Annotated in this window: 206 protein-coding genes, 1 tRNA gene, 2 pseudogenes and 2 riboswitches (2 of these 211 running past the window's edge); of the genes and pseudogenes, 123 read left to right on the top strand and 86 right to left on the bottom strand. The window is 71.2% G+C overall.

Annotated features, from left to right (window positions below; genetic code table 11):
• On the top strand, positions 1–1,152 hold the 3' portion of the coding sequence (locus tag DEJ47_RS10055) for a regulator (RefSeq protein WP_150167006.1). 294 nt of this gene lie to the left of the window's left edge; only the last 1,152 of its 1,446 coding nucleotides appear in the window; its start codon lies beyond the left edge, outside the window; the stop codon is at positions 1,150–1,152.
• A 57-nt stretch (positions 1,153–1,209) separates the two neighbouring features.
• On the opposite strand, the gene DEJ47_RS10050 is transcribed toward DEJ47_RS10055, so the two are convergent.
• Entirely contained in the window at positions 1,210–2,574 is a 1,365-nt protein-coding gene (locus DEJ47_RS10050; protein WP_150167004.1) for an NAD(P)/FAD-dependent oxidoreductase, read from the bottom strand.
• Between the two features lie 185 nt (positions 2,575–2,759).
• Complete coding sequence (locus DEJ47_RS10045) at positions 2,760–3,665, bottom strand: TIGR01777 family oxidoreductase (RefSeq protein WP_398333560.1); 906 nt, start codon at positions 3,663–3,665, stop codon at positions 2,760–2,762.
• 88 nt (positions 3,666–3,753) lie between these two features.
• On the opposite strand from DEJ47_RS10045, the gene DEJ47_RS10040 reads away from it, so the two are divergent.
• The gene (locus DEJ47_RS10040) at positions 3,754–4,242 is read left to right on the top strand and encodes a GNAT family N-acetyltransferase (RefSeq protein ID WP_150167000.1); all 489 of its coding nucleotides are present in this window, start codon (positions 3,754–3,756) and stop codon (positions 4,240–4,242) included.
• Between the two features lie 92 nt (positions 4,243–4,334).
• Positions 4,335–5,477, top strand: coding sequence for a PP2C family protein-serine/threonine phosphatase (locus tag DEJ47_RS10035; protein ID WP_150166998.1), 1,143 nt, complete (start codon positions 4,335–4,337; stop codon positions 5,475–5,477).
• A gap of 12 nt (positions 5,478–5,489) precedes the next feature.
• On the opposite strand, the gene DEJ47_RS10030 is transcribed toward DEJ47_RS10035, so the two are convergent.
• Entirely contained in the window at positions 5,490–6,122 is a 633-nt protein-coding gene (locus DEJ47_RS10030) for a TetR family transcriptional regulator (RefSeq protein WP_150166996.1), read from the bottom strand.
• A 133-nt stretch (positions 6,123–6,255) separates the two neighbouring features.
• Here DEJ47_RS10030 and DEJ47_RS10025 point away from each other — a divergent pair, with 133 nt between their 5' ends.
• Positions 6,256–7,059: an SDR family NAD(P)-dependent oxidoreductase gene (locus DEJ47_RS10025; protein ID WP_150166994.1), complete on the top strand. Its 804-nt coding sequence runs from the start codon at positions 6,256–6,258 to the stop codon at positions 7,057–7,059.
• A gap of 15 nt (positions 7,060–7,074) precedes the next feature.
• On the opposite strand, the gene DEJ47_RS37600 is transcribed toward DEJ47_RS10025, so the two are convergent.
• Entirely contained in the window at positions 7,075–7,284 is a 210-nt protein-coding gene (locus DEJ47_RS37600; protein WP_150166992.1) for a chemotaxis protein CheB, read from the bottom strand.
• A 54-nt stretch (positions 7,285–7,338) separates the two neighbouring features.
• A complete protein-coding gene (locus DEJ47_RS10015) occupies positions 7,339–7,860 on the bottom strand; it encodes a DUF4240 domain-containing protein (protein WP_190415745.1) in 522 nt (173 codons plus the stop codon).
• 134 nt (positions 7,861–7,994) lie between these two features.
• Here DEJ47_RS10015 and DEJ47_RS10010 point away from each other — a divergent pair, with 134 nt between their 5' ends.
• Positions 7,995–8,921, top strand: a complete 927-nt coding sequence (locus DEJ47_RS10010) for an SDR family oxidoreductase (RefSeq protein ID WP_150166988.1) — start codon at positions 7,995–7,997, stop codon at positions 8,919–8,921.
• Here the strand turns inward: DEJ47_RS10010 and DEJ47_RS10005 are convergent.
• From DEJ47_RS10005 to DEJ47_RS09975, 7 genes are all read right to left on the bottom strand, one after another.
• Positions 8,912–9,883, bottom strand: a complete 972-nt coding sequence (locus DEJ47_RS10005; RefSeq protein WP_150166986.1) for a helix-turn-helix transcriptional regulator — start codon at positions 9,881–9,883, stop codon at positions 8,912–8,914. The two genes, DEJ47_RS10010 and DEJ47_RS10005, sit on opposite strands and share 10 nt — an antisense overlap.
• A gap of 81 nt (positions 9,884–9,964) precedes the next feature.
• Complete coding sequence (aceE, locus tag DEJ47_RS10000) at positions 9,965–12,661, bottom strand: pyruvate dehydrogenase (acetyl-transferring), homodimeric type (RefSeq protein WP_150166984.1); 2,697 nt, start codon at positions 12,659–12,661, stop codon at positions 9,965–9,967.
• A gap of 277 nt (positions 12,662–12,938) precedes the next feature.
• Positions 12,939–13,562: a GntR family transcriptional regulator gene (locus tag DEJ47_RS09995; protein ID WP_150166982.1), complete on the bottom strand. Its 624-nt coding sequence runs from the start codon at positions 13,560–13,562 to the stop codon at positions 12,939–12,941.
• A 135-nt stretch (positions 13,563–13,697) separates the two neighbouring features.
• Entirely contained in the window at positions 13,698–15,491 is a 1,794-nt protein-coding gene (gene sucB / locus DEJ47_RS09990; protein ID WP_150166980.1) for a 2-oxoglutarate dehydrogenase, E2 component, dihydrolipoamide succinyltransferase, read from the bottom strand.
• A gap of 59 nt (positions 15,492–15,550) precedes the next feature.
• Positions 15,551–16,939, bottom strand: a complete 1,389-nt coding sequence (gene lpdA, locus DEJ47_RS09985; protein ID WP_150166978.1) for a dihydrolipoyl dehydrogenase — start codon at positions 16,937–16,939, stop codon at positions 15,551–15,553.
• A gap of 295 nt (positions 16,940–17,234) precedes the next feature.
• A complete protein-coding gene (locus DEJ47_RS09980; RefSeq protein WP_150166976.1) occupies positions 17,235–18,782 on the bottom strand; it encodes a leucyl aminopeptidase in 1,548 nt (515 codons plus the stop codon).
• Between the two features lie 134 nt (positions 18,783–18,916).
• Complete coding sequence (locus tag DEJ47_RS09975) at positions 18,917–19,699, bottom strand: adenosylcobinamide-GDP ribazoletransferase (protein WP_150166974.1); 783 nt, start codon at positions 19,697–19,699, stop codon at positions 18,917–18,919.
• Positions 19,700–19,786: 87 nt separating this feature from the next.
• On the opposite strand from DEJ47_RS09975, the gene DEJ47_RS09970 reads away from it, so the two are divergent.
• The gene (locus tag DEJ47_RS09970) at positions 19,787–20,542 is read left to right on the top strand and encodes a hypothetical protein (protein WP_150166972.1); all 756 of its coding nucleotides are present in this window, start codon (positions 19,787–19,789) and stop codon (positions 20,540–20,542) included.
• On the opposite strand, the gene DEJ47_RS36370 is transcribed toward DEJ47_RS09970, so the two are convergent.
• From DEJ47_RS36370 to cobT, 3 genes are all read right to left on the bottom strand, one after another.
• Positions 20,491–21,180: a hypothetical protein gene (locus tag DEJ47_RS36370; RefSeq protein ID WP_161237255.1), complete on the bottom strand. Its 690-nt coding sequence runs from the start codon at positions 21,178–21,180 to the stop codon at positions 20,491–20,493. The genes DEJ47_RS09970 and DEJ47_RS36370 overlap by 52 nt on opposite strands.
• Positions 21,177–22,943, bottom strand: a complete 1,767-nt coding sequence (locus tag DEJ47_RS09960) for a phosphatidylglycerol lysyltransferase domain-containing protein (protein ID WP_150166970.1) — start codon at positions 22,941–22,943, stop codon at positions 21,177–21,179. Before DEJ47_RS09960 ends, DEJ47_RS36370 begins: the two co-directional genes overlap by 4 nt.
• Before the next feature lie 111 nt (positions 22,944–23,054).
• The gene (gene cobT / locus DEJ47_RS09955) at positions 23,055–24,158 is read right to left on the bottom strand and encodes a nicotinate-nucleotide--dimethylbenzimidazole phosphoribosyltransferase (protein ID WP_150166968.1); all 1,104 of its coding nucleotides are present in this window, start codon (positions 24,156–24,158) and stop codon (positions 23,055–23,057) included.
• Positions 24,159–24,316: 158 nt separating this feature from the next.
• Here cobT and DEJ47_RS09950 point away from each other — a divergent pair, with 158 nt between their 5' ends.
• A complete protein-coding gene (locus tag DEJ47_RS09950; protein WP_150166966.1) occupies positions 24,317–25,372 on the top strand; it encodes a class I SAM-dependent methyltransferase in 1,056 nt (351 codons plus the stop codon).
• A gap of 13 nt (positions 25,373–25,385) precedes the next feature.
• Here the strand turns inward: DEJ47_RS09950 and DEJ47_RS09945 are convergent, their stop codons facing one another.
• Positions 25,386–26,612, bottom strand: a complete 1,227-nt coding sequence (locus DEJ47_RS09945) for a bifunctional adenosylcobinamide kinase/adenosylcobinamide-phosphate guanylyltransferase (RefSeq protein ID WP_150166964.1) — start codon at positions 26,610–26,612, stop codon at positions 25,386–25,388.
• A gap of 102 nt (positions 26,613–26,714) precedes the next feature.
• Here DEJ47_RS09945 and DEJ47_RS09940 point away from each other — a divergent pair, with 102 nt between their 5' ends.
• The gene (locus DEJ47_RS09940) at positions 26,715–26,951 is read left to right on the top strand and encodes a hypothetical protein (RefSeq protein WP_150166963.1); all 237 of its coding nucleotides are present in this window, start codon (positions 26,715–26,717) and stop codon (positions 26,949–26,951) included.
• 69 nt (positions 26,952–27,020) lie between these two features.
• Here the strand turns inward: DEJ47_RS09940 and DEJ47_RS09935 are convergent, their stop codons facing one another.
• The 3 genes from DEJ47_RS09935 to DEJ47_RS09925 form a co-directional block, all read right to left on the bottom strand.
• Positions 27,021–28,088 carry a S1C family serine protease gene (locus DEJ47_RS09935; RefSeq protein ID WP_150166961.1) on the bottom strand — a complete coding sequence of 356 codons (1,068 nt, stop codon included), beginning with the start codon at positions 28,086–28,088 and terminating at the stop codon, positions 27,021–27,023.
• 87 nt (positions 28,089–28,175) lie between these two features.
• Entirely contained in the window at positions 28,176–28,883 is a 708-nt protein-coding gene (locus DEJ47_RS09930; RefSeq protein WP_223828293.1) for a class I SAM-dependent methyltransferase, read from the bottom strand.
• A 74-nt stretch (positions 28,884–28,957) separates the two neighbouring features.
• Positions 28,958–29,584 carry a DUF3043 domain-containing protein gene (locus DEJ47_RS09925; protein WP_150166957.1) on the bottom strand — a complete coding sequence of 209 codons (627 nt, stop codon included), beginning with the start codon at positions 29,582–29,584 and terminating at the stop codon, positions 28,958–28,960.
• A gap of 290 nt (positions 29,585–29,874) precedes the next feature.
• On the opposite strand from DEJ47_RS09925, the gene DEJ47_RS09920 reads away from it, so the two are divergent.
• From DEJ47_RS09920 to DEJ47_RS09905, 4 genes are all read left to right on the top strand, one after another.
• Entirely contained in the window at positions 29,875–30,675 is an 801-nt protein-coding gene (locus tag DEJ47_RS09920; protein WP_150166955.1) for a PspA/IM30 family protein, read from the top strand.
• Between the two features lie 27 nt (positions 30,676–30,702).
• Complete coding sequence (gene pspAA, locus DEJ47_RS09915) at positions 30,703–30,981, top strand: PspA-associated protein PspAA (RefSeq protein ID WP_150166953.1); 279 nt, start codon at positions 30,703–30,705, stop codon at positions 30,979–30,981.
• Between the two features lie 157 nt (positions 30,982–31,138).
• Entirely contained in the window at positions 31,139–32,362 is a 1,224-nt protein-coding gene (locus DEJ47_RS09910; protein WP_150166951.1) for a sensor histidine kinase, read from the top strand.
• Entirely contained in the window at positions 32,359–33,039 is a 681-nt protein-coding gene (locus DEJ47_RS09905) for a response regulator (RefSeq protein WP_150166949.1), read from the top strand. The genes DEJ47_RS09910 and DEJ47_RS09905 overlap by 4 nt, the downstream gene beginning before the upstream one ends.
• 9 nt (positions 33,040–33,048) lie before the next feature.
• Here the strand turns inward: DEJ47_RS09905 and nadA are convergent, their stop codons facing one another.
• Entirely contained in the window at positions 33,049–34,254 is a 1,206-nt protein-coding gene (gene nadA / locus DEJ47_RS09900; RefSeq protein ID WP_398333530.1) for a quinolinate synthase NadA, read from the bottom strand.
• 247 nt (positions 34,255–34,501) lie between these two features.
• On the opposite strand from nadA, the gene DEJ47_RS09890 reads away from it, so the two are divergent.
• Positions 34,502–34,858: a HesB/IscA family protein gene (locus DEJ47_RS09890; RefSeq protein ID WP_030933606.1), complete on the top strand. Its 357-nt coding sequence runs from the start codon at positions 34,502–34,504 to the stop codon at positions 34,856–34,858.
• 84 nt (positions 34,859–34,942) lie between these two features.
• Here DEJ47_RS09890 and DEJ47_RS09885 read toward each other — a convergent pair whose 3' ends face one another.
• On the bottom strand, positions 34,943–36,439 hold the full coding sequence (locus DEJ47_RS09885; RefSeq protein WP_150166943.1) for a hypothetical protein: 1,497 nt from the start codon (positions 36,437–36,439) through the stop codon (positions 34,943–34,945).
• Positions 36,440–36,604: 165 nt separating this feature from the next.
• Complete coding sequence (locus tag DEJ47_RS09880) at positions 36,605–36,829, bottom strand: hypothetical protein (protein ID WP_150166941.1); 225 nt, start codon at positions 36,827–36,829, stop codon at positions 36,605–36,607.
• Between the two features lie 134 nt (positions 36,830–36,963).
• Here DEJ47_RS09880 and DEJ47_RS09875 point away from each other — a divergent pair, with 134 nt between their 5' ends.
• Positions 36,964–37,941 carry a carbohydrate kinase family protein gene (locus DEJ47_RS09875; RefSeq protein ID WP_150166939.1) on the top strand — a complete coding sequence of 326 codons (978 nt, stop codon included), beginning with the start codon at positions 36,964–36,966 and terminating at the stop codon, positions 37,939–37,941.
• 18 nt (positions 37,942–37,959) lie between these two features.
• Here the strand turns inward: DEJ47_RS09875 and DEJ47_RS09870 are convergent, their stop codons facing one another.
• Positions 37,960–39,336, bottom strand: coding sequence for a cysteine desulfurase/sulfurtransferase TusA family protein (locus DEJ47_RS09870; protein ID WP_150166937.1), 1,377 nt, complete (start codon positions 39,334–39,336; stop codon positions 37,960–37,962).
• A gap of 359 nt (positions 39,337–39,695) precedes the next feature.
• Here DEJ47_RS09870 and coxB point away from each other — a divergent pair, with 359 nt between their 5' ends.
• The 4 genes from coxB (at position 39,696) to DEJ47_RS09850 (ending at position 44,163) form a co-directional block, all read left to right on the top strand.
• Positions 39,696–40,658, top strand: coding sequence for a cytochrome c oxidase subunit II (coxB, locus tag DEJ47_RS09865; RefSeq protein WP_150166935.1), 963 nt, complete (start codon positions 39,696–39,698; stop codon positions 40,656–40,658).
• Positions 40,655–42,391: a cytochrome c oxidase subunit I gene (gene ctaD / locus DEJ47_RS09860; protein ID WP_150166933.1), complete on the top strand. Its 1,737-nt coding sequence runs from the start codon at positions 40,655–40,657 to the stop codon at positions 42,389–42,391. The genes coxB and ctaD overlap by 4 nt, the downstream gene beginning before the upstream one ends.
• Complete coding sequence (locus DEJ47_RS09855; protein ID WP_055566237.1) at positions 42,388–42,786, top strand: cytochrome c oxidase subunit 4; 399 nt, start codon at positions 42,388–42,390, stop codon at positions 42,784–42,786. The genes ctaD and DEJ47_RS09855 overlap by 4 nt, the downstream gene beginning before the upstream one ends.
• Positions 42,787–42,918: 132 nt before the next feature.
• On the top strand, positions 42,919–44,163 hold the full coding sequence (locus DEJ47_RS09850) for an Ig-like domain-containing protein (RefSeq protein WP_150166931.1): 1,245 nt from the start codon (positions 42,919–42,921) through the stop codon (positions 44,161–44,163).
• 120 nt (positions 44,164–44,283) lie between these two features.
• Here DEJ47_RS09850 and DEJ47_RS09845 read toward each other — a convergent pair whose 3' ends face one another.
• Entirely contained in the window at positions 44,284–44,682 is a 399-nt protein-coding gene (locus DEJ47_RS09845; protein WP_150166929.1) for a response regulator transcription factor, read from the bottom strand.
• A 203-nt stretch (positions 44,683–44,885) separates the two neighbouring features.
• Between DEJ47_RS09845 and DEJ47_RS09840 the strand changes: the two genes are divergently transcribed.
• From DEJ47_RS09840 to DEJ47_RS09815, 6 genes are all read left to right on the top strand, one after another.
• Positions 44,886–45,506: a heme-copper oxidase subunit III gene (locus DEJ47_RS09840; RefSeq protein WP_055566234.1), complete on the top strand. Its 621-nt coding sequence runs from the start codon at positions 44,886–44,888 to the stop codon at positions 45,504–45,506.
• Positions 45,507–45,582: 76 nt separating this feature from the next.
• Complete coding sequence (locus tag DEJ47_RS09835; protein WP_150166927.1) at positions 45,583–46,392, top strand: c-type cytochrome; 810 nt, start codon at positions 45,583–45,585, stop codon at positions 46,390–46,392.
• Positions 46,389–47,444: a ubiquinol-cytochrome c reductase iron-sulfur subunit gene (locus DEJ47_RS09830; RefSeq protein WP_150166925.1), complete on the top strand. Its 1,056-nt coding sequence runs from the start codon at positions 46,389–46,391 to the stop codon at positions 47,442–47,444. The genes DEJ47_RS09835 and DEJ47_RS09830 overlap by 4 nt, the downstream gene beginning before the upstream one ends.
• Positions 47,441–49,081, top strand: a complete 1,641-nt coding sequence (locus DEJ47_RS09825) for a cytochrome b (protein ID WP_150166923.1) — start codon at positions 47,441–47,443, stop codon at positions 49,079–49,081. The genes DEJ47_RS09830 and DEJ47_RS09825 overlap by 4 nt, the downstream gene beginning before the upstream one ends.
• 164 nt (positions 49,082–49,245) lie before the next feature.
• A complete protein-coding gene (gene trpD, locus DEJ47_RS09820) occupies positions 49,246–50,310 on the top strand; it encodes an anthranilate phosphoribosyltransferase (protein WP_150166921.1) in 1,065 nt (354 codons plus the stop codon).
• Positions 50,311–50,419: 109 nt separating this feature from the next.
• Positions 50,420–50,537, top strand: a riboswitch (SAM riboswitch).
• Positions 50,538–50,726: 189 nt separating this feature from the next.
• Entirely contained in the window at positions 50,727–52,100 is a 1,374-nt protein-coding gene (locus DEJ47_RS09815; protein ID WP_150166919.1) for an aminotransferase class V-fold PLP-dependent enzyme, read from the top strand.
• Here DEJ47_RS09815 and DEJ47_RS09810 read toward each other — a convergent pair.
• From DEJ47_RS09810 to DEJ47_RS09780, 7 genes are all read right to left on the bottom strand, one after another.
• Positions 52,049–53,248, bottom strand: a complete 1,200-nt coding sequence (locus DEJ47_RS09810; protein WP_150166917.1) for a glycerate kinase — start codon at positions 53,246–53,248, stop codon at positions 52,049–52,051. The genes DEJ47_RS09815 and DEJ47_RS09810 overlap by 52 nt on opposite strands.
• Before the next feature lie 26 nt (positions 53,249–53,274).
• A complete protein-coding gene (locus DEJ47_RS09805; protein WP_190415350.1) occupies positions 53,275–54,687 on the bottom strand; it encodes an SLC13 family permease in 1,413 nt (470 codons plus the stop codon).
• Between the two features lie 90 nt (positions 54,688–54,777).
• A complete protein-coding gene (locus tag DEJ47_RS09800; RefSeq protein ID WP_150166915.1) occupies positions 54,778–55,440 on the bottom strand; it encodes a response regulator transcription factor in 663 nt (220 codons plus the stop codon).
• Positions 55,437–56,819, bottom strand: a complete 1,383-nt coding sequence (locus DEJ47_RS09795) for a sensor histidine kinase (protein WP_223828292.1) — start codon at positions 56,817–56,819, stop codon at positions 55,437–55,439. The genes DEJ47_RS09800 and DEJ47_RS09795 overlap by 4 nt, the downstream gene beginning before the upstream one ends.
• Positions 56,820–56,889: 70 nt before the next feature.
• Entirely contained in the window at positions 56,890–57,234 is a 345-nt protein-coding gene (locus DEJ47_RS36820; RefSeq protein WP_223828291.1) for a small secreted hydrophilic protein, read from the bottom strand.
• Positions 57,235–57,324: 90 nt separating this feature from the next.
• A complete protein-coding gene (locus DEJ47_RS09785) occupies positions 57,325–57,606 on the bottom strand; it encodes an Lrp/AsnC family transcriptional regulator (RefSeq protein WP_055566223.1) in 282 nt (93 codons plus the stop codon).
• Positions 57,603–58,340, bottom strand: a complete 738-nt coding sequence (locus tag DEJ47_RS09780; protein WP_150166911.1) for a rhomboid family intramembrane serine protease — start codon at positions 58,338–58,340, stop codon at positions 57,603–57,605. The genes DEJ47_RS09785 and DEJ47_RS09780 overlap by 4 nt, the downstream gene beginning before the upstream one ends.
• 133 nt (positions 58,341–58,473) lie before the next feature.
• On the opposite strand from DEJ47_RS09780, the gene DEJ47_RS09775 reads away from it, so the two are divergent.
• The 5 genes from DEJ47_RS09775 (at position 58,474) to DEJ47_RS09755 (ending at position 63,908) form a co-directional block, all read left to right on the top strand.
• Positions 58,474–58,713 carry a hypothetical protein gene (locus DEJ47_RS09775; RefSeq protein ID WP_150166909.1) on the top strand — a complete coding sequence of 80 codons (240 nt, stop codon included), beginning with the start codon at positions 58,474–58,476 and terminating at the stop codon, positions 58,711–58,713.
• 34 nt (positions 58,714–58,747) lie between these two features.
• Complete coding sequence (locus DEJ47_RS09770; protein WP_150166907.1) at positions 58,748–60,097, top strand: NYN domain-containing protein; 1,350 nt, start codon at positions 58,748–58,750, stop codon at positions 60,095–60,097.
• 266 nt (positions 60,098–60,363) lie between these two features.
• A complete protein-coding gene (locus DEJ47_RS09765) occupies positions 60,364–61,395 on the top strand; it encodes a C40 family peptidase (protein ID WP_150166905.1) in 1,032 nt (343 codons plus the stop codon).
• A 240-nt stretch (positions 61,396–61,635) separates the two neighbouring features.
• Positions 61,636–62,664, top strand: a complete 1,029-nt coding sequence (locus DEJ47_RS09760) for an NlpC/P60 family protein (protein ID WP_150166903.1) — start codon at positions 61,636–61,638, stop codon at positions 62,662–62,664.
• Positions 62,665–62,702: 38 nt separating this feature from the next.
• Positions 62,703–63,908, top strand: coding sequence for a hypothetical protein (locus DEJ47_RS09755; protein WP_190415348.1), 1,206 nt, complete (start codon positions 62,703–62,705; stop codon positions 63,906–63,908).
• Here DEJ47_RS09755 and DEJ47_RS09750 read toward each other — a convergent pair.
• Positions 63,865–65,103: a glycosyltransferase family 87 protein gene (locus DEJ47_RS09750; RefSeq protein ID WP_150166900.1), complete on the bottom strand. Its 1,239-nt coding sequence runs from the start codon at positions 65,101–65,103 to the stop codon at positions 63,865–63,867. The two genes, DEJ47_RS09755 and DEJ47_RS09750, sit on opposite strands and share 44 nt — an antisense overlap.
• A gap of 132 nt (positions 65,104–65,235) precedes the next feature.
• Here DEJ47_RS09750 and DEJ47_RS09745 point away from each other — a divergent pair, with 132 nt between their 5' ends.
• On the top strand, positions 65,236–66,378 hold the full coding sequence (locus DEJ47_RS09745) for a glycosyltransferase family 4 protein (protein ID WP_150166899.1): 1,143 nt from the start codon (positions 65,236–65,238) through the stop codon (positions 66,376–66,378).
• 164 nt (positions 66,379–66,542) lie between these two features.
• Here the strand turns inward: DEJ47_RS09745 and DEJ47_RS09740 are convergent, their stop codons facing one another.
• The gene (locus DEJ47_RS09740) at positions 66,543–68,339 is read right to left on the bottom strand and encodes an AMP-dependent synthetase/ligase (protein ID WP_150166897.1); all 1,797 of its coding nucleotides are present in this window, start codon (positions 68,337–68,339) and stop codon (positions 66,543–66,545) included.
• A 319-nt stretch (positions 68,340–68,658) separates the two neighbouring features.
• Between DEJ47_RS09740 and DEJ47_RS09735 the strand changes: the two genes are divergently transcribed.
• From DEJ47_RS09735 to DEJ47_RS09710, 6 genes are all read left to right on the top strand, one after another.
• A complete protein-coding gene (locus DEJ47_RS09735; RefSeq protein ID WP_150175529.1) occupies positions 68,659–69,414 on the top strand; it encodes a metallophosphoesterase in 756 nt (251 codons plus the stop codon).
• Positions 69,415–69,490: 76 nt separating this feature from the next.
• Positions 69,491–69,931, top strand: coding sequence for an SRPBCC family protein (locus DEJ47_RS09730; RefSeq protein ID WP_150166895.1), 441 nt, complete (start codon positions 69,491–69,493; stop codon positions 69,929–69,931).
• 158 nt (positions 69,932–70,089) lie between these two features.
• Positions 70,090–71,271, top strand: a complete 1,182-nt coding sequence (locus DEJ47_RS09725; RefSeq protein ID WP_150166893.1) for an ArsA family ATPase — start codon at positions 70,090–70,092, stop codon at positions 71,269–71,271.
• Between the two features lie 34 nt (positions 71,272–71,305).
• Positions 71,306–71,791 (top strand): DUF5304 domain-containing protein, encoded by a 486-nt coding sequence (locus DEJ47_RS09720; protein ID WP_150166891.1) that lies wholly within the window; start codon positions 71,306–71,308, stop codon positions 71,789–71,791.
• Positions 71,792–71,843: 52 nt separating this feature from the next.
• On the top strand, positions 71,844–72,797 hold the full coding sequence (locus DEJ47_RS09715) for an ROK family glucokinase (protein WP_150166889.1): 954 nt from the start codon (positions 71,844–71,846) through the stop codon (positions 72,795–72,797).
• 75 nt (positions 72,798–72,872) lie between these two features.
• On the top strand, positions 72,873–73,631 hold the full coding sequence (locus DEJ47_RS09710; protein ID WP_150166887.1) for an endonuclease/exonuclease/phosphatase family protein: 759 nt from the start codon (positions 72,873–72,875) through the stop codon (positions 73,629–73,631).
• Positions 73,632–73,898: 267 nt separating this feature from the next.
• Here DEJ47_RS09710 and DEJ47_RS09705 read toward each other — a convergent pair.
• From DEJ47_RS09705 to DEJ47_RS09695, 3 genes and pseudogenes are all read right to left on the bottom strand, one after another.
• Positions 73,899–74,135, bottom strand: a pseudogene (locus tag DEJ47_RS09705) (hypothetical protein); the annotation flags it as partial.
• A 246-nt stretch (positions 74,136–74,381) separates the two neighbouring features.
• Entirely contained in the window at positions 74,382–75,068 is a 687-nt protein-coding gene (locus tag DEJ47_RS09700; protein ID WP_150166885.1) for a hypothetical protein, read from the bottom strand.
• The gene (locus DEJ47_RS09695) at positions 75,061–75,840 is read right to left on the bottom strand and encodes an alpha/beta hydrolase (protein ID WP_150166883.1); all 780 of its coding nucleotides are present in this window, start codon (positions 75,838–75,840) and stop codon (positions 75,061–75,063) included. Before DEJ47_RS09695 ends, DEJ47_RS09700 begins: the two co-directional genes overlap by 8 nt.
• Before the next feature lie 132 nt (positions 75,841–75,972).
• On the opposite strand from DEJ47_RS09695, the gene DEJ47_RS09690 reads away from it, so the two are divergent.
• The 5 genes from DEJ47_RS09690 to DEJ47_RS09670 all read left to right on the top strand — a co-directional run bounded on the left by DEJ47_RS09690 (position 75,973) and on the right by DEJ47_RS09670 (position 81,022).
• Complete coding sequence (locus DEJ47_RS09690) at positions 75,973–76,725, top strand: lysophospholipid acyltransferase family protein (RefSeq protein ID WP_150175528.1); 753 nt, start codon at positions 75,973–75,975, stop codon at positions 76,723–76,725.
• A 43-nt stretch (positions 76,726–76,768) separates the two neighbouring features.
• On the top strand, positions 76,769–78,019 hold the full coding sequence (macS, locus tag DEJ47_RS09685) for a MacS family sensor histidine kinase (protein WP_150166881.1): 1,251 nt from the start codon (positions 76,769–76,771) through the stop codon (positions 78,017–78,019).
• Positions 78,020–78,102: 83 nt separating this feature from the next.
• Positions 78,103–78,774, top strand: a complete 672-nt coding sequence (locus DEJ47_RS09680; RefSeq protein ID WP_150175527.1) for a response regulator — start codon at positions 78,103–78,105, stop codon at positions 78,772–78,774.
• A 134-nt stretch (positions 78,775–78,908) separates the two neighbouring features.
• Positions 78,909–79,946 carry a 6-phosphofructokinase gene (locus tag DEJ47_RS09675; RefSeq protein WP_150166879.1) on the top strand — a complete coding sequence of 346 codons (1,038 nt, stop codon included), beginning with the start codon at positions 78,909–78,911 and terminating at the stop codon, positions 79,944–79,946.
• 71 nt (positions 79,947–80,017) lie between these two features.
• Complete coding sequence (locus tag DEJ47_RS09670; protein WP_150166877.1) at positions 80,018–81,022, top strand: 2-hydroxyacid dehydrogenase; 1,005 nt, start codon at positions 80,018–80,020, stop codon at positions 81,020–81,022.
• Here DEJ47_RS09670 and DEJ47_RS09665 read toward each other — a convergent pair.
• Complete coding sequence (locus DEJ47_RS09665) at positions 80,965–82,866, bottom strand: anthranilate synthase family protein (protein ID WP_150166875.1); 1,902 nt, start codon at positions 82,864–82,866, stop codon at positions 80,965–80,967. The genes DEJ47_RS09670 and DEJ47_RS09665 overlap by 58 nt on opposite strands.
• Positions 82,867–83,135: 269 nt before the next feature.
• Between DEJ47_RS09665 and DEJ47_RS09660 the strand changes: the two genes are divergently transcribed.
• Together DEJ47_RS09660 and DEJ47_RS09655 are read left to right on the top strand one after the other, a co-directional pair.
• Positions 83,136–84,488, top strand: coding sequence for a class II 3-deoxy-7-phosphoheptulonate synthase (locus DEJ47_RS09660; RefSeq protein WP_150166873.1), 1,353 nt, complete (start codon positions 83,136–83,138; stop codon positions 84,486–84,488).
• A 164-nt stretch (positions 84,489–84,652) separates the two neighbouring features.
• Positions 84,653–84,892, top strand: a complete 240-nt coding sequence (locus DEJ47_RS09655; protein WP_150166871.1) for a bacterioferritin-associated ferredoxin — start codon at positions 84,653–84,655, stop codon at positions 84,890–84,892.
• Positions 84,893–84,917: 25 nt separating this feature from the next.
• On the opposite strand, the gene bfr is transcribed toward DEJ47_RS09655, so the two are convergent.
• Positions 84,918–85,397 carry a bacterioferritin gene (gene bfr / locus DEJ47_RS09650; protein ID WP_142216594.1) on the bottom strand — a complete coding sequence of 160 codons (480 nt, stop codon included), beginning with the start codon at positions 85,395–85,397 and terminating at the stop codon, positions 84,918–84,920.
• 165 nt (positions 85,398–85,562) lie between these two features.
• On the opposite strand from bfr, the gene DEJ47_RS09645 reads away from it, so the two are divergent.
• Positions 85,563–86,195 carry a sulfite oxidase-like oxidoreductase gene (locus DEJ47_RS09645; protein ID WP_150166869.1) on the top strand — a complete coding sequence of 211 codons (633 nt, stop codon included), beginning with the start codon at positions 85,563–85,565 and terminating at the stop codon, positions 86,193–86,195.
• Between the two features lie 236 nt (positions 86,196–86,431).
• Here DEJ47_RS09645 and DEJ47_RS09640 read toward each other — a convergent pair whose 3' ends face one another.
• The 5 genes from DEJ47_RS09640 to thiO all read right to left on the bottom strand — a co-directional run bounded on the left by DEJ47_RS09640 (position 86,432) and on the right by thiO (position 91,877).
• A complete protein-coding gene (locus DEJ47_RS09640; RefSeq protein WP_150175526.1) occupies positions 86,432–87,328 on the bottom strand; it encodes a deoxyribonuclease IV in 897 nt (298 codons plus the stop codon).
• Positions 87,329–87,460: 132 nt separating this feature from the next.
• The gene (gene pknB / locus DEJ47_RS09635) at positions 87,461–89,446 is read right to left on the bottom strand and encodes a Stk1 family PASTA domain-containing Ser/Thr kinase (protein ID WP_150166867.1); all 1,986 of its coding nucleotides are present in this window, start codon (positions 89,444–89,446) and stop codon (positions 87,461–87,463) included.
• A gap of 186 nt (positions 89,447–89,632) precedes the next feature.
• A complete protein-coding gene (locus tag DEJ47_RS09630) occupies positions 89,633–90,436 on the bottom strand; it encodes a thiazole synthase (RefSeq protein ID WP_150166865.1) in 804 nt (267 codons plus the stop codon).
• A gap of 5 nt (positions 90,437–90,441) precedes the next feature.
• Positions 90,442–90,654: a sulfur carrier protein ThiS gene (gene thiS, locus DEJ47_RS09625; protein WP_150166863.1), complete on the bottom strand. Its 213-nt coding sequence runs from the start codon at positions 90,652–90,654 to the stop codon at positions 90,442–90,444.
• Entirely contained in the window at positions 90,651–91,877 is a 1,227-nt protein-coding gene (gene thiO, locus DEJ47_RS09620) for a glycine oxidase ThiO (RefSeq protein WP_150166861.1), read from the bottom strand. Before thiO ends, thiS begins: the two co-directional genes overlap by 4 nt.
• Positions 91,875–91,988: riboswitch (TPP riboswitch) on the bottom strand. Its footprint overlaps the gene before it by 3 nt.
• A 223-nt stretch (positions 91,989–92,211) precedes the next feature.
• On the opposite strand from thiO, the gene DEJ47_RS09615 reads away from it, so the two are divergent.
• The 5 genes from DEJ47_RS09615 to DEJ47_RS09595 all read left to right on the top strand — a co-directional run bounded on the left by DEJ47_RS09615 (position 92,212) and on the right by DEJ47_RS09595 (position 96,519).
• Positions 92,212–93,390 carry an NAD(P)/FAD-dependent oxidoreductase gene (locus DEJ47_RS09615; RefSeq protein WP_263398920.1) on the top strand — a complete coding sequence of 393 codons (1,179 nt, stop codon included), beginning with the start codon at positions 92,212–92,214 and terminating at the stop codon, positions 93,388–93,390.
• A gap of 65 nt (positions 93,391–93,455) precedes the next feature.
• Positions 93,456–93,821, top strand: coding sequence for an Rv2175c family DNA-binding protein (locus DEJ47_RS09610; protein ID WP_150166859.1), 366 nt, complete (start codon positions 93,456–93,458; stop codon positions 93,819–93,821).
• Between the two features lie 42 nt (positions 93,822–93,863).
• Positions 93,864–94,532, top strand: coding sequence for a thiamine phosphate synthase (gene thiE / locus DEJ47_RS09605; protein ID WP_150166857.1), 669 nt, complete (start codon positions 93,864–93,866; stop codon positions 94,530–94,532).
• Between the two features lie 115 nt (positions 94,533–94,647).
• Positions 94,648–95,565 carry a methylenetetrahydrofolate reductase [NAD(P)H] gene (metF, locus tag DEJ47_RS09600; protein WP_150166855.1) on the top strand — a complete coding sequence of 306 codons (918 nt, stop codon included), beginning with the start codon at positions 94,648–94,650 and terminating at the stop codon, positions 95,563–95,565.
• 54 nt (positions 95,566–95,619) lie between these two features.
• Positions 95,620–96,519 (top strand): hypothetical protein, encoded by a 900-nt coding sequence (locus DEJ47_RS09595; RefSeq protein ID WP_150166853.1) that lies wholly within the window; start codon positions 95,620–95,622, stop codon positions 96,517–96,519.
• A 46-nt stretch (positions 96,520–96,565) separates the two neighbouring features.
• On the opposite strand, the gene DEJ47_RS09590 is transcribed toward DEJ47_RS09595, so the two are convergent.
• From DEJ47_RS09590 to DEJ47_RS09570, 5 genes are all read right to left on the bottom strand, one after another.
• Positions 96,566–98,065, bottom strand: coding sequence for a phytoene desaturase family protein (locus DEJ47_RS09590; protein WP_150166851.1), 1,500 nt, complete (start codon positions 98,063–98,065; stop codon positions 96,566–96,568).
• Between the two features lie 38 nt (positions 98,066–98,103).
• Positions 98,104–98,718: a DUF4126 domain-containing protein gene (locus tag DEJ47_RS09585; protein WP_150166849.1), complete on the bottom strand. Its 615-nt coding sequence runs from the start codon at positions 98,716–98,718 to the stop codon at positions 98,104–98,106.
• A gap of 375 nt (positions 98,719–99,093) precedes the next feature.
• The gene (locus DEJ47_RS09580) at positions 99,094–99,714 is read right to left on the bottom strand and encodes a TetR/AcrR family transcriptional regulator (RefSeq protein WP_150166847.1); all 621 of its coding nucleotides are present in this window, start codon (positions 99,712–99,714) and stop codon (positions 99,094–99,096) included.
• An 80-nt stretch (positions 99,715–99,794) separates the two neighbouring features.
• Positions 99,795–101,879: a YhgE/Pip family protein gene (locus tag DEJ47_RS09575; protein ID WP_150166845.1), complete on the bottom strand. Its 2,085-nt coding sequence runs from the start codon at positions 101,877–101,879 to the stop codon at positions 99,795–99,797.
• Positions 101,851–102,645, bottom strand: coding sequence for an ATP-binding cassette domain-containing protein (locus DEJ47_RS09570; RefSeq protein WP_150175524.1), 795 nt, complete (start codon positions 102,643–102,645; stop codon positions 101,851–101,853). Before DEJ47_RS09570 ends, DEJ47_RS09575 begins: the two co-directional genes overlap by 29 nt.
• Before the next feature lie 197 nt (positions 102,646–102,842).
• On the opposite strand from DEJ47_RS09570, the gene DEJ47_RS09565 reads away from it, so the two are divergent.
• The 3 genes from DEJ47_RS09565 (at position 102,843) to DEJ47_RS09555 (ending at position 104,955) form a co-directional block, all read left to right on the top strand.
• Entirely contained in the window at positions 102,843–103,388 is a 546-nt protein-coding gene (locus DEJ47_RS09565) for an SAV_6107 family HEPN domain-containing protein (RefSeq protein ID WP_150166843.1), read from the top strand.
• A gap of 99 nt (positions 103,389–103,487) precedes the next feature.
• Positions 103,488–104,267 (top strand): class I SAM-dependent methyltransferase, encoded by a 780-nt coding sequence (locus DEJ47_RS09560; RefSeq protein ID WP_150166841.1) that lies wholly within the window; start codon positions 103,488–103,490, stop codon positions 104,265–104,267.
• A 274-nt stretch (positions 104,268–104,541) separates the two neighbouring features.
• Complete coding sequence (locus DEJ47_RS09555; RefSeq protein WP_150166839.1) at positions 104,542–104,955, top strand: DUF3040 domain-containing protein; 414 nt, start codon at positions 104,542–104,544, stop codon at positions 104,953–104,955.
• 95 nt (positions 104,956–105,050) lie between these two features.
• On the opposite strand, the gene DEJ47_RS09550 is transcribed toward DEJ47_RS09555, so the two are convergent.
• The 4 genes from DEJ47_RS09550 to DEJ47_RS09535 form a co-directional block, all read right to left on the bottom strand.
• Entirely contained in the window at positions 105,051–107,477 is a 2,427-nt protein-coding gene (locus DEJ47_RS09550; protein WP_150166837.1) for a DUF3488 and DUF4129 domain-containing transglutaminase family protein, read from the bottom strand.
• A gap of 49 nt (positions 107,478–107,526) precedes the next feature.
• Complete coding sequence (locus DEJ47_RS09545; protein ID WP_150166835.1) at positions 107,527–108,894, bottom strand: DUF58 domain-containing protein; 1,368 nt, start codon at positions 108,892–108,894, stop codon at positions 107,527–107,529.
• Positions 108,894–109,916 carry an AAA family ATPase gene (locus DEJ47_RS09540; RefSeq protein WP_150166833.1) on the bottom strand — a complete coding sequence of 341 codons (1,023 nt, stop codon included), beginning with the start codon at positions 109,914–109,916 and terminating at the stop codon, positions 108,894–108,896. Before DEJ47_RS09540 ends, DEJ47_RS09545 begins: the two co-directional genes overlap by 1 nt.
• 239 nt (positions 109,917–110,155) lie before the next feature.
• A complete protein-coding gene (locus DEJ47_RS09535) occupies positions 110,156–110,710 on the bottom strand; it encodes a beta-class carbonic anhydrase (protein WP_150166831.1) in 555 nt (184 codons plus the stop codon).
• A 420-nt stretch (positions 110,711–111,130) separates the two neighbouring features.
• Between DEJ47_RS09535 and rsmH the strand changes: the two genes are divergently transcribed.
• From rsmH to DEJ47_RS09450, 16 genes are all read left to right on the top strand, one after another.
• Positions 111,131–112,090, top strand: coding sequence for a 16S rRNA (cytosine(1402)-N(4))-methyltransferase RsmH (gene rsmH, locus DEJ47_RS09530; RefSeq protein WP_150166829.1), 960 nt, complete (start codon positions 111,131–111,133; stop codon positions 112,088–112,090).
• Positions 112,091–112,138: 48 nt separating this feature from the next.
• Positions 112,139–112,714 carry a septum formation initiator family protein gene (locus DEJ47_RS09525; protein ID WP_150166827.1) on the top strand — a complete coding sequence of 192 codons (576 nt, stop codon included), beginning with the start codon at positions 112,139–112,141 and terminating at the stop codon, positions 112,712–112,714.
• A gap of 5 nt (positions 112,715–112,719) precedes the next feature.
• Positions 112,720–114,684 (top strand): peptidoglycan D,D-transpeptidase FtsI family protein, encoded by a 1,965-nt coding sequence (locus DEJ47_RS09520; RefSeq protein ID WP_317850787.1) that lies wholly within the window; start codon positions 112,720–112,722, stop codon positions 114,682–114,684.
• Between the two features lie 19 nt (positions 114,685–114,703).
• Positions 114,704–116,356, top strand: coding sequence for a UDP-N-acetylmuramoyl-L-alanyl-D-glutamate--2,6-diaminopimelate ligase (locus tag DEJ47_RS09515; protein ID WP_150166823.1), 1,653 nt, complete (start codon positions 114,704–114,706; stop codon positions 116,354–116,356).
• A gap of 4 nt (positions 116,357–116,360) precedes the next feature.
• Positions 116,361–117,776: a UDP-N-acetylmuramoyl-tripeptide--D-alanyl-D-alanine ligase gene (locus tag DEJ47_RS09510; protein ID WP_150166821.1), complete on the top strand. Its 1,416-nt coding sequence runs from the start codon at positions 116,361–116,363 to the stop codon at positions 117,774–117,776.
• Positions 117,773–118,843, top strand: a complete 1,071-nt coding sequence (gene mraY / locus DEJ47_RS09505) for a phospho-N-acetylmuramoyl-pentapeptide-transferase (RefSeq protein WP_055565239.1) — start codon at positions 117,773–117,775, stop codon at positions 118,841–118,843. The genes DEJ47_RS09510 and mraY overlap by 4 nt, the downstream gene beginning before the upstream one ends.
• Positions 118,825–120,264, top strand: coding sequence for a UDP-N-acetylmuramoyl-L-alanine--D-glutamate ligase (gene murD / locus DEJ47_RS09500; RefSeq protein WP_190415344.1), 1,440 nt, complete (start codon positions 118,825–118,827; stop codon positions 120,262–120,264). Before mraY ends, murD begins: the two co-directional genes overlap by 19 nt.
• 64 nt (positions 120,265–120,328) lie before the next feature.
• Positions 120,329–121,624: a putative lipid II flippase FtsW gene (ftsW, locus tag DEJ47_RS09495; protein WP_398334508.1), complete on the top strand. Its 1,296-nt coding sequence runs from the start codon at positions 120,329–120,331 to the stop codon at positions 121,622–121,624.
• A 6-nt stretch (positions 121,625–121,630) separates the two neighbouring features.
• Positions 121,631–122,725 carry an undecaprenyldiphospho-muramoylpentapeptide beta-N-acetylglucosaminyltransferase gene (gene murG, locus DEJ47_RS09490; protein WP_150166815.1) on the top strand — a complete coding sequence of 365 codons (1,095 nt, stop codon included), beginning with the start codon at positions 121,631–121,633 and terminating at the stop codon, positions 122,723–122,725.
• 14 nt (positions 122,726–122,739) lie between these two features.
• Positions 122,740–123,531: a cell division protein FtsQ/DivIB gene (locus tag DEJ47_RS09485; protein ID WP_150166813.1), complete on the top strand. Its 792-nt coding sequence runs from the start codon at positions 122,740–122,742 to the stop codon at positions 123,529–123,531.
• 275 nt (positions 123,532–123,806) lie between these two features.
• Complete coding sequence (ftsZ, locus tag DEJ47_RS09475; protein ID WP_150166809.1) at positions 123,807–125,036, top strand: cell division protein FtsZ; 1,230 nt, start codon at positions 123,807–123,809, stop codon at positions 125,034–125,036.
• A gap of 17 nt (positions 125,037–125,053) precedes the next feature.
• A complete protein-coding gene (gene pgeF, locus DEJ47_RS09470) occupies positions 125,054–125,764 on the top strand; it encodes a peptidoglycan editing factor PgeF (RefSeq protein WP_161235896.1) in 711 nt (236 codons plus the stop codon).
• Between the two features lie 6 nt (positions 125,765–125,770).
• Complete coding sequence (locus tag DEJ47_RS09465) at positions 125,771–126,490, top strand: YggS family pyridoxal phosphate-dependent enzyme (RefSeq protein ID WP_150166805.1); 720 nt, start codon at positions 125,771–125,773, stop codon at positions 126,488–126,490.
• Between the two features lie 124 nt (positions 126,491–126,614).
• Entirely contained in the window at positions 126,615–127,250 is a 636-nt protein-coding gene (locus DEJ47_RS09460) for a cell division protein SepF (protein ID WP_150166803.1), read from the top strand.
• A gap of 80 nt (positions 127,251–127,330) precedes the next feature.
• Positions 127,331–127,615: a YggT family protein gene (locus DEJ47_RS09455; protein WP_150166801.1), complete on the top strand. Its 285-nt coding sequence runs from the start codon at positions 127,331–127,333 to the stop codon at positions 127,613–127,615.
• A gap of 58 nt (positions 127,616–127,673) precedes the next feature.
• On the top strand, positions 127,674–128,774 hold the full coding sequence (locus DEJ47_RS09450) for a DivIVA domain-containing protein (protein ID WP_161235897.1): 1,101 nt from the start codon (positions 127,674–127,676) through the stop codon (positions 128,772–128,774).
• Positions 128,775–128,930: 156 nt separating this feature from the next.
• Here DEJ47_RS09450 and ileS read toward each other — a convergent pair whose 3' ends face one another.
• A complete protein-coding gene (gene ileS, locus DEJ47_RS09445) occupies positions 128,931–132,080 on the bottom strand; it encodes an isoleucine--tRNA ligase (RefSeq protein WP_150166799.1) in 3,150 nt (1,049 codons plus the stop codon).
• 593 nt (positions 132,081–132,673) lie between these two features.
• Here ileS and DEJ47_RS09440 point away from each other — a divergent pair.
• The 5 genes from DEJ47_RS09440 to DEJ47_RS09420 all read left to right on the top strand — a co-directional run bounded on the left by DEJ47_RS09440 (position 132,674) and on the right by DEJ47_RS09420 (position 137,813).
• The gene (locus tag DEJ47_RS09440; RefSeq protein WP_150166797.1) at positions 132,674–133,915 is read left to right on the top strand and encodes a TraR/DksA family transcriptional regulator; all 1,242 of its coding nucleotides are present in this window, start codon (positions 132,674–132,676) and stop codon (positions 133,913–133,915) included.
• A gap of 78 nt (positions 133,916–133,993) precedes the next feature.
• Positions 133,994–134,656, top strand: a complete 663-nt coding sequence (gene lspA / locus DEJ47_RS09435) for a signal peptidase II (protein WP_150166795.1) — start codon at positions 133,994–133,996, stop codon at positions 134,654–134,656.
• Between the two features lie 72 nt (positions 134,657–134,728).
• On the top strand, positions 134,729–135,670 hold the full coding sequence (locus DEJ47_RS09430) for an RluA family pseudouridine synthase (protein ID WP_150166793.1): 942 nt from the start codon (positions 134,729–134,731) through the stop codon (positions 135,668–135,670).
• The gene (locus DEJ47_RS09425) at positions 135,667–136,164 is read left to right on the top strand and encodes a GNAT family N-acetyltransferase (protein ID WP_150166791.1); all 498 of its coding nucleotides are present in this window, start codon (positions 135,667–135,669) and stop codon (positions 136,162–136,164) included. The genes DEJ47_RS09430 and DEJ47_RS09425 overlap by 4 nt, the downstream gene beginning before the upstream one ends.
• 62 nt (positions 136,165–136,226) lie before the next feature.
• Positions 136,227–137,813 (top strand): Na+/H+ antiporter, encoded by a 1,587-nt coding sequence (locus DEJ47_RS09420; RefSeq protein ID WP_150166789.1) that lies wholly within the window; start codon positions 136,227–136,229, stop codon positions 137,811–137,813.
• A 6-nt stretch (positions 137,814–137,819) separates the two neighbouring features.
• On the opposite strand, the gene DEJ47_RS09415 is transcribed toward DEJ47_RS09420, so the two are convergent.
• Complete coding sequence (locus tag DEJ47_RS09415; protein WP_150166787.1) at positions 137,820–138,917, bottom strand: mechanosensitive ion channel family protein; 1,098 nt, start codon at positions 138,915–138,917, stop codon at positions 137,820–137,822.
• Between the two features lie 42 nt (positions 138,918–138,959).
• On the opposite strand from DEJ47_RS09415, the gene DEJ47_RS09410 reads away from it, so the two are divergent.
• Complete coding sequence (locus tag DEJ47_RS09410; protein ID WP_150166785.1) at positions 138,960–139,529, top strand: dienelactone hydrolase family protein; 570 nt, start codon at positions 138,960–138,962, stop codon at positions 139,527–139,529.
• Positions 139,530–139,545: 16 nt separating this feature from the next.
• Here the strand turns inward: DEJ47_RS09410 and DEJ47_RS09405 are convergent, their stop codons facing one another.
• The 4 genes from DEJ47_RS09405 to DEJ47_RS09390 all read right to left on the bottom strand — a co-directional run bounded on the left by DEJ47_RS09405 (position 139,546) and on the right by DEJ47_RS09390 (position 144,226).
• Positions 139,546–141,204: an alkaline phosphatase D family protein gene (locus tag DEJ47_RS09405; RefSeq protein WP_150166783.1), complete on the bottom strand. Its 1,659-nt coding sequence runs from the start codon at positions 141,202–141,204 to the stop codon at positions 139,546–139,548.
• 127 nt (positions 141,205–141,331) lie between these two features.
• Positions 141,332–142,132: a DsbA family protein gene (locus DEJ47_RS09400; protein WP_150166781.1), complete on the bottom strand. Its 801-nt coding sequence runs from the start codon at positions 142,130–142,132 to the stop codon at positions 141,332–141,334.
• A gap of 44 nt (positions 142,133–142,176) precedes the next feature.
• Positions 142,177–142,860, bottom strand: a complete 684-nt coding sequence (locus DEJ47_RS09395; RefSeq protein WP_150175522.1) for a hypothetical protein — start codon at positions 142,858–142,860, stop codon at positions 142,177–142,179.
• A 37-nt stretch (positions 142,861–142,897) separates the two neighbouring features.
• On the bottom strand, positions 142,898–144,226 hold the full coding sequence (locus DEJ47_RS09390) for a DUF2252 domain-containing protein (RefSeq protein WP_150166779.1): 1,329 nt from the start codon (positions 144,224–144,226) through the stop codon (positions 142,898–142,900).
• Between the two features lie 226 nt (positions 144,227–144,452).
• On the opposite strand from DEJ47_RS09390, the gene dnaE reads away from it, so the two are divergent.
• On the top strand, positions 144,453–147,995 hold the full coding sequence (gene dnaE / locus DEJ47_RS09385; protein ID WP_150166777.1) for a DNA polymerase III subunit alpha: 3,543 nt from the start codon (positions 144,453–144,455) through the stop codon (positions 147,993–147,995).
• A gap of 93 nt (positions 147,996–148,088) precedes the next feature.
• On the opposite strand, the gene DEJ47_RS09380 is transcribed toward dnaE, so the two are convergent.
• Positions 148,089–148,268 (bottom strand): hypothetical protein, encoded by a 180-nt coding sequence (locus DEJ47_RS09380; RefSeq protein ID WP_150166775.1) that lies wholly within the window; start codon positions 148,266–148,268, stop codon positions 148,089–148,091.
• A 337-nt stretch (positions 148,269–148,605) separates the two neighbouring features.
• Here DEJ47_RS09380 and DEJ47_RS09375 point away from each other — a divergent pair, with 337 nt between their 5' ends.
• From DEJ47_RS09375 to DEJ47_RS09360, 4 genes are all read left to right on the top strand, one after another.
• Entirely contained in the window at positions 148,606–149,844 is a 1,239-nt protein-coding gene (locus DEJ47_RS09375; RefSeq protein ID WP_150166773.1) for an NYN domain-containing protein, read from the top strand.
• 62 nt (positions 149,845–149,906) lie between these two features.
• Positions 149,907–150,941 carry an ABC transporter ATP-binding protein gene (locus DEJ47_RS09370; protein ID WP_150166771.1) on the top strand — a complete coding sequence of 345 codons (1,035 nt, stop codon included), beginning with the start codon at positions 149,907–149,909 and terminating at the stop codon, positions 150,939–150,941.
• Between the two features lie 43 nt (positions 150,942–150,984).
• On the top strand, positions 150,985–151,806 hold the full coding sequence (locus DEJ47_RS09365; protein ID WP_150166769.1) for an ABC transporter permease: 822 nt from the start codon (positions 150,985–150,987) through the stop codon (positions 151,804–151,806).
• A gap of 34 nt (positions 151,807–151,840) precedes the next feature.
• Complete coding sequence (locus DEJ47_RS09360; protein ID WP_150166767.1) at positions 151,841–152,467, top strand: DUF2567 domain-containing protein; 627 nt, start codon at positions 151,841–151,843, stop codon at positions 152,465–152,467.
• Positions 152,468–152,670: 203 nt separating this feature from the next.
• Here the strand turns inward: DEJ47_RS09360 and ybaK are convergent, their stop codons facing one another.
• The 4 genes from ybaK to DEJ47_RS09340 all read right to left on the bottom strand — a co-directional run bounded on the left by ybaK (position 152,671) and on the right by DEJ47_RS09340 (position 156,657).
• Positions 152,671–153,177, bottom strand: a complete 507-nt coding sequence (ybaK, locus tag DEJ47_RS09355; RefSeq protein WP_150166765.1) for a Cys-tRNA(Pro) deacylase — start codon at positions 153,175–153,177, stop codon at positions 152,671–152,673.
• Between the two features lie 38 nt (positions 153,178–153,215).
• Positions 153,216–153,962 (bottom strand): LON peptidase substrate-binding domain-containing protein, encoded by a 747-nt coding sequence (locus tag DEJ47_RS09350; protein WP_150166763.1) that lies wholly within the window; start codon positions 153,960–153,962, stop codon positions 153,216–153,218.
• A 2-nt stretch (positions 153,963–153,964) separates the two neighbouring features.
• Complete coding sequence (locus DEJ47_RS09345; RefSeq protein WP_150175521.1) at positions 153,965–154,936, bottom strand: hypothetical protein; 972 nt, start codon at positions 154,934–154,936, stop codon at positions 153,965–153,967.
• Between the two features lie 206 nt (positions 154,937–155,142).
• Positions 155,143–156,657 carry an oxidoreductase gene (locus tag DEJ47_RS09340; protein WP_223828683.1) on the bottom strand — a complete coding sequence of 505 codons (1,515 nt, stop codon included), beginning with the start codon at positions 156,655–156,657 and terminating at the stop codon, positions 155,143–155,145.
• 232 nt (positions 156,658–156,889) lie between these two features.
• On the opposite strand from DEJ47_RS09340, the gene hisD reads away from it, so the two are divergent.
• Genes hisD through hisF form a run of 8 tightly spaced genes read left to right on the top strand, consistent with a single transcriptional unit; the run spans position 156,890 to position 162,627 of the window.
• A complete protein-coding gene (gene hisD / locus DEJ47_RS09335) occupies positions 156,890–158,224 on the top strand; it encodes a histidinol dehydrogenase (RefSeq protein WP_150166759.1) in 1,335 nt (444 codons plus the stop codon).
• A complete protein-coding gene (locus tag DEJ47_RS09330) occupies positions 158,221–159,336 on the top strand; it encodes a histidinol-phosphate transaminase (protein WP_150166757.1) in 1,116 nt (371 codons plus the stop codon). Before hisD ends, DEJ47_RS09330 begins: the two co-directional genes overlap by 4 nt.
• Entirely contained in the window at positions 159,333–159,935 is a 603-nt protein-coding gene (hisB, locus tag DEJ47_RS09325; RefSeq protein ID WP_150166755.1) for an imidazoleglycerol-phosphate dehydratase HisB, read from the top strand. Before DEJ47_RS09330 ends, hisB begins: the two co-directional genes overlap by 4 nt.
• Before the next feature lie 3 nt (positions 159,936–159,938).
• On the top strand, positions 159,939–160,103 hold the full coding sequence (locus DEJ47_RS36365) for a hypothetical protein (RefSeq protein ID WP_165284282.1): 165 nt from the start codon (positions 159,939–159,941) through the stop codon (positions 160,101–160,103).
• 16 nt (positions 160,104–160,119) lie between these two features.
• On the top strand, positions 160,120–160,761 hold the full coding sequence (gene hisH, locus DEJ47_RS09320; protein WP_150166753.1) for an imidazole glycerol phosphate synthase subunit HisH: 642 nt from the start codon (positions 160,120–160,122) through the stop codon (positions 160,759–160,761).
• Positions 160,758–161,483, top strand: coding sequence for a bifunctional 1-(5-phosphoribosyl)-5-((5-phosphoribosylamino)methylideneamino)imidazole-4-carboxamide isomerase/phosphoribosylanthranilate isomerase PriA (gene priA, locus DEJ47_RS09315; protein WP_055563288.1), 726 nt, complete (start codon positions 160,758–160,760; stop codon positions 161,481–161,483). The genes hisH and priA overlap by 4 nt, the downstream gene beginning before the upstream one ends.
• Positions 161,480–161,875 carry a RidA family protein gene (locus DEJ47_RS09310; protein ID WP_150166751.1) on the top strand — a complete coding sequence of 132 codons (396 nt, stop codon included), beginning with the start codon at positions 161,480–161,482 and terminating at the stop codon, positions 161,873–161,875. The genes priA and DEJ47_RS09310 overlap by 4 nt, the downstream gene beginning before the upstream one ends.
• Positions 161,872–162,627: an imidazole glycerol phosphate synthase subunit HisF gene (hisF, locus tag DEJ47_RS09305; RefSeq protein WP_150166749.1), complete on the top strand. Its 756-nt coding sequence runs from the start codon at positions 161,872–161,874 to the stop codon at positions 162,625–162,627. The genes DEJ47_RS09310 and hisF overlap by 4 nt, the downstream gene beginning before the upstream one ends.
• A gap of 102 nt (positions 162,628–162,729) precedes the next feature.
• On the opposite strand, the gene DEJ47_RS09300 is transcribed toward hisF, so the two are convergent.
• Positions 162,730–163,365: a TIGR03085 family metal-binding protein gene (locus DEJ47_RS09300; protein ID WP_150166747.1), complete on the bottom strand. Its 636-nt coding sequence runs from the start codon at positions 163,363–163,365 to the stop codon at positions 162,730–162,732.
• An 81-nt stretch (positions 163,366–163,446) separates the two neighbouring features.
• Here DEJ47_RS09300 and hisI point away from each other — a divergent pair, with 81 nt between their 5' ends.
• The 11 genes and pseudogenes from hisI to lgt all read left to right on the top strand — a co-directional run.
• Positions 163,447–163,842 (top strand): phosphoribosyl-AMP cyclohydrolase, encoded by a 396-nt coding sequence (hisI, locus tag DEJ47_RS09295; RefSeq protein ID WP_150166745.1) that lies wholly within the window; start codon positions 163,447–163,449, stop codon positions 163,840–163,842.
• 11 nt (positions 163,843–163,853) lie between these two features.
• Positions 163,854–165,362 (top strand): anthranilate synthase component I, encoded by a 1,509-nt coding sequence (locus DEJ47_RS09290; RefSeq protein WP_150166743.1) that lies wholly within the window; start codon positions 163,854–163,856, stop codon positions 165,360–165,362.
• 7 nt (positions 165,363–165,369) lie between these two features.
• Complete coding sequence (locus tag DEJ47_RS09285) at positions 165,370–166,017, top strand: TIGR02234 family membrane protein (protein ID WP_150166741.1); 648 nt, start codon at positions 165,370–165,372, stop codon at positions 166,015–166,017.
• 109 nt (positions 166,018–166,126) lie between these two features.
• On the top strand, positions 166,127–166,351 hold the full coding sequence (locus tag DEJ47_RS09280; protein ID WP_150166739.1) for an HGxxPAAW family protein: 225 nt from the start codon (positions 166,127–166,129) through the stop codon (positions 166,349–166,351).
• 130 nt (positions 166,352–166,481) lie between these two features.
• Positions 166,482–166,907, top strand: coding sequence for a DUF2752 domain-containing protein (locus tag DEJ47_RS09275; protein ID WP_150166737.1), 426 nt, complete (start codon positions 166,482–166,484; stop codon positions 166,905–166,907).
• A gap of 139 nt (positions 166,908–167,046) precedes the next feature.
• A complete protein-coding gene (trpC, locus tag DEJ47_RS09270; protein WP_150166735.1) occupies positions 167,047–167,856 on the top strand; it encodes an indole-3-glycerol phosphate synthase TrpC in 810 nt (269 codons plus the stop codon).
• Between the two features lie 8 nt (positions 167,857–167,864).
• Positions 167,865–168,026, top strand: coding sequence for a tryptophan biosynthesis modulator TrpM (gene trpM / locus DEJ47_RS37595; RefSeq protein ID WP_398333344.1), 162 nt, complete (start codon positions 167,865–167,867; stop codon positions 168,024–168,026).
• A gap of 135 nt (positions 168,027–168,161) precedes the next feature.
• Positions 168,162–169,448 (top strand): tryptophan synthase subunit beta, encoded by a 1,287-nt coding sequence (gene trpB, locus DEJ47_RS09265; RefSeq protein ID WP_150166733.1) that lies wholly within the window; start codon positions 168,162–168,164, stop codon positions 169,446–169,448.
• A complete protein-coding gene (gene trpA, locus DEJ47_RS09260) occupies positions 169,445–170,260 on the top strand; it encodes a tryptophan synthase subunit alpha (RefSeq protein WP_150166731.1) in 816 nt (271 codons plus the stop codon). The genes trpB and trpA overlap by 4 nt, the downstream gene beginning before the upstream one ends.
• A gap of 78 nt (positions 170,261–170,338) precedes the next feature.
• On the top strand, positions 170,339–171,118 hold the full coding sequence (locus DEJ47_RS09255; RefSeq protein WP_150166729.1) for a DsbA family protein: 780 nt from the start codon (positions 170,339–170,341) through the stop codon (positions 171,116–171,118).
• A 109-nt stretch (positions 171,119–171,227) separates the two neighbouring features.
• Positions 171,228–172,041, top strand: a pseudogene (gene lgt, locus DEJ47_RS09250) (prolipoprotein diacylglyceryl transferase); the annotation flags it as partial.
• Positions 172,042–172,321: 280 nt separating this feature from the next.
• Here lgt and DEJ47_RS09245 read toward each other — a convergent pair.
• The 7 genes from DEJ47_RS09245 to DEJ47_RS09215 are packed head-to-tail and all read right to left on the bottom strand — an operon-like array spanning position 172,322 to position 180,089.
• Positions 172,322–173,155, bottom strand: coding sequence for an HpcH/HpaI aldolase/citrate lyase family protein (locus DEJ47_RS09245; protein WP_150166725.1), 834 nt, complete (start codon positions 173,153–173,155; stop codon positions 172,322–172,324).
• Positions 173,152–174,357, bottom strand: a complete 1,206-nt coding sequence (locus tag DEJ47_RS09240; protein ID WP_150166723.1) for a CaiB/BaiF CoA transferase family protein — start codon at positions 174,355–174,357, stop codon at positions 173,152–173,154. Before DEJ47_RS09240 ends, DEJ47_RS09245 begins: the two co-directional genes overlap by 4 nt.
• On the bottom strand, positions 174,354–175,265 hold the full coding sequence (gene rbsK, locus DEJ47_RS09235) for a ribokinase (RefSeq protein ID WP_150166721.1): 912 nt from the start codon (positions 175,263–175,265) through the stop codon (positions 174,354–174,356). The genes DEJ47_RS09240 and rbsK overlap by 4 nt, the downstream gene beginning before the upstream one ends.
• Positions 175,262–176,605, bottom strand: coding sequence for an ADP-ribosylglycohydrolase family protein (locus DEJ47_RS09230; RefSeq protein ID WP_150166719.1), 1,344 nt, complete (start codon positions 176,603–176,605; stop codon positions 175,262–175,264). Before DEJ47_RS09230 ends, rbsK begins: the two co-directional genes overlap by 4 nt.
• Positions 176,602–177,780: an ADP-ribosylglycohydrolase family protein gene (locus DEJ47_RS09225; protein ID WP_223828288.1), complete on the bottom strand. Its 1,179-nt coding sequence runs from the start codon at positions 177,778–177,780 to the stop codon at positions 176,602–176,604. The genes DEJ47_RS09230 and DEJ47_RS09225 overlap by 4 nt, the downstream gene beginning before the upstream one ends.
• Positions 177,764–179,086, bottom strand: coding sequence for an ADP-ribosylglycohydrolase family protein (locus DEJ47_RS09220; protein ID WP_150166715.1), 1,323 nt, complete (start codon positions 179,084–179,086; stop codon positions 177,764–177,766). The genes DEJ47_RS09225 and DEJ47_RS09220 overlap by 17 nt, the downstream gene beginning before the upstream one ends.
• Positions 179,079–180,089 carry an ADP-ribosylglycohydrolase family protein gene (locus tag DEJ47_RS09215; RefSeq protein ID WP_150166713.1) on the bottom strand — a complete coding sequence of 337 codons (1,011 nt, stop codon included), beginning with the start codon at positions 180,087–180,089 and terminating at the stop codon, positions 179,079–179,081. Before DEJ47_RS09215 ends, DEJ47_RS09220 begins: the two co-directional genes overlap by 8 nt.
• Before the next feature lie 277 nt (positions 180,090–180,366).
• On the opposite strand from DEJ47_RS09215, the gene DEJ47_RS09210 reads away from it, so the two are divergent.
• The 7 genes from DEJ47_RS09210 (at position 180,367) to DEJ47_RS09180 (ending at position 191,498) form a co-directional block, all read left to right on the top strand.
• Positions 180,367–181,098: a VIT1/CCC1 transporter family protein gene (locus DEJ47_RS09210; RefSeq protein WP_150166711.1), complete on the top strand. Its 732-nt coding sequence runs from the start codon at positions 180,367–180,369 to the stop codon at positions 181,096–181,098.
• 307 nt (positions 181,099–181,405) lie between these two features.
• Positions 181,406–185,992, top strand: coding sequence for a glutamate synthase large subunit (gene gltB, locus DEJ47_RS09205; RefSeq protein ID WP_150166709.1), 4,587 nt, complete (start codon positions 181,406–181,408; stop codon positions 185,990–185,992).
• On the top strand, positions 185,985–187,445 hold the full coding sequence (locus DEJ47_RS09200) for a glutamate synthase subunit beta (protein ID WP_150166708.1): 1,461 nt from the start codon (positions 185,985–185,987) through the stop codon (positions 187,443–187,445). Before gltB ends, DEJ47_RS09200 begins: the two co-directional genes overlap by 8 nt.
• Before the next feature lie 324 nt (positions 187,446–187,769).
• Positions 187,770–189,035, top strand: coding sequence for a sugar ABC transporter substrate-binding protein (locus DEJ47_RS09195; protein ID WP_223828286.1), 1,266 nt, complete (start codon positions 187,770–187,772; stop codon positions 189,033–189,035).
• A 67-nt stretch (positions 189,036–189,102) separates the two neighbouring features.
• Positions 189,103–190,062 (top strand): carbohydrate ABC transporter permease, encoded by a 960-nt coding sequence (locus tag DEJ47_RS09190; RefSeq protein ID WP_398334502.1) that lies wholly within the window; start codon positions 189,103–189,105, stop codon positions 190,060–190,062.
• A complete protein-coding gene (locus DEJ47_RS09185) occupies positions 190,059–190,892 on the top strand; it encodes a carbohydrate ABC transporter permease (RefSeq protein ID WP_150166702.1) in 834 nt (277 codons plus the stop codon). The genes DEJ47_RS09190 and DEJ47_RS09185 overlap by 4 nt, the downstream gene beginning before the upstream one ends.
• A gap of 249 nt (positions 190,893–191,141) precedes the next feature.
• A complete protein-coding gene (locus DEJ47_RS09180; RefSeq protein WP_150166700.1) occupies positions 191,142–191,498 on the top strand; it encodes a hypothetical protein in 357 nt (118 codons plus the stop codon).
• Positions 191,499–191,512: 14 nt separating this feature from the next.
• Here the strand turns inward: DEJ47_RS09180 and DEJ47_RS09175 are convergent, their stop codons facing one another.
• Positions 191,513–192,244 (bottom strand): SDR family NAD(P)-dependent oxidoreductase, encoded by a 732-nt coding sequence (locus DEJ47_RS09175; protein ID WP_150166698.1) that lies wholly within the window; start codon positions 192,242–192,244, stop codon positions 191,513–191,515.
• Positions 192,245–192,325: 81 nt separating this feature from the next.
• On the opposite strand from DEJ47_RS09175, the gene DEJ47_RS09170 reads away from it, so the two are divergent.
• Entirely contained in the window at positions 192,326–193,063 is a 738-nt protein-coding gene (locus DEJ47_RS09170) for a VWA domain-containing protein (RefSeq protein ID WP_150166696.1), read from the top strand.
• Here the strand turns inward: DEJ47_RS09170 and DEJ47_RS09165 are convergent.
• On the bottom strand, positions 193,060–193,986 hold the full coding sequence (locus DEJ47_RS09165; RefSeq protein WP_150166694.1) for a tyrosine-protein phosphatase: 927 nt from the start codon (positions 193,984–193,986) through the stop codon (positions 193,060–193,062). The genes DEJ47_RS09170 and DEJ47_RS09165 overlap by 4 nt on opposite strands.
• A 329-nt stretch (positions 193,987–194,315) precedes the next feature.
• Here DEJ47_RS09165 and DEJ47_RS09160 point away from each other — a divergent pair, with 329 nt between their 5' ends.
• From DEJ47_RS09160 to DEJ47_RS09150, 3 genes are all read left to right on the top strand, one after another.
• Positions 194,316–194,519, top strand: coding sequence for a cold-shock protein (locus DEJ47_RS09160; protein WP_030362889.1), 204 nt, complete (start codon positions 194,316–194,318; stop codon positions 194,517–194,519).
• A gap of 142 nt (positions 194,520–194,661) precedes the next feature.
• Entirely contained in the window at positions 194,662–196,317 is a 1,656-nt protein-coding gene (locus DEJ47_RS09155; protein WP_150166692.1) for a DEAD/DEAH box helicase, read from the top strand.
• 84 nt (positions 196,318–196,401) lie between these two features.
• On the top strand, positions 196,402–197,301 hold the full coding sequence (locus DEJ47_RS09150) for a pentapeptide repeat-containing protein (RefSeq protein WP_150166690.1): 900 nt from the start codon (positions 196,402–196,404) through the stop codon (positions 197,299–197,301).
• A 33-nt stretch (positions 197,302–197,334) separates the two neighbouring features.
• Here the strand turns inward: DEJ47_RS09150 and DEJ47_RS09145 are convergent, their stop codons facing one another.
• A complete protein-coding gene (locus DEJ47_RS09145; protein ID WP_150175520.1) occupies positions 197,335–198,273 on the bottom strand; it encodes a hypothetical protein in 939 nt (312 codons plus the stop codon).
• 293 nt (positions 198,274–198,566) lie between these two features.
• On the opposite strand from DEJ47_RS09145, the gene DEJ47_RS09140 reads away from it, so the two are divergent.
• Entirely contained in the window at positions 198,567–199,352 is a 786-nt protein-coding gene (locus DEJ47_RS09140) for a S1 family peptidase (RefSeq protein WP_398334499.1), read from the top strand.
• Positions 199,353–199,495: 143 nt separating this feature from the next.
• A complete protein-coding gene (locus tag DEJ47_RS09135; protein ID WP_150166686.1) occupies positions 199,496–202,630 on the top strand; it encodes an endo-alpha-N-acetylgalactosaminidase family protein in 3,135 nt (1,044 codons plus the stop codon).
• A gap of 77 nt (positions 202,631–202,707) precedes the next feature.
• Here DEJ47_RS09135 and DEJ47_RS09130 read toward each other — a convergent pair whose 3' ends face one another.
• The gene (locus DEJ47_RS09130) at positions 202,708–204,453 is read right to left on the bottom strand and encodes a glycoside hydrolase family 35 protein (protein WP_150166684.1); all 1,746 of its coding nucleotides are present in this window, start codon (positions 204,451–204,453) and stop codon (positions 202,708–202,710) included.
• A 124-nt stretch (positions 204,454–204,577) separates the two neighbouring features.
• Between DEJ47_RS09130 and DEJ47_RS09125 the strand changes: the two genes are divergently transcribed.
• The 7 genes from DEJ47_RS09125 (at position 204,578) to DEJ47_RS09090 (ending at position 214,263) form a co-directional block, all read left to right on the top strand.
• Positions 204,578–205,486 (top strand): helix-turn-helix domain-containing protein, encoded by a 909-nt coding sequence (locus DEJ47_RS09125; protein WP_150166682.1) that lies wholly within the window; start codon positions 204,578–204,580, stop codon positions 205,484–205,486.
• A gap of 131 nt (positions 205,487–205,617) precedes the next feature.
• A complete protein-coding gene (locus DEJ47_RS09120) occupies positions 205,618–205,911 on the top strand; it encodes a chorismate mutase (RefSeq protein WP_150175519.1) in 294 nt (97 codons plus the stop codon).
• Between the two features lie 131 nt (positions 205,912–206,042).
• Positions 206,043–206,474: a hypothetical protein gene (locus tag DEJ47_RS09115; RefSeq protein WP_150166680.1), complete on the top strand. Its 432-nt coding sequence runs from the start codon at positions 206,043–206,045 to the stop codon at positions 206,472–206,474.
• A gap of 151 nt (positions 206,475–206,625) precedes the next feature.
• On the top strand, positions 206,626–209,214 hold the full coding sequence (gene pepN, locus DEJ47_RS09110; protein WP_150166678.1) for an aminopeptidase N: 2,589 nt from the start codon (positions 206,626–206,628) through the stop codon (positions 209,212–209,214).
• A gap of 520 nt (positions 209,215–209,734) precedes the next feature.
• On the top strand, positions 209,735–211,147 hold the full coding sequence (locus DEJ47_RS09105; RefSeq protein ID WP_150166676.1) for a pyridoxal phosphate-dependent decarboxylase family protein: 1,413 nt from the start codon (positions 209,735–209,737) through the stop codon (positions 211,145–211,147).
• Positions 211,144–212,595 carry a lysine N(6)-hydroxylase/L-ornithine N(5)-oxygenase family protein gene (locus tag DEJ47_RS09100; protein WP_150166674.1) on the top strand — a complete coding sequence of 484 codons (1,452 nt, stop codon included), beginning with the start codon at positions 211,144–211,146 and terminating at the stop codon, positions 212,593–212,595. The genes DEJ47_RS09105 and DEJ47_RS09100 overlap by 4 nt, the downstream gene beginning before the upstream one ends.
• A gap of 486 nt (positions 212,596–213,081) precedes the next feature.
• Positions 213,082–214,263 carry a GDSL-type esterase/lipase family protein gene (locus tag DEJ47_RS09090; RefSeq protein WP_150166670.1) on the top strand — a complete coding sequence of 394 codons (1,182 nt, stop codon included), beginning with the start codon at positions 213,082–213,084 and terminating at the stop codon, positions 214,261–214,263.
• Here DEJ47_RS09090 and DEJ47_RS09085 read toward each other — a convergent pair.
• Entirely contained in the window at positions 214,260–216,077 is a 1,818-nt protein-coding gene (locus tag DEJ47_RS09085) for a bifunctional metallophosphatase/5'-nucleotidase (RefSeq protein WP_150166669.1), read from the bottom strand. The genes DEJ47_RS09090 and DEJ47_RS09085 overlap by 4 nt on opposite strands.
• Before the next feature lie 155 nt (positions 216,078–216,232).
• Here DEJ47_RS09085 and DEJ47_RS09080 point away from each other — a divergent pair, with 155 nt between their 5' ends.
• The gene (locus DEJ47_RS09080) at positions 216,233–216,967 is read left to right on the top strand and encodes an SIMPL domain-containing protein (RefSeq protein ID WP_150166667.1); all 735 of its coding nucleotides are present in this window, start codon (positions 216,233–216,235) and stop codon (positions 216,965–216,967) included.
• Positions 216,968–217,086: 119 nt separating this feature from the next.
• A complete protein-coding gene (pyk, locus tag DEJ47_RS09075; RefSeq protein WP_150166665.1) occupies positions 217,087–218,526 on the top strand; it encodes a pyruvate kinase in 1,440 nt (479 codons plus the stop codon).
• On the opposite strand, the gene DEJ47_RS09070 is transcribed toward pyk, so the two are convergent.
• Entirely contained in the window at positions 218,523–219,299 is a 777-nt protein-coding gene (locus DEJ47_RS09070; RefSeq protein WP_150175518.1) for a helix-turn-helix domain-containing protein, read from the bottom strand. The two genes, pyk and DEJ47_RS09070, sit on opposite strands and share 4 nt — an antisense overlap.
• A 106-nt stretch (positions 219,300–219,405) precedes the next feature.
• A tRNA-Leu gene (locus DEJ47_RS09065) sits at positions 219,406–219,480 on the bottom strand.
• A 102-nt stretch (positions 219,481–219,582) separates the two neighbouring features.
• On the opposite strand from DEJ47_RS09065, the gene DEJ47_RS09060 reads away from it, so the two are divergent.
• Entirely contained in the window at positions 219,583–220,242 is a 660-nt protein-coding gene (locus DEJ47_RS09060) for an ANTAR domain-containing response regulator (RefSeq protein ID WP_150166663.1), read from the top strand.
• 85 nt (positions 220,243–220,327) lie between these two features.
• On the opposite strand, the gene DEJ47_RS09055 is transcribed toward DEJ47_RS09060, so the two are convergent.
• The 5 genes from DEJ47_RS09055 to DEJ47_RS09035 form a co-directional block, all read right to left on the bottom strand.
• Positions 220,328–221,044, bottom strand: a complete 717-nt coding sequence (locus tag DEJ47_RS09055; RefSeq protein WP_150166661.1) for an ABC transporter ATP-binding protein — start codon at positions 221,042–221,044, stop codon at positions 220,328–220,330.
• Positions 221,041–221,865, bottom strand: a complete 825-nt coding sequence (locus tag DEJ47_RS09050; protein WP_223828285.1) for an ABC transporter ATP-binding protein — start codon at positions 221,863–221,865, stop codon at positions 221,041–221,043. The genes DEJ47_RS09055 and DEJ47_RS09050 overlap by 4 nt, the downstream gene beginning before the upstream one ends.
• Before the next feature lie 3 nt (positions 221,866–221,868).
• Entirely contained in the window at positions 221,869–223,713 is a 1,845-nt protein-coding gene (locus tag DEJ47_RS09045; protein WP_150166659.1) for a branched-chain amino acid ABC transporter permease, read from the bottom strand.
• Positions 223,714–223,718: 5 nt separating this feature from the next.
• Positions 223,719–224,648 carry a branched-chain amino acid ABC transporter permease gene (locus DEJ47_RS09040; RefSeq protein WP_055566308.1) on the bottom strand — a complete coding sequence of 310 codons (930 nt, stop codon included), beginning with the start codon at positions 224,646–224,648 and terminating at the stop codon, positions 223,719–223,721.
• Between the two features lie 101 nt (positions 224,649–224,749).
• A complete protein-coding gene (locus DEJ47_RS09035; protein ID WP_150166657.1) occupies positions 224,750–226,000 on the bottom strand; it encodes a branched-chain amino acid ABC transporter substrate-binding protein in 1,251 nt (416 codons plus the stop codon).
• 522 nt (positions 226,001–226,522) lie between these two features.
• Here DEJ47_RS09035 and DEJ47_RS36360 point away from each other — a divergent pair.
• On the top strand, positions 226,523–226,840 hold the full coding sequence (locus DEJ47_RS36360; RefSeq protein ID WP_161235152.1) for a hypothetical protein: 318 nt from the start codon (positions 226,523–226,525) through the stop codon (positions 226,838–226,840).
• A gap of 34 nt (positions 226,841–226,874) precedes the next feature.
• Here the strand turns inward: DEJ47_RS36360 and DEJ47_RS09025 are convergent, their stop codons facing one another.
• The 3 genes from DEJ47_RS09025 to DEJ47_RS09015 form a co-directional block, all read right to left on the bottom strand.
• Positions 226,875–227,276, bottom strand: coding sequence for a hypothetical protein (locus DEJ47_RS09025; protein ID WP_150166655.1), 402 nt, complete (start codon positions 227,274–227,276; stop codon positions 226,875–226,877).
• A gap of 78 nt (positions 227,277–227,354) precedes the next feature.
• The gene (locus DEJ47_RS09020; RefSeq protein WP_150166653.1) at positions 227,355–227,822 is read right to left on the bottom strand and encodes a PaaI family thioesterase; all 468 of its coding nucleotides are present in this window, start codon (positions 227,820–227,822) and stop codon (positions 227,355–227,357) included.
• A 49-nt stretch (positions 227,823–227,871) separates the two neighbouring features.
• Complete coding sequence (locus tag DEJ47_RS09015) at positions 227,872–230,151, bottom strand: FdhF/YdeP family oxidoreductase (RefSeq protein WP_150166651.1); 2,280 nt, start codon at positions 230,149–230,151, stop codon at positions 227,872–227,874.
• Positions 230,152–230,359: 208 nt separating this feature from the next.
• Between DEJ47_RS09015 and polA the strand changes: the two genes are divergently transcribed.
• Positions 230,360–230,686, top strand: partial view of a DNA polymerase I gene (gene polA, locus DEJ47_RS09010; protein WP_202456478.1) — the beginning only. It continues 2,343 nt past the right edge of the window; only the first 327 of its 2,670 coding nucleotides appear in the window; the start codon lies at positions 230,360–230,362; its stop codon lies off the right edge, out of view.

Raw genomic sequence — 230,686 nt, 5'->3', positions numbered from 1 at the left:
GCGGCCACCCCCGAGGAGGCCGTCGACATCGTCGGCGGGCTGTGGCGCAAGGACTCGGGGAGCCACGCGGAGCTCCGGAAGATCGCTTTCACCCCGGCCGGGCTCGTGGTGCCCAGCCGGGACTGGCTGATCGGCCGCGCCGACGAACGCGTCGGCCGCGGCGACGTCGACCCGCACCCGGCCCGCGTCCCCGCACAGGGCCGCCCCGCCGTGCCCCGGCAGCGGCAGGGCCCCGAGCGCGGTCCCGGCCTGCGCGTCAGCAACGGGGACATCGCGGCGCTGCGCTCCGTGGGCGAGCTGTTCCGCGCCCTCGACCACGCGTACGGCGGCGGGCACGCCCGCCAGGCCCTCGTCCGCTATCTGGAGCACGAGGCGGAGCCGATGCTCCGCGGGGTCTACGGAGAGCAGGCCGGGCGCAGGCTCTTCGGGGCCGCCGCCGACCTGACCCGTCTCGCGGGCTGGACGTCGTACGACATCGCGGCCCACGGTCTCGCCCAGCGGTACTTCGTCCAGGCGCTGCGCCTCGCGCAGGCGGCGGGCGACCGGGCATACGGGTCGTACGTGCTGGTCACGATGAGCCGCCAGGCCGTCTACCTCGGCCACGGACGCGAGGCCGTGCAGCTCGCGCGGGTCGCCCAGCAGGGCGTCGGCTCCGCGGCGCCGCACGTCGTGCAGTCCCTGCTGTACGCCGCGGAGGCGCGGGGCCACGGCGTGCTCGGCGAGGTGCGGGCCTGCACGGCGGCGCTCGTACGGGCCGAGCGGTCCCTGGAGGCGGCGCGGCCCGGCGACGACGTGCCGCACTGGGCGCGGTTCTTCGACGAGGCGCAGCTGGCGGACGAGTTCGGGCACAGCTACCGCGACCTGCAGCAGTACCGCGCCGCGGCCCAGCACGCCGAGCGCTCGCTCCAGCTGCGCGCCCCCGCCTTCGCGCGCAGTCGGCTCTTCTGCCGGGTGGTGCTGGCCACCGCGCGCCTCGGGCTCGGTGAGCTGGAGACGGCCTGCCAGCTGGGTTCGGAGGCGGCGCAGGCGGCGGGCGAGATGCGGTCCGCGCGGGCGTACGAGTACGTGCGCGAGTTCGAGCGCCGTCTGGAGCCCTACCGGGACGCGGCACCCGTGCGCGGGTACCGCGACAGGGTCGCGGCGCTCGGCTGAAGTCCTCCGGCCCCCACACGGGGGCCTCCGGGGGATCAGGGCGGGGGCGCGGACGGGTCAGGCCGCGGTGGGCAGCGTCTCCCGCGCGTACGAGGGCGTGATGCCGAAGTCCGTGAGGACGGCGTGGGCCGCGCGCCGGCCCGAGTGCAGGGCGCCCTGCACCGTGCTGGTGTCGCGGTGGTCCCCGCAGACGTAGAGCCCGGAGAGCAGCCGCACGGGCCGCCGGATGTCATGCGGGGGCGGCATCGCGGGCACGGCCTCGCGGGTGTGGTGGACGCCGAGGCGTTCCCAGCGGTCGGTCGGCGTGCCGTAGAGCGCGGCGAGGTGCGCGCGGACGGCGGACTCCTCCGGGGGCGGGCCGAGGACGGTCGAGGAGACCAGGACGCGGCCGACGGGGGCGCGCGACGGGTCGACCTGGCTGATGACCGCGGTGTGCGCGACCGGGCCCCCGCGGTCCGCGTCCAGGAGCAACGCGGGCCCGTCGAGCGGCGGTTCGGGCGCAGTGTGGTGGACGACCGTCACCTCGTGGAACGGCGGTACGCGCAGGCCGGGCAGGAGCTCGGCGGCGGCGCGCGCGTCGGTGGCGAGGAGGACGGCGCGGCAGGTGAACGCGCCGTGCTCGGCGGTCCTGACGGAGCTCGTGGAGACCGAGGTGACGCGGACGCCGGTGCGGACCACGCCGGGCGGCAGGGCGGCGGCGAGGTGCTCGGGCAGGGCTTCGGCGCCGCCCTCGGGCAGGCAGAGGCGGCCGCGCGCGAAGGCGTGCAGGGCGAGGTCCGCGCACCGGCTCGACGTGGTCAGGCCCGGGTCGCAGAGCAGCGCGGAGAGCAGCGGGCGCAGGAAGCCCTCGATGGTGCGGGAGGGCAGTCCGCGGGCGGAGAGCGCGTCGGCCGCGGGGAGTTCGGGGCGCTCCAGGAGACGGTCGACCGGGGTCGCGGCGATCCGGGCGAGGGCCGAGCCGAGCCGTGCCTGGTCGAGCGGGGTGCCGAGTGGGGCGGAGCGCGGGGGCGTGCCGGAGGCGGTCCGCGCGGGGGTCCGGGCGGTCAGCGGCGCGAGGGGGGCGCTCGCCAGGGCGCGCGCTGTGGTGAGTGCGCCCCTCGCGCTCCGTGCGGGGAGCCGCTCGGCTGCCCGGTGGTGGCGGCCGTCGCTGTGCACGAGGATGCCCGGCGCGAAGGGACGCAGCACGAGTGAGCCGAGCCCGGGGGTGCGGCGCAGTTCCGGATACGAGGTGGTGAGGAGCTGGCCGATTCTGTCGAGGCGGAACCCGTCGACCTTCTCCGTCGACATCCGGCCGCCGACGCACGGGGCGGCCTCCAGGACGACGGTCGTCACACCGGCGCTGGTCAGCCGGTGCGCTGCCGAGAGGCCCGCGGCCCCGGCTCCCACGATGACGACGTCCGCATGGTGCGCATGCTCTGGCACGTGCCCCTCCCGAGGTCGCGCGGCTGATGGGGTGCTGATGCCCCCAACAGGGCTCCGGAATACCCGCGTCGGTCACGAGGGTAGGAGCGGTTCCGGTCGGCGGCAGTCGCGCATGCACCGGGCACGGTCGCACGCAGGTCGCACGGTGCCGGGGGTCCCGGAGCCGCACCCCGTCGCGCCCCGCCTCACCGCAGCGCGGCCCTGATGGCCTCGTCGATGCCGGGATACGTGAACGAGAAACCCGAGTCCAGGAGCCGGGTCGGCAGCACCCGCTGGCTGCCGAGGACGTCCCCCGCCATCTCGCCGAGCACCAGACGCAGCGCGGGTGCGGGCGCGGGCAGGAGCGCGGGGCGGCGCAGCACGCGCCCCATCGCGGCCGTGATCTCGCGGTTGGTGCGCGGGTCGGGCGCCGTCAGGTTGAAGGGCCCGGACAGCGTCTCCGTGTCGATGAGGTGGCGGAGCGCGGCCACCTCGTCGTGCAGCGCGATGTAGCTCCAGTACTGCCTGCCGTTGCCCAGAGGGCCGCCGAGCCCCGCCTTGAAGAGCGGGAACATTCGGCCCCACGCACCGCCCTCGCGGCCGATGACCAGGCCGTTGCGGGCGAGAACCGTACGGATGCCCGCGTCCCGCGCGGCGGCCACCGAGTCCTCCCACTCCACGCACAGCTCGGGCAGGAACCCGTGCCCGGCGGGCGCGCTCTCGTCGACCGCGCGCGGACCCGTGTCCCCGTAGTAGCCGATCGCGCTGGAGTTCACGAATACCTCCGGCGGCTCGTCGAGCGACGCCACGGCGGCGGCGAGCGCCTTGGTGCCGAGCACCCTGCTGTCGCGCAGCTCCCGCTTGTAGGCGTCCGTCCAGCGGTGGTCACCGATGCCCGCGCCGGCCAGGTTGACCACGGCGGTGCAACCCGCGAGGCCCGCCGTGTCGACGTACCCCTCCTTGGGATCCCAGCGCACCTCGTCCTTTTCCCGCGGCGCCCTGCGCACCAGGCGCACCACCTCGTGCCCGTCGGCGGCGAGGGAGCGGGTGAGCGCCGTACCGATGAGCCCGGAGGCGCCGGCCACGGCGACGCGCGACTGTGTGGTGTCCATGGCTCCCATCCTGCCCCGTGGAACAGGGAACGTGCCTGCCCTGCGCAGACAGCCGTGGCGCGCGGCCCGGCGGCCGTACAGTGGCGCCATGCCGGACATGCACATACGCACCGCACGGCCCGAGGACGACGACGCGCTCGCCCGTCTCGACCGCGCCACCTGGTCCACGGTCCACGCGGTCCAGCCCCGCCCCCAGCCGCCCTACGACCCCTTCTTCAACGACCGCTTCGGCCCCCGCGACCACCTGGTCGCCGAGGCGGAGGGGCGCATCGTCGGCTATGTGAAGCTCGGCTATCCCACCCCCCTGCTCGCCAACGCGCACGTGCGCCAGATCCAGGGCTTCGCCGTCGCCGAGGAGGCACGCGGCCACGGCGTCGGCAGGCGGCTGATCCGCGCGGCCATGGACGAGGCGCGCCGCCAGGGCGCGGTCCGCATCACCCTGCGCGTGCTCGGCCACAACACACCGGCCCGCAAGCTCTACGAGGCGGAGGGCTTCGTCATCGAGGGCGTGCTGCCCGGCGAGTTCCTGCTGGACGGCGCGTACGTGGACGACGTCCTCATGGGGCGACCCCTCTGAACCGCCACGGGTACGCACGGCCCACAGGGGGTACGGCACCCGACGGACCGGCCCGGCGTGCGGGGGTGGCGTACGCGTAGGAGCGTGAAGGAATGATCAGGGCCGAGGCCAGACGGCGCGAGGCGGACCAACGCGACTGGCTGTTGCGCGGTACGCCACCCCCGCCCTGGGTGCGCTGGCCCCCGCCGCTGCTCCTGCTGGCGATCACCTTCGTCCAGCTGGTCACCCCCAGGACGCTGGACCTCAGCTTCCTCGTCGCCGCCGTCCCGCCGCTCGCCGCCCTGTCGTACGGGCCCGCCCTGACCGCCCTCGTCGGCGCCGTCGTCCTCGCGCTGCTCTCCCTGCCGGTCTTCGAGCTCGGCCACCCGGGCAACAGCGACCAGCTGACGATCAGCTTCATCGCGCTGCTCAGCGTGCTCTTCGCCTGGGTACGCAGCCGCCGCGAGGCGCAGCTCGTCACGGTCCGCACGGTCGCCGAGGCGGCCCAGCTCGCGGTCCTGCCGCCGCTGCAGGAGCACGTCGGCAGGGTGCGGTGCGCGGGCCTGTACGAGGCGGCGCAGCACGAGACGCTCGTCGGCGGCGACTTCTTCGACGTGCGCAGAGGACCCGGCGGGGTGCGCGCCCTCATCGGCGACGTGCAGGGGCACGGGCTCGCGGCGGTCGGCACGGTCGCCGCGCTGCTCGGGGCGTTCCGCGAGGCGGTCCTGGACCGGGCGGACCTGGAGGGGGTCGCCGGCCAGCTGGACCGCAGGCTCGTCGTCGACTCGGCGGACCAGGAGCACACGGAGCTGTTCGCCACGGCGGTGCTCCTGGAGTTCCCCGACGACGCCTCCGTGGTCCGCATCGTCTCCTGCGGTCATCCACAGCCCCTGCTCCTGCGCGGCACCGAGGTCACCGAGCTGGACGTGCCGTCCGGGGCGCCCCTCGGCCTCGGCATCGCCGGGCTCGCCCCGCCCGAGGGCCTCACGGTCCCGCTGCTCGACGGCGACCTGCTGTTCGGCCTGACCGACGGGGTGTGCGAGGCCCGGGACGCGACCGGCACGTTCTACCCGCTGGTCGAGCGCCTCACCGCGATGCTGAAGGCCGACGCGGCACCGGAGGACCCCGAGGGGCTCGCGGAACGCGTGTGGGCGGACGTGCTCGACTACGCGGGGCGCGTACGGGACGACGTGACGCTGATGGTGTTCGCGCCGGGACCGGTCGACAAGGCGGATCCGGAGCCGGACCGCTCGTAGCGGAGCCTCGCCTCAGCCCGCGTCGTCCGGGAGCCGCCCGCCCAGGAGCCTGCGCAGGCAGCGTGCCGCCAGGTCCGCGGGAGAGTCCGGGCCCGTGACGTCCGCGTCCGTCTCCGCCCAGGTCTCCAGGGCGATCCGGATCGCGTCCGTCGCCGCGGCGGCGGCGAGGCGGACGTCGAGGGGCCGCGCGCCCGCGCCCAGGAGTTCCGCGACGACCGGGCGCAGCTTGTCCTCGGACTCCTGGTTCACGCGGTACCAGACCGCTCGCAGCGCCGGGTCGCCGGCGGCCGCGCGGAGCAGCCCGCGGGCCTGCCGCAGCCCGTCCGCCGCCGCCTCGTCCGGCACGGCGAGCGCCTCGGAGATCGCGCAGCCCAGGGCGTCGGGAAGCGGCGCGCCGGGTTCGGTGGCGGCGAGGTGTGCGCGCCAGCGGTCGCCGCCGACGGCGAGCAGCGGGCCCACCGCGTCCTGCTTGGTGCGGAAGTAGCGGTAGAAGGTGCGCAGCGCGACCCCGGCACGGCCCGCGATGGCCTCGGCCGTGGTGCCGTCGGTCCCGCGCGCGGTGAAGAGTTCGGCGGCGGCACGGGCGATCTCCAGCTGGGTCGCCAGCTTGCGGCGCTCCGTGAGGGGGAGGGGCGGGGTACTCATGCGGTGAAGCCTACGTCGAGTACGCCAGAGTGGCCGCACGAGCCAATGTGGCACAACGTGCCATCCAGGCGTACGGTGAAGGCGTTCGCGCGACACGACGCGCACCCGCCACCCGAGAGACCCGGAGACCGCCATGACCGCCCCCCAGACCCTGAACCGCTACGAAGGCCGCCGCGCCCTGGTCACCGGCGGCGGCTCCGGCATCGGCCAGGCGACCGTGCTGCGCATGCTCGCCGAGGGAGGACGCGTCGTCGCCGCCGACGTCAGCGAGGACGGCCTGCGCGACACCGTGGCCAGGGCGGGCGCCGACGCCGAGCGCCTGACCACCGTCGTCGTGAACATCGCGGACGAGGCCTCGGTCCGCGCGGGCGTCGCCGCGGCCACCGACGCGCTCGGCGGCCTCGACGTCCTCGTGAACGCCGCGGGCATCCTGCGCTCCTCGCACACCCACGAGACCACCCTCGACGCCTTCAACCAGGTCATAGCCGTCAACCTCACCGGCACCTTCCTGGTGATCCGCGAGGCGGTCCCGGCGCTCCTGGGCGGCAACGGCCCCGCCGTCGTCAACTTCAGCTCGACGTCCGCGATGTTCGCCCACCCGTACATGGCGGCCTACGCGGCGAGCAAGGGCGGCATCCAGTCCATGACGCACGCGCTGGCCGCCGAGTACGGCAAGCAGGGCATCCGCTTCACCGCCGTGCAGCCCGGGTCCATCTCCTCAGGGATGACCGACGGGTCGGGGGCCAGCAGGCAGAGCGTGGGCCCCGGCCTGCCCGCCGACGCCGACATGAGCCTGTTCGTGAAGCTCGCGCCCGCCCTCGGTCAGGGCTTCGCGGGCCCCGAGACCGTTGCCTCCGTCGTCGCCATGCTCGCCTCGGACGACGGCCGCTTCATCACCGGCACCGAGGTCCGCGTCGACGGCGGCACCCACTTCTGAGAGCCGTCGCTCTCGTCAGCGGCCCGGCAGCAGCCTGTTGAGGGTCGGCGCGATGTCTTCGAGGTCGGGCACGAAGTCCGCGGAGCCCGTGTCGACCGCGTCCTCGGGCATCCCGTGGAACTCGGCGGACGCCGGGTCCTGCTCGAAGAGCCGGCCGGCCGCCGACGCGCGGAATCGACCCGGCCGGCCCGATTCAGGGAGAGGTCCTTCGGGTTCTTCACGCACAGATGGTGGTCGGGCGGCGCGATGTACACCGTCCCCGCCCGGAGGCTCTCCCCGTCAATCCGCCATGAAGCGGTCCCAGAGCTTCGGGTAGCGCTGTGCCATCACCGCGTCGTTCTCGAAGTCGATCGCCGTGCCCTCCGGTTCGGCAGGGGCGGGGGCGACGCCGAGTTCCGGCGCGACGACCCCGGTGAGCTGCTCGTACGCCTCGTCGGCGGCGTAGCCGAGCTCCTCGCCGTCGCCGTCGAGCTCCTCGTCGAAGTCGCCCAGGAGGTCGGCGAGCGCGTCCGGATCGTGCACCGCCCCCTCGAAGACCTCCCGCCCCTGGCCGATCAGCCAGCACCGGAACCAGTCGAACGCGTCGTCGCTCGCGCCGCCGAGCAGCACCCAGGCAGCGCCCCACAGGTCCCAGCGGTACGCGCGGTTGTAGCGGGCCTCGAAGTGACGGGCGAAGTCGAGGACGGAGTCCGGATCGGACTGCAGCAGTCTCTCGACGAGCAGCTCGGCGTGGTCCTCGGGGTCGCCGCCGGCGGCCTCGCGGGTACTGTCCACGATCTCCCAGAACTCCGTCTCGTCCATCACGGGTCCAGCATCGGTCCTGCGGAGTGGGGGCGCACGCGGAGTGCGCAGGAATGCGGCTGTCTCGTTATGCGTGCACATGCCCGTGGAAAAGGCGACAGGAGTTGTCGGCTTTTGGTGGAAGCCTCAAGGACATGGAGACCACGCAGAACCTGACCGGAAAGATCGCTCTCGTCGCGGGCGCCACCCGCGGCGCCGGCCGCGCCATGGCCGTGGAGCTCGGCCGCGCCGGAGCCACCGTCTACGTCACGGGCCGCACCACCCGTACGCACACCAGCGAGATCGGCCGCGGCACCGAGACCATCGAGGGGACCGCCGAACGCGTCGACGCGGCGGGCGGCCGGGGCATCGCCGTCCCCACCGACCACCTGGAATCCGAGCAGGTGGCCGCCCTGGTCGACCGGATCGACCGCGAGCAGGGCCGCCTCGACATCCTCGTCAACGACATCTGGGGCGGCGACATCCACGTCGAGTGGGACAAGAAGATGTGGGAGCACGACCTCGACAAGGGGCTGCGCATCCTGCGCCTCGGCATCGAGACCCACATCGTCACCAGCCACCACGCGCTGCCGCTGCTCACCAGGAACCCCGGCGGCCTCGTCGTCGAGGTCACCGACGGCACCGCCGAGTACAACGGCCCCAACTACCGCAAGCCCTTCTACTACGACCTCGCGAAGGCGGCGCCGCTGCGCATGGCCCGCGACCTCGCCGAGGAGCTCAAGGAGTACGGCTGCACCGCGCTCTGCCTCACCCCGGGCTGGCTGCGCTCGGAGGCGATGCTCGACACCTACTTCAAGGTGACCGAGGACGACTGGCTGGCGGGCACCGAGCAGAACCCGCACTTCGCGATCTCCGAGACACCGACGTTCGTGGGCCGCGCCCTCGTCGCCCTCGCCGGTGATCCGGATGTCGCACGCCACAACGGGAAGTCGCTCTCCAGCGGCGGCCTCGCCAAGGAGTACGGGTTCACGGACGTCGACGGCTCGGCGCCGGACGCCTGGCGTTACCTCACGGAGGTCGACCAGGAGAGCAGGACGGCGGACGTCACCGGCTACCGGTAGAGGGCCGCCGCCCTCGCGGCGGCCTCCGCGAAGCGTGCGCGCAGCCCCGGCGGCTCCAGGACCTCGGCCTCCGGGCCGAGCGCCATGAGCTGCGTGTACGCCACGTCCTCGTTCTCGACGGGCAGCGTGACCGTGACCCGCCCCGACGCGTCCGGCTCGCCCGCCGTCTCCATCGCCTCCCGCGCGACGACGCGGTCGGTGGCGTACGGCAGCTGCCGTACGCCCGCCGCCGAGAGCCGCACCACGGCACGGGACCGCAGGATCGCCCGCGCGAACTGCTCGGCCCGCTCCTCCCAGAACCCCGGCAGGTCGAACTCCTCGTCCCGCGCGAACCGTTCGCCGCCCGCCGCGACCGCCGTGAACCGGTCGATGCGGTACACGCGGTACGCCCCCGACTCCGGCACCCGCGCGCACAGGTACCAGACCCCGGCCTTCAGCACGAGCCCGTACGGCTCCAACTCCCGCTCCACCTCGGTGTCCTGGCGGCGATAGCGTGCGGTCACCTTCCGGTCGTCCCAGACCGCGTCCGCCACGGCGGGCAGCAGCTCCGGGGCGGGCGTCTCCCGGAACCAGGCCGGCGCGTCCAGATGAAACCGCTGCGCGGCGGTCCGCGGGGCGTCCCGCAGCGACGGCATGAGCGCCGCCGACACCTTCAGACGGGCCGCCGACGCAGCGTCCGCGAGCCCCATCTCCCGCAGCGCGCCCGGCACCCCGGACAGGAACAGCGCCTCCGCCTCGCTGCGGCCGAGCCCCGTGAGGCGGGTGCGGTAGCCGCCGATCAGCCGGTAGCCGCCGGTGCGGCCCCGGTCGGCGTAGACCGGGACGCCCGCCTCGGACAGCGCCTGCGCGTCGCGCGTGATCGTCCGCTCGGACACCTCCAGCTCGGCGGCGAGCTCGGCGGCGGTCATGGAAGGCCGGGCCTGGAGCAGCAGGACCATCTTGATGAGGCGGGCGGCGCGCATGGCTCCATCATGCCGCCGCGTACAAACGGGCGCGGCCCCCGCCGTCAGGCAGGGGCCGCACCCGTTCGTCGAGCCGGAGGGCTACAGGCCGTACTTGGCCCGCGCCTCCTTCACCGCCGAGGCCGGCACCTCGCCGCGGCGGGCGAGCTGCGCCAGCGCGGCGACGACGATCGACTCCGCGTCGATGCCGAAGTGACGGCGGGCCGCGTCACGCGTGTCGGACAGACCGAAGCCGTCCGCACCGAGCGAGGAGTAGTCCTGCTCGACCCACTGCGCGATCTGGTCGGGGACCTGACGCATGTAGTCGGAGACGGCCAGGACCGGGCCCTGCGCGCCCTCCAGCGCCGTACGGATGTACGGGACGCGCTCCTCACCGCGCAGGATGGCCTCGTCGGCCTCCAGCGCGTCACGGCGCAGCTCCGTCCATGAGGTCGCGGACCACACGTCGGCGGCCACGCCCCACTCCTCGGCGAGCATCTTCTGCGCGGCGAGGGTCCAGTGGATGGCCGTACCCGAACCGAGCAGCTGGATGCGCGAGGCGTTGGCAGCGGGGGAGAGGCCCGCGGACTCCGCCGTGTTGAAGCGGTACAGGCCCTTGACGATGCCCTCGTCGACACCCGCGGGCTTCGCGGGCTGCGGCATGGGCTCGTTGTAGACCGTGAGGTAGTAGAAGACGTTCTGGTCTTCGCCCTCGTGGGCCTCGCCGTACATGCGGCGCAGACCCTCCTTGACGATCGCGGCGATCTCGTACGCGAACGCCGGGTCGTAGGAGAGAGCCGCCGGGTTGGTGGCCGCGATCACCGGCGAGTGGCCGTCCGCGTGCTGCAGACCCTCACCCGTCAGCGTCGTGCGGCCCGCGGTGGCGCCGACGAGGAAGCCGCGGCCGAGCTGGTCGCCGAGCTGCCACATCTGGTCGGCCGTGCGCTGCCAGCCGAACATCGAGTAGAAGATGTAGAACGGGATCATCGCTTCGCCGTGCGTCGCGTACGACGTGGACGCGGCGATGAAGTCCGCCATCGAACCGGCCTCGGTGATCCCCTCGTTGAGGATCTGGCCGTCCTTGGCCTCCTTGTAGTACATCAGCTGGTCGCGGTCGACCGGCTCGTACGTCTGGCCCTTCGGCGAGTAGATGCCGAGCGACGGGAAGAGCGACTCCATGCCGAAGGTGCGCGCCTCGTCGGGGACGATCGGCACCCAGCGCTTGCCGGACGTCTTGTCGCGCACGAGGTCCTTGACCAGGCGCACGAACGCCATGGTCGTCGCCACCGACTGCGAACCGGAACCCTTGTCGAACGAGGCGAACGCCTTGTCGGCCGGGGCGGGCAGCGGCGCGAGCGGCTGCGTGCGGCGGGCCGGGGCCGGACCGCCGAGCGCGGCACGGCGCTCCTGGAGGTAGCGGACCTCGGGGGAGTCGGCGCCGGGGTGGCCGTAGGGCACCTGGCCGTCGACGAAGTCGCTGTCCGGGATCGGCAGACCGAGCAGGTCGCGCATGTCCTTGAACTCGTCCACCGTCAGCTTCTTCATCTGGTGGTTGGCGTTCTTGGACTCGAAGCCCTTGCCGAGGGTGAAGCCCTTGACCGTCTGCGCGAGGATCACGGTCGGCGCGCCCTTGTGGGTGAGCGCCGCACGGTAGGCCGCGTAGACCTTGCGGGCCTCGTGGCCGCCGCGCGAGAGGTGGAAGCACTCGCTGATCTTGTCGTCGCTGAGCAGCTTGCCCAGTTCGACGAGGGCGGGCTCGGCACCGAAGAAGTGCTCGCGGATGTACGCGGCGTCGCGCGTCGCGTACGTCTGGAACTGCGCGTCCGGCACCTCGCGGAGGCGGCGGACCAGGGCGCCAGTGGTGTCGAGCTGGAAGAGCTCGTCCCAGGCGTTGCCCCACAGGACCTTGATGACGTTCCAGCCGGCACCGCGGAACTGGGCCTCCAGCTCCTGGACCACGCGGAAGTTGGCGCGGACCGGGCCGTCGAGGCGCTGCAGGTTGCAGTTGATGACGTACGTGAGGTTGTCGAGGCCCTCACGCGCGGCCAGTGCGAGGGCCGCCGTCGACTCGGGCTCGTCCATCTCGCCGTCACCGAGGAACGCCCACACGTGCGAGGCGGAGACGTCCTTGATGCCGCGGTTGGTGAGGTACCGGTTGAAGCGCGCCTGGTAGATGGCGGAGAGCGGGCCCAGACCCATGGAGACGGTCGGGAACTCCCACAGCCAGGGCAGGCGGCGCGGGTGCGGGTAGGAGGGCAGGCCGTTGCCGCCGGCCTCCTGGCGGAAGTTGTCGAGCTGCGTCTCGTTCAGGCGGCCGTCGAGGAAGGCGCGGGCGTAGATGCCGGGGGAGGCGTGACCCTGGATGTACAGCTGGTCGCCGGAGCCATCGCCCTCCTTGCCCTTGAAGAAGTGGTTGAAGCCGGTCTCGTACAGCCAGGCCGCGGACGCGAAGGTCGCGATGTGGCCGCCGACACCGTGCTTGGAGCCGCGCGTGACCATGGCGGCCGCGTTCCAGCGGTTCCACGCCGTGATCTTGCGCTCCATCTCCTCGTCACCGTCGACAGCCGGCTCGGCGGAGGTGGGGATGGTGTTGACGTAGTCGGTCTCGAGCAGCTTGGGCAGCGCCAGGCCCGCGCCCTCGGCGCGCTCCAGCGTGCGGCGCATGAGGTATGCGGCACGGTGCGGCCCGGCCGCCTCGGTGACGGCGTCCAGGGAGGCCTGCCATTCGGCGGTCTCCTCGGGGTCGCGGTCCGGGAGCTGGTCGAGCTCGCTCGGCTGGATTGCGGAGGGGTCGGTCATGTCGCCGCCTTCCTGAGTCGGAGGGGGTCCCCTGTTCGGTAAGGGGTGGGGGTGCCCGGTGTCTTGGCAGGACAGGGCGTGAAGCTCTGGTCTGAGCCCGTCGGAGACTGTAACTCCGTGATCGATGATCGATCAAAGGGTTGAAGAGGAAAACCTCTCTATATGGAGAAAGTAGGCATCGGGTGCCAGCAAAGCGGGCACGCGGTGCCTTCGTTTTGAAGGGTTTACGCAGGTGAGAGCACGTTTGGAGTCAAGGCGCGACGGATGAGCGCGGGTGTCACGCGCGCGGCGCGCACCCCAGCACATGGGACTTGACCAGGTCCGCGATGGCCGGGTCACGGCGCCGGAAGGCGGAGACCAGGGCCTCGTGCTCCTCCGCGTACGACTGCTGGACCGTCCCCAGCCAGCGGATGGAGAGCGCCGTGAAGACCTCGATGCCGAGGCCCTCCCAGGTGTGCAGGAGGACCGAGTTGTCCGCGGCGCGCACCAGCTCGCGGTGGAAACCGACGGTGTGCCGCACCTGGGCCGTGCCGTCCGAGGCACGGTCCGCCTCGTAGAGGGCCGCCACGTGGGGCTCCAGGGCCGAGCAGTCCTCGGCGAGCCGCTCGGCCGCCAGCTCGGCGGCGATGGCCTCCAGACCCGCACGGACCGGGTAGCTCTCCTCCAGGTCGGCGGCGGTCAAGTTGCGTACGCGCACCCCCTTGTTGGGCGCCGACTCGATGAGGCGGAGCGTCTCCAGCTCGCGCAGCGCCTCACGGACAGGGGTCTGGGAGACCTCCAGTTCCACCGCGATGCGACGCTCCACGATGCGCTCGCCCGGCTTCCAGCGCCCGCTGACGATCCCCTCCACGATGTGCTCGCGGATCTGTTCGCGCAGCGAGTGAACGACGGGCGCGGTCATGTGGGCTCCTCCGGCGGGGCAGCGCCCCAGGGCGTTGTGACCCCTAGACAATACGGCGACGCCCCCGTCCGGAAACCTCCGAACGGGGGCGTACGCGCTGATGAGACGAGTCTTACAGCCGCGGGGGCCGCAGGACTACAGGCCGAGCTCGACCTCGAACTCGCCGGCCTCCAGGATCGCCTTGACCGCGGTCAGGTAGCGGGCGGCGTCCGCGCCGTCCACCAGACGGTGGTCGTAGGAGAGCGACAGGTACGTCATGTCACGGACGGCGATGGTCTCGCCCAGGTCCGGGTGGTTGATGACGACCGGGCGCTTGACCGTGGCACCGATGCCGAGGATCGCGGCCTGGTTCGGCGGCACGATGACCGTGTCGAACAGGGCGCCGCGCGAACCGGTGTTGGAGATCGTGAAGGTGGCGCCGGACATGTCGTCCGGGGTGAGGCCACCGCCACGCGCCTTGCCGGCGAGCTCCGCGGTCTTCTTCGAGATGCCGGCGATGTTCAGGTCGCCCGCACCCTTGATGACCGGGGTCATCAGACCCTTCTCGGCGTCCACGGCGATGCCGATGTTCTCCGAGTCGAAGTACGTGATGGTGCCTTCGTCCTCGTTGATCCGGGCGTTGATGACCGGGTGGGCCTTCAGCGCCTGGGCGGCGGCCTTGACGAAGAACGGCATCGGCGAGAGCTTGACGCCCTCGCGGGCCGCGAAGGAGTCCTTCGCCTTGGCGCGCAGCTTCATCAGCTTGGTGATGTCGACCTCGACGACCGAGGTCAGCTGGGCCTGCGAGTGCAGGGCCTTCATCATGTTGTCGCCGATGACCTTGCGCATGCGGGTCATCTTGACCGTCTGGCCGCGGAGCGGCGAGACCTCGAGGGCCGGGGCCTTCGAAGCGGCTGCCGGGGCAGCGGCGGCGGCCGGAGCCGGGGCCGACTTCTTGGCCTCGGCGGCGGCGATGACGTCCTGCTTGCGGATGCGGCCGCCGACACCGGAACCGGTGACCTCGGAGAGGTTCACGCCGTTCTCGTTGGCCAGCTTGCGGACCAGCGGCGTCACGTACGCACCGTCGTCGGCCGGGGAGGCCTGCGCCGGGGCGGCGGGCGCGGCCGGAGCCGGCTGGGCTGGGGCGGGCTTGGCCGGAGCCGCGGGCTGAGCCGGAGCCGGGGCGGCAGCGGCGGGCTGGGCCGGGGCGGCGGGGGCGGCGGCCGGAGCGGCCGGGGCCGCGGGCTGCGCGGGGGCGGCCGGAGCCGGAGCCGGGGCCTCCTCCTTGGCCGGGGCGGCCGGTGCCGGGGCCTCGGCCTGCGCCGGAGCGGCACCGGGCGCACCGATGACGGCGAGCTTGGCGCCGACCTCGGCGGTCTCGTCCTCACCGACGACGATCTCGAGCAGCACGCCCGCGACCGGCGAGGGGATCTCGGTGTCGACCTTGTCCGTCGAGACCTCCAGGAGGGGCTCGTCGGCCGCGACCTCCTCGCCGACCTCCTTCAGCCAGCGGGTGACGGTGCCCTCGGTGACGGACTCGCCGAGCGCGGGCAGGGTGACCTCGGTGCCCTCGGCGGAACCGCCGGACGGGGCCGGGGCGGCGGGCGCCTCGGCCTGGGCCGGGGCCTCCTCCTGCTTCGGGGCCTCCTCCTGCGCGGGGGCGGCCGGGGCCTCGGCCTGCGCCGGGGCGGCCGAGCCACCCGCGTCGCCCGAGCCGTCGTCGATGACGGCGAGCTCGGCGCCGACCTCGACGGTCTCGTCCTCGGCGACCTTGATGGACGCCAGGATGCCGGCGGCCGGGGAGGGGATCTCGGTGTCGACCTTGTCGGTCGACACCTCGAGCAGCGGCTCGTCGGCCTCGACGCGCTCGCCCTCGGCCTTCAGCCAACGGGTGACAGTGCCCTCGGTGACGCTCTCGCCGAGCGCCGGAAGGGATACGGAAACCGCCATGGTTTCAGTTGCTCCTTACGAAATTGCGGAAGTCTGGTCGTCGCGCCCGATGACTGAGGTCAGTCGTGGGAGTGCAGCGGCTTGCCCGCCAGGGCCAGGTGGGCCTCGCCGAGCGCCTCGTTCTGGGTCGGGTGGGCGTGGATGAGCTGGGCCACCTCGGCCGGCAGCGCCTCCCAGTTGTAGATCAGCTGGGCTTCGCCGACCTGCTCGCCCATGCGGTCGCCGACCATGTGGACGCCGACCACGGCACCGTCCTTGACCTGGACGAGCTTGATCTCGCCCGCGGTCTTGAGGATCTTGCTCTTGCCGTTGCCCGCGAGGTTGTACTTGAGGGCGACGACCTTGTCCGCGCCGTAGATCTCCTTGGCCTTGGCCTCGGTGATGCCCACGGAGGCGACCTGGGGGTGGCAGTACGTCACCCGGGGCACGCCGTCGTAGTCGACCGGGACGGTCTTGAGACCGGCCAGGCGCTCCGCCACCAGCATGCCCTCGGCGAAGCCGACGTGCGCGAGCTGGAGGGTCGGCACCAGGTCGCCCACGGCCGAGATGGTCGGGACGTTGGTCTGCATGTACTCGTCGACGAGGACGTAGCCGCGGTCCATGGCGACGCCCTGCTCCTCGTAGCCGAGGCCCTGCGAGACCGGGCCCCGGCCGATGGCGACCAGGAGGACCTCGGCCTCGAAGGTCTTGCCGTCGGCGAGGGTCACGCGGACGCCGTCCTGCGTGTACTCGGCCTTGTCGAAGAACGTGCCGAGGTTGAACTTGATGCCGCGCTTGCGGAACGCGCGCTCAAGAAGCTTGGAGCTGTTCTCGTCCTCGACGGGCACGAGGTGCTTGAGGCCCTCGATGACCGTGACGTCGGCCCCGAAGGACTTCCACGCCGAGGCGAACTCGACGCCGATGACGCCGCCGCCCAGGATGATCGCGGACTTCGGCACGCGGTCCAGGGTCAGGCCGTGGTCCGAGGAGATGATGCGGTTGCCGTCGATCTCCAGGCCCGGCAGCGACTTCGGCACGGAGCCGGTCGCGAGGAGGACGTGGCGGCCCTGGACACGCTGACCGTTCACGTCGACCGAGGTCGGGGAGGAGAGCTTGCCCTCGCCCTCGATGTACGTCACCTTGCGGGAGGCGACGAGACCCTGCAGGCCCTTGTACAGGCCCGAGATCACGTCGTCCTTGTACTTGTGGACGGCCGCCATGTCGATGCCCTCGAAGGTGGCCTTCACGCCGAACTGGTCGGCCTCGCGCGCCTGGTCGGCGATCTCGCCGGCGTGCAGCAGCGCCTTCGTGGGGATGCAGCCGTTGTGCAGGCAGGTGCCGCCGAGCTTGTTCTTCTCGATCAGTGCGACGTCCAGGCCCAGCTGCGCTCCGCGCAGGGCCGCGGCGTAACCGCCGCTACCGCCGCCGAGAATCACTAGGTCGAAAACGGTGCTGGCGTCGTTCGCCACGTCACGTCCTCCATGCATGTGCGCCGTACGCCGGACCCCTTTGCGCGGGGGACGACCGGTCGGTCGGCTGGTATTCGGCCGCTCTTGTTTCGGCCCTTTGGTGGGGGCCCTGTCCTGCCGAGAACCCATCTTCGCACTTGTCGGCGGGAGACGGGACGCCGGGCCAGGCTGTGAGACGTCGGATCGACCGTCTCCAGGGCCATCTCTTGCGTACGAACGTACGGATTTCGTCGAGGGCGAAATCACCGAGGGCCCCGGACACCAGAAGGGTCCGGGGCCCTCGGTACGTGCGCGATCAGCCCAGGTCGCCCGCGGCGGTGTGCTCGGCGAGCCGGACCAGGGTGCGGACGGCGGAGCCGGTGCCGCCCTTGGGGGTGTAGCCGTAGGGGGCGCCCTCGTGGAAGGCCGGGCCCGCGATGTCGAGGTGGGCCCAGGTGATGCCCTCGCCGACGAACTCCTTCAGGAAGAGACCGGCGACCAGGCCGCCGCCCATGCGCTCGCCCATGTTGGCGATGTCCGCGGTGGGAGAGTCCATGCCCTTGCGCAGGTCGGTGGGGAGCGGCATCGGCCAGGACGGCTCGCCGACCTCCTCGGCGATCTCGTGGACCGAGGCGCGGAACGCGTCGTCGTTGGACATGATGCCGAAGGTGCGGTTGCCCAGCGCCACCATCATGGCGCCGGTCAGGGTCGCGACGTCGACGATCGCGTCCGGCTGCTCCTCGGAGGCCTTGGCGATGGCGTCGGCCAGGACCAGGCGGCCCTCGGCGTCGGTGTTGAGGACCTCGACGGTCTTGCCGCTGTACATCCGCAGGACGTCGCCGGGGCGGGTCGCGGAGCCGGACGGCATGTTCTCGGCGAGCGCCAGCCAGCCGGTGACGTTCACCTCGAGGCCGAGGCGCGCGGCGGCGACGACGGCGGCGAAGACCGCGGCGGCACCGGCCATGTCGCACTTCATGGTCTCGTTGTGACCGGCGGGCTTCAGCGAGATGCCGCCCGAGTCGTACGTGATGCCCTTGCCGACGAAGGCGAGGTGCTTCTTCGCCTTCGAGCTCGTGTACGAGAGCTTCACCAGGCGCGGCGGGGCGTCCGAACCGGCGCCGACGCCGAGGATGCCGCCGTAGCCGCCCTTGGTGAGGGCCTTCTCGTCCAGGACCTGGACCTTGATGCCGTGCTCCTTGGCCGCGGCCTGGGCGACGGCGGCGAAGGCCTCGGGGCTGAGGTCGTTCGGCGGGGTGTTCACCAGGTCGCGGGCGCGGTTGAGCTCCTCGGCGACGGCGACGGCGCGCTCGACGGCGGCCTTGTACGCCTTGTCGCGGGGCTTGCCGCCGAGCAGGGCGACCTCGGCGAGCGGCGCCTTGGCGTCCTTGCCGTTCTTCTTCGCGGCCTTGGCGTCGGCCTGGCCCTTGTACGCGTCGAACGAGTAGGCGCCGAGCAGGGCGCCCTCGGCCAGCGCGCCGGCGTCCGCGGGCTCCTCGACGGGCAGCGCGAACGCGGCCTTCTTCGAACCGGTGAGGGCGCGCGCGGCGGCACCGGCGGCGCGGCGCAGGGCGTCCGTGCCGTACGTCTCGTCCTTCTCCGGGACCTCGCCGAGACCCACCGCGACGACGACCGGGGCCTTGAAGCCGGACGGCGCGGGGAGCTTCGTCACCTCACCCTCGCCGCCCGAGGCGCCGAGGGTCTCCAGGACGGACGCGAGCTTGCCGTCGTACGCCTTGTCCACGGCCTCGGCGCCGGGGGCGACGACCAGGCCACCCTTGGATCCAGCGCCCTTCGCGACACCGACGACGATCGCGTCGGCACGCAGGCCGGTCGCGGCGGCGGTGCTGAGAGTCAGAGCAGTCACGGTGGTGAGGTCCTCTTTCAGTGAGTTTCGTCGGGCTGTGGGTGGTGAGCCCGTCGCGAGCCTACGCCCGTGAGCGCTGCGGTGCGCCTCACTGTGTGTGTTCGGCGCGGTGGGAGCGCGGGGTGGGGCCGGCGTCAGCCCAGGGCGAGCACGATCAGGGTGCCGGTCGCCGCTGTCTCCGCGAGGCCGCCGAAGACGTCGCCGGTGACCCCGCCGAACCGCCGGACGCAGTGCCGGAGCAGCAACTCGGCGGCGCCGAGGGCGAGGACGACGGCCGCCGCGCCCCGCACGGCACCGGCGGGACCGAAGAGCAGACCGGCCCCCGCGGCGGCGGCCACGACGAGGACGGCGACCCCGGCCGCACGGGCGCGCGGGACCACTCCGGCGACGGCGGCGCCGAGCCCTTCGGGGCGCGCCGGTGGCACTCCGTCGCGGGCGGCGACGGTGAGGGCGAGGCGCGCGGCGGTCGCCGAGACGACGGCGGCGAAGGCGCCGCGCGCCCACGACGCCTCGTACAGCTGGAAGAGCACCGCCACCTGCGCGAGCAGCACGAAGAGCAGGGTGATGACGCCGAAGGGGCCGATGTCGGACTGCTTCATGATGCGCAGCGCGTCGTCGGCGGGCTTGGCGCTGCCGAGGCCGTCGGCGGTGTCGGCGAGCCCGTCGAGGTGCAGGCCGCGGGTGAGGGCGGCGGGGGCCGCCGCGGTCGCGGTGGCGGCGAGCAGGGGGCCCGCGCCGAGGGCCGTCAGGGCGCCGCCGACGCCCGCCGCGCAGAGGCCGACGACCAGTCCCGCGAGGGGCGCGCACTGCATGCCGGCGCGGGCGGCCGTGCGGTCCCATCGGGTGAGGCGGACGGGCAGCGCGGTGAGGGTGCCGAAGGCGAAACGTATGCCGTCGGCGGGGGAGGTTCTGGACACCGCGGCAGGCTACCCCGCGGGAACGTTCCGGCCTGCGGATCACTCTTCCGGGACGGAGGATGGGCGCATGGACGTCTGGCGGGCCGCATGAACGACTGGTGGTACCGGAACATCGTCGAGCCGGGGAAGCTGCCGCTTCTGCTCGCGCTGGTCTCGTTCGTCGGGTCGTTCCTGGTCACCCGGACCATCACGCGGCTCATCAGGGCGGGCAAGGGGCCGTTCCGGAACATCAGCACGGGGGACGTGCACATCCACCACGTCGTGCCGGGCATCTTCCTCATGCTGGTCGGCGGGTTCTGGGCGGTGGCCGCGGGGCGACACGGCGTGGGGCCGCTGTACGCCGCCGTCATCTTCGGGATCGGCGCCGGGCTCGTGCTCGACGAGTTCGCGCTGATCCTCCACCTCGACGACGTGTACTGGAGCGAGCAGGGCCGCAAGAGCGTGGAGGTCGTCATGCTCACGGCCGCCCTGGTGGTGCTCGTGCTCACCGGTTTCACGCCGTTCGGGGTGAACGACCTGACGCCGATGGAGCGGCACAACAGGGCGCTGTTCGCGCTGAACGTCGGCATCAACTGCGCGTTCTCCCTCATCGCGCTCCTCAAGGGCAAGCTGCGCACCGCCCTGATCGGCATGGTGGTGCCGTTCGTCGCGCTGGTCGGCGCGGTCCGCCTGGCCCGGCCGGGGTCGGCGTGGGCGCGGCGGTTCTACCGCAACCGGCCCAGGGCACGCGCGCGTGCGGGACTGCGGGCCTTCCGGCACGACCGCCGCTGGACGGGGCCGCGCCGCAGGCTTCAGGACTGGATCGGCGGCTTCACACCGGACCGGGCGCCGCCGCCCCGGTGACGCGGTGCCGAGAGCGCGCACAGCACGAGCACGGCGGCGATGGCGGCCAGGTGCTCCTTGCCCGCGAGGTTGTCCTTGAACAGCACCTCGACGACCATCAGGACGGCGACCAGGACGGCGGTGAAGTACGCGCGGTAGCGCAGGCACACGAAGACGGCGAGGCCCACGACGGCGGCGGACGGACCGGTGTCGACGACCTGCGCGTCGGACGCGGGGAGACCGATCGGGTTGTCCGGCCCCAGTTCGATGGCCACGCGCGCGTAGAGCGTTCCGGCGAGCGTGGCCACGTACGCGATGAGGAGCGTGCGCCACCGGCCCAGACAGATCTCCGCGATCCCGAAGACGAGCAGGATCTGCACCAGCGCGCCCCACACGGGCAGGTCGAGCGCGGGCACGAAGAGGGAGAGCGGGGTGCGGAGCAGGGCGAGCGGGAGCGGGTCCTCGGCGCGCACGCAGCCGATGTTCTGGACGAACCGGTAACCCCACGGCTGGTTCTGCGCGTACTGGAAGAGCGCGGTGAGGCAGACCGCGGCCAGCGTCATGGGCACGGCCCGCCACCGTCGGGCGGCGAGCGCGCCGCGCACGGTGGAGAAGAGCTCTCCCCACTCGGCGCGGGCGCGGCGGGCCAGGGCACTCATCGTCTCGACTCCAGGTGTTTGCGGTGCAGCCACTTCGGCAGGCCCGGCGCTTCCAGGAAGCCCTCCGCGCGGCCGGAGGCGACACCGATGCGCAGCAGGTCGACGCTCTTCTCGAAGAGGAGGAACCGGGGCTCCCAGATCGGCCGGTACTTGGCGTTGGCGCGGTAGAGGGACTCGATCTGCCACCACCGGGAGAAGAAGCTGAGCAGCGACCGCCACAGGCGCAGGACCGGTCCCGCGCCGAGCCGCGAGCCACGTTCGAAGACCGACCTGAACATCGCGAAGTTGAGCGACACCTGAGTGATCTTGATCTCGGGGGCGCGCTGCAGGAGTTCGATGACCATGAACTCCATCAGGCCGTTCTCCGCGTCCCGGTCACGGCGCATCAGGTCGAGGGAGAGGCCGTGCGGCCCCCACGGGACGAAGGAGAGCAGCGCCCGCAACGCGCCGTCGCCGTCCGTGCATTCGAGCATCACGCAGCGGCCGTCCGCCGGGTCGCCCAGCCGCCCGAGCGCCATCGAGAAGCCGCGTTCGGTGGCGCCGTCGCGCCAGTCGTCGGCGCGCTCCAGGAGGGCCGCCATCTCGTCGGCGGGGATGTCCTCGTGGCGGCGGATGCGGACCGTGTAACCGGCGCGCTTCACGCGGTTGTACGCCTGCCTGACGGTGCGCATGGCCCGCCCGTCGAGGGTGAACTCGGCGATGTCGACGATGGCTTCGTCGCCCAGCTCCAGGGCGTCGAGGCCGTGCCGGGCGTAGATCGTGCCCGCCTCCTCGCCGGCGCCCATCACGGCGGGGATCCAGCCGTGCTCACGGGCCTCCTCCAGCCAGGGCTCGATGGCACCGGGCCACGCCTCGGGGTCGCCGATGGGGTCGCCGGAGGCCAGGGAGACACCGCCGACGACGCGGTACGCGACGGCCGCCTTGCCGGTGGGGGACCACACGACGCTCTTCTCGCGGCGCAGCGAGAAGTAGCCGAGGGAGTCGCGGTCGCCGTACCGGTCGAGCAGTGCGCGCAGCCGCTCCTCGTCGTCCTCGGTGAGCGGGTCGACCGCCCGGCGGGAGCGGAACGCCGCGTACAGCACGGCGCAGAGCAGCAGTGCGCTCAGGATGTTGATGGCGACGTTGACCCAGCCGGGCGTGGTGATGCCTTCGAAGCGCTGGTCGTCGGCGGCCAGCGAGACCAGGCGCATGGTGCCGTACCGCCAGCGGTCCAGGAACGTCGAGCGGTAGTCGTCGTGCGCGGTGTTGGTGGCGGTGACGAGCAGCGCGGCGATCAGCGAGGTCACCAGGAGTCCGCCGGCCGCGACGGCCGAGGCCAGCTTCGGGTTGGAGCGGTCGCCCTTGGCGTAGAACTCGCGGCGGCCGACGACGAGCGCGGCGACGAAGGCGGCGGTCAGGATCAGGGAGATCCAGTTCTGCGCGTACGCACGCACCTCCGGGAAGAGCATCGCGAAGGCGAACAACAGCAGGAAGAGCCCGCCGAGCACCAGGTTGAGGATCCACGCGGCGCGCTTGCGGCGCCGCATGGTGATCGCCAGGAACAGCGTGAACGCCCCCGACGCGAAGCCGGCGGTCAGCATGTACGGCGTGAAGTAGTTCTCCGTGTTGTGCTGCCGCAGGTCCTGCCCGAGGGAGACCCAGACCGCGCTCAGGAAGTTGATGAACGTGACGACCCGGAGGTACCACACGGCGAATCCCGCGGCACGGCGCTGTATGACGGTGCGTGATTTCTGTCGCCCGGCGACGACCTGCTCATCTCCCATGAAAAGGGATCATATGGGCAGCGGGCCATTGGAGATGATCCGGCGGGTTCTGTCCGGTTCGCTCTCGCCGGGTGTCCCGGTCCCGCGCCCGCCGGACGGCTCGGTCGCAGGCTAACCCTCTGCGGGCGCCTCGGTCGTCTCGGGCGCCGCGGACGTCTCCGCCGCCTCGGGCTTCCGCTCCGGCAGCTCCGCCGCCAGCGCGGCCGCGGCCTGCACCAGCGGCAGCGCCAGCAGCGCGCCCGCGCCCTCGCCGACCTTCACGCCGTGCGAGAGCAGGGGATCAAGCGCCATCCGGTCGAGCGCCTTGCTCTGCGCGGGCTCCCCGCTGTCGTGCCCCGCGAGCCACCAGTCCGGCGCCCGGAAGGCGACCCGCTGGGCCACCAGGGCGGCCGCCGACGCGACGACACCGTCCAGGATCACCGGCGTGCGGCGCACCGCGCACTGCAGCAGGAAGCCCGTCATCGCCGCGACGTCCGCGCCGCCCACCGCCGCCAGCAGCTCCAGTTGGTCGCCGAGCACGGGCCTGGCCCGCCGCAGCGCGTCCCGCACCACCGCGCACTTGCGCATCCACGCCAGGTCGTCGATGGGCTCGCCGCCCCGCCCGGTCACCACCGAGGCGTCGGTCCCGCACAACGCGGCGACCAGCGTCGCGGCGGGCGTCGTGCCGCCCACGCTCACATCGCCGAGGACGACAAGATCGGTGCCCGAGTCCGCCTCCTCGTCGGCGACGGCCATGCCCGCGCGCAGCGCCTGCTCGGCCTCCTCGGCGGTCAGCGCGTCCTCGACGTCGATCCGGCCGGAACCGCGCCGCACCCGGTGGCCCGCCACCTCGGCGGGCAGCTCCGCGGGGTCGCAGTCCAGTGCCATGTCGACGACGCGGACCGGTACCTCCAGGCGCCGCGCGAGGACGGCCGCCGGGGTCTCACCGGCCAGCACGGAACGCACGAGAGCGGCGGCGCCGCCCGCGGGCCGCGCCGACACACCCAGCTCGGAGACGCCGTGGTCACCCGCGAAGAGGACCACGCGCGGCTGCTCGACCGGTCGCACCGGCACCGCGGACTGGGCCGCCGCGAGCCACTCGCCGAGCTCGTCGAGACGGCCCAGCGAGCCGGGTGGCACGGACTGCCGCTCCCGGCGTTCCTCGGCGTCGCGGCGGACCCCGCCGTCGGGCCGCTCGATCAGGTCGGTGAAGTCGTCGAGATTCAGCGAGCTCATTCGCCGAACAGTACCGGGAGCGGCACGGATGTCGCTCGAACGGCCCTGCGAGCCGCGTCCGGCAGGGCATCGCCGCATGACGGCACCGCAAATGCGGGAATGGTCCCTTACCTGCCTTTACTTTCCTGTTTGTCCCGGCTTCTTCCAGGAGTGCGACCATGACCACGGATGCCGTCGCCCACCGAGTCGCCGCCCGGCGCTCCGTCTACCTCGCCGAACTCGCCCAGGGCACCGAGCGGTTCCACGAGCCGCGTCGCACCGACTGTCCCTGGTGCGGTTCCGAGCGGCTGCGGGCGCGGCTGCGCACCGCCGACCTGGTCCAGCACAAGCCGGGAAACTTCCGGCTCGACCGGTGCGGCGACTGCGGCCACTGCTTCCAGAACCCCCGCCTCACCCCCGAAGGCCTCGCCTTCTACCGCAGGGACGCACGCGAGGGATCCGTCCTGCCCCGGCTCTCCCACGCCCGGGTCCGCGCCCGCGCCCACGGCCGTGCCCGCGCGCTCGGCGCCCTCGACGAGCCCGAGTGCTGGCTGGACGTCGGCACCGGTGCGGCGCACTTCCCGGCGCTTGCCAGGCAGGTCCTGCCCTACACCTCCTTCGACGGCCTCGACGCGGGCGCCGGTGTCCTGGAGGGGCTGCGGCGCGGCCGCATCGAGGAGGGCCACCGGGGCTCCCTCACCACGCTCGCCGCACCCCTCGCGGGCCGCTACGACGCGCTGAGCATGTTCCACACCCTCCAGCACGCCCCCGACCCGCGCGCGGAGCTCAGGGCCGCGCGCACGGTGCTGCGCCCCGGCGGGCACCTGATGATCGAGGCCCCCGACCCGCGGTGCCGCTACGCCCGGCTGCTCGGCAAGTGGTGGGCGTCGTACGGCCAGCCGCGGCACCTGCACCTCGTGCCGCTCGCCAACCTCCGCGTGGAGCTGGAGAGACTCGGCTTCACGGTCGTCGGCGTCGAGCGCCGCGCACCGCACGTACCGCTCGACCTGGCCTCAGCCGTCGCGCTGTTCGTCAACGGCCGCATCCCCGCCCCCGACGTGCCGTGGCGCGCCAAGGCCGTGTCCCCGCTCCGGCTCCGCCTGCGGCAGGCCGCCTGGTGGGCGACCGTCCCGCTCCTTGTCCTCGCCCGTACCCTCGACACGCTCCTGTGCCCTCTGCTCACCCGCACCGGCTTCTCCAACACCTACCGGATCATCGCCCGCAGAGGCGCCTAGCGGATACGGGACGTCAGCCGCGCAGCGCCAGTGCCTGCCCCGCCACCACGAGCAGCACGTGCTCGCACTCGGCGGCGAACAGCGTGTTCAGGCGGCCCAGTTCGTCGCGGTAGCGGCGGCCCGACGCGGTCGCCGGGACGATGCCGGAGCCGACCTCGTTCGACACGGCGACCACCGTGCGCCGGGTCGCCCGCACCGCCTCCGCGAGTTCGACGACCCGCCGCCGCAGCTCCCGCTCACCGCCGCCCGCCCACTCGTCGTCGTCCCACGCCTTCACCTCGTCCATGACGTGCGTCAGCCACAGCGACAGACAGTCGACGAGGAGCGGGGGACCGTCCTCGGCGAGCAGCGGGACGAGATCGCACGTCTCCGTCGTACGCCACGAACCGGGGCGGCGCTCGCGGTGCACGCTCACCCGCCGCGTCCACTCGGTGTCACCGTTCCTGGTCCCGCCGGTCGCCACGTACAGCACCTCGGGAAAGGCCTCCAGACGCCGCTCGGCCTCCACGGACTTGCCCGACCGCGCGCCACCGAGGACCAGCGTCCTGCGCGGTACGTCCGGTACGTCCTCGTAGGCGCCGACCACGAGCGTCGACCCGTCGGGCACGGCGCGCGCCCCGGCGGCGGCCAGACGGCGCGTCAGTTCCGGCCCCGGCGGCGCCTCGTGTCCGATGTGCACCGCGACCACGTCGGTGGTCGGCCCGACGGCCCCGGCCGCCCGCAGCCGGGCGAGCCCGTCCGGCCGCCCCAGCACATCGGCGACGACCATCTCGTACGGGGACCGCGCGCCGTGTCCCTGCCCGGCCCCGTTCCCCTCGCCGAGCCCGGCGGGTGCCCCGCCCGGCGGCAGATACAGCAGCCGCTCGCCGTCAGGTCCCGTCACCTCGTACCCGGACCCCGGCGCGTCCAGTGCCACCGTGCGCACCCGGTGCCCGGTGAGCAGCGCGAGCTCCCGCCCGTCGGCGACCCGCCCCGGCTGCGGCAGCCCCGCAGGCACCTCCACGGCGGGCCCGTCGTGCGGATGCGAGAGCAGCACCTGGCGCACCCCGCCGAGCGAGTGCCCGGCACGGGCGGCCGCGAAGGCGGCACCGGGGGTGAGGTCGAGCAGCAGGACGCCGTCCACGAGGAGCGCGGTGGCGGCGCGCGCCGCGGGGCCGAGCGCGGTCGCGCACGCCGCGCAGGGGCAGTCGGGGAGCGGCAGTCCGCCGGGGGCGCCGGTGCCGAGCAGAGTCAGTTCCACACGAAGATCCTCCCGCGTCGCGTCCGGCGCCGCGCGCCCGGATAGGCTTCCCACGGATTCAGGCGGTTCCACAGACCGCCACGGAACCTTCGGGAGGCTGACATGGCGGCATGGACGTGGCGGTTCGAGAAGGCGGACGGGACGGAGGTCCAGCCCGCGGTCCAGCCCGAGGAGTTCACCACACAGGGCGACGCCGAGTCCTGGGTCGGTGAGTACTGGAAGGCGCTGGCCGAGGGCGGCGCCGACCAGGTGACCCTCTTCGAGGACGCGCGGGAGATCTACGGACCGATGAGTCTGCACATGGAGGGCGCCGAGGAGTCCGAGGACGCCTCCGCCTGACAGGCGCGCGGACGACGACGGGAGGCGGCGGCCGGGCCACGGCCGCCGCCTCCCGGCGCAACACAGGACCTAGATCTCGCCGAGAGTGACGTCGGCCGTCTTCTCGGCGCCGTCCCGCACGTACGTGACCTCCGCCTTCTGCCCGGGCTTGGCCGAGGCGAGCGCCTCGGAGAGCGAGTTGATGGTGGTGATCTCGGCGTCGCCGAGCCGCGTGATGATGTCGCCCGCCGCGAGCCCCGCCTTCGCCGCGGCGCCGCCCTCGGGCGCCTCGACGACGGCCACGCCCGCGGGCCGGTAGTCGTCGCCGAGGACCGTGCGGCCCGTGATGCCGAGCGCCGCCCGGCCCGAGTCGGTGACCTTGCCGCTCCTGACGATCTGGTCCGCGACGGTCTTCACCATCGACGACGGGATCGCGAACCCGATGCCGGGCGCCGCGCTGTCGCCCATCTGCGGATCGCTCGCGGCGAGCGTCGGGATGCCGATGACCTTCCCGTCCAGGTCGACGAGCGCCCCGCCGCTGTTGCCCGGGTTGATCGCCGCCGAGGTCTGCACCATGTTGGCGATCGTGGCTCCCGTCCCGCCGCCCGAACGGCCCTCGCTGACGGTGCGCCCGGTCGCCGACACGATGCCCTGCGTGACGCTGGACGACAGGCCGAGCGGGGAGCCCATGGCCAGCACGATCTGCCCGACCTCGGCCTTGGCGGAGTCACCGAACTCCGCGGCCTTCAGCCCGTCCGGCACGTCGCTCAGCTTGATGACGGCGAGGTCCTGCTCGGGGTAGGAGGCGACGAGGTCGGCGGAGAGCGTCTGCTCACCGGTCGCCGTCGTCACCTTGAAGCGCTTCTCCTTGCCCACGACGTGGGCGTTGGTGACGATGTGCCCCTTGTCGTCGTAGACGACCCCGGACCCCAGGCCCTCGGAGGCGTCGATCTGGACGACGGACGGCAGGACGTCCTTGATCACCTTCTGGTAGTCGTCCTGCAGATCGCTCGCGGCGGCCGGTGCGGCCTGCGTGGTGGACCTGCCGGAGTCACCGGAACCGGAGGAGGAGCACCCGCCCACGAGGGCGAGAGCGGCGACGCACGCCAAGGTGGCGGCAGGGATACGTGAGGCAGCAGGGATACGTGAGGCAGTCATGCCCCGAGTGTCGGATTTGTCGTCCGGGGCCGCCCAGACTTAGGGGGCCGAACAGGCGTCACGGCCCGGTCGCCCCCCCCGACCCCGCTAGTCCCGCACCCCGCACAGATGCAGCAGTGCCGCCACCCGCCGGTACGGATCCGTCCGCCCCGCCCGCTCCTCCACGGCGAGCAGCGCCTCCAGCTCCCCTTCCGGGGGCAGCGCCGCACCGTCGGCCACGGTGTCCGTGAAGACCCGCACGCCGTACCAGGCCTGCAGCGGCGCGGCGATCCCCGCGAGCGCGGAGGTCAGCGCGTCGAGCCGGTCCGCGCGGGCGTCGATCCCGAGCCGGTTGCGGTACGTCGCGGAGTCGAACGCGGCGAGCGCCCCCGACCAGTCCCCGGCCAGCCCCGGCCGCATGGCCAGCGCCTCCGCGTTGCGCACGAGCAGCGAGAGCAGCCCGCCGGGCGCCAGCATCCGGGCCAGCCCGGCGAGGAGCGCGTCGGGCTCCTCCACGTACATCAGTACGCCGTGGCAGAGCACGACGTCGAAGCTGCCGGGCAGGAAGTGCACCCCGGTCTGGTGCCCGTCGCCCTCGACGATCCGCACCCGCCCCTGGATGCCCTCGGGCTCGTGGGCGAGCGCCGTGCGGGCCGCCGCGATCATGGCGGAGTCCTGCTCGACGCCCGTCACCTCGTGACCGGCGCGGGCGAGCCGCAGCGCCTGCGTGCCCTGGCCCATGCCGACGTCGAGCACGCGGAGCCGCTGCCCCACGGGGAAACGCCCGATTATCTGCTCGTCGAGCTGGCGCGCCACCAGCTCCTGTCGAACGGCGTTGCGCAGGCCGCCCAGCTTCTCCAGCCAGGCCCCGGCCCCGCCGGTGAATCCGCTCAGGGCCGCTCTCCACGCTTGACCTGCGGCTTCGGCAGGCGCAGCCGGCGCATCTGGAGCGTACGCATCAGGCCGTAGGCCACGGCGCCCTTCTTGTTCTCGTTCGGGAAGCGCTCGTTCAGGCGCTTCTTCAGACGGAACCCGGTGGCGATCGAGTCGACGATGATCAGGACGATCACGAAGAGCCAGGCGAGCAGCGCGACATTCTGCAGCTGAGGCACCTGGACGATGCTCAGGACGAGAATGATCACCGCGAGGGGCAGGAAGAACTCGGCGACGCAGAAGCGCGAGTCCACGAAGTCGCGCGCGAACTTGCGCACGGGACCCTTGTCACGCGCGGGCAGGTACCGCTCGTCGCCGCTCGCCATCGCCTCGCGCTGCTTCGCCATCTGCGTGCGGCGCTCGTCGCGCTGCCGCTTGGCGGCCTCCTTGCGCGTCGTCGGCGTGTTGGTCACGCTGCGGCGCTGCGACTGGGCCATGGCGCGCTTGGGGGTGGGGCGGCCCTTGGGGGCCTGCGGGTCACGGGGCTGGTTGGAGTCGGTCACCGGCGCCTGGACAGCCGGGGCCTTCTCTTCCTTGGATCGGCTACGGAACACAAAATCCAAGGGTACGGGGTGCGGAGACATGGACGTCAGCCCGGAGGGGAACGATCCGGCAACGCCGGGCGTCTTGATTATGTGCCCAATGGGACGTAGCAGGCGGTATGCGCCGGGTCCGGTGCCCGCCGTCCTCCTCTTCCGGGTCCGGCTCACAGGGGTGCACCTACTCCTTACGCCGGAGCGGTGCGGGACGCAGTCGTCCTTGGGGATGAGCGCATCCGCACGCGAACAGTGCGGTAATGGATGCAGGGCCCGTACTGTGGGTTCTGAGCAGTACCTGGAGCTGGAAGTCCGTCAGAAGGGGGCGCGCGAAGCCCATGAGCGGTGTCATGAAGCGTATGGGGATGATCTTCCGCGCGAAGGCGAACAAGGCCCTGGACCGGGCCGAGGACCCGCGCGAGACCCTCGATTACTCGTACCAGAAGCAGCTGGAGCTGTTGCAGAAGGTGCGCCGCGGCGTCGCCGACGTGGCGACGTCCCGCAAGCGCCTCGAACTGCAGCTGACCCAGCTCCAGAAGCAGTCCTCGACTCTTGAGGACCAGGGCCGCAAGGCGCTGGCGCTCGGCCGCGAGGACCTGGCCCGCGAGGCCCTGTCCCGCCGTGCGGCGCTCCAGCAGCAGGTGACGGACCTGGAGACGCAGCACCAGACCCTGCAGGGCGAGGAGGAGAAGCTCACCCTCGCGGCGCAGCGCCTCCAGGCCAAGGTCGACGCCTTCCGCACGAAGAAGGAGACGATCAAGGCCACGTACACCGCGGCGCAGGCGCAGACCCGCATCGGTGAGGCCTTCTCGGGCATCTCCGAGGAGATGGGCGACGTCGGCATGGCGATCCAGCGCGCCGAGGACAAGACCGCGCAGCTCCAGGCGCGGGCCGGCGCGATCGACGAACTGCTCGCCTCCGGTGCACTCGACGACTCCTCCGGACTGGCCAAGGACGACATCCAGACCGAGCTCGACCGCCTCTCCGGTGGTACAGATGTAGAGCTGGAGCTGCAGCGCATGAAGGCGGAACTCGCCGGAGGCTCCAGCGGCGGGCAGCAGGCGATCGAGGGCGGCCAGGGCCAGTCCCAGCCGCGCTCCCAGCAGCCCCAGGACACCCCGCGCTTCGACAAGCAGTAGCCCTACGCACGTCCTGAGGAGGACGACATGATCGTACGGATCATGGGGGAGGGGCAGGTGAAGCTGGCGGACAGCCACTTCGCCGAACTGAACAAGCTGGACGACGAGCTGCTCGACGAGATGGAGAGCGGCGACGAGCCCGGATTCCGCCGCACGCTCCACGCCCTCCTGGACAAGGTCCGGGAACTGGGCACCCCGCTCCCGGACGACGCCCTGGAACCCTCCCAGCTCATCCTCCCGTCCCCGGACGCGACCCTCTCCGAGGTACGGGACATGCTGACGGACGACGGCTTGATCCCAGGCTGAGCGCGCCCCGTAAGGGGCGCAGCCCAGGGGCGCGAGGCCGTGACACGTGCGGCTCGCCGGACGGGCGGACCAGCCCCCACCGGCCTGCGGGCTCCGCACGACCGCAACAACCCCGATCCGCCCAAGGCCCCCGGCCGGCCCCCGTAACGTTAAGCGTGTGACCACTCTCGTACGAGGCCGCGGCTGGGCCAGAACGCACCCCCTCGCCGTGGACGCCGCGCTCGCCACCGCCGTCCTCGTCTGCATGGTCGTCGGCTCGTTCGCCGAGCCGAACGGGGAGCACGGCCCCACCTGGGGCACCCGCACCCCCGACGCCCCCAGCCTCATCCTGATGACGCTCGGCGCGCTCGCCCTCGTCTTCCGCCGCCGCGCCCCCTGGTGCGTGCTCGCCGCGACCTGCGCCGCCGCCATCGTGGAGCTGCTCACCGGCCAGCCCCGCGCCCCCGTCGTGATGTGCGCGGTCATCGCGCTGTTCACCGTCGCCGCCCGCACGGACCGCTCCACGACCTGGCGGATCGGCCTGGTCACGATGGTGGGCCTCACCGGCATCGCGATGCTCTCGGGCGGCCCCCTGCCCTGGTACGCGCAGGAAAACCTCGGCATCTTCGCGTGGACCGGCATGGCCGCCGCCGCGGGCGACGCCGTGCGCAGCCGCCGTGCGTTCGTCGACGCCATCAGGGAGCGCGCCGAGCGTGCGGAACGTACGCGCGAGGAAGAGGCCCGGCGCCGCGTCGCCGAGGAACGACTGAGGATCGCCCGCGACCTGCACGACGTGGTCGCCCACCACATCGCCCTGGTCAACGTGCAGGCAGGCGTCGCCGCGCACGTCATGGACAGGCGTCCCGACCAGGCGAAGGAAGCCCTCTCGCACGTACGCGACGCCAGCCGCTCCGCGCTCAACGAACTCCGCGCCACCGTGGGCCTGTTGCGGCAGACCGGCGACCCGGAGGCCCCCACCGAGCCCGCCCCGGGCCTGCACCGCCTCGACGAACTCGTGGAGACGTTCCGCAACGCGGGCCTGCCCGTGGAGGTCGCGCTCGGCCAGGTCGGCCTGGACCTCGCGGCCGCCGTCGACCTCGCCGCGTTCCGGATCATCCAGGAGGCCCTGACCAATGTGCAGAAGCACGCCGGGCAGGACGCCAAGGCCGAGGTGAGCGTCGTCCGCGTCGGCCCGAACGTCGAGGTCACCGTCATCGACGACGGCCCGGGACACGGCAAGGGCGAGACGCCCAACACCGACGGCGGCGGCCACGGCCTGCTCGGCATGCGCGAACGCGTCACCGCCCTCGGCGGCAGCTGCTCCGCGGGGCCCCGCTACGGAGGCGGCTTCCGTGTCCATGCGATCCTGCCCGTCACCACGGCAAAGGGAGGGACCGCGTGACGATCCGCGTACTGCTCGCCGACGACCAGGCGCTGTTGCGCAGCGCGTTCAAGGTGCTCGTCGACTCCGAGTCCGACATGGAGGTGGTCGGCGAGGCGTCCGACGGGGCGGAGGCGGTCAGGCTCGCCAAGTCGGAGCGCGCCGACGTGGTCCTGATGGACATCCGGATGCCCGGCACCGACGGACTCGCCGCCACCCGCATGATCAGCGCGGACCCCTCGCTGGCCCACGTCCGCGTGGTGATGCTGACGACGTTCGAGGTCGACGAGTACGTGGTGCAGTCGCTGCGCGCGGGCGCCTCGGGGTTCCTCGGGAAGGGAGCGGAGCCCGACGAACTGCTCGGCGCGATCCGCGTCGCGGCGGCCGGCGAGGCGCTGCTGTCACCGGTGGCCACCAAGGGCCTGATCGCCAAGTTCCTCGCGCAGGGCGACGGACAGGACGGTGACGGGCCCGCGCGCGGCGAGCGGCTCGACGCGCTCACCGGACGCGAGCGCGAAGTCCTCGTGCAGGTCGCGGGCGGCCACTCGAACGACGAGATCGCCGAGCGCCTGGAAGTCAGCCCGCTCACCGTGAAGACCCACGTGAACCGGGCGATGGCGAAGCTCGGCGCCCGCGACCGCGCCCAACTCGTCGTCATCGCGTACGAGTCGGGACTGGTGCGGCCGCGGGCGGAGTAGGGCCGAGGGCTACGGCAGCGCCAGCATCCGCTCCAGCGCCAGCTTCGCGAACTGCTCCGTCTCCCGGTCCACCTCGATCCGGTTGACGAGCTTGCCGTCCGCGAGGGACTCCAGCGTCCAGACCAGGTGCGGCAGGTCGATGCGGTTCATGGTCGAGCAGAAGCAGACCGTCTTGTCGAGGAAGACGATCTCCTTGTCCTCGGCGGCGAAACGGTTCGCCAGCCGCCGCACGAGGTTCAGCTCCGTGCCGATCGCCCACTTCGACCCGGCCGGCGCCGCCTCCAGGGTCTGGATGATGTGCTCCGTGGAGCCCACGTGGTCCGCCGCCGCGACGACCTCGTGCTTGCACTCCGGGTGCACCAGCACGTTCACGCCGGGAATGCGCGCGCGGACGTCCTCCACGCTCTCCAGCGAGAAGCGCCCGTGCACGGAGCAGTGCCCGCGCCACAGGATCATCTTCGCGTCGCGCAGCTGCTCGGCGGTCAGGCCGCCGCCCGGCTTGTGCGGGTTGTAGACCACGCAGTCGTCGAGCGAGAAGCCCATGTCGCGGACGGCCGTGTTGCGGCCCAGGTGCTGGTCGGGCAGGAACAGGATCTTCTCGCCCTGCTCGAAGGCCCACTCCAGCGCGCGCTTGGCGTTCGACGACGTACAGATCGTGCCGCCGTGCTTGCCCGTGAACGCCTTGATGTCGGCCGAGGAGTTCATGTACGAGACGGGCACGACCTGCTCGGCGATCCCGGCCTCGGTCAGCACGTCCCAGCACTCGGCGACCTGCTCGGCGGTGGCCATGTCGGCCATCGAGCAGCCGGCGGCCAGGTCGGGCAGCACGACCTTCTGGTCGTCCGTCGTCAGGATGTCCGCGGACTCGGCCATGAAGTGCACACCGCAGAAGACGATGTACTCGGCGTCCGGCCGCGCGGCCGCGTCACGCGCGAGCTTGAAGGAGTCGCCGGTGACGTCCGCGAACTGGATGACCTCGTCGCGCTGGTAGTGGTGGCCCAGCACGAAGACCTTGTCCCCGAGCCTCTCCTTGGCGGCGCGGGCGCGCTCCACCAGGTCCGGGTCGGAGGGGGACGGCAGATCGCCGGGGCACTCCACGCCGCGCTCGCTCCTGGGGTCGGCCTCGCGGCCGAGGAGGAGCAGGGCGAGGGGCGTGGGCTGTACATCGAGGGTCACGCTGTCCGCGGGGGACTGGGCGGTGGTCACAACACGCACCCTTTCTGACTCTGCAGACGATCCTTTTCGTCTAATTGACGTTATCTATCATAACCGCTTCGTGTCAGTTTGACGATGGCCATAGTGTCGATGTGACGCATTCGCCGTCCGGCGGCCCGCTGTTCCCCGCCGCGCCATGTGCGAGCATGAAGGGGTAAGACGTAAGCGCTCGGCCCGGAATGAATCCGCGGCCCCGCCGGTTGCAACCGTCGGCAAGCAGTCTCCGTACAACCCGGGAGAGAAGCAGATGTCCGTATCGGACGAGACCACCACCGTGAGCGACGGCATCCTCCTGTCGGACGCCGCCGCGGCCAAGGTGAAGGGCCTGCTGGAGCAGGAGGGCCGGGACGACCTGGCGCTGCGCGTCGCCGTTCAGCCCGGTGGCTGCTCGGGCCTGCGCTACCAGCTGTTCTTCGACGAGCGCTCGCTCGACGGCGACGTCGTCAAGGACTTCGATGGCGTGAAGGTCGTCACGGACCGCATGAGCGCTCCCTACCTGGGCGGCGCCTCCATCGACTTCGTGGACACCATCGAGAAGCAGGGCTTCACGATCGACAACCCCAACGCCACGGGCTCCTGCGCCTGCGGCGACTCCTTCAGCTGAGGCTGCGAGGCACCAACGTCGAAGGCGGCGGCCCCCTGAGTTCCCAGGGGGCCGCCGCCTTCGTGTACCACCGGTTCGGATGTGCTACTTCCGCCGGACCGTGTCGCCCGCGGAGTCCACGACCTTGCGGTCGCCCAGCGGCTTGTCCAGGGTGACCTTCTTCTTCAGCTCCTTGGCCATCATGACGCAGACGTCACCGGTCTTGCCGGTCTCCTCGACCGTGACCTCCACGCGGTCGCCGCTCTCCCGCGCGGACGCGGCGTACTCACTGCAGGCGCTGCCCCAGAAGTGCACGGTCAGCGACGTGCCGTCGGCGGTGTAGGACGTGAGGCGCGTCTTGTCCTTCGGCGTGTCCGGCGTGTCCGGCGTCTCCGGTGTGCTCGGCGACGTCAGGTACTCGGGCGCGACCGCCGGGTGCGTGACCGTGAACGTGTCCTTCGCGCCCTGCGGCTTCACGTCGAACAGCCAGGACGGCACGAGGGTCTGCTTGCCGTCGACGAAGTGCGTCGCGAGGCCGAACGTGGCGCCGCTGACGGCGACCGGCTGCGGCTTCGGCGCCTCGGACGACGGCTCGCAGGGGGCCTGCTTCGCGCCGCTGCCGCCCTCGGTCTTCGTCATGTCGTCGGTGTGCGGCACCGGAGTCGCGCAGCCGCCGATGCCGCCGCGGCCGTCGCCGCCCGACGCGTTCAACCGGTCCAGGGCCTCCTGGGCGCCGATGACGGGGTACGTCGCCCCCTTCTCCGGCACCTTCAACTGGCCGCTGCCGCCGACCACGTCGCCGCCGGGGCCGACCTGGATGCCGGTCGACCAGCCGTACGTCGGCAGGCCGTCCACCTTCGGGTCGGCGTTCACGACCCGTACGGCGCCCATCAGCTGGCTCGCGTCCAGCTTCGCGTCGTCCTGGCCGAGGGCCTTCAGGACGGGCGCCGCCGCGTCCTTGGCCGCCTGCTCGCCGACCGCGTCACCCGTCTCGCCGTCGGGCGCGACGGAGGACTTCGAACAGGGCTTGCCGCGGAGGCAGTTGTCGGTGCCGCCCGTGCCGTGCCCCGCGTAGGTCCAGGTACCGGGCGCCTGCTTGTTCACCTGCAGCGAGGGCCCGGACCCGTCGTTGGAGTGCCCCACCTTCCAGGTGCCGTCCTGTGACTTCGGCGTCCCGTCCACACCCAGCGCCTTCGCGAGCCTGCTCACCTCGGCGGCGGTGACCTCGCCGCGTGCGTGGTGGACCGCCGCGGACTCCGGGCCCTCGGGCAGCCGGGTGGTCGCCCGGTACCGCACGCCGTTCGGATCGGGCTCGCCGGGCGCGATGCCGTTGGGGGCGCCGGTGCCGCCGGTGCCGCTCTTGCTGTCGCCCTGCCGGTCGGCGGCCGGATAGCCGTCCAGGGCGAGGGGCGGCGGATTGCCGCCGTCCCCCGCGGGTGCCCCGTCGCTGCCGCCGTTGCCGCCACCGCCGGACGCGGACGCCGCGAAGTACGCCCCACCGCCGCCGACCAGCAGCACGGTGGCCGCGACCGAGGCGACGGCCAGGCGGGACCGCCGCCGCTGCCGCTCGGACGCCTCAGAATCGGATCGCTCGGTGCTCACCGCATCGCTCCTTCGACTGCACTGCTGTCCCGGACATCCCACAGGTGCCTGCCACCGGTGGGCTTCGTCGTATCCCGGTTCCCCTTTACGGGGGACGGCGATGGGACGCAGGAGGGGAGCGCGCGGTTCCCTTCGGCGCGCGCCGGGCCCTGCGATCAGTCTCCCTCAGTCGCCGTACTCCGACATTTCGCCGATCAGGCGCGCGGAGGACGGGGGCACGGTGACGCCGTGGATCAGCGAGGGCGGCACGGGGGCGGCGGACGCCGCGACGGGCACCCTCCAGTGCGGTGCCATGCGGGCGCAGTCGCCGCGCAACGACTCCATGCTCTCGGCGGCCTCCGGGGCCGTGGCGCGACGGTGCAGGACGACATCCTTCGGGATAACGGTCATAACGGCACCGTATGCATCCGGAGGCTCACGAAAAAAGCCCTACTATCGGGTAGTTTTGGCACTTCAGGCGGGGTGCCTCGACCCGGTAGCGTGAACTGTCAATCCTCGCCTCTCCTCCACAGGAGCACCCAGCCGTGCGTATCGCAGTCACCGGCTCCATCGCCACCGACCACCTGATGACCTTCCCCGGCCGCTTCGCCGACCAGCTGGTCGCCGATCAGCTGCACACGGTCTCCCTCTCCTTCCTCGTCGACGCCCTCGATGTGCGCAGGGGCGGTGTCGCCGCCAACATCACCTTCGGCATGGGGCAGCTCGGCACCCGCCCGATCCTGGTCGGCGCGGCGGGCTCCGACTTCGACGAGTACCGCGCCTGGCTCGACCGGCACGGCGTGGACACGGCGTCGGTCCGCATCTCCGAGACGCTGCACACCGCGCGTTTCGTCTGCACCACGGACGCCGACCACAACCAGATCGGCTCCTTCTACACGGGCGCGATGAGCGAGGCCCGCCTCATCGAGCTGAAGACCGTCGCGGACCGCGTGGGCGGCCTCGACCTCGTCTCGATCGGCGCCGACGACCCCGAGGCGATGCTCCGCCACACCGAGGAGTGCCGCTCCCGCGACATCCCGTTCGCCGCGGACTTCTCGCAGCAGATCGCGCGCATGGAGGGCGAGGAGATCCGCACGCTCCTCGACGGCGCGACGTACCTCTTCTCCAACGAGTACGAGAAGGGGCTCATCGAGTCCAAGACCGGCTGGACGGACGCCGAGATCCTCTCGCGGGTCGGCCACCGCGTGACGACCCTCGGCGCGAACGGCGTCCGCATCGAGTCCGCGGGCAAGGACCCGATCGAGGTCGGCGTCCCCGAGGAGGAGGCGAAGGTCGAGCCGACCGGCGTCGGCGACGCGTTCCGCGCGGGCTTCCTCTCCGGCCTCGCCTGGGGCGTCTCCCACGAGCGCGCGGCGCAGGTCGGCTGCATGCTCGCCACCCTCGTCATCGAGACCGTCGGCACGCAGGAGTACGAGCTGCGCCGCAGCAACTTCATGGACCGCTTCACCAAGGCGTACGGCCACGAGGCCGCCGCCGAGGTCAGGCCGCACCTGGCCGCCTGAGGCCCAGGGCCCTGCCCCTCACGAGCTCCGGCGGACCACGTACGCGACACCGCGGTCCGCCGGCCGCTCGCCCACGTACTCCTGCTCCTGTGTCCAGCACCAGGCGGGGATGTCCACGGCGGCGACCTCGTCGTCGGCGAGGACGGTGACGGTGCCGCCCACCCGTACCCGCCCGATCGCCTTGGCCAGCTCGATCACCGGCAGCGGACAGCTCATCCCGAGCGCGTCGACGGTCACGGCCTCCGCCGCCCCGTCCCCGCCCCCCACCGGCGCCCCCAGGGTCTCCCGCACGCCCCGCACCACCCCGGGCAGCACCTCCAGGAACCGCTCGACCTCCGCCTCCTCGACGCCGGACGGCAGCGACACCCGTACGTTCCCCTCGCTGACCACCCCCATGGCGCGCAGCACATGGCTCGGCGTCAGCGTCGAGCTGGTGCACGAGGACCCCGACGACACGGAGAAACCGGCCCGGTCCAGCTCGTGCAGCACCGTCTCCCCGTCGACATAGAGACAGGAGAAGGTGACGAGGTGCGGCAGCCGCCGCACCGGATCGCCCACCACCTCCACATCCGGCACGAGCCCTGGCACCCGCGCCCTGATCCGCTCCGTCAGCTCCCGCAGCCGTACCCCCGCCGCGTCCGCCTCGGCCCGCACCGCCCGCAGCGAGGCGGCCGCGGCCACGATCGCCGGAATGTTCTCGAAGCCGACGGCCCGCCCGGACTCCCGCTCGTCGACGGGCCCTCGCACGGCGAAGCGCACTCCCTTACGCACGACGAGAAGCCCCACTCCTGCCGGACCGCCCCATTTATGGGCACTCCCGGTCAGCAGCGACCAGCCGCCATCGACCTGCCCCCAGGGCAGCGACTGCGCCGCGTCCACCAGGAGCGGCACCCCGGCGGCCCGGCACACCTCCGCGACCCGGGCGACCGGCTGCACCGTGCCGACCTCGTGGTTGGCGGACTGCAGACAGGCGAGCGCGGTGTCCTCCCGCAGCGCCGCGGCGTACGCCTCCGGGTCCACCGCTCCGCCGCGGTCCACCCCCACCTCGGTCACCGCCCCGCCGTCGTCCTCATGGGCCTCGGCCGAATGGAGCACCGAAGAGTGTTCGACGGCCGACACGATCAGGTGGCGTCCGACGCGCCGCCGCCCGGCCAGCGCCCCGGCCATCCCGGAGTGCACGGCACGGGTGCCGGAGGAGGTGAACACGAGCTCGTCGGCCCTGCAGCCCACCGCCTCGGCGGCGGCCTCACGCGCGGCGTCGAGCAGCAGCCGGGCCCGCCGCCCTTCGCGGTAGAGCCGCGAGGGATCGGCCCACCCCTCGTCCAGGGAGGCCTGCAGCGCCTGCCGCGCGACGGGATGAAGGGGAGCGGAGGAGGCGACATCGAAGTAGGACACGCCTCAAACCTAAGACGTCCCCCCAGCACCCCGCCCAGAGGGAGCGCCCCGCAGGGGCCGCTCCCCAGGGGCGCGGGGAACCGCGCGCCCGGCCACAAGCCACCCGCACCCGCGGATCAGCGGATTCCGCCGAGCTCGTGGGCGTTCCAAGGCTCCGTCAGAAACCCGTCGAGGGGCGGGCGTCCCACCCTTCGGAGTGACCCGCGGCGCGTTAGGCACCCTCCCCGCGCGACCCCAAATAGCGTCCAGTAGGGTTTGGTCCGCATAAACATCCAAACCCCTGCCCGCCGCAGGGCGGCGACCGACCAGCGTGAAGGCCGCAGCCGACCGCGCGGGCGAGACTCTCGGGAAGGCGCTACGTGAGTCCCAACGGCTCCGACCGCTCGTCGCGGCGCCCGATGCGGCGGAAGCTGCCGCAGGTGCTGACTGCGGGCCTGATCCTGGCGACCGCCACCGGTTGCACATACAAGGATTTCCCCCGCCTTGGAATGCCCACCCCGGTAACGGAAGAGGCTCCGCGGATTCTCTCCCTCTGGCAGGGCTCGTGGGCGGCAGCGCTCGCCACGGGCGTGCTGGTCTGGGGTCTGATCCTGTGGAGCGTCATCTTCCACCGGCGCAGCCGCACCAAGGTGGAAGTACCGTCGCAGACGCGTTACAACATGCCCATCGAGGCGCTCTACACGGTGGTTCCGCTCATCATCGTGTCGGTCCTCTTCTACTTCACGGCACGTGACGAGTCGAAGCTCCTCAAGCTCGAAGACAAGCCGGCCCACACGGTCAACGTGGTCGGCTATCAGTGGAGCTGGGGCTTCAACTACATCGAGGACGTGCCGGGTTCCGACAAGGGCGACGCCAAGACGTCCAAGGACCTGGAAGCCATTCCGGACCGTTTCCGCAAGGACTTCCCGGCCAACGCCGGCGGTGTCTACGAAGTCGGCACGCCCGGCGAGCGGAACCCCCAGAACGGCAATCCCGGACCGACCCTCTGGCTCCCCAAGGGCGAGAAGGTCCGTTTCGTTCTGACTTCGCGTGACGTCATCCACTCCTTCTGGGTGGTGCCGTTCCTCATGAAGCAGGACGTCATCCCGGGCCACACCAACGCCTTCGAGGTGACTCCCAACAAGGAGGGCACCTTCATGGGCAAGTGCGCCGAGCTCTGCGGCGTCGACCACTCCCGGATGCTCTTCAACGTCAAGGTCGTCTCTCCCGAGCGCTACAAGCAGCACCTCGAGGACCTCGCGAAGAAGAACCAGACCGGTTACATCCCGGCCGGCATCGAGCAGACGGGCCACGAGAAGAACCGGGAGACGAACAACCTGTGAGCATCCTCAACGAACCCCAGGGTGCCGCGGCAGCAGACTCGTACGAGGACGAGCTGCCGGTCAGGCGCAAGCAGCCGGGCAACGTCGTGATCAAGTGGCTGACCACCACCGACCACAAGACGATCGGCACGCTCTATCTGGTCACGTCGTTCGCGTTCTTCTGCATCGGCGGCGTCATGGCGCTCTTCATGCGCGCCGAACTGGCCCGTCCCGGCACGCAGATCATGTCGAACGAGCAGTTCAACCAGGCGTTCACGATGCACGGCACGATCATGCTGCTGATGTTCGCGACGCCGCTGTTCGCCGGTTTCGCGAACTGGATCATGCCGCTGCAGATCGGTGCTCCCGATGTGGCCTTCCCGCGGCTGAACATGTTCGCCTACTGGCTGTACCTGTTCGGCTCGCTGATCGCGGTCGGCGGCTTCCTCACCCCGCAGGGTGCGGCCGACTTCGGCTGGTTCGCGTACAGCCCGCTGTCGGACGCGGTCCGCTCGCCGGGCATCGGCGCGGACATGTGGATCATGGGTCTGGCGTTCTCCGGCTTCGGTACGATCCTCGGCTCGGTCAACTTCATCACCACCATCATCTGCATGCGCGCTCCGGGCATGACGATGTTCCGCATGCCGATCTTCGTGTGGAACGTGCTGCTGACCGCGGTGCTCGTCCTGCTGGCCTTCCCGGTCCTGGCCGCCGCGCTGTTCGCCCTGGAGGCGGACCGCAAGTTCGGCGCCCATATCTTCGACGCCTCAAACGGCGGCGCACTGCTCTGGCAACACCTCTTCTGGTTCTTCGGCCATCCAGAGGTGTACATCATCGCCCTGCCGTTCTTCGGCATCATTTCCGAGGTCATTCCGGTCTTCTCCCGCAAGCCGATGTTCGGCTACATGGGTCTGATCGGCGCGACCATCGCGATCGCGGGTCTGTCCGTGACCGTGTGGGCCCACCACATGTACGTCACCGGCGGCGTGCTGTTGCCGTTCTTCTCCTTCATGACGTTCCTGATCGCCGTGCCGACAGGCGTGAAGTTCTTCAACTGGATCGGAACGATGTGGAAGGGGTCGCTGAGTTTCGAGACCCCGATGCTCTGGGCGGTCGGCTTCCTGATCACCTTCACCTTCGGTGGTCTGACCGGTGTCATCCTGGCCTCGCCGCCGATGGACTTCCACGTCTCGGACTCGTACTTCGTGGTGGCGCACTTCCACTACGTGGTGTTCGGCACCGTGGTGTTCGCGATGTTCTCCGGCTTCCACTTCTGGTGGCCGAAGTTCACCGGCAAGATGCTCGACGAGCGTCTGGGCAAGATCACCTTCTGGACGCTGTTCGTCGGCTTCCACGGCACGTTCCTCGTCCAGCACTGGCTGGGTGCCGAGGGCATGCCGCGCCGGTACGCGGACTACCTGCACGCCGACGGCTTCACGGCCCTGAACACGATCTCGACGATCTGCTCGTTCCTGCTCGGCCTGTCGATCCTGCCGTTCTTCTACAACATCTGGAAGACCGCCAAGTACGGCAAGAAGATCGAGGTCGACGACCCGTGGGGCTACGGCCGCTCCCTGGAGTGGGCGACGTCCTGCCCGCCCCCGCGGCACAACTTCGTCACGCTGCCGCGGATCCGCTCGGAATCGCCCGCGTTCGACCTGCACCACCCTGAGATCGCGGCGATCGGCCACCTCGAGAACGACGGACAGAAGGACACCGCGCTGTTCGGCGGCGACAAGGAGGCCACGAAGTGAAGATCCAGGGCAAGATGTTCATCTGGCTGAGCGTCTTCGTCCTCGCCATGGCGATCGTCTATGGCGTCTGGTCGAAGGAGCCTGCCGGTACCACGGCGCTCTTCCTGGCCTTCGGCCTGTGCATCATGATCGGCTACTACCTGGCCTTCACGGCCCGGCGTGTCGACGCCTCCGCACAGGACAACAAGGAGGCCGACGTCGCGGACGAGGCCGGCGAGGTGGGCTTCTTCAGCCCGCACAGCTGGCAGCCGCTCTCCCTGGCCGTCGGTGGCGCGCTCGCCTTCATGGGCGTCGTCTTCGGCTGGTGGCTGCTGTACTTCTCGGCCCCGATCATCCTGATCGGCCTGTGGGGCTGGGTGTTCGAGTACTACCGCGGCGAGAACCAGACCCAGTGAGTCCGTAGTTCCGACCGCACCCGAAGGGCCCCGGCACTCCGCGAGGAGCGCCGGGGCCCTTCGGCGTAAGCGACACCCCACGGACGGGTCACTCGCCGCGCCAGACGTGGTGAACCTTCATACCGTGTGTTTATGAGCCACTCTCCGCGAATTCGCACGGTACTGAGCTGCACGATGCTGGTGGCCTCACTCGGTGCGGGGGCCACGGCCTGCGGGGGCTCCGGGCATCCGCTCTCGGCCGAGCCGTACGACGCGGCGGACCAGATCGCCTTCAACGGCCCCGTGGGCACCAAGAAGGCGGATCCGGACAAGCCCCTGGAGGTCACGGCCCAGGGCGAGGACGGGCGCATCACCGACGTACTGGCCACCGACGCGATGGGGCGGTACGTGGCGGGCGAACTCTCGGCCGACGGCTCCCGGTGGCACAGCACCACGCCGCTGGCGGCAGGCGCCCACTACACCGTGCGGGTGAGCACGGAGGACGACGACGGGGCGCCGGGCCGCAAGGTCCTCACCTTCGACACCGACCTGCCCGAGAAGAAGAAGCGGCTGAAGGTCACCTTCGGACCCGAGGCGGGCAAGTACGGCGTCGGGCAGCCCGTCACGGCCAAGCTCAGCAAGCCGGTGAAGGGCAAGGAGGCCAGGTCGGTCGTCGAGCGTGCGCTGAAGGTCCGCTCGGTGCCCGTCACCGAGGGCTCCTGGTACTGGGTGGACAGCGAGACGCTGCACTACCGCCCGAAGGAGTACTGGCCCGCGGGAGCGACCGTCAACGTCTCCAGCAACCTGGAGGGCCTCAAGGTCAAGGACAAGCTGTGGGGCGGCGAGGCCAAGCCCCTCAAGCTGACCATCGGCGACCGCATCGAGGCCGTGACGGACGCCGGATCGCACTACATGACGGTCTACCGCAACGGCGAGGAGATCAACTCCATGCCCGTGACCACGGGCAAGCCCGGCTACTCGACGCGCAACGGCGTCAAGGTCGTGCTCGGCAAGGAGTACTCCGTACGTATGACCAGTGCCAGCATCGGCGCATCGGACTTCTACGACAAGATGGTCTATTACGCGACACGGGTGACCGACTCGGGTGAGTATGTGCACGCCGCGCCCTGGTCGGTGGGCTCGCAGGGCTCCGCGAACACCAGTCACGGCTGCACCGGCATGAGCACCGGGAACGCCGCCTGGTTCTACGAGACCGTCCGCCAGGGCGACCTCGTGACCGTCATCAACAGCTACGGCGAGGACATGCCGGCGTTCGGGAACGGACTCGGCGACTGGAACCTGAGCTGGAAGAAATGGCGCAAGGGCAGCGCGCTGTTCTCCGGGACCAAGGAGGGCCCCGCGGCGGCCGACGCGGCCAGGCTGCGGCCGCGGGTCTGACGACCCGGCAGAGAGCCTGTCAGAGGCGTGCGAGAGGGTATGCGAGAGGGGCCCGCGCCATGGCGTGGACCCCTCTCGCATGCGAATCGCCGTGCCGCTCGTGAACCGCTCGAGCGTCGCTCAGGCCTCGACGGCCGCCTTCTCGCGCAGCAGCCCGGCCAGGGCGCTCGCGAACTCCACCGGCTCGACCGGCAGGGTCACCGCGGCCTCGGCCCGGCTCCAGGTGGCCAGCCAGGCGTCCTGCGGGCGCCCCATCAGGAGCAGCACGGGCGGCGACTGGAAGACCTCGTCCTTGATCTGGCGGCAGACGCCCATGCCGCCGGGCGCCGACTCGCCGTCCAGGACGCAGACGTCGATGCCGCCCCGGTCCAGCTCCTTGATGACCGCGTGCGGCGTCGCGCACTCGATGAACTGGACCTGGGGAACGTCCGCGGCCGGCCTGCGGCCCGTGGCCAACCGGACTTGCTCGCGGGTGCTCGCGTTGTCGCTGTAGACCAGCACCGTGGCGGTCGGCTGCATTGTTCCTCCGATACGTCGAGCTGTTGCGTCGAGCTGAGCTGTGCCGTCATGGGATCGGGAACCGATGCGCGGATGCTACTCCTCCCGACACCCCGTCAACACCGCTTCGGACAGGCCTCCGATGGGCCATCCGGGCAGGACACACCCCGTAGACACTCCGAACGGCACCCCCCGGGGTGAGGGCGGGATAAGCGACCGACATAATGTCGGTCGTGGCGACAGCAACGACAGTAGATACCGGGCACGCGCACCCGCCGGTCAATCGACCGAACCTCACCAGCGTCGGAACCATCATCTGGTTGAGTTCCGAGCTGATGTTCTTCGCGGCCCTCTTCGCGATGTACTTCACCCTGCGATCGGTGACAGGTCCTGATCACTGGAAGGAAATGGCCTCGGCCCTTAACTTCCCGTTCTCGGCGACGAACACCACGATCCTGGTGCTCTCCTCCCTCACGTGTCAGCTGGGCGTGTTCGCAGCTGAACGCGGGGATGTGAAGAAGCTCCGGATGTGGTTCATCGTCACCTTCATCATGGGTGCGATCTTCATCGGCGGTCAGGTGTACGAATACACCGAGCTGGTCAAGCACGAGGGCCTCTCGCTCTCGTCCGACCCGTACGGCTCGGTCTTCTACCTGACCACCGGCTTCCACGGACTGCACGTGACAGGCGGCCTCATCGCCTTCCTGCTGGTCCTGGGACGCACCTATGCGGCCAGGAGGTTCACCCACGAACAGGCGACCGCAGCCATCGTCGTGTCCTACTACTGGCACTTCGTCGATGTGGTCTGGATCGGCCTCTTCGCCACGATCTACATGATCAAGTAAGCGGAGGTCGCTCACGCGACGCATCCGAAACATTCCAGAAGCATCGACGCAGAAGATCCTGACACCGGGGTAATCCGTGAAAAAGCTCTCCGCACGACGACGCCATCCGCTGGCGGCGGTCGTCGTCCTACTCCTCGCGCTGGCGGCCACCGGGGGGCTGTACGCCGCGTTCGCGCCGGCGGACAAGGCGCAGGCCGATGACACCGCCCAGTCCCTCGCCATCGACGAGGGCAAGAAGCTCTACGCCGTGGGCTGCTCCAGCTGCCACGGAACCGGCGGTCAGGGCTCCTCCGACGGTCCGAGCCTGGTGGGCGTGGGCGCCGCCGCTGTCGACTTCCAGGTCGGCACCGGCCGTATGCCGCTCCAGCAGCCGGGTGCCCAGGCGCCCAAGAAGAAGGTCATCTACAACCAGGCCCAGATCGACCAGCTGGCGGCGTACATCTCGTCGCTGGGTGCCGGTCCCTCGGTCCCGACCGAGAAGCAGTACAGCCCGGAAGGGGCGGACATCGCCAAGGGCGGCGAGCTGTTCCGCACCAACTGCGCCCAGTGCCACAACTTCACCGGTGAAGGTGGCGCGCTGACGCACGGCAAGTTCGCGCCGTCGCTCGAAGGTGTCTCCCCGAAGCACATCTACGAGGCCATGCAGACCGGCCCGCAGAACATGCCGTCCTTCCCCGACACGACGATGCCGGAGAAGAACAAGAAGGACATCATCGCGTACCTCGACGCGGTCAACGGTGAGAAGACCGAGAGCCCTGGCGGTCTCAAGCTGGGTGGTCTGGGTCCGGTCAGTGAAGGCCTCTTCGGCTGGATCTTCGGTCTCGGCTCGCTGATCGCGGTCGCCGTGTGGGTCGCCGCTCGGACCGCAAAGGCCAAGAAGTCATGAGTAGCCAAGAGATTCCAGAAGAGAACCTGCCCAGCAAGCAGGAGACCGAGCACGGCTCGGTGGCGACCACGGAAGAGAACCCGTTCGCCGACCCGGGGCTGCCGCCCCACGAGCACCGCGTCCAGGACATCGACGAGCGGGCCGCCAAGCGGTCCGAGCGTGCCGTGGCCTTCATGTTCACGCTGTCGATGATCGCGACGGTCGGCTTCATCGCCTCGTACGTGGCGATCCCCGCCGACAAGAGCGTCTTCATCTGGCCGATCGGTCACATCAGCGGCCTCAACTTCGCCCTGGGCACCACCCTCGGCGTGGCGCTGTTCTGCATCGGCGCGGGCGCGGTCCACTGGGCCCGCACCCTGATGTCCGACGTGGAGATGACCGACGAGCGGCACCCGATCGCGGCCGAGCCCGAGGTCCGCGCCAAGGTCATGGCGGACTTCAAGCAGGGTGCCGAGGAATCGGGCTTCGGTCGGCGCAAGCTGATCCGGAACACGATGTTCGGCGCGCTGGCCCTGGTCCCGCTCTCCGGCGTCGTCCTGCTGCGCGACCTCGGTCCGCTGCCCGAGGACAAGCTCCGGCACACCAAGTGGGCCAAGGGCAAGATGCTCGTGAACATGAACACCCACGAGCCGCTGCGGCCCGCGGACGTGGCGGTCGGTTCGCTGACCTTCGCCATGCCCGAGGGCATGTCCGAGCACGACCACGACTTCCAGACCCAGATCGCCAAGGCCGCCCTGATGATCGTCCGGATCCAGCCGGAGAACATCAAGGACAAGCGCGAGCTGGAGTGGTCGCACGAAGGCATCGTGGCGTACTCCAAGATCTGCACCCACGTGGGCTGCCCGATCTCCCTGTACGAGCAGCAGACGCACCACGTCCTCTGCCCGTGCCACCAGTCCACCTTCGATCTCTCCGACGGTGCCCGAGTGATCTTCGGCCCGGCCGGCCACGCCCTGCCGCAGCTGCGCATCGGCGTGAACGAAAAGGGCTACCTCGAGGCGCTCGGCGACTTCGAAGAGCCCGTCGGTCCTGCCTTCTGGGAGCGCGGATGAGCACCACCACGACATCATCGAACGACAACCGCCAGAAGGCGCCCGCCGGTGAGCGGGTAGCGGACTGGGCCGACGGCCGGCTGGGGATCTACTCCCTCGCCAAGGCCAACATGCGCAAGATCTTCCCGGACCACTGGTCCTTCATGCTCGGTGAGATCTGCCTGTACAGCTTCATCATCATCATCCTCACGGGTGTGTACCTGACGCTGTTCTTCCACCCGTCGATGAACGAGGTGGAGTACCACGGCAGCTACGTCCCGATGCAGGGACAGTTGATGTCGGAGGCGTTCAACTCGACCATGCACATCTCCTTCGATGTGCGCGGTGGTCTGCTGATCCGGCAGATCCACCACTGGGCGGCGCTGATCTTCCTCGCCGGCATGTTCGTGCACATGATGCGCGTGTTCTTCACGGGTGCGTTCCGCAAGCCCCGTGAGGTCAACTGGGTCTTCGGCTTCCTGCTGTTCGTCCTCGGCATGTTCACCGGTTTCACCGGTTACTCGCTCCCGGACGACCTGCTCTCCGGCACCGGTGTGCGCTTCATGCAGGGCGCCATCCTGTCGATGCCGATCGTCGGCACGTACCTGTCGATGTTCCTGTTCGGCGGCGAGTTCCCCGGCGGCGACTTCGTGGCCCGGTTCTACTCGGTCCACATCCTGCTGCTGCCGGGCATCATGCTCGGCCTCGTGGTGGCGCACCTGATCCTGGTCTTCTACCACAAGCACACGCAGTTCGCGGGCCCCGGCAAGAGCAACAAGAACGTCGTCGGCATGCCGCTGCTGCCCGTCTACATGGCCAAGGCCGGAGGCTTCTTCTTCCTGGTCTTCGGTGTCATCGCGGTCATCGCGGCGATCGCCTCGATCAACCCGATCTGGGCCATCGGCCCGTACCGGCCGGACCAGGTGTCCACCGGCGCCCAGCCCGACTGGTACATGGGCTTCGCCGAGGGTCTGATCCGTGTGATGCCGGGCTGGGAGATCAACCTCTGGGGCCACACGCTCGCCCTGGGCGTGTTCATCCCGCTGGTCGTGGTCTTCCCGCTGGTCCTCGTGGCCATCGCGGTCTACCCGTTCATCGAGTCCTGGGTCACCGGCGACAAGCGCGAGCACCACATCCTGGACCGCCCGCGCAACGCCCCGACCCGTACGGCCTTCGGTGTCGCCTGGATCACCGCGTACATGGTCATGCTGGTCGGCGGTGGCAACGACCTGTGGGCCACGCACTTCCACCTGTCGCTGAACGCGATCACCTGGTTCGTCCGGATCGCCTTCTTCGCCGGACCGGTCATCGCCTTCATCGTGACCAAGCGGATCTGCCTGGGTCTGCAGCGGCGCGACAAGGACAAGGTGCTGCACGGCCGCGAGTCGGGTCTCATCAAGCGCCTGCCGCACGGTGAGTTCATCGAGGTCCACGAGCCGCTCAGCAAGGAGCAGCTGCACACCCTCACGGCGCACGAGCAGTACAAGCCGATCGAGCTCGGCCCGACGGTCGACGAGAACGGTGTCGAGCGCAAGCCGTCCGGTTCGCAGAAGCTCCGGGCGAAGCTCTCCAAGGGCTACTACGGGGAAGAGGGGCAGATCCCCAAGCCCACCGCCGACGAGTACAAGGAGATCACGAGCGGCCACGGCCACCACTGATCATTCCGGAGCTCTGAAGCTCTGACCAACACGGTCGCCACGGCGAGAGCCCCGTCCATTGCATGGACGGGGCTCTTTGCCGTGCCGGAGGCTGGATAGGGTGGTCCCACCCCGATGTGTCGGGGTGTTTCCTCCATACGCAGACGAAAAAACCAGGAGCGGCCATGAACGCTGTGATCCCCGCAGGAGGCGACACCGCGGCGGACCGTTCCTGGCCCGACGTACTGAACGGCCTCCTCGACGGGCGCGACCAGAGCGCCGACGACACGGCCTGGGCCATGGACCGCATCATGCGCGGCGAGGCCACCGACGCGCAGATCGCCGGGTTCGTGGTCGCCCTGCGCGCCAAGGGCGAGACCGTCGAGGAGATCTCCGGTCTGGTGCGCGCCATGTACGCGCACGCCAACGTCATCGACGTGCCGGGCCCGAGCGTCGACATCGTCGGCACCGGCGGCGACGGCGCCAAGACCGTCAACATCTCGACCATGTCCGCGATCGTCGTCGCGGGCACCGGCGCGAAGGTCGTCAAGCACGGCAACCGCGCCGCCTCCAGCGCGTCCGGCGCCTCCGACGTCCTGGAGAAGCTCGGCGTCAACCTGGACCTCACCCCCCAGCGGGTGGTCGAGGTCGCCGATGAGGCGGGCGTCACCTTCTGCTTCGCCGTGAAGTTCCATCCCGCGCTGCGCCACGCGGGCGGCGCCCGCAGCCAGCTCGGCATCCGCACCGTCTTCAACCTGCTCGGCCCGCTCACCAACCCGGCGAAGGTGCGCGCCCAGGCGGTCGGTGTCGCCGACCCGCGGATGGCGCCCATCGTGGCCGGGGTCTTCGCCGAGCGGGGCAACTCGTCCCTCGTCTTCCGCGGCGACGACGGGCTCGACGAACTGACGACGACCGCGACCTCGCGGATCTGGGTGGTGCGGGACGGGTCCGTGCGCGAGGAGGCGTTCGACCCGCGGGACGTCGGGATCGACCTGGTGCCCGTCGAGGCGCTGCGGGGCGCCGACGCCTCGTACAACGCGGAGGTGGCGCTGCGGCTGCTCGACGGGGAGACCGGGCCGGTGCGGGACGCCGTGCTGTTGAACTCGGCGGCGGCGCTGGTCGCCCTCGCGCCCACCGATCAGCCCCTGGTGGAACAGATCGGCGCCGGCATGGCGAAGGCGGCGCAGGCGATCGACTCGGGGGCCGCCAAGCGGGCCCTGGAGCGCTGGGTGTCCGCCAGCAACCGCTGAGGCACCCGCGGAGCATTCCCTCCTTCGGCGCAGCGATGTGACGCACGGCGCAGTCCGGAATCTGGACTGCGCCTTGCGCTCCGAAGATCGTGTGGCAGGATGCTGCACAGGTCATGAGTGACAGCGACTACGGCCCCGGCCCGCTGTCCGGCAACCCTCCGTCCGTGGCGGGGTGCCCCGGGTGAAGACCAGGTCGTACGCAGCAAGGCGTATGGCAAGCGCGGACCCCTGGACATCGTCGGATGTCACAGCCCTGGGGTCCTGGTCCTCAAGGGAGCAGTCTCGTGAGCAAGCGAATGTGCTAGGGCCTTCGGCCCCTTTCCGCGCACCCTTCTTCTCTTCATCACTGCGTTGCCGCATGCCTTCGGCGCGGCCGTCGTCGCAGTGAACTCACTTGCCTCTTACGGGAGTTCGCCATGTCTGTGTCCGCCGTTGCCGCCGACTCGTCCGTCTGTGCCCCGCTCGCCGTCCTCGGCCGGGACGTCACCGTTCCGCTGGTCACCGGCGGCGAGGTGACCTACGCGGCGCTCGACTACGCGGCGAGCGCGCCGGCGCTGCAGCGCGTGTGGGACGACGTTGCGGCGTACGCCCCGTACTACGGCAGTGTGCACCGCGGCGCCGGGTACCTCTCGCAGCTGTCGACCGACCTCTTCGAGAACTCCCGGAAGACCGTCGCCGAGTTCCTCGGCTGCCGCGAGGACGACCAGGTCGTCTTCACCCGCTCCACCACCGACTCCCTGAACCTCCTCGCCGCCGCGCTGCCCGCCGACTGCCAGGTCTTCGTCTTCGAGACCGAGCACCACGCCTCGCTGCTGCCGTGGCGGGACGCCCGCGTCACCTGCCTCAACGCGCCGCGCACCCCCGACGAGGCCGTACAGACCCTGGAGCGCGCCCTCGCCGACCGTGACCCCTACGGGCCCGCCCTCGTCTGCGTGACCGGCGCCTCGAACGTCACCGGCGAGCTGTGGCCGGTACGTGAGCTGGCCGCCGCCGCCCACGCGCACGGTGCCCGCATCGTCCTCGACGCCGCGCAGCTCGCGCCCCACCACCCCGTCTCCGTCGCCGAGTTGGACGTCGACTGGGTCGCGTTCTCCGGGCACAAGCTGTACGCGCCCTTCGGCTCCGGCGTCCTCGCGGGCCGCTCCGACTGGCTGCGCGCCGCAGAGCCCTACCTCGCGGGCGGCGGCGCCTCGCGGAAGGTGGCGCGACGCGCTGACGGCGGTGTGGACGTGGAGTGGCACGACAGCGCCGCCCGTCACGAGGCCGGTTCTCCGAACGTCATCGGCGTCTACTCCATCGCCTCCGCCTGCAAGGCGCTCACCGACGCGGGCTTCGACGAGCTCGTCGCCCGCGAGCAGCACCTCATCCGGACGGTCCGCGAGGGCCTCGCCGAGGTGCCGCAGGTGCGGATCCTCTCCCTCTTCGGTGACGACGCGCCGCGCGTGGGCGTCATCTCCTTCGTCGTGGACGGCTGGAACAGCTCGCACTTCGCCGCCGCGCTCTCCGCCGAGTACGGCATCGGCGTACGCGACGGCCTGTTCTGCGCCCACCCGCTGGTGCGCACCCTCCTCGGCAGCGAGCCCGACGAGCCCGGTGAGTGCGGCGCCCCCGAGGCCGCGCCGGGCGAGAAGTCGCTGAACGCGATCCGTGTGAGCTTCGGCGCGGGCACCCCCGACGAGCACGTCGAGCGTTTCGTGCGCGCGGTGAAGGAACTGGTCGCGGACGGTGCGCGCTGGAGCTACCGCACCGAGGACGGCCGGTGCGTGCCCGACACCGGCGCCGCCGCCTGAAGGGGCAGGCGTGAGCCCAGCTGGATCATCCGCAGGGCCCGCTCCGTCGCGTCGGTGAGGAACTCGCCGCCCCTGCCGAGCGCCTCGGTCATCGACATCGGGGCGGGCAGGATCGAACTGTAGGCGTCGACGCCGACGGAGCGCACGGCGTGCGCCCCGGCCCCGATCGTGCCCGCGAGGACCAGGACGGGCCTGCCGGAGAGCTTGGCGCGGCGGGCGACCTCGGCGGGGACCTTGCCGCGCGGCGTCTGGTGGTCGAGGGCGCCCTCCGCGGTGATGACGAGGTCGGCACGGGCGAGCCGCGCGTCGAGGTCGAGCCGGTCGAGCAGGACGTCGAAGCGGGGGAGCAGGGCGGCGCCGAGGGCGGCGAGCCCGGCGCCGAGACCGCCCGACGCGCCTGTGCCTGGCCCCTCGAAGAGGTCGGCGCGCACGTGGAGGTCCCGCGTGAGGAGGTGCGCCCAGTGCTCCAGGGCGGCGGCGAGCTGCTCGACCTGGGCGGGCGTCGCGCCCTTCTGGGGGCCGAAGACGCGGGCGACGCCGCGCTCGCCGCACAGGACGTTGTAGGGGTTGCAGGCCACGCGGATCTCGGTGTCCGCGAGACGCGGGTCGATGCCGCTCGGGTCGATGCGGTTCAGGCGCGTCAACTCCCGGCCGCCGCGCGGCAGTTCCCAGCCGTCCAGGTCCAGGAGTCTGGCGCCGAGTGCTTGCAGGGCGCCCGCGCCGCCGTCGGACGTACCGGAATCGCCGCAGCCGACGAGGATGCGGCGGGCACCCGCGTCGAGCGCCGCGCGGATCAGCTCGCCGACGCCGTACGTCGTGGTGGCGCCCGGGTCGCGCAGATCGCGGGGGACCAGCGACAGACCGGCCACGGCCGCCATCTCGACGACCGCCGTGCCGTCGGGCAGCAGCGCGAAGTGGGTGCCGATCGGCTGGCCGACGGGGCCGGTCGCGGGCAGCGCGACGAGACGGCCGCCGCTCGCCGCCGCCAGCGCGCGGGCCGTGCCCTCGCCGCCGTCCACCAGCGGGATCAGATCGGTGTCGGCGTGCGGGACGGCACGGCGTACCCCCGCGGCGATGGCCTCGGCCGCGGAGCTCGCGGACAGCGACTCCTTGAAGCCGCTGGGGGCGATGGCGAAACGGGTCAGCACGGTGGTCTCCAGGTGGACGCGGGGGTTCAGCGGACGGGGACGCCGAGCAGCGGCCAGAGCGTCACGGCGAAGAGCAGGACGAGCGCGGCGGTCAGCGGCGCGAGGACGGCGGAGAGCCGCAGGAGGTCCCGCGGGGTGTAGGTGGGTGTGTCCGGGATGCCGGCGAAGAGGGTGACGGGCTTCGCGGAGGCGGGCAGGGTGTGGCAGAACCCGGCGGCGGCCGTGGAGGCGAGGGCCGCGGCGACCGGGTTGACGCCCGCGCCGACGGCCGCCGCCACGACCAGCGGCACCAGGACCGACGAACGGGCCGAGCGTGACTGCAGGACGAGGTGCGCTGCCGTGCTGACGGCGACGACCACGGCGAGGAACAGCCACGCGGGGAGGTCCAGGGGCAGTCCGGACACCAGCCACCTCGCCGCCCCCGAGTCGGCGAGCGCGACGCCCATCGCCATCGTCGCCGCCATGAACAGGAGCAGCGCCCAGGGGACCGTCCGGAGCGCGTCCTTCAGGCCGACGGTGCCGAGCGCGGGGGAGGCGGCCACGACCGCTCCGATCAGCGCGACGACGGCGGGCGGCACCTGGTGGAGCGGCTCGCTGCACCACAGGGCGACGACGGTGGCGAGGAGCAGGGCGCAGCGCGTCTCGGCGGGCTCCCAGGGGCCGGTGACGGGCTGTTCGCTGTGTTCCTGGAGCTGGTCGAGGGTGATGCGGACCGGTTCCTTGCGGTCGGCGCGCCGCGTCGTCGTCAACAGGACGGCCTCGGCCGCCAGATGCGAGGAGGCCATGGCGAGCGGCAGGCCGAGCAGCAGCCACTGCGTGAAGCCGATCCGCTCGCCGGTCGCCTCCCACAGGACCGACACCGTGATCAGATGCGCGCCCGCACCGATCAGTGTCGCGACCGCGGACAGGAGGATCACGGTCGGAAAGAGCAGCGCGAGCATCACGACCAGTCGCCTTCGGTCGGCGAGGACCTTGGCCAGCGCGAGGAACACGGGCAGCGCGAGCGCGGCGCGCCCCGACGTCGCGGGCACCGCGAAGGCGGTCACGACCAGCGCCGCCGTCGTCAGATGCGTCAACTGCCGTACGGTGCCCGCGCCGCTGACCAGGAACGCCGCCGCCCGCCCCGCGAGCCCGCTGCGCGCCACGGCGGCCGCGAGCACGAAGGCGCAGATCAGCAGCCACACCGTCTCGTCGCCGAGGGTGCCGAACAGGGTGTCGCTGCTGATCACGCCGGTCGCGGTGAGGGCGAGGCCCGCGCCGAGCGCGATGTACGTGTCGTCGACCGGGGTGCCGATCCAGGCGCAGGTCGCCAGCGCGAAGACGGCGAGGGTGAGACGGGCGTCGCCGCTCAGACCCGGGAAGTTCCCGGGGACCGCGAGCAGCGCGCACAGGCTGAGCGCCGCGCAGAGGGTCACGGCCTGCCGCAGGTTCAAGGTCACGCTGTTCAGCGTGGTGCCGGGCCGTGAGCCCTCAATGAGGCCCAGATGAAGGAAAGTTCACCCGGACCGGTGGTCTTCGCGTGCCGATGGTCACTCCGGCAGCCGGTACCCCATCCCGCGCACCGTCTCGACCCGCTCCGACCCCAGCTTCTTGCGCAGCGCGCGCACGTACACGTCCACGATGTTGGACCCGGGGTCGAAGTCGTACCCCCACACGTGCGACAGGATCTGCTCCCGCGAGAGCACCTGCCCCGGATGGCGCAGGAACAGCTCCAGGAGTACGAACTCACGCGCCGTCAGATCCACCGTGCGCCCCGCCGAACGTGCCCTGCGGGTCCGCAGGTCCAGTGTCACCTCACCGCTGCGCAACACCGTCACCTCGGGCGCCCCGGCGGCCGTGCGCAGCCGCAGCCGCACCCGGGCCAGGAGTTCCTCGAAGCGGAACGGCTTGGTCATCCAGTCGTCCGCGCCACCCTCCAGGCCCGCCACCGTGTCCCGCACCGAGTCCCGCGCGGTCAGCACGATGACGGGCGTGGTCACCCGGGCCTCGCGCAGCTGTCGCAGGACCGTGAAGCCGTCCTTGCCCGGCAGGCCGATGTCCAGGACGATCAGGTCGAAGCCGCCGGTCAGGGCGTAGTCGTAGGCGCTCTCTCCGTCGGCTACCACGGTGGTCGTGAAGCCGTTGGCGCGCAGGCCCTTCTCGATGAAGGACGCGATGCGGTCCTCGTCCTCGACGATCAGTATCCGGTTCACTGCCGCTCCGCCCCTTCCGGCTGCCCCTGGGGGAGTACGAGTACGAACGTGGCGCCGCCGCCGTCCGTGGGCCGCAGCTCGACGCCGCCCCCGTGGCTCTCCGCGATGGCCTTGACGATGGCGAGGCCGAGGCCCGCCCCGGTGGCGCGGGAGCCGCGCCGCGCGGTGCCGCGGCGGAACCGCTCGAAGATGACCCCGGCGTCCTGCGGCTGCACGCCGGGCCCGCTGTCGGCGACGTACAGCTCGACGCGTCCTGCGCGCAGCCGCGAGCCGATGCCGATCCGCTGCCCGGGGGCGGTGTGCTGCACGGCGTTCTGGGCCAGCTGCACCATCGCCTGGGTGATGCGCTGCGGGTCGAGAGGGGTCTCGGCGTCGGCCACCTCGACGAGTCGCCAGGCGCGGTCGCCGAGTGCCCGGGCCTTCACGAAGACGTCCGCGGTGAGTTCGGCGAGCTGCACGGGCTCCGGGGCGACGAAGTCGGGCCGCTCGGCCTTGGCGAGGAGCAGCAGGTCCTCGACGATGCGGCTCATCCGGTCGAGCTCCTCCGTCACGATGCGGACGGTCTCCTCGCGTTCGCCGGGGCCGTCGCCCATCAGCTCCAGATGGCCGCGGACGATGGTGATGGGCGTGCGCAGTTCGTGTCCCGCGTCGTCGACGAACTCGCGCTGCGCGGCGAACGCCCGTTCCAGGCGGTCCAGCATGCCGTTGAACGTCTCGGCGAGCGCCGCGATGTCGTCTCTGCCCTGGACCGGGATGCGGCGGGTCAGGTCCTGCTCGGTGAGCTGCGCGGCGGTCGTGCGCACCAGGCGCACCGGTCTGAGGATGCGGCCCGCGACCGCCCAGCCGATGCCCGTCGTCATCAGGAGCGCGACGCCGGAGATGGCCAGCAGCATGGTGAACACGTCGCCGGCCTTGGCCTGTTCGCCCGCGGGGTGGAAGGCGACGACGAACGCGGCGGACGGCTGCCCCGCGCCCGCCCCGATCTCCACCTTCGCCCAGCGGATCTCGCCCAGGTCGCGGTGGACCGTGCCGGTCGCGTCCGGCGAGGCGAAGACGGCGCGCAGCGCGGCGGGGTCCTCGGCGAGGGGGTGGTCGATGCGCGCCTCGCGCGACTGCTCCTTCTTGGCGGGCACCTCGCCGGGGCGGCCGACCAGGCCGAGGAGTTCCTCGTCGGGGTCGGCGTACTGCCGGGACAGGAAGAGCCGCAGGAGCGGGTCGGGGGCGGTGAACCGCTCGCCGGTGTGCGGGTCCACACCCTCGCGCGCGAGGTTGGTGAACTCCGCGGTCTCCTGGGCGAGGAGCGCGTCGATGCGGTGGTCGACGTCGCGGAGGAGCACCGAGCGGGTGGTCGCCGCGACCGCCGTGAGCGCGACCGTCATGACGACGAGCAGCCACAGCAGGATGCGGACACGAGCCGTTATCCAGCGGCGCCGGGGTTCGGACCCCGTGTCATCCGTCGTCGCCGGGCCCGTCGTCGTCCTGGTCGCCCCCGCCGCCGCTGCTGCCGTCGTCGCTGTCGTCTTCGTCGCTGTTTCCGGTGTTCCCGGTGTTTCCGCTGTTTCCGCTGTCATCGTTCGAGGGGTTCTCACTCACCGGCGGCGGGGACACTTTCTCGTCGCTCGGGGCGGGCCGTGGAGGGGCCGGCTCCGAGGACGGCGAGTCGCTCTCCAGCTCCACCTTGGGCGGGGCCTTGGGCTGCTCGGGGCTGTCCGACAGGAGGTAGCTGGTCGTGGCGATGCCGAGCGGGATCGCGACGACCGCGGCCAGGGCGGCCATGCGGTGGGAGAAGACCATGCCAGCGAGGGTGCGCGACGCACCGCACCGCCAGGATGAGGCGCGGATGAAGAAATCCTCATGCGGGGAGCGCGCCGCGGCCCGGGGTGATCAGGAGTCGAGGCCGATCGCGAAGGCCGCTTCCAGGTCGTGCTGGGAGTACGTGCGGAAGGCGACGTGCGTGTCCGTGCCCTCGACGCCGGGGATCTTGCTGATCCGGCCGGGGATGACGTCCGCCAGATCGTCGTGGCGCGGCACGCGCACCATCGCGATCAGATCGTACGTACCGGTCACGGAGAAGACCTCGCTGACCGAGTCGAGCGCGGCGATCGACTCGGCGATCTCCGGAATCCGGTCCACGCTGGTCTTGATGAGCACGATCGCGGTGATCACGGCTGGCTGTCTCCCTCGGTGGCCGGTGCGCTGCCTTTCACATGCACTCTAGTCCTCCGCAGACTCCACCCCCACGCGAAGAGGAACCCGAGCGAGAAGCCCACGAGGTGCGCCAGATAGGCCACCCCCGTGCCCTTGCCGCCCTGCCCCGCCGCCAGCCACTGCAGCGCCACCCAGAACGGCAGCACCACCCATGCGGGAAAGCGCAGCGGCAGGAAGAAGAGGAACGGGAAGAGGCTGGTGACGCGCGCCTTAGGGAAGAGATAGAGGAAGGCGCCGAGGACGGCGGAGATCGCCCCGGACGCCCCCACGAGCGTCTGGTCGGAACCCGCGTGCGCGGCGGCGTAGGCGAGCAGGGCGAGGTAGCCGCAGCAGACGTAGAAGAACGCGTACAGGAGGTGCCCCATGCGTTCCTCGACCATGGCCCCGAACACGTACAGGAACAGCATGTTGCCGAGCAGGTGCAGCCAGCTCCCGTGCACGAACAGAGCGGTGAACGGTCCGAGGGCGGCGCCCGGGACGCCCTTGAAGAGCTCGACGGGGACGACGCCCCACCGCTCGAAGTAGGCCTGCTGCGCGGCGAGCAGTTCGTTGCCCCTGCCGTACGAGGGATTGAACCCGGACACCGGCGAGATCACGAAGATCACGCAGCAGACGGCGATCAGTCCGTACGTCACCGTGGCGGACTCTCCCTTGAGCAGCCGGCCCGCCTTCGTACCCCATGTGGCGATCATGAACAGATCATGACGTAACGGGCACTTCCCGCACAGACCGCCATGCCGCTGCGGAGGCCGCCGCGTGGTGCCCCTTACAGGCCTTAGGGTTACGGGCAATACGCACCAAGGACACCGAGGGAAAGCAGCCACGATGACGGTCCCCCTGCCGACGGACACCACCCGGTGGCGCTGCACGCTGTGCGGCAATCTCACGCGTTTCGACGTGACCCGCAGCTCGAAGGTCGTCGAGTATGTCCATCTCGACCTGGCCGGAGAGTCGAACGTCGAGGAACGCGAGGTGGTCAGTGAGACCATCGAGTCGGTGCGCTGCCGCTGGTGCAACGCGGTGGACCAGGTGGAACTCGTGGACAGGCCGGGCACCGACTCCTGAGGGAGCGGGGCCCGCACAGCTAGTGGGGTGACGGATGGTGGAGAGCTCAGGCGGGGAGCCGGACGACGGCGCCGCTGAGGTGCTCGACCGTCCGCTGCCCGACGGGGTGCGGCGACGGGTCGTCCAGATCGTCTCGGACGGCTTCGGCGGCCTCACCCTGGCCGAATTGCCCGCGCAGCTGCGGCAGTACGCACGGTTCACGCCGACCCGGCGCGCGAAATTCGCGGCCAACGCCATGGCGGCCGCGGTGGAGAACGACACCCTCTTCCGGCAGCGCATCGGCGAGCGCCTCAGGGAGGTCCAGCCCGAGCTCGCGGGCGCGCTGGACGCCGGCGCGCCGCCCCCCGCCGCCGACCCCCTCGACGTGGCAGCCGCGGCCTACGTACTGCGGCCCACCGGCTGGGTGAAGCTGGTCACCGCAGCGGGCGAGGAGGCCCAGCGGGCCGACGCCGAGCGCGTCGACGACGAGACCAGGGCGGAGCTGGAACGGCTCCGCGACGAGCTGGCGGCGGCCCGTGGCCAGACCAGGGCGGAGACCGAGCGGCTGCGCGCGGAGCTCGAATCGGCGCGCAGGGAAGCCGAATCGATGCACCGCAAGCTGCGCGGCGCGCTCAGCGACGTCAAGCGCGGCGAGGCCGCGCTGCGCAAGGCCGCGGCGGAGATCGAGGCCGTGCGCGCCGAGGGGCAGGCACAGGTGTCCGCCGCCGAGAGCGAGACGCGGCGGCTCAAGGCGCGGCTCGGCGAGACCGAGGCCGCCCTGGAGGCCAGCCGCAGGGCCGCGCGTGAGGGGCGCAGCGTCGAGGACATGCGGGTGCGCCTGCTGCTCGACACGGTCCTGGACGCGGCGCAGGGGCTGCGGCGCGAGCTCGCCCTGCCGCCCGTCTCCGTGCGGCCCGCGGAGACCGTCGACGCCGTCGAGCCGGGGCGGATGTCGCCCAAGGACATCGCCGCCCGCGCGCTCTCCGAGAACGACCCCGCGATCCTCGACCAGCTCCTCGCGCTGCCCCAGGCCCACCTGGTGGTGGACGGCTACAACGTCACCAAGACCGGCTATCCCACCATGCCGTTGGAGAAGCAGCGGCTGCGGTTGCTCGGTTCGCTCTCGCAGCTCGCGCTGCAGTCGGGCGCCGAGGTCACCTGCGTCTTCGACGGCGCGGAGCTGGCCGCTCCCGTGCTGCTCGCGCCGCCGCGCGGGGTGCGGGTGCTGTTCTCCAAGCCGGGCGTCACCGCTGACGAGTTGATCCGTCAGCTGGTGCGTGCGGAGCCGCCGGGGCGGCCCGTGGTGGTCGTCTCGACCGACCGCGAGGTGGCCGACGGGATCGCGAAGGCGGGGGCGCGGCCGGTGGCTTCGGCGGTGCTTCTGAAGAGGCTTTCGCGCGGCTAAAGGGCACTCGGCAACTCCTGGGCCCTATGCCCGAATTGAGGTGCCCCTCACGCGACGTAGCGTCAGAAGATCATCACTGACCGTGCGTCATGAGTAAAGAATGCTCTGCAGGGACGATTTTTTGTTGGTGTGATTTGAACTGATCACAAGAACGTCACTAATGTCACCTCGAACCTCCGCTCGGTTGATCACCCATCCGGGGTGACGGCGGCGGTACCCGCCGACCGGGTCCCGGTAGGCGGCCGGAGGAAGAAGGAGCCGCCTTCGTGGCGTCCCACCGTCGACCCAAGCAGCCGAGCCGCACCCGCGTGACCGTGCTCACCGCGACCGCCGCCGCTGCCGTGGCACTCACCTCGCAGGGCGCCGCCCAGGCCGCGCCGAAGCCGAGCAAGGACGAGGTCAAGTCCAAGGTCGACAAGCTCTACGAGGACGCGGAGCGGGCCACCGACAAGTACAACGGGGCCAAGGAGAAGCAGGAGAAGCTCGAGAAGCAGATCGGCGACCTCCAGGACAAGGTCGCCCGCGGCCAGGAGGAGCTCAACGACCTGCGCGACGGCCTCGGCACGATGGCCAGCGCCCAGTACCGCTCCGGCGGCATCGACCCCTCCCTGCAGCTCTTCCTCTCCTCCGATCCGGACGACTACCTCGACAAGGCGTCCACCCTCGACCAGCTGAGCAGCCAGCAGGTCGACGGCCTCAAGAAGATCCAGAAGAAGCAGCGGGACCTCGCGCAGCAGCGCAAGGAGGCCGCGGGCAAGCTGGACGACCTCGCCGACACCCGTACGGAGCTCGGCAAGAAGAAGAGGGAAGTCCAGGCCAAGCTCGGCGAGGCGCAGAAGCTCCTCAACACGCTGACCGCCAAGGAGAAGGCGGACCTGGCCGCCAAGGAGCAGAAGCGCGCGAGCCGCGCCGCCGACAAGCGTGTGGACCTCGGCGACGAGAAGCCCGCCTCCGGCCGCGGCGCCGCCGCCATGGCCGCCGCCGCCACCCAGATAGGCAAGCCCTACGTCTCCGGCGGCACGGGACCCAACTCCTACGACTGCTCCGGGCTCACCCAGTGGGGGTTCGCGCAGGCCGGCGTCCACATCTCCCGGACCACGTACACCCAGCAGAACGACGGCACGCGGATCGGCCGCAGCGAGCTCAAGCCCGGCGACCTGGTGTTCTTCAACAACCTCGCGCACGTCGGCTTCTACGCGGGCAACGGCCAGGTGCTGCACGCCCCGCACCCCGGCGCCTCGGTGCGCTACGAGTCGATGGCCTACCTCGGCACCTTCCAGTTCGGCGTCCGCGTCTGACGACCCACCGTTGACGCCCGCCGTCAACGCATTGCCGACACCGCCCAAACGGGCGAATTCCGGCAACTCCCGCTGACCCCACGCCCCGTTGATGACCTGCGTCAGAAGCGGGGCGTCGGGCTGTCCGCGCTCTTTCCGCACCCGGACGGGTCTTTGGCCGTCCGTTCGCGCACGGCTACTGTCGGCGCGCATTCCCCGGGACGTCCCGGGGTGCGCCAGCGGAAGGGAGATCAGCGTCTCGTGGGGTTCCATCGCCGTCCCGCACAGCCCGGCAACGACCGGAGCACGCGCGTGACCGTCCTTTCAGCGGCAGCGGCCACCGCGGCGGCGGCCCTCGCTGCCGCGCCCGCAGGTGCCGCGCCGCAGGACAAGCCGTCCGACACGCGGGCCATGGTGGACCGGCTCTACGAACAGGCGGAGCGGGCCACCGAGTCGTACAACAAGGCCGACGAGCACGCCGACAAGCTGCGCGCCCAGGTCGCCAGGGCCAAGGACAGCGTCGCGCGCGGCCAGGAGCGCATCAACCGGATGCGCGGCGCCCTCGGCGCCCTCGCGGGGGCGCAGTACCGCGAGGGCGGCATCGACCCCTCGCTGGCCCTGATGCTCTCCTCCGACCCCGACCGCTACCTGGAACGGGCCTCCGTCCTCGACCGCGTCAGCACCCGTCAGGCGGGTGAACTGGCCGACCTCCAGCGGGCGCAGCGCACCCTCGCGCAGCAGCGCGCCGAGGCGGGCCGCAAACTCGCCGAGCTGGAGAAGAGCCGCGTCACCGTCGCCCGCCACAAGCGCTCCGTCGAGCACAAGCTCGCCAAGGCCAGGAAGCTCCTCAACTCGCTGCCCGACGACGAGCGCGACGCGTACGACAGGTCCTCGCGGTCCGGCGCACGCGACGGCCTGCCGGAGCTCGGCGGCGCCCCGGCCTCCTCGCGGGCCGCCGCGGCGATCGCCGCCGCCAGGTCCGCGATCGGCAAGCCCTACGTGTGGGGCGCCAACGGCCCCTCCGGATTCGACTGCTCCGGCCTCATGCAGTGGTCGTACGCCCAGGCCGGGGTCGGCCTGCCGCGCACCTCGCAGGCCCAGCGGTACGCGGGACGCCAGGTGTCCCTGTCCGAGGCGCAACCCGGTGACCTGGTCGCCTACCGAGACGACGCCAGCCACATCGGGATGTACATGGGCAACGGCCAGGTCGTGCACGCCCCCTACCCCGGAGCGCCGGTCCGCTACGACCCCGTCGGCATGATGCCGGTGTCGTCCGTGACGCGGATCTGACCGGCCGTCCGCCGCGCACGCCCCGTACGATCGGGAAGGTGGCAGGTCACGGACGTGGGTCATGGCTGGTGGCGCTCTGCTGCGCCCTCTGTCTCGTCGTGCTGGCCGGGTGCGGCGGCCGCGACCCCGTCCCGGACGCGGCGGCGGGCGAGGTGCGTGAGGTCCTCGACCGGCGGGCGCGGGCCGTCCTCGACGGGAACGAGCAGGCGTACGACAGGACCGAGCGCCCCGCGAAGGACGCCGAGGACCTCTTCGGGCGCCTGCGCGCCGTCCCGCTGGAATCCTGGGACTACCGGCTGACCGGCCTCGACCGCGACGGCGCACGCGCCACGGCCGGCGCCGAACTCCACTACCGCGTCAAGGGCTACGACCGCGCGCCGATCACCGCCGAGCGCACGATCTCGCTGCGGCGCACCGGCGGGCAGTGGTACGTCACCGACGAGCGGCCCGCGAAGAAGACCGGCGAACAGCTCTGGGACCAGGGGCACGTGACCGCCGAGCGCGGCCGGCGCAGCCTCGTCCTCGGCGTCGGGCAGAGCGCCGCCGACCTGCGGGCCCACCGCGAGCTCGCCGACCGGGCGGTGCCCGCGGTGCGGGACGCCTGGCCGGGGAAGTGGCCGGGACGGATCGTCGTCCTCGTGCCCCGGTCGCTGGACGGCATGGCAAGGCTCCTCGGGGCGCCCGCGTCCGGCTACCGCGGGATCGCCGCGGTCACCACCGGCGAGACGGGCGGGGCGGGAAAGGCCCCCGCCGACCGGATCATCGTCAACCCCGAGGCGTACGGCGTGCTCGGAGACTTCGGCAAGCGGGTCGTCCTCACCCACGAGGCCACCCACGTCGCGACCCGTACCGAGACCTCCGCGGCCACCCCGCTCTGGCTCTCCGAGGGCTTCGCCGACTGGGTCGGCTACCGCAACACCGGACGCACCGCCGCACAGGCCGCCCCCGAGCTGCGCCGCGCGGTGCGGCACAGCCGGCTGCCCGCCGCGCTCCCCGACGACAAGGACTTCGGCTTCGGCGGGGACGCCACGAAGCTCGCGGTGGCGTACGAGGGCGCGTGGCTGGCCTGCCGGATGATCGCCGAGCAGTGGGGCGAGCGGAAGCTCACGGACTTCTACGAGGCGGTGGGCGCCCACGAGGGCCGTGACGGCGCGGTCGAGGGCGCGCTGCGGGGCGTCCTCGACACCACGCCCGAGGACTTCACGGCGCGCTGGCGTACGTATCTGCGCGCGGAGCTTGGCTGATCTGCTCCGGCACCGGGCGCGCCGCCGCTCCGTGCGGCGCGGACACCGTACGGCGCCACAGGTTCCGGCAGGCCAGCACGGTCGCCGCGACCAGCAGACCGTTGCGCACGAACAGCAGAACCAGGCCCAGCGGATCACCGGCCACCACGTGCGAGAACCACACGGGGAACTCCAGGAACGTCACGAACGTGGCCACGAGCACCAGCCGTGCAGGCACCACCATGGGGCTCGCACGGAACGCCAGGCACACGGCCGCCGTGCCGACCAGCCACAGCATGTACTGCGGGCTGATCACCCGGCTCGTGGTGGTGAAGAGCAGCACGGCGACGAAAGCCGCGTCCGCGGGAGTACTCGCCGTACGGCCCCGGGCCCGCAGCCGCCATACGAGGAGCCAGCAGAAGGCGGCCACGGACAACCCCTGGGCGACGGTGCTCACCAGCGGAACGTACGGACCGAGGAATTCCACCGAGCCGTAGTTGAGCCGCACTTCGCCCCGCCAGCCGAAGTGGCGCGCGATGTGGAAGACGAGCGCGCCGAGTGACTCCACCTCGGTGCCGCGGTCGCGCTGGAAGGTGAGGAAGGCCGGCGCCCCCGGCATCGTGACCAGGAAAGCCAGAGCGAGCACAAGGGCCGTGCCCGCGGCCGCGCTCCACGACCGGCGCGTCGCCCGCCCGCGCGGCGCGCCGACGAGCAGCAGCACGGGCCACCCCTTGAGCAGCGCCCCGAACCCCGCGAGCGCCCCCATCGTGCGGGGGTGCCGGGCCCCTGCCAGCAGCCCGGCGACGGCGACGGCGGCGACCATCACGTCGTACCGCGCGTACGCGATGGGCCCGAGCAGGACCACGCCGATCACCCACACCCAGGCGCCCCGCGGCGACTTCCCGGGCCGCCGCCCGGCGTGGAGCAACAGCGCGCACACCGCCGCATCGCACAGCAGACACAGCACGAAGAAGGCGGGCGCGTACCCGAGGAAGGGCAGGAGGGCGGGGGAGAGGACCGCGAGGGCGGCGGCGGGCGGGTACTGCCAGGTGACGTCGTCGAGGGGGAAGGTGCCGGTGCGCAGGATCTCGTACCAGCCCTGGTAGATGACGGAGACGTCGCTGGTCACGTCAGGTCCGGGGGCGGTGAACACGCGCAGGACGAAGAGCATGAGCAGGGCTCTGGTCAGCCCCCAGACGGTCAGGATGCGTGCCATGAGCGCCTCGCCCCTTTTCACATACTTCATTGGGATTCGAGACGTCATGATGCCGGGAGGGGTGGGGTGGGGGCGAAGAGGCTGGGCCGTGGCTTTCGGCACCGGGGCCGGCCTTCGGTACTGTCGTGCGCGATGCACAAGACCCTGATCGTCACGAACGACTTCCCGCCCAGGCCCGGTGGCATCCAGGCGTTCCTGCACAACATGGCGCTGCGCCTGGACCCCGAGCAGCTCGTCGTCTACGCCTCGACGTGGAAGCGGGGCCGCGAGGGCGCGGAGGCGACGGCCGCCTTCGACGCCGAGCAGCCCTTCCACGTCGTACGCGACCCCACGACGATGCTGCTGCCGACGCCTCGCGTCACCCGGCGCGCGGTGTCGCTCCTGCGCGAACACGGCTGTACGTCGGTGTGGTTCGGGGCGGCTGCGCCGCTCGGGCTCATGGCGCCCGCGCTGCGCAAGGCGGGGGCGACGCGGCTGGTCGCGACGACGCACGGCCATGAGGCGGGCTGGGCGCAACTCCCCGCTTCCCGGCAACTCCTCCGCCGGATCGGCGATTCGACGGACACGATCACGTATCTCGGCGAGTACACGCGCTCGCGGATCGCGTCGGCGCTGAGCCCGGCGGCCGCGGGCCGCATGGTCCAACTCCCGCCCGGCGTCGACGAGAAGACGTTCCACCCCGGGTCGGGCGGCGAGGCGGTACGGGCGCGGCTCGGCCTGACCGACCGGCCCGTGGTGGTGTGCGTGTCGCGGCTCGTGCCGCGCAAGGGTCAGGACACGTTGATCCTCGCCATGCCGAGGATTCTCTCCTCGGAGCCGGACGCGGTGCTGCTGATCGTGGGGGGCGGCCCGTACGAGAAGGACCTGCGTCGGCTCGCCGCCGAGACGGGGGTGGCGGAGTCCGTCCGCTTCACGGGGGCCGTGCCGTGGTCGGAACTGCCCGCGCACTACGGCGCGGGGGACGTCTTCGCCATGCCGTGCCGGACGCGGCGCGGGGGCCTTGACGTGGAGGGCCTCGGCATCGTCTACCTGGAGGCGTCCGCGACGGGCCTGCCGGTCGTCGCGGGGGACTCCGGTGGGGCGCCGGATGCGGTGCGGGACGGGGAGACGGGGTGGGTCGTGCGGGGTGGCGCGCCCGAGGAGGCGGCGGACCGGATCGTCGCCCTCCTCGGCGACGCGGAGCTTCGGTCGCGGATGGGGGAGCGGGGGCGGGCGTGGGTGGAGGAACGGTGGCGCTGGGACGCGCTGGCGGAGGACCTCAAGTCACTCCTGTAGCGGAGGGCGTGCGGCCGGGCGGGGGCTGGCCGCGCAGTTCCCCGCGCCCCTGGAGGTGGCGAAGCCGCCTTTCAGGGGCGCGAGGAACTGCGCGAGCAAGCGCGACGTAGCGGCAGTCGCCGACGGAGATGCACCCCCACGGCGAGTGGGCGGGACCGCCGACGCTACCCGCGGTAAATCGCCTCGATTTCGTCCGCGTAGTCCTTCGCCACCACGTTCCTCTTCAGCTTCAGCGACGGAGTCAGGTGCCCCGACTCCTCCGTGAACTGCGAGCCGATGATGCGGAACTTGCGGACGGACTCCGCCTTGGAGACCGCCGCGTTGCCGTCGTCCACCGCGCTCTGGATCGCCGCGAGGAGGTCCGCGTCGTCGCGGAGGGAGGACGCCGACGACCCCGCCGGCTTGCCGTGCTCCGCCGCCCAGCGGCCGAGGAACTCGTCGTCGACGGTCACCAGCGCGCCCACGAACGGCCGGCCGTCACCGACGACCATGCACTCGGCGACCAGTGCGTGCGCGCGGATACGGTCCTCGATGACGGCAGGAGCGACGTTCTTGCCGCCCGCCGTGACGATGATCTCCTTCTTGCGGCCGGTGATCCGCAGATACCCGTCCTCGTCGAGCGTGCCGATGTCACCCGTGTGGAACCAGCCGTCGGCAAGGGCCTCTTCCGTCGCGCCCTCGTTGTTCCAGTAGTGCGAGAACAGGTGCTCGCCGTGGAGCAGGACCTCGCCGTCGTCCGCTATGCGCACGACGGAACCCGGCAGCGGCTGGCCCACCGTGCCGATCTTCTGGCGGTCCCAGGGGTTGAACGCCGTGGCCGCGCAGGATTCCGTCAGGCCGTAGCCCTCAAGGACCGTGAAGCCGATGCCGCGGAAGAAGTGGCCCAGGCGTTCGCCGAGCGGGGCGCCGCCGGAGATCGCGTATTCGCCGCGCCCGCCGAGGACCGCGCGCAGCTTGCTGAAGACCAGCTTGTCGAAGAGCGTGTGCTTGAGGCGCAGGCCCAGCGACGGGCCCGACGGCGTGTCCAGCGCGCGGCTGTACGCGATCGCCGTGTCCGCCGCCTTGTCGAAGATCTTGCCCTTGCCGTCCGCCTGCGCCTTCGCGCGCGCCGAGTTGTAGACCTTCTCGAAGACACGCGGCACGCCCAGGACCATCGTCGGCCGGAACGAGGCGAGTTCCTCCGTGAGGTTCTTGACGTCGGGCGCGTGGCCCAGCTTGATCGGCGCCATCAGCGCGGCGACCTCGACCAGCCGTCCGAAGACGTGGGCGACGGGCAGGAACAGGAGGACCGAACACTCGCCCGTGCGGAACAGCGGCTTCAGGCGCTCCACCACGTTGCCGCACTCCGCGAAGAAGCTGCGGTGCGTGAGGACGCAGCCCTTGGGGCGGCCCGTCGTGCCCGAGGTGTAGACGATCGTGGCGGGGTCGTCGGCCTTGGCGGCGCCGCTGCGCTCGTCGACGGTCGCGTCCGGGACCTCGGCACCGGCGGCGTGCAGCTCCTCGACGCCGCCCGCGTCGATCTGCCAGACGTGCTTCAGGGCGGGCAGCGCCTCGCGCACCGACTCGACGGCCCCGGCGTGCGCGTCGAGCTCGACGACGCAGGCCACCGCGCCGGAGTCACCGAGGATCCACTGGATCTGCTCGGCGGAGCTCGTCTCGTACACGGGAACGGTGACCGCGCCCGCGCTCCAGATGGCGAAGTCGAGGAGCGTCCACTCGTACCGGGTGCGGGACATCAGGCCGACGCGGTCCCCGGGACGCACCCCGGCGGCGATCAGGCCCTTGGCGGTGGCGCGCACGTCGGCGAGGAACGCCTTGGCCGTGACGTCCTGCCAGCGCCCTCCGACCTTGCGGCCGATGACGGCGACGTCCGGGTGCTGCGCGGCATTTCTACGGACGATGTCGGTCAGATTGCCGTCCGCAGGGACCTCGTACAGGGCCGGAAGGCTGAACTCGCGCAAGACTGCTGCTCCTACATAGGGCGCCGGCGCCACGACGTTGTGTGCTGCGACGGTGCGGTCCAAGATCGGGCAGGTGCTCAGTCGAGTGGGGGGCTGAGCACTACTGGACTGCCCGGACGTTACCCATCGGTATGGCTGGTTCGGTAGGGGGGCAGGGCCAGATGTTCGGTGCGTCACACGTCGTCGTGGTCTGAATCGCACAGTACGCCACCGTCTTCCCGACTCGGAAGTAACCGCAGGTCCGGCCGCTGGACCGGGCCACTACCGCCCTCGGGACGACCGCCCTAGGGTGATCGGCATGCCAGCTTTCCGGGTCAACGTGGTCAGTGACGTGCACGGCAACACCGAAGCACTCGCGCGGGCGGGGGACGGCGCGGACGCGCTGGTCTGCCTCGGCGACCTCGTGCTCTTCCTCGACTACGCCGACCACTCGCGCGGCATCTTCCCCGATCTGTTCGGCGCCGAGAACGCGACGCGCCTGGTGGAGCTGCGTACCGCGCGCCGTTTCGACGAGGCCAGGGATTTCGGCCGAAAACTGTGGGGAGCCGTCGACGGCGAGAGGGCCGCGGTGATCGAGGGCGCCGTCCGCAAGCAGTACGCCGAAATGTTCGCCGTCCTCCCCACTCCGACCTACGCCACCTACGGCAACGTCGACATTCCCTCCCTCTGGCCCGAGTACGCGGGACCGGGCACCACCGTCCTCGACGGCGAGCGCGTCGAGATCGGCGGCCGCGTCTTCGGCTTCGTCGGCGGCGGCCTGCGCACCCCGATGCGTACGCCCTACGAGATCTCCGACGAGGAGTACGCGGCCAAGATCGAGGCCGTCGGCGAGGTCGACGTCCTGTGCACCCACATCCCGCCGGACGTACCCGAGCTCCTCTACGACACCGTGGCGCGCCGCTTCGAGCGGGGCAGCCGGGCGCTGCTCCACGCGATCCACCGGACCCGCCCCCGGTACGCCCTCTTCGGCCACGTCCACCAGCCGCTGGTCCGGCGCATGCGCGTGGGGGCCACGGAGTGCGTGAACGTCGGGCACTTCGCCGGGACGTCCAGGCCCTGGGCCCTGGAGTGGTGACCTCGCCGCGCGCGGTAGCCTTCACGCGGTACACACCATCCCATCCCGGACGACCGCATCTGGAGGAGCCACAGCGATGGCGGAACACACCAGCTCGAGCATCACGATCGAGGCGGCACCGGCCGAGGTCATGGGAGTGATCGCCGACTTCGCTCGCTACCCGGACTGGACGGGTGAGGTGAAGGAGGCGGAGGTGCTCTCCACCGACGAGCAGGGCCGCGCCGAGCAGGTCCGCCTCGTCATGGACGCGGGCGCGATCAAGGACGACCAGACGCTGGGCTACACCTGGACCGGGGACGACGAGGTCAGCTGGACCCTGGTCAAGTCCCAGATGCTCCGCTCCCTGGACGGCTCCTACCTCCTCCGCCCCACCGCCTCCGGCACGGAGGTCACCTACCGCCTCACCGTCGACGTCAAGATCCCCATGCTCGGCATGATCAAGCGCAAGGCGGAGAAGGTCATCATCGACCGCGCCCTCGCAGGCCTGAAGAAGCGAGTGGAGTCGAAGGAGGCGTAGACGACGGTGGGGAAGCCGGGCGCAGCCCTGGCTTCAGGGGTGCGGGGAACTGCGCGATCAGCCACGGTGAAAACCGGCAGCCGCGAACAAACCACCCCCCCACGGCGAGTGGGCGCCCCCGACCGGGCGCCCCGCCAGCTGACGTACCGTTCACCCCCATGCGCACCCTCCTCATCACCGGCCCCGGCGGAGCCGGCCGCACCACCGTCGCCGCCGCCACGGCACTCGCCGCGGCGCGGGCCGGTCACCGGACCCTGGTGATCTCCGCCGACCGCGCCGACACCCTCGGCGCGGCACTCGGCGAGGCCCCCGGCGCCGACGCCCCGGACGCGCATCCGGCGGCGCCCACCACCCTCCGCCCCGACCCCGACGCCCGCTTCCGCGACGACCTGCTCGCTCTGCAGAAACGTGCCGCCTCCGCCCTCGACCTGCTCGGCGCCGAGCGACTCGACGGCGAGGAGCTGACCCCGCTGCCCGGCGCCGAGGAACTGGCCCTGCTGCGGGCCCTGCGCGACGCCGCCCGCGACGGCACGTACGACACCGTGGTCGTCGACCTGCCGCCCACCCCGAAGGCACTCGCCACCCTCGCCCTCCCCGAGCAGCTCCGCCGCTACCTGCGCCGCCTGCTCCCGCCCGAGCGCCAGGCGGCCCGCGCCCTGCGCCCCATGCTCGGCCGGCTCGCAGGCGTCCCCATGCCCGCCGCCTGGCTGTACGAGGCCGCGGCCCGCGCGGAGGACGAACTCGGCGCCGTCCAGCGCGTCATCGAGGGCCCCGGCACCACCGTCCGCCTGGTCGCCGAACCCGGCCCGGCGGGGGCCGACGCAGTCCGTGCCGCCGCCACCGGCCTCGCCCTGCACGGCCTGCGCACCGACCTCCTCGTCGCCAACCGGATCCTCCCGGACGCCAGCCCCGACACCTGGCTCGCCGGGCTCGGCGCCCAGCAGCACAAGACGCTCGACGCGTGGGAGTCGACGTACGACCACGTCGTCCGTGTCCCGCACCTCGGCCGCGACCCCCGCGGCACCGACGACCTCGAAGCCCTCGGCCTGACCGCCCCCGGGGCGGCCCCCGCCCCCGCCGCCTGGCCCGTCACCGAAGCCCCCGAGGACGACGGAAGCCACACGTACGTCTGGCACATCCCGCTGCCCTCCGTCACCCGCGAGGAGCTCGGCCTGGTCCGGCGCGGCGACGAGCTCGTCGTCACCGCCGGCCCCCACCGCCGCATCGTCACCCTGCCGTCCGCGCTGCGCCGCTGCACCGTCGCCGGGGCCGGGCTGCGCGAGGGCGAGCTCAGGGTGCGGTTCGCGCCGGACCCGGACCTGTGGCCCCGCGAGCGGTGAACGCCGTACCTCCATTCGGGTAACGTCGAGTGGCATGAGCGATGCCACCGAGCGCGAAGCCCCGGAACCCCAGGAAAGTCACGCCGACGCCTGGGAGCGGGCGTGTGCCGAGGATCTCGCGGCGGAGAAGGCCCGCCGCCGCGCCCAGTACGGGCCGCCGCCCGGCTCCGCCGCCGAGGAGCTGCGCAAGCTCTTCGACGTCGTGTCGGACAAGCTGTCCGGACTGCAGGCGCCGCTGCTCGGCGCGGTCGCGCAGGGCGCCGTCGAGCAGACGCTCCGACAGGTCGCCAAGGAGGCGAAGGCGGTCGTCGAGCCGGTCATCGAACGCAACCCGGACGTCTTCGACCACCTCGCCGCGGCGGGCTCCGAGCTGCTCGCCGCCTACCGCTCGGCGGTCGAGGGCCAGGAGAGCCGGTGGACCCGCGGCGACGGTGCGGACGACGCCACGAAGGACGCCGCGCCCGGCCGTGACCGCCGCGACGGCGGGTCCTCCGCGGGCGAACACATCGATCTGGACTGACCCCCCTCGGGTACGGTGGGCCGTAGCGGGGCTCGACCGAACTGAGGGATTCATGGGACTCACCATCGGCGTCGACATCGGCGGCACCAAGATCGCGGCCGGAGTGGTCGACGAGGACGGCAACATCCTCTCGACCTTCAAGGTGCCGACCCCTGGTACTTCCGAGGCCATCGTCGACGCGATCGCCTCCGCCGTGGCGGGCGCACGGGCCGGGCACGACATCGTCGGCGTCGGCATCGGCGCCGCCGGATACGTCAACCGGCAGCGCTCCACGGTCTACTTCGCGCCGAACATCGACTGGCGCCAGGAACCGCTGAAGGAAGAGGTCGAGAAGCGCGTCGGCCTGCCCGTGGTCGTGGAGAACGACGCGAACGCGGCGGCCTGGGGCGAGTACCGCTTCGGCGGCGGCAAGGGCCACCGCAACGTCATCTGCATCACGCTCGGCACCGGCCTCGGCGGCGGCATCATCATCGGCAACAAGCTGCGCCGCGGCCACTTCGGCGTCGCCGCCGAGTTCGGCCACATCCGGATGGTCCCGGACGGCCTGCTCTGCGGCTGCGGCAGCCAGGGCTGCTGGGAGCAGTACGCGTCGGGTCGCGCCCTCGTGCGGTACGCGAAGCAGCGCGCCAACGCCACCCCCGAGAACGCCGAGTACCTGCTCTCGCTGGGTGACGGCACCCCCGAGGGCATCGAGGGCAAGCACATCTCGATGGCCGCGCGGCAGGGCGACGCCGTCGCCATCGACTCCTACCGCGAGCTGGCCCGCTGGGCCGGCGCGGGCCTCGCCGACCTGGCGTCGCTCTTCGACCCGTCCGCGTTCATCGTCGGCGGCGGCCTCTCGGACGAGGGCGAGCTGGTCCTCGACCCGATCCGCAAGTCCTTCAAGCGCTGGCTCGTCGGCGCCGCCTGGCGCCCCGAGGCGCAGGTCATCGCCGCCCAGCTGGGCAACAAGGCGGGCCTGGTCGGCGCGGCGGACCTGGCGCGGGAGCCCGATCCGGTCATGTGACCCCGGTACGGCACGTGTGGCGGCGCCCGTCGCGTCCCTTCGGGGAGCGGCGGGCGCTGTCGTATCTTGATCGCCATGGTCAGCGAACCGCTCCCCAACTCCCGCACCGAACCCGACGGTTCGGCCGTCGTCCGGGTGCTCGGCTACAACATCCGTTCGATGCGCGACGACACGGCCGCGCTCGCCCGGGTCATCTCCGCCTGCGCGCCCGACCTCGTCCTGATCCAGGAGGCACCGCGGTTCTTCCGCTGGCGCAAGAAGCTGGCCCGCCTCGCGCGCGCCGCCGACCTGGTGATCCTCTCCGGCGGCGGCTCCGCGGCGGGCCCAGCGCTGCTCTGCTCGCTGCGGGCCACGGTCGAGCGCACCGAGGACGTGCTGCTGCCGCTCACCCCCGGCCTGCACCGGCGCGGCTTCGCGACCGCCGTCGTCCGCTTCGGCGGCGCCCGGCTCGGCGTCCTGAGCTGCCACCTGAGCCTGCAGAGCGACGAGCGGTACGACCAGGGCGGCATGCTCCTCGACCGGCTCGCGGGGATGGGCGTGGAGCACGCGGTCGCGGGCGGCGACCTCAACGAGCGGCCCGGCGGCCGGACGTTCCGCAGGCTCGCGGAGGGGCTTCAGGACTGCTGGACGGTCAAGCCGTGGGGCGGCGAGAACACCTCCACACCGGCCGATCCGCACCAGCGCATCGACGCGCTCTTCGCGACCCCCGGCGTCGAAGTCCTCGGCTGCGGCGTGCCGTTGGACCTGCCCGGGGTGGGCCCGGACGACCTGCGGGCGGCCACGGACCACCTGCCGGTCCTGGCCGCCCTCAGGGTCCCCGCGGTGCGGCCCTAGGGGTGCTGCTTCACCTTGTCGGTGATCTCGTCCAGTGAGTCGTTCTTGTCGTTGCCCTCGTGCTCGCGTTCGCAGGCGGCCGCGCCGCTGAGCACGGCCCGTGCGCTGACGTTGCGCGTCGACGGCAGGGGGACGTACCCGAGCCGTCGGCTCGTCGCTCATCGCGGTGAACAGGCTTACGCGCGCGGTGGCGGGTGTCGTCGTCCAGTGGGGGAGCCCCCGTGTCCCCGTCGCGCAGTTCATCGAGCTCATTCATGGGCGTGTGCCTCCTAGGTCGGCCCACGCCACGAGGAGCACCACGTCGCGGTGGCGGGCCGAGAGCCCCGCCAGGGCCGCGGCCAGGTCGTAGCGGTGGCGCTCCTTGAAGGCGGTGGTGAAGGTGTCGGACATCAGGTCCTCGGCCGCCTCGGGGCCGAGCCGGCGGGCCGCGTACCGGTACCCGGCGTAGGCATGCCGGTCGAAGAGGGCGGCGAACTGCTCGGGCTCGTCCCGGGACCGCTCGATGCACCAGGCGTCGCTCTTCTCACACGCGCGCGCCCCGTGCGCAGGGGGACGCCGGGATCGACGGTCATCGGGACTCCTTTCGTTCGTCTGAACGCCTCGAAGGCCTGGGCTCGTTCGGTGTTTCACCTCTCCTTCGCCGCACGGGCCGATCGGGTTCCATCTGGTTCCGTCGGGGTGCGCGACATGCGTGAGGGCCCGCCCGGAGAGGTTCCGGACGGGCCCCAGAGACGTGGGCGACGCGAAGGCTCAGACGACCGCGCCGCGTCCCGGGTCGTCGTCCTCCTCGTCGTCCCCGCTGTTCATCCGCATCACGAGCGTGGCGAAACCGCCCAGGAAGCCGCCGATGCCGAGCGTGGTCAGCCACCACGTCATCTGCCAGCCGAACAGCACGGCGAGCAGGATGAGCAGCGGGCCGCCGAGCACGGCGAGCCAGGCGAACTTGGCCGTCACGTCGGCCTCGGGCAGCGGCGGCGGCTCGGGCGGCACGAAGTGTCCCTCGTCGTCCGCGTCGAAGTCGTTCTCGGAGGGCTCCGGCGTGGTGTAGTCGCGCGGACCGCCGATGCCGGGGCCGACGCCCGGCGCGAAGGAGACGGAGCTGCCGAGCGGCTTGTCGGGACCCGCCTTTCCGGGACCCGCCTTGCCGGGACCGGACTTGTCGATGCCGGACTTGCCGTCCGCCGACCCGTCCGGGCCGCCCGCGGAGCCGTTCGTCTCCGTCTCCAGGAGCGCGAGGTCCTCGATGGACTTGAAGGGCTTGGCGCCCGGCGGGTCCGCGGGCTCCTCGCCGTACCCCGCGACGATCGCCCGCCAGGCGGCGTCCTCGTCCAGCGGCACGCCGTCCGCCGGCGTCCCGTCCACGGGAGCCCCGTCCGCGGGCACCTTGCTCTTCTCGGGCTCGCGGCTGTCCTCGCGGTCCGCCTCGTGCTCAGCCACCGGTGGCCGTCCCTTCCTTACCGACGCTGGGGGCGAGCCGGCCGATGAACGCGTGACTCTCCTCGAAGATCCGGTCCGCATCGTGGTCCAACGTCGCGACGTGGTAGCTCTGTTCCAGCAGGATCTCCGTGACGTCCGTGGAGGAGACGCGGCCGAGGATGCGGGCCGAGTCGGCGGGCGGCACCACGTGGTCGCGCGGGCTGTGCAGGACCACGAGCGGCTGGGTCACCTGCGGCAGCTCGGCGTCGACCACGCGGAAGAAACGGCGCAGCGAGTGCGCGGCGTGCAGCGGGATGCGGTGGTACCCGATCTCCTCGGAGCCGGGCTTCGCGATGTCGCTGACGATGCCCTTCGTGCTCGGCACGAGGTGCCGGGCGACGGGCAGCGCGTGCGCCGCGAGGCCGTGCACCTTGTTCCCCGGGTTGACGAGGACGAGACCGGCGACCGCGTCGCCGTGCTTCGCCGCGAGGCGCAGCGCGAGCGCACCGCCCATCGAGAGCCCGAAGACGAAGACCCGCTCGCACCGCTCCAGGAGCGAGCGCAGCTCGCGCTCCACCTCGGCGTACCAGTCCTGCCAGCCCGTGACCTGCATGTCCTCCCAGCGTGTGCCGTGGCCGGGCAGGAGCGGCAGCGAGACGGTGAGGCCGCGCTCCGCGAGGTACTCGGCCCAGGGGCGCAGCGACTGCGGGGATCCGGTGAAGCCGTGGCAGAGGAGGACGCCGACCTCGCCGCCTTCGTGGCGGTACGGCTCGGCTCCGGGGAGGACCGGCACTTCGGTCTCCTTCGTGAGAGGTGGGAGTACTTCACCGTACGCGACCGGACTGACACCGACCAGGGTCGTCGGGCCCATTGGCCGTACCCCGGGTTAAGGTCTGATCCACAGACACAGGAGGCACTCGGTTTGATCTACGGCGCAATGAAGGTTGCCATCGGAGGGCCGCTGAAGCTCGGCTTCAGGCCCTGGGTGGAGGGCCTTGAGAACGTCCCCGCCGAGGGCCCAGCGATTCTCGCGAGCAACCACCTCTCGTTCTCGGACTCCTTCTTCCTTCCCGCGGTCCTCGACCGCAAAGTCACCTTCATCGCCAAGGCGGAGTACTTCACCTCGCCGGGTGTGAAGGGCAAGCTCACCGCGGCCTTCTTCAAGGGCGTGGGCCAGCTGCCCGTGGACCGCTCCGGCGGGCGCGGCGCCGGCGAGGCGGCCATCAAGAGCGGCATCGAGGTCCTGGAGCGCGGCGAGCTCTTCGGCATCTACCCCGAGGGCACGCGGTCGCCCGACGGGCGCCTCTACCGCGGCAAGCCGGGCGGTCTCGCGCGCGTGGCGCTCGCCACCGGCGCGCCCGTGCTCCCCGTCGCGATGATCGACACCGAGAAGATCCAGCCGCCCGGCAAGGTGATGCCGAAGCTGATGCGGCCCGGCATCCGCATCGGCAAGCCCCTCGACTTCACGCGCTACCAGGGCATGGAGCAGGACCGCTTCGTGCTGCGCGCGCTGACCGACGAGGTCATGTACGAGATCATGAAGCTCTCCGGCCAGGAGTACGTCGACATGTATGCGACGGCCGCGAAGCGTCAGATCACCGAGGCGGCGAAGGCCGCCAAGGCGGCCGACAAGGGCGAGAAGGCCGAGAAGGCCGACAAGGAACGGTCCGGCTCCTAGCCGCGTCCGTTCAGGGGTGGGCACACGGGCGGCGGTGGGGGACATGGCCAGGCGCGAAAAAGTCATGAGGATGTCGGTCGAGCAACCGCTGTGGCGCGCGCTCACCGCCTACCGCGTCCTGACGATGCTGTACGCGATCGGGCTCTTCGTGGCCGCGCACGAGAAGCTCGACCGCCCCTGGGTGGCGATCGCCTACTACGCGGTGCTCGCCCCCTGGACCCTGGCGACCCTGCCCCGCGTCGCGAACGCGGCGAGCTGCACCCGGCGGTTCCTCTTCGCGGACCTGACCGTCGCCCTCGTCGGCATCCTCCTGACCCCGCTCGCCGACTCGCAGCAGCGCATCACCGACGGCTCCCCGACGCTGCCCTCCATATGGACCGCGGGCTCCGTGCTCGCGTTCGCCATCAAGGGCGGCTGGCGCTGGGCGGCCTCCGCGTCCCTGCTCGTGGGCGTCGCCAACGTGGTGCAGCGCGGCGCCTTCAGCCGCGACACCCTGCACAACGTCCTGCTGGTCTGCATCGCCTCCATCGCCATCGGCTACGTCGTGGAGCTGGCCCGCGCCTCCGAGCGCACCCTCGCCCGCGCGCTGGAGATAGAGGCCGCGACCCGCGAGCGCGAGCGCCTCGCCCGCGACATCCACGACAGCGTCCTCCAGGTCCTCGCCATGGTGCAGCGGCGCGGCACCGCCATCGGCGGCGAGGCGGCGGAACTCGGCCGGCTCGCCGGAGAGCAGGAGGTCGCCCTGCGCACCCTGGTCGCCGGGGGTATCGTGCCCGCCTCGCACGCGTCGGAGGACATCGCGCAGGGCGCCGTCGTCCGTGCCGTCGAGGTCCCCGACGACGACCCGGCCGATCCGGACGACGCGGCGCCCCGCGACCTCCGCCCGCTGCTCGCCCCGCACGCGGGCTCGAAGGTCACGCTCTCCGAGCCGGGGGCGCCGGTGCTCCTCGCGCCGGGCACCGCGCGGGAGCTGGCCGCCGCCGTCGGCGCCGCCCTGGACAATGTCCGCAGGCACGCCGGCGCCGAGGCCCGCGCGTGGATCCTGGTCGAGGACGAGCCCGACGAGGTGATCGTGACGGTCAGGGACGACGGCCCCGGCATCCCGGAGGGGCGGCTCGTGGAGGCGGAGGGGGAGGGCCGCCTCGGTGTGGCCCTGTCGATCCGGGGGCGGCTGCGGGACATCGGGGGCACGGCCGAGCTGATCTCGGTGCCGGGCCAGGGCACGGAAGTGGAATTGAGAGTCCCGCGCGAACAGGCACGGGACACACGGGGGAAGGCAGGAAAGGCGAGATGAGCGAGCAGCAGCTGCGACAGGAACCGGCCACCGGGGCCACGGTGCCCGGTGGGGACGGGCGGGCCGCTGACCCGATCAAGGTCATGGTCGTCGACGACCACCCGATGTGGCGCGACGCGGTGGCCCGTGACCTGGCCGAGGCGGGTCTCGACGTGGTCGCCACGGCGGGCGACGGCGAGCAGGCGGTGCGCCGCGCGCAGGCCGCCGCCCCCGACGTCCTGGTCCTCGACCTGAACCTGCCGCTGAAGCCGGGCGTGCAGGTCTGCAAGGAACTCGTCGGCGCCAACCCGGCGCTGCGCGTCCTGGTCCTCTCCGCCAGCGGCGAGCACGCCGACGTCCTGGAAGCCGTCAAGTCCGGCGCCACCGGCTACCTGCTGAAGTCGGCCTCCACCGAGGAGCTGATCGACGCGGTGCGCCGTACGGCGGTCGGCGACGCGGTCTTCACGCCCGGCCTCGCGGGCCTGGTCCTCGGCGAGTACCGACGCCTGGCCACCGAGCCCGCGGCCGGCACCGCGGAGGACCCGAAGGCCCCGCGGCTCACCGACCGCGAGACGGAGGTCCTGCGCCTGGTCGCCAAGGGCCTCAGCTACAAGCAGATCGCCGAGCGCCTCGTCATCTCGCACCGCACCGTGCAGAACCACGTCCAGAACACCCTGGGCAAACTCCAGCTGCACAACAGGGTGGAGCTCGTCCGGTACGCGATAGAGCGCGGTATCGACAAGCCCGACGGACCCCGCGACCCCGCGGACGCCTGACCCTCGTACGGGTGAACGTGCTTGATCAACTCCCCTGCTCGGCAAGGGAATTGGCCGTTCGCACCGTGCCGCAGTGACCTGCATCACCATTAGCGTGACTCGCATCAGGTCACTGAGGCGAAGGGACTGCTCCTATGGGGGCCAAGAAAATCGGCGTGCTGACCGGCGGCGGCGACTGCCCGGGGCTCAACGCGGTGATCCGCGCCGCCGTCCGCAAGGGCGTGCAGGAGTACGACTACGACTTCATCGGCTTCCGGGACGGCTGGCGCGGTCCGCTGGAGGGCGACACCGTCCCGCTCGACATCCCCGCGGTCCGCGGCATCCTGCCGCGCGGCGGCACCATCCTCGGCTCGTCGCGCACCAACCCGTTCAAGGCGGAGAACGGGGTGCGCCGCATCAAGGAGAACCTCGCCAAGTACGAGGTGGACTCCCTCATCGCGATCGGCGGCGAGGACACCCTCGGCGTCGCCGCGCGGCTCACCGACGAGTACGGCGTCCCGGTCGTCGGTGTCCCCAAGACCATCGACAACGACCTCTCCGCCACCGACTACACCTTCGGCTTCGACACTGCGGTCGGCATCGCCACCGAGGCCATCGACCGCCTGCACACCACCGCCGAGTCGCACATGCGCGTCCTCGTGGTGGAGGTCATGGGCCGTCACGCGGGCTGGATCGCCCTGCACTCCGGTCTCGCGGGCGGCGCGAACGTCATCCTCATCCCGGAGCAGCGGTTCGACGTCGACCAGGTCTGCGCCTGGGTGACCTCGCGTTTCAAGGCGTCGTACGCCCCCATCGTCGTCGTCGCCGAGGGCGCGATGCCCAAGGACGGCGAGATGGTCCTCAAGGACGGCACGCAGGACTCCTTCGGGCACGTCAGGCTCTCCGGCGTCGGCGAGTGGCTGGCCAAGGAGATCGAGGGGCGCACCGGCAAGGAGGCGCGCACCACCGTCCTCGGGCACGTGCAGCGCGGCGGCACCCCGAGCGCCTTCGACCGCTGGCTCGCCACGCGGTTCGGGCTGCACGCGATCGAGGCCGTGCGGGACGGCGACTTCGGGAAGATGGTCGCGCTGCGCGGCACGGACGTGGTGCGGGTGCCGATCGCCGAGGCCACGGCCCGCCTGAAGACGGTGGACCCGGCGCTGTACGAAGAGGTCGGGGTGTTCTTCGGCTGAGCCGGGACGGACCGCAGGGACGGCGCCCGCTCCGGGTGCCGTCCCCAGCGGTGCTCCCTAGACTGGCGGCCATGGAGATCCTCGCGTTCGGCGTGCAGTCCGACGAGAAGCCGCTGATCGAGAAAGCCTTCGAGGGGCACCACGACGTCCGCTGCGTCGACGTCTTCCTCAACGAGGACACCGCTCCCATCGCCGCGGGCTACGAGATCGTCTCCTCCAGCGTCAACGCCACGCTGAACAACCGCGTCCTGCAGACCCTCGCCGCCGGCGGGACGCAGATGATCGCCCAGCGGTCCACCGGGTTCAACAACATCGACCTGCTGGTCGCCGAGCGCCTCGGCCTGACCGTCGCCCGCGTCTCGTACTACTCGCCCTACTCGGTGGCCGAGTTCGCCTGGACCCTCGCGATGGCCGTCAACCGCCGCATCGTCCGCGCCAGCAACCGCACCCGCGACTTCGACTTCCGCCTCGACGGGCTGATGGGCCGCGACCTGCGGGGCCGCACGGTCGGCGTGCTCGGCACCGGGAAGATCGGGGAGGCGTTCACCCGTATCGCGCACGGCTTCGGCATGCGCCTGCTCGGCTGGGACGTCGCCGAGAACCCCGCCTGCGTCGAACTCGGCATGAAGTACGTCGACAAGGCCGAGCTCCTCGCCGAGGCCGACCTCGTCAGCCTGCACGTGCCGCTGCTCCCTACCACGCAGCATCTCATCGACGCCGAGGCGCTGCGGACGATGAAGGACGACGCGATCCTGGTGAACTCCAGCCGCGGCGGCCTGATCGACACCGAGGCCCTGGTCCGCGAGCTGCGCGCGGGACGCTTCACGGGCGTCGGCCTCGACGTGTACGAGGCGGAGGCGGGCCTGTTCTTCCTCGACAAGTCCCTGGAGGTCGTCGCCGACGACACCCTGGCCCGCCTCGTCACGTTCCCGAACGTCGTGGTCACGTCCCACCAGGCGTACTACACCGCGGACGCCGTCGGCCAGATCATCGACACCACGGTGCGCAACGTCCTGGACTACCTGGCGGGCCGCCGCTCCGACAACGTCCTCGTCCCCGCCCCGGCCAGGAGCTGACCGAGCAGTTCCCGCACGATCCCGGCCCCGCGCAGCGTCAGGACGGACTCCGGGTGGAACTGCACGCCCGCGAAGCCGTCCCCGCGCACCCCGTGCACCTCGCCGGTCGCCGCGTCCCTGCCCACCTCGATGCCGTGCGCGGCCAGCTCCACCGCCGCCTCGTCGTCGCAGCGCGCCACGAAGCTGTTGTAGAACCCGACGGTCTCGTTGCGCCCGAACAGGTCGATGTCCGTCTGCGCGCCCTGGTACGGCACCTCTTTCCGTACGATCTCCAGACCCAGCTCCGCAGCGATCAGCTCGTGCCCGAGGCAGACGCCGAGCACGCCGTGCCCGTGGGTGCGGATCACCTCCGCGGCCAGCGAGCGCAGGAACCGCATCTTCGGGTCGGCCAGGTCGGACGGGTCACCGGGACCGGGACCGAGCACCACGGGCCCCTCGTGCGCGAGCACGGCCTCCCGCAGTCCCTCCTCGTCGTACCGCCGCACCGACACGCGGAGCCCGCAGGAGCGCAGGACGTGCGCGAGCATCGCCGTGAACGTGTCCTCGCCGTCCACGACGAGGGCGTGCCCGGCCAGGTCGTCCGCGCGCTCCTGCATCCGCAGCCAGAACGGCGCGAGCGCCGCGCGCCGCCCGTCGAGGGCGGCCCGCACCCGGGGATCGTCGGCGAGGGCCGGCCGCGCCTCCTCCTCGCGGGGGCGGCCGGGGCGTACGCCGAGCGCGGCCAGGACGCCCGCAGCCTTCGCGTGCGTCTCGGCGACCTCGCTCATCGGGTCGGAGCCGCGCACCAGCGTGGCGCCCACCGGCACCCGAAGGTGCCCGGCCGGGGAGATGTCGGCGGTGCGGATGAGGATGGGGGAGTCCAGTGTCTGCGCGCCGCCCGCGTCCCTGCCGATGAGGGCGAGGGCGCCCGCGTAGTAGCCCCGGCCGCCCGCTTCGTGGCGCTCGATGACCCGGCAGGCGTTCTGCACGGGCGACCCGGTGACGGTCGCCGCGAACATCGTCTCCTTCAGGACCTCGCGCACGTCGAGCGACGACTTGCCGCGCAGCTCGTACTCGGTGTGCGCGAGGTGGGCCATCTCCTTCAGACGGGGCCCGACGACCACACCGCCCATGTCGCCGACCGTGCACATCATCTTGAGCTCCTCGTCGACGACCATCGAGAGCTCCTCGATCTCCTTGCCGTCGGAGAGGAAGGCGAGCAGGTCGTCGGCGGTGGGGCCCCCGGCGGGGTAGCGGTAGGTGCCGCTGATCGGGTTCATGACGACCGTCCCGCCGGACATCCGCACGTGCACCTCGGGGCTCGCCCCGACGAGCGTCCGGTCCCCGGTGTGCACGACGTACGTCCAGTACGCGCCCCGCTCGCCGACGAGCAGCCGCCGGAAGAGCGCGAGGGCGTCGGCACGGTCAAAGCCCGGGATCTCACCCTCGTACGTCCGCCGGATGACGAAGTTGGCGCCCTCGCCCCGCCCGATCTCCTCGCGCAGGACCCGCCCCACGATGTCCGCATACGCCGCGTCGTCCACGTCGAAGGCCCCGCCCTCGACCCGCACGTCGTGCGCGGGCAGCTCCGCGAGGGCATCGGTGAGCGGCACCTCGTACCGCTCCTCGGGCGTCAGGACGGTGAGCGGCGTGCCGTCGTCGCGGACGTCGAAACCGCGCTCCCTGATCTGCCGGAACGGCACGAGGGCGAGGCCTTCGGGGATGTCCGCGAGGCGTTCGTACGTGCCCGTCGGGCCGGTCAGGACCTCGACCGTGTCGTGGTCGCGGCCCGGGGTGCGGCGGCGCAGCAGGGCGAAGGGGCGGTCGCCGGACAGGAGCTCTGTCAGGTGCCGTGTCGGCTGCATGGGTTCTGTTCCTTCTCACTCGGAGAGGAACGGCCCGCGCCCGGGAGAGTCCGGAGAACACTGAAGGCCGCCCCTCGGGCGGCCTTCGCGAGTCTGTGTGCGCGCAGAGTCAGTGGGCCGCCGGATGAGCGGGCCACCACCAGTTCTGGATCGTCGTCTGCGTACGCATGTCCGGCACCCTAGCGCATCGGTCACTCCGTGGTGTCTCGTCCGTCTCACTTCGTGAGCGGGGGAATGGACGGGGCGCATCACCACGTAGTGTTGACGAGGTGACCGTGAACGCTAAGACCACCGCTACCGGTGGCAACACCTGGCGAAACCTGCCCGCGGCGCAGCAGCCCGAGTACCCCGATGCCGAGGCTCTGCGCGATGTGATCGCGGACCTCGAGTCGTATCCGCCGCTCGTCTTCGCGGGCGAGTGCGACCAGCTGCGCGCCCGCCTGGCCTCTGTCGCCAAGGGAGAGGCGTTCCTCCTCCAGGGCGGCGACTGCGCCGAGGCCTTCGACGCCGTGTCCGCCGATCACATCAGGAACAAGCTGAAGACCCTGCTCCAGATGGGTGCCGTCCTCACGTACGCGGCGTCCGTGCCCGTCGTGAAGGTGGGCCGCATCGCGGGGCAGTACTCGAAGCCGCGCTCCAAGCCGACCGAGACCCGCGACGGCGTGACGCTCCCGACCTACCGGGGCGACTCCGTCAACGGCTTCGACTTCACCGAAGAGGCCCGGATCCCGGACCCCGAGCGCCTGAAGCGGATGTACAACGCGTCCGCCTCGACGCTCAACCTGGTGCGCGCCTTCACCACCGGTGGTTACGCGGACCTGCGTCAGGTGCACGCCTGGAACCAGGACTTCGTGAAGTCGTCCCCCTCCGGCCAGCGGTACGAGCAGCTGGCCCGCGAGATCGACAACGCGCTGAACTTCATGCGGGCCTGCGGCACCGACCCGGAGGAGTTCAAGACCGTCGAGTTCTACGCCTCGCACGAGGCACTGCTCCTCGACTACGAGTCGGCGCTGACCCGCACCGACTCCCGCACCGGCCGTCTCTACGACACCTCGGGCCACATGGTCTGGATCGGTGAGCGCACCCGTCAACTGGACCACGCGCACATCGAGTTCGCCTCGCAGGTGCGCAACCCCGTCGGCGTGAAGCTCGGCCCGACCACGACGGCCGAGGAGGCGCTGCAGTACATCGAGCGTCTCGACCCCGACCGCGAGCCCGGCCGGCTGACCTTCATCGTCCGCATGGGCGCCGACAAGGTCCGCGACAAGCTGCCCGAGCTGGTCGAGAAGGTCACCGCGTCCGGCGCGACGGTCGCCTGGATCACCGACCCGATGCACGGCAACACCTACGAGGCGGCCTCGGGCCACAAGACCCGCCGCTTCGACGACGTGCTCGACGAGGTGAAGGGCTTCTTCGAGGTCCACAAGGCCCTCGGCACCCACCCCGGCGGCATCCACGTCGAGCTCACCGGTGACGACGTCACCGAGTGCGTGGGCGGCGGCGACGAGATCTTCGTCGACGACCTGCACCAGCGCTACGAGACGGCGTGCGACCCGCGGCTCAACCGCAGCCAGTCGCTCGACCTGGCGTTCCTGGTGGCGGAGATGTACCGCGACCAGTAGTTCTCCCGTTTGTACGTGCGCGTGGGGCGCGGATCCTTGTGATCCGCGCCCCACCGGCGTACCCGGGGCTTTTGTGGGCAGGACGTCGCGGGTAAGGTTAGGTTAGCCTCACCGATCAATCGGGACGGCGCTACCGATGAGTCCTGCCCGGGAGGTGAAACCGCGTGTACGTCTGCAACTGCTTCGGGGTCACCGAGGCGCAGGTGAAGAAGCACGCGGCGGACGGTGCCTGCACCCCCCGCCAGATAGCGTCGGCCTGCAAGGCGGGCACGGACTGTGGTTCGTGCGTACGCCGCATCCAGGCGCTGCTCGGCCGGGGCGCGTGCCCCCGCCGTGACCTCGTGGACCAGGGAGAACCGGCTGTGGCGCTGGCTCCCGAGGCGGAACTTCCCGAGGCGGCCTAGCCCCGAAGGGGCCCTTCGGCCCGGTTCAGCTCTCCGGCTGCTCGATGAGCTGCGCGATGTAGAGCGCCTCGCCCAGCTTCTCGACGAGCTCCAGCTGCGTGTCGAGATAGTCGATGTGGTGCTCCTCGTCCTCGAGGATCGACTCGAAGATGTTTGCGGACGTGATGTCGCCCTTGGCGCGCATCACCTCGATCCCGCGCTTGAGGCGGTCGATCGCCTCCACCTCGACCTGTCGGTCCGCCTGGAACATCTCGGTGACCGTCTGACCGACGCGCACATGGAAGAGCCGCTGGTAGTTGGGCAGACCGTCGAGGAACAGGATCCGGTCGGTCAGCACCTCCGCGTGCTTCATCTCGTCGAACGACTCGGCACGGGTGTACTTCGCGAGCTTCGTCCAGCCGAAGTTTTCCTGCATCTTGGCGTGGAGAAAGTACTGATTGATCGCCGTGAGTTCGGCGGTCAGCTGCTCGTTGAGAAATTCAATGACCTCGGGGTCGCCCTGCATCGCAGAGGCTCCTTCCGCACGAGTGACTGGGCAGGTAGCGCGCATCCTTGCACCGGTGTTCGGAGGGCGTCCAGTAAGTGCACGCTTAGTAGGAGTTGCCCCGATCGGTGCCGCCCGGGCTCCGACTGGTCACGTCCACCGTCCCGGGTCTGTCAGGATGGAGTCATGGGTCAGCCGGCGGAACGCGCATCTCGACAGGCAGCGGAGCCGGAGCTTCCGCCGGGCCAGCGGCTGCAGCGCGGCTGGCCGGTCACGCACTACGGACCGGTGCCGAAGTTCCGTCCCGAGCGCTGGGAGTTCAGGGTTTTCGGGGCCACCGCGGACGGCGAGAAGCACTGCTGGTCGCACGAGGAGTTCTCCGCGCTGCCTTACGACACCGTTGTCGCCGACCTGCACTGCGTGACGAAGTTCAGCATGCTGGGCGCGGAGTGGGGCGGCCTCCCGGCGCGCAAGCTCCTGGAACTCGCGCCGCCGGCGGCCAACGCGACCCACGTCATGGTGTGGGCCGAGTACGGCTTCAGCTCGAACATGCGGATGTCGGACTTCGCCTCCGAGCGCTCGATTCTCGCCACGCACAAGGGCGGCGAACTCCTCACGGCGGAACACGGCTTCCCGCTCCGGCTCGTGGTGCCGCACCTGTACGCCTGGAAGGGCCCGAAGTGGGTCCGCGGCGTCGAGTACATGACGGCGGACCGCCGCGGTTTCTGGGAGGAGCGCGGCTACCACAACCTCGGCGACCCCTGGCTGGAACAGCGCTACTCGTACCAGGAAGAGCCCGGGGACGGCCCCGAGCTCTAGTCCTGCTGTGCCAGTGCTGATCAGTGGTGATCAGTGGTGGTACTGGTGCACCACCGCGTGGCCCTTCCCGCGGCCATGCGCCAGGTGACGTTGCTGCCCATGTGCTGGTCGTGCGTGTGCCCGGCGTGTGCGTCGCGCTGCATGAGGGTCCCCCGACGTCGGATGGCGGTTCCTGCCGTCTGGCAGGGTACATATACCCCCCTGGGGTATACCTCAAGATTGCTGAGGGCGGGCAGTCAGATGCTCCTGAGCTCCTTCAGGCGCGCCACGTCCGCGGCATGTCCTTCCTTGCCGCCGGGGGTCTCGATGATGAGCGGGACGCCTTCCGTGGCGGGGTGGAGCATGAGTTCGCGGAAGGGCTCCTCGCCGATGTGGCCGGTCCCGATGTTCTCGTGGCGGTCCTTGTGGGCGCCGACGACGTCCTTGGAGTCGTTGGCGTGGACGAGCTTCAGGCGGCCCTCGCCGACGGTGTCGACGAGCAGATCCAGCGTCTGCTTCATGCCGCTCGGGCCCGTCAGGTCGTGGCCCGCCGCGAAGATGTGGCAGGTGTCCAGGCAGATCCCGAGCTTGGGGTGCGAGTTGAGCGCCTCGAAGTACGGGCCGAAGTCCCACGTGCGGGAGCAGAGGGAGGCACCCTGACCGGCGGTCGACTCCAGGAGCAGGAACGGGTCGTCGTCGTGCGTCAGCTCGTCGAGGAGCGGCAGCATCCGCTCGCGCACCTGTGCCAGCGCGACGGCACGCTCCCTGCCGCCGGTCGCGGACCCCGTGTGCACGACGACACCGAGCGCGCCGATCGCGCGCGCCCTGCGCAGCGAGTGGCGCAGGGAGTCCACGGACTTCTCGACGGTCGCCTCGGTGTGCGAGCCGAAGTTGATCAGGTACGGCGCGTGGACGTACGCGGGGATGTTCTCGGCGGCGCAGGCCGCGCGGAACTCCTCGTCCTGCTTCGGGTTGCCGGGCGGGGTGGCCCAGCCGCGCGGATTGGCGACGAAGACCTGGACGGTCTCGGCGCCGAGGTCCCTGGCGTACGAGAGGCCGACGGAGGCGAGCCCGCCGGCCACGGGGACGTGACCGCCCACGGGGTTGCGGGGCGTGGTGCCGGGAGGCGTGGTCCCGAGGGGCGTGGGGCCCAGGGACGGGGCGCCGAGGGGCGTAGTGCTGGGGGAGATGTTGCTGCTCACGCCGTCAAGGGTGGCACGCGCCCGGGAATACCCCGCCGGGGGTCCCGGGCGCGTGCTCGCCACACGGAAGCCCGCGTGCCGAGCTCAGCGGATCGTGATGGTGATCGTCGAGTTCTTGGGCGCCGTGTCGCCGCCGTCCACCGACTGCTTCTTCACCGTGTCCCCGAAGATCCCCAGCAGGCCGCGGTCCTCGTCGACCTCGAAGCCCGCCGACTCCAGCTTCTGCGTGGCCTCGGCGACACTCATCCCGGTGACATCGGGCACCTCGACCATCGGCGGGCCCTTGGAGATCGTCAGCTCGACCGTCTCGCCCTCGGCGATCGTCTTGTCGGCCTTGGGCGACTGTGCTGCGACATCACCCTTGTCCTCGTCGGAGTGGACCCGCGACGGAGCGATCTCGACCTTCAGGCCGGCATCCTCCAGGTCGGCCCGCGCGTCGTCCTCGGACTCGCCGGTCACATCGGGGACCTCGACCGGGCGGCCCTTGCTGACGACCAGGGCGACGGCGGAGCCCGCCTTGCGGGTGAAACCCGCTCGCGGGTCCGTGCTGATCACGGAGCCCTTGTCGACGGACTCGTCGAAGCTCTTGGTGACCATGCCCGGTTCGAGCCCGGAGTTCTTGAGCTCCTTCTTCGCCTTGGCCAGCGGGATGCCCTTCACGTCCGGGACCTTCACGGTCTCCGGGCCCAGCGAGACGGTCAGCGTCACACCGTCGTTCTGCCGGATGCGGTCACCCGGCGCGGGGTCGGTCCTCATGACCGTGCCGCGCTTGTCCGTGTCGCTGTAGGTGCGCTTGATGTCCTTCACGTCGAGCCCGGCGTCGTCCAGCCGCTGCTTCGCCTGCGCCTCGGTCTTCGCCAGGAGCGGCGGGACCTCGGTGAACTGGCCCGAGTTGATGTACCAGACGCCGGTGCCGATGCCGAGGACGAGCAGGACGCCGGCTATGACCACGAGTGTGCGCCGGCGCGGGTCGAACCGCCTGCGGGCGGGTCGGGCGGCGCCGGTCGGGCCGGGGGGCGCGGGCGGTCCCGCGGGCGTCGTCGCCAGGATGCTGGTGCGGTTCAGCGCGTCCTCGCCGCCCGTGCCGTCCCCGCCGCTCCGCTCGCCCTCGGCGGGCAGCGGGAGCTGGACGGAGCGCGCGGCGCGCGGGATGACGCTCGTACGGTCCTCGGAGCCGTCGTGGTCCGCCGGGTGCGCCTGCGGCGGGACCGCGTCGAGCTGCTCCTCGGTCAGGGCGGCACGCGCCTCCCTGGTCCGGGCGAGCAGTGCCACCGCGTCGTACGGGCGGATGTCGGGATGGCGCGCCGTCGCGGAGGCGACCAGCTCGTCGAGTGCGAACGCGAGCCCGGGGACGGCCGCCGACGGGGGCGGGACGTCCTCGTTGAGGTGCTGGTAGAGGACCTGGGCGGGGGAGTCCCCGGAGTGCGGCTTGGCGCCGGTCAGCATTTCGTAGAGCACGACCCCGCACGCGTACACGTCGACGCGGGTGTCCGCCGTGCCGTGCTCGATCTGCTCGGGGGCGAGGTAGGAGACGGTGCCGAGGACGGTGCCCGTCGTGTTGGTGACCGTGTCCACCGCGCGGACGAGCCCGAAGTCGGCGACCTTCACGCGGCCGTCGTCCCCTATGAGGACGTTCTCCGGCTTCATGTCGCGGTGCACGAAGCCCGCGCGGTGCGCGGCGCCGAGCGCGGCGAGGACCGGCTCCAGGATGTCGAGCGCGGCCCGCGGCTGCAGCGCCCCGCGCTCGCGCAGCACGTCACGCAGGGTGCAGCCCGCGATGTACTCCATCGCGAGGTAGACGTACGACCCGTCCGTGCCCTGGTCGAAGACGCCGACCACGTTCGGGTGGGAGAGGCGGGCCACCGACTTGGCCTCGCGGATGAAGCGGTCGACGAAGGAGGCGTCCGCCGCCAGCGTCGGATGCATCACCTTGAGGGCGAGCACGCGGTCGAGGCGGGTGTCCACGGCCCGGTAGACCGTGGCCATCCCGCCGACCGCGATGCGCCCGTCGATGCGGTAACGGCTGTCGAGCAGCTGCCCGACGAGCGGGTCCTGAAGGGTCGTGTCCACGGAGGGAGTCTACGAGCAGCCACCGACACGCCGACCGGGGCGGGCACGCTCCCGGCGCTACTGCAGCCGAGCTGTGACAGGCGACGCCACGGGGAACCCCGTCAGGGGCGCGGGGGAACTGCGCGACAAGCCCCCGCCGGCGGTGAGCCGCGAACGGACGGAGTCCCGCACCGAGCCCCGCGCCCTCTAAGACGCCCCGAAGGCCGGCCGCTCCGGATCGAGCCGGGCCATGCCCTCCGCGGGAGAGGACGCCTCCGCGAAGTGCCGGCGCGGAATCCGCCCGGCCCGGTGCGCGAGCCGCCCCGCCTCCACGCCGTACCGCATGGCCTCGGCCATCAGGACCGGCTCCTGCGCCCGCGTCACCGCGGAGGCGAGCATCACGCCCGCGCAGCCCAGCTCCATCGCGATCGCCGCGTCGGACGCCGTGCCCGCGCCCGCGTCGAGGATCACCGGCACGCGCGCGTGCTCCACGATCAGCTGGAAGTTGTGCGGGTTGCGGATGCCGAGACCGGAGCCGATGGGCGACCCGAGCGGCATGATCGCCGCGCAGCCCACATCCTCCAGTTTCCGCGCGAGCACCGGATCGTCGTTCGTGTACGGCAGGACCGTGAAACCGTCGTCCACCAGGGTCTCGGCGGCGTCCAGGAGCTCGACCGGGTCGGGCAGCAGGGTGCGCTCGTCGGCGATCACCTCGAGTTTCACCAGATCCGTGCCGAGCGCCTCCCGCGCGAGCCGGGCGGTGAGGACGGCCTCGCCCGCCGTGAAGCAGCCCGCGGTGTTGGGCAGGACCCGGATGCCGAGCCGGTCGAGGACGGAGAGCACGGAACCCTGGACGCCCGGGTCGAGGCGGCGCATCGCGACCGTGGTCAGCTCCGTGCCGGACGCGACGAGGGACCGCTCCAGGATGTCGAGGCTCGGCGCCCCGCCCGTGCCCATGATCAGGCGCGAGGAGAGGGTGAGCCCGCCGATGACGAAGGGGTCGTCTGCCATGGTGTTCAGCCTCCCTGGACGGCGGTGAGTACTTCGACGCGGTCGCCCGCGGAGAGGGCCGTGGTGGACCACTGCGCGCGCGGGACGACGGTTTCGTTGACGGCGGCGGCGACACCGGAGTGCGCCGAGGAGAGGGTGGCCACGAGGGCTTCGAGCGTGGTGCCCGAGGCCACATCGCGCTCCTCCCCGTTGACGGAAACGGCGAAGGGTGTGCTCATGCGGGCTGCTCCGTGTCGTGCTGCGTGCGGGCCGGGGGGACGATCTCGGAGGACGTGGCGTCGAAGCGGCGCGGGGTGAACGCGAGCGCCTCGTCGGGGAGTTCACCGGTGGTCAGGGCGTGCGCCATCACGTCGCCCGTGACGGGGGTCAGCAGGACGCCGTTGCGGTAGTGCCCGGTGGCCAGGTGGAACCCGTCGAGCCGCGTCGGGCCCAGCATCGGCGCGTTGTCGGGCGAGCCGGGGCGCAGACCCGCGCGGGTCTCGGTCAGCGGCAGCTCGGTGATGCCGGGCACGAGCTCGTGCGCGTCCCGCAGGAGTTCGTACACGCCGCCCGCGGTGACCGTGGTGTCCCAGCCGAGCTCCTCGCTGGTCGCGCCGACGACGAGCTCGCCGTTCTCGCGCGGCACGAGGTAGACGTGGCTGCCGCGCACCACGGCCCGCACGGTGCGGCTCAGGAACGGGGCGTACGGCTTCGGCACCGACAGGCGCAGGACCTGGCCCTTCACGGGCCGCACGGGCGGCAGGACGTCGTCCGGGACGCCCGCGAGGCGCCCGCTGAGGCTGCCCGCGGCGAGGACGGTCAGGCCCGCGGCCAGCTCGGTGCCGTCCGCGAGGACGACGCCGTGCGCCCGGTCACGTACGACGGAGAGGCGCTCGGCCCACGCGCGGTGGAAGACCACACCGGCCCGCTCGCAGGCCGCCACGAGCGCGCCCGCGAGCCGCCGCGGGTCGATCTGGTGATCACCGTCGACCCGCAGCCCGCCGCGCACACCCGGCGCGAGCATCGGCTCCAGGCGGCGGCACTCGCGGCCGCTCAGCCACTCGGACTCCAGGCCCGAGCGCTGCTGCAGGGCGTGCAGTTCGCGCAGGTGGGCGCGGTCGTCGGAGTCGAGGGCGACGGCGAGCGTGCCGCACGTGCGGTAGCCGAGGTCGTGGCCGCTCGCCTCGGTCAGCTCGTCGGCGAAGGCCGGATAGCGCCCGGCGGACGCGATGTTGAGGCCGAGCAGCGTCTGCTCGCCGTAGTGGAGTTCGGTGACGGCGGCCAGCATGCCCGCCGCGACCTGGGCGGCGCCGCCGCCCGGCTCGGGGTCCACGACCGTCACGGACAGCCCGCGCTGCGCGGTCCGCCAGGCCGTGACCAGGCCGATGACGCCGCCTCCGACGACCAGGACGTCCGAGGTGGCGGATGGTGATGCCGTGGCCGGTGTCGTACGTGAATGCATGGGCGTCCAGCCCCTCCCTTCGCCGGCATGACCCGGATCAGGTTCGTACGGTCGGAGGCCGTCCCAGCCTCCCTCTCAGCCCGGTGCGTCCGGGCTCCCGCGAGTGCTCTGCACGGGTCACCCTAGCCCGTCGCCCCGCGCGGCAGTAGGGGAGCTGTCCGGGTTTGGACGATGACGGTGTGTCAGAGATCTCCCCGACCGCACCTGAGGGCGCTCTCGACAACCGTCCTACAGTGATCGGGTGAGCGAGCAGCAGAGCCAGAGCGAGCAGCAGCGGCCGGGCGGACAGCACGGGCAGACCGGGAAGCAGCGGCAGGCGGAGCGGCGCGTCGTCATCGTCGGCGCGGGCATGGCCGGCGTGCAGACCGCGGTGGCCCTGCGCGAGCAGGGCTTCGCGGGCCCGGTCACCCTCGTCGGCGCCGAGCCGCATCCGCCGTACGACAGGCCGCCGCTGTCCAAGGCGGTGCTGCTCGGCAAGGCGGACGGCTCGGCCTTCGACATCGACTTCGAGGCGCTCGGCATCGAGCTGGACCTCGGCCGCGAGGTCACCGGCGTGCGCCCCGCGGACCGCGAGCTGGACACCGCCGACGGGCCCGTCGCGTACGACGTCCTGGTCCTCGCGACCGGCGCCGAACCCATCCGCCTCCCCGGCACCGAGGGCGTCCCCGGCGTGCACCTCCTGCGCACCCTGGACGACGCCGAACGGCTGCGCCCGGTCCTCGCGGGGCAGCACGACGTGGTGGTCGTCGGCGCGGGCTGGATCGGCGCGGAGTTCGCGACCGCCGCGCGCGAGGCGGGCTGCTCCGTCACCGTCGTCGAGGCCGCGGGCAGACCGCTCGCCGGGGCGCTCCCCGAGGAGGTCGCGGCCCCCATGGCGGGTTGGTACGCGGACTCCGGAGCGGTGCTGCGCACCCACGCGCGCGTGGAGCGCGTCGAACCCGGTGCCGTCGTCCTGTCCGACGGGACCACGCTGCCCGCCACCGCCGTCGTCGTCGGCATCGGGGCGCGGCCCGCGACGGGCTGGCTCGCGGACTCAGGCATCGAGCTCGGCGCCCACCGCGAGGTCGTCACCGACGAGGGCCTGCGCACGTCGGCGCCCGACGTGTACGCGGTCGGCGACTGCTCCTCGTTCCCCTCGGGCCGGTACGGCGATCGGCTCCTCGTGCATCACTGGGACAACGCACTTCAGGGGCCGCGCACGGTGGCGGCGAACATCATCGGCGAGACCCCGGCGGCGTACGACCCCGTGCCGTACTTCTGGTCGGAGCAGTTCGGCCGCTTCGTGCAGTACGCGGGCCACCACGCCGGTGCCGACGAGCTGGTGTGGCGCGGGGACCCGGACGGCATGGCCTGGTCGGTGTGCTGGCTGCGGGACGGCGCCCTGGTCGCGGTCCTCGCCGTGGGCCGGCCGAGGGACCTGGCCCAGGGCCGCCGTCTCATCGAGTCGGGCGCGCGCCTCGACCCGGCGCTGACGGCGGACCCGGCGATCCCCCTGAAGAAGGCGGTCCTGTAGCGGGGCGCTCACCTGGGGAGCGGTGCCACCCGGTGCGTGTCAGTGGCCGGAGATACCCTTGACCCGTGACCGAGATTGACGCAAAGACCGATGCTCTCGTCCCCGAGTGGCTGCACCTCCCCGACATCGCGGAGATGCTCGACATCGAGGTGACCCGTGTGCGCCAGCTGGTCAAGGAGGGCCAGCTGATCGCCGTGCGCCGCGGTGAGAACCGGGCGCTCCAGGTGCCGGCCGCCTTCATCGACGGCGACAAGGTCGTCAAGGGCCTCAGCGGCACCCTGACGCTCCTCCGGGACGACGGTTTCTCCGACGAAGAGATGCTCGAATGGCTCTTCACCCCCGACCCGAGTCTGCCCGGCACCCCCGCGCAGGCGCTGAGCGAGAATCGCGGCACGGAGGTGAAGCGCCGCGCCCAGGCGCTCGCCGTCTGACACAGGCTCTGAACACACGACCGACAACGGGGGGACTTATCCATGGCCGCAGACCGCCGCGACCGGCTCGCCGACGCCAGGCTCTACCTGTGCACGGACGCCCGCAGGCGCCAGGGGGACCTCCCCGAGTTCCTCGACGCCGTCCTCGCGGGCGGCGTCGACATCGTGCAGCTGCGCGACAAGGGCATGGAGGCCGGTGAGGAGCTGGAGCACCTCCGGGTCTTCGCGGACGCCGCCCGCAGGCACGGCAAGCTCTTCGCCGTGAACGACCGCGCGGACGTCGCCCACGCCATCGGCGCGGACGTGCTGCACCTGGGCCAGGGCGACCTGCCCGTCCCCGCCGCCCGCGCCATCCTCGGCGGCAGCGACGACGTGCTGATCGGCCGCTCCACGCACGCCGAGACGGAGGCCGCAGCGGCCGCCGTCCAGGAGGGCGTGGACTACTTCTGCACGGGCCCCTGCTGGCCCACGCCCACCAAGCCGGGCCGCCACGCCCCCGGCCTCGACCTCGTCCGGTACACGGCCTCGCTCGGCACCGACCGCCCCTGGTTCGCCATCGGCGGCATCGACGCGGGCAACCTCGACGAGGTGCTCGACGCGGGCGCGCGGCGCGTCGTCGTCGTACGGGCGATCACGGAAGCGGACGACCCCGGAGCGGCCGCCGCGGAGTTCGCGAAGCGGTTGCGCGGCGCCGCGGAGACGGCTGGGTGAGCCGACAGGTGAGGCACGGCCCGGGAATGTCCGATCCGTGGACAAGAAACCGGCAAACCGGCCAAAACTCCCGGGTCCGGTTGGGGGACCGCCCCGCCCTGGCTAACCTGCCCGTATGGCCCTAGGCACAGCTTCGACCAGGACTGACCGCGCGCGCACGGTCCGCGACATGCTCGCGACCGGTAAGACGACGTTCTCGTTCGAGTTCTCCGCGCCGAAAACCCCGAAGGGGGAGCGGAACCTCTGGAACGCGCTGCGCAGGGTCGAGGCGGTCGCCCCGGACTTCGTCTCCGTGACCTACGGAGCGGGTGGTTCCACCCGCACCGGCACGGTCAAGGAGACCCAGCAGATCGTCGCCGACACGACGCTGACGCCCGTCGCGCACCTGACCGCGGTCGACCACTCCGTGGCCGAGCTGCGCAACATCATCGGGCAGTACGCGGACGCGGGCATCAGGAACATGCTCGCGGTCCGCGGCGACCCGCCCGGCGACCCGCTCGGCGACTGGATCGCCCACCCGGAGGGCCTCACCTACGCCGCCGAACTCGTCGAACTCATCAAGGAGTCCGGCGACTTCTGCGTGGGCGTCGCCGCCTTCCCCGCGATGCACCCGCGCTCGCCCGACTGGGAGTCCGACACCCGGCACTTCATCGACAAGTGCCGGGCCGGCGCGGACTACGCGATCACGCAGATGTTCTTCGACCCGGAGGAGTACCTGCGGCTGCGCGACCGCGTCGAGGCCGCGGGCTGCGCGACGCCGATCATCCCCGAGATGATGCCGGTCACCAACGTCCGCCAGCTCGACCGGCTGCCCCAGCTGAGCAACGCCGTGTTCCCGGCGGAGCTCAAAGAGAGGATCCTCGCGGTCAAAGACGATCCCGCCGCTGTACGCTCCATTGGCATCGAGTTCGCAACGGAGTTCTGCGCGCGGCTGCTGGCCGAAGGTGTGCCGGGACTGCACTTCATCACGCTCAACAACTCCACCGCGACGCTGGAAATCTACGAAAATCTGGGCCTGCACCACCAGGCCTGACACGGCCGTACCCGTACCCGTACCCGCGGGCGGCCGTAGGGGAGAGGGGCGTACATGGGCTGGACGGTCCTCTACATCGCGTTCGGATTCGTCGCGCTGTGGCTGCTCGGCGAGGTGCTGCTGCAGTACAAGGCCAGGCTGCGCTGGCGCCTGCTGGCCTTCGTCGGCTTCCTCGGCGTCGTCGTCGGTGTGCTGATTCCGTCGGTGTGGATCATCGGGCTGGGTGCCATCGCCTTCGCCACGGGGCAGACGTACGTGACGCTGTCGTTCCGCAAGGGCTTCTCCACCGGCTGGGCGCTCGGCGGGCGGCCCGGCCTCAGCAAGCGGCGCAGGGCCTCTGCCCGGGACAACGCCGCGAAGAAGCCGACGCTCCAGGTCTCCGACCTGGAGTACGAGCAGGTCCCGCCGCCGCCCGCGCACGGCCCCGACATCCCGGGGGACGGGGTCTACGAGCCGGAGCCGATGCCCGACGACACCGGCCAGTACGGCGTGTACGACGACGCCGCCTACGCCCCGCCCGCCGCGGGCGACGCCCACCAGAGCGAGGGCCACGGCTATGACGCGGCGGCCTTCGGTGGCTACGACCAGCAGAACTACGGCTACGACGAAACGGGCGGACAGCAGTACGCCGCGTACTCCGACCCGTACATCGGCACGCAGACCTACGGCGCGCGGCAGAGCTACGACACCTACGGCGACCAGCAGCAGTACGCCCCCTACGGAGGCGACACGTACAGCGGCGGGCTCGGCGGGACGTACAGCGACAGCGGCGCGTACCACGACAGCGCGTACACCGACACGCCGCCCGGCGGCGTCTGGGTGCCCCAGCAGCGCACCACCGACGACCAGTACAGCGGTGAACTCCCGCCCGAGCAGCCGTACCCCTACCAGGGCGGGCACCCGGGAGACCACCACGACGGCTCGGGCCACAACGAGCAGCAGTACCGCTACTGAGCCCCGCCGACTCCGGCGGGGCCCGGACTCCGGCGGGCCCGGTCGCTCACTGGGAGCCGCGGAACTCCGGGCCCTCGACGATCAGCCCCGCCACCAGCGTGCCCGACATGCCCGCGTGCGGCAGGCCGCCGCCCGGGTGGGCCCAGCCGCCGACCGCGAAGAGCCCCGGCAGACGGGTGCTGTTGGACGGCTGCAGGAGCCTCCCGCCGGCCGCCGCGAGCGCCGGCGCGGGAACGGCGCCGCCGTCCGCGCCGGTGGCCTCCGCGACATCGGCGGGGGTGCGGACCTCGTGCCACAGCAGACGGCTCCGCAGCTCCGGGACCACGGCCTCGGCGCGGCTGATCACCCGCTGCACGTCCTCGGCGGTGACCTCCAGGTGGGCGGGGACCGTCGCCGTGAGCGTCACCGCCTCGTGCGCGGCGTCCGGCGTCAGCTCCGGGTCGTCGGGGCGGAGGACCGCCAGCGTGGGGGAGGCGGGCAGTCCGGGCCGCCCGCCGAAGAGACGGTCGAGCTCGTCCTCACGGTCCGCCGAGTGCAGCACCGTGCGCAGCGGGGTGCCCTCGGGGCGCGCGCCGGACAGGGCCAGGAAGATCGTCAGCCGGCTCGGCAGACCGGAACGCGCCGGGACGTCACCCTCCGCCCGTATGTTCACACCGGACAGCATCCCGTCCAGGACCGAGGGCGCCACGCCCGCGACGACGAAGTCCCCCTCCGCGGTGGTGCCGTCCGCGAGCTCCACGCCCGCCGCCTTGCCGTCCTTCTCGACGATGCGCGTCACCGCCGCTCCGAACACGAACTCGACCCGCCGGGCCAGGCACCGCTCGTACACCGCACGGGCCAGGGCGCGCATGCCGCCGCGCGCCGACCAGGTGCCGAACGTCTGCTCCAGGTAGGGCAGGACGGCGGCGCTCGCCGGGGTCGTACGGGGATCAAGGCCCTGCGCCAGCGCGAACTGCTCCAGGAGCGCGACCAGCCGCGCGTCCCCGCCCAGCTCCAGCTCGCCGACCTCGCTGAGCGTGGCCGCCCTGCGCTCGCGGCGCAGCAGCCGCTTGTGGGGCACCGCGGGGTAGGGCTCGCGCTCGGCGAGCACCTCCCAGTTCGGCCACAGGGGCTCTTCGAGCAGGGGGCGGCGGGTGCGGTCCCAGGCCTCCCTGGCGCGGTTCATGAACGCCGACCAGCGCGCACCCGCGCCCGCGCCGAGCGCGGTGTCCAGCGCCTCGCCCACGCCCGCGCGCGAGGCGTTCGGCAGGTCCGCCGTCGTGCCGTCCCCGAAGACGTGGCGCACGGCGGGCTCCACCTGGGAGAGCTCGACGCACTTCTCCAGGGGCTCCTTGCCCGTCTTGACGAACAAGTCGCGGTACACCGCGGGGAGGTGCAGCAGCCCGGGGCCCGTGTCGAAGGAGAAGCCGTCCCGCTCGACGCGGCCCACCGCGCCGCCGAACGTCTCCCCGCGTTCGTACACCACCACCCGGTGGCCCGCGACGGCCAGCCGGGCGGCCGCCGACATCGCGCCGAGACCTGCGCCGATCACCACAATCCGTGCCATGCCAGGGACTTTATCGGCAGCCACTGACAGTCAGGGCGTCAGGGCGGCGGCGCCCCCGCCCGGCCCGCGAGCCGCTTCTCCTCGCGCCGCTGCGCCCTGCGCCGCAGGAACCGGCGGATCCGCGAGACGAGGAAGAACAGCAGGAAGAGGCCGATCACGAGGAGCACCGCCGCGATGATGGCGGCGGCCTCCGGATAGAACATCGCGAAGCTGATGAGGCCGCCGACCCCGAGATCCTCGGCCGTGCTCATCACGACGTTGCTGAACGGCTCGGGCGAGGTGTTGATCGCCATCCGCGTCCCGGCCTTCACCGCATGGCTGGCCAGCGCGGTCGACCCGCCCACCGCACCCGCCGCGAGATCCGGGAGGGACCCGCTCTGGCCCGCGAGGAGTGCTCCCACCACGGCGCCGGACACCGGCCGGATCACGGTGTGCACCGTGTCCCAGACGGAGTCGACGTACGGGATCTTGTCGGCGACGGCCTCGCACAGGAAGAGCACGCCGGCCGCGATCAGGACGTCGGGCCGCTGGAGCGCCTCGGGGACCTCGTCGCTCACACCGGTCGCGCCGAAGACGCCGAGCAGCAGGACCACGGCGTACGCGTTGATCCCGCTCGCCCAGCCGCTGGTGAACACCAGGGGGAGTACGGACACGGACGTGATCGTAACCATTGGTGAACGTATCGGCCTGGGGATGAGCACGGAGGTCTGAGTATCCGTACCTAGTGAGTGAGATGAGTACCCGCGCGGATGGGCCCCACCTGCGGAGACGGAAGAGTGTGGGGCACGGAGAAGGGCGCGGTCGCCGGCACCGCCGACACGGGGCGGCGGAACGGCACCGCGCCCTTGGCCGCTCCTTCCGCCACATGGTGGAAGCGAGGTACGGGGGTGACTCGGGGGGACGACCACACGGGGGTCGCACGGGGGTTGCCGGGGGGACACGAAGAAAGCGCCGGTGCGGTGCGGCCAGGGACATGGGGGCACCGCACCGGCGCCTTCGCGTGCGGCCGGTCGTCCGACAGACGTGGTCTACGCGCGCGTGCCGCTGACCCGGCCCTGCAGCAGCCGCGACAACGCCGCGTGCACGTCGTCGAGCGAGCGCTCCGGCTGGAAGGCCTGCCAGTCCAGTGCCGCGACCAGCACCATGCCGACGAGCGCGGCGGCCGTCAGCGGGATGTCGATCTCGTCGCTGAGCTCGCCGCTCTCCACCCCCGCCCGCAGCACGTCCTCGACCACCGCGACGGCCTGCTGCCTGACCACGAGCAGGGTGGACTGCCAGGCGCGGTTGGTGCGCCACAGCTCGGCCACGTAGAGCTGCGTGAAGGCCGGATAGCGGTTGATGAAGACCAGGCCGGCCCGGATCATCGCGTCGAGGGCGTCGACCGTGCTGCCGCCGTTCCTCGCCACCCCGTCGGATGCCTCCTTCAGGGAGGCGGTCAGCAGGCCGACACCGTGCCGCAGCAGCTCTTCGAAGAGGACCGATTTGCTCGCGAAGTTGTAGTAGACGGTGCCTTTCGCGACTCCGGCCCGCTCGGCGATCTCGTCGACCGTCGTGGCCGAGAAGCCCTGTTCCGCGATGAGGGTGACGGCGGCCTCGTAGAGCTTCTGCCGGGTGGCCTCGCGGCGGGTGCTGCCTGTACTGCTGTCCATGGTCCTGATTCTCACAGGTCGCGCCGGGCCGCCCGGCCGCGCCGTGCTCACGGGGTCGGCGTTCACGGGGTCGGCTCCGCTCACAGCGTCAGCTCCGGGTGCAGCCGGTCGAGGGTCCACACCTGCTTGCGGCGCGCGGAGAGCGCGGTGAGGGCAAGGGCGCCCAGGGTGAAGGCCGCCAGGACGGCGCAGCCCTGCCAGACGGGACCGAGACCGCCACCCGTGATGAGTCTCCGGAGAGCCTCGACGACGTAACTCATCGGCAGGAAGGGGTGGATCGCGCTGAAGAAGCCGGGGCTCGTCTGAACGGGGTACGTGCCGCCCGCCGACGTCAGCTGCAGCATCAGCACGGCGAGGACGAGGATCCGTCCGGCCGCTCCGAAGCGGGCGTTGAGCCACTGCACGATCGCCGCGAAGCACGCCGTCACCAGGCAGAGGAAGCCCACCGTGCCCGCCGCCCGCTCCATCTGCAGACCGATGCCCCAGTGCAGTACGGAGAGCAGCGCCGCGGTCTGGAGCACCCCGAGGGCGGCCACCGGAAGCCACCCGGCGAGCGCGATGCGCCACGCGGAGGCGCCCGCGGCGAGCGCGCGCCGGTTGAGCGGCTGGATCACCATGTACGCCACCATCGCGCCGACCCACAGGGACAGCGGGATGAAGTAGGGGGCGAATCCGGTGCCGTAGTTGGGCGCCTTGTGCAGCGACTGGGAGGCGAGCTGCACGGGGTCGGACATGACACCGGTGCGCTCGTCGCGGTCCTTCTTGTCGTAGTCCGGGATCTTCTTGACGCCGTCGTGCAGCCCGCCGGACAGCTTCGACGAGCCGTCGGCCAGCTTGAACATACCGCCCTTGAGGTCGTCGGCGCCGGTCTCCAGCTTGCCGATGCCCTCGTCGAGGTCGGTGGCGCCGGTCCGCGCGGTGCCGAGCCCCGCGTGGATCTTCTTGGCGCCCTTGGCGACCTCACCCGCTCCCTTGTTGAGGTCGTTGATCTGGGTGACGGCGGTGTTCAGGTCCTCGTCGAGGTGCGGGGCGCGGTCGGCGAGCGCCTGGGACTTCTTCTGCAGCGTGGCCAGGTGCTTGTCGAGCTTCTTGACGTCGCTGTTCTGGTCCTTGACCACGGCGTTCATGTCGTCCGCGATCGTCGACACGTTCTCGGCGGCCGTCTTCGCCTTCTTGAACCGTGCGCAGTGGGGGTCGGGGACAGGGGCCTCCTCGCACTGCTCGCGGTAGAAGCCGCCGATGATCCGGGAGGCGTCCCTGGCGCCCTCGGCCGCCGCGGGCGCCAGCTTGACCCAGGTGGACAGGTTGCGGCGCATCGCCTTGGAGGAGTCGGCGACCAGCTGTGCCGTGTCCCCGATCGTCTTGCCGTTGTCCTTCAGGAAGGGCCGCACCTGGTCCGCCGTGCCGTTGACCTTGTCGGCCAGCTTCTGCGTACCGTCGGCGACCTTCTTCGATCCGGTCTGGAGCCTGCCCGCGCCCTTGTCGAGCTTCTCGATGCCACCGGCCAGCTCGCCGCTGCCGTCCTTGGCGTCCCCGAGGCCGCTCGCGAGGTCCTTGGAGCCCTTCTTCGCCTTGCCGATGCCGGTGTCCAGCCTGTCGGCGCCGTCGGCGGCCTTCTGCGTCGCCCCGTGGATGTCGGAGAACGAGATGAAGATCTTGTCGAGGAACGAGCGCGACGCCTTCGTGGACGCGGCGGAGCGCACCTCGGAGAAGACCGTCCGCGAGATCTGCCCGACGATGTAGTTGTTGGCGTCGTTCGTACGGACCCGCAGGGCGCCTGTCTCGGGGGAGTCCCCCGAACTCGACGCGATGCGCTCGCTGAAGTCCGCGGGCATCGTCAGGGACAGGTAGTACGTGCCGTCCTCGACGCCCTTGCGCGCCTCGGCGTCGGTCACCTCGTGCCACTCGAAGGTCTTGCTGTCGCGCAGCCCCTCGACGATGTTGTCGCCCGCCGCGAGCTTCTTGCCCTGCGCGGTGGCGCCCTTGTCGTCGTTGACGAGGGCCACGGGGATGCGGTCGAGACGGCCGTAGGGGTCCCAGAAGGACCACAGGTACAGGGCGCCGTACAGCAGAGGCAGCAGCAGGAGCGCGACGAGCGCGGCGCGCGGCAGCTTCCCCCTGCCGAAGCGCCTGAGCTCAAGCGCGGCGAGCTTCGGCGAGCGCATCCGCCGTCTCCTTCACGTCGTCGGAACGGTTGTCGTCGGAACGGCCGTCGTCGGAACGGTCATCGCCGGAACGGGCGCCGGTGCGGACCACGACGGCGCCCTCGGGCGCCTCGCTGCACACCGCCACGACGGTCATGCCCTGGTCCGTGAGGGACGTCAGCATCCCCCAGGCCGCGGCCCGTTCGGCGTCGGAGAGCTTCAGGTCGGTGTCGTCGACGCCCAGCACGCGCGGGCGGCCGATCAGGGCCAGCGCCACGGAGAGCCGCAGCACTTCGAGCCTCTCCAGGTCGCGCACGGCGGTCCTGCGCCCCTTGGGCAGTGCCTCCAGGTCGAGCCCTGCGGCGGTCAGCGCGGCGTCGACGCGCAGCCGCGTCTCGTTCCTGCGCTCGGCGCGCGGCCGCAGCAGCTCGCGCAGCGAGCCCCCGAACCGCCGCTCCAGGAGCGCCCGTTCGCGCAGGTGCTCGGCGACGGTCAGGGCCGGGTCGAGATCGGTGACACCGGGCACGGGCCCCAGCCCGCTGACCGCGCGCACCGCGGCCAACTGCTTCGGCAGCCGGAAGCGGCCCACACACGCATGGCCCTCGGTGGCACGCATACGTCCCGTCAGCGCGAGCAGAAGACAGGTGCGGCCCGACCCCGAAGGGCCCTCCACCGCGATCAGCGACCCGGACTCCGCACGGAACCCGATGCCGCGGAACGCCCAGCCGCGCGGGCCCTCCAGCCCGAAGTCCTCCGCGGTGACGGCGGCTCCCCGCGCGCCGTCGATCGGACCGTCCACAGTCCCCCCTGCCCCTTCGTCGCACCGGCCGCACCGCACCGGCTTTTGAACTGACTGGTCAGTACAAAAGTAAGCCCGAACCTGGGATCGAGGCAAAGCCCCAGGTCAGAGCCGATTGTCAGTGGCGTACCCCACGATGGGCACATACGGCCACTGCGCCGTCACACGACGACAGGAGGTTCGTCATGGCCAGCACCTCAGCAGCCGCCCGCCGGCACCGCGCCGTCGGCCCTGCTCCCGCACTGACCGGCCCGGCGAGCGATGTCCACCCCGTCCTGCGCCGCGCGACCGCCCCGCCCGCCGCCCTCGAACTCCTCGCCCAGGCCCGCGCCGGACTCGACGAGGCCGCCCGCCTGGAAGCCCCGCACGAGCGCTACGCCACCGCACACCTCGCCGCCCTGCGCACCGCCGCCGCCGTCCTGGCCGCCCGGGGCCGCCCCGAGACGACCGCGCGCCGCAGGCAGCGCATCCGCAGCGCCTGGGAAGTCCTCCCCGAGATAGCCCCCGAACTGACCGAGTGGAGCGCCCTGTTCGCGTCCGGCGCCGCCCGCAGGGCACGCGCCGAGGCGGGCATAGCGGCCGCCGCCACCGCACGAGACGCCGACGACCTGCTCCGCGACGTCGCGATGTTCCTGCGCATCGTCGAGCGGATGCTCGTGCTCCAGCCCGTGCTGCCCCAGCCCCGGCAGGGCTCCGAGGACGCCGGCCGGGAGCCGCCGGACGCGGGCTGACCGGCGCGACCGCATGGTCGGACACGTGGCCGGGGCACCTCGGCGCAGGCAATAGGGTGGAGCCATATCCGCACCCCACGCGCCGAGGAGTCACCTGCCGTGTCGGACCCGATGCGCCCCCGCGCTTCTCTTCGTACAGCAGTCGTCTGGGACGTCCTGGAGGACGCCCTCGACCGCCGGGTCAAGGCAACCGGCAAGGAGTCGCGCACCGAGCTCGACGTGCTCGACACCGGCGGCGGCAGCGGCAACTTCGCCGTGCCCGTCGCCCGGCTCGGCCACCGCGTCACGGTCGTCGACCCCAGCCCGAACGCGCTGTTCGCGCTGGAGCGCAGGGCCGCCGAGGCCGGCGTCGCCGACCGGGTCCGCGGCGTCCAGGGCGACATCCTCGGCCTCTTCGACGTCGTCGACCGGGGCGGCTTCGACGCGGTCCTGTGCCACGGCGTCCTGGAGTACGTGGACGACCCGGCCGAGGGCGTGCGCCTCGCCGTCGACGCGCTGCGCCCCGCCGGCGTCCTCAGCCTGCTCGGCGCGGGCCTCGGCGGCGCCGTGCTCGCCCGTGCCCTCGCCGGGCACTTCAAGGAGGCGCAGACCGCGCTCGCCGACCCGGCGGGCCGCTGGGGCGCAGGCGACCCCGTGCCGCGCCGCTTCACCGCCGAGCAGCTCACCGCGCTCGTCGAGGCCGCGGGCGTGCGCGTCGACGCGGTGCACGGCGTCCGGGTCTTCGCCGACCTGGTCCCCGGCGTCCTCGTGGACACCGAGCCGGGCGCCATGGAGGCCCTCCTGCAGCTGGAGGCCGCCGCCGCCGAGCTGCCCGCCTTCCACGCCGTGGCCACCCAGCTGCACGTGCTCGGTGAGGCGCGGGAGACGTCCGGGGCCTGAGCCGCCCCGCGGCTCACCTGCTGATCAGCGACGCAGCCGCACATGGAGTACGCCACAGGCCCCCCGAACGGGCTACGGGCGCCGTATGATCGAGGGACACCGTTCTGCATGACGGTTCGGCCGCTGGGGAATGCACGCTTCAGCGAGCCGGAGCGGAGTGAAGGTCCGGTTTGGCGAAGTTGGCGTAGAGGGGCGGGTTTCACGGGGGCGATTCCCTGCCTATCCTGAAGGGGACCCCCGGTCGCCCCGGCGACTGCACGATGAGGAGGACTCCGTGCCGCTCTCGGAGCACGAGCAGCGCATGCTCGAGCAAATGGAGCGAGCGCTGTACGCCGAAGATCCCAAGTTCGCGACAGCGCTTGAGGGAAGCGGGCTGCGCACGTACACCCGGAAGCGGGTCTACCAAGCGGTCGTGGGCTTCCTTGTGGGCATCGCCCTTCTCATGTCCGGAATGGTCGCCCAGCAGATCTGGATCAGCGTGGTGGGGTTCCTCGTCATGCTGGGCTGCGCGGTGCTCGCCGTCACCGGCTGGCGCAAAGCGCCGAAACCGGGCGAGCAGGCTTCGGGCACGGCCGCCGCGCCGGGCGGGGCAGCGGCCCCGCGGCAGGCGAGGCAGCGCCGCTCCGTCATGAACCGTATCGAGCAGCGGTGGCAGCGTCGCCGCGACGAACAGCAGGGCGGTCAGTGAGCCCGTCGGCCCACGACTGACCGAGCATACGCAGGCATGTGTGAGGGGCGGCCACCCAGCGGGTGGCCGCCCCTCACGCTGTGCTGACCGGGGCCTCAGCCCTCCTGACCGGCCCGCCGCGGCAGCTTCCGCGTGAGGGTCGACCACCGCTTGGCGGCCCGGTCCCGCCAGCGCTCCCCGAACGCCGCCCACCGGTCCGAGACCGCCCACACCACCCGAGCGGCCGAACGCGGCGCGAGCGTCACACGCAGGCGCGTCATCCGGCCCACCGAAGCGTTCAGGCCGTCCTGGACGCGCCGGACATCCTCGGCGAGACCCGCGGCGGGCTGCGGACGCGGGGCGTAGAGCACCTGCTCCACCGCGGCCGCCAGCCGATGGACGGCCTCAGCCGGACCGCTGCTCAGCTGTCCCGCGCGGACGATCCGCTCGGCGGCCTTCCGCGGGGTCTGCGACTCGTCCGGCGCAATGCCGTGGTCCCAGGCCGTATCGGTCACTTCCAGCCAGGCGCCGAGCGTGCGCGCCGCCGCGTCCGCCGGGGTGCGGCCCCCCGACCCCAGGCGCACGGCCCGGACCCTGGTCCGCCACAGCAGCGGCAGCAGAGGCAGCGCGAGGACGAGCAGCGCCGCCAGAGCGATGCCCACGATCATCGCGACGGGCGGGCCCTCACCGCCCGAACCACCCGCGATCGCCGGAGCGATGCTCGCGCAGCCGCCCTGCTTCTTCTGGTCCGGCGGGCACGTGTCCGAGGCCGACGGCGCCGTGGAGGGCTCGGAGGAGGTGGAGGGCTCCGGGGTGTCGGGGTCGTCCGTGTCGCCGGACGGGACGTCCGACCGGGTGTAGTCCGGCACCGTGCCGCGGCTCGGCGTCGGCTCGAAACGGGTCCAGCCCACGCCCTCGAAGTACAGCTCGGGCCAGGCGTGCGCGTCGCGCAGCCCGACCGACATCGAACCGTCCCCATCGGCCGTGCCCGGGGTGAAGCCCACCGCGACCCGGGCCGGTATCCCCAGCGTCCGCGCCATCGACGCCATCGCGAAGGAGAAGTGGACGCAGAAGCCCTCCTTCTGCTTCAGGAACCGCTCGATCGCCGAGGGACCGCTGCCCGCACGGACCTGCGTGTTGTACGTGAAGCCACCGTCCGACGCGAAGTAGTCCTGGAGCTTGACCGCCTGCTCGTACGGGTTCCCGGCACCCTTGGTGACCTGCCGGGCCCGGTCCGCGACCAGCTGGGGCAGCGAGTCCGGCACCTTCGTGAACTCGCGCCGCAGATCGTCGGGCGGCTCGGGCGCGGCCGCGAGCTGCTCGGCCGTGGGCTCCACGACCAGGCTCTTCACCTTGTACTGCGCACCCCGCGTGGTCTGGCCCCGGTCACCGACGAGGGCCCGCCCCACCGGCTCGTACCGCCAGCGGCCGTCGATCTCCACCTGGCTCGCGGGGAACGGCATCGGCAGCCAGTTCTGCGCGTAGCTGTCGGCGGCCGCGATGTTCGTCTGGATCTCGGTCCTGCGGACGTCGGGACGCAGGCCTTGCGGGTCCGGCAGCGGCGACGGCACGTCCTGGATGCGCCGGACGGTGGTCTTCCACGTCGTGCCGTCGAACTGGTCCAGCGAGACGATCCGCAGATACATCTCGTCGGTCGTCTCGGCGTTCGTGCGGTACGACAGGACCTCACGGTCCTCCGGCTGGTTCAGGCTGTCCTGGAGGGCCACCAGCGGATTGACCGCCGAGATCGTCCCGCCGCCGCCCGAACCGTCGCCGCCCGCACCGCCCGAGCCGTCCAGCAGACCGCCGTCCAGGGCGGGCAGCGCGAGCGGCACCACCAGGGCGATGCCCAGGGCCACCGCCCCGATGCGGCGCCCCGTGCGGACCGGGGCGAGTGCCCCGCTGTTGCTCTCCAGGCCTCCGCTGACCCGTCCCGGCGCGCGCGCCGCGCCGCCGAAGACGCGGCCCCACTGCGAGAGCCGGTCCCGGCCCTCGGCCAGGAGCAGCAGCAGATACCCGGCGGCGGCCAGCAGGAACCAGAGCCATCCGGCGCCGCCGTCGGAGAGCCCCGCCGCGACCGAGTACAGGGCGAGCAGCGGAAGTCCCGCGGGCGCCGCCGTACGGAACGTCACCGCCAGCGCGTCCACCGCGAGGCCGATCACGAGCACGCCGCCGACGAGCATCAGCCGGATGCCGTCGCTGAGCGGCGCCGGGATCATGTACTGGCTGACGTCGTTGCCGCCCGCCTCCAGGAGCAGGCCGAACCGGCGGAACACGTCCGGGCCCGGCACGATCCCCGCCAGTGCCTGTTCGCGGGCGAACACCAGTGTCAGCAGGACCAGCGACACCAGCGCCTGCACCGCCACGGTGAGGGGCCTGGCCAGCGGTACCCGCCGGGCCAGCGCGCCCACGCCGCTCTGCAGCACGAGCAGGACGACCGCCTGCAGGAACCACGTCGCCGGATCGACGAGCGGCAGCAGCGAGCCCGACGCCATGAGCGTGGCCGCCGTGGCGCAGACCGCGAGCCGCGCGCGTCCGCTCATGAAAGTTCCCCCACGTCGCTGTCGTGCCCGGTCCAAAGGTTCCGGCCGTTCATGCCCAACCCCCGCTCGTCGTGCCCGCCGTGGGCGCGGGGTCCGCAGCCGCGCGGGCGTGGTCCGCCTGCCGCCACAGATCCGCGAAACCCGCCCCCGGCGGCACCATCAGCGCCGCCCAGCCCGCCTCCCTGAGCATCTGCACGCGCGCCTCGCCGGCACCGGACGGCAGGGCGCCGGGGCCCTGCGCCCACACCGCGCTGTCCAGCACGAACGCGACCGCCGAGCCGCTGCGCCGACGCATCTTGGCGACCACCGCGGCCTGCTCCTCGTCCAGGTCGCCGAGGAAGGCGACGAGGAGCCCCTCGTTCCCGCCGCGCAGCACGTCGTACGCCCGGGAGAGCCCCGCACCGTCCGAGTGGTCGACCACCGCGAGCGTGTCCATCATCAGGCCGGCCGCGTCCGCCGACTCCTGACTGGCCCCCGCGAAGCCGTCCGAACCCTCACCCGGCACCGAGGCGCCCGTGTCGGTGAGCAGACGCACCGAGAAGCCCCGTTCGAGCATGTGGACCAGCGTCGACGCCGTGCCGGAGACCGCCCACTCGAAGGCCGAGTCGGGCCCCGCGCCCCGGAATCCGGCGCCCCGCGTGTCCAGGAGCACGGTGCAGCGGGCGCGCTGCGGCTGTTCCTCGCGGCGCACCATCAGCTCGCCGTAGCGCGCCGTGGACCGCCAGTGGACGCGGCGCAGGTCGTCGCCGTGCCGGTAGCCGCGCGGGATGACGTCGTCCTCACCGGCCAGGGCAAGGGAGCGGTTGCGGCCGTCGCCGTACCCCTTCGCCTCACCGGTCAGCCGCACCGGAGGCAGTGCCTCCACGCGCGGGATGACCGTCAGGGTGTCGTACGTCGAGAAGGAGCGCGTCAGCTCGCACATGCCGAACGGATCCGTCAGGCGCAGCTGCAGCGGGCCCAGTGGATAGCGTCCGCGCAGGTCCGAGCGGACACGGTAGGACACCTCGCGCCGCCCGCCCGCCTCCACGCGGTCGAGGACGAACCGGGGCCGCGGCCCGAGCACGTACGGCACCCGGTCCTGGAGCATGAGGAGCCCGGTGGGCAGCCGAGAGACGTTGTCCATCCGCAGATGGACGCGGGCCTCCGAACCGGCGGGCACGCGCGCGGGGGACAGCCTGCGGCTGCCCGCCACGCGGTACCGGGTGCGGAACAGGACGGTGGCGCACACCAGGGGCAGCACGGCGAGCAGCAGCCCGACGCGCAGCAGGTCGCTCTGGCCGAGGACGTAGGCGCAGATGGCGGCGGCGACACCGGCCGCGAGGAAGGAGCGGCCGCGGGTGGTCAGCCCCGCGAGAGCCGTGCGCACCCCGCCCTTCTCGTTCTCGGCCTGGCCCGCCGGCCTCCCCCCGGCCGTCATCACAGCCTCCGGGCGCCGGGCGGCTGCTGGTTGAAGTAGGTGTTGGGACCTGGCTGCACGGCGGCGGGCACCGGGGTGTGCTGCAGGATCTCCAGGACGACGGATTCGGCCGTACGCCGGTTCAACTGGGCCTGTGCCGTGGGCAGCAGACGGTGCGCGAGGACCGCGACGGCCAGGGCCTGCACGTCGTCCGGCAGGGCGAACTCACGGCCGCTCAGGGCGGCGGAGGCCTTGGCGGCGCGCAGCAGGTGCAGCGTCGCGCGCGGCGACGCCCCGAGTCTGAGGTCCGGGTGGTTGCGGGTCGCGGCGACCAGGTCCACCGCGTACCTCCGCACGGGCTCGGCCACGTGGACCGTGCGCACCGCGTCGATGAGCTTCACGATCTCGTGCGCGTGCGCCACCGGCTGGAGGTCGTCCAGGGGTGAGACGCCGCCGTGGATGTCGAGCATCTGCAGCTCGGCCTCCGGGCCCGGATAGCCGATCGAGACGCGCGCCATGAAGCGGTCGCGCTGCGCCTCGGGCAGGGGATAGGTCCCCTCCATCTCGACGGGGTTCTGCGTGGCCACCACCATGAAGGGGCTCGGCAGTTCGTAGGTCTGCCCGTCGATGGTGACCTGGCGCTCCTCCATGGACTCCAGGAGCGCGGACTGCGTCTTCGGAGACGCACGGTTGATCTCGTCGCCGATCACGATCTGCGCGAAGATCGCCCCCGGCTTGAACTCGAAGTCCCTGCGCTGCTGATCGAAGATGGACACCCCGGTGATGTCCGACGGCAGCAGGTCCGGTGTGAACTGGATCCGCCGCACGGAGCAGTCGATGGACCGCGCGAGTGCCTTGGCGAGCATGGTCTTGCCCACGCCCGGCACATCCTCGATGAGCAGGTGCCCCTCCGCCAGGAGCACAGTCAGCGAAAGCCGTACGACCTCTGGCTTGCCCTCGATCACACCCTCGACCGACCTGCGGACACGCTCCGCGGTCGTGGTCAGATCTGTGAGGCTCGCTCGATCGTCATAGGTCGTCACCCGGCCCTCCTCGGCCCTTCCCCGCGCTCACGAGGAGCAGGGGTTACCCCATGTCCGGGCCGGGCGCTCGCGCGCACGACCCGGTCCACCCAGAATTCACCGGCAGCACGCGGGAATGGTCCCGCGCGATGCCACCCCCGCATTGTTGTTGGGCATACCGGGTCGTGTCACTCGCCTGTGGATAACTGGCGGCGATTTGCAGGACCTTGCGGCCCTTTGTCAGTCACGCCCCTTGTCGGTCACGCGGGGTCGACCTCCCGCAGCAGACCCGTCTTCACGTCGAACACAAAACCCCGGACGTCCTCGGTGTGCAGCAGGAACGGCGAGGTCCGCACGCGCTCCATCGACTGCCGCACGTCCTGGTCCACGTCACGGAAGGCCTCCACCGCCCAGGACGGGCGCTGTCCGACCTCCATCTCCAGGTCGTGCCGGAACTCCTCGGTGAGGGACTCCAGGCCGCAGGTGGTGTGGTGGATCAGCACGACGCTGCGGGTGCCGAGCGCGCGCTGGCTGATGGTCAGGGAGCGGATGACGTCGTCGGTGACCACACCGCCCGCGTTGCGGATGGTGTGACAGTCACCGAGCTCGAGACCGAGGGCGCCGTGCAGGTCGAGGCGGGCGTCCATGCACGCGACGACGGCGACCCGCAGGACGGGGCGGGCATCCATGCCGGGGTCGGTGAACTGGGCGGCGTACTTTTCGTTGGCTTCTACGAGGCGGTCCGTGACGCCTCCGGCGCCTATGGCGCCGGTCGTGTCGGGCGTGCGGTCCGGGGAGGCTGCGGAAGTCGACATGGCTATGACGTTAATGCGCGTTGATCGTCCGGGCCCGCTGTGAGGAGGGACAAAGAACGTCAAAGACCTTTGTTGTGAGCTAACCCACAGGGCGTCCGCCCGTGCGGCTGAACGGGTGATCCGGCCGCCGTCCGACCCCGTCCGGGACCCCGCCGCGACGCGCAGGCCGGTTGATTGACCGGGAGACACGGTGGACTAAAGTGACGCGAAGCGGGAGACGTGACCTGCTCCCTGCTGGACCGCACATCCCGGGGATTCCCTGAATCCCCCCACGTGCGCGGCGCGTACGTACGGCTCGGCCTCCTCCCGCTCCCGGTCGGCTGACGCCACTTCCCCGGCGCCAGCAGTCCATTCCCCTTCACGGAGCGGGTGGGGACCCGGCGGTGCGTACGCACGCCGCGCCGGACCTGAGAGGGCCCCTTGAGCGACAACAGCCGACACGTCCCGGTGATGCTTCAGCGGTGCCTGGACATGCTGGCCCCCGCGCTCGCCGAGCCGGGCGCCGTCGTCGTCGACTGCACCCTGGGCCTCGGCGGCCACAGCGAGGCCCTCCTCGCCACCTTCCCCTCGGTCCGCCTCGTCGCCCTGGACCGCGACAAGGAGGCGCTGCGCCTCTCCGGCGAACGCCTCGCCCCCTACGGCGACCGGGCCACCCTGGTCCACGCGGTCTACGACGAACTCCCCGACGTGCTCGACCGCCTCGACATCCCGCGCGTCCAGGGCGTCCTCTTCGACCTCGGCGTCTCCTCCATGCAGCTCGACGAGGCGGACCGCGGCTTCGCGTACGCCCAGGACGCCCCGCTCGACATGCGCATGGACCAGACGACAGGCGTCAGCGCGGCCGAGGTCCTCAACACCTACCCGCCGGGCGAACTGGTGCGGATCCTGCGCGCGTACGGCGAGGAGAAGCAGGCCAAGCGCATCGTGAGCGCCGTCGTGCGCGAGCGCGAGAAGGAGCCGTTCAGCAACAGCGCACGGCTCGTCGAGCTCATCCGCGACTCCCTGCCGCAGGCCGCCAAGCGCACCGGCGGCAACCCCGCCAAGCGCACCTTCCAGGCCCTGCGCATCGAGGTCAACGGCGAGCTGAGCGTCCTGGAGAGGGCCGTCCCCGCGGCCGTGAAGTCGCTCGCCGTCGGCGGCCGGATCGCCGTCCTCTCGTACCACTCGCTGGAGGACCGCCTCGTCAAGCAGGTGTTCGCGGCCGGGGCCGCGACGACCGCGCCGCCCGGCCTGCCCGTCGTCCCCGAGCGCTACCAGCCGCGGCTCAAGCTCCTGACCCGAGGTGCCGAACTCCCCACCGAGGAAGAGGTCGCCGAGAACCGCAGGGCGGCACCGGCCCGGCTGCGGGGCGCCCAGCGCATCCGCGAGGACGTCGGATAGCCGCTGCCCCGCGCAGAACCCGCTGATCCCAGGCCGCGAGGAGGCTCCATGAGCAAGAAGCCCGAGCTGCGGGGGAGGGCCGCCCGCCTCGCGCGGCTGCTGCCCCAGGGCCCGAGCCAGGCAGCACGGACCCCCTTCGTGCTCCTCGTCGTCCTGCTCCTCGGCGGCGGCCTGATCGGGCTGCTCATCCTGAACTCCTCCCTCAACGAAGGCTCGTTCCAGCTGAGCGAGCTGAAGAAGGAGACCAAGGACCTCACCGAGGAGGAACAGGAGCTCCAGCGCGAGGTCGACGGCTACGCCGCCCCCGACGCGCTGCAGCGCCGCGCCCAGGAGCTCGGCATGGTCCCCGGCGGCGACCCTGCCTTCCTGAACCCCGACGGCACCGTCCGCGGCGTCCCCGGCACCGCGGCCCGCCCCTCCTCGCTGTCGTACCCCGCGCCCCGCCCGCAGGAGGTCGCGTCCCCCGCCGCCTCCGTCTCCGTCCCGGTCACACCGCCGGCGTCCCCCGCGACCCCGGACCCGGCCGCACCGGCCCCCGCCACACCGCCGCCCGCGCAGCCCGCCGAAACGCCCGCTGCCCAGGCCCCCACGACCCCCCGGCCCACGACGACCCCCGGCAGGTGACGCAAGTGTCCGACAGGGAACCCCCGCGGCGCCGGGTGCCAGGACCCGCGAGGCCCGTCAGGCCCGCACGGCCCGGCGCGCCCCGCCGACCTGCCCAGGGCGGCCGCCCCGCCGCCCGTCGCCCCGCCGCCAAGGGAAAGACCAAGGCCCGCACCATCCGCCTGGGCAGCCCCAGGCCACGGCTGCGCATGGTCAGCCTCGGACTCACCCTGGTGATGCTGGCCTTCGTCGTGCGGCTGCTGCAGGTGCAGGCCGTCGACGCGAGCGCGTACGCGGCCAAGGCCGAGAAGAACCGCTACTTCACCCACACCCTCGCCGCCGAGCGCGGACGCATCACCGACCGCGGCGGCGTCGAGCTGGCCGCCAGCGTCGACGCGTACGACATCACGGCGGACCCCACGCTCTTCACGCCGAAGGAGGCCAAGACCAAGGACGCGCCCGAACAGGCCGCCGCGCTCCTGGCCCCCATCCTCGGCAAGGACACCGCCGAGCTCACCAAGAAGCTCAAGACCCCCGACACCCGCTACGTCCTGCTCGCCCGCCGCCAGACCCCCCAGGTGTGGAAGCAGATCAAGGACCTGCGCGGCGCGCTCGCCGAGCGGGCGGGCACCGACCCGTCCTCCCCGAACGTGCTCGCCGGTGTCCTCGCCGACCCGAGCAGCAAACGGGTCTACCCGAACGACGAGCTCGGCGCCGGGATACTGGGCTGGGTCAACTCCGACGGCAAGGGCGCGGGCGGCCTGGAGGCGCAGCTCGACAAGCAGCTGGCGGGCGAGGACGGCAAGGTCCGCTACGCCCAGTCCGGCGGACGCCAGGTGCCGACCGCGGGCTCCACGGAGACGCCGGCCGTGCCCGGCTCCGACGTCGAGCTCACCATCGACCGCGACATCCAGTGGGCCGCGCAGAACGCGATCAGCGAGCAGGTCAAGAAGTCCAAGGCGGACCGCGGCTACGTGATAGTGCAGGACACCAGGACCGGCGAGGTCCTGGCCATGGCCAACGCCCCCGGCTTCGACCCGAACGACCTCTCCCAGGCCAACGGCGCGGCCCTCGGCAACGCCGCCCTCCAGGACGCGTACGAGCCCGGCTCCACCGCCAAGGTCATGTCGATGGCCGCCGTCCTGGAGGAGGAGGCGGCGACGCCCGGTACGCGCGTGACGGTGCCCAACCGCCTCCACCGCGGCGACCGGCTCTTCCAGGACGACATCGACCACCCCACCTGGCACCTGACGCTCAACGGCGTCCTCGCCAAGTCGTCCAACATCGGCACGATCCTCGCCACCGGGGAACTGGGCAAGACGCAGAAGGACGTCAACAAGGTCCTGTACAAGTACCTGCGCGAGTTCGGCCTCGGTAAGGAATCCGGGCTCGGCTTCCCCGGCGAGACGTCCGGCATCCTCGCGCACCCGTCCAAATGGTCCACCTCGCAGCAGTTCACGATCCCCTTCGGCCAGGGCTTCTCCCTCAACGCCATGCAGGCCGCCTCCGTCTACTCGACCATCGCCAACGGAGGCGTACGCATCGAGCCCACCCTGGTGCGCGGCACGAAGGGCCCGGACGGCCGCTTCACGCCGGCGCCCAGGCCGAAGAAGAACCGGGTCGTCAGCGAGAAGACCGCGAAGACCGTGGCGCAGATGCTGGAGTCCGTCGTCGACGACGAGGAGGGCACCGGCACCAAGGCGCGCATCCCCGGCTACCGCGTCGCGGGCAAGACCGGTACGGCCAACCGGGTCGATCCCGAGACCGGCCGCTACAAGGGCTACACGTCGTCGTTCGCCGGCTTCGCGCCCGCCGACAAGCCGCGCGTCACGGTCTACTGCGCGATCCAGAACGCCACCAAGGGCAGCTACTTCGGCGGCCAGATCTGCGGCCCCATCTACAAGGAAGTCATGGCGTTCGCCCTCAAGACACTCCAAGTCCCGCCCACTGGAAGCGGCCCGGCCCGTCTGCCGGTGACCTTCAAGCCCTGAGACCGACCAGGAACCACCCGTGACAACGATCACCCCCGACCCGGGGAACCGCCCCCCGGCACGCCCCTCACTTCGCTCCGAGAGGGGTACGCCCGGTACGCTCACCGCCGTGCCACACGCTGATCAGTCCCAAACCACCCAGAAGGGCGCTCCCGTGACCTATCCGGGACCGCCGCGGCCGGACCGGGTCTCGCCGACCTCGCTGACCGAGCTCGCAGGCCGGCTGGGCGTCGCCGATCCGGGCAGCGCGCAGATCACGGGCATCACGCACGACTCGCGCGCCGTCCGCCCCGGCGACATCTACGCCGCGCTGCCGGGCGCCCGCATGCACGGCGCCGACTTCGTCGCGCAGGCCGCCGACCTCGGCGCCGCCGCGGTGCTCACCGACCCGACGGGCGCCGAGCGCGCGACCGCCACCGGCCTGCCGGTCCTGGTCGTCGACGACCCGCGCGGCAGCATGGGCGAGCTCGCGGCGACGATCTACGGCCACCCAGGACGCGACCTCCTGCAGATCGGCATCACCGGCACCTCCGGCAAGACCACGACCGCGTACCTCATCGAGGGCGGCCTCAAGGGCGTGCGCTCGACGGGGCTCATCGGCACGGTCGAGATGCGCATCGGCGACGAGCGCATCAAGTCGGAGCGGACGACCCCCGAAGCCACCGACCTCCAGGCGCTGTTCGCGGTGATGCGCGAACGCGGCGTCGAGGCGGTCGCCATGGAGGTCTCCAGCCACGCACTGGTGCTCGGGCGGGTGGACGGCTGCGTCTTCGACGTCGCCGTTTTCAACAACCTCAGCCCGGAGCACATGGAGTTCCACTCCGGCATGGAGGACTACTTCCAGGCCAAGGCGCAGCTGTTCACCGAGCGCCGCTCCCGCGTCGGCGTGGTCAACTTCGACGACGAGTACGGGCGCAGGCTCATCACGGAGTCGGAGGTGCCCGTCACCACCTTCTCCGCCGAGGGCCACCCCGACGCCGACTGGCGCGCCGAGGACGTCGTGGTCGGACCGCTCGACTCGACGTTCGTCGCCGTCGGCCCCAAGGGTGAGCGCGTCGACGCCAAGTCGCCGCTCGCGGGCCCCTTCAACGTCGCCAACACCCTCGCGGCGATCGTCTCGCTGGCCGTCGCCGGGATCGACCCGCAGCAGGCCGCCGACGGCGTCGCCGCGGTGCCCGGCGTCCCCGGCCGCCTGGAGCGCGTCGACGAGGGCCAGCCCTACCTCGCCGTCGTCGACTACGCCCACAAGACGGACGCCGTCGAATCGGTCCTGCGCGCGCTGCGCAAGGTCACCGAGGGCAAGCTGCACATCGTGCTCGGCTGCGGCGGCGACCGCGACAAGACCAAGCGGATGCCGATGGGCGCGGCCGCGGCCCGCCTCGCCGACACCGCCGTACTGACATCGGACAACCCCCGTGGCGAGGACCCCCTCGCGATCCTCGCCACGATGCTCGCAGGCGCCGCCGACGTCCCGGCCCACGAACGCGGCGACGTCGCCGTCTTCGAGGACCGGGCCGCCGCCATCCGCGCCGCCGTCGTCCGCGCGAAGCCGGGCGACACCGTCCTGGTCGCGGGCAAGGGCCACGAGCAGGGACAGGACATCGCCGGGGTGGTGCGTCCCTTCGACGACCGCCAGGTGCTTCGCGAAGCTATCCAGCAAACCCAGGGATGAAGTTGTGATCGCCCTCTCCCTCGCCGAGATCGCCACCGTCGTCGGCGGGCAGACGTACGACATACCGGATCCGGCCGTCCAGGTCACCGGACCCGTCGTCCGGGACTCCCGTGAGGTGGAGCCCGGCAGCCTCTTCGTCGCCTTCGTCGGCGAGCGCGTCGACGGCCACGACTACGCGGCCGACGTGGTCGCCGCGGGCGCGGTCGCCGTGCTCGCCTCGCGGCCCGTCGGTGTGCCCGCCGTCGTCGTCGACGACGTGCAGGCGGCCCTCGGAGCCCTTGCGCGCCACGTCGTGGAGCGGCTCGGCGCCACTCTCGTGGCGCTGACGGGCTCGGTCGGCAAGACCAGCTCCAAGGACCTCCTCGCGCAGGTGCTCCAGCGCAAGGCGCCCACGGTCTTCACGCCGGGCTCGTTCAACAACGAGATCGGCCTGCCGCTGACCGCGCTCAGCGCCACCGACGAGACACGCTTCCTCATCCTGGAGATGGGAGCGCGCGGAATCGGCCACATCCGGTACCTCACCGGACTCACCCCGCCGAAGATCGGGCTCGTCCTGAACGTCGGCACGGCCCACATCGGCGAGTTCGGGGGCCGCGAGCAGATCGCGGTCGCGAAGGGTGAGCTGGTGGAGTCGCTGCCCGCGGACGGCGCCGCGATCCTCAACGCCGACGACCCGCTCGTCCGCGCCATGGCTTCCCGCACGAAGGCACGCGTCCTCCTCTTCGGGGAGTCCGACGACGCCGACGTACGGGCGGAAAATGTCCGGCTCACAGAGAACGGACAGCCCGCTTTTACGCTGCACACACCCTCCGGGTGCAGCGACGTGACCTTGCGGCTGTACGGTGAGCACCACGTGTCGAACGCGCTTGCCGCGGCCGCCGTCGCCCATGAGCTGGGCATGTCCGTGGACGAGATCGCCCTCGCGCTCTCCGAGGCGGGCACGCTGTCCCGCTGGCGGATGGAGGTCACCGAGCGCCCGGACGGCGTGACCATCGTCAACGACGCCTACAACGCGAACCCCGAGTCCATGCGAGCCGCCCTGCGCGCGCTCGTGGCCATGGGCAAGGGACGTCGTACGTGGGCGGTGCTCGGGCACATGGCCGAGCTCGGGGACGAGGGGCTCGCCGAGCACGACGCGGTCGGACGCCTTGCCGTCCGGCTCAACGTGAGCAAGCTCGTGGCAGTCGGGGGCAGGGAAGCGTCCTGGCTCCAACTGGGCGCATACAACGAGGGTTCGTGGGGTGAGGAGTCGGTGCACGTGTCCGACGCACAGGCGGCGATCGACCTGCTGCGCAATGAACTGCGCCCAGGTGACGTCGTGCTGGTGAAGGCGTCCAGGTCGGTCGGTCTCGAGAAGGTCGCCACGGCGCTGCTCGACGACGCCGCGGTGTCTTCTGAGGGGCAGGTCTCCGGCCGATGAGGCAGATCCTCTTCGCGGGCGTGATCGGGCTCTTCCTGACCCTGGTCGGTACCCCGCTGCTGATCAAACTCCTGGCCCGCAAGGGCTACGGCCAGTTCATCCGGGACGACGGCCCGCGCGAGCACCACAGCAAGCGCGGTACGCCGACCATGGGTGGTATCGCCTTCATCCTGGCCACGCTCATCGCGTACTTCCTCACGAAGGTCATCACCGGCACGGAGACGACGCTCTCCGGCCTCCTGGTGCTCTTCCTGATGGCGGGCATGGGCCTCGTCGGCTTCCTCGACGACTACATCAAGATCGTCAAGCAGCGTTCGCTCGGTCTGCGCGCCAAGGCGAAGATGGCCGGTCAGCTGATCGTCGGCATCGGCTTCGCCGTGCTCGCGCTGAACTGGCCGGACAACCGCAACCAGACCCCGGCCTCCACCAAGCTGTCGTTCGTCACGGACTTCGGCTGGTCGATCGGGCCGGTCCTGTTCGTGGTCTGGGCGCTGTTCATGATCCTCGCGATGTCGAACGGCGTGAACCTCACCGACGGTCTGGACGGCCTCGCCACCGGCGCCTCCGTGATGGTCTTCGGCGCCTACACGTTCATCGGCGTCTGGCAGTACCAGGAGTCGTGCGCCAACGCGGTCACCCTGACCAACCCCCAGGCGTGCTTCGAGGTGCGAGACCCGCTCGACCTCGCGGTGGTCGCCTCCGCGCTCATGGGCGCCTGCTTCGGCTTCCTGTGGTGGAACACCTCGCCCGCCAAGATCTTCATGGGCGACACCGGCTCGCTGGCCCTCGGCGGCGCGCTCGCCGGCCTCGCGATCTGCTCCCGCACGGAGCTGCTCCTCGCGCTCCTCGGCGGTCTCTTCGTGATGATCACCATGTCGGTCGTCATCCAGGTCGGCTCGTTCAAGCTGACCGGCAAGCGCGTCTTCCGCATGGCACCGCTCCAGCACCACTTCGAACTCAAGGGGTGGTCCGAAGTCCTTGTGGTGGTCCGCTTCTGGATCATCCAGGGCATGTGCGTGATCGTCGGTCTCGGACTCTTCTACGCGGGATGGGCAGCCGAAAAGTGACCACTGTGTCCGAGTGGCAGGGCAAGAACATCACCGTCGCCGGTCTCGGCGTGAGCGGCATCAGTGCCGCCCGCGCCCTGGCCGGCCTCGGCGCGACGGTCACCGTCGTGGACGGCGGCTCCGGAGAGGCGCACCAGGAGCGTGCCGCCTCCCTGGAGGGCGAGGGCATCTCCGTATGTCTGGGAGACGCGCAGACGCTTCCCGAGGGCACCGACCTCGTGGTCACCTCGCCCGGCTGGAAGCCCTCCTCACCGCTCTTCGCGGCGGCCGCGGACGCGGGCGTGGACGTCGTCGGCGACGTCGAGATCGCCTGGCGCCTGCGCGGCCCCGACGCGGCACCCTGGCTCGCCGTCACGGGCACCAACGGCAAGACCACGACCACGCAGATGCTCGCCTCGATCCTGACGGCGGGCGGCCTGCGCACGGCCGCCGTCGGCAACATCGGCACCCCGATCGTGGACGTGATCCTGGAGGGCGACGACGCGTACGACGTGCTCGCCGTCGAGCTCTCCTCGTACCAGCTGCACTGGGCGCCCTCGGTGCGCGCCCACTCCGCGGCGGTCCTCAACCTCGCGCCGGACCACCTGGACTGGCACGGCTCCATGGAGGCGTACAGCGCCGACAAGGGGCGGATCTACGAGGGCAACAGGGTCGCCTGCGTCTACAACGTCTCGGACAAGGCCACCGAGGACCTCGTCCGCGAGGCCGACGTCGAAGAGGGCTGCCGCGCCATCGGTTTCACGCTGAATGCGCCCGCGCCCTCGCAACTGGGCGTCGTGGACGGCATCCTGGTCGACCGTGCCTTCGTGCCGGACCGCCAGAAGCAGGCCCAGGAGCTCGCCGAGATCTCCGACGTCCAGCCGCCCGCGCCGCACAACATCGCCAACGCGCTGGCCGCGGCGGCCCTCGCCCGCGCCTTCGGCGTGCAGGCGACGGCCGTCCGCGACGGCCTGCGGGCCTTCCGCCCCGACGCGCACCGCATCGAACACGTCGCCGACGTCGAGGGCGTGGCGTACGTCGACGACTCCAAGGCCACCAACACCCACGCCGCCGAGGCGTCGTTGGCGGCGTACGAGTCGATCGTCTGGATCGCCGGCGGCCTCGCCAAGGGCGCCACCTTCGACGGACTCGTCGAGAACGCGGCGAAGCGGCTGCGCGGCGCCGTCCTCATCGGCGCGGACCGCGAGCTGATCCGCGAAGCCCTCGCGCGACACGCGCCCGAGGTCCCGGTCGTCGACCTCGACCGGACCGACACTGGGGCGATGTCCGAGGCGGTACGCCGGGCGGCGGAACTCGCCCAGCCGGGGGACACCGTGCTGATGGCTCCGGCCTGTGCGTCGATGGACATGTTCACCAACTACAACAAGCGTGGTGAAGCGTTCGCGGACGCCGTCCGCGAGCTCGGCTCCACGAGCGCCTGACCGGGCTTTCCGCCCGGCGGGGCGCCGGGCACACCCTTGGGAGGGGAACGTGGCCAGGTCTTCCGTGCGGGTCGCGAGGCGACCGGCTCCGGTACGCGCCAGAGGAGCCTCCCAGCCTCCGGGCGAGAGCGGGCCCAGGCGGCTCTACAACAGGGTCCGCAAGGCCTGGGACAGGCCGCTCACGGCGTACTACCTGATTTTCGGCAGCAGCCTGCTGATCACCGTCCTGGGCCTCGTGATGGTCTACTCGGCCTCGATGATCCAGGCGCTGCAGCTCAACCTGCCCGCCTCGTACTTCTTCCGCAAGCAGTTCGTGGCGGCCGTGCTCGGCACGATCCTGCTCCTGGTCGCCATGCGGATGCCGATCAAACTGCACCGGGCGCTCGCCTACCCGATCCTCGCGGTGACCGTCTTCCTGATGGCCCTCGTACAGATCCCGGGGATAGGGCGCAGCGTCAACGGCAACCAGAACTGGATCTACCTGGGCGGCCCGTTCCAGCTCCAGCCCAGTGAGTTCGGCAAGCTCGCCCTGGTCCTGTGGGGCGCCGACCTGCTCGCGCGCAAGCACGACAAGCGGCTCCTCGCCCAGTGGAAGCACATGCTCGTGCCGCTCGTCCCCGTCGCCTTCATGCTGCTCGGACTCATCATGCTCGGCGGCGACATGGGCACGGCGATCATTCTCACCGCGATCCTCTTCGGACTGCTCTGGCTGGCCGGAGCGCCCACCCGGCTCTTCGCGGGGGTGCTCAGCATCGCGGCGGTCCTCGGTGTGATCCTCATCAAGACCAGCCCCAACCGCATGGCCAGGCTCGCCTGCATCGGCGCGACGGATCCGGGCCCCGGCGACCAGTGCTGGCAGGCCGTGCACGGCATCTATGCCCTCGCCTCCGGCGGATTCTTCGGTTCCGGACTCGGCGCGAGTGTGGAAAAATGGGGTCAACTGCCGGAACCGCACACCGACTTCATCTTCGCCATCACCGGGGAGGAACTCGGCCTGGCAGGGACACTGTCGGTGCTCGCCCTGTTCGCGGCTCTAGGCTATGCGGGTATCCGCGTGGCCGGACGCACGGAGGACCCCTTCGTACGGTATGCCGCGGGAGGCGTGACCACCTGGATCACGGCGCAGGCCGTGATCAACGTCGGTGCGGTGCTCGGTCTGCTGCCGATCGCCGGTGTCCCGCTCCCGCTGTTCTCCTACGGGGGTTCGGCCCTGCTGCCGACCATGTTCGCCATCGGACTCCTCATCGCCTTCGCGCGATCGGACCCGGCGGCGAAGGCGGCCCTGGCCATGCGGCAACCTCGGGTGAGATGGAACACGATGCGACGGCGCGTCAAGGCGCGTTCGTCCGGAGAGCGGTGAATTTCGGTGCATGTCGTACTCGCCGGTGGGGGGACCGCCGGCCACATCGAGCCCGCGCTCGCCCTCGCGGACGCCCTGCGGAGGCAGGACCCGACCGTGGGCATCACGGCCCTGGGCACGGAGCGTGGACTCGAGACCCGACTCGTACCCGAGCGGGGCTACGAACTCGCGCTGATCCCGGCCGTACCGCTGCCGCGCAAGCCCACCCCTGAACTGATCACCGTCCCGGGGCGGCTGCGCGGCACCATCAAGGCGGCCGAGCAGATCCTGGAGCGCACCAAGGCGGACTGCGTCGTCGGCTTCGGCGGCTACGTGGCCCTGCCCGGCTACCTCGCGGCCAAGCGGACCGGGACACCGATCGTCGTGCACGAGGCCAACGCGCGCCCCGGCCTCGCCAACAAGATCGGTTCGCGGTACGCGCACGGGGTGGCCGTCGCCACCCCTGACAGCAAGCTGCGCAACTCCCGATACATCGGCATCCCGTTGCGGCACACCATCGCGACGCTGGACCGGGCCCGGGTCCGTCCCGAGGCGCGCGCCGCCTTCGGCCTCGACCCCAACCTGCCGACGCTGCTCGTCTCCGGCGGCTCGCAGGGCGCCCGGCGGCTCAACGAGGTCGTCCAGCAGGTCGCTCCGGTCCTCCAGCGCGCGGGCATCCAGATCCTGCACGCGGTCGGCCCGAAGAACGAATTGCCGCAAGTGCACCAGATGCCGGGGATGCCCCCCTACATCCCGGTACCGTACGTGGACCGGATGGACCTCGCGTACGCCGCGGCCGACATGATGCTCTGCCGCGCGGGCGCGATGACCGTGGCCGAACTCTCCGCCGTCGGGCTCCCCGCCGCCTACGTCCCGCTGCCGATCGGCAACGGCGAACAGCGGCTCAACGCCCAGCCGGTGGTCAAGGCCGGCGGCGGACTGCTGGTCGACGACGCGGAACTGACGCCCGAGTGGGTCCAGGGCAACGTGCTGCCCGTGCTCGCCGACCCGCACCGGCTGTACGAGATGTCCCGCGCGGCCTCGGAGTTCGGCCGCAGGGACGCCGACGAACTGCTCGTCGGCATGGTGTACGAGGCGATTGCGTCACGCCGCAACGCGTGAGAAGGCAGGGGACCGTGGCCGGACCGACCACCGCCGAACGGCAGCAGAAGAAGTCCGGCCCGCCCCGCCCGCAGCGCACCCGCCGCCTCCGGCTGCCGCGTTCGCGCACTGTGATCATCGTTTCGGTGCTCGCCGTGCTGTTCGGCACCGGGGCGGTCTGGGCGCTCTACGGTTCGCAGTGGCTGCGTCTCGAGGACGTGAAGACGTCGGGAACCCGCGTCCTGACGCCCGAAGAAGTCCGCGAGGCGGCCGACGCCCCCGTCGGGGAACCACTGATTTCGGTCGACACGGATGCGATCGAGGACCGGCTGCGCTCAAAATTGCCCCGAATTGACTCGGTTGACGTCGTCCGCTCCTGGCCGCACGGAATCGGACTCAAAGTGACGGAACGCAAGCCGGTTCTCCTCATCGAAAAGGGCGGAAAGTTCGTCGAAGTGGACGCCGAGGGAGTGCGATTCGCCACGGTCGGACGCGCGCCCGGGGGAGTCCCGAAGCTCGAATTGAGGGTGGACCGGGACAGCGCGGCGGCCAGCCTGCGCCGCTTCGGCACCGACCGGCTGCTGCGCGAGGCGGTGCGGGTCGCCGGTGACCTGCCCGAAGCGGTCGCCCGCGATACCCGGAACATCAAGGTCCGTTCGTACGACTCCATCTCGCTGGAGTTGAAGGGCGGACGGACCGTCGACTGGGGCAGCGGCGAGAAGGGGCGGTCCAAGGCCACTACCCTCACCGCGCTCATGAAAGCGGCGCCCAAGGCACGGCACTTCGACGTGAGCGTCCCCACCGCCCCCGCATCGTCGGGCAGTTGACGCGTATCGTCGCAGGCCAGCACCCTGGTTCGGCAGCGCTACGGCTGATCACATAGGGTGAAAAGAAAAACGGGAGGTTCGGCGTGTTCGTTGAACGTGCGCCACTTGTCGACTTAGTGTCCTGTTCGGAAGAGTCCAAGGAACAGACACACTGGTAACCCTAAACTTCAGCGTTAGGGTTCGGGTCGGCGTTCGGACCGTCCCATTCGGCATCAGTCGTCGTATCGCGCCAGAGCGAAACGGCGACACGTAACTCGAGGCGAGAGGCCTTCGACGTGGCAGCACCGCAGAACTACCTCGCAGTCATCAAAGTCATCGGTGTCGGCGGCGGTGGTGTCAATGCCATCAACCGGATGATCGAGGTCGGTCTCAAGGGCGTCGAGTTCATCGCCATCAACACCGACGCGCAAGCCCTGTTGATGAGCGACGCCGACGTCAAGCTCGACGTGGGCCGTGAACTCACCCGCGGACTCGGCGCCGGCGCCAACCCGGCCGTCGGCCGCAAGGCCGCAGAGGACCACCGCGAGGAGATCGAGGAGGTCCTCAAGGGGGCCGACATGGTCTTCGTCACCGCCGGCGAAGGCGGCGGCACCGGCACCGGCGGCGCACCTGTCGTCGCCAACATCGCACGCTCGCTGGGCGCCCTCACCATCGGCGTGGTCACCCGGCCCTTCACCTTCGAGGGCCGCCGCCGCGCCAACCAGGCCGAGGACGGCATCGCGGAGCTGCGCGAAGAGGTCGACACCCTCATCGTCATCCCCAACGACCGGCTCCTGTCCATCTCGGACCGCCAGGTCTCCGTCCTCGACGCCTTCAAGTCGGCGGACCAGGTCCTGCTCTCCGGTGTCCAGGGCATCACCGACCTCATCACCACGCCCGGCCTGATCAACCTCGACTTCGCCGACGTCAAGTCGGTCATGTCCGAGGCCGGTTCGGCGCTCATGGGCATCGGCTCGGCCCGCGGCGACGACCGCGCGGTGGCCGCGGCCGAGATGGCGATCTCCTCGCCGCTCCTGGAGGCGTCCATCGACGGCGCCCGCGGTGTGCTGCTCTCCATCTCCGGCGGCTCGGACCTCGGTCTCTTCGAGATCAACGAAGCGGCCCAGCTGGTCAGCGAGGCAGCGCACCCAGAGGCCAACATCATCTTCGGCGCCGTCATCGACGACGCCCTCGGCGACGAGGTCAGGGTCACCGTCATCGCGGCGGGCTTCGACGGCGGACAGCCACCGTCCAAGCGTGACAACGTCCTCGGCTCGGCATCGTCCGGCCAGGCCAAGCGGGAAGAGCCCGCGACGCCCGCCCGCCCTGCCGAATCGTCCCGCCCGGCCTTCGGCGGACTCGGCTCCGTCACCCCGCGCGACGAGCCCGCCACCCCGGAGCCCGCTGAGGCGGCCCCGGTGAGCGAGACCCCGTCCGCGCCGGTGGCCCCGCCGCAGGTCCCGCCGGCCCGTCCCTACCAGGACAGCCAGGCCGAAGAGCTGGACGTGCCGGACTTCTTGAAGTGATAAGCAAGCACAGCACCGTGAGCGGCGCGCACTTCGCCTTCACCGACAGGTGGGGCGGGGTGAGCGCCGTTCCGTACGAAGAGCTCAACCTGGGCGGCGCGGTCGGCGACGACCCCGAGGCCGTGCGCACCAACCGCACGCTCGCCGCCAAGGCCCTCGACCTCGACCCGGCCCGCGTCGTCTGGATGAACCAGGTGCACGGCCGCGATGTCGCGGTGGTCGACGGGCCCTGGGGCCCCGACGCCGAGATCCCGGCCGTCGACGCGGTGGTGACCGCCCGCAGGGGCCTCGCCCTCGCCGTCCTCACCGCCGACTGCACGCCGGTCCTGCTCGCCGACCCGGTCGCCGGGGTGGTGGCCGCGGCGCACGCGGGCCGTCCCGGCATGCTGGCGGGCGTCGTTCCCGCCGCCGTCGAGGCCATGGTGGGACTCGGCGCGGAGCCCGGCCGCATCGTCGCCCGCACTGGTCCCGCGGTCTGCGGGCGCTGTTACGAAGTGCCGGAGGCGATGCGCGCCGACGCCGCCGCGATCGAGCCCGCGGCGTACGCCGAGACGAGTTGGGGCACGCCCGCGGTCGACGTGACCGCCGGGGTGCACGCCCAGCTGGTGCGGCTCGGGGTGTGCGACCGGGCGCAGTCGCCGGTGTGCACCCTGGAATCCGGTGACCATTTCTCGTACCGCCGCGACCGGACCACCGGTCGTCTCGCGGGCTATGTCTGGCTGGACTGATAGCGCATGACGGAGCGGAAGACCCAACTCGCGGCGAATCTCGCGCAGGTCGAGGAGCGCATCACCGCGGCGTGCGCCGCGGCCGGACGCAAGCGCGAGGAAGTGACCCTGATCGTGGTCACGAAGACCTATCCGGCGAGCGATGTGCGGATCCTGTCCGAACTCGGTGTGCGGCACGTCGCGGAGAACCGCGACCAGGACGCGGCGCCGAAGGCGGCGGAGTGCGCGGACCTCCCTCTCACCTGGCACTTCGTCGGTCAGTTGCAGACCAATAAGGTCCGTTCCGTGGTCGGTTATGCCGATCTGGTGCAGTCCGTCGATCGTCCCAAGCTCGTCACAGCTCTCTCGACGGCCGCGGTGCGCGCGGAGCGCGAGCTCGGCTGTCTGATCCAGGTCGCGCTCGACGCGGAGGAGAACGGCCGGGGCGAGCGCGGGGGCGTCGGGCCGGGCGGAATCGAAGAGTTGGCCGGTCTCGTGGCGGGGGCGCCGGGGCTGCGGCTCGACGGTCTGATGACCGTCGCCCCGCTCACCGGACCGTACGCGGGCCGGCAACAGGCGGCGTTCGAGCGGTTGATGGAATTCTCAACCCTCATGCGCGCGGCTCATCCTGCTGCGAACATGGTGTCGGCAGGGATGAGTGCGGACCTCGAACAGGCTGTTGCGGCCGGGGCGACACATGTGCGCGTCGGAACGGCGGTACTCGGAGTCCGAGCCGGGCTCGGGTAACGTCGCCAAGAAGTCGGACCACAGCAGAAAATATGGTCATTCTCGCTGTTGGGCGGGGATACCTCGTGGATCGCGAGCAGTTGGTGACGACAGCCGATCCACCACAGAGCGGAGGACTCAGAGCATGGCCGGCGCGATGCGCAAGATGGCGGTCTACCTCGGCCTCGTGGAGGACGATGGGTACGACGGTCCGGGGTTCGACCCCGATGACGAGTTCGAACCCGAGCCGGAGCCGGAGCGTGACCGCAGGAGGCACGAACCAGCGCATCAGTCGCACCAGTCCCACCAGTCACAAAGGGACGAATCGGTGCGAGTGGTGCAGCCGCCCGCCCCGCGCGAGCCGGCGGCCCATTCCGCTTCGCCAGCCGCGGAATCCGGACGTCCGGCACGAATCGCCCCCGTGGCATCCATCACACCTGAACGCCAGAGCCTGGAGAAGAACGCACCGGTGATCATGCCCAAGGTCGTGTCCGAGCGGGAGCCCTACCGCATCACCACATTGCACCCCCGGACCTACAACGAGGCCCGTACCATCGGGGAACACTTCCGTGAAGGCACTCCGGTGATCATGAATCTGACGGAGATGGACGACACGGATGCGAAGCGACTTGTCGACTTTGCGGCCGGTTTGGTCTTCGGCCTGCATGGCAGCATTGAACGAGTGACGCAGAAGGTGTTCCTGTTGTCGCCTGCTAACGTCGATGTAACGGCGGAGGACAAGGCTCGCATCGCAGAGGGCGGGTTCTTCAACCAGAGCTGAGACGCAGTGATGCAGTAGTTGCCGTAACCGCAGTACCGGATCGACGAAGTACGAGTAACAGGGGAGAGGGAACCGCGAACATGAGCGTGGTCGTGCAGGTGCTTTACATCGCGCTGATGTGCTTCCTCATCGTGCTGATCTTCCGGCTGGTCATGGACTACGTCTTCCAGTTCGCCCGCTCATGGCAACCCGGCAAGCCGATGGTGGTCGTTCTGGAGGCCACCTACACTGTCACTGATCCACCGCTCAAGCTCCTGCGGCGGTTCATTCCGCCGCTGCGTCTCGGGGGCGTGGCGCTCGACCTGTCCTTCTTCGTACTGATGATCATCGTCTACATCCTGATCCACATCGTGAGTCAGCTGTGATGAGTGCGATGTCTAATACGGTCTTGCCGAATGCCGACGACTACGTTGAGGTGAAGAGATGCCGTTGACCCCCGAGGACGTGCGGAACAAACAGTTCACGACCGTCCGCCTCCGAGAAGGCTATGACGAGGACGAGGTCGATGCCTTCCTCGATGAGGTCGAAGCCGAACTGACGCGGCTCCTCCGTGAGAACGAGGACCTGCGTGCCAAGCTCGCCGCGGCCACCCGTGCCGCCGCGCAGAACCAGCAGCAGGGCGGGATGCGCAAGGGCCCCGACGGCCCCGGCCCCCAGGACCAGCGCGGTCCCGGTGCCCCCGTGCCCGCCGCAATATCGGGTCCGCAGCCGGTCCCGCCGCAGCAGCAGATGGGTGGCCCCATGGGCGGCCCGCCGCAGCTGCCCGGTGGCGCTCCGCAGCTGCCCGCAGGCCCCAGTGGACACGGTCCGCAGGGCGGCCCGCAGGGTCCGGGCCCGATGGGCCAGGGTCCGATGGGCGGCCCCATGGGCGGTCCGATGGGCGGTCACGGCCCGCAGATGCCGCAGCCCGGTCAGGGCCCCGGCGGCGACAGCGCCGCCCGTGTGCTCTCCCTCGCGCAGCAGACCGCGGACCAGGCGATCGCGGAGGCCCGTTCCGAGGCCAACAAGATCGTCGGCGAGGCCCGTTCGCGCGCCGAAGGCCTCGAGCGTGACGCCCGTGCCAAGGCCGACGCCCTGGAGCGGGACGCACAGGAGAAGCACCGCGTCGCGATGGGCTCCCTGGAGTCCGCTCGCGCCACGCTGGAGCGCAAGGTCGAGGACCTGCGCGGCTTCGAGCGCGAGTACCGCACGCGTCTGAAGTCGTACCTGGAGTCGCAGCTGCGTCAGCTGGAGACCCAGGCCGACGACTCGCTGGCCCCGCCGCGCACTCCGGCCGCCGCCTCGCTGCCGCCGTCCCCGGCGCCGTCGATGGCTCCGGCCGGTGCGGGTGCCCCGTCCTACGGCGGCAACCAGTCGATGGGCGGCAACAACCAGCCCAACGGCGGCCCGTCCTACGGCGGCCAGCAGCAGATGTCTCCCGCGATGACCCAGCCGATGGCGCCGGTGCGGCCGCAGGGCCCCGCCCCGATGCAGCAGGCTCCGTCGCCGATGCGTGGCTTCCTCATCGACGAGGACGACAACTGACGGGCGTGACCACGCCCTAGGCGTCGGCAGCGTTCAGGGCCGGGCCCCCAGAGTTTCTGGGGGCCCGGCCCTTTTGTGCGCCCGCCCTGGGCCGGAATGCGCAAAAGGCCCGGTCCCGCCGAGATCATCGGCGGGACCGGGCCTTCGTGCGGGTGCTTACGCCTTGCGGAGGCGGAAGGTCAGCTTCAGGGAGTCGTCCGTGAACGGCGCTCCGTAGGAGTCGTCCGCCGCCTCGCCTTCGGCGAAGTCTGTCGCGAGGACCTCGTCCGCGATCAGCCCGGCGTGCTCGGCCAGGGCCGTGGACACCGCCTCGTCCGTCGAGGTCCAGCGCAGGGCGATCCGGTCCGCGACGTCCAGGCCGCTGTTCTTGCGGGCCTCCTGGATCAGGCGGATCGCGTCGCGGGCCAGTCCTGCCCGGCGCAGCTCCTCGGTGATCTCCAGGTCGAGGGCGACCGTGGCGCCGGACTCGGACGCCACCGACCAGCCCTCGCGGGGGGTCTCCGTGATGATGACCTCGTCCGGGGCCAGCGTCACCGTCTCGCCGTCGACCTCCACGGAGGCCGTGCCCTCGCGCAGGGCGAGGGACAGCGCGGCGGCGTCCGCCTCGGCGACGGCCTTGGCGACCGCCTGCACGCCCTTGCCGAACCGCTTGCCGAGCGCCCGGAAGTTCGCCTTGGCCGTGGTGTCGACCAGTGAACCGCCGACCTCGGAGAGCGACGCCAGCGAGGAGACGTTGAGCTCCTCGGTGATCTGGGCGTGCAGCTCCGGGTTGAGGGAGTCGAAGCCCGTCGCCGCGATCAGCGCGCGGGACAGCGGCTGGCGGGTCTTGACGCCCGACTCGGCGCGCGTGGCGCGGCCGAGCTCGACGAGTCGGCGTACGAGAACCATCTGCTGGGACAGGTCCGGGTCGATGGCGGAGAGGTCCGCCTCCGGCCAGGTGGACAGGTGCACCGACTCCGGGGCGTCGGGCGTCACCGGCACGATCAGGTCCTGCCAGACACGCTCACTGATGAACGGGGTCAGCGGGGCCATCAGGCGAGTGACCGTCTCGACGACCTCGTGCAGGGTGCGCAGGGCCGCCTTGTCGCCCTGCCAGAAGCGGCGGCGGGAGCGGCGGACGTACCAGTTCGAGAGGTTGTCGACGAAGACGGACAGGAGCTTGCCCGCGCGCTGGGTGTCGTAGCTCTCCAGTGCCTGGGTGACCTGGTCGGTGAGCGCGTGCAGCTCGCTGAGCAGCCAGCGGTCCAGGAGCGGGCGGTCGGCGGGCGCCGGGTCGGCTTCGCTGGGGGCCCACTTCGATGTACGGGCGTACAGCGCCTGGAAGGCGACCGTGTTCCAGTACGTGAGGAGGGTCTTGCGGACGACCTCCTGGATGGTGCCGTGGCCCACGCGGCGGGCCGCCCAGGGGGAGCCGCCGGCCGCCATGAACCAGCGGACCGCGTCGGCGCCGTGCTGGTCCATGAGCGGGACCGGGTCCAGGGTGTTGCCCAGGTGCTTGGACATCTTGCGGCCGTCCTCGGCGAGGATGTGACCGAGGCAGACCACGTTCTCGTAGGACGACTTGTCGAAGACCAGGGTGCCGACGGCCATCAGCGTGTAGAACCAGCCGCGGGTCTGGTCGATGGCCTCCGAGATGAACTGCGCGGGGTAGCGGCTCTCGAAGAGCTCCTTGTTCTTGTGCGGGTAGCCCCACTGCGCGAACGGCATCGAGCCCGAGTCGTACCAGGCGTCGATGACCTCGGGCACGCGTGTGGCCGTCGTTCCGCAGCCTTCCTGCGGGCAGGGGAAGGTGACGGCGTCGATGAACGGGCGGTGCGGGTCCAGGCCGGACTGGTCGGTGCCCGTGAGGTCGGAGAGCTCGGCGCGGGAGCCGACGCAGGTGAGGTGGTCCTCCTCGCAGCGCCAGATGGGCAGCGGGGTGCCCCAGTAGCGGTTGCGGGACAGCGCCCAGTCGACGTTGTTGGTCAGCCAGTCGCCGAAGCGGCCGTGCTTGACGGACTCCGGGAACCAGTTGGTCTTCTCGTTCTCCTGGAGGAGGCGGTCCTTGATGGCCGTGGTGCGGATGTACCAGGACGGCTGGGCGTAGTAAAGCAGGGCCGTGTGGCAGCGCCAGCAGTGCGGGTAGCTGTGCTCGTAGGCGATGTGCTTGAAGAGCAGCCCGCGCTCGTCGAGGTCGGCGGTCAGCTTTTCGTCGGCCTTCTTGAAGAAGACGCCGCCCACGAGGGGGACCTCCTCCTCGAAGGTGCCGTCCGGGCGGACCGGGTTGACGACCGGCAGGCCGTACGCACGGCAGACCTTGAGGTCGTCCTCACCGAAGGCGGGGGACTGGTGGACGAGACCGGTGCCGTCCTCCGTCGTCACGTACTCGGCGTTCACCACGTAGTGGGCGGGGGCCGGGAACTCTACGAGCTCGAACGGACGTTGGTAGTTCCAGCGCTCCATCTCGGCGCCGGTGAAGGTCTCGCCGGTGGTCTCCCATCCCTCGCCGAGGGCCTTCTCGACGAGCGGCTGGGCGACGACCAGCTTCTCCTGGCCATCCGTCGCGACGACGTACGTGACGTCGGGGTGCGCGGCGACGGCGGTGTTGGAGACGAGGGTCCACGGGGTCGTCGTCCAGACCAGGAGGGCGGCTTCGCCCGCGAGAGGTCCGGAGGTGAGGGGGAAACGGACGTAGACGGACGGGTCGACGACCGTCTCGTACCCCTGCGCCAGCTCGTGGTCGGAGAGGCCGGTGCCGCAGCGGGGGCACCAGGGGGCGACGCGGTGGTCCTGGACGAGGAGGTCCTTGTTGAAGATCTCCTTCAGCGACCACCAGACCGAGTCGACGTACTCGGGGTTCATCGTGCGGTACGCGTCGTCGAGGTCGACCCAGTACCCCATGCGGGTCGTGAGCTCGGCGAAGGCGTCGGTATGCCGGGTCACGGACTCGCGGCACTTGGCGTTGAACTCGGCGATGCCGTACGCCTCGATGTCCTTCTTGCCGTTGAAGCCGAGTTCCTTCTCGACGGCGAGCTCGACGGGGAGGCCGTGGCAGTCCCAGCCGGCCTTGCGGGCGACGTGGTAGCCCCGCATGGTGCGGAAGCGCGGGAAGACGTCCTTGAAGACGCGGGCCTCGATGTGGTGGGCCCCCGGCATGCCGTTGGCGGTGGGCGGGCCTTCGTAGAACACCCACTCGGGGCGGCCCTCGGACTGCTCGAGGCTCCGGGCGAAGATCTTCTGCTCGCGCCAGAAGTCGAGCACGGCGTGCTCGAGGGCGGGCAGGTCGACCTGGGCGGGCACCTGACGGTACTGCGGCGGCGTATTCAACGAGTCCTCCGGCGGATGTGCTGCCTTCCGTCGGAGGGACGAGAGCCGTGTGCGCCTGGTGCGGCGCGCTCCCGCGGTACCACCCTCCTTGGCCCTCCGGCGCGGGGTTCGCACCGGTGAGCCCCCTCATTGGGGTCGCGATACCGGTTCTACTGGCCTCGGCTGTCTCGCCTCGGCGTTCTTCCGGCGGCTCCGGGGTGATCTTCACGTCGCGCCGGCCCCCGGGCTCGCACCGTCCCCGGGTCGCTCATGGCTGCGTACGCCGCTACTCGTCCCCATCCACGCTTCTCGCTGTCGTCCAGTGTACGGCGCGCGGGGAGGGGACTCCGACCGGTCTTCCGGGAGCCTCCGGGCGGGCGGGGGAGGGGGCGGCGACTGACCCGAATGGCGACATGCGGGGCGAGCGGTTCCGGGCGCGTTCCGTCCTGCGGATTACCCGGCAGGGAGTTGGGCACAACGCATGCAGACTCGCCTCGCGGCACCTGCGGGGCGGGGGGATCGGGCGGCGTGCCCCGTTGCCGCGGGCCTGGAGTCGATTTATCGTCCCAGCACGATTCGCGAGCAAGATCACAATATGTGAAGGGGCCGCGGCCATGGTGGCGAAGAAGACCGCCGTACAGCAGTCGGCGTCCGGCAGATCCACCGGCGCGGCGGGGAAGGCTCCGGCCGCCGGGGCGACGACGAAGGCGGGCTCAGGGACGACGACGGCGCCGAAGACACCGTCGGTCAAGGCGACGGCTTCGAAGGCGGCGACCCAGGGCACGACCGCCCGGCGTACGGCCTCCAAGAGCACACCTTCCAAGAGCACGGCTTCCAAGAGCACGGCGGGCAAGGCGGCGGGCTCCAAGCGGACGTCAGCGGGGGCTGCGGCCGCGGAGAGTGTGGAAGGAGCGGGGACCGCCGCCAAGGGCACGCAGGCCGGGGCCGCGGCGGACGCAGGCGTTGAGGCCACCGTTGCCGATGCACCGGCAAGGAAGGCGGCTGGCAAGAAGGCGACAGCCAAGAAGACGACAGCAAAGAAAGCCGCTGCCAAGAAGGCGACAGCCAAGAAAGCCGCTGCCAAGAAGGCCACCGCTGAAAAGGCCATCGGCGAGAAGGCGCCCGCCAAGAAGAGCCCCGCGCACACGAGCGCGGAGCACGACAGCGCGGGGCCGGTGAGTGGCGCGCAGAAACGTGCAGGCAAGAAGAGCGCCGCGCAGGAAGGCGCCGCGCAGGGCAGCGGCGAGCAAGATGGCGCCGCGCAAGTGAGCGGCGCGCAGAAGAGTGCGGCCAAGAAGAGCACGGTCAAGAAGACGGTCGCGTCCGCGGCCGAGGGTGCGGCTGAGGCCGCGGAGACGACGGGAGCCACGACGGTGGTTGCGAAGAAGACTCCGGGCACGGCGACAGCGGCGAAGCAGTCGACGGCGGTGCCCAAGGCGCGGGGCGCCGCCGCGGAGCCCGGCGAGCTCGCCGTCCGGCCCGGGGAGGACCCCTGGACCCCGCAAGAGGTCGCGGAGGCCCGTACGGAGCTGCAGAGCGAGGTGCTGCGCCTCGGCAGCGAGATCGCGTCCTCCGAGGACGCCCTGGCGGGGCTGATGCGGGACTCCGGGGACGGGGCGGGCGACGACGACGCGGACACCGGCACGAAGAACATCACGCGGGAGCACGAGATGGCGCTGGCGGCCAACGCGCGCGAGATGCTCCTGCAGACCGAGCGCGCCCTTGAGCGCCTCGACGCGGGGACGTACGGCCTCTGCGAGAACTGCGGCAACGCGATCGGCAAGGCCCGGATGCAGGCCTTCCCGCGCGCGACGCTGTGCGTGGAGTGCAAGCAGAAGCAGGAACGCCGCTACTGAGCGCGGCCTGGGCGCCGGGGGCCGTACGTGTGTGCCGTACTCTCGTCCCCAGTCAGGTACCTAGGTTGAGGGACTCACGTGGCAGAGGCGGAGCGCATCATCGGTACGCCGGACATCCCTGAGGCGGCCGGGGACGGGCCGGAGCAGTCCGGTCCGGACTCCGAGGAGACGGCGGCGGCCCGGCAGGACGGGCAGCGGCAGGCCGAGAGCGAGAGTGAAGACGCGGGCACGGGCGACGGCGGAAGCGCCGGCAAGGGCAAGCGCAAGATCGCCGTGCTCTTCGCCGTGGCCGTCGTCGCGTACGCCTTCGACCTGATCAGCAAGATGATCGTGGTCGCCAAGCTGGAGCACCACGAGCCGATCGACCTGATCGGCGACTGGCTCCGCCTCTCCGCGATCCGCAACGCGGGCGCGGCCTTCGGCTTCGGCGAGGCCTTCACCGTCATCTTCACGTGCATCGCCGCGGCGGTCATCGTGGTGATCGCACGGCTCGCCCGCAAGCTGTACAGCCTGCCGTGGGCGATCGCCCTCGGCCTGCTGCTCGGCGGTGCCCTCGGCAACCTCACCGACCGCCTCTTCCGCGCGCCCGGCGTCTTCGAGGGCGCGGTCGTCGACTTCATCGCCCCGAAGGGCTTCGCGGTGTTCAACCTCGCGGACTCGGCGATCGTCTGCGGCGGCATCCTGATCGTCCTGCTCTCCTTCCGCGGTCTGGACCCGGACGGCACGGTCCACAAGGACTGAGAGCCCCTCCGGCAGGAGCGCGCGGGAACCCTGTGGTGCGGGAGTGTCGGTGCGCTCCTGCATACTCAATGGGTGAGCACGATTCCCGAGATCCGTACCCTGCCCGTGCCGGACGGCCTTGAGGGCGAGCGCGTCGACGCCGCCATCTCGCGCATGTTCGGGTTCTCCCGTACGAAGGCCGCCGAGCTCGCCGCGGCGGGGAAGGTCTCGGTCGACGGCTCGGTGGTCGGCAAGTCCGAGCGGGTGCACGGCGGCGCCTGGCTGGAAGTGGAGATGCCGCAGGCGCCCGCTCCGGTGCAGATCGTCGCCGAGCCCGTCGAGGGCATGGAGATCGTGCACGACGACGACGACATCGTCGTGATCGTCAAGCCGGTCGGCGTGGCCGCGCACCCGAGCCCCGGCTGGACGGGCACGACCGTGATCGGCGGCCTCGCGGCGGCCGGTTACCGGATCTCCACCTCCGGCGCCGCCGAGCGCCAGGGCATCGTGCACCGCCTGGACGTGGGCACCTCGGGCCTGATGGTCGTGGCCAAGTCGGAGCGGGCGTACACCTCCCTGAAGCGCCAGTTCAAGGAGCGCACGGTCGACAAGCGCTACAACGCGCTGGTCCAGGGCCACCCCGACCCGATGAGCGGCACCATCGACGCACCCATCGGCCGCCACCCGAACCACGACTACAAGTGGGCGGTCACCGCCGAGGGCAAGCCCTCCGTGACGCACTACGACCTCATCGAGGCCTTCCGCGCCGCCTCCCTGCTCGACATCAAGCTGGAGACGGGCCGCACGCACCAGATCCGCGTGCACATGTCGGCCCACCGGCACCCGTGCGTGGGCGACCTGACGTACGGCGCGGACCCGACTCTCGGCAAGCGCCTCGGCCTCACCCGCCAGTGGCTGCACGCGGTCCGGCTCGGCTTCGAGCACCCGGGCGACGGCCAGTGGGTGGAGTACGAGAGCGGCTACCCCGACGACCTGCAGCAGGCCCTCGACCGCGTGCGGGCGGAGAGCTCGTGACCGGAGTGACGGTCCGCATCGCCGAGCACACCGACGACGTGGAGGCCTGCTTCGCCGTCCGCAAGGACGTCTTCGTGGCCGAGCAGCAGGTACCCGAAGAGCTGGAGTACGACGAGTACGACGCCCGCGCGGTGCACGTCCTGGCTGTCCGCGAGGACGGCGTCCCGCTGGGCACGGGCCGACTGCTCACCGGGTCCGCCGCGGCCGCCAAGAACGGCGGGGACACCACCGTGGGCGCGCTCGGCAGGCTCGCGGTGACACGGGCCGCGCGCGGGCTCGGCGTCGGCGCCGCCCTGGTCCGCGCCATCGAGGACGCGGCACGCGCGCGTGGCCTGACCGCGGTCGACCTGCACGCGCAGACCCACGCCCTGGGCTTCTACGAACGCCTCGGCTACGAGGTGTACGGACCGGAGTTCCCCGACGCCGGCATCCCGCACCGCGCGATGCGGAAGTCACTCGCCCAGCGAGCCGAGCGAGCGCGCCGCTCCGGTTGACGTCCGTGGCGTGGCAGGGTTGAGGTCTTGATCGTCCAAGTCTCGACCGCCGGAGTGCACACGTGGATCAACTGGCGCTGGTGCTCATCTTGCTGCTCGGTGCCGTGCTCACCGTGCCCCTGGGGGAGCGGTTCGGGCTGCCCGCGCCGGTCCTGATGACGTTGGCCGGCATCGGCATGGCGCTGCTGCCGTTCGTGCCCAATGTGGAGATCCCGCCGGACTACATCCTTCCGCTGGTGCTCCCGCCGCTGCTCTACGCCGCCGTGCAGCGCACGTCCTGGCGGCAGTTCACGGCCAACATCCGGCCGATCCTGCTGCTCGCGGTGGCCCTCGTCTTCGTGACGACCGCCGCGGTCGCCGCGGTCGCGAACTCGTTCGTGCCGGGGCTGCCGATCGCGGCGGCCGTGGCGCTGGGAGCGCTCGTCGCGCCACCCGACCCCGTCGCCGCGACCGCGGTCGCCGGGTCGCTCGGGCTGCCGCGCAGGCTCGTGTCGATCCTGGAGGGCGAGGGGCTCTTCAACGACGTCACGGCGATCGTGCTCTACCATGTGGCGATCACGGCGGCGGTGAGCGGCTCGTTCTCCTGGCCCTCCGCCGTGGGGCTCCTCGTCCTGTCGGCCGTGGTCGCCGTCGTCGTCGGCCTCGTGCTCGGCTGGCTCACCAACAAGCTCATGGGCCTCCTCGGCGACGCCACCCTGCAGACCGGTCTCACCCTCCTCGTGCCGTTCGTCAGCTACGTACTCGCCGAGGAGCTGCACGGATCCGGCGTGCTCGCGGTGCTCGTCACCGCGCTCTACCTCGCGGAGAACGCCGTCGACGCCGACGACGTGCTCGGCCGCATCACCGGGCAGACCTTCTGGCAGATCGTCGACACCCTGGTCACCGGCATCGCCTTCGGCCTCATCGGCCTGGAGCTGCACAACGTCTTCGGCATCGCGAGCGGCCGCCAGTGGGAGATGTTCGGCTGGGGCGCGGCGATCGTCGCCGTCGTCGTCGGCGTACGCCTGCTGTGGCTGCTGCCCGCGACCTGGCTCGCCAAGCGGCTGCACAAGCTGCGCGACGTCGACGAGGAGATTCCGACCACCTGGCGCGAGACCGTCGTCATGTGGTGGTCGGGGATGCGGGGCGTGGCGTCCGTGGCGCTTGCGCTCGCCATCCCGCTCAAGACGGAGGACGGGAGTCCGTTCCCGGCCCGCGACGAGATCATCTTCATCGCGTTCTGCGTGATCATGGCCACGCTCATCGCGCAGGGGCTCACCCTGCCCTGGCTGGTGCGCAGGCTCGGGGTGCGCGCCGACGCCGACAAGGAGCGCGAGCTGGAGCGCACGCTCGCCCTGCGCGCAGCCAAGGCCGCCAAGCGCCGCCTCAAGGAGATCGAGGAGGTCGAGGAGCTCCCCGAGGACGTCACCGAGCGGCTGCAGCGCGGGGCGTTCGACATCGGGGCGCGGATCAGCCCGGACCTGGTCGACGACGAACGCCGCGAGCGGTACGCCAAGCGCGTCGACCGGTGGAAGGCCGTCCAGCGCATCCAGCGCGAGATGATGTCCGCCGCCCGCCACGAGGTCCTCGCGGCGCGCAGCGAACCCGGTGCCGACCCCGAGGTCGTCGACCGGGTCCTGCACCACCTCGACATACGGAGTCTGCGCTGACCCGGATCAGCCCCGGCCCGTCCGGGGCACGTCCGGCGTGAACTTCTCGAAGTGCGGGCGGTGGCCGTTCGGCGAAGGCTCCGCGGTGGCGGTGGTGACCCGCGGCAGCGCGTAGGCGTGGTGCTCGGTGAGCCAGCGGATCATCTGCTCGCGGACCGTGACCCGCACCGTCCATATGTCGTCCGCGTCCTTCGCGGTGACCAGGGCGCGGACCTGGATCGTCGTCGGCGTGGTGTCCGTCACGGCGAGACCCCAGTCCCTCCCGTCCCACGCGGCGCAGTCGCGCAGGATGTCGTGGAGCCGGTCGCGCATCAGCGCGATCGGCGCCGAGTGGTCCAGGTGAAAGAAGACCGTGCCGGTCATCTCGACGCCGCCGCGCGACCAGTTCTCGAACGGCTTCGACGTGAAGTACGACACGGGCATGGTGATCCGGCGCTCGTCCCACGTGCGGACGGTCAGGAACGTCAGCGTGATCTCGTCGATCGTGCCCCACTCGCCGTTCACCACCACCGTGTCGCCGAGCCGCACCATGTCGCCGAACGCGATCTGCAGCCCCGCGAAGAGGTTTCCGAGGGTGGACTGGGCGGCGACACCGGCGACGATGCCGAGGATGCCCGCGGAGGCGAGCAGGGAGGCGCCCGCCGCCTGCATGGCGGGGAACGTCAGGAGCATCGCGGCGACGGCCACGACACCGACGATCGCGGTGACCACCCGCTGGATGAGGGTCACCTGCGTACGGACGCGGCGGACGCGGGCCGGATCGCGGTGCATCGCGGCGTAGCGCGCGTACGACGACTCGACTATGGCCGCCGCGATCCGCACGACGAGCCAGGCGGCGGAGCCGATGAGGACGAGGGTGAGCGTGCGGCTGATGCCCGCCGAGTGGTCCTTGGCGATCTTCGTCTGTTCGTAGGAGCCTCTCAGGATGGCGGTGCACAGGACGAGTTGCAGCGGTACGCGGCAGCGGCGCAGCAGCCCCCACAGCGGGGTCTCGTGGTGCCGCTCGTCGGCCCGGCGCAGCAGTATGTCGACGAGATAGCCGACGACCACCGTGAGCACGACCGAGCCGCCGACCACGATCAACGGACGCAGTACGTTCTCCATGCCTCCGAGGGTAGGGGACGGCCCGGATGGCACGATGGCCCCATGAACATCGTGCTTTTCCATTCGACGTACGGCCTGCGCCCCGCGGTGCACGCGGCGGCCGACCGGCTGCGTGCCGCCGGGCACGAGGTGTGGACCCCCGACCTCTTCGAGGGCCGCGTCTTCGACAGCGTCGAGGAGGGCAGGAGCTTCCAGAACGAGCTCGGCAAGGACGAGATCCTGAAGCGCGCGATCCTCGCCGCCGCGCCCTACTCGGAGCGGGGGCTCGTCTACGCGGGCTTCGCGCTCGGCGCCGCCACCGCGCAGACCCTCGCCCTCGGCGACGAGAGGGCCCGCGGGCTGCTGCTCCTGCACGGCACCTCCGACCTCGCGGAGAACGCGTCCGTGGACGAGCTGCCCGTGCAGCTGCACGTCGCCGAGCCCGACCCGTTCGAGTCCGACGACTGGCTGAGCGCCTGGTACCTGCAGATGGGCCGGGCGGGCGCCGACGTGGAGATCTACCGGTACGCGGGCGCCGGGCACCTCTACACCGACCCGGACCTCGACGACTACGACGCCGAGGCCACGGAGGCGACGTGGCGCACGGCGCTCGGCTTCCTGGAGACCCTCTAGAGCTCGCTCCCGGTGGTCAGCGGACCGGGTTGTGCACGCGCTCGACCTTCTGCGTGCCGTTGAGCGTGCGGTAGGAGCGCACCCACGACGACGTCGCCGCCGGGTCGGTGCGGTCCGAGATGACGTAGTAGTCCATCTGTGAGCGCTCGGCGGTGACGTCGAGGACGCCGTAGCCGTGCGAGTCCATGTCGAGCCACTTCACGTGGCGGTTGGCGGCCTTGAGGGCGCCCGCCGCCACGAGGGAGACGGTGTGCGGCGCGACGTGGAGCATGTCGTCGATGTTGTCGGAGCTCACCGAGGTGACCACGAACTCCGTCGCGGCCGAGGCCGACAGGGGATATGTGGCGGCCTTGACCGGCACGTCGTTCGCCCAGGCCATGTGGATGTCACCGGTCAGGAAGACGGTGTTGCGGATCTTGTTGTCGCGCAGGTGGGTGATCAGCTCCTTGCGGTCGTCCGTGTAGCCGTCCCACTGGTCGGTGTTGATGGCCAGGCCCTCGCCGGGCAGGCCCAGCAGCTCCGCGAGGGGCTTCAGGAGGTGGGCGGGCAGGGAGCCGAAGGCGACCGGCGTGATCATCACCGAGGTGCCGACCAGCTTCCAGGCCGCGTCCGAGGCGGCCAGACCCGACTTCAGCCAGTCCAGCTGCGCGCGGCCGGTGATCGTACGGTCCGGGTCGTCGACCTCGCCGCTGCCGAACCCCGCCTGCTCGGAGCGGAAGGACCGCAGGTCGAGCAGGTGCAGATCGGCCAGCCTGCCGAAGCGGACGCGGCGGTAGACGGTGCCCTCGGTCGAGGGACGCACGGGCATCCACTCGAAGTAGGCGCGCTTGGCCGCCGCCATGCGGCCCGCCCAGTCGCCCTCGGTCTCCGGCGAGTGGTTCACGGCCCCGCCCGACCAGGCGTTGTCGGCGAACTCGTGGTCGTCCCAGATCGCGATGACGGGGTGCGTGGCGTGCATGGCCTGCGCGTCGGGGTCGGTCTTGTGGACGCCGTGCCGGGTGCGGTAGTCGGCGAGCGTCCTGATCTCGTGCTGCGGCTCGTGCTGACGTACGACGTACTCGGCGGAGGGGTACTCGCCGCTCCGGTACTCGTAGATGTAGTCGCCGAGGTGGAGGACCGCGTCGAGTTCGGTACGGGCCGCGAGGTGGCGGTACGGGGAGAAGTGGCCGGCCTCCCAGTTGGCGCAGGACACCACTCCGAAGCGGACGCCGTGCGCGGCGGCGTCGTGCGCGGGGGTGGTGCGGGTGCGGCCCACGGGGGAGTGCACCTCGCCCACGGAGAAGCGGAAGTAATAGGTGGTCGCCTGGTGCAGGCCCCTTACGTCGGCCTTGACGGTGTGGTCCGACTCCGCCCGTGCGGTGGTGGTGCCGCGGCCGACGACGCGGGTGAACCCCTTGTCCTCGGCCACCTCCCAGGCCACCTCGGTGTCGGGGCCCTTGCCGGAGCCGGGCACGGCGTCCGGGGTGGGCGTGACGCGGGTCCACAGCAGGACGCCGTCGGGCAGCGGGTCGCCGGAGGCGACTCCGTGGTGGAAGGCGGGTCTCTCGGCCGCGTGGGCGGGTATGGCGGTGAGCGGGGCGCCGAGGGCGGCGGTGGCGGCCGCGGCCTTGACGACCGTACGGCGGCTGGGTGCCGGGGAGTTGAGCGACGACTGAAGATCGTTTCGACTGGTCACGGGCGATCACGATACTGAGCGGTAATCGCGCGAGGGGGGCGAACGCGTGAAGTCCGCCCCCCTGTTGCGTGATCGGCCCGCTACCGCGCGGGCTGCTTGCCCGCTGCTTCGGCGGGTCGACCACCCGCTACTTCGTGACGCCCGCCTTCTTCAGGGTGGCCTTCCATGCGTCGGGGGTCTTCGGCGTCTCGACGACCTTGTCGTTGATCTTGATGGTCGGGGTGGACTCCACGCCCTCGGCCGACTGGAAGGCGTCGCTCATCTTGAGGGCCCAGGGGTCGAACTTGCCCTTCTCGACGGCACTCTTGAACTTCTTGTTGCCCTTCAGGGCGTCCACGGTGTTCGCGACCTTGATCAGGTACTCGTCCTTCGCGAAGTCGTCGGTGGACTCCGACGGGTGGTACTTCGCCGAGTACAGCGCGGTCTTGTACTCCAGGAACGCGTCGGTGCTGACGTCCAGCGCGGCACCGAGCGCGCTGAGGGCGTTCTTCGACCCCTCGCCCGAGAGGTTGTTGTCGAGGAACGTGCCGATCGTGAAGGACAGCTTGTAGTCGCCGTCCTTCATGCCCTTGTCGACCGCGGAGCCGATGGACTGCTCCATGGCCGCGCAACCGGGGCAGCGCGGGTCCTCGTACAGGTGGACCGTGTTCTTCGTGTCGGACTTGCCGATCGTGACCGTGGTGCCGTCCTCGCCGGAGGTGTTGGCCGGGGCGACCACCTTGGCGTCGGCGGCCTCCTCCCACTTCGAGGGGGCGTTGGACTGCATGACGGCGTAGCCGACGCCGCCGGCTATGGCGAGCACGCCGACGATCGCTCCGGCGACGATGGCGCCCCGCTTGCGCTTCTCGCGCCTGCGCTCGGCCTCCTGCTGGGCGCGGATGCGCTCGCGTGCTGCGGACTTGGCGGCCTGGCTGTTGCGCTTGCTCATGATCTTTTTCTCCGTGTGGACGAACTGCGTGGGGGTTGCTGTGCTCAGGCGAAGACGGCCGAGCACGGCGGTCCACGCCGTCCCACGAAGTGCACGAGGAGCCGTGTGCGCGCCGCCCGCACCCGGCGCGCGGGGCGCGGCAGGCGGCGGACGGGCAGGCGGGAGGTGGCGACCGCGGCGACCGCGATCAGCAGGGGCCGGAACGTCGCCGCGGCGACCGCGCGCAGCAGCTGGGCCAGCGCCCGCTCGCCGCGCCGCAGCCAGGCCGCCGCGAGGAGCCCCACCCCGACGTGCGCCCCGAGCAGCAGCCAGGCCGCGCCCGGGTCCGCGTCGGAGAGGAGCGCGGCGGCGCCGTGCCCCTCGGCGGTCATCCTGGCCAGCGGGGTCCCCACGGGCGCCCCGCCGCACAGCACGTCGAAGCCGACGGCGCGCAGCGGGCCCGCGACGGGGCCGCCCGCCTCGCCGTAACAGACGTGCTGCCCCGCGGTGAACACCGTGTCCGCGGCCAGCTCCAGGGGGATCAGGAGGGCCGCGATCCGTCCGTACCCGCGCTCGCGCCCCGCCGTCGCGTACGCGATGACGAAGACGGCGGCGGCGATCGCCGCGACGGTGGTCAGCGGCAGGGGAACGCGGGACAGCAGCACGTGCGACGCGGCGGACAGCGTCACGACGAGTGCCGTGAAGAGCGCCGCGCGCACCACTCTGAGCTGGATCCCGGATATGTCCATCGCGGAGGAGTGTGTCATGTGTTCCTGTGAGCGGTGGCTATAGCCCCGGGATCCGGCCGTTGCGGAACAGGTCGACGAAGATCTGGTGGTCGGCACGCGCCCGTGCGCCGTACGAGTGCGCGAAGTCGACGAGCAGGTCCGCGAAGCCGTCCTCGTCCGCGGCGATCGCGGCGTCGATGGCGCGCTCCGTGGAGAACGGCACCAGGTCGGAGTGGCCGCTCTCGTCGTCCGCCGCGGCGTGCATCGTGGCCGTGGCCCGGCCGAGGTCCGCGACGACCGCGGAGATCTCGTCGATCTCGTCGATGTCCGACCAGTCCAGGTCCACGGCGTACGGCGACACCTCGGCGACCAGCTGGCCTGCGCCGTCCAGCTCGGTCCAGCCGAGCCACGGGTCGGCGTGGGCCTGGAGCGCGCGCTGCGAGATGACCGTGCGGTGGCCCTCGTGCTGGAAGTAGCCACGGACCGCCGGGTCCGTGATGTGACGCGAGACGGCGGGGGTCTGCGCCTGCTTGAGGTAGATCACGACGTCGTTCTCCAGGGCGTCGCTGTTGCCCTCCAGGAGGATGTTGTACGACGGGAGGCCCGCGGAGCCGATGCCGATGCCGCGACGGCCCACGACGTCCTTCACGCGGTACGAGTCGGGGCGGGTCAGCGAGGACTCCGGCAGCGTCTCCAGATAGCCGTCGAACGCGGCGAGGACCTTGTACCGCGTGGCGGCGTCGAGCTCGATGGAGCCGCCGCCGGCCGCGAAGCGGCGCTCGAAGTCGCGGATCTCGGTCATCGAGTCGAGCAGCCCGAAGCGGGTCAGGGACCGGGCGTCGCGCAGCGCGTCCAGGAGCGGGCCCTGGGCGGTGTCCAGGGTGAAGGGCGGCACCTCGTCGCTCTTGGCGCCCGTCGCCAGGTCGTGGATCCGCTCGCGGTACGCCGCCGCGTACGTCCGCACGAGGTCGGTGATCTGGTCGTCGCCGAGCGCCTTCGAGTACCCGATGAGGGCCACGGAGGCCGCGAAGCGCTTCAGGTCCCAGGTGAAGGGCCCCACGTACGCCTCGTCGAAGTCGTTCACGTTGAAGATCAGGCGGCCCTGCGCGTCCATGTACGTGCCGAAGTTCTCGGCGTGCAGGTCGCCGTGGATCCACACCCGGCCCGTGCGGTCGTCGAGGTACGGCCCGCCGTGCTGCTCGCGCTCCAGGTCGCCGTAGAACAGACAGGCCGTGCCGCGGTAGAACGCGAAGGCGGAGGAGGCCATCTTCCGGAACTTGACCCGGAACGCGGCGGGGTCCGCGGCGAGCAGCTCGCCGAACGCGGTGTCGAAGACGGTGAGGATCTCCTCGCCGCGCTGCTCAGCCGTGGGCTGCGGGACCGACATCGCTGGGTGCCTCCTGGTACGGGGGTGGTGCGTGACATGGGGGCGGACATTCCGCCCACGGGAACAGGGGGATCTTCCGCCCCTCGGGACAGGTGTTCCGTCCCTTCCAACGCTCGACCGTACCCCCGAGTGCCCGTCGGCTGTCGGCGCTCCGGATTAGACTTCCACGCTGTCCCCCCAGACTGCCCGCAGCCTGTCACCCCTCGTTCGCCGGAGGCCTTCCACCGTGACCAAGCCGCCCTTCACGCACCTGCACGTGCACACCCAGTACTCGCTGCTTGACGGTGCCGCGCGGCTCAAGGACATGTTCAACGCGGCCAATGAGATGGGCATGACGCACATCGCCATGTCCGACCACGGCAACCTGCACGGTGCGTACGACTTCTTCCACTCGGCGCAGAAGGCGGGCGTCACGCCGATCATCGGCATCGAGGCGTACGTGGCGCCGGAGTCGCGCCGCAACAAGCGGAAGATCCAGTGGGGCCAGCCGCACCAGAAGCGCGACGACGTGTCCGGTTCGGGTGGTTACACGCACAAAACGATCTGGGCGGCGAACAAGACGGGCCTGCACAACCTCTTCCGGCTCTCCTCGGACGCCTACGCGGAGGGCTGGCTGCAGAAGTGGCCCCGCATGGACAAGGAGACCATCTCCCAGTGGTCGGAGGGGCTGATCGCCTCCACCGGCTGCCCCTCGGGCGAGCTGCAGACGCGGCTGCGGCTCGGCCAGTTCGACGAGGCGGTGCAGGCGGCCTCGGACTACCAGGACATCTTCGGCAAGGACCGGTACTTCCTGGAGCTGATGGACCACGGCATCGACATCGAGCGCCGGGTCCGCGACGACCTGCTGCGGGTCGGCAAGAAGCTCGGCATCCCGCCCCTGGTGACGAACGACTCGCACTACACGTACGCGCACGAGTCCGTAGCGCACGACGCGCTGCTCTGCATCCAGACCGGCAAGAACCTCTCGGACCCGGACCGCTTCCGCTTCGACGGGACGGGCTACTACCTGAAGTCCACGGACGAGATGTACGCCATCGACTCCTCGGACGCGTGGCAGGAGGGCTGCCGCAACACGCTCCTGGTGGCCGAGCAGATCGACACCACGGGCATGTTCGAGAAGCGCGACCTGATGCCGAAGTTCGACATCCCGGAGGGCTTCACCGAGGTCACCTGGTTCCAGGAGGAGGTCCGCCGCGGCATGGAGCGCCGCTACCCGGGCGGTGTCCCCGAGGACCGGCAGAAGCAGGCCGAGTACGAGATGGACATCATCATCCAGATGGGGTTCCCGGGGTACTTCCTGGTCGTCGCCGACTTCATCATGTGGGCCAAGAACAACGGCATCGCGGTCGGCCCCGGCCGAGGCTCCGCGGCCGGCTCGATCGTGGCGTACGCGATGGGCATCACCGACCTCGACCCGATCACGCACGGACTGATCTTCGAGCGGTTCCTCAACCCCGAGCGCGTCTCCATGCCCGATGTCGACATCGACTTCGACGAGCGCAGGCGCGTCGAGGTGATCAGGTACGTGACGGAGAAATACGGCGCCGACAAGGTCGCCATGATCGGCACGTACGGCAAGATCAAGGCGAAGAACGCGATCAAGGACTCCGCGCGCGTGCTCGGATATCCGTACGCGATGGGCGACCGCCTCACCAAGGCGATGCCCGCCGACGTCCTCGGCAAGGGCATCGACCTCTCCGGCATCACCGACCCCAAGCACCCGCGCTACAGCGAAGCGGGCGAGATCCGGGGGATGTACGAGAACGAGCCGGACGTCAAGAAGGTCATCGACACCGCGAAGGGCGTCGAGGGCCTGGTCCGGCAGATGGGCGTGCACGCGGCCGGCGTGATCATGTCCAGCGAGCCGATCGTCGACCACGCCCCGCTCTGGACCCGGCACACCGACGGCGTGACGATCACGCAGTGGGACTACCCCCAGTGCGAGTCGCTCGGCCTGCTCAAGATGGACTTCCTGGGCCTGCGCAACCTCACCATCATGGACGACGCCGTCAAGATGGTCCGGGCGGGCAAGGGCATCGACCTGGAGATGCTCTCCCTCCCGCTCGACGACCCGAAGACCTTCGAGCTGCTCTGCCGCGGTGAGACGCTCGGCGTCTTCCAGTTCGACGGCGGCCCGATGCGCTCGCTGCTTCGCCAGATGCAGCCCGACAACTTCGAGGACATCTCCGCCGTCTCGGCCCTGTACCGGCCGGGCCCGATGGGCATGAACTCGCACATCAACTACGCCGAGCGCAAGAACGGCCGCCAGGAGATCACGCCGATCCACCCGGAGCTCGAAGAGCCCCTGAAGGAGACGCTCGGCCTCACCTACGGCCTCATCGTGTACCAGGAGCAGGTGCAGAAGGCCGCGCAGATCGTCGCCGGGTACTCGCTCGGCGAAGCCGACATCCTGCGCCGCGTGATGGGCAAGAAGAAGCCCGAGGAGCTGGAGAAGAACTTCGTCCTCTTCCAGGCGGGCGCCCGGAAGAACGGCTACTCGGACGAGGCGATCCAGGCCCTGTGGGACGTCCTGGTCCCGTTCGCCGGGTACGCGTTCAACAAGGCGCACTCCTCCGCGTACGGCCTCGTCACCTACTGGACCGCCTACCTGAAGGCGAACTACCCGGCCGAGTACATGGCCGCGCTGCTCACCTCGGTGAAGGACGACAAGGACAAGTCGGCCGTCTATCTGAACGAGTGCCGCCGCATGGGCATCAAGGTGCTCCCGCCGAACGTGAACGAATCGGTGCACAACTTCGCCGCCCAGGGCGACGACACGATCCTGTTCGGTCTGGAGGCCGTCAGGAACGTCGGTTCGAACGTGGTGGAGTCGATCATCCGGTCGCGCAAGGCGAAGGGGAAGTTCACCTCCTTCCCCGACTACCTGGACAAGGTCGAGGCCACCGCCTGCAACAAGCGCACCACGGAGTCGCTGATCAAGGCGGGCGCCTTCGACACGATGGGGCACACCCGCAAGGGCCTCACGGCGCAGTACGAGCCGATGATCGACAACGTGGTCGCGGTCAAGCGCAAGGAGGCCGAGGGCCAGTTCGACCTCTTCGGGGGGATGGGCGAGGAGTCCGGCGGCGACGAGCCGGGCTTCGGCCTCGACGTGGAGTTCTCCGAGGACGAGTGGGAGAAGACCTACCTGCTCGCCCAGGAGCGCGAGATGCTCGGCCTGTACGTCTCCGACCACCCGCTCTTCGGTCTGGAGCACGTGCTCTCCGACAAGGCGGACGCGGGCATCGGGCAGCTCACCGGCGGTGACTTCTCCGACGGGTCGGTCGTGACCATCGGCGGCATCATCTCGGGCCTGCAGCGCAAGATGACCAAGCAGGGCAACGCCTGGGCCATCGCCACCGTCGAGGACCTCGCGGGCTCCATCGAGTGCATGTTCTTCCCGGCCACCTACCAGCTGGTGTCGACGCAACTCGTCGAGGACGCCGTGGTGTTCGTCAAGGGCCGCCTCGACAAGCGCGAGGACGTGCCGCGGCTCGTCGCGATGGAGATGCAGGTCCCCGACCTGTCGAACGCGGGCACCAACGCGCCCGTGATCATCACGATCCCGACGGTCAAGGTGAGCCCGCCGATGATCACCCGCCTCGGCGAGGTCCTCAGCCACCACCGCGGCAACAGCGAGGTCCGGATCAAGCTGCAAGGAGCGCAGAAGACCACCGTGCTGCGGCTCGACCGGCACCGCGTGAAGCCGGACCCGGCGCTCTTCGGCGACCTGAAGGTGCTGCTCGGCCCGTCCTGCCTGGCCGGCTGATCCCGCACCGGCTCACCGGCCGACGGACGCCATGAGGGGCGACACCCGGAACGGGTGCGCCCCTCACGCGTGCCATGTGTGCCTGGGTGCGGGTCAGTTGTGACCGAAGCGTCGCTGGTGCTTACGGGCAACATCGGCAGGGCTTCCCTGGGCCTGCGACTGCAGCGGGGACTGGGCCTCCGTCGCGGTCGACTTGGCCTGCTCCTGTGCCTGCTCGGCCTGCGAGGAGCGGTTCTGCTCGCCGCCCTGCTTGCGGTTCTTGTTCTTGGCCATAGTGATCTTCCTCCTGAGGGGGATCTGGGGGCCAGGACGCGACCAGATTCACATATGGCGGCAAAGTGTGCATTTCGGAGAATTACCGTGCGTAATAAGGCCAGTCGGGGAGCGATCCGCGGAAGCGCCACGCCGAAGATCGAGTTCCGGCCGTTAACCTCCGCCGGGTCGGGCAGACTCGAAGGGAACCCGACGCGGACCCGCACCCCTGATTCGTCGGCCGGACAGGGTGTCTTCGTGGGCCTACGAGGGAACGTCCAGAGACCTCCAGGCGCGTAGCACCGTCCTGGAACCTCCAGGCACGTCAGGGAACCTCCAGGGAAAGAGGGTGGACCGCGTGGATCGCTGCATCGTCCTGGTGGACGCCGGTTATCTGCTGGGTGCCGCCGCGAGTCTCCTCGCCGGCGAACCGTCCAGGTCCCGGATCACCGTCGATCACTCCGCCCTCATCCAGGGCCTGCGCGAGCGCGCGGAAGCCGACACCGAGCGCCCCCTCCTGCGCATCTACTGGTTCGACGGCGCCCCCGACCGCGTCCCCCAGCCAGAACACCGCAGGCTGCGCGTCATGCCGCGCGTCACCGTCCGCCTGGGCGCCCTGACGCGCAGCGACGGCCGGTGGGCGCAGAAGGGCGTCGACGCCGCCATGCACGCCGAACTGACCGAGCTGGCCCGCAACCGCGCCTGCTCCGACGTCGTGCTCGTCACCGGCGACGGCGACCTGCTGCCCGGCATGATGGCCGCCAAGGAACACGGCGTCGCCGTCCACCTGTGGGCCGTACAGGCCGCCGACGGCGACTACAACCAGTCCGAGGACCTGGTCGCCGAGGCCGACGAGCGGCGCGTCCTCGACCGCGCCTGGATCACCAAGGCCGTCCGCCCCAAGGAGCTCACCGGCATCTGCGCGCCCCCGCCCGTGCCGCGCCCCGAGATCGCCGCGATCCTCTCCGCCCCCCTGCCGGAGTCCGCCCTCGCCGCCGCCGCGCAGCCCACCGAGGAAGAGCCCCAGGACCACCACCCGGAACCCGCCGCCAACGGCAGGCAGCCCGACGAGCACCGCATGCCGCCCGGCAAGGGCGTGCCCACCCCCAAGGACCTGGCCGCGCTGCGCGGCCCCGGCACCCAGCCCGCGCAGCACCCCGCCAACGCGACGCTGCGCTGGTCCTCCGACAAGGGCTGGGTCGAGCGCCCCGGCGGCGCCACCGAGGGCGCGGAGGCCGCCGCGCTGCCCACCCTCGCCCAGCTGACCACGGCCGAGCAGCGCTGGGCCGACCGCGAGGAGGACATCACCACCGTCGGCGGCGACCCCTTCGAGGTCGGACAGGTGTTCGCGCGGCGCTGGATGGCGCGCCTCCCCGAACAGCACAACCTGCAGAAGCTGTCGACGATGTACCCCCGCATCCCGCACCGCGTCGACGGCGAGCTCCTCCGCTACGCCGCACGGTTCGGCCTGCTCGCGCACAAGGACGACCAGATCGACGAGCACGACCGGTACGCGATCAGGGCCGGTTTCTGGCGCGAGGTCGACGCGCGCACGGCCGCCGAGCACGCACCCGCCGGAGACCGCGCAGGGGATTGACACGGACGTACGGGGCGCCCCGGACGCAGTCCGCGCCCGCCGACCCCGTAGGCTCGTCCTTCGTGAGTACGCGCCCGGCACCGGCAGTCCGACAGGGACTCCGTCAGGAACACGGCAACGACGCCGTCTGCGCGGTGCGCGACCTGGTGAAGACCTATCCCGCCGCCCGCGCCCGGCGCGGCAGGCCCGCGACCCCCGAGGTCCGCGCCACCGACGGCATCTGCCTCACCGTCGGCCGCGGCGAGATCTTCGGTCTGCTCGGCCCCAACGGCGCCGGCAAATCCACCCTCGTACGCCAGCTGACGGGCCTCATGCGGCCCGACAGCGGCAGCGTCGAGATCCTCGGCCACGACATCGTGCGGCACCCCGAGCGGGCCGCGCGGATCCTCGCGTACCTCGGCCAGGAGTCCACCGCCCTCGACGAGCTGACCGTCTCGCTCGCCGTCGAGACGACCGGGCGGCTGCGCGGGCTGGACGTGCCGCGGGCGCGGGCCGAGCGGGACGCGGTCCTCGATGAGCTGGGTCTCACACCGCTGGCCTCGCGGCCGCTGAAGAAGCTTTCCGGCGGGCAGCGCAGGCTCGCCTGCTTCGCCACCGCGCTGGTGGGGGAGCGGCAGCTGCTCGTCCTGGACGAACCCACCACCGGCATGGACCCGGTCGCGCGGCGCGCCGTCTGGGCGGCCATCGACTGGCGCAGGGCCGAGCGCGGCACGACGGTGGTCCTCGTGACCCACAACGTCATCGAGGCCGAGACCGTCCTCGACCGCGTCGCCGTGCTCGACCAGGGCAAGGTCATCGCCTGCGACAGCCCCGCCGGACTCAAGGAGAAGGTCGCGGACGAGGTCAGGGTGGAACTGGTGTGGCGGGAGCGGGCGCCGCTCGACGTGCCCGAGGTGGCCGCGCTGCGGTCCTCCGCGGTGGAGTCGGGGCGCCGCTGGTCCCTGCGGCTCGCCCCGGACGAGGCGCGGGCCGCCGTCGCCGCCGTCACCGGCGGCGCCGCGTTCGCCGCCCTTGACGACTTCACGCTGGCCACGCCCAGCCTGGAGGACGTCTACCTCGCCCTCGGCGGCAGCGGACGGGGGCTGGTGAAGGCGTGACACCGAGCACAGTGCGTAGGAACAGCGACAGAAGGGTTGCCCGGTGAGTGCCGTTCCCCTCGAAGCCGTGGTGCGGGCCGACGGGCGTGCCGAGGCGGCCGCTCCGGAGCCCGCGCCCCTCGGGCCGCCCGCGCGGCTCCTGCCGGCGCTCTCGGCCGTCTACCGCGCCCAGCTCTCACGGGCCCGCGTCGCCCGCATCCCGCTGCTCTTCGTGGCGACGTTCCAGTCCGTCGGCATCATGATCCTGATGCGTGGCGTCGTCGACGGCGGCGGTGAGGCGCGCGCCGTCGTCGCCGGGTCCTCCGTGCTCGTCGTCGCGTTCGTCGCCCTCAACCTGCTCGCCCAGTACTTCGGCCAGCTCCGCTCCGACGGCGGTCTCGACCACTACGCCACGCTCCCCGTGCCGCCCGCCGCCGTGGTCCTGGGGGCCGCGGCCGCGTACGCCTCTTTCACGGTGCCCGGCACGTTCGTGACGGCGATCGTCGGGTGCGGGCTCTTCGGACTGCCCTTCACCCACCTGTGGGTGCTGCTCGCGGTGATCCCGCTGGCCGGTGCCGCCCTCGCGGGGCTCGGCGCGGCCCTCGGCCTGCTCGCTCCACGCCCCGAACTGGCCACCCTGCTCGGTCAGATGGGCATGTCGGCGGCGCTGCTGCTCGGCGTGCTCCCGGCCGACCGCATGCCGACGGTGCTGCAGTACGCGCGTGACCTGCTGCCGTCGACGTACGGCGTGGAGGCCTTCGCGCGCACGTTCGGGCCGGATCCGGACTGGGCCGTCGTCGCCCTGGACCTCGCGGTCTGCGCGGGCGTCGGCGTGGTCTCCCTCGCCGTCGCCACGTGGGCGTTCCGCCGGGCGGCCGTCCGGTGACGCGCCGCACAGGCTGTGCTGGCACGATGTGGGGGTGACCGCACCGTTGACTCCCTCACCGCCGCCGGACGAACAACCCCCGCACGACCCCTGGCAGACCCCCGCGTACCCGGCGGGAGCGACAGCTCCCCACGGGCACGAGCAGGACGGTGACGGCCTGCGGGCCGAAGTGGTGCAGGCCGCGGTGATCATGGTCGCGGTGGCCGTGGCGGGCGTCCTGCTCGGCGCGCTGTGGATGTGGCTCGCACCAAGGGTGCCGCTCGTCTCGGACGGCAAGGCGGTGTACCTGAAGGACACCGAGGGCGAGCAGGCCATCGGGACAGACGGAACGTTCACCCTGCTGTCGCTCGGCTTCGGCCTGGTCAGCGGCGTCGTCGTCTTCCTGCTCCGCAGGCGCGGCGGGATTCCGCTCGTCGCGGGGCTCGCGGTCGGCAGCCTGCTCGGCGCGCTGCTCGCGTGGCGGGTCGGCATCTTCCTCGGCCCCGAGACGGATGTGGTGGCGCACGCCAAGTCCGTCGGCAAGGGCGTCGTCTTCGACGCGCCGCTGGAACTCAAGGCGATGGGCACGGTCCTCGCCTGGCCGGTGGCCGCGCTGGCCGTGCACCTCGGCCTCACGGGACTGTTCGGGCCACGGGACCCGGAGCCGTACCCGGGGCCGTGAGCCCCGAGTACGGGATCTGTGCGATCCGGGAGATCCGCGGGATCTACGGGATCTACGGGTTCTAGGCGGGCCGTTTGCCGTGGTTGGCCTTGCGCTTCTTGGCCCGCCACTTCCGCATGCGCGTCTTCTTCGACATGCCCTCGGTACTAGTCCCGTCCGGGACAGGTGTCGAGGGCGCTTTCACGTCGACCCCACGGGGGGCGCTACGCCCGGCCGATCGGCGCGAGCACCGCGTCCGTCAGCGCCGCCAGGTCGCCCGGCGCCAGCTCCACCTCCAGGCCGCGACGGCCCGCCGACACGCAGATCGTGGGGTGCGCCGACGCCGACTCGTCCAGGACCGTGCGCAGCTTCCTGCGCTGGCCGAGCGGGGAGATGCCGCCCCGTACGTAGCCCGTGGTGCGCTCTGCGGCGGCCGGGTCGGCCATCACGGCCTTCTTGCCGGAGACCGCAGCGGCCAGCGCCTTCAGGTCGAGGGAGCCCGCCACCGGGACGACCGCCACGGTGAGCGCGCCGTCGACCTCGGCGACCAGCGTCTTGAAGACCCGGTCGGGCGACACGCCCATCGCCTCCGCGGCCTCGTCGCCGTACGAGGGATGGGACGGGTCGTGCTCGTAGGAGTGGACCGTGAAGGACGTGCCGGCCGCGGTCAGCGCGACCGTCGCGGGCGTCGCTGCGGCCTGTGCCGTCTGTTTCCTCTGCTTCTTCGCCACAGTGCTGTGTGCCTTCGATGGGTCGGTCGGGGCCCGCGTCAGTTGAGGCTCGTCGTCCCGCGCGTCAGGTCCGTCGCGGGCAGCGAGGGCAGATGACGGATGATCGCGGTCTCGGAGCGCAGCAGGGTCAGCTCGTCCCGCAGCCGCGACGCCGTGTCCTGCGCCTCCAGGAGCCGCTGCTTCGTGCCGGTGTCCAGGACGGCCGCGGCGGCGACCAGGTACGAGACGACGGACGGGTCGTCGGGCAGCTCGGCGCCCGTCGACAGCGACCGCTCCCGGGCCCCGGCCAGCCGCTTCTGGTAGGAGCGGAAGGCGCGCAGGACACCCTCGGCCAGCGTGCCCGCGCCCTCGCCGGACTCCTCGGGCACCTCCTCTACCTCGGCGGTGAGGAACGGCCCCGACGCGTCGACCGACGTGATGCGCACCCGCGTCGTGCCCGTCGCGAGGACCTCGAAGCCGCCGTCGTCGCGCTCCCTGATCGTCGCGGCGTCCGCCACGCAGCCCATGGAGTGGAAGGCCTTGAGCGGATCGTCGCCGAAGCCCGCGGCGGGCCCGTGCTCGGGCAGCGCCGTCTGGTCGGGGAGGCCCGGCGCGCTCGGCGCCACCTCCTGGCCGTCGCGGATCGCGACGACCGCGAACTGGCGCTGCTCCTCCTCGGGGGTCTTGAGCAGCTCGCGCATCATGGCGCGATATCGCTCCTCGAAGACGTTCAGCGGCAGCACGAGGCCGGGGAACAGCACCGAGTTGAGCGGAAAGAGCGGAAGCCGGGTGGTCACGACCGGCAAGCCTAATGGTCGCCGGAGCGGTCGCGTCCCCGCGGACCGCGCAGCGGAGTCCGGGATGCCACTTCGATGCGCACGCCGTCCCGCAGCTCCAGGAACTGGCCGAGCGGATCGTCCGCCATCCGGTCCCAGGGGAACGACGTCGCGTGAGGGCCGATCAGGCGCAGCTGCTCCAGGGCGTCGTCCCACCGCTCCAGGCGGACCAGGACGTAGGTGAGGAGGTTGCGGACCTCGGCGGGCCACGGGTCCCCTGCGGCGTACTCCCGCGACAGGGCGATCGCGAGGTCGGCCGCCGCGTCCAGGCGCTCGCGCGGCAGGTTCCCCGAGGGACTCGTCAGGTAGGCGAAGGCTGCGCGCGCGGGGAGGACCTGTATCAACGACCCGGGCAGCGCGTCGCTCGCCGCGCGCTCGGCGAAGTCGAAGCACTCGCGGTGCGAGCCGTACCAGGCGGCCGACAGGTACTGGAGGGCCGAGGCGTGGCAGCCGTAGTGGTACGAGGAGCGGCGCACCGCCTCCTCCCACAGCTGCTCGAACACGGTGTGCGAGGCGTGCGTGCCGCGGGCGTGGTCGAGGGCGATCCGCCACGGCACCGGGTCGCGCGGGTCGGCCTCGGCGGCGGCGGTGAGCAGCGGGCCCGACTCGCGCAGGAGCTCGGCGCGGGCCGGCGACTCCCAGCCGCGCACCACCGCCAGCTCGGCCTTCACGAGCAGGGCGTCCGGGTCGTGCGGGGACGCGCCGAGCCAGTCGTCGAACCACTCGGGGCGGGAGCGGGCGAAGGCGGCGAGCCGCGTGGTGTAGCGGTCGCGGTTCTCCCACTCGGCGGCCTCGCGGGTGGTGGCGAGGAGCTTCGAGGCCGGGCCGTAGTCCCCGCGTCCGGCGGCGACCAGGGCGGGGGCGAGCCGCTCGTCGGGCACGTCGAGGAGCACCTCGTCGTCCGGCGGGAGGCCGTCGGCGAGCCGCGGGGTGTGCCGGACCATGCGGGCGGTACGGATGAAGGCACGCAGCACCGTGCCCTCCTTTGCGCATCGACCGGCGCCCGCTCGCGCGGTCCCGCCGGTCACCGTTGTGGTTGTTCGTCGGTCGCAGGGATGACGGCCCACGGCGGGTGAAGGTTGCCCGAGGTTGCGTAACGGTTCGGCCGAAGACCGCGGGCCCCGGACGCCGGGGAAGGTGTCCGGGGGGCCTAGTTGCGCCGCAGGAGCCGGGTGGCCCCGGCCGCCACCGTGGTCGCCAGGACCCAGCCGAGCAGGATCAGCGCGGTCGAGAACCACTGCCAGCCGCCGTTCAGCTGCCAGTAGGTGTCCTGCCCGAGGTTGATGACGGGCAGCAGCAGGTCGAGGGCGAACAGGGCGGGGTTCCAGTTCGGGTGCTCGCCCGGTTTGATCGCCGGGTGCTCGGCGCGGGAGAACGCCACCGCGCTGACCGCCCACAGCACGGCCATCCAGACCGCGGCCCGCCCCGGCCGGTAGCCGTAGGCGACGGTCCAGTCCTGCGCGTACCCCCAGAGCTTCGCCGCGAGCGGCAGGGTCTCGCGGCGCCGCCGCTGCTTGGCGAGGAGCACCTCGCGGGCGTCGGCGTCCTCGCCGCCGTTGCGCAGGACGGTGGCGAGCTTCTCGTACGGCTCGGGGTTGTACTCGGCGGTCGCGGCCATCACCCAGTCGAGGCGCCGGGAGAGCGGGAAGCTGCCCTGCGGCACGAGGTTCTCGTACGTGAAGCCACCCATCTGCAGGCCGCCGGGGCCGGGCCAGCTCGACGCCCGGTCGATGAGGTTGACGACCCGGGCGCCGGACAGCACGACCCTGCCGCGCCGCGGCGCCTCGCCGAGGAAGCGCAGCTCGGGCGTCTGGACACGGCGCAGCGAGATCTCCTGGTCGTTCTGGAGGGTGAGGCGGGCGTGCGCGAAGTCGATGGCGTCGCCGAAGCGGCCGTCGTCGAGGCGGATGCCGCCGTCGCACTCGAAGCGCTGCACGCGGGTGCCGCGGGCCGGGGTGGTGCCGCTGGTCTGCGGGGGATTGCCGACGGCGGCAGGGGTCAGGTAAAGGGTGCGCTCGACGGTCATCTGCGGGGCGTTGAGCGCGTGCCTTCCGTACTGGTTCACCAGCCTGCTGCCGCGCAGGCTCAGCGACACGCCGATCTTCGCGCCGCGCAGGCTGAGCTCGCCGTGCGACTCCATCATCTCGGCCTGGAGGTCCTGGCCGACGGTGAGGCCGTCGCCGGTGATGGAGTGGCTGCGCCGGTCGCGGTAGACCACGGCCTGGTTCAGGAGCAGGTCGGTGCCGATGTGGGCGTCGGTGAGACGGATGCCGTTGTGGATGCGGCAGCGCGGCAGGTGCAGGTCGCCCTCGGTGTGCAGCCGGGCCGCCTCGACGCGCGGGATCGAGCAGTCGACGAGCCGCAGCGTGGCGAAGCGGGCCTCGGGCAGGAGGACCTCTTTCTCGAAGCGGCAGTGCTTCATCTCGGTATACGGGACGACCGCGCCGCCCGCGAGGTCGAGCGGATCGGTGATCTGCACGCCCGCCAGCTTCAGGGAGGAGACGCGGCCCGCGAGCGCCGGCGGGCCGTCGAGGAGCAGCCAGCACACGATGCGGGCCCGCACACTCCGCTCGGGACCCCAGGGGTGCCCGCCGTGCGGATCGTCGACAGCCGGATCGCCCGATCTCAGGTCGTACACACTGCCGTTGCGGAAGGCCTGCCACATGCCGATCTCCGCGGCGGTCAGTCCGTCCGGCGGATCCCCGGTGCCGGCGTCGTCGACCACTCCTGATGCCCTCCGTCCTGCGGCGCACGTCTCTCGTACGCCTGTTTCATGCCCGCTCGGTGACCGGCTGAAAGCCAGCGAGACCCTAGTGGTCAACGGGGTCCGGCGGGGTTCATATCAGCCAGTGATACGCGCGTCCGGTGTCGAATGAAGGTCTGAGAGAATTGGCCGTGTGATCTCTCGAATCGATCTGCGCGGCGATGCCCTCACGGAGTTTCCGTCGGGCCCCGCCCTGCGCGCCCTGCTGCCCCGTGCCGACTTCGACGTCGCGGCCGCCCTGGAGAAGGTGCGGCCCATCTGCGAGGACGTGCATCATCGTGGCGACGCGGCCCTGATCGACTACGCGGAGAAGTTCGACGGCGTGCGCCTGGACCAGGTCCGCGTCCCCGCCGCCGCCCTCACCGAGGCCCTCGACGGCCTCGACCCGGCCGTGCGCGAGGCGCTGGAGGAGTCCATCCGCCGCGCCCGCACCGTCCACCGCGAGCAGCGCCGCGCCCCGCACACCACGCAGGTCGTCCCCGGCGGCACGGTCACCGAGAAGTGGGTGCCCGTTGAACGCGTCGGGCTCTACGCACCGGGCGGCCGGTCCGTCTACCCCTCGTCCGTGATCATGAACGCCGTCCCCGCCCAGGAGGCCGGCGTCGAGTCGATGGCGCTCGCATCCCCGCCGCAGGCCGACTTCGGCGGCCTTCCGCACCCGACGATCCTCGCCGCCTGCGCGCTCCTCGGCATCGACGAGGTGTACGCGGTCGGCGGCGCCCAGGCCGTCGCGATGTTCGCGTACGGCACCGAGACCTGCGCCCCCGCCAACATGGTCACCGGGCCCGGCAACATCTGGGTCGCCGCCGCCAAGCGCTACTTCACCGGCCGCATCGGCATCGACACCGAGGCGGGCCCGACCGAGATCGCGGTCCTCGCCGACGACACCGCCGACCCGGCGCACGTCGCGTCCGACCTGATCAGCCAGGCCGAGCACGACCCGCTCGCGGCCGCCGTCCTCGTCACCGACTCCCTCGCGCTCGCCGACGCCGTCGAGAAGGAGCTGGCGCCGCAGGTCGCCGCCACCAAGCACGTCGAGGACCGCATCGTCCCCGCCCTGCGCGGCCGGCAGTCCGCGATCGTCCTGGTCGACGGCCTGGAGGAGGGCCTCAAGGTCGTCGACGCGTACGGCGCCGAGCACCTGGAGATCCAGACCGGCGACGCGGCCGCCGTCGCGGGGCGCGTCAAGAACGCCGGCGCGATCTTCGTCGGCCCCTGGGCGCCCGTCTCCCTCGGTGACTACTGCGCGGGCTCCAACCACGTCCTGCCGACCGGCGGCTGCGCCTGCCACTCCTCGGGGCTCAGCGTCCAGTCGTTCCTGCGCGGCATCCACATCGTCGACTACACCCGCGAGGCCCTCGCCGACGTCGCGCACCACGTCGTGACGCTCGCCGAGGCCGAGGACCTGCCCGCGCACGGCGCGGCGATCAAGGCGCGCTTCGAGTGGAAGGTGCCGAGGACCAAGTGACCGGAATCGACGACCTGCCCGTGCGCGACGAGCTGCGCGGCAAGTCCCCCTACGGCGCACCCCAGCTCGACGTGCCCGTACGCCTCAACACCAACGAGAACCCCTACCCGCTGCCCGAACCCCTCGTCGAGCGCATCGCCGAGCGGGTCCGCGAGGCCGCCCGCGACCTCAACCGCTACCCCGACCGGGACGCGGTCGAGCTGCGCACCGAACTCGCCCGCTACCTCACCCGCACCGGCGGGCACGAGGTGACGCGCGCCCACGTGTGGGCGGCCAACGGGTCCAACGAAGTCATCCAGCAGCTCCTGCAGACCTTCGGCGGGCCGGGCCGCACGGCCATCGGCTTCGAACCCTCGTACTCGATGCACGGCCTCATCGCCCGCGGCACCGGCACCGGCTGGATCTCCGGACCGCGTCACGACGACTTCACCATCGACGTCGACGCGGCCACCAAGACCATCGCCGAGCACCGCCCCGACGTCGTCTTCATCACCACGCCCAACAACCCCACGGGCAACGCCGTCCCGGCCGACGCCGTCCTCGCCCTGTACGAGGCGGCCCAGGCCGCGAAGCCGTCGATCGTCGTGATCGACGAGGCGTACGTGGAGTTCAGCCACGGCGACTCACTGCTCCCGCTGATCGAGGGGCGACCGCACCTCGTCGTCTCCCGCACCATGTCGAAGGCGTTCGGCGCCGCCGGACTGCGCCTCGGCTACCTCGCCGCCGACCCGGCGGTCGTCGACGCGGTGCAGCTCGTACGCCTGCCCTACCACCTGTCGGCCGTCACCCAGGCCACGGCGCTCGCCGCCCTGGAGCACACCGACACGCTCCTGAAGTACGTCGAGCAGCTCAAGGGCGAGCGCGACCGCATCGTCACCGAGCTGCGCGCGATGGGGTACGAAGTGACCGACTCCGACGCCAACTTCGTGCAGTTCGGGCGGTTCGAAGGCGCAGGGGCCGCCCACGCGGTGTGGCAGCGGATCCTGGACCGGGGTGTCCTGGTGCGGGACAACGGCGTGCCGGGATGGCTGCGCGTGTCCACCGGGACCCCCGACGAAAACGACGCGTTCCTCGATGCGGTACGCGAACTCAAGAAGGAGCAGAGCGCATGACCCGCGAAAGCCGCGTCGGAAGAATCGAGCGGACCACCAAGGAGACCTCCGTCGTCGTCGAGATCGACCTCGACGGCATCGGCAAGGTCGACGTGTCGACCGGGGTCGGTTTCTACGACCACATGCTCGACCAGCTCGGCCGCCACGGCCTCTTCGACCTGACGGTCAAGACCGACGGCGACCTGCACATCGACTCGCACCACACCATCGAGGACACCGCGCTCGCCCTCGGCGCCGCCTTCAAGCAGGCCCTCGGCGACAAGGTCGGCATCTACCGCTTCGGCAACTGCACCGTCCCGCTGGACGAGTCGCTCGCCCAGGTGACCGTCGACCTGTCCGGCCGCCCGTACCTCGTGCACACCGAGCCCGAGAACATGGCGCCCATGATCGGCGCGTACGACACGACGATGACCCGGCACATCCTGGAGTCCTTCGTCGCGCAGGCCCAGATCGCGCTGCACGTCCACGTGCCCTACGGACGCAACGCCCACCACATCGTGGAGTGCCAGTTCAAGGCCCTGGCCCGCGCCCTACGGTACGCCTCCGAGCGCGACCCGCGCGCCGAGGGCATCCTTCCCTCCACGAAGGGCGCGCTGTAACCCATGAACGGGCTCAACACCATCCTCATCGTCGTCGGTCTCTTCCTGATCGGCGGCATCATCTCCTTCGTGAAGCAGGGCATGCCCAAGAGCCTCATCACGCTGCTCTCCATCGCCGCCGTGATGTGTCTGGCCGCGGGCATCCTCCGCCTCGACTACTGGAACTGACGGGAGGCGTACGGACATGAGCACTCCCAAGAAGGTCGTCGTCTTCGACTACGGCTTCGGCAACGTGCGCTCCGCCGAGCGCGCCCTCGCGCGCGCGGGCGCCGACGTCGAGATCACCCGCGACTACGACAGGGCCATGAACGCCGACGGCCTGCTCGTCCCCGGCGTCGGCGCCTTCGCCGCCTGCATGCAGGGGCTGAAGGAGGCGCGCGGCGACTGGATCGTGGGCCGCCGCCTGTCCGGCGGGCGCCCCGTCATGGGCATCTGCGTCGGCATGCAGATCCTCTTCGCGCGCGGCATCGAGCACGGCGTGGAGACCGAGGGCCTCGACGAGTGGCCCGGGACGGTCGAGCCGCTGAAGGCCGAGATCGTGCCGCACATGGGCTGGAACACGGTCCAGGCATCGGCGGGCTCCCCGCTCTTCAAGGACCTGGACGACGAGGCACGTTTCTACTTCGTGCACTCCTACGCCGTCCACGACTGGTCCCTGGAGGTCGTGAACCCGGCGATGCGCGCCCCCTATGTGCACTGGTCCACGCACGGCGAGCCCTTCGTGGCGGCCGTCGAGAACGGCGCGCTGAGCGCCACCCAGTTCCACCCCGAGAAGTCCGGCGACGCCGGCGCCCAGCTCCTCACCAACTGGATCGGAACCCTGTGAGCACCCTCGAACTCCTTCCCGCCGTCGACGTCCGCGACGGCCAGGCCGTACGCCTCGTCCACGGCGAGTCCGGCACGGAGACCTCCTACGGCTCCCCGCTGGAGGCCGCCCTCGCCTGGCAGCGGTCGGGCGCCGAGTGGCTGCACCTGGTCGACCTGGACGCCGCGTTCGGCACCGGCGACAACCGCGCCCTGATCGCGGAGGTCGCGGGCGCCATGGACATCAAGGTCGAGTTGTCGGGCGGCATCCGCGACGACGCCTCGCTGGCCGCCGCGCTCGCCACCGGCTGCACCCGCGTCAACCTGGGCACCGCCGCCCTGGAGACCCCCGAGTGGGTCGCCAAGGTCATCGCCGAGCACGGCGACAAGATCGCGGTCGGTCTCGACGTACGCGGCACGACGCTGCGCGGCCGCGGCTGGACCCGCGACGGCGGCGACCTCTACGAAACCCTGGAGCGCCTGAACGCCGAGGGCTGCGCGCGCTACGTGGTCACGGACATCGCCAAGGACGGCACGCTGCAGGGCCCCAACCTGGAGCTCCTGAAGAACGTCTGCGCGGCGACGGACCGCCCCGTGGTCGCCTCCGGCGGCGTCTCGTCCCTGGACGACCTGCGCGCCATCGCCGAGCTCGTCCCGCAGGGCGTCGAGGGCTCCATCGTCGGCAAGGCGCTGTACGCGAAGGCGTTCACGCTGGAGGAAGCGCTGGAGGCCGTGTCGCGATGACCGAGGTGCGACGAGTGCAGAGCGGCAGCCCGTGGGAGGAAGCCTTCGGCTTCGCCCGTGCCGTCCAGGCGGGCGACCGGGTCGTGGTCGGCGGCACCACCTCCTTCAAGGGCGACGTCCTGTACGGCGAGGGCGACCCCTACGAACAGACGCGGGTCGCCATCGGCAACGCGCTGGAGGCGATGGGCGAGCTCGGCGTGGGAGCCGAGTCCGTGATCCGCGTCCGCATATTCCTGACCCATGCGCGGGACGTCGACGAGGTGGGCCGCGCCCACAAGGAGGTCTTCGACTCCGTGCGTCCGGTGATGACCATGGCGGTCGTCTCCGGCTTCGTCGACCCGCGCATCCTGGTCGAAGTGGAACTGGAAGCCTTCCGAGGAGCCCCCGCATGACGCTCGCGGTACGCGTGATCCCCTGCCTCGACGTGGACAACGGCCGCGTCGTCAAGGGCGTCAACTTCCAGAACCTGCGCGACGCGGGCGACCCCGTCGAGATGGCCAAGGTGTACGACGCCGAGGGCGCCGACGAGCTCACCTTCCTGGACATCACCGCGTCGTCCGGCAACCGCGAGACGACGTACGACGTGGTCCGCCGCACCGCCGAGCAGGTCTTCATCCCGCTCACGGTGGGCGGCGGCGTCCGCACCGCCGAGGACGTCGACAAGCTGCTGCGCGCGGGCGCGGACAAGGTCGGCGTCAACACGGCGGCGATCGCGCGCCCCGAGCTGATCCGCGAGATCGCGGAGCGGTTCGGCCGCCAGGTGCTCGTCCTCTCCGTGGACGCGCGGCGCACGCCCTCCGGCTCCTTCGAGGTCACCACCCACGGCGGCCGCAAGTCCGCGGGGATCGACGCGGTCGAGTGGGCGCACCGGGCCGCGGAGCTCGGCGCGGGGGAGATCCTGCTCAACTCGATGGACGCGGACGGCACGAAGGACGGCTACGACATCGAGATGATCTCGGCCGTGCGCAAGCACGTGACGGTTCCCGTGATCGCCTCAGGCGGCGCGGGCCGCCTGGAACACTTCCCGCCGGCGGTCGCGGCGGGCGCGGACGCGGTGCTCGCGGCGTCGGTCTTCCACTTCGGCGATCTCCGGATCGGCGAGGTCAAGGAGACGCTGCGGGGGGCGGGCCACCCGGTCCGTTAGCGGTTCCCGGCTCAACGTTGCCGGAGACCCGAAGACCCGCGCTCAGCGCGAGTCTTCGGGTTTTCGGGTCTTCGGGTTTTCGGGTCTTCGGGCAAGCGTGGTTCAGAGGCCCAGCTGCTTCGAATCGTGCAGCGTCGCGATCGCCTGCTTGTCGCCGTCCAGCTCCACGTCCGCCACGTCCTGCCTGCCGTACGCGTACATCAGCAGCTCGGACGGCTCGCCGGTCACCGTCACCACCGGTGTGCCGCGGTGTGCCACCGCCGTCTGGCCGTCCGGGCGGCGCAGCACCAGGCCCACCGGGGCCTTGCGGCCCACCAGACGGGCCGAGCGTTCCAGGCGGGACCAGAGGGTGTCCGCGAAGACCGGGTCCAGCTCGCGCGGCGTCCAGCCGGGACGCGCGCGGCGCACGTCCTCCGTGTGGATGTAGAACTCGACGGCGTTCGACAGCTCGTCGATCTGCTTCAGGGAGAACGGGGAGAACCGCGGCGGGCCCGTACGGATCAGCTGGATCAGCTCCTCGTACGGCTTCGCGGCGAACTCGGCCTGCACCCGCTCCAGGCGCGACGCGAGCTGCTTGATCAGGAGCCCGCCCGCCGCGTCCGCGCGGCGCTCGCGCACCACCACGTGGGCCGCGAGGTCACGTGTCTTCCACCCCTCGCACAGGGTGGGCGCCTCCGGGCCCTCGGCTTCCAACAGATCGGCAAGGAGAAGTCGTTCACGCTTCGCATGGGTCGACATGCAGCCAGCCTACGACCGGCCGCGCGGTCCGGACAGTGGACGCCGCCGGGGACGGCCCGCCCGGCGCGGCACAATGGGCCCATGACCAGCGTGCCCCCGCCCAGCAGCAGCCTCGACCCGGACATCGCCGCGCGCCTCAGGCGCAGCGCCGACGGGCTCGTCCCCGCCATCGCCCAGCAGTACGACACCGGTGAGGTGCTCATGCTCGGCTGGATGGACGACGAGGCACTGCACCGCACCCTCACCACCGGCCGCTGCACCTACTGGTCGCGCAGCCGCCAGGAGTACTGGGTCAAGGGCGACACCTCGGGGCACTACCAGTACGTCAAGGAGGTCGCGCTCGACTGCGACGCGGACACCGTCCTCGTCCAGGTCGACCAGATCGGCGCCGCCTGCCACACCGGCACCCGCACCTGCTTCGACACCGACGTCCTGCCGGTGCTGCCCGTGCCCGGCGAGCCCGCCCCCGGTCAGTAGGGTCGGCTGACATGGACCTCGAGACCTTCCGCAAGCTGGCGTCCGACCGCCGCGTCATCCCCGTCAGCCGCAAGCTCCTCGCGGACGGCGACACCCCCGTCGGCCTCTACCGCAAGCTCGCCGCCGAACGCCCCGGCACGTTCCTCCTGGAGTCGGCGGAGAACGGCCGGTCGTGGTCTCGCTACTCCTTCGTCGGCGTCCGCAGCGCCGCCGCCCTCACCGTCCGCGACGGCGAGGCCCACTGGCTCGGCACCCCGCCCGTCGGCGTGCCCACCACCGGCGACCCGCTCGCCGCGCTGCGCGCCACCATCGGGATACTGCACACCCCCCGCGACATCGTCAGCGCCCACGGCCTGCCGCCCTTCACCGGCGGCATGGTCGGCTACCTCGGCTACGACATCGTGCGCCGCCTGGAGAAGATCGGCCCGGGGGAGCGCGACGATCTGCGGCTCCCCGAGCTGACCATGCTGCTCACCAGCGACCTCGCCGTCCTCGACCACTGGGACGGCTCCGTGCTCCTGATCGCCAACGCGATCAACCACAACGACCTGGAGACGGGCGTCGACGAGGCGTACGCCGACGCCGTCGCCCGGCTCGACGCCATGGAGGCCGACCTCTCCCGGCCCGTCTCCCAGCCCCCGGCCGCCCTGCCGCCCTCCGAGCTCCCCGAGTACACCGCCCTGTGGGGCGGCGAGCAGTACCAGGAAGCCGTCGAGGACATCAAGGAGCGCATCCGGGCCGGCGAGGCCTTCCAGGTCGTGCCCTCGCAGCGCTTCGAGACCCCGTGCACGGCGACCGCGCTGGACGTCTACCGCGTCCTGCGCGCCACCAACCCCTCGCCGTACATGTACCTCTTCCGCTTCGACGGGTTCGACGTCGTCGGCTCCTCGCCCGAGGCCCTCGTCAAGGTCGAGGACGGCCGCGCCATGGTCCACCCCATCGCGGGCACCCGGCACCGCGGCGCCACCCCGCAGGAGGACCAGGCCCTCGCCGACGAACTGCTCGCCGACCCCAAGGAGCGCGCCGAGCACCTGATGCTCGTCGACCTCGGCCGCAACGACCTGGGCCGGGTCTGCGAGCCGGGCTCCGTCGAGGTCGTCGACTTCATGTCCATCGAGAAGTACTCCCACGTCATGCACATCGTGTCGACGGTCACCGGACAGGTCGCCCAGGGCCGCACCGCCTTCGACGTGCTCACCGCCTGCTTCCCCGCGGGCACCCTCTCCGGCGCCCCCAAACCCCGCGCCATGCAGATCATCGACGAACTGGAACCGTCCCGCCGCGGGCTCTACGGCGGCTGCGTCGGCTATCTCGACTTCGCGGGCGACTCAGACACCGCCATCGCCATCCGCACCGCCCTCCTCCGCGACGGCACGGCATACGTGCAGGCCGGAGCCGGAGTCGTCGCCGACTCCGACCCCGTCGCCGAGGACACCGAGTGCCGCAACAAGGCCGCGGCGGTGCTCCGCGCCATCCACACGGCGAACCGCTTGCACGACCGTTCGAGCGGTGAGGGATAGTGGACAGGTGACTTCTGCCGTACCTCCGCCCCGTACCGAGGACACGACCGAGAGCCCGGCCCAGCGCAGCAGCAGACGCAGCATCGCCGCCGCGCTGCTGCTCGGCGCCGTCGGCGCGGCCCTCGCGCTCCTCGCGTCCCGCCAGGCCTGGGCCCACGGCACCGCGTCGGTGGCCGGCGGCGAACTGCCGCTGACCGCCAAGGGCAGCGACGTCACCGGCGTCCCCGCGGCCCTCGCGATAGTCGGCCTCGCCGCCCTCGTCGCGGTCTTCGCGGTCCGCCGCGCCGGCCGCTTCCTCGTCTCCCTGCTGCTCACGCTGAGCGGCGCCGGCATCGTCGCCGCGGCCCTCCTCGGCGCCGAGGACAGCGACGCCCTCGACGAGAAGGCCGCCACCGCCTCCGGCGACGCCGCCACCACCATCGGCGACCTCTCCCACACCGGATGGCCGTACGCCGCGGCCGCCGCCGGCGCGCTGATACTCCTCGCCGGTCTCCTCGCCCTCACCTACGGCCGTTCGTGGCCCGCCATGTCGGGGCGCTACGAACGCGACGGCACGCCGAGCCCCCGCAAGGCGCGCCGCGCCCCGGACCCGGAGCGGCCCGAGGAGCTGTGGAAGGCCCTCGACCGCGGCGAGGACCCGACGCACCGAACATGACCCCCCGCGCTCGGGGCATACGCGCGAGTACGGGACAATGACAGCGAGCGTCCGCAGCGCGACGGGCTCCCCAGCGACCGCCGCGCACACAGCAACAAGGAGCACTTTCATGGCGCACGGCCACGGACACACCCCGGCTGCCTGGACCGGTTCCATCATCGCCTTCGTCGGCTTCTGCGTCGCGGGCGTCTTCATGGTGATGGCCAACGTGCCCGGCTTCTGGGCCGGCATGGCGATCATCGCCATCGGTGCCCTCGTGGGCGGCGCCATGCGCCTCGCGGGCCTCGGCCAGGAGAAGCGTCCGCACCGCCAGGCGGCGAGCGCCCGGAGCTGACCCCGCCGTACCGAGAGTGTGACGAGAGGCGGGTCCGGCAGGCGCCGGGGCCGCCTCTTCCGTACCAGCGGCCGCGCACTCCCCGCCGGGCCACCGGGCGACGCGCCCGGCCACACGGCACAATGCACGCGTGACCGCCGAACCCGGGAACGCCGCGCCCCCCGTCCTGACCCGTCTGCTCGTCCCCGCGGGACTGCTCGCCTCGGTCGCCGGGGCCTTCGCCTACGTCGGCGCCGTCGACCCCAACGAACCCGGCCACTACCCCGCCTGCCCGCTGCTGCGCCTCACCGGCGTCTACTGCCCCGGCTGCGGCGGCCTGCGCAGCGCGCACGCCTTCGTCCACGGCGACTTCGCGGCGGCCCTCGGCGCCAACGCGCTCGCCGTCGCCGGGTACGTGCTGTTCGCCGCGGTGTGGACCGTCTGGGTGGTTCGCACGGTCCGCGGACGGCCTCTGCGGATCACGTTGGGGACGGCGCAGCTGTGGGGTGTCGGCGTCCTCGTGACGGTTTTCACCGTGGCGCGCAATCTGCCGTTCGGGTCATGGCTGCATCCCTGAAACCGCAGGCCGCAGGCGTGGCGCCTGTCCAGGTCGTGGGATGGGCGTCAACCGGATGCGGGCCCTTCGCCCTCCTGCGGATACCATCGCAGTGACCAGCTTGAACGTCAGCTCAACCGTCAGGAAGGGGGCCGCTCGCGTGAGTGTGCTCGACGAGATCATCGACGGAGTCCGTGCCGACCTCGCGGAGCGGCAGGCACGCGTCAGCCTCGACGAGCTCAAGGAGCGTGCGGCCAAGGCTCCCGCGGCCAAGGACGGCGCGGCGGCCCTGCGCGGCGACGGCGTCAAGGTCATCTGCGAGGTGAAGCGCTCCAGCCCCTCCAAGGGCGCGCTCGCCGCGATCGCCGACCCGGCGGGTCTCGCCGCCGACTACGAAGCGGGCGGCGCCGCCGTCATCTCCGTGCTCACCGAGGAGCGCCGCTTCGGCGGCTCGCTCGCCGACCTGGAGGCCGTCCGCGCCAAGGTCGACATCCCGGTGCTGCGCAAGGACTTCATCGTCACCTCGTACCAGCTGTGGGAGGCCAGGGCGTACGGCGCCGACCTCGCCCTGCTGATCGTGGCCGCCCTGGAGCAGCCCGCCCTGGAGTCGCTCATCGAGCGCGCCGAGTCGATCGGCCTCACGCCGATCGTCGAGGTGCACGACGAGGACGAGGCCGAGCGCGCCGTCGACGCGGGCGCCCGGGTCATCGGCGTCAACAACCGCGACCTCAAGACCCTCAAGGTCGACCGCTCCACCTTCGAGCGCGTCGCCCCCGAGCTGCCGGACGGCGTCGTCAAGATCGCCGAGTCCGGTGTGCGCGGCCCGCACGACCTCATCGCGTTCGCCAACGCGGGCGCCGACGCGGTGCTCGTGGGCGAGTCCCTGGTCACCGGTCGCGACCCGAAGGGCGCGGTCGCCGACCTCGTCGCCGCGGGCACGCACCCCGCGCTCCGGCACGGACGGAGCTGACCCTCCCCATGTCGATCTCCGCCCGCCTCGCACCCGGCTGCCGCCCCCGCGGCTGCCGGGCGCCCGCGCGGCGTGTGCGGGGCAGGCGGGTGCGGTACCACATCGGCTCGGAGCCGGGCCAGATCCCCGGGATGCGATGGCGACGGCGCCCTGAGCGCCGACAGAGCTGAGGGCGCCCCTTCAGGGGCGCGGGGAACTGCGCGACCAGCCCACGCCGGGCGATGGTCGCGACGGAACCTGCTCCAGCCACGGCGACTGGGCGATTTCATGCCACACGCCAACGCCAGCCACTGCGAGGTTTCCGCATGTCCAGCGAGTACTTCATCCCCGACCCGGAGGGTCAAATCCCCAGCGCCGAAGGGTACTTCGGCGCGTTCGGCGGCAAGTTCATCCCGGAGGCCCTCGTCGCCGCCGTGGACGAGGTCGCCGTCGAGTACGACAAGGCCAAGAGCGACCCCGCCTTCGCCGCCGAACTCGACGACCTGCTCGTCCACTACACCGGCAGGCCCAGCAGCCTCACCGAGGTGCCCCGCTTCGCCACGCACGCGGGCGGCGCCCGCGTCTTCCTCAAGCGCGAGGACCTGAACCACACCGGCTCGCACAAGATCAACAACGTGCTCGGTCAGGCCCTGCTCACCAAGCGCATGGGCAAGACCCGCGTCATCGCCGAGACCGGCGCGGGACAGCACGGCGTCGCCACGGCCACCGCCTGCGCGCTCTTCGGCCTCGAATGCACCATCTACATGGGCGAGATCGACACCGAGCGCCAGGCCCTGAACGTGGCCCGCATGCGGATGCTCGGCGCCGAGGTCGTCGCCGTGAAGTCCGGCAGCCGCACCCTCAAGGACGCCATCAACGAGGCGTTCCGCGACTGGGTCGCCAACGTGGACCGTACCCACTACCTCTTCGGGACCGTGGCCGGACCGCATCCCTTCCCCGCCATGGTCCGCGACTTCCACCGCGTCATCGGCGTCGAGGCCCGGCGGCAGATCCTGGAGCGCGCCGGACGCCTGCCCGACGCCGCCGTCGCCTGCGTCGGCGGCGGCTCCAACGCCATCGGCCTCTTTCACGCCTTCATCCCCGACGCGGACGTGCGGCTCATCGGCTGCGAGCCCGCCGGACACGGTGTGGAGACCGGTGAGCACGCCGCCACCCTGACCGCGGGCGAGCCCGGCATCCTGCACGGCTCGCGGTCCTACGTCCTCCAGGACGAGGAAGGCCAGATCACCGAGCCCTACTCGATCTCCGCGGGACTCGACTACCCCGGCATCGGCCCCGAGCACGCCTACCTGAAGGACAGCGGCCGCGGCGAGTACCGGGCCGTCACCGACGACGCCGCGATGCAGGCCCTGCGCCTCCTGTCGCGCACCGAGGGCATCATCCCGGCCATCGAGAGCGCCCACGCGCTCGCCGGAGCCCTGGAGGTCGGCAAGGAACTCGGCAAGGACGGCCTGATCGTCGTCAACCTGTCCGGGCGGGGCGACAAGGACATGGACACGGCCGCACGCTACTTCGGCCTGTACGACACGGACGCCGTCGTCGAGGCGGACGAGCCCGGCACCGGTGCGGAGATCCAGGGGGACGCCAAGTGAGCGGCAACATCCAGCTGTTGAACGACGCCCTCGCCGGCGCGAAGGCCGAGGGCCGCGCCGCCCTCATCGCCTACCTGCCCGCGGGCTTCCCCACCGTCGACGGCGGCATCGAGGCCGTCAAGGCCGTCTTCGACGGCGGCGCCGACATCGTCGAGGTCGGCCTGCCGCACTCCGACCCGGTGCTCGACGGTCCGGTCATCCAGACCGCCGATGACATCGCGCTGCGCGGCGGCCTCAAGATCCGCGACGTCATGCGCACCGTCCGCGAGGCCCACGCGGCGACCGGCAAGCCGGTGCTCGTCATGACGTACTGGAACCCGATCGACCGCTACGGCGTGGAGCGCTTCACCGCCGAGCTCGCCGAGGCGGGCGGCGCCGGCTGCATCCTGCCGGACCTGCCCGTCCAGGAGTCCGCGCTGTGGCGCGAGCACGCCGAGAAGCACGACCTGGCGACGGTCTTCGTCGTCGCGCCGAGCAGCAAGGACGAGCGGCTCGGCACGATCACCGCGGCGGGCTCCGGCTTCGTCTACGCGGCGTCCCTGATGGGGGTCACCGGTACCCGTGAGTCGGTGGGCGCACAGGCGCAGGACCTGGTGCGGCGCACCAAGGCCACCACCGAACTGCCGGTCTGCGTCGGCCTCGGCGTCTCCAACGCACGGCAGGCCGTCGAGGTCGCGGGCTTCGCCGACGGAGTGATCGTCGGCTCCGCGTTCGTGCAGCGGATGCTCGACGCGCCGGACGAGGCCACCGGGCTCGCCGCCGTGCGCGCGCTCGCCGGGGAACTCGCGGACGGGGTCCGCGGGAAGGCGTAAGAGCCTGTGGTCTAACTCGTACGGGTGGACCTGGACCGGGGAGGCACGCTCGTGCCTCCCCGGTTCGTTTGGCGGGGTGTGAGCGAGAAGAACCGTGAGGGAAAACGATCAGCCCGTGAGCGGCTGGCGGAAGAGCGAGATCGACAGAAGGCGCGCGACAAGCAGCGCCGGGCACTGATCGTGGGCGCCGCGGTGGTCGGCGTCCTCGGGCTCGCCGCCGTGGTGGGGCTGCTCGCCGCCAATGCCGGCGACGACAAGAGCGACACGGCGGGGCCGGTGGTCGCGCCCAAGGGGGCGAGCGACAAGGACGGGCCGGCGATCCCCGTCGGCAAGGACAGCGCCAAGTCCACCCTCACCATCTGGGAGGACTTCCGCTGCCCGGCCTGCAAGGGCTTCGAGGACGGGTACCGATCGACGATCCATGAGCTCACCGAGAAGGGACAGCTCAAGGTCGAGTACCACCTGGCGACGCTCATCGACGGGAACATGGGCGGCAGCGGCTCCAAGCGCGCGGCGAACGCCGCGGCCTGCGCCCAGGACGAGGGCAAGTTCCTCCCGTACCACGACGTGCTGTTCAAGAACCAGCCCGCCGAAGCGGACGACGCGTTCAGCAAGAACAGCAAGCTGATCGAGCTCGCCGGGCAGGTCGACGGCCTGGACGGCGACTCCTTCAAGAAGTGCGTCGAGGACGGCAGGCACGACGGCTGGGTCGACGAGTCCCACCAGGCGTTCCAGGACGCGAAGCTGCGGGGCACGCCCACGGTGCGGCTCAACGGCAAGGACATCTTCGGGGACCAGAACAACCCGCTGTCGCCGCAGAAACTGAAGCAGAAGGTCGAAGAGGCGAACCGGAACTGACGCGCGGAGCGGCGCACGGAGCGGCGACCGGAACGGCACGGGCTGTTATGGACCCGTAGCCGGACCGGTTGCCGCCCCCGATGCCCGGCACGGTAGCGTCGGTCGTGTCATGGACCTTGCCTTCATTCCCAGTCCGTCGCGCGGTGTGGTCGAACTCGGACCCATCCCGTTGCGCGGCTACGCGTTCTGCATCATCATCGGCGTCTTCGTAGCCGTCTGGCTCGGCAACAAGCGGTGGATCGATCGCGGGGGCCGGTCAGGCACCGTGGCCGACATCGCCGTGTGGGCCGTGCCGTTCGGTCTCGTCGGCGGACGCCTCTACCACGTGATCACGGACTACCAGCTGTACTTCAGCGACGGCCGTGACTGGGTGGACGCCTTCAAGATCTGGGAGGGCGGCCTCGGCATCTGGGGCGCGATCGCGCTCGGCGCGGTCGGCGCGTGGATCGGCTGTCGCCGCCGCGGGATTCCGCTGCCGGCCTGGGCCGACGCGCTGGCCCCCGGCATCGCCCTCGCCCAGGCCATCGGCCGCTGGGGCAACTGGTTCAACCAGGAGCTGTACGGCAAGGCGACGGACGTTCCCTGGGCGCTCAAGATCACGTCGGCGGAGGACGGCCGGGTTCCCGGCACGTACCACCCGACGTTCCTGTACGAGTCGCTGTGGTGCATCGGCGTCGCCGTCCTGGTCATCTGGGCCGACCGCCGCTTCAAGCTCGGCCACGGCCGGGCGTTCGCGCTGTACGTCGCCGCGTACTGCGCGGGGCGCGGCTGGATCGAGTACATGCGGGTCGACGACGCGCACCACGTGCTCGGCCTGCGCCTGAACGTGTGGACCGCCATCGTGGTGTTCCTGCTCGCGGTCGTGTACTTCGTGGTGTCGGCGAAGAAGCACCCGGGGCGCGAGGAGATCGTGGAGCCTCCGGAGCCGGGGGAGGCCGTTGAATCGGGCTCCCCGAAGCTCACGAAGTCCTCCGCGACCGAGGACGAGTCCTCGAAGGACAAGGGCAAGTCCTCCGAGACCGAGACCGGGGCCGCCGCCGGGGCCGACGCCGTCACGGCCGAGTCCGCGGCCTCCTCCGACGAGGAAGCCGGGTCGGCCAAGAAGAGCTGACGCTCATCGGTCGTACGCCGAAGGGCCGCCGGATCACCTGATCCGGCGGCCCTTCGCGTTCTTCGGCCACGGCACGGCACGGCCCGGCCCGGTCACTTCCTGCGCGCCAGCGCCAGGACCCGCCGCGCCCCCTCCACCACCGCCTTGTCCACGAAGCGGCCGTCCGGCAGGGCCAGAGCGCCCCCGTCCGTCGCGGCCGCCTCGGTGATCGCCTCCGCCCGCTCGATCTCCGCGGGGGTGGGGAGGTAGGCGCGCTCGATCACGGGGAGCTGGCGGGGGTGGATCGCCGCGCGCCCCAGGAAACCGAGGGTGCGGCCCCGCGCGCAGGACGCGGCGAGTCCGGCCAGGTCGCGGATGTCGGGGTGGACGGACTGCGCGGGCGGCGCGAGTCCCGCCGCCCGCGCGGCGACCACGACGCGGGAGCGGGCCCAGTCGAGACCCGAGTCGTCACGTACGCCCAGGTCCGCACGGAGGTCGGCCTCGCCGAGGGAGATGCCGCGCAGGGCGGGGTGCGCGGTGGCGATGGCGAAGGCGTGCTCCAGGCCGAGCGCGGACTCGACGAGGGCGTGCAGGGCGGGGGCGCCCCCGTCGGCGGGGACGGCGCGTTCGGCGACGCGGATGACCTCGGCGCGGGTGGTCACCTTGGGCAGCCGCAGCCCGGCCACGCCCGGAAGCGGGGCGACGGCCCGCAGATCGTCCTCGGCGAGGGGCCCGTCCAGGGCGTTCACGCGGACGTGGACGGGCAGTGGCTGCGGCGAGGAGAGCAGCTCGGCGGTCGCCGCCCGCGCGTACGCCTTCCGGTCGGGGGCGACGGCGTCCTCCAGATCGACGATGACGGCGTCGGCCCCCGCAAGGAGGGCCTTGGCGACGACGTCGGGGCGGTCGCCCGGGGCGTAGAGCCAGGTGAGGGGGGTGGGGGTGGTCACAGGGCGCCCTCCTTGCGGAGAGTCGTGATCTCGTCGGGGGTCAGGCCCAGTTCCGTGAGGACCGTTTCGGTGTCGGCGCCGTGGGGGCGGCCCGCCCAGTGGATCGCGCCCGGGGTCGCGGAGAGGCGGAAGAGGACGTTCTGCATGCGGAGGGGGCCGAGTTCGGGGTCGTCGACCGTGGTGAGGGTGGAGAGGGCCGCGTACTGGGGGTCGGTCATGACGTCGCGTACGTCCTGGACGGGGGCGACCGCCGCCTCCGCCTTCTCGAAGGCCTCGATGACCTCGGCGCGGGTGTGCCGGGCGATCCACGCGCCGACCGCCCCGTCCAGGACGTCCGCGTGGCGGGCCCGCTCCGCGCCCGTCGCGAACCACGGCTCGGCGATCAGTTCGGGGCGGCCGACCAGCCGCATGAGCCGTTCCGCGATCGACTGGGCCGACGTGGAGACGGCGACCCACTTGTCGTCCGCTGTGCGGTAGGTGTTGCGGGGCGCGTTGTTGGTGGAGCGGTTGCCCGTGCGGGGCTGCACGTGGCCGAGCTGGTCGTACCAGAGCGGCTGCGGGCCGAGGACCGTGAGGATCGGCTCGATGATCGCCATGTCGACCACCTGCCCCTCGCCCGTGCGGTCACGTGCCGCGAGGGCCGTCATCACCGCGTACGCCGTCGCCAGGCCCGCGATCGAGTCGGCGAGGCCGAACGGCGGCAGGGTCGGAGGCCCGTCCGGCTCGCCCGTGACCGCGGCGAAGCCGCTCATCGCCTCGGCGAGCGTGCCGAAGCCGGGACGGCGCGAGTACGGGCCGAACTGCCCGAACCCGGTGACGCGGGCGAGGACGAGACGCGGGTTGGCCGCGCTGAGTTCGTCCCAGCCCAGGTCCCACTTCTCCAGCGTGCCGGGACGGAAGTTCTCGATGATCACGTCGCTCGTGGCGGCCAGGCGCAGGAGAGTGGCACGGCCGCCGGGCTTCGACAGGTCGAGGGTCGTCGTGCGCTTGTTGCGGCCGAGGAGCTTCCACCACAGGCCGACACCGTTCTTGGCGGGGCCGTGGCCGCGGGACGGGTCGGGGCGCGTGGGGTGTTCGACCTTGATGACCTCCGCGCCGAAGTCGCCGAGCATCGTGGCGGCGAGGGGGCCCGCGAAGAGCGTGGCGAGGTCGAGGACGCGGAGGCCGGTGAGGGGGGCGGTGGCTGTCCGGGAGGGAGTCATGACGTGGTGCCCGCCTCTTCGTCGATCTCCTTGCGGTACGGCATGGAAGCCGACGCCCCCGGGCGCTGCACGGAGAGCGCCGCCGCCGACGACGCCCAACCGAGCGCGTCCGCGACGGGGTTGCCCTCGGCGAGCGCCACGGCGAGCGTGCCCGCGAAGGTGTCGCCCGCGCCGGTGGTGTCGACCGCCGCGACCTGCCGGGCGGGCACCGTCACGGGTTCGGTGCCGCGCGACGCGTACAGGCTGCCGCGCGAGCCGAGGGTGATGACGACCTCCGGCACCTGGGCGAGCAGGGCGCGGGCCGCGGCGTGCGGGTCGTCGGCGATGCCGGTGAGGGTGGCGGCCTCGTGCTCGTTGGGGAGCAACAGGTCGACGGAGGCGAGGAGTTCGGGCGGGAGGGGTTGTGCGGGGGCCGGCGTGAGGATCGTACGGACGTCGTGGCGCCGGGCGGCCTGCGCGGCGGCGAGCACCCCTTCGAGGGGGACCTCCAGCTGGAGCAGCAGCGCGTCCGCGGAGGCGATCAGCCCCTCGTCACCGGGGGTGAGGCAGGTGACGGTGCCGTTCGCGCCGGGGATGACGACGATCGCGTTGCCGCCGTCGTCGTCGACGACGATGTGCGCGGTGCCGGTGGGCGTCTCGACCGTACGCAAGGAGTCGGTCTCGATACCGGAGTGTTCCAGGGCGGCCCTGAGCCGTGTGCCGTACGCGTCGTTGCCGACGGCGCCGATCATCGAGACGGTGGCGCCCGCGCGGGCCGCCGCGACGGCCTGGTTGGCGCCCTTGCCGCCGGGGACGGTGCGGAACTCGCGGCCCGTCACGGTCTCGCCCCGCTGCGGGGCCTTGGCGACGTACGCGACGAGATCCATGTTGGCGCTGCCGAGGACGGCGATGTGGGGCGTGCGGGTCATGAGGGGGGTGCCTCCCGGGTGGAGAGTTCGGTGGTGAGGTCGGCCAGGGCGTCGAAGCCGATGCCGTTGAAGTCGCCCACAGAGGTGGCGAGCCGGTTCTTGAGGGGCGCCGTCCACCGGTCGGGGAGCGCGTCGGCGCGGCCGGCGAGCAGCCCGGCGACGGAGCCCGCGGTCGCGCCGTTGGAGTCGGTGTCCCAGCCGCCGGACACCGCGCGGGTGATGGAGCCGGTGAAGTCGCCGTCGGCGTGGGTGAGCGCGGCGGCGAGCAGGGCGGCGTTGGGGACGACGTGGACCCAGTGGTGGGTGCCGTGGCGTGCGTGGAGGGCGTCCACGACCTCATCGAAGTCCGGTGTGTCGTGGGCGAGTTCGACGGCGTGGCGGACCGCGCGGGCCAAGCGCGACGCGGGCGGTACGACGGAGAGGCCCGCGTCCAGACAGGCGTGGACGTCGGCGCGGCCGCCCGCCGCCGCCGCGATCGTCGCCGCGATGAACATGGCGCCGTACACGCCGTTCTCCGTGTGGCTCAGAACGGCGTCGCGGCGGGCCTGCACGGCCGCCGCCCCCGGCGCCCCCGGGTTGGTCCAGCCGTGCACGTCGGCGCGGATCAGCGCGCCGATCCACTCGCGGAACGGATTGCGGTGGATGGCGGTGTGCGGGGGTTCGATGCCCTGGAGCAGGTTGCGGTAGGCGACGCGTTCGGCGGTGAAGGTGCGGCCCGCGGGGAGTTCGTCCAGCCAGAGCCGCGCCACGTCGTCCGTGGTGAAGCCCTTGCCGTGGCGTTGGAGCAGGACGAGGTTCAGGAGCGGGAAGTTGAGGTCGTCGTCCTCGGGCGTCCCGTCGATGTTCTCGGCGAGGGAGGTCCCGGCGGAGCGGCGGTTCCAGGGGTAGGCCGCCCTGAGCTTCGGCGGGACGCCGCGCTCGGTGAACCACGTGGTGAGCGGCCAGTTGCCGGTGGCCTTGGCGAGGCTTCGGATGCCGTCGAGGGGGAGCTTCTCCACGGGTTTGCCGAGGACGCAGCCCGCGGCCCTGCCGAGCCAGGCGGCGTGCAGGCGGTCGCGCAGTCCGGCCGTCTCGGTCGCCCTCACCACGGGGCCCGTCTCGGGAATGCGGGGTCCGCCGTGCCACGGGGGAGGCCGCAGCTCGTCCAGGAGCCGTTCGGCGAGGAGGCGGAGGCGGGCCGGGGCCGGGGCCGGGGAGGCGCCCGCGGTGGCCGGGGCCGTCTCGCCGCCCGCCGTCAGCCAGCGGCACCGCACCGCCGCCACGTCCCGCCCCTCCAGCTCGGCCTGACGCAGCTCGTGGCCGACGAGGTCCTCCGGCTGGACCCAGGTCAGGCGGATCACCGTTCGGCCCCGGCGGGAGCGGCGGCCGTCAGGGCCGCGAACGCCGCCTCGTGGGCGCGGCGCCGCCCGGCGTCACGGGCGAAGACCTCCCGCGCCACCTCCGTCAGGGCCGCCGCCGGTGCGCGCAGGTCGAGGCGGCTGGCCTCGGCGACTCGACGCGCCCAGTCGCCGGGCACCGCCGCCTCGCCGTGCAGCGCGCCCACGAGCGCGCCGCTCATCGTCGCGATGGAGTCGCAGTCGCGGCCGTAGTTGACGGACCCGAGCACGGTGCGGCGGTAGTCGGACCCGCCGACCAGGAGCATGCCGAGGGCGACGGGGAGCTCTTCGACGGAGTGCAGCCGGGAGGGGCGGCGGGCGCCGAGGGACGGGGCGCGGTAGTCGGGGCCGACGGTGTCGAAGGGGGCGACCGCGGCACGGACGGGGGCCAGCGCCGTCTCGAAGTCCCGGTGGCGCGCGGCGACTTCGGTCACCGCCTCGATCGCGGCGCGTGTGCCGTCCTTGGCCAGGGCGAGGCACGCGTCGACCACCGACTCGGCGGTGGCGCCCGGTGTGCAGGCCGCCGCGACCGCCGCCGCGAAGACGCCGGCCGCCTCCCTGCCGTACGACGACTGGTGGGCGCCCGCGATGTCGAGGGCCTCGGTGTACGCGCCCCGCGGGTCGGCGGCGTTGACGAGGCCGACCGGCGCCATGTACATCGCCGCACCGCAGTTGACGATGTTCCCGGTACCGGCCTCGCGCGGGTCGACGTGGCCGTAGTGCAGGCGGGCCACGAGCCACTTCTCGGCGAGGAAGATCCGGTGCAGGGGGAGCGCGTCGGCCTCCAGCTCCGGGATCCAGCGCGGGGTCGTCATCAGGTCGGGGACCAGGTGGTCGGCCACGGCGTAGGCGTCGAGGTGGTCGCGGACGGTGGCGTACACGCGGACCAGTGCGTGGGTCATCAGGGTGTCGTCGGTGACGTGCCCGTCGCCCTTGTGGTACGGCGCGATGGGCCGGGCGGTGCGCCAGTCGTCGCCGTTCCAGGGGCCGACGATGCCGGTCACGCGGCCGCCGTGGCGCTCGGCGATCTGCTCGGGCGCGTACCCCTCGACGGGGCCGCCGAGCGCGTCGCCCACGGCGGCGCCGACGAGGCAGCCGGTGACGCGGTCGGCCAGGGAGGGTTCAGGGTGTGCCGTCATCCCCTTTGCGTGCATTGTTGTGGTTGTGGTCGTCGTAGACATCATGTCGGGATTGTCCACCTGAGGTGGTCTGTTCCGTGGCTGTCAGGCGTCCGGCGAGTTCCACCAGGTCGGTGCCGGCGAGCCGGGGGAGCGCGCAGCCCGACAGGGTGCGGCAGGCGTCGCGCCAGGCGGCGGGGATCGCGGCCGCCGTGCCCAGAACGCCGGTCAGCGCCCCGGCGAGCGCGGGCGCTGAGTCCGCGACACGCGACAGGCACGCGGCGGCGGGCACCGCCTCGGCGATGCGGCCGCGCGCGGCGGTGGCCAGGGCGAGGGCGACCGGCACGGTCTCGGCGGCGGCGATACCGTAGCTGTAGACGTGGTCGACGATCTGGTGCTCCAGGAACGGTACGAGGGCGAAGGCGCCGTCCTCCTCCGGCTGGGCGCGGGCCGTCTTCACGGCGTGCCGGGCGTTCCTGCCGATCTCCGTGTGCTCCGGGAGCTGGTCGAGGGCGCGGTCCACGGCGGTGTCGACGTCGGCGTCCCCGAGCGCGGCGGCGACGGCGGCGGCCATGGCGCGGGCGCCGTGCACGCCGTCGCCGTCCTGGGTGTAGCGGGCGTCGAACTCCGCGAGAGCGGCGGCGTGTTCGGGGTCGCCGGGGTGGACGAGGGCGAGCACGCAGGCCCGTACGCAGGCCGCGTCGTCGAAGTAGTGCGGGTTGTCGTGGCCGGTGGCGGGCGGGCGCAGACCCGTGGCGAGGTTGCCGAGACCGGCGCGTACGGAGATGCGGGCGCGCAGGGGGAGCACGGCGGACTCGACCTCGGGGGCGCGCTCGGCGGCGGCGGCGATCTCGGCGGCGAGGGTGGTCCAGGCGAGGTCGAGTGCGGCCCGTACTTTCAGGTGGTCGTTGCCCGGTCCGGCGCGGAGTACGGACTCCGCGGTGAACGCCGCCCATTCCGCGTCGTCGGAGGGGCCGAGGCGGAGGGGTTCCGGGGGCTGGTTCAGGGCGATGGGGACGGGAAGGGTGGTCGTGGCGTTCTGCTCGGCGAAGGTGTCGAGTTCGCGGGTGAGGCGGCGTGTCCACTCGGGCATGCGGGATGCTCTGTGGCGGGCCGCGGGCCACCCTGCGGCGTCGCCTGCGGCCAGGCCGAGCAGGAGCCCTTCGGCGCCGGAGGCGTTGCATTGCCGGGCGCCTCCGTATGCCGCACCCGGCACCGTGGGCTGTGCCCACCCTCCCCCAGGCTCTCGGCTTCGTTCGAGCAGGGGGGACCCCCCTCGCCCCGCGGCACGCCTGCCCACAGCAGGGACAGCCTCCCGGTCATTCATCGTGCGTCCCGTCCGGGGTCAGGAGGTCCGCCACGTCCAAGACGTGGTGGCCCCGCATCGACGGCAGGCAGCTGCCCCGGGCCGGGCCGATCGCCGTCGACCAGGGGAGGGGGATCGCCGCCGCGCCGCACGTCGCGCCGGAGAGCGCGCCCGCCACCGCCGCCGTCGTGTCGGCGTCCCGGCCCATGTTCACCGCGCAGAGCACCGCGTCGCCGAAGTCCCCGCGCGCCACCGCGTACGCCCCGAACGCGAGCCCGACCGCCTCGGGGGCGAGGTCCGTCCAGGGGTAGCCGCCGATGACCACCGCGGAGCGCACCGCGCGTTCGCCGCGGTCGGCGGCCGCCACCGCGCGGCGCAACGAGCGGGACGTCCACGAGTCCTCGGGGACGACCGAGAGGGCCGCCGCCACCACCGCCTCCACCGGGGCGCCCGCCATGGCCGCCGCGACCCCCGCCGCCACCGCGCGGCCGCCGTAGATCCCCTCGCCGTCATGGCTGACCGAGCCGTCGATCGCGACGAGGCGGGCCGCTTCGTGCGGGTCGCCCGCGGCGAAGACGCCGAAGGGCGCGGCCCGCATCGCGAGGCCGTCGCTCCACGCGTGCCGGTGCTGGGCGGAGATCGGCGCGGCGAGCCCTCTGCGCAGGTTCTCGAGGGTGCCGCGTTCGCTGAAGCCCGCGCCGCGGAACGGGCCCTCGTCCAGGTCCGCGATCCACTGGTGCCAGGCCTTCTCGACGTGCGCGACCGTGAGCGCGGAACCGTGCCGGGCGAGCAGGAGACCGGAGAAGATCGCGTACTCCGTGTCGTCCGTGCCCGCCGGGTGTTCGGCGACGTAGCCCGTGATGCGGCCCCAGCGGCGGCGGATCTCGGACGGCTTCATGTTCTCGGCGGGCGCGCCGAGCGCGTCGCCGACCGCGAGGCCGAGGAGCGCGCCGCGCGCCCGCTCGCGGAGGTCGTCGGCGTCACCGGGCGCCGGGGCCGAGGGAACGCATGCGGTGGACGCCATGCCGTGCCTCCCTTGGGTGCGGGCCGCCGGTGGATGCGCGGACCGCTGGATGGGGTGCTTGGTGCATCCCTGCCACGTCGGGCGCTCAGAAGAGCATGCCTGAGCTCAGATCACCCCTTCGCGCTTCCTGGAGGTGCGGATCGCCGCGCACGGGTGGACCCTTCTCCACCCTCTCCCGCGGCGCGTTTTCGCAGGTAAGTACGGCCTTCCTTGCTGGCGGGAGATTTTTTTCGCGCGTACTTTCGAGGTCGTCCAACACGTACGAGGGGGCCCCACCATGGCGATCATCGAGACCGAAGCGGCACTGCACGAGGCGCACCGCGACAACCACACCCACCGCGATGTGAACGGTGGCTGGCTCCGTCCCGCGGTCTTCGGGGCGATGGACGGGCTCGTCTCCAACCTCGCGCTGATGACCGGTGTCGCGGGCGGCGCGGTGTCGCGGGAGACCATCGTCATCACCGGCCTCGCGGGGCTCGCCGCGGGCGCCTTCTCGATGGCGGCGGGCGAGTACACCTCCGTGGCCTCGCAGCGCGAGCTCGTCCAGGCCGAGCTGGACGTGGAGCGCCGCGAGCTGCGCAAGCACCCGCAGGACGAGGAGCGGGAGCTCGCCGAGCTGTACGTGTCACGCGGTGTCGAGCCCGGCCTGGCCCGCGAGGTCGCCCGCCAGTTGTCCAGGGACCCCGAGCAGGCCCTGGAGATCCACGCCCGCGAGGAGCTCGGCATCGACCCGGGCGACCTGCCCTCGCCGACCGTCGCCGCGGTGTCGTCCTTCGGCTCGTTCGCGCTGGGTGCCCTGCTCCCCGTACTGCCGTATCTGCTGGGTGCCACCGTGCTGTGGCCCGCCCTGCTGTTGGCGCTCATCGGGCTCTTCGCCTGCGGTGCGGTGGTGGCCAAGGTGACCGCGAGGTCCTGGTGGTTCAGCGGTCTGCGGCAGCTCGCGCTCGGTGGCGCGGCCGCCGGTGTGACGTACGCCCTGGGCAGTCTGTTCGGTACCGCCGTAGGATGAGCCCTTGCAGGCCTATGCGGGACCTTGCATAAGTAGTCGTTACTCGGCGGTTTCGATGCCGTGATCACTGGGCATGAGCCGTAAGCGCTGCGGGCAATGAGGCCTGTGCCGCGACGGGCCTTCGGTCATGGATCTGCCCGCTGAGGTCCCCTCCGTACCGCTCCCACCTTCACGAGCGGTGTCCACATGGTGGAACCAGCTATCCGCTTTTCGAGAAGCGTTCCATCATGTAATCTGCACGAAATTTTGCCAGGGCCAACGTCGTCCCTTGCCACATGTAGTTGCCCCGACGACGACGGGAGTGCCGATGCGTACCCACGCCTGGTCGCCCATGGACGGTCGCCCCGCCCCCCAGGGCATGTACGACCCCCGCAACGAACACGACGCCTGCGGTGTCGGATTCGTGGCCACTCTTACCGGTGTGGCCAGCCATGAACTGGTCGAACAGGCGCTGACCGTACTGCGCAACCTCGAGCACCGCGGCGCCACCGGCTCCGAGCCGGACTCGGGTGACGGCGCGGGCATCCTGCTCCAGGTTCCCGACGCCTTCCTGCGCGAGGTGGCCGGATTCGAGCTGCCCGCGGCCGGCGCCTACGCCGTCGGCATCGCGTTCCTGCCGGTCGACACCGCAGGCACCACGGACGGCGCCGTCTCACAGATCGAGACGATCGCCTCCCAAGAGGGCCTGACCGTCCTCGGCTGGCGCGACGTCCCCGTCGCCCCCGAACTCCTCGGCGCCACCGCCCGCTCGACGATGCCCGTCTTCCGGCAGATCTTCGTCGCCGACGGCGACACCGAAGGCCTGGAGCTGGACCGCAAGGCGTTCGTGCTGCGCAAGCGCGCCGAGCGCGAGGCGGGGACGTACTTCCCCTCCCTCTCGGCCCGCACCATCGTCTACAAGGGCATGCTGACCACCGGCCAGCTCGAACCCTTCTTCCCCGACCTGTCCGACCGCCGCTTCGCCACGGCCGTCGCGCTCGTCCACTCCCGCTTCTCGACGAACACGTTCCCGAGCTGGCCGCTCGCGCACCCGTACCGCTTCGTCGCGCACAACGGTGAGATCAACACCGTCAAGGGCAACCGCAACTGGATGCGCGCCCGCGAGTCCCAGCTCGCCTCCGAGCTCTTCGGCGCCGACGGTCAGGCGGACAAGCTGGAGCGGATCTTCCCGATCTGCACGCCCGACGCCTCCGACTCCGCGTCCTTCGACGAGGTGCTCGAACTCCTCCACCTCGGCGGGCGCTCGCTGCCCCACTCCGTGCTGATGATGATCCCGGAGGCCTGGGAGAACCACGCCTCCATGGACCCGGCACGCCGCGCCTTCTACCAGTACCACTCCACGATGATGGAGCCCTGGGACGGCCCGGCCTGCGTCACCTTCACCGACGGCACGCAGGTGGGTGCCGTTCTCGACCGCAACGGTCTGCGCCCCGGCCGCTACTGGGTCACCGACGACGGCCTCGTCGTCCTCGGCTCCGAGGTCGGCGTCCTCGACATCGACCCCGCCAAGGTCGTCCGCAAGGGCCGCCTGCAGCCGGGCCGCATGTTCCTCGTCGACACCGCGGAGCACCGCATCGTCGAGGACGACGAGATCAAGGCAGGACTCGCCGCCGAGAAGCCGTACCAGGAGTGGCTGGAAGCCGGCGAGATCGAGCTGTCCGACCTGCCCGAGCGCGAGCACATCGTGCACACGCACGCCTCCGTCACACGCCGCCAGCAGACCTTCGGCTACACCGAGGAAGAGCTCCGCATCATCCTCGCGCCGATGGCCAAGACCGGCGGCGAGCCGCTCGGCTCCATGGGCACGGACACCCCCATCGCGGCCCTCTCCGCCCGCCCGCGGCTGATCTTCGACTACTTCACGCAGCTGTTCGCGCAGGTCACCAACCCGCCGCTGGACGCCATCCGTGAAGAGCTCGTCACCTCGCTGCACAGCTCGCTCGGCCCGCAGGGCAACCTCCTCGAACCGACCGCCGCGTCCTGTCGCAGCGTCACCCTGCCCTTCCCGGTGATCGACAACGACGAGCTCGCCAAGCTCATCCACATCAACGCCGACGGCGACATGCCCGGCATGAAGGCCGCGACGCTCTCCGGCCTCTACCGCGTCGGCGGCGGCGGCGACGCCCTCGCCGCCCGCATCGACGAGATCTGCGCCGAGGCCGACGCCGCCATCGAGGCCGGCGCCCGCCTGATCGTGCTCTCCGACCGGCACTCCGACGCCGAGCACGCGCCGATCCCCTCGCTCCTGCTCACCTCGGCCGTCCACCACCACCTCATCCGCACCAAGCAGCGCACCCAGGTGGGCCTGCTCGTCGAGGCCGGCGACGTCCGCGAGGTCCACCACGTGGCCCTCCTCATCGGCTACGGCGCCGCGGCCGTCAACCCCTACCTCGCGATGGAGTCCGTCGAGGACCTCGTCCGCGCAGGAACGTTCCTGGACGCAGCCGAGGGCGGCGCCGAGCAGGCCATCCGCAACCTCATCCACGCCCTCGGCAAGGGCGTCCTGAAGGTCATGTCCAAGATGGGCATCTCCACCGTCGCCTCCTACCGCGGCGCCCAGGTCTTCGAGGCCGTCGGCCTCGAAGCGGCCTTCGTGGAGCGGTACTTCAGCGGTACGACGACGAAGATCGGCGGCGCCGGACTCGACGTCATCGCCCAGGAGGTCGCCGCCCGGCACGCCAAGGCCTACCCGGCCTCCGGCGTCCCCTCCGCGCACCGCGCCCTGGAGATCGGCGGCGAGTACCAGTGGCGTCGCGAGGGCGAGCCGCACCTGTTCGACCCCGAGACGGTCTTCCGTCTCCAGCACTCCACGCGCGGCCGCCGCTACGACATCTTCAAGCAGTACACGGGCCGCGTGAACGAGCAGTCCGAGCGCCTCATGACGCTCCGCGGACTCTTCGGCTTCAAGTCGAACCGGCCGTCGATCTCCATCGACGAGGTCGAGCCCGTCTCCGAGATCGTCAAGCGGTTCTCGACCGGCGCCATGTCGTACGGCTCCATCTCCAAGGAGGCGCACGAAACCCTCGCCATCGCCATGAACCAGCTGGGCGGCAAGTCCAACACCGGTGAGGGCGGCGAGGACCCGGAGCGCCTGTACGACCCGGCGCGCCGCTCGTCCATCAAGCAGGTCGCCTCCGGCCGCTTCGGTGTCACCAGCGAGTACCTCGTCAACGCCGACGACATCCAGATCAAGATGGCGCAGGGCGCCAAGCCCGGCGAGGGCGGCCAGCTGCCCGGCCACAAGGTGTACCCGTGGGTCGCCAAGACGCGTCACTCGACGCCCGGCGTCGGCCTCATCTCGCCGCCGCCGCACCACGACATCTACTCCATCGAGGACCTCGCCCAGCTGATCCACGACCTGAAGAACGCGAACCCGCAGGCGCGGATCCACGTGAAGCTGGTCTCCGAGGTCGGCGTCGGCACGGTCGCCGCGGGCGTCTCCAAGGCCCACGCGGACGTCGTCCTCATCTCCGGCCACGACGGCGGCACCGGTGCCTCCCCGCTGACCTCCCTGAAGCACGCCGGCGGCCCCTGGGAACTCGGCCTCGCCGAGACCCAGCAGACGCTGCTCCTCAACGGCCTGCGCGACCGCATCGTCGTGCAGACCGACGGCCAGCTGAAGACCGGCCGCGACGTCGTCATCGCCGCGCTGCTCGGCGCCGAGGAGTTCGGTTTCGCGACCGCGCCGCTCGTCGTCTCCGGCTGCGTCATGATGCGCGTCTGCCACCTGGACACCTGCCCGGTCGGCATCGCCACGCAGAACCCGGCGCTGCGCGAGCGGTTCTCCGGCAAGGCCGAGTACATCGTCAACTTCTTCGAGTTCATCGCCGAAGAGGTCCGCGAGCTCCTCGCCGAGCTCGGCTTCCGCTCCATCGAGGAGGCCGTCGGCCACGCCGAGCTCCTGGACACCGAGAAGGCCGTCAGCCACTGGAAGGCGCAGGGCCTCGACCTGGAGCCGCTGTTCCACGTGCCGGCGCTGCCCGCGGGCGCCGTCCGGCACCAGGTCACGGTCCAGGACCACGGCCTGGAGAAGGCGCTCGACAACGAGCTGATCAAGCTCGCCGCCGACGCCCTCGCCGCGTCCAGCGCGACGGACGCCCACCCGGTCCGCGCGCAGGTCGCCATCCGCAACATCAACCGCACGGTCGGCACCATGCTCGGCCACGAGGTGACGAAGAAGTTCGGCGGCGCGGGTCTGCCCGACGACACCATCGACATCACCTTCACCGGATCGGCGGGCCAGTCCTTCGGCGCGTTCGTGCCGCGCGGCGTGACGCTGCGCCTGGAGGGCGACGCCAACGACTACGTCGGCAAGGGCCTGTCCGGCGGCCGGATCATCGTCCGCCCGGACCGGGGCGCCGACCACCTCGCCGAGTACTCGACGATCGCGGGCAACACCATCGCGTACGGCGCGACCGGCGGCGAGCTGTTCCTGCGCGGCCGCACCGGTGAGCGGTTCTGCGTCCGCAACTCGGGTGCGACCGTGGTCTCGGAGGGCGTGGGCGACCACGGCTGCGAGTACATGACCGGCGGGCACGCGGTGATCCTCGGCGAGACGGGCCGCAACTTCGCGGCCGGCATGTCGGGCGGCATCGCGTACGTGATCGACCTCGACCGCGACAACGTCAACGCGGGGAACCTGTCGGCCGTCGAGCCGCTGGACGAGACCGACAAGCAGTGGCTGCACGACGTCGTGCGCCGCCACCACGAGGAGACGGGCTCCACGGTCGCCGAGAAGCTCCTGGCGGAGTGGGACACGGCAGTGGACCGCTTCAGCAGGATCATCCCCAGCACGTACAAGGCAGTGCTCGCCGCCAAGGACGCCGCGGAGCGAGCCGGTCTCTCCGAGACCGAGATCACCGAGAAGATGATGGAGGCGGCGACCAATGGCTGATCCCAAGGGCTTTCTCAACCACGGCCGCGAGGTCGCGCAGACCCGCCCGGTCGGCGAGCGCGTCAAGGACTGGAACGAGGTCTACGTTCCCGGCTCGCTCCTCCCGATCATCTCCAAGCAGGCCTCGCGCTGCATGGACTGCGGCATCCCGTTCTGCCACAACGGCTGCCCGCTGGGGAACCTGATCCCGGAGTGGAACGACTACGCGTACCGCGAGGACTGGTCGGCGGCGTCCGAGCGCCTGCACGCCACGAACAACTTCCCGGAGTTCACGGGCCGGCTGTGCCCGGCGCCCTGTGAGGCGGCGTGCGTGCTCGGCATCAACCAGCCGGCCGTCACCATCAAGAACGTCGAAGTCTCCATCATCGACAAGGCGTGGGACGCCAACGACGTGAAGCCGCAGGCGCCCGAGCGGCTCTCCGGCAAGACCGTCGCGGTCATCGGTTCGGGCCCGGCGGGTCTCGCCGCAGCCCAGCAGCTGACGCGGGCCGGCCACACCGTCGCCGTCTACGAGCGCGCCGACCGCATCGGCGGCCTGCTCCGCTACGGCATCCCCGAGTTCAAGATGGAGAAGCGGCACATCAACCGCCGCATCGAGCAGATGCGCGCGGAGGGCACCAAGTTCCGCACCGGTGTGGAGATCGGCCGCGACATCGACGCGGCGAAGCTCCGCAGGCGCTACGACGCGGTCGTCATCGCCGCGGGTTCCACCACCGCCCGCGACCTGCCCGTCCCCGGCCGTGAGCTCAAGGGCATCTACCAGGCGATGGAGTACCTGCCCCTGGCCAACAAGGTCCAGGAGGGCGACTACGTCACCACGCCCGTCTCCGCCGAGGGCAAGCACGTCGTCGTCATCGGCGGCGGCGACACGGGCGCGGACTGCGTGGGCACCGCCCACCGCCAGGGCGCGGCCTCCGTGACGCAGCTGGAGATCATGCCGAAGCCGGGCGAGGAGCGTGCCCCGCACCAGCCGTGGCCGACCTTCCCCATGCTGTACAAGGTCACCTCCGCGCACGAGGAGGGCGGCGAGCGGGTCTACGCCGTCAACACCACCCACTTCGAGGGCGACGAGGACGGCAACGTCCAGTTCCTGCACCTCGTCGAGGTGGAGTTCATCGAGGGCAAGTTGACCCCGAAGCCCGGCACCGAGCGGAAGATCCCCGCGCAGCTCGTCACCCTCGCGATGGGTTTCACCGGCACCGACCGCGAGAACGGCCTCGTGGACCAGTTCGCCCTGGAGCTCGACGAGCGCGGCAACATCGCACGCGACGGCGAGTTCCAGACGAACGTCCCCGGCGTCTTCGTCGCCGGTGACGCGGGCCGCGGCCAGTCGCTCATCGTGTGGGCGATCGCCGAGGGCCGCTCGGCGGCGCGCGGTGTGGACCGCTTCCTCACCGGCGCGAGCGACCTGCCGGCCCCGATCCGTCCCACGGACCGCGCCCTGACGGTCTGACGGCACTGCCCGTACGGTTGATCCCGTACGACCCCTGATACGTCCCGTACAACGGCGTACGGAACTGAGCGACGCCCGCCTCGTCCCCGACCGGACCTGAGGCGGGCGTCGTGGCGTTTGCGCCCGTTTGTGCGACCAGAGCGTTGCATGGGGCGCAATGCTATGAGCGTATGTTGCGTCACCCGCAACCCTCATTACGGTTCGGCCGCTTATACCAATGGGTCTAGACCGCCCCCGTCTGGTGTGACCACAATCGCTCCCACCAATCGGAACCTGGAGGGGGCCGGCATGAATCGACGTGTCATCGCCGCTGGTTGTATCGCCATGAGTCTCGGACTGACCGCCACGGCGTGCGGTGGGGATGACGGCGACTCGGGCGACAAGGCCACCGACGGCAAGGGCAAGACCCTCACCGTGTGGATCATGGAGGGGACCAACCCCGACGCGCGCCCCTTCTTCGAGGAGGCCGAGAAGGCCTTCACCAAGAAGACCGGCGCCAAGATCAAGGTCGAGTACCAGCAGTGGGCCAGCGCCCAGAAGAAGTTCACGACCGCCATCGAGGGCGGCGAGGACCAGGTGCCCGACGTCGCGGAGGTCGGCACCACCTGGGTGCCGCAGTTCGCCGAGACCGACGCCCTCGTCGACGTCACGGACGAAGTGAAGAAGTCGGGCCTCAACGACGACCTCGTCGAGGGCCTCAAGGACGCGGGCACCCTCGACGGCAAGCAGTACGGCATGCCCTGGTACGCGGGCGTCCGCTCCATCGTCTACCGCAAGGACATCTTCGAGAAGCACGACCTGAAGCCCCCGACCACGTGGAAGGAGCTCCAGGAGACCGCCAAGACGCTCAAGGAGAAGGAGCCCAAGCTCGTCTCCTTCCCCGTCGCGGGCGGCGCCGAGATGTTCGCCGCCCCCTTCATCTGGGGTGCGGGCGGCGAACTCGCCACCGAGTCCGGCGGCAAGTGGAAGTCCGGCGTCAACTCGCCCGACGCCATCAAGGGCATCGAGTTCTACACCGGCCTCGCCACCAAGGACAAGGTCTCCCCGGCCAAGGTCAACACCTGGACCGAGAAGGAGGTCGGCGACGCCTGGAACAAGGGCGAGATCGCCATGGCCATCGGCGGCAACTGGACCCCGAAGGCCATCGTCGACAACAACCCCGACCTCAAGGGCAAGCTCGGCGCGGTGCCGATCCCGGGCCAAAACGGCGGCATGAGCAAGTCCTTCCTCGGCGGCTCCTACCTGTCCACGTTCAACACGGACAAGAAGGACCTCGCCTGGGAGTTCGTCAAGATGCTCACCACCGGCGAGTTCGCCGCCAAGTGGGCCGAGGAGACCAACTACTTCCCCGGCCAGAACTCCGAACTGAAGAAGATCGAGGCGAAGAAGGACCCGCTCGTCGAGCCCTTCGCCAAGCAGATGCTGGAAGCCGGCGCGACCGTCCCCAAGACCAAGTCGTACGGCGAGATCCAGGCCTCCAAGGTCATCCCCGGCATGGTCCAGTCGATCCTCACCGGCAAGGCGTCCGTGAAGGAAGCGGCGGACAAGGCGGCCAAGGACATGGACGCGATCTTCGCCAAGGACGAGTAGAAAAGGGCGAGTTCGGCACTGTGAAGGACTTACCGTGAAAGACACGCTCGTCAGCGGGGAGCCGAAGATCCCGGCTCCCCGCGGCCCCCGGCCCCCCGACGGCGCCGCCGAAGCGGCCCGCCGCCGCAAGAAGCTCATCACACTCACCCGCCCCTGGCTGCTCCTCGCGCCCTCCCTCGTGGTCCTCGCGGGCCTGCTCCTGTGGCCGCTGATCCAGGTCGGCAAGCTCTCCCTGGAGGACTACGAGGTCAAGTTCGGCGGCGGCACCAGCACGTTCACCGGCTTCGACCACTACAGCGACCTGCTCTCCAGCAGTCTGCTGTGGAAGACGGTCCTGCCCAACACCGTCTTCTTCGCCTTCGCCTGCGTCGGCCTCACCGTCGCACTCGGCACCCTCGTCGCGCTGCTGCTCAACCGCCTCGGCACCACCTGGCGGATGATCTGCTCCGTCGCGATCCTCGCCGCCTGGGCCATGCCCGCGGTGACGGGCACATACGTGTGGATCTGGCTCTTCCAGCCGCAGGACGGCATGGTCAGCCAGATCGCGGGCTCCGTCGGCCTCATCGACCCGGAGACCACCAACTGGTTCACCGAACGCGGCCCGTTCTACGCCATCGCCACGCTCAACGTCGTCCACCACGGCTTCCCGTTCGTCGCCATCACCGTCCTCGCGGGACTCCTGACGATCCCCAAGGAGCTGTACGAAGCCGGGGAACTGGACGGCGCCAACGCCTGGCAGCGGTTCTGGAACATCACCGTGCCGACCATCAAGCCCGTCTTCCTCGTGGTGACCATCCTCTCCACCATCTGGGACTTCAAGGTGTTCACCCAGGTGTACCTGCAACCCGGCGGCGACGGCTCCAACGAAGAGGTCTACAACCTGGGCGTCTTCTCGTACATCCAGGCCTTCGCCAAGAACGACTACGGCACCGGTGCCGCGGCCGCGGTCCTGCTGACCGTGCTGCTCCTGATCATCACCGTCGTCTACATCCGCACGCTGTTCCGCCAGGGGGAGGAGGACCTGTGACAACCCGCCGCACCACGCTCGCCTCACGCATCGGCCTGCCCGCCGCGGTCGTCGGGCTCCTCCTCTTCACGCTCTTCCCCGTCTACTGGATGGTCTCCACCGCACTCGACCCCAAGGCGTCGCTGCGCGGCTCGGACGTCCTGCCCAGCGGCATCGGCTTCGAGCACTTCGAGTTCGTCTTCGACAAGGGAAACTTCGGCACGTACCTGCTGAACTCGGCGATCGTCGGCCTCACCACGATCGTCGCGGCCGCGCTGCTGTCGCTCTTCGCCGCCATCGCGGTGGCACGGTTCAAGTTCCGCTTCCGCACCTCCGTGCTGATCATGATCCTGATCGTGCAGATGGTGCCGCTGGAGGCCCTCGTCATCCCGCTCTTCATCCAGATGCGGGACTACGACATGCTCAACTCCCTCCTCGGCCTGAGCATCGTCTACATCGCCCTCTCGCTCCCCTTCGCCATCTGGACGCTGCGCGGCTTCGTCGCCACCGTCCCCAAGGAGGTCGAGGAGGCCGCGTACATCGACGGGGCGTCCTGGCCGCGGATGTTCTGGTCCGTGCTCCTCCCGCTGGTCGCCCCGGGGCTCGTCGCCACATCCATCTTCGCCTTCATCACGGCGTGGAACGAGTTCGTGTTCGCGTACACGTTCATGAAGGGCAGCGACAAGTACACGGCGGCCGTGGGCATCTACCAGTTCTTCGGCGAGAACTCCACGGCCTGGGGGCCGGTCATGGCCAGCTCCACGCTCGTCACCGTGCCCGTGATGATCTTCTTCGTGATCGTCCACCGGAAGCTCGGGTCGGGTCTGGCGGCGGGAGCGGTCAAGGGCTGACCGTTCGCAGAGGCGCCGGGCGGCCGCAGCGCGCCGCCCGGCGCCTCTTCACGTGTCGCCGTCGCGGCCTCGCGCGCGGTAGTCCATCCGGCGGGCGAAGGATCGATCCGGCTGCCTCGCACGGGTGACACCGCGCATGCGCGGCCCGGCGGGCGGGGAGGGCGGTGCCGGGCCCGTCCACCTCCCCGGGGGTCCAGTCACCCCTGGTGCCGGGCGTTCCGGTCCGGCGCCCGCACCGAAACGGAATCCATGCGCCTCCGCCACACCCTCGCCGCCGCCCTCGGCGCGTTCACCCTCGTCGTCACCCTGCCGACCTCCGCGAACGCCGCCACCGGCGCCTTCTCCTACAAGTTCACCGGCCTCGACGGACACGCGCGGTCGGTCACCCTCCACGACCCGACGAGCCCCGGCTGCGTCCCCCTGCCCGAGGTCGCCGCCCCGGACTTCTCCGAGCCCGCGTTCGCCCCGCACAACGACACCGACGAGTGGGCCATGGTGTTCACCGAGCCGGACTGCACCGGCGACTCCTGGACGCTCCGCCCGCACGGCAACCCCGCCTCCGACCGCCTCAAGCTGCGCTCGGTGTTCCTCACCGGCCGGCATTAGGGCACACAGCGGCCTCACCCCGTCGTCGAGCCGCCGTCCACGGTGAACTCCGCCCCGGTGACGTACGACGACGCGTCCGACGCCAGGAACAGCACCAGCTCCCCGACCTCCTCCGGGCGGCCCATCCTGCCCAGCGGCAGGTGCGACCAGTCCCGCCCGGCGGAGGCAGCGGAGATCATCGGGGTGTCGACCGCCCCCGGATGCACCGAGTTGACCCGCACCCGGTACTTCGCCAGGTCCAGCGCCGCGGAGCGGGTCAGCCCCCGCAGCCCGAACTTCGTCGACCCGTACGCCGCGTGCCCCGGGACGCCGACCAGCCCCGCCGTCGACGACACGTTCACGACCGACCCGCCGCCCGCCTCCTTCAGTGCGGGCAGCACCGCCTGGATGCCCAGGAACGGCCCCAGGAGGTTGACCCGGAGCAGCGCCTCGAAGTTTCCGTACGTCTCGTCCTCCACGGACGCCGTCCGCCACAGCGCCGCGTTGTTCACCAGCACGTCGAGCCGCCCGAACGCGCCGAGCGCCTCCGCCACGGCCGAGGCCCAGCTCTCCGCGTCGGCGACGTCATGACGTACGAACAGCCCCCGCCCGCCCAGGGATCCGGCGACTTCGCGGCCCTCGTCCTTCCGTACGTCCGTCACCACGACCCGTGCCCCGGCCGCCGCGAAGAGCCGCGCCTCCGCGGCGCCCTGCCCGCGGCCCGCCCCGGTGATGAGCACGACTTTCCCGTCCAGGCCGTGGCGCATGCCATCCTCCGTACGTCCGTACGTGCCGAATCGGCATGTGTCTAGCAGTCATATGTGCAAGGTGGAAGGGCGGGGCGGGACATGGAATCGGGATCCGCGATCAGTCTGCGCAAGGTGGAGGACTCGGCGCCGGCTCTGGTCAGCCTGTACAAGAGCGCCGGGGTCTCCCTGCGCAGACACGGCCTGGACGGGGCGCGGGCCGCCGTCTACCTCGTCGTCGACTACTCCGGTTCCATGAAGCCGTACTACAAGGACGGCAGCGTCCAGGCCCTCGCCGACCGCGTCCTCGGCCTCTCCGCGCACCTGGACGACGACGGGGTCGTCCCCACCGTCTTCTTCTCCACCGACGTCGACGCGGTGACGGACATCGCGCTGGACAACCACCGCGGCCGGGTCGACGAGATCGTCGCCGGGCTCGGACACATGGGCAAGACCAGTTACCACCTGGCGATGGACGCCGTGATCGACCACTACCTGGACAGCTGCGACAGCGGTTCCACCGCGCCCGCCCTCGTCGTCTTCCAGACCGACGGCGGCCCCGTCAACAAGCTCGCCGCCGAGCGCTATCTCTGCAAGGCGGCGAAACTCCCTCTGTTCTGGCAGTTCATCGGGTTCGGCGACCCGAAGAGCAAGCAGTTCGACTACCTGCGCAAGCTCGACGAACTCGCCGTCCCCGCCAAGCGCCCGGTCGACAACGCGGGCTTCTTCCACGCGGGCGAGGACCCGCTCGCCGTGCCGGACGACGAGCTGTACGACCGGCTCGTGGGTGAGTTCCCCGCGTGGCTCGCGGCGGCGCGGGCGGCCGGGATCGCGGGCTAGCCGACCATGCGGTCGCGCAGCCGCAGGACCGTACGGGCGTCCAGGCCGAGCCCCTCGGTCAGGTAGCCGGAGAAGCCGCCGTACCGCTGCGTGGCCTCGGCGAGGGCCGTGTCCAGGTAGTCGGCGCGGACCTCCTGGAGGGGGATGATCAGGTCCGGGTTCTGCATGAACCCGCCCTGCTTCAGCCCCTCGCGGACCTTGGCGTCGTACGCGGCACGGTAGGTGTTGGAGGCCAGGTAGTCGCCGGCCGCGGTCCGCTCGGGGACCCCCACGAGACGCAGCAACAGGTACGTCGTCCAGCCGGTGCGGTCCTTGCCGGAGGTGCAGTGGTAGAGCAGCGGCGAGCGGCTCGAGGCGATGTCCCGCAGGGTCGCCGCGAACTGTGCGCGGTTGGCCGCGTCGGTGACGAAGGTGCGGTAGACGTCGCGCATGAACGCGGCCGCCTTTCCGCTGCCGAGCATCTCCTCCTGCTTGACCGGGTCCCGGGAGCCGATGGCGGTGAGGAGCCGGGTGAACAGGCCGTTGTCGGTGACCGGCCGCGCGGTGGGGGAGAGGCCGGCGGGCAGCCGGTCCACCCCGTCGTACTGCACCTCGGCGGGCACCCGGAAGTCGATGACCTTCGTCAGGCCGAGTCCCGCGAGCGTGCCGAGGTCGGTGTCGGTGAGCTTGCTGAGGCCGTCGGCGCGGTAGACGCGCCCTTCGCGGACGCGCTCCCCGTCGTACGTGCGGTGGCCACCGACGTCCCGGACGTTGACCGCGCCCTGGAGGGGGACCAGGCGGCCGGCGGTCACGGACGCGGTGGCCGTGTGGCGGGGTGCCGCGGGCACGGCCGCTTCCGAGGGGGCCGCCCAGGCGGGCAGCGTGCCCAGGGCGAGCGCGGAGATCGCCAGTCCGGTTGCGGTACGGGTACGGGAGATACGCATCGGTCCGCCTTCCCATCGGCCTACCTAGCGATTGTTTGGGCCGAAGGTAGCGACGTGATCTTGAGGGGGGAAGGGCCATGCGCGGGGGCCGTGACGGGCCAGGCGGGCCGCGGCGGGTCGCGCGAGGAGCCGCCGTGCGAGCCGGACCGTGAGCATGTTAGGGTTATGTGTTGCAGTTTTGGTACCCATGAACTTTATGTGCGCCTGACGGGAATGCTCCGAGGGCGCATTATTGTTTTTCCGGTTCTCTCCGGTATGGGGGTCATTGCAGCGCTGGAGTCACGCAATTCGGTGTGTCTCCATTCACTGCCCCTGTTGAGGAGATTGACATGGCAACCGGCACCGTTAAGTGGTTCAACTCGGAAAAGGGCTTCGGCTTCATCGAGCAGGACGGCGGCGGCCCCGACGTCTTCGCCCACTACTCGAACATCGCGTCCTCGGGCTTCCGTGAGCTCCTCGAGGGCCAGAAGGTCTCCTTCGAGGTGACCCAGGGCCAGAAGGGCCTGCAGGCCGAGAACATCGTTCCTGCCTGATCGTCGCAGCGCGCGAACCTCACAGCCGAGGCCCGCACCGGAAGGTGCGGGCCTCGGCTTGCGCTGTCATCGGGCCCAACCGGGCCCAGAGCCGCACCGGCTCACAGGTCCGGAAGTCCAGCGACCAGGAAGGCACTACTGCATGAACCGCTCCGAACGCCCGGCACGCCCCGCCCGCAAGCGCCCCGCCACCTCCGGCGGCAACGCAGGCGGCAGCGCAGGCGGCAGGGGACGGCCCTCCGGCCAGGCGAAGGGCGCCGCGCACTCCGCGAGGAAGTCCGGCAGCCGCAGGCCGAAGCCGGTCCAGGGCGGCGAGTTCGCCCTGCCCGAGAGCGTCACGCCCGCCCTGCCCGCCGTCGAGGCCTTCGGCGACCTCGACATGCCCGAGGCCCTCCTGAAGACGCTGGCCGCCCAGGGAGTCACCGACCCCTTCCCGATCCAGGCCGCCACGCTCCCCAACTCCCTCGCCGGGCGCGACATCCTCGGCCGTGGACGGACCGGCTCCGGCAAGACCCTCGCCTTCGGCCTGGCCCTCCTGGCCCGCACCGCGGGACACCGCGCCGAGCCGAAGTCGCCGCTCGCCATGGTCCTGGTCCCCACGCGCGAGCTGGCCCAGCAGGTGACGGACGCGCTCACCCCGTACGCGACGGCGGTCAACCTCCGCCTCGCCACCGTCGTCGGCGGCCTCTCCATCACCCGCCAGGCGAGCACACTGCGTCGCGGCGCCGAGGTCATCGTCGCCACTCCCGGCCGCCTGAAGGACCTCATCGAGCGTGGCGACTGCGACCTGTCCCGGGTCCGTGTCACCGTCCTCGACGAGGCCGACCAGATGGCCGACATGGGCTTCATGCCGCAGGTCACGGCGCTGCTCAAGCAGGTCGAGCAGGGCGGCCAGACGATGCTGTTCTCGGCGACGCTCGACAAGAACATCGACCGGCTCGTACGCATGTTCCTCACGGACCCCGTCGTGCACTCCGTCGACCCGTCCGCGGGCGCCGTGACGACGATGGAGCACCACGTGCTCTACGTCGCCGACGAGACGGACAAGAAGGCCGTCGCCATGCGCATCGCCGCCCGAGAGGGCCGCGTGATCATGTTCCTGGACACCAAGCGCGCCGTGGACCGCTTCACCAAGCGGCTCCTCGCCAACGGTGTGCGCGCCTCCGGACTGCACGGCGGACGCTCCCAGCCGCAGCGCAACCGGACCCTCGACCAGTTCAAGAGCGGCCAGGTCACAGCGTTGATCGCGACGAACGTCGCGGCCCGCGGCATCCACGTCGACGACCTCGACCTCGTCGTGAACATCGACCCGCCCACCGACCACAAGGACTACCTCCACCGCGGCGGCCGCACCGCGCGCGCGGGCGAGTCCGGCAGCGTCGTCACCCTCGTCCTCCCCGACGAGAAGCGCGACATGACGCGCCTCATGACCGACGCCGAGATCCGGCCGAACACGGCGCGCGTCACCTCCTCCGACGAGGAGCTGGTGCGCATCACCGGGGCGCGCGAGCCCTCCGGCGTGCCGGTCGTCATCGAGGTGCCGCAGCCGCAGCAGCAGCCCGCCGCGCGCGGCGGCGCGCAGCGACGCCGGCGTCCCCGTGGCGCCGGAGGCACCGCCGCGGGCCAGGGTCAGGGGCAGCGCAGGGTTCCCCGCCAGGGTCAGGGCCAGGGTGGTCAGGGTCAGGGCGGCCAGGCCAGGAGCGGTTCCGCCGGGACCGGTGGCAGCGGTGGCGGCAACCGTGCCCGCCGCGGTCGAGCCGGTGGCGGAGCCCAGGGAGGCCGCCGCTCCGCGGCGTGACCCCGTAACCCCCGCCGTACCAGTACGAGAGGCGCCCGCAGCTTCCTGCCGAAGGCTGCGGGCGCGTAGGAAGGAACCCGCCCGATGACACCGGAGCGCGAACCCGTCGCCCTGCCACTGCTCGACGACGACCGCGCGGCCCTGCGCGCCGACTGCGGCAACTGCTCCGGGCTGTGCTGCGTGGCGCTCACCTTCTCCAAGTCCTCGGACTTCCCCGTGAACAAGGACGCGGGGAAGCCCTGCGGCAACCTGGCGGAGGACTTCCGGTGCGGCATCCACCGCGACCTGCGGGACAAGGGGTACCGGGGCTGCACCGTGTTCGACTGCTTCGGCGCGGGGCAGCGGGTCTCCCAGGGCACCTTCGAGGGGCGCGACTGGCGTCGGGATCCGGCCACCGCGCGGCAGATGTTCGAGGTCTTCCCGCTCATGCGGCAGATCCACGAACTGCTCTGGTACCTGACCGAGGCGCTCACCCACCCCCAGACCCGGCCGATCGCCGCCGACCTGGAGCGCGTACTCGCCGAGACGGAGCGCCTCGCGCAGGGCAGCCCCGACGCGGTCGCCGGGACGGACGTCGCCGCCCACCGTCAGGTCGTCAACCTGCTCCTGCTGCGCACCAGCGAACTCGTCCGCGCCGAGCACCGGGGCCAGGGCGGCGCTAAGGGCGGCAAGGGCGGCAAGGGTGGTCGCGGCGGCAAGAAGCGGGACCGCAGGGGCGCCGATCTCATCGGCGCGCGGCTCAAGGGCGCCGACCTCAAGGGCGTCGACCTGCGCGGCGCGTACCTCATCGGCGCCGACCTGCGCGACGCCGACCTGCGGGCGGCCGACCTCATCGGCGTGGACTTCCGCGACGCGGACCTGCGCGGCGCCGACCTGACCGGCGCGCTGTTCCTCACCCAGTCGCAGGTGAACGCGGCCAAGGGTGACGAGCGCACGAAACTTCCCGACGCCCTCCGCCGCCCGGGACACTGGTCGCAGGACTGACCGGGCCGCCGCGCGGCCACTCGTCGCGCGCCGCTAGGTGTCGCACTCCAGCACGGTCCGGCACAGCGTGCACCGCACCCGCATCCGCCCCCGCACGGGAACCCGGATCCGCTGGTGGCAGGTGGGGCAGGGGAACGTCACGCGGAGCGCGCCGAGCCCGTCGCCGGAGAAGCTGTACGCCCCGTTCGTCCCGGCAGCCCCGCCCCCGCCGTTCGCCCCCGCAGTCCCGCCCCGCACCGCCGCCCCGTGCTCACGCGCGTACCGCCGGTCCTTCGCGTACCGCCGCCGCCCCGCCCACCCCGCGGCCGTCAGCGGCGGCTGCTGCTCGTCGCGGCGGGCCTGGGCGAGGCCCTTCGTGTACGCCGTGTAGGCCTGCGCGCTGGTGAACCACGTCTCCGGCGCCTCGCCGAACGCCAACGCCCGCTTGGCCAGGACGTATCCGAACTCCTCGGGGGTGAGATAGCCGAGCTTCTGCGAAGAGGCGCCGTCCTCGCGGTAGGCGTCGAGCAGCAGCCAGCCCGCGCCCAGGTAGGTGGTGGCGGTGTCGGTCAGGATCTCGTTGTCGCGCGTGCCGGGGAACGACAGGTCGAGCCGGTGCAGATACACGTGCATGACCTCGTGGGCGAGGGCCGCGCCGATGTCCCTGCGATGTGTGCGGAAGCGGTCGTTCAGCTCGATGAAGTACTCGGGCCCCGCGGCGAGTTCGACGGACGCCGCGTGCCGCATCTCGCGGAAGCCGACGATCATCCGGGCGTCGGGCAGGTGCAGGTGCCGCACCATCTCGCGGGCCACCCGCTGCGCGCCGAGGTGCAGGTCGTCCTGGTCGCCGAAGGCCACGTCGGCGGGGGCCACGCTGGTGTCGAAGGAGTGCACGGTGTCGTACGACAGGCGTTTGTAGAGCGCCGTGACGGCGGCGCGCACGGTCTCCAGATGGGGGTAGCCGTGCACGACTGGACCGCCGCCGACCGTCACGCCCGCACCCCCTGAGGACTCCACCGGGACACTGCGACTCGCCCACCACTCTACGGGCGTCGTGCCCTGTTGTACGGGCCTCGTACGCGCCGCGGGCCGCCCCGCCCGCCAGGTCTGGCCGGAAACGGCCCCTTGTCCTGAGCGGACACCGATCTCCATAATCCGCAACAACGCTTTGGCGGGCACATGTCATCCACGCGCATGTCGGCGACGGCGCGACCGGGACGGCAGGGTTCGTCACGCGTGCACGGCCCCGCGAACCCCCCACCAAGGAGAGTCAGTTGAAGACCAAGATGCGTGGAGTCAAGAGAGCCGCCACCCTCGGAGCGATCGCGCTCGCCACCGTCAGCCTTCAGCCCGTGGCCGCCCAGGCGGCCCCGCACCCGGGCCCGCAGCCGAGCGAGAGTGTCGTCGGCGGCACCCGCGCCCAGCAGGGCGAGTTCCCGTTCATGGTCCGTCTCTCGATGGGCTGCGGCGGCGCGCTGTACGCGCAGAACATCGTGCTGACCGCCGCCCACTGTGTGGACGGCTCCGGCAACAACACCAGCATCACCGCGACCGCCGGCACCGTGGACCTGCAGAGCAGCTCCGCGATCAAGGTGAAGTCCACCAAGGTCCTCCAGGCCCCTGGCTACAACGGCAAGGGCAAGGACTGGGCACTCATCAAGCTGGCGAAGCCGATCGACCTGCCCACGCTGAAGATCGCCAAGAACACCACGTACAACAAGGGTGACTTCACCGTCGCGGGCTGGGGCGCCACCAGGGAAGGCGGCGCCCAGCAGCGCTACCTCATGAAGGCGACCGTCCCGTTCGTCAGTGACGCCGACTGTCAGGCCGCCTACGGCAACGAGCTGACGCCCGGCGAGGAGATCTGCGCGGGCAGGCTCGCCCAGGGCGGCGTGGACACCTGCCAGGGCGACTCGGGCGGCCCCATGTTCCGCAAGGACGACACCGGCGCGTACATCCAGGTCGGCATCGTCAGCTGGGGCAATGGCTGCGCGCGGCCGCAGTACCCCGGCGTCTACACCGAGGTGTCGACCTTCGCGAGCGCCATAGCCACGGCGGCCGCACAGCTCTGAGGCCGGACGTCGTCGGGCCCTCATGCCACGCCGTGAGGGTCCGACGGTTAGTCCAAGACCTGTCCCCCCTTTGTCCATGGGCGCGTCCGCCCCACTCGACGCATGGTGAGCGGCACGAATTCCGTCCCGTGGAGGGGTGCCGCATGCCGCCGTCAGACAGGTCAGGGCCGAGCCGTCGAGTCGTGGTCGCCACCGGCGCGATCGCCGGGGTGGGGGCCGCGCTCGGCGCGGGCGGCAGCGCGTTCGCCCAGGGCGCGACCGAGGGCCGGGGCGCCCTCGCCGGGCCCCGGTCCGACGAGGTGGTCCTGCGCTCGAAAGACCTCGACGTGCGCGTCGCCACCGCCTTCCCGAGCATCGTCTCCTACACCGACCGCGCGAGCCGCGCCGTGCTGCACGCCCGCGCGGACACCCCCACCACCGTCCTCATCGACGAGACCGAACACACCCCGAAGGTCACCGTCACGACGGGCCGCTCACGCGCCGCGTACGTCCTGGCCTTCGACGGCGGCACCCGGATCGACGTCGAGATCACGGTCGAGGGCCGGCAGGTCCACTGGCGCGTCACGAGGATCACGGACACGGCCGCGCTGCGCGTCGGCACCCTGCGCATCCCCGGACTCACCCTGCTCGCCGTGCGCAGCGACCAGCCGGGCGCCGCCCTCCTCGCCGCCAGGGTGCAGCTCGACAAGGCCAAGAGCGGTGACACCCTCGTACGACCCACGAAGGACACGCCCGCACAGGCGCCGACCGGATGCGCGTACGCCGTCGTCGCGCACGACCGGCTCGGCGGCGCCGTCGAGACGAACACCGTCTACGACAAGCCCACCTCCGAGGCGGGCACCACCTGGGAGAACGGCCGCCTGTGGCGCGAGACGGTGCGACCCACCGCGAACGCCGACTGCGCAGAGGCCCGGTTGAGCCCGGGACAGTGGACGCACCGTGCCGCGACCGCCCCCGTCGACGCCACCGAACCCCTCCCGTACGCCACTGTCGTCATCACCGGTGACCGCAACGGCGACGGCAAGGTCGACTGGCAGGACGCCGCGATCGCCTTCCGCGACATCATGGTCACCCCCCTCGGCGCCGACGAGCAGCACCTGCGGGTCGTCCCGCACATCCCCTTCAACTTCGCCTCGCAGGCCACCAACCCGTTCCTCGCCACTCTCGACAACGTCAAGCGCATCCACCTGGCGACCGACGGCCTGCGCCAGTACACGCTCCTCAAGGGCTACCAGTCCGAGGGCCACGACTCCGCCCACCCCGACTACGCGGACAACTACAACACGCGCGCGGGAGGCCTCGACGACCTCAACACCCTCGTCCGCGAGGGCAAGAAGTGGAACAGCGACTTCAGCGTGCACGTCAACGCCACCGAGTCGTACCCCGTAGCCAAAGCGTTCTCCGACAAGCTCGTCGACAAGAACAACGAACAGTGGGACTGGCTCGACCAGAGCTACCGCATCGACCAGCGCCGCGACCTCGTCTCCGGAGACATCGTCCGGCGCTTCGCCGACCTGCGCGCCCAGACCCACCCCGGCCTGAACGCCCTCTACATCGACGTGTTCCGCGAGTCGGGATGGACCTCCGACCGCCTCCAGCGTGCCTTCCGCGCACAGGGCTGGACCATCACCACGGAGTGGGGCCACGGCTTCGAACGCTCCGCCGTCTGGTCGCACTGGGCCACCGAGACCGACTACGGCGGCGACACCTCACGCGGCATCAACTCCCGCCTCATCCGCTTCGTCCGCAACCACCAGAAGGACGTCTTCGCCGACAAATGGCCCACCCTTCTCGGCGTCGCCCGCATGGGCAACTTCGAGGGCTGGGTCGGCAAGACCGACTGGCACGCCTTCTACGACCTCATCTGGACCCACTCACTGCCCGCCAAGTACCTTCAGGCGTACCCCATCAAGACGTGGGACGAGCACGAAATCACCTTCTACGGGGACAAGCGCTCCGGAGCGGCCACCACAGTCTCCGACGCCACCGGCAAGCGCCGCATCACCACGGACGGAAACGTCGTCTACGAAGACGGCCGCTACCTCCTTCCCTGGGAACCCCGCAAGGCACACGACCCCGCGAAGCTGTACCACTACAACCCCTCCGGAGGGACCAGCACCTGGCAGCTGCCCCGCGGGTGGGCACGCCGCTCCCGCGTGGCGCTGTACCGGCTCACCGACCAAGGGCGCGTCTTCGAAACGTACGTCTCCGTAGCGGGCGGAAAAGTCACCCTCAAGGCCGAGCCGAAGCAGCCCTACGTCCTCTACCGCGAGCGCGCCGCGGCCCTGCCCGACCCGCACTGGGGCCAGGGCACCCCGCTGCACGACCCCGGCTTCCACTCCGGCTCCCTCGCAGGATGGAAGGTCAGCGGCCCCGCCTCCGTGCGGCTCAGCGCCCTCGGCGACCACGAGCTGGTCATCGGCGCGGGCGGCGCCGCCTCCGTCGGACAGCGGCTCGCCCGCCTCAAGCCCGGCACCTACGTCGCGTCCGTGCAGGTCGAGGTCGGCGAGAAGCCGGGGGAGCGGCGTACGGCCTCCCTGGAGGTCCGCACCGCCGACGGCGTCACCGCCCGCAACTTCACCGACACCTCCACCGCCGGGAACCACGTCGCCGCCGACCGCAAGCACGGCACCCGCTTCCAGCGCATGTTCACCCACTTCACCGTCCCCGAAGGCGGCGGCACGGCAGAGCTGACGCTGCGCGCCGTGGCGGGCGACGCGCGCGTGCGCTTCGACAACGTCCGCGTCGTCGCGGTCCAGCGCCCCGCCGAGCTGCCCCGCACCACCCTCGTCCACGAGGACTTCGAGCACGTCCCGCAGGGGTGGGGGCCCTTCGGGAAGGGCGACGCGGGCGACGTCACCGACCCGCGCACCCACATCGCGCAGCGCCACGCCCCATACACGCAGCGCGGCTGGAACGGCAAGACGATCGACGACGTCATCGACGGCACGAACTCGCTGAAGTCACGCGGCGAGAACACCGGACTCGTGTACCGCACCGTCCCGCACACCGTCCGCTTCGAACCCGGCAAGCGGTACCGGGTGTCCTTCCGGTACGAGAACGAGAAGGCGGGCCAGTACGCCTGGACCACCGCCGTCGACGAACCGGCACCCCGCGAACTCGACCGCAAGGACATCCCCGTCGCCACCGGACCCACCACACTCGCCTACGAGTTCACCGCCCCCGCCGAGGGCGAGGCGTGGGTGGGCCTGCGCAAGACCGGTGAGGACGGCAAGGCGGAGTTCGTCCTTGACGCGTTCGAGGTCAGGGAGGTCTGAGGGCGCGGCCTGACGTGCCGAACGGGCCCGCCCCCTCCCGAGAGCGAGGGGGACGGGCCCGTCGTGGCGCGAGAGCCCTACGCCAGCCGGACCGACTCCCCGCCCTCCTCCAGCTCCAGGACCCACACCTCGTTCGCCCCGGCCCGCAGCACAGGACCCGGCACGTACAGCGTCGTCTGCGGACCCGCCGACCAGTACCGGCCCAGGTTGAAGCCGTTCACCCACACGAAGCCACGCGTCCAGCCCGGCAGGGCGAGGGACGCGTCACCGGGGGAGTGGACCTCCACCGTGCCCCGGTACAGGCCGGGCCGTCCCTCCCCGGCACCGGCCGAAGGGATCGCCCGCACCGCCGACGCCACGTCGAACGCGTCGAGACGCAGCGCCCGCGCCCGCACCCCGTGCAGATACTGCCGCTCGTGCAGGATCCCCCCGGTGATCCCCTTGGCCTCACCCGTCCGCGGCCCGTAATTGACCCTCCCCAGGGACTCCACCCACAGCTCCACGCGCGCGTGCCCCGCCACCGGATCGAGCAGCGTCGGCGTGCCCTCCGTGAGGACACCGGCCCGCGCCCCGTCGACGTACACCACCGCCCGGTCCCGCAGCCCCCGCACACTCAGCGGATACGGCTCCCGCGGCCCCGGCACCGTCACCGCGTACCGCACCAGACCGCGGTCCACGTCCAGCTCCTCGAACGTGGGCGGGACGGCGTACTCCGCCTCCGGGGAGCCGAGCGCGTCCAGGACCGCGTCCAACGGCACCCACTCCGACAGGACCGCCGACACGGGCCCGTCCAGCGACGGCGGCGGAGGCGGCGGGTCGGGCAGGGGAGCGGACGCGTACTCCGCGAGGACCTCCCTGAACGCCCAGAACTTGGGCGTCGCCCGGCCGAACTCGTCGACGGGCGCGTCGTAGTCGTACGACGTGACGTCCGGCTGCAACTCACCGTCGTGCAGCGCACCACCACCACGGTTGGCGCCCGCCCAGCCCGCGAAGTTCGTCCCGCCGTGCGCCATGTACAGGTTCACCGACGCACCGCACTCCAGGATCTCCCGCAGCGCCGCCGCCGCGTCCTCCGCGTCCCGCACGACATGCTCCGCACCCCAGTGGTCGAACCAGCCGCACCAGAACTCCATGCACATCAACGGACCCGTCGGCCGGTGTCTGCGCAGCGTCGCGAAACCCGCACGGGCACCCGACCCGAAGTTGACCGTCGCCAACACCCCCGGAATCGACCCACCGGTCAGCATGTGGTCCTCGGGCCCGTCGGAAGTGAACAGCGGCACCTCCACACCCTCCGCGAGCAGCAGGTCCGCGAGCCGCCGCACATACACCCCGTCCGAGCCGTAACTGCCGTACTCGTTCTCGACCTGCACCATGATCACCGGGCCGCCCCGGTGCCGCTGCCGCCCCACGACCTGCGGCAGGACCCGCCGGAACCAGCGGCCCACATGCCCCAGATACTCTTCGTCACGCGTCCGCGCCCGCGCTCCCACCGCACCCGTCAGCCAGTGCGGAAGCCCACCGTTCTCCCACTCCGCGCAGATGTACGGGCCGGGCCGCACGATCGCCCACAGACCCGCATCACGCACCGCGTCCAGGAACCGGCCGAGCACCTCGACGTCGCGGTACGTGCCCGGGCGCGGCTCGTGCAGGTTCCACGGGACGTACGTCTCCACACAGTTCAGGCCCATCGCCCGCAACATCGCGAGACGGTGACCCCACTGCGCCTCGTGCACCCGGAAGTAGTGCATGGCACCGGACAGCAGCCGCACCGGCCGCCCGTCCACCTCGAAATCGTCCTCGCCGACCCTGAACCCGTTCATCGCGTCCTCTCGCTCACGTCCCGCCCACGATCACCTCTGGCGGGCCACAGGGTCCATGGACAAAGATCGAGCCCGGTTGGACGCAAGGAGCGGGCCAGCGCCCGGATGAAAGGGACGCACGCGGATGTACCACACGTGGATGCGGTATTTCACTCCCAGCCCCGCCCACCACAGACTCGGCCTCGCCTGCCTAGGCGTCGGCCTGCAGCACGGCCTCCTGCCGACCGTCGGCCCCCGCACCCTCGACCACCACGTCGCCGTCGTCATCAGCTCCGGCGGCGGCTGGTTCCGCGGCCCCGACGGCCGCCGCACCACCGTCACCGCACCCGCCCTGATCTGGCTCACCCCCGGCACCCGCCACCACTACGCACCCGACCCCGACACCGGCTGGGACGAGTGCTTCGTCGACTTCACCGGACCCGCCACCACCACGTACACCGAACTCGGCTACATCGAACCCACCCGCCCCGTCGTACCGCTCTCCGACGCGGCCGGCGCCCGTGCCGTCGTCGCCCGCATCGCCCGCGCCGCCCGCCGCGGCAACCCCCTCCTCGAAGTGGAGACCGGCGCCGCCGTCCACGAACTCCTCGTCGCCCTGCGCCGCGCCCGCGCCGACATCGCCCCCGACGGCGACCCCGTCCTCCAGGCCCTCGCCCGCGACGCCTTCCAGCCCCTGTCCGTCGCCGAACACGCCGCCCGGCACGGCATGACCCCCGCCGAACTCCGCACCGCCGTGCGCCGCGGCGCGGGATGCAGCCCCAAGGACTACCTCCTCGGCATCCGCCTCGGCCGCGCCAAGGAACTCCTCGCAGCCACCGAACTGCCCGTCGCCGCCGTCGCCCGCCGCGTCGGCTACGACGACCCGGCGTACTTTTCACGCCTCTTCACCCGCCGGGTCGGAATGGCCCCCGTACGCTTCCGCGACCAGCAGGGAAGGGCCGTACCCGGCGGCTGGTCCCACCGAATACCCGACCCCGAGCACCCACCGATTTTGCGCTCTTCCGCCGCTGGCGGCCCCGGACCGGCCACGTAGGCTCGGGGACCATGACCACCAGCCACACCAGCGACGACAATGTGAACGGCACGAGCCCCGCGCACGCCGCGGGCGCGCAGACCACGGACACCGCGCAGACCACGGACACCGCGCAGACCGCGGACGACGCGGTGCGCGCCGAGCTGTCCCGCCTGCGCGACAGCATCGACAACATCGACGCCGCCGTCGTCCACATGCTCGCCGAACGCTTCAAATGCACCCAGCAGGTCGGCCACCTCAAGGCCCAGCACCACCTGCCGCCCGCCGACCCGAGCCGCGAGTCCCGCCAGATCGCCCGCCTCCGCGAACTCGCCGAGAGCGCCAAACTCGACCCGGCCTTCGCGGAGAAACTCCTCAACTTCATCATCGCCGAGGTCATCAGGCACCACGAGCAGATCGCCGAACAGCCCCTGACGAGCCCCTGACCAGCGACGAGGCCACCCCTCACCCGCTGCTGCCTGCCGTGTCGTTTCTCCCGTACGACTAATCCGCCCGCGCGAGTGACCGGCCGACGCTTCACTGTCCACCGCCCCGCGAAGGCGGCTATCACCACTGCATGACAAAAACCTCGCTGCGCGGCCTCGCCGCGGCGGCGCTCCTCGCCCTGTCCGCACTCGCCGCCGCGCCCGCGCACTCCGCGCCGACCGGTGCCCACCCGGCCCCCGAGCCGTCTCGGGCCCTGCCGTGCACCAACACGGCGCACATCCCCGTCAGCGACGGATTCGGCCGGGCAAAGGCCACCGTCGAACGGCGCGGCGGCGGCTGCGGCAACGCCACCGTGGAGATCCGCATCTGGTCCGACATCTCCTGGAACCCGGACAAGCAGCTCGGCCACAACAAGCAGTTCTTCTCCGTCGGCTCCCTCGACGCGGCAGGGGCCTGCTACAACGGCTTCGTCCACGTCCGCGGCATCTACAGCGAGATGTACGTCAACGGCCAGAAGGTCGCCGAGTCCGCACGCGCCAAACTGCCCGGCTGCGTCGCCTGAGGCCCGACACAGGGCCCCGGCCCGTCCCGGACCGCCCGCCGACCCCGTGGGCGGTCCGCTCTGAGGCGACGGCCCTGCATCTGAGGCGACGGCCCTGCATCTGAGGCGACGGCCCTACACCCGTCCCCGCACCATCGGGCAGCATGGCCCCATGCCCGTACTGACGCGCGACGAAGCGCAGACCCGTGCCCAGCTCATCGACGTCCACCGGTACACGGTCGAGCTCGATCTCACCCGGGCGGCCGACCCCGCCCGCGACACCTTCGACTCCCGCACCGTGATCCGCTTCAGCGCCCGCACCCAAGGCGACACCTTCGTCGAGCTCAAGCCCGCCGAGCTGCGCTCCGTCACCCTCGACGGGCACCCGCTGGACCCCACCGCACTCGCCGACAACCGCCTCGCCCTCGACGGCCTCACCCCCGGCGAACACGAACTCCACGTCGACGCCGCGATGCGCTACTCCCGCACCGGCGAAGGCATGCACCGCTTCACCGACCCCAGCGACGGCGAAACGTACCTCTACACCCAGCTCTTCATGGAAGACGTCCAGCGCGTCTTCGCCGCCTTCGACCAGCCCGACCTCAAAGCCGTCTTCGAGCTGACCGTCACCGCCCCCGAACAGTGGACCGTCCTCGCCAACGGCATCACCGAACACCTCGGCGCGGGCACCTGGCGCGCCGCACCCACCCCCCTCATCTCCACCTACCTCGTCGCCGTCGCCGCGGGCCCCTGGCACTCCGTACGCACCGAACACCGCGGCCTGCCCTTCGGCATCCACTGCCGACGCTCCCTCGCCCCCTACCTCGACGCCGACGCCGAAGAAATCCTCGACATCACCCGCACCTGCTACGACCGCTACCACGAGAAATTCGACGAACCCTACCCCTTCGACTCCTACGACCAGGCGTTCGTCCCCGAATTCAACGCCGGCGCCATGGAGAACCCCGGACTCGTCACCTTCCGCGACGAATTCATCTACCGCTCCGCCGTCACCGACACCGAACGCCAGACCCGCGCCATGGTCATCGCCCACGAAATGGCCCACATGTGGTTCGGCGACCTCGTCACCCTCCGCTGGTGGGACGACATCTGGCTCAACGAGTCCTTCGCCGAATACATGGGCTTCCAGACCATCGCCGAAGCCACCCTTCCCCAAGCTCTCAACTCCGTTCGAGCAGGGGACACCCCATCCACCGACCCCTGGACCGACTTCGGCATCGCCCGCAAATCCTGGGGCTACGACGCCGACCAACGCCCCTCCACCCACCCCGTCGCCCCCGACCCCGACGCCGTCCCCGACACCGCGTCCGCCATGCTCAACTTCGACGGCATCTCCTACGCCAAGGGAGCGAGCGCCCTCCGCCAGCTCGTCGCCTGGCTCGGCGAGAAAGACTTCCTCACCGGCATCAACACCCACTTCGCCCGCCACAAATTCGGCAACGCCACCCTCGCCGACTTCATCGAATCCCTCGCCCACGCCACCGACCGCGACGTCCACGCCTGGGCCGAAGCGTGGCTGCGCACCACCGGCGTCGACACCCTCACCCCCAAAGTCACCCACACCGGCCGCACCTGGACCCTCACCATCGACCGCGACGGCGGCCCCGACCACGACACCGGCCGCCCCCACCGCATCGCCGTCGGCGTCTACGACCGCGACCTCTCCGGCGCCCCCGCCCTCGTCCTGCGCGAACGCTTCGAGACCGACGTCCCCGCCACCGGCACCGAAACCCCACGCGACGGCGGCCGCCCCGCCCTCATCGTCCCCAACGACCAGGACCTCACCTACGCCAAGATCCGCCTCGACGACGTCTCCGAGGAAACCGCGCTGCGCGGCCTCTCCGGCGTACCCGACGCCCTCACCCGCGCCGTCCTGTGGAACAGCCTGCGCGACATGGTCCGCGACGGCGAACTCCAAGGCACCACCTACCTGGAAGCCGCCCGCACACACCTCCCCGAGGAAACCGACCTCGCCATCGTCCAAGGCGTCCTCACCTTCGCCACCGTCCACATCGCCGACCGCCTCACCACCCCCGGACAACGCCCCGCGGCCCTCGCCGTCCTCGACGACCTCTGCCGCGACCTCATCCGCCGCACCGAGGACGGCAGCAACCCCGGCCTGCGCCTCACCGCCGTCCGCGGCGCCATCGATGTCGCCACCCAACCCGCACCCCTCCAGGCCTGGCTCACCGAAGGCACCGTCCCCGGCGGCCCCGAACTCGACCCCGAACTCCGCTGGCGCATCCTCACCCGCCTCGCCGTCCTCGACGCCACCGACGAAACCGCCATCGCCGCCGAACTCGAACGCGACCCCAGCGCCACCGGTCAGGAAGGCGCCGCCCGCTGCCGCGCCGCCCTCCCCGACGCCGCCGCCAAACGCGCCGCCTGGGACGCCATGTTCAGCTCCGACGACCTCTCCAACTACCTCTTCACCGCCACCGCCCAAGGCTTCTGGCAACCCGAACAGGCCGACCTCGTACGGGAGTACATCCCCCGCTACTACGAAGACGCCGTCGCCCTCGCCGCACGCCGCGGCCCCGCCATGGCCGAAGCCGCGGGCCGCCACGCCTTCCCCGCCCCCTTCGTCGACCCCGAAACCCTCCACCTCGGCGAACGCTGCCTACGCGACGCCGACCCCACACCCGCCCTGCGCCGCAAACTGATCGACCAGCTGGACGACCTCGCGCGGGCGCTGCGCGTGCGGGGGAGTGGGGCGGACCCGGAGGAGCGGGTGGGCTGACGTTCATGGGGGGGAGTGACCCGAGGCGGGTCGCGCTGGCCTCCTGGGGGGGAGTGCCGGGTCGGTCCGCCCTCCGCGGCTTCGCTCCGGGGCCCAAGCCACCCGCCCCCCCCCGGCCCCCGCGGGCCGCCCCCCCGGGGGGGCGCACCGAGCGAGCCGGGCCTGCTCGCAGCGCGCTCGGCCCGCCCCCCTGGGCGGGGCCCGCTCTCCGGGGCCCCGCCCTCCCGGGCCCCGCCCCTGGCTCAGGCACTCGGCCCAGCCCCTGGCTCTCGGCCCCGACCCAAGCTTTGTGGCCCCCCCGACTTCCGAGCCGGGGAGGAGGCCTCCACCCCCCCCGCAACTCAGGGCCCCAAGATCGCAGCCCCACCCCAGGGGGCACCCGTAGCACCCCCCAACCCCCCAACACGTTTTCTCCGCACGGCAGTACCACTTTCGGGTTCCCTTCGCCCCGCTAATCAGGCGAAGCCACACCGCGGCGTACAGGCTGGTGCCCCTGTACGCGCACCCGAAGGACAGCCCCATGAGTACCCCGCGCACCCCACCGCCCCTCGCCGGAGGCGCCCAAGGAGCCGATGCCCTGGAGCCCCTGCTCGGCATCGCGCTCGACGCCCTCCGCACCGGCGCCGCCGCCCGCGGCGGCCCCCTCCCCGCAGGCGGACCCGAAACCGTCGCCGCTCACGTCCGCGCCGCCGCCCACCCCGTCCTCCCCGACCACGGCACCGGCCCCGAAACCGCGCTCCGCACCCTCGTCCACGCCCTCACAGAAGGCGCCGCCGACCCCGCCGAACCCCTCTGCGCCGCCCACCTCCACTGCCCACCCCTCGCCGTAGCCACCGCCGCCGACCTCGCCGCGTCCGCCCTCAACCCCTCCATGGACTCCTGGGACCAAGCCCCCGCCGCCACCGCACTCGAGGCCCTCGTCACCCGCGCACTCGCCGACGAGATCCACACCGACGGCGACGCCCTCATCACCACCGGCGGCACCGAAGCCAACCAACTCGCCCTCCTCCTCGCCCGCGAAGCCCCCACCACCCGCGGCCCCATCCGCCTCATCACCGGCGCCAACGCACACCACAGCCTCACCCGCGCCGCCTGGCTCCTCGGACTCCCCGAACCCGTCACCGTCCCCGCCCCCGCAGGCACCCTCGACCCCGCCGCCCTCGACGAAGCCCTCACCGAACTCGGCGGCCCCCCGGGCACCCACCTCGTCGCCGCCACCGCCGGCACCACCGACGCAGGCCTCATCGACCCCCTCGACGACATCGCCGACCTCTGCCACACCCACGGCGCCCGCCTCCACGTCGACGCCGCCTACGGCGGAGGACTCCTCTTCAGCGACACCCACAGGACCCGACTCCACGGCATCCACCGCGCCGACACCGTCGCCCTGGACCTCCACAAACTCGGCTGGCAACCCGCCGCCGCAGGCCTCATCGCCGTCCGCGACCCCCACGACCTCGACGCCCTCAACCACCGCGCCGACTACCTCAACGCCGACGACGACTCCGACGCAGGCCTCCCCGACCTCCTCGGCCGCTCCCTCCGCACCACCCGACGCCCCGACGTCCTCAAAATCGCCGCCACCCTCAAGGCCTACGGACGCACCGGACTCGGCCACCTCGTCGACCAAGTCTGCGCACAAGCACAGCGGTTCGCCGAACTCATCGACGCCCACCCCGCCTTCGAGCTCTACGACACCCCCACCATCAGCACCGTTCTGTTCCGCCCCACCCACGCCACCGACCACCACATCGCCCACGTACGACGACACCTCCTCACCGAAGGCACCGCCGTCCTCGGCCGCGCCACCCTCGACGGCCGCCGCTGGCTCAAAGCCACCCTCCTCAACCCCCACACCCGCACCACCGACCTCACCGCACTCCTCAAACTCGTCGAAGAAGCCGCGCACGCGAAAGGAACCACCCCCCGATGACCGGCACCCCCGACCACGCCGACCACCCCGGCCCCCAACCCCACGCCACCACCCCCGAACACCCCCGCGACCTCGTCGGCATCGGCATCGGCCCCTTCAACCTCTCCCTCGCCGCCCTCGCCCACCCCCTCACCGAACTCGACACCGCCTTCTACGAACAACACCCCGCATTCCACTGGCACCCCGGACTCCTCATCGAAGGCGCCACCCTCCAAGTCCCCTTCCTCGCCGACCTCGTCACCCTCGCCGACCCATCGAGCCCCTGGTCCTTCCTCAACTACCTCAAAACCCGCGAACGCCTCTACCCCTTCTACTTCGCCGAGCGCTTCCACATCCAACGCGCCGAATACGACGCCTACTGCCGATGGGTCAGCGAAAACCTCCCCACCCTCCACTTCGGACACCAGATCGACGCCGTCCGCTGGAACCCCGAACGCGACCTCTTCGAAGTCGACTACACCCAACTCGACACCGACGGCGAAGCCGAAGCCCTCGGCCGCACCCACACCAGAAACATCGCCCTCGGCATCGGCACCGCCCCCCACATCCCCGACCCCCTCAAACCCCTCGCCGAAGCCCCCACCGTCCCCGTCATCCACTCAGCCGACTACCTCGACCACCGCGAACAACTCCTCACCGCCGACCACATCACCGTCATCGGCTCAGGACAGTCCGGCGCCGAAATCTTCCTCGACCTCCTCCGCGCCCGCCCCACCGGACACGAGAAAATCCACTGGCTCGCCCGCACCGAAGCCTTCGCCCCCATGGAGTACTCGAAACTCGGCCTCGAACACTTCACCCCCGACTACACCCGCTACTTCCACGCACTCCCCGAAGCCGTACGCGACGGCCTCGTCCCCCACCAATGGCAACTCCACAAAGGCATCGACACCGACACCATCACCGCCATCCACGACGAGCTCTACCGCCGCACCCTCCACGGCGGCTGGCCCGACGCCGTCCTCACCCCCGGCGTCTCCGTCCGCACCGCGGGCCGCGTCGCCACCACCCGCGTCGAACTCCACCTCGAACACCTCCAACAAGGCACCCGCTCCCGCCTCACCACCGACGCCGTCATCCTCGCCACCGGCTACCGCGAACGCCCCCTCGACCAACTCCTCGCAGGACTCGACCCCTACATCCGCAAAGACTCCTCAGCCCGCCCCCGCATCGACGACCAGTACCGACTCGTCCTCGACCCCTCCGTCACCGGCTCCGTCTACGTACAGAACGCCGAACGCCACACCCACGGCGTCGGCACCCCCGACCTCGGCCTCGCCACCTGGCGCAGCGCCACCATCCTCAACCACCTCACCGGCCGAAACCCCTACCCCCAACCACAACGCACCGCCTTCACCACCTTCGGCCTCCACACCCCCGACCGCCCCACCAACACCACAGGCCGCATCGGCGAACAACGCGGAAACCTCGTACGCCTCAAGACATGACAGGACCCCCGAGCTCCCCGACCGGCGCGGCCACCCGCCGCGTCCGCGGACACGACCACACCGCGACGCCTCGCACCACCCCGGCCGCCAACGGATGCGAGTCGGGGTGCTCCGGACACTCAGGCCACACAGCCGGCCGCAACGCCGCACACAACGCCTCCACCGCCCAGTCCTGCGCCTGATCCGCCAAGTCCGCCGTCCGCTCCGCCGCACTCCCCCCGAAACGCGGGACGAGACCCGTACCCGACCCGTCCGGCTCATACAGCACGACCAACTCACCGATCGTGTCGTCCCGCTCCTCCCGCACCACGGGACGCACCGCACACGTGGCCCTCAGATCACGGAGCACCGGGTCGAGAGCGGCAACAAATTCCTCATCCATGACCTGAATTGTCCGGCCCCAAGCGCCACGACGCCTCCGAATATTCCTTCAACAAAAGGGCCGACCCCCGAAATACCAGGCACCGCGGACCGGTTCGGACCACCATGACCACAGACTCCACCGCCGCCTGGACCGCCGCCTTCCGCTCCGCCGTCGTCAGCCCGTACGAAACCATCGACCTCTTCGAACTCCGCGGCTTCGCCGGCCACACCCTCCGCCAGATCATCCGCCTCGACGGCGGCGGCACCGCCCTCCGCATCCGCCTCAGCAACCGCTACGGCAAAGAGCCCCTCCACATCGGCGGCGCCCGCCTCGCCAGACGCACCGAAGGAAGTGGCATCGACAGCGGAACCGACACCCCCGTGCGCTTCGCGGACGCCGAGGACTTCACCATCCCGGTGGGCGAGGAAATCGTCAGCGACCCCATAGACGGCCCCGTCACCGCAGGCGACGAACTCGCCGTGACCCTGTGGCTCCCCGACGACACCGGCCTCTCCACCTACTCCGCCGTCCCCCTCCGCACCGGCTGGGCCGTCCCCGGCAACGCCCTCACCACACCCACCCTCGACGGCGCCGAAGGACTCGAAGAGCTCGCCACCCGCCACTACATCACCGGCGCCGACGTCCTCGCCCCCGCGGACACCCGCATCGCCGTCGCCTTCGGCGACTCCTGGTTCGAAGGCACCGGCACCACCCACGACACCGACCACCGCTTCCCCGACCTGCTCAATCAGCGCCTACGCGACGCCGGAAGCAACGGCTGGGTCGTCAACCAGGGCATCTCCGCCAACCGGCTCCTCACCGACGAAATCGGCGAACACGCCCTCGCCCGACTCGAACGCGACGCCCTCACCGTCCCCGGCGTCACCCACGTCCTCATCCACTTCGGCCTCAACGACCTCGGCATCCCCGGCCAAGAGGCCTACCCCGAACCCGCCCCCATCCCCACCGCTGCCGACCTCATCGCCGGCTTCACCGCCCTCGCCGACCGCATCCACGCGGCCGGGCTCACCGCCACCGCCACCACCATCGGCCCCTACAAGGACACCATCTACGACGGCTACTCCACCCCCGAAGGCATCGCCGTCGCCCGCGAGGTCAACGACTGGATCCGCGGCGCCGACAGCCCCTTCGACTCCTACGCCGACTTCGCCGCCGCCGTCGCGGACCCGGCCGACCCCGACCGGATCCACGACGACCACGACAGCGGCGACGGCCTGCACGTCAACGACGCCGGAGCCAAGGCCCTCGCCGACTCCGTCGACCTCGCCACCCTCACGATCTAGAAGACGGGCATACCGTCCCGGGTCAGCTTCCAGTCCACCGACGCGAACTGACCCGGGTCCACCGTCCCCTTCGCCTTCACCCAACCAATGATCGTATTCCGGATCTCCTCCGAATTCGCCCACAACTGCTTGGCCTTCGCGATGTGCGGGAAATTGCCCCCACCACTCGCGCGATAATTGTTCACAGCGAGCACGAACTCCGCCTTCGGATCCAGCTCCCTGCCCTCGAACTGCACATTCACGATCCGCGAGCCCACCGGCTTCGCTATGTCGATCTCGTACGTCAGACCACTCACCGCGTCATAGTTGTAATCCGGGATGCCGTCGGCGTTCGTCAGCTTCGCCGGATCCACCGGACCACCCGCCGGCGTCCGCACGTAATACCGCGCCGAGAACTCCAGATACTCCTTCACCTGCGCACCCGTGAGCAGCCGCGCCTCAAGAGTGTTCTCGAACGGGTACAGGCCCGCCGCATCCCGGATCGTCACCTCACCCGCAGGAATCTGCGCCGTACGCGAGAAACACGACGCCTGCGACAACACCGGAAGCGAGGCGTACGCGCCACCCTTCAACGCCTCCGCGACCGTCTCCCGCTGCACCAGATTGATCAGGTCGATGATCGCGACATCCTTCACCGGGCCCTCGGCCGTGCTCATCGCCGCCGTCGACGTACCGATCACCTGATTCACGTACGCCACGACCTTCTTGTGCTCGTCCGCGAGCAACCGCGTGACCTTCCTGTCCTCCTCGACCGTATTCGAGTTCAGGACCTTCGCACCGACCTTCTCCACCGTCCAGCGGCCCTTCGACCACACCAGATCGAAGTCGAACAACGTCAGCCGCTGCCCCCACTTCAACGGCTCCGAAAGCACGACCTTCTTCCCGGTCTTCTTGTTCTCCACGAAGTACTCGGGAATCTCCGTGTGCGCATGCCCCACCAGAATCGCGTCGATCCCCGGCACCTGCTCCGCCACCAGACCCGCCGCGTTCTCCACATACGGCAACTGATCCCCGTACGACGACGTACCACTCGACCCCGAATGCGCCGACACGATCACCACATCCGCACCCATCGACCGCAGCCTCGGCACCCACTTCGCCGCCTGCTCCTCAAGACCCGGGAACGTCATCTTCCCCTGCACGTTCGCCTTGTCCCAGATCGCGATACCCGGATTCGTCAGCCCCAGGACCGCCACCTTCACATCACGGCCGTGCGGCGTCCGCAACCGCTTCATGAAGTACGGCGGGAAAGCGGGCCTCTGCGTCTTCGCATCCAGCGCGTTCGCACCGAGCAGCGGGAAATCACACTGCTCCTCGAACTTCCGCAGCACCGGAATGCCGTAATTGAACTCGTGGTTCCCCAGCGCCGCCGCGTCGTACCCGATCGCGTTCATCGCCTGCGCCATCGGATGCACCGGACCACGCCTCGCCGTGATCGGATCGACCTTCGCGTAGTAGTACGACAGCTGCGTACCCTGAATCGTGTCGCCCGCGTCGATGAGGAGGGTGTTCCGGCGCCCCTTCTCCTTCCGGACCCGGTTCACCAGCGTCGAGATCTTCGCCAGACCCACATCATTGTGGTCCTTGTCGTCGAACTCCTTGTCCGTGAAGTAATCCCAGTTGAAGACGTTCCCGTGCAGATCCGTCGTCCCGAGCACGGTGAACGAGTACCGCCGCGTGCGCCGCGCGGGCTTCCCGGAACCGTGCGCGACAGAAGCGGACGCCGTCGACGGCGCGACCGCCGCACCCGTCACCGCCACCCCCACCCCGGTCGCGGCGGACGTGCCCAGGAACTTCCTGCGGTTCAACGGCATCTCTGAACTCCTCGCTAGGCCACAGGGCCACACTCGACTCAACGCACATGGTTAACGCGCGTAGATTCTGTCCCCGCCGCCCACACGGACAACAGACCCCGCAGGTTGCGATCCGATGACTGTCCGGTACGTCCACGCGATGCGAGAGTGACCCCATGGACACAGACCCGCACCCCACCGCTCGGACAGCCCCCGCCACCCCCTACGGCACCCCCGACGCCCCCCGCCTCGCCGTCCGCGGCGAAGCACACCTCGAAGTCGACCCCGAAATCGCCCGCATCGGCATCACCGTCCAAGCCCGCGGCACCGACCGCCGCGACGCCCTCAACGACCTCACCCACCGCAACACCACCGTCCTCGACCTCATCAAGACCTACGGCGAAGCAGTCGAGAAGATCGAGACCGGCACCTTCTCCATCAGCCCCGAACTCACCAAACACGGCCGCGGCGAACGCATCCGCGCCTACCACGGCCGCGTCCACACCACCGCCGAACTCACCGACTTCACCGCACTCGGCGAACTCACCACCCGCCTCGCCGACCTCGACCTCACCCACGTCGAAGGACCCTGGTGGGCACTCCGCCCCGACTCACCCACCCACCGCCACGCCAGGCAACAAGCCGTCCGCGAAGCCGTCCAACGCGCCCGCGAATACGCCGAAGCACTCGGCACCGGCCTCGCCGCCCTCGTCGAACTCGCCGACACCGGCACCGAGAACCCCCTCCCTCCCGCCCCCGGAGGATTCGCCGGCGGCATGCGCTCCGCAGCCGCCTACGGAGGCGCCCCCGACCTCACCGAAGCCGCCCCCCTCGACCTCGAACCCCAACGCCAGCACGTCTACGCCACCGTCAACGCCCGCTTCACGATGACCCCACCGCAACTCCCGTAACGCTCATCGGAGCGGTGCCCCGCACACTTCAACACTTGTCAATAACCCTTCATACAAAGGTTGTTGAGTAGTCACCCCCGACCAATTCTCTACCCACGGGTAAGGCCTAGGGTCGAACCATGCGCCGAGCGAAAATCGTCTGCACCCTGGGACCAGCGACCGACTCATACGACCAGATCAAGGCCCTGGTCGAAGCCGGCATGGACGTGGCACGCTTCAACCTCAGCCACGGCACCCACGCCGAGCACGAGGAGCGCTACCAGCGCGTGCGAAAGGCCTCCGAGGAGACAGGACGCAGCGTCGGCATCCTCGCCGACCTTCAAGGCCCGAAGATCCGCCTCGGCCGCTTCCGCGAAGGACCCGTACTACTCGAACGCGGCGACGAATTCACCATCACCGTCGAGAACGGCGTCGAAGGCGACCGCCAACTCTGCGGCACCACCTACGACGGCCTCGCCGACGACGTCACCACCGGTGAACGCATCCTCGTCGACGACGGCAAGGTGACACTTGAGGTCACCGCCGTCGACGGCTCCCGCGTCACGACCACCGTCATCGAAGGCGGCATGGTCTCCGACCACAAGGGACTCAACCTCCCCGGCGTCGCCGTCTCCGTCCCCGCCCTCTCCGACAAGGACCAGGACGACCTCCGCTGGGCCCTGCGTTCGGGCTTCGACGTCATCGCCCTCTCCTTCGTGCGCAGCGGACGCGACATCGAAGACGTCCACCGCATCATGGACGAGGAAGGCCGCCGGCTCCCCGTCATCGCCAAGGTCGAGAAGCCCCAGGCCGTCGACAACATCGAAGACATCGTCGCCGCCTTCGACGGCATCATGGTCGCCCGAGGCGACCTCGGCGTCGAAATGCCCCTCGAACAAGTCCCCATCGTCCAGAAGCGCGCCATCAAACTCGCCAAGCGCAACGCCAAGCCCGTCATCGTCGCCACGCAGATGCTCGACTCCATGATCGACAACTCCCGCCCCACGAGGGCGGAGGCTAGCGACGTGGCGAATGCCGTGATCGACGGCACGGACGCGGTGATGCTCTCCGGCGAGACCAGCGTCGGCAAATACCCCATCGAGACGGTCAAGACGATGGGCCGCATCGTCGAAGCGGCGGAGGAAGACATCCTCGCGAAGGGCCTGCCCCCGCTCACGGACCGCAACAAGCCCCGCACCCAGGGCGGCGCGGTCGCCCGCGCGGCAGCGGAAATGGGCGACTTCCTCGGCGCGAAATTCCTCGTCGCCTTCACACAGTCCGGCGACACGGTCCGCCGTCTCTCCCGCTACCGCTCACCCATCCCGCTCCTCGCCTTCACTCCCGACAAGGCGACGCGCTCCCAGCTGAACCTGACATGGGGCGTCGAAACCCTCCTCGGCCCGCACGTCGACTCCACGGACGCGATGGTCGACCAGGTGGACGAGCTCCTCCTCAAGATCGGCCGCTGCCAGAAGGGCGACGTCGTCGTCATCACGGCGGGCTCCCCGCCCGGGGTGACGGGCTCCACGAACCTGGTCCGCGTCCACCACATCGGCGAGGACGACAACCCGGAGGCCTAGTGTTTCGGGCCGACGTGGACGTCCATGAGGGCTACGTCGGCTTTGCGGGCGATGGAGATAGTGAATGGTTTTCCGTGCCGGGTGCAGTGCGTCCAGCCGACGCCGAGCTTGTTCAGGGTGTCGGTGAACAGGTCCCTAATGTCATCGGACTTGTTGCTGAAGAAGTACCGCGGGTAGTCGTATCGCTTGCACACGCCGCGGATCATGCGGGTCGTCCAGTTGGTGATGCGGCACCCGTCGGAGTGGATGAGCCCGCGAATGAAGTCCCACGGGTGGGCGTCGACGATCTCCTGTTGCCAGGGTTCGAGGGCGATCTTGCGGTCGTGCTTCTTGCCAGGGCCGTGTTGAGGGAAGAGGCAGGGCCAGTGTTTGCTGGAGGAAGTGACGTACTGGCAACCGATGCTCTGGACGCGGCACACCTTGTTCGTCGGGCGTACGGCCGAGATGGCTTTGGCGCAGGCTTCGATGAGGCCGGGCCACGCATCGGCACAGGCAATCCGTAGGGAATGGACGCCGCGCCGCTGGTGGCTGATGCAGCCGTCGCCGAGGTAGAGACCCAGCAGGTACGAGTACGCGGCGGGGTCCTCGGGAGCGCGCGGCTTGGCCGCACACCGAGGGCACGGGTCGGCGCGACCGCGTTCGAGCGGCTCGATGCGGGTCTGCCAGGACCGGATGGCGGCTCTGGAGACGCCGGTCTCCTTGCTGACGGAGTTCAGGCTGCGGCCCTGGCCGACGAGGGCCAGGGCCCGCTTGCGTGTGCCCATGTCGTACATGAGCTCACTGTGGGTGGCTTCGGCCTTCGGCACGCAGCAAAAAGCGGATGTTCACGGGAACGGGAGCATCCGCTTGTAAATGGCGACCTTGGAAAAGAAGGAAAAGTGCCCCAGGTGGGATTCGAACCCACACTGTCCGCTGTTTGAGAGCGGCCTCTCTAACCAGTTGGAGTACTGGGGCCTTCGAAAGGAAGGGTAGTCTAGCCCCCTCGCGCCACCACCTTACCGCAGCTAGGTAGGCTCTGGGGAGCAGTACCTGCCCGGCCCGCAACGAGGAGCCCCCGTGACCGCCCCCGAGTCGCCCCAGCCCACCGACGCGTCGTCGGACGACGACAAGTCGCACGTGCCTCCGCTGACGACCCGCGTCGTCATCGCCGAGGACGAGGCCCTGATCCGGCTCGACCTCAAAGAGATGCTGGAGGAAGAGGGCTACAGCGTCGTCGGCGAGGCCGGTGACGGTCAGGCGGCCGTCGAGCTCGCCCGCGAGCACAAGCCGGACCTGGTGATCCTGGACGTGAAGATGCCCGTCCTGGACGGCATCTCCGCGGCGGAGAAGATCGCCGAGGAGTCCATCGCCCCCGTACTGATGCTGACCGCGTTCTCGCAGCGCGACCTCGTGGAGCGCGCGAGGGACGCCGGCGCGATGGCGTACCTCGTGAAGCCGTTCAGCAAGAGCGACGTCGTGCCGGCCATCGAGATGGCCGTGTCCCGCTTCACGGAGCTGAAGGCGCTGGAGCAGGAGGTCGCGGACCTTTCGCAGCGTCTGGAGACGCGGAAGCTGGTCGACCGGGCGAAGTCGATTCTGCAGACGGAGTACGGCCTGACGGAGCCCGCCGCGTTCCGGTGGATCCAGAAGACGTCGATGGACCGTCGGCTGTCGATGCAGCAGGTCGCGGAGGCGGTCATCGAGGACGCCGAGGAGAAGAAGGCGTCGAAGGGCTGAGCCCCCGGTAAGGACGTACGACGAGGCCCGCACCCCCGACCGGGGTGCGGGCCTCTTCACGTCGGCGTGGGACGGAGTGTGCGGCTCAGTCCTCGCCGAGGTATGCCTTCCGCACGGACTCGTCGTGCAGAAGGTCGCCCCCCGTGCCGGAGAGGACGATCTTGCCGACCTCCATGACGTGGCCGTGGTCGGCGAGGGAGAGCGCCGCCTGGGCGTTCTGTTCGACGAGAAGAATCGTCGTGCCGTTGGCCTTGAGCTCGGAGATCGTCGCCATGATCTTCTGCATCATGATCGGCGAGAGGCCCATGGAGGGTTCGTCGAGCATGAGCAGTTTGGGCTGGGACATCAGCGCGCGCCCCATGGCGAGCATCTGTTGTTCGCCGCCGGACAGCGTTCCCGCCGCCTGCTTCTTCCGTTCTCCGAGGATGGGGAAGAGTTCGTAGGCGCGGTTGATGTCTTTTTCGATGCCTGCTTTGTCGGAGCGGAGGTAGGCGCCGAGGCGGAGGTTGTTCTCGATGGTCATGCGGGGGAAGATGTGGCGGCCTTCGGGGGAGTGGGCGAGGCCTTGCGCGACGATCTGGTCGGCGCGGTATTTCCGTAGCGGCTTGCCGTTGAACTTGATGGAGCCGCCCACGGGCTTCAGCAGTCCCGACAAGGTCCGGAGCGTCGTCGTCTTGCCCGCGCCGTTCGTGCCGATGAGCGTGACGACTTCTCCGGCGTCGACTTTGAAGCTGATGCCTTTGACGGCTTCGATTTTGCCGTAGGCGACGCGGAGGTCCTCGACCTCAAGGAGTGCGGTCATTTGTTGTTCTCCTCGAAGGGCTCGCCGAGGTATGCGGCGATGACGCGGTCGTCCTGTTGCACGGTTTCGCTGGTGCCTTCGACGAGTTTTTCGCCTTGGACGAGGACGGCGACGCGGTCGCAGAGGTTGAAGATGAAGCGCATGTCGTGCTCGATGACGAGGACGGCGATGCCCATGTCGCGGATGGCGAAGACGAGTTCTTCGGTGGCGCGGGTCTCCTGGGGGTTCATGCCGGCCGTCGGCTCGTCGAGGAGGAGGAGGCCCGGTTCGCTTGCGAGGGCTCGGGCGATCTCCAGCTTGCGCTGTTCTCCGTAGGGGAGGTTGCGCGAGAGGTGTTCGGCCTTGTCGGCGAGGCCGACGAATTCGAGGAGTTCCATGGCGCGTGCCTTGGACGCCGCCTCCGCCTTGTGGAAGCCGGGGCCGCGGAGCAGAGCCGACCAGAGGCCTTCCTTCGTCCGCGTGTGGCGGCCTACGAGGACGTTCTCCAGGACCGTCATGTTGGCGAAGAGGCGGATGTTCTGGAAGGTGCGGGCGATGCCGGCTGCCGTGACCTTGAAGGACTTGGCGGGCAGGACGGTGCCCTTGTATCGGACTTCGCCCTCGGTCGGGATGTAGAGGCCGGTGAGGCAGTTGAAGAAGGTGGTTTTGCCTGCGCCGTTGGGGCCGATAAGGCCGACGATTTCGCCGCTGTTGACGGTGAGGTCGACGGAGCGTACGGCGGTGAGGCCGCCGAAGCGCATGGTGACGCCGCGGGCGTCGAGGACGGTCTGGCCTGCCGGAGTGGCGGGGGTGCGGTCCTCTTTGGTGGTGTCGGTGGTCATGGGTCAGACCCCTGTCTTGCTGAGGGCTGCGGGTGGCGGCGTCTCGCCGGGGCTGAGTTCGGCCTCGTGGAATTCGAGTTGGCGGCGGCGGTTGGGGATGAGGCCTTCGGGGCGGAAGCGCATGAGGAGGACGAGTGCGAGTCCGAAGGCGAACAGTTGGTAGTCGCCGAGGAATTGGAGTTTGTTGGGGATGAGGTAGAGGAGTGCGGCGCCGACGAGGGGGCCGCTGATGGTGCCCATGCCGCCGAGGACGACGGCTGCCAGGAGGAAGGCGGAGTTGGGGGGCACGGAGTTCGCGAACTGGTATTGCTCCGGCGTCACGGTGTAGGTGACGTGTGCCTGCACCGTGCCCGCGAGGCCGGCGAGTGAGGCGCCGAGGGCGAAGGCGATGAGCTTGACGCGGAAGCCGTTGATGCCCATGGCGAGTGCGGCGGTCTCGTCTTCGCGGATGGCGACCCAGGCGCGTCCGATGCGGCTGTTCTCGCTGCGTCGGAAGACGAGGACGACGACGAGGGTGATGAGCAGCATCAGGAAGAAGTAGTTGGCGAAGCGGCCGATGGTCTGGCCGAGGATGCTGTGCTCGACGCCGAAGTCGAAGCCGAAGATTTTGAGGTTGGGGATGGAGGAGATTCCGTTGGATCCGTTGGTGATGTCGGGTCCGGATGAGCCGTCGGAGTTGTTGGCGGCGAGGCGGAAGATTTCGCCGAATCCGAGGGTGACGATGGCGAGGTAGTCGCCGCGGAGGCGGAGGGTGGGGGCGCCGATGAGGACGCCGAAGACGAGGGATGCGCCTGCGCCGACGAGGATGGCTCCCCAGAAGGGGAGGTGGACGTCGAAGGGGGACGAGGGCGATCCGGAGACCATGGATGCGGCGTAGGCGCCGACGCCGAGGAAGGCGACGTATCCGAGGTCGAGGAGTCCGGCGAGTCCGACGACGATGTTCAGGCCGAGGGCGACGGTGGCGAAGATGAGGATGTAGACGCCGATGGTGGCGTATTGGTCGTCGCTCTGGGTGAAGGGGAATGCGGCGGCGGCGAGGAATGCGCCGGTCAAGGTGACGTTGCGGTGGCGTGCTGTGTAGGTGGAGACCTGGGCGACGAGTCCGGCTTTGGCGAGTGCGGCGAAGCTGAAGCCGACGGTGAGGAGGAAGCCGATGAAGAGTTCGTCGTATTCGGTGCCGATGCCGTAGGTGAAGACGAGGAGGCCGACGGCGAGGGCCGCGATGATGATGAGGATCTCGAGGTACGAGTTGAGCTTGCGGGCCGGTGCCGGCGTGTCGGTGTGGAAGGCGCCCTTGATGATGGTGCTGGCGTTGCGGCAGCGGTGTTTGAACTGTTCCCAGGTGCTGTCTTCTTCGTCGACCGGGTAGGTGTGGGGTCGGGTGAAGGGGAGGGCGAGGGCGCCGGCGAGGGCGATGAGGGTGGCGATGGCCGCCACCCAGCCGCCGGGTTCGAGGTTGGCGAGGCCGCCGAGTGTGTCGCTGATCGCGATGATCGTGTACCAGGCGGTGGTGAAGGCGGCGAGGGCGGCGTATTTGAGGGCGGCGTCGGTGCCGGCGGGGGCGATGGCGCGGAGGCCCTTTACGCCGTAGGAGGCGAGTCCGAGGAGTGTGGTGAGGGCGCCGGCGATGAGGACGAGGACTTGGAGGCCGCCGGGGTAGCCGTAGACGGTGAGGTCGCCGGGGAATTTGGCGGTCCAGGTCCAGGCCATGAACGTGGAGATGATGGTGAGGACGCCGCCGCCGGTGGCGAGGGCGCGTGCGGGGGTCTCGGGGATGGGGATGAGCCCGGTGGCGGGCTTTTCCTTGTGCGGGTGGGCGTTGTCTGCGGTGGTGGTGTGTGTGGTCATTGGTGTCACGCCCTGTCCGCGACGCGCTCGCCGAGGAGGCCTTGGGGCCTGACGAGGAGTACGACGATGAGGAGTACGAACGCCCAGACGTCGGCCCAGGACTGGCCGCCGAGCTTGTCCATGCCGGGTACGTCGTTGATGTAGGCGGTGGCCATGGATTCGGCGAGTCCGAGGACGACGCCGCCGATCATGGCGCCGTAGATGTTGCCGATGCCGCCGAGTACGGCTGCGGTGAAGGCTTTGAGGCCGAGGATGAATCCCATGCGGAAGTCGATCTGGCCGTATTTGAGTCCGCGGGCGACGGCGGCGATGCCGGCGAAGGCGGCGCCGATGGCGAAGGCGACGACGATGACGCGGTCGGTGTTGATGCCCATGAGTTTGGCGGTGTCTGGGTCTTGGGCGGTGGCTTGCATGCCGCGGCCGATGCGGGTCTTCATGACGAAGTATCCGAGGGCGACCATGCAGATGGGGGCGGTGATGAGGAGGAAGATGTCGCCGGGTTGCATGGTGACGGAGCCGATGTGGATGGAGCCGCCGGGGAGTTCGGGGAAGGATCGGGCGGATTTGGCTTCGGGGTACCAGGCCCAGACGGCTTGCTGAAGGGCGAGGCTGAGGCCGATGGCGGTGATGAGGGGGGCGAGGCGTGGTGCTCCGCGCAGGGGTCGGTAGGCGAAGCGTTCGGCGCCGATGGCGATGGTGGTGGAGACGAAGATGGCGCCTATGAGCATGAGGGGCAGGGCGGCCCAGACGCTGGTGCCGGCGGGGAGCCAGAGCCAGACGGTGAGGGCGCCGAATCCGCCGGTCATGAAGATCTCGCCGTGGGCGAAGTTGATGAGCTGGACGATGCCGTAGACCATTGTGTAGCCGATGGCGATGAGGCCGTACATGGATCCCAGTAGCAGGCCGTTGACCAGCTGTTGCGGCAGTTCGTGCACCGCAGTCCTCCGAGTCTTTCGTGCGACGGATGCGACGCCGCGCGGGGCGCTTGTCTGCGGCGCCCCGCGCGGGGGTTGTCGTGTGGGCTACGTGCCGGGGGTTAGTTGGTCCCGGTGTAGGTGCCGGACTCGACGGGCTTCCAGCCGCTCTTGGGGTCGGTGGTCTTGACCTGGTAGACGGTGAGCTGCTTGTTGGTGGCGTCGCCGTATTCGTCGAAGGAGACCTTGCCGGTGACGCCGTCGAAGGAGACGTCCTTCATGGCGTCGATGACCTTGGCGCGGGCGTCGTCGGGGAGTTTGCCGTCGTTGTCGTCGACGACCTTCTTGACGGCTTCGATGATGGCCCAGGCGCTGTCGTAGGAGTAGCCGCCGTAGGCTTCGTAGGCTTCCTTGAAGCCGGCCTTCTTGTAGTTGGCGATGAATTCCTTGGCGGAGGGCAGTTCTTCGACGGGCTGGCCGACGGAGGTGGCGTAGTCGCCGACGCCCTGCTTGCCGGAGAGTTTGATGAAGTCGGCGCTGTAGATGCCGTCGCCGCCGACGAGGGGGGCTTTGGATCCGGCCTGCTTCATCTGCTTGCTGAGGGGTCCGGCCTGGGGGTATTCGCCGCCGTAGTAGACGAGGTCCGCGTCGGAGTTGCGGATCTTGGTGGCGACGGCGCCGAAGTCCTTGGTGTCGGGGTTGATGTGTTCGGTTCCGACGACCTTGCCGCCGAGTTTGGTGAACTCGTCCTTGAAGGTGGCGGCGAGTCCGGCGCCGTAGGTCTTCTTGTCGTCGACGACGAAGACCTTCTTCTTCTTGGCCTTGTTGTACAGGTACTGGGCGGCGAAGGGGCCTTGGATGGCGTCGGTGGTGGCCGTACGGAAGTAGGACTTGTACGGGCGTTCCTTCTTGCCGCCGTTCCAGTCCGGGCCCTGGGTGAGGGCGGGGTTGGTGTTGGCGGGCGAGACCTGGACGAGTTTGGCGTCGTCGAAGACCTTCTGCATCGATTCGGCGACGGAGGAGTTCAGGGGGCCGACGGCGCCGAGGACGTCCTTGTCGGCCACGAGCTTGGTGGCGTTGGTCTGGCCGGACGAGGGCTGGCCCTGGTCGTCGAGGGCTTCGATCTTGAACGTGACGCCGTCGACGTACTTCTTCTCGTTGGCCTGCTTGGTGGCGAGGTCGACGGAGTTGCGGATGCCGAGGCCCAGCGCGGAGAGTTCGCCGGTCAGTGGCGCGTCGACGCCGATGACCACGGTGGTGCCGCCACCGGCCTCGTCTCCGTCGTCCTTGTCGTCGCGCGAGCCACAGGCGGTGAGGGTGAGGGCCCCCGCGGTGAGTGCAGCGGTGATGGCTATGAGCGAACGTTGACGCACGATCAGTCCTTTCCCCTGGCACGGCTGTCCCTTGTTGGGATGCCGAGTCGAGCGCGGAACCGAACTGACAGGAATCCGGTGGGCGCGGTGACTGGCCGTGACTCTAAGGGCGCCTTTGTTCTTGGTGGAGTGGTCGTCCAAGGCTGTGACGCTCTTGTTATGCCACGGAGTATTCCGGGCTGGAACGCGGGGGGCGGTTGGGGCTGAATATGGCCTTGTTCGGTGGATCTAGACGTATCCGCATGCTGAGAATCCGCAGGGCAACTTGCAGGACTGTTATGTGGTTTGACTCATGACAGTGGTGTTCGTGGGCATGCGGCCGTCAGGGCGGCGGAAAGATCATTCGCGTATTCCGGACCCAGGATGTAACTCTGCTTCTCCATTGCGCGCACATTACGCAGTGTTACTTCCAGGAAAGGGAGTCCTGCGTTCCGCGGCACTTCTCCGCATTCGCGAATGTGCATCGTAATGATCAACTTCCGGGGTGATCCCGATTTGAGCTCGAAAGGGGTGAGAGGGGCTGTGCTGACCGAAAGGGCCGCGGATGGCTGGGCGACCCGGCGGACGGTCGCGGGCGGTCCCGACTCCTGCGTGAACGCGACGGCGAAGGTGAAGGTGCGGTCCCCGACGCGCGGGCGGGACATGTCGCCCTCGTACGTCACGGAGACGCTCTGTGACGGCCACGGCGGGGGCGCTGGGGGTGGCGGTTCCGGTCGCGTCACGTGGAAGGCGATCGCGGCGGCGCCGATGAGCGCGGCCGTGGTGGCGGCGAGGGTGGTGCGGCGGAACCGGGGCGGGCGTGGCCGGGTGCTGCGAGGGGGTGTGGTCTCGTGGTCGTAGGTGTCCTCGCCCGGCTCGACCGGTCCGATGGCCATCATGTCCACGGCCCGCCGCTGGGACCGCCGTCGCGGTGCCGCTCGGCGCACCGCTCGCGTGCCTGGCGGGCGATCAACTCTCGTCCGGCGGCGGCTGTTTCACGCCGTCGCTCGGCGCGTGCGGCGTCGAGGATGTCGCGCAGGATGAGGTACTGCCCGTTGGACAGGCCCATCGACTGGTAGTCGCCGTAGGTCTTGTCCCCGGAGTCGTAGATCGTCTGCGCCCACTTGGTGATGATCGTGGTGCACAGGTCGGCGGGGGAGGTGGAGCCCTGGGAGGGGCTGCGGGCCGTGTCCGGTTCGGCGGTTCCGGAGTCACCGCATCCGGCGATGGCGGTGAGGGCGGTGAGGGCGGTGAGGGCGGCGAGGGCGAGCGCACAGAGCGGTATCCGGTGCCTCATGAAGAGACGCTAGACCGGAGTCACCCGCTCCGACAATGTGCTCGCCCTCGGCTTCCCCTCGCTCGGGGCCGCGCCGGGTCAGCCGGCGGCGCTCTGTGCGTCCCGCAGCATGCATGTGAGGCGCGCCGTGCACACCCGCTTGTCGTGCTCGTCGGTGATCACGATTTCGTACGTCGCCGTGGAGCGGCCCCGGTGCACGGGCGTCGCGACGCCGGTGACGAGGCCGGAGCGGGCACCGCGGTGATGCGTGCAGTTCAGGTCGACGCCGACGGCCAGTTTCTGCGCGCCGCCGTGGAGCATCGCGCCGACCGAGCCGAGGGTCTCCGCGAGCACCGCCGACGCGCCGCCGTGGAGGAGCCCGTACGGCTGGGTGTTGCCCTCGACCGGCATGGTGCCGACGACGCGCTCGGCGGCGGCTTCGAGGATCTGCACGCCCATGCGGGTGCCGAGGTGTCCGGCGGAGAACAGGGAGGGCAGGTCGACCCCGAGCGATGCGTACTCGTCGAGGACTTCCTGCGGGAACTTCACGCTGTGCTGCTCACCCATGGGGCGGGGCTCCGTTCGTTCGTCGTCGCACCTGTCGCTGAGCAAACGCTCAGTCGACGGCCGATTGTTCCAGGCGGACGACGACGGACTTGCTGGCAGGGGTGTTGCTGGTGTCCGCGGTGGAGTCGAGCGGCACCAGGACGTTGGTTTCCGGGTAGTACGCGGCAGCGCAGCCGCGTGCTGTGGGGTAGTGCACGACGCGGAAGCCGGGGGCGCGGCGCTCCACGCCGTCCTGCCACTCGCTGACGAGGTCGGCGTACGTTCCTTCGGCGAGGCCGAGGTCGGCCGCGTCGTCGGGGTGGACGAGGACGACGCGGCGGCCGTTCTTGATGCCGCGGTAGCGGTCGTCGAGGCCGTAGATGGTGGTGTTGTACTGGTCGTGGGAGCGGATGGTCTGGAGCAGCAGCCGTCCCTTCGGGACGGCCGGGTACTCGACCGGGGCTGCGGTGAAGTTGGCCTTGCCGGTGGCGGTGGGGAAGCGGCGTTCGTCGCGGGGGGCGTGGGGCAGGGCGAATCCGCCGGGCCGGGCGATCTTCGCGTTGAAGTCCTCGAAGCCGGGGATCACGCGCGCGATGCGGTCGCGTACGGAGGCGTAGTCCTTCTCGAACTCCTCCCACGGTGTGCGGGACGTGTCGCCGAGGACGCGGCGGGCGAGGCGGCACACGATGGCGGGTTCGGAGAGGAGCTGCTTGCTCGCGGGTTCCAGGCGGCCGCGGGAGGCGTGGACCATGCCCATGGAGTCCTCGACGGTGACGACCTGCTCGCCGCTCGCCTGGCGGTCGCGCTCGGTGCGGCCGAGGGTGGGCAGGATGAGGGCGCGGGCGCCGGTGACGGCGTGGGAGCGGTTGAGTTTCGTGGAGACGTGCACGGTGAGGCGGGCGCGGCGCATCGCGGCCTCGGTGACGTCGGTGTCGGGGGACGCGGAGACGAAGTTGCCGCCCATGGCGAAGAACACCTTGGCGTCGCCGTCGCGGAGGGCGCGGATGGCGCGGACGACGTCGAGGCCGTGGTGGCGGGGCGGTGCGAAGCCGAACTCCTTCTCCAGGGCGTCGAGGAAGGCGGGGGCGGGGCGTTCGAAGATGCCCATGGTGCGGTCGCCCTGCACGTTGGAGTGGCCGCGGACGGGGCAGACGCCGGCGCCGGGGCGGCCGATGTTGCCGCGCAGCAGGAGGAAGTTGACGACTTCGCGGATGGTGGGCACGGAGTGCTTGTGCTGGGTGAGGCCCATGGCCCAGCAGACGACGGTGCGCTTGGAGGCGAGGACCATGCGCAGTGCTTCTTCGATGCGTGCGCGGTCGAGGCCGGTGGCACGCAGGGTGTCGTCCCAGTCGGCGGCCCGTGCGGCGGCGGCGAAGTCCTCGTAGCCGTGGGTGTGCTCGCGGACGAACTCTTCGTCGACGGCGCCCTCGGTCTCCAGGATGAGTTTGTTGAGGAGGCGGAAGAGGGCCTGGTCGCCGCCGAGGCGGATCTGCAGGAAGAGGTCGGTGAGGGCGGTGCCCTTGAGCATGCTCTTGGGGGTCTGCGGGTTCTTGAAGCGTTCCATGCCCGCTTCGGGCAGCGGATTGACCGTGATGATCTTCGCGCCGTTGTTCTTGGCCTTCTCCAGGGCGGAGAGCATGCGCGGGTGGTTCGTGCCGGGGTTCTGCCCGGCGACGATGATCAGGTCCGATTGGTAGAGGTCCTCCAGGAGGACGCTGCCCTTGCCGATGCCGATGGTCTCGGTGAGTGCGGAGCCGGACGACTCGTGGCACATGTTCGAGCAGTCGGGGAGGTTGTTCGTGCCGAGCTCGCGGGCGAACAGCTGGTACAGGAACGCGGCTTCGTTGCTGGTCCTGCCGGAGGTGTAGAAGACGGACTCGTCGGGGGAGCCGAGGGCGGCGATCTCCTCCGCGATGATGTCGAACGCCCGGTCCCAGGACACGGGCTCGTACCGCTCGGCGCCCTCCGCGAGGTACATGGGGTGGGTGAGGCGACCCTGCTGGCCCAGCCAGTACCCACTGCGGGTGGCGAGGTCCGCGACGGGGTGCGCGGCGAAGAAGTCGGGGGTGACGCGGCGCAGGGTGGCTTCCTCGGCGACGGCCTTCGCGCCGTTCTCGCAGAACTCCGCCTTGTGGCGGTGGTCCGGCTCGGGCCAGGCGCAGCCGGGGCAGTCGAAGCCGTCCTTCTGGTTGACGCGGAGCAGGGTGAGGGCGGTGCGGCGCACGCCCATCTGCTGCTGTGCGATGCGCAGGGTGTGACCGATGGCGGGCAGGCCGGCGGCGGCGTGCTGGACCTCGTCGACCTGCGGCGCGTCCTGGACCGGATCGCCCTTGGGCGGCTTGCTTGCCATGGTCGGCTCCCCTTCGAGCACGTACGTGAGCTACGTCTCCGATCCTCCCACGCGCCGGTGACATCGCGGGGGGCCGGGGCCGGGTGGAGCCGGAGTGTCAGTGGGGCGTGGCAGGATCGGGGACGTGGCAGAAACAGCAGCGAAGAAGAAGTCCGAGACCGCGGCGGCGAAGGCCGGTCAGGCCGGTGGTGAGCGGCGCCCGCTCCTGATGCTCATGGACGGGCACTCCCTGGCGTACCGGGCGTTCTTCGCGCTGCCCGCGGAGAATTTCACGACCGCGACGGGCCAGCCGACGAACGCGATCTACGGCTTCGCGTCGATGCTGGCGAACACGCTGCGCGACGAGTCGCCCACGCACTTCGCGGTGGCGTTCGACGTGTCGCGCAAGACGTGGCGGTCCACGGAGTTCCCGGAGTACAAGGCGAACCGTTCCAAGACCCCCGACGAGTTCAAGGGCCAGGTCGAGCTGATCGGCGAGATGCTCGACGCGATGCACGCGGTGCGGTTCGCGGTCGACGGGTTCGAGGCGGACGAC

Origin of the sequence: Streptomyces venezuelae (genome assembly GCF_008642355.1) — a bacterium.
GTDB classification, from domain to species: domain Bacteria; phylum Actinomycetota; class Actinomycetes; order Streptomycetales; family Streptomycetaceae; genus Streptomyces; species Streptomyces venezuelae_B.
The sequence above is the reverse complement of the archived record's forward strand: the minus strand, read 5'-3'. Positions and strand labels throughout refer to the sequence as shown.

Excerpts from the sequence above, each read along its gene's own strand:
- DEJ47_RS10045 (WP_398333560.1), bottom strand. The coding sequence starts at position 3,665 with ATGGACACCACACAGTCGCGCGTCGCCGTGGCCGGCGCCTCCGGGCTC.
- DEJ47_RS10040 (WP_150167000.1), top strand. The coding sequence starts at position 3,754 with ATGCCGGACATGCACATACGCACCGCACGGCCCGAGGACGACGACGCG.
- DEJ47_RS10035 (WP_150166998.1), top strand. The coding sequence starts at position 4,335 with ATGATCAGGGCCGAGGCCAGACGGCGCGAGGCGGACCAACGCGACTGG.
- DEJ47_RS10030 (WP_150166996.1), bottom strand. The coding sequence starts at position 6,122 with ATGAGTACCCCGCCCCTCCCCCTCACGGAGCGCCGCAAGCTGGCGACC.
- DEJ47_RS10025 (WP_150166994.1), top strand. The coding sequence starts at position 6,256 with ATGACCGCCCCCCAGACCCTGAACCGCTACGAAGGCCGCCGCGCCCTG.
- DEJ47_RS10015 (WP_190415745.1), bottom strand. The coding sequence starts at position 7,860 with ATGGACGAGACGGAGTTCTGGGAGATCGTGGACAGTACCCGCGAGGCC.
- DEJ47_RS10010 (WP_150166988.1), top strand. The coding sequence starts at position 7,995 with ATGGAGACCACGCAGAACCTGACCGGAAAGATCGCTCTCGTCGCGGGC.
- DEJ47_RS10005 (WP_150166986.1), bottom strand. The coding sequence starts at position 9,883 with ATGCGCGCCGCCCGCCTCATCAAGATGGTCCTGCTGCTCCAGGCCCGG.
- aceE (WP_150166984.1), bottom strand. The coding sequence starts at position 12,661 with ATGACCGACCCCTCCGCAATCCAGCCGAGCGAGCTCGACCAGCTCCCG.
- DEJ47_RS09995 (WP_150166982.1), bottom strand. The coding sequence starts at position 13,562 with ATGACCGCGCCCGTCGTTCACTCGCTGCGCGAACAGATCCGCGAGCAC.
- sucB (WP_150166980.1), bottom strand. The coding sequence starts at position 15,491 with ATGGCGGTTTCCGTATCCCTTCCGGCGCTCGGCGAGAGCGTCACCGAG.
- DEJ47_RS09970 (WP_150166972.1), top strand. The coding sequence starts at position 19,787 with ATGAACGACTGGTGGTACCGGAACATCGTCGAGCCGGGGAAGCTGCCG.
- DEJ47_RS36370 (WP_161237255.1), bottom strand. The coding sequence starts at position 21,180 with ATGAGTGCCCTGGCCCGCCGCGCCCGCGCCGAGTGGGGAGAGCTCTTC.
- DEJ47_RS09960 (WP_150166970.1), bottom strand. The coding sequence starts at position 22,943 with ATGGGAGATGAGCAGGTCGTCGCCGGGCGACAGAAATCACGCACCGTC.
- cobT (WP_150166968.1), bottom strand. The coding sequence starts at position 24,158 with ATGAGCTCGCTGAATCTCGACGACTTCACCGACCTGATCGAGCGGCCC.
- DEJ47_RS09950 (WP_150166966.1), top strand. The coding sequence starts at position 24,317 with ATGACCACGGATGCCGTCGCCCACCGAGTCGCCGCCCGGCGCTCCGTC.
- DEJ47_RS09940 (WP_150166963.1), top strand. The coding sequence starts at position 26,715 with ATGGCGGCATGGACGTGGCGGTTCGAGAAGGCGGACGGGACGGAGGTC.
- DEJ47_RS09935 (WP_150166961.1), bottom strand. The coding sequence starts at position 28,088 with ATGACTGCCTCACGTATCCCTGCTGCCTCACGTATCCCTGCCGCCACC.
- DEJ47_RS09925 (WP_150166957.1), bottom strand. The coding sequence starts at position 29,584 with ATGTCTCCGCACCCCGTACCCTTGGATTTTGTGTTCCGTAGCCGATCC.
- DEJ47_RS09920 (WP_150166955.1), top strand. The coding sequence starts at position 29,875 with ATGAGCGGTGTCATGAAGCGTATGGGGATGATCTTCCGCGCGAAGGCG.
- pspAA (WP_150166953.1), top strand. The coding sequence starts at position 30,703 with ATGATCGTACGGATCATGGGGGAGGGGCAGGTGAAGCTGGCGGACAGC.
- DEJ47_RS09890 (WP_030933606.1), top strand. The coding sequence starts at position 34,502 with ATGTCCGTATCGGACGAGACCACCACCGTGAGCGACGGCATCCTCCTG.
- DEJ47_RS09880 (WP_150166941.1), bottom strand. The coding sequence starts at position 36,829 with ATGACCGTTATCCCGAAGGATGTCGTCCTGCACCGTCGCGCCACGGCC.
- DEJ47_RS09850 (WP_150166931.1), top strand. The coding sequence starts at position 42,919 with ATGAGCCACTCTCCGCGAATTCGCACGGTACTGAGCTGCACGATGCTG.
- DEJ47_RS09845 (WP_150166929.1), bottom strand. The coding sequence starts at position 44,682 with ATGCAGCCGACCGCCACGGTGCTGGTCTACAGCGACAACGCGAGCACC.
- DEJ47_RS09840 (WP_055566234.1), top strand. The coding sequence starts at position 44,886 with ATGTCGGTCGTGGCGACAGCAACGACAGTAGATACCGGGCACGCGCAC.
- DEJ47_RS09830 (WP_150166925.1), top strand. The coding sequence starts at position 46,389 with ATGAGTAGCCAAGAGATTCCAGAAGAGAACCTGCCCAGCAAGCAGGAG.
- DEJ47_RS09825 (WP_150166923.1), top strand. The coding sequence starts at position 47,441 with ATGAGCACCACCACGACATCATCGAACGACAACCGCCAGAAGGCGCCC.
- trpD (WP_150166921.1), top strand. The coding sequence starts at position 49,246 with ATGAACGCTGTGATCCCCGCAGGAGGCGACACCGCGGCGGACCGTTCC.
- DEJ47_RS09815 (WP_150166919.1), top strand. The coding sequence starts at position 50,727 with ATGTCTGTGTCCGCCGTTGCCGCCGACTCGTCCGTCTGTGCCCCGCTC.
- DEJ47_RS09795 (WP_223828292.1), bottom strand. The coding sequence starts at position 56,819 with ATGACGGTCGCGCTCACGGCGGTCGCGGCGACCACCCGCTCGGTGCTC.
- DEJ47_RS36820 (WP_223828291.1), bottom strand. The coding sequence starts at position 57,234 with ATGGTCTTCTCCCACCGCATGGCCGCCCTGGCCGCGGTCGTCGCGATC.
- DEJ47_RS09780 (WP_150166911.1), bottom strand. The coding sequence starts at position 58,340 with ATGATCGCCACATGGGGTACGAAGGCGGGCCGGCTGCTCAAGGGAGAG.
- DEJ47_RS09775 (WP_150166909.1), top strand. The coding sequence starts at position 58,474 with ATGACGGTCCCCCTGCCGACGGACACCACCCGGTGGCGCTGCACGCTG.
- DEJ47_RS09770 (WP_150166907.1), top strand. The coding sequence starts at position 58,748 with ATGGTGGAGAGCTCAGGCGGGGAGCCGGACGACGGCGCCGCTGAGGTG.
- DEJ47_RS09750 (WP_150166900.1), bottom strand. The coding sequence starts at position 65,103 with ATGGCACGCATCCTGACCGTCTGGGGGCTGACCAGAGCCCTGCTCATG.
- DEJ47_RS09745 (WP_150166899.1), top strand. The coding sequence starts at position 65,236 with ATGCACAAGACCCTGATCGTCACGAACGACTTCCCGCCCAGGCCCGGT.
- DEJ47_RS09730 (WP_150166895.1), top strand. The coding sequence starts at position 69,491 with ATGGCGGAACACACCAGCTCGAGCATCACGATCGAGGCGGCACCGGCC.
- DEJ47_RS09725 (WP_150166893.1), top strand. The coding sequence starts at position 70,090 with ATGCGCACCCTCCTCATCACCGGCCCCGGCGGAGCCGGCCGCACCACC.
- DEJ47_RS09720 (WP_150166891.1), top strand. The coding sequence starts at position 71,306 with ATGAGCGATGCCACCGAGCGCGAAGCCCCGGAACCCCAGGAAAGTCAC.
- DEJ47_RS09715 (WP_150166889.1), top strand. The coding sequence starts at position 71,844 with ATGGGACTCACCATCGGCGTCGACATCGGCGGCACCAAGATCGCGGCC.
- DEJ47_RS09710 (WP_150166887.1), top strand. The coding sequence starts at position 72,873 with ATGGTCAGCGAACCGCTCCCCAACTCCCGCACCGAACCCGACGGTTCG.
- macS (WP_150166881.1), top strand. The coding sequence starts at position 76,769 with ATGGCCAGGCGCGAAAAAGTCATGAGGATGTCGGTCGAGCAACCGCTG.
- DEJ47_RS09680 (WP_150175527.1), top strand. The coding sequence starts at position 78,103 with ATGGTCGTCGACGACCACCCGATGTGGCGCGACGCGGTGGCCCGTGAC.
- DEJ47_RS09675 (WP_150166879.1), top strand. The coding sequence starts at position 78,909 with ATGGGGGCCAAGAAAATCGGCGTGCTGACCGGCGGCGGCGACTGCCCG.
- DEJ47_RS09670 (WP_150166877.1), top strand. The coding sequence starts at position 80,018 with ATGGAGATCCTCGCGTTCGGCGTGCAGTCCGACGAGAAGCCGCTGATC.
- DEJ47_RS09665 (WP_150166875.1), bottom strand. The coding sequence starts at position 82,866 with ATGCAGCCGACACGGCACCTGACAGAGCTCCTGTCCGGCGACCGCCCC.
- bfr (WP_142216594.1), bottom strand. The coding sequence starts at position 85,397 with ATGCAGGGCGACCCCGAGGTCATTGAATTTCTCAACGAGCAGCTGACC.
- DEJ47_RS09645 (WP_150166869.1), top strand. The coding sequence starts at position 85,563 with ATGGGTCAGCCGGCGGAACGCGCATCTCGACAGGCAGCGGAGCCGGAG.
- DEJ47_RS09630 (WP_150166865.1), bottom strand. The coding sequence starts at position 90,436 with ATGGCAGACGACCCCTTCGTCATCGGCGGGCTCACCCTCTCCTCGCGC.
- thiS (WP_150166863.1), bottom strand. The coding sequence starts at position 90,654 with ATGAGCACACCCTTCGCCGTTTCCGTCAACGGGGAGGAGCGCGATGTG.
- thiO (WP_150166861.1), bottom strand. The coding sequence starts at position 91,877 with ATGCATTCACGTACGACACCGGCCACGGCATCACCATCCGCCACCTCG.
- thiE (WP_150166857.1), top strand. The coding sequence starts at position 93,864 with ATGGCCGCAGACCGCCGCGACCGGCTCGCCGACGCCAGGCTCTACCTG.
- metF (WP_150166855.1), top strand. The coding sequence starts at position 94,648 with ATGGCCCTAGGCACAGCTTCGACCAGGACTGACCGCGCGCGCACGGTC.
- DEJ47_RS09595 (WP_150166853.1), top strand. The coding sequence starts at position 95,620 with ATGGGCTGGACGGTCCTCTACATCGCGTTCGGATTCGTCGCGCTGTGG.
- DEJ47_RS09590 (WP_150166851.1), bottom strand. The coding sequence starts at position 98,065 with ATGGCACGGATTGTGGTGATCGGCGCAGGTCTCGGCGCGATGTCGGCG.
- DEJ47_RS09580 (WP_150166847.1), bottom strand. The coding sequence starts at position 99,714 with ATGGACAGCAGTACAGGCAGCACCCGCCGCGAGGCCACCCGGCAGAAG.
- DEJ47_RS09575 (WP_150166845.1), bottom strand. The coding sequence starts at position 101,879 with ATGCGCTCGCCGAAGCTCGCCGCGCTTGAGCTCAGGCGCTTCGGCAGG.
- DEJ47_RS09565 (WP_150166843.1), top strand. The coding sequence starts at position 102,843 with ATGGCCAGCACCTCAGCAGCCGCCCGCCGGCACCGCGCCGTCGGCCCT.
- DEJ47_RS09550 (WP_150166837.1), bottom strand. The coding sequence starts at position 107,477 with ATGAGCGGACGCGCGCGGCTCGCGGTCTGCGCCACGGCGGCCACGCTC.
- DEJ47_RS09545 (WP_150166835.1), bottom strand. The coding sequence starts at position 108,894 with ATGACGGCCGGGGGGAGGCCGGCGGGCCAGGCCGAGAACGAGAAGGGC.
- DEJ47_RS09535 (WP_150166831.1), bottom strand. The coding sequence starts at position 110,710 with ATGTCGACTTCCGCAGCCTCCCCGGACCGCACGCCCGACACGACCGGC.
- DEJ47_RS09525 (WP_150166827.1), top strand. The coding sequence starts at position 112,139 with ATGAGCAAGAAGCCCGAGCTGCGGGGGAGGGCCGCCCGCCTCGCGCGG.
- mraY (WP_055565239.1), top strand. The coding sequence starts at position 117,773 with ATGAGGCAGATCCTCTTCGCGGGCGTGATCGGGCTCTTCCTGACCCTG.
- murD (WP_190415344.1), top strand. The coding sequence starts at position 118,825 with ATGGGCAGCCGAAAAGTGACCACTGTGTCCGAGTGGCAGGGCAAGAAC.
- DEJ47_RS09465 (WP_150166805.1), top strand. The coding sequence starts at position 125,771 with ATGACGGAGCGGAAGACCCAACTCGCGGCGAATCTCGCGCAGGTCGAG.
- DEJ47_RS09460 (WP_150166803.1), top strand. The coding sequence starts at position 126,615 with ATGGCCGGCGCGATGCGCAAGATGGCGGTCTACCTCGGCCTCGTGGAG.
- DEJ47_RS09455 (WP_150166801.1), top strand. The coding sequence starts at position 127,331 with ATGAGCGTGGTCGTGCAGGTGCTTTACATCGCGCTGATGTGCTTCCTC.
- DEJ47_RS09450 (WP_161235897.1), top strand. The coding sequence starts at position 127,674 with ATGCCGTTGACCCCCGAGGACGTGCGGAACAAACAGTTCACGACCGTC.
- DEJ47_RS09440 (WP_150166797.1), top strand. The coding sequence starts at position 132,674 with ATGGTGGCGAAGAAGACCGCCGTACAGCAGTCGGCGTCCGGCAGATCC.
- DEJ47_RS09415 (WP_150166787.1), bottom strand. The coding sequence starts at position 138,917 with ATGGAGAACGTACTGCGTCCGTTGATCGTGGTCGGCGGCTCGGTCGTG.
- DEJ47_RS09410 (WP_150166785.1), top strand. The coding sequence starts at position 138,960 with ATGAACATCGTGCTTTTCCATTCGACGTACGGCCTGCGCCCCGCGGTG.
- DEJ47_RS09400 (WP_150166781.1), bottom strand. The coding sequence starts at position 142,132 with ATGAGCAAGCGCAACAGCCAGGCCGCCAAGTCCGCAGCACGCGAGCGC.
- DEJ47_RS09395 (WP_150175522.1), bottom strand. The coding sequence starts at position 142,860 with ATGGACATATCCGGGATCCAGCTCAGAGTGGTGCGCGCGGCGCTCTTC.
- DEJ47_RS09390 (WP_150166779.1), bottom strand. The coding sequence starts at position 144,226 with ATGTCGGTCCCGCAGCCCACGGCTGAGCAGCGCGGCGAGGAGATCCTC.
- DEJ47_RS09380 (WP_150166775.1), bottom strand. The coding sequence starts at position 148,268 with ATGGCCAAGAACAAGAACCGCAAGCAGGGCGGCGAGCAGAACCGCTCC.
- DEJ47_RS09345 (WP_150175521.1), bottom strand. The coding sequence starts at position 154,936 with ATGGTCCGGCACACCCCGCGGCTCGCCGACGGCCTCCCGCCGGACGAC.
- DEJ47_RS09340 (WP_223828683.1), bottom strand. The coding sequence starts at position 156,657 with ATGTGGCAGGCCTTCCGCAACGGCAGTGTGTACGACCTGAGATCGGGC.
- hisB (WP_150166755.1), top strand. The coding sequence starts at position 159,333 with ATGACCCGCGAAAGCCGCGTCGGAAGAATCGAGCGGACCACCAAGGAG.
- DEJ47_RS36365 (WP_165284282.1), top strand. The coding sequence starts at position 159,939 with ATGAACGGGCTCAACACCATCCTCATCGTCGTCGGTCTCTTCCTGATC.
- hisH (WP_150166753.1), top strand. The coding sequence starts at position 160,120 with ATGAGCACTCCCAAGAAGGTCGTCGTCTTCGACTACGGCTTCGGCAAC.
- DEJ47_RS09310 (WP_150166751.1), top strand. The coding sequence starts at position 161,480 with ATGACCGAGGTGCGACGAGTGCAGAGCGGCAGCCCGTGGGAGGAAGCC.
- hisF (WP_150166749.1), top strand. The coding sequence starts at position 161,872 with ATGACGCTCGCGGTACGCGTGATCCCCTGCCTCGACGTGGACAACGGC.
- DEJ47_RS09300 (WP_150166747.1), bottom strand. The coding sequence starts at position 163,365 with ATGTCGACCCATGCGAAGCGTGAACGACTTCTCCTTGCCGATCTGTTG.
- hisI (WP_150166745.1), top strand. The coding sequence starts at position 163,447 with ATGACCAGCGTGCCCCCGCCCAGCAGCAGCCTCGACCCGGACATCGCC.
- DEJ47_RS09290 (WP_150166743.1), top strand. The coding sequence starts at position 163,854 with ATGGACCTCGAGACCTTCCGCAAGCTGGCGTCCGACCGCCGCGTCATC.
- DEJ47_RS09280 (WP_150166739.1), top strand. The coding sequence starts at position 166,127 with ATGGCGCACGGCCACGGACACACCCCGGCTGCCTGGACCGGTTCCATC.
- trpM (WP_398333344.1), top strand. The coding sequence starts at position 167,865 with ATGTCGATCTCCGCCCGCCTCGCACCCGGCTGCCGCCCCCGCGGCTGC.
- trpB (WP_150166733.1), top strand. The coding sequence starts at position 168,162 with ATGTCCAGCGAGTACTTCATCCCCGACCCGGAGGGTCAAATCCCCAGC.
- DEJ47_RS09240 (WP_150166723.1), bottom strand. The coding sequence starts at position 174,357 with ATGACTCCCTCCCGGACAGCCACCGCCCCCCTCACCGGCCTCCGCGTC.
- rbsK (WP_150166721.1), bottom strand. The coding sequence starts at position 175,265 with ATGACCCGCACGCCCCACATCGCCGTCCTCGGCAGCGCCAACATGGAT.
- DEJ47_RS09225 (WP_223828288.1), bottom strand. The coding sequence starts at position 177,780 with ATGACGGCACACCCTGAACCCTCCCTGGCCGACCGCGTCACCGGCTGC.
- DEJ47_RS09220 (WP_150166715.1), bottom strand. The coding sequence starts at position 179,086 with ATGAATGACCGGGAGGCTGTCCCTGCTGTGGGCAGGCGTGCCGCGGGG.
- DEJ47_RS09215 (WP_150166713.1), bottom strand. The coding sequence starts at position 180,089 with ATGGCGTCCACCGCATGCGTTCCCTCGGCCCCGGCGCCCGGTGACGCC.
- DEJ47_RS09210 (WP_150166711.1), top strand. The coding sequence starts at position 180,367 with ATGGCGATCATCGAGACCGAAGCGGCACTGCACGAGGCGCACCGCGAC.
- gltB (WP_150166709.1), top strand. The coding sequence starts at position 181,406 with ATGCGTACCCACGCCTGGTCGCCCATGGACGGTCGCCCCGCCCCCCAG.
- DEJ47_RS09200 (WP_150166708.1), top strand. The coding sequence starts at position 185,985 with ATGGCTGATCCCAAGGGCTTTCTCAACCACGGCCGCGAGGTCGCGCAG.
- DEJ47_RS09195 (WP_223828286.1), top strand. The coding sequence starts at position 187,770 with ATGAGTCTCGGACTGACCGCCACGGCGTGCGGTGGGGATGACGGCGAC.
- DEJ47_RS09180 (WP_150166700.1), top strand. The coding sequence starts at position 191,142 with ATGCGCCTCCGCCACACCCTCGCCGCCGCCCTCGGCGCGTTCACCCTC.
- DEJ47_RS09175 (WP_150166698.1), bottom strand. The coding sequence starts at position 192,244 with ATGCGCCACGGCCTGGACGGGAAAGTCGTGCTCATCACCGGGGCGGGC.
- DEJ47_RS09170 (WP_150166696.1), top strand. The coding sequence starts at position 192,326 with ATGGAATCGGGATCCGCGATCAGTCTGCGCAAGGTGGAGGACTCGGCG.
- DEJ47_RS09165 (WP_150166694.1), bottom strand. The coding sequence starts at position 193,986 with ATGCGTATCTCCCGTACCCGTACCGCAACCGGACTGGCGATCTCCGCG.
- DEJ47_RS09160 (WP_030362889.1), top strand. The coding sequence starts at position 194,316 with ATGGCAACCGGCACCGTTAAGTGGTTCAACTCGGAAAAGGGCTTCGGC.
- DEJ47_RS09155 (WP_150166692.1), top strand. The coding sequence starts at position 194,662 with ATGAACCGCTCCGAACGCCCGGCACGCCCCGCCCGCAAGCGCCCCGCC.
- DEJ47_RS09150 (WP_150166690.1), top strand. The coding sequence starts at position 196,402 with ATGACACCGGAGCGCGAACCCGTCGCCCTGCCACTGCTCGACGACGAC.
- DEJ47_RS09140 (WP_398334499.1), top strand. The coding sequence starts at position 198,567 with ATGCGTGGAGTCAAGAGAGCCGCCACCCTCGGAGCGATCGCGCTCGCC.
- DEJ47_RS09135 (WP_150166686.1), top strand. The coding sequence starts at position 199,496 with ATGCCGCCGTCAGACAGGTCAGGGCCGAGCCGTCGAGTCGTGGTCGCC.
- DEJ47_RS09130 (WP_150166684.1), bottom strand. The coding sequence starts at position 204,453 with ATGAACGGGTTCAGGGTCGGCGAGGACGATTTCGAGGTGGACGGGCGG.
- DEJ47_RS09125 (WP_150166682.1), top strand. The coding sequence starts at position 204,578 with ATGTACCACACGTGGATGCGGTATTTCACTCCCAGCCCCGCCCACCAC.
- DEJ47_RS09115 (WP_150166680.1), top strand. The coding sequence starts at position 206,043 with ATGACAAAAACCTCGCTGCGCGGCCTCGCCGCGGCGGCGCTCCTCGCC.
- pepN (WP_150166678.1), top strand. The coding sequence starts at position 206,626 with ATGCCCGTACTGACGCGCGACGAAGCGCAGACCCGTGCCCAGCTCATC.
- DEJ47_RS09105 (WP_150166676.1), top strand. The coding sequence starts at position 209,735 with ATGAGTACCCCGCGCACCCCACCGCCCCTCGCCGGAGGCGCCCAAGGA.
- DEJ47_RS09100 (WP_150166674.1), top strand. The coding sequence starts at position 211,144 with ATGACCGGCACCCCCGACCACGCCGACCACCCCGGCCCCCAACCCCAC.
- DEJ47_RS09090 (WP_150166670.1), top strand. The coding sequence starts at position 213,082 with ATGACCACAGACTCCACCGCCGCCTGGACCGCCGCCTTCCGCTCCGCC.
- DEJ47_RS09085 (WP_150166669.1), bottom strand. The coding sequence starts at position 216,077 with ATGCCGTTGAACCGCAGGAAGTTCCTGGGCACGTCCGCCGCGACCGGG.
- DEJ47_RS09080 (WP_150166667.1), top strand. The coding sequence starts at position 216,233 with ATGGACACAGACCCGCACCCCACCGCTCGGACAGCCCCCGCCACCCCC.
- pyk (WP_150166665.1), top strand. The coding sequence starts at position 217,087 with ATGCGCCGAGCGAAAATCGTCTGCACCCTGGGACCAGCGACCGACTCA.
- DEJ47_RS09070 (WP_150175518.1), bottom strand. The coding sequence starts at position 219,299 with ATGTACGACATGGGCACACGCAAGCGGGCCCTGGCCCTCGTCGGCCAG.
- DEJ47_RS09055 (WP_150166661.1), bottom strand. The coding sequence starts at position 221,044 with ATGACCGCACTCCTTGAGGTCGAGGACCTCCGCGTCGCCTACGGCAAA.
- DEJ47_RS09050 (WP_223828285.1), bottom strand. The coding sequence starts at position 221,865 with ATGACCACCGACACCACCAAAGAGGACCGCACCCCCGCCACTCCGGCA.
- DEJ47_RS09045 (WP_150166659.1), bottom strand. The coding sequence starts at position 223,713 with ATGACCACACACACCACCACCGCAGACAACGCCCACCCGCACAAGGAA.
- DEJ47_RS09025 (WP_150166655.1), bottom strand. The coding sequence starts at position 227,276 with ATGAGGCACCGGATACCGCTCTGTGCGCTCGCCCTCGCCGCCCTCACC.
- DEJ47_RS09020 (WP_150166653.1), bottom strand. The coding sequence starts at position 227,822 with ATGGGTGAGCAGCACAGCGTGAAGTTCCCGCAGGAAGTCCTCGACGAG.
- DEJ47_RS09015 (WP_150166651.1), bottom strand. The coding sequence starts at position 230,151 with ATGGCAAGCAAGCCGCCCAAGGGCGATCCGGTCCAGGACGCGCCGCAG.